The organism is Acinetobacter sp. IRS14 (assembly GCF_034650275.1).
GTDB classification, from domain to species: domain Bacteria; phylum Pseudomonadota; class Gammaproteobacteria; order Pseudomonadales; family Moraxellaceae; genus Acinetobacter; species Acinetobacter oleivorans.
Window position 1 is genome coordinate 230,686 of the sequence record NZ_JAOVFN010000001.1, and the last position, 230,686, is coordinate 461,371.

General features: G+C 37.4%; 191 protein-coding genes and 5 pseudogenes (1 of these 196 cut by a window edge). 121 read left to right on the forward strand and 75 right to left on the reverse strand.

Translation table 11 applies throughout. The features are described from left to right. On the reverse strand, positions 1-161 hold the beginning of the coding sequence (locus ODQ17_RS01130) for a GGDEF domain-containing protein (protein WP_005304984.1). 1,069 nt of this gene lie to the left of the window's left edge; the window shows 161 of its 1,230 coding nt (coding positions 1-161); it begins with the start codon at positions 159-161; its stop codon lies beyond the left edge, outside the window. A gap of 320 nt (positions 162-481) precedes the next feature. Here ODQ17_RS01130 and ODQ17_RS01135 point away from each other — a divergent pair, with 320 nt between their 5' ends. Then, positions 482-1,234, forward strand: a complete 753-nt coding sequence (locus ODQ17_RS01135; RefSeq protein WP_049836577.1) for a TenA family transcriptional regulator — start codon at positions 482-484, stop codon at positions 1,232-1,234. 50 nt (positions 1,235-1,284) lie between these two features. On the opposite strand, the gene ODQ17_RS01140 is transcribed toward ODQ17_RS01135, so the two are convergent. Both ODQ17_RS01140 and lipA read right to left on the reverse strand, forming a co-directional pair. Continuing rightward, positions 1,285-2,424: a hypothetical protein gene (locus ODQ17_RS01140; protein ID WP_013198000.1), complete on the reverse strand. Its 1,140-nt coding sequence runs from the start codon at positions 2,422-2,424 to the stop codon at positions 1,285-1,287. A gap of 156 nt (positions 2,425-2,580) precedes the next feature. Further along, positions 2,581-3,567, reverse strand: coding sequence for a lipoyl synthase (gene lipA, locus ODQ17_RS01145; protein ID WP_322901166.1), 987 nt, complete (start codon positions 3,565-3,567; stop codon positions 2,581-2,583). Positions 3,568-3,929: 362 nt separating this feature from the next. Here lipA and ODQ17_RS01150 point away from each other — a divergent pair, with 362 nt between their 5' ends. From ODQ17_RS01150 to ODQ17_RS01175, 6 genes are read left to right on the forward strand one after another with little or no spacing between them, the layout of a single operon-like run. Continuing rightward, complete coding sequence (locus ODQ17_RS01150) at positions 3,930-4,892, forward strand: thiamine pyrophosphate-dependent dehydrogenase E1 component subunit alpha (protein ID WP_322901168.1); 963 nt, start codon at positions 3,930-3,932, stop codon at positions 4,890-4,892. 13 nt (positions 4,893-4,905) lie between these two features. Continuing rightward, complete coding sequence (locus ODQ17_RS01155; protein ID WP_005304999.1) at positions 4,906-5,925, forward strand: alpha-ketoacid dehydrogenase subunit beta; 1,020 nt, start codon at positions 4,906-4,908, stop codon at positions 5,923-5,925. Between the two features lies 1 nt (position 5,926). Continuing rightward, a complete protein-coding gene (locus ODQ17_RS01160) occupies positions 5,927-7,462 on the forward strand; it encodes a 2-oxo acid dehydrogenase subunit E2 (protein WP_322901170.1) in 1,536 nt (511 codons plus the stop codon). 10 nt (positions 7,463-7,472) lie between these two features. After that, complete coding sequence (lpdA, locus tag ODQ17_RS01165; protein WP_322901172.1) at positions 7,473-8,876, forward strand: dihydrolipoyl dehydrogenase; 1,404 nt, start codon at positions 7,473-7,475, stop codon at positions 8,874-8,876. Between the two features lie 26 nt (positions 8,877-8,902). Then, positions 8,903-9,688 (forward strand): acetoin reductase, encoded by a 786-nt coding sequence (locus tag ODQ17_RS01170; RefSeq protein WP_064479535.1) that lies wholly within the window; start codon positions 8,903-8,905, stop codon positions 9,686-9,688. Between the two features lie 29 nt (positions 9,689-9,717). Then, positions 9,718-10,776: a 2,3-butanediol dehydrogenase gene (locus ODQ17_RS01175; protein WP_322901174.1), complete on the forward strand. Its 1,059-nt coding sequence runs from the start codon at positions 9,718-9,720 to the stop codon at positions 10,774-10,776. 48 nt (positions 10,777-10,824) lie between these two features. Here the strand turns inward: ODQ17_RS01175 and ODQ17_RS01180 are convergent, their stop codons facing one another. Together ODQ17_RS01180 and ODQ17_RS01185 are read right to left on the reverse strand one after the other, a co-directional pair. Continuing rightward, positions 10,825-11,736: a bestrophin family protein gene (locus ODQ17_RS01180; protein WP_005305012.1), complete on the reverse strand. Its 912-nt coding sequence runs from the start codon at positions 11,734-11,736 to the stop codon at positions 10,825-10,827. A gap of 69 nt (positions 11,737-11,805) precedes the next feature. Then, positions 11,806-13,074 carry a sigma-54 interaction domain-containing protein gene (locus ODQ17_RS01185; protein WP_322901177.1) on the reverse strand — a complete coding sequence of 423 codons (1,269 nt, stop codon included), beginning with the start codon at positions 13,072-13,074 and terminating at the stop codon, positions 11,806-11,808. A gap of 191 nt (positions 13,075-13,265) precedes the next feature. On the opposite strand from ODQ17_RS01185, the gene ODQ17_RS01190 reads away from it, so the two are divergent. The 4 genes from ODQ17_RS01190 (at position 13,266) to ODQ17_RS01210 (ending at position 17,871) form a co-directional block, all read left to right on the forward strand. Beyond that, positions 13,266-13,961 (forward strand): MBL fold metallo-hydrolase, encoded by a 696-nt coding sequence (locus ODQ17_RS01190; protein ID WP_322901179.1) that lies wholly within the window; start codon positions 13,266-13,268, stop codon positions 13,959-13,961. A 9-nt stretch (positions 13,962-13,970) separates the two neighbouring features. Further along, positions 13,971-15,626, forward strand: coding sequence for a TIGR01244 family sulfur transferase (locus ODQ17_RS01200; RefSeq protein WP_336624776.1), 1,656 nt, complete (start codon positions 13,971-13,973; stop codon positions 15,624-15,626). A gap of 336 nt (positions 15,627-15,962) precedes the next feature. Beyond that, a complete protein-coding gene (locus ODQ17_RS01205) occupies positions 15,963-16,754 on the forward strand; it encodes a sulfite exporter TauE/SafE family protein (RefSeq protein WP_151747912.1) in 792 nt (263 codons plus the stop codon). A 112-nt stretch (positions 16,755-16,866) separates the two neighbouring features. Next, entirely contained in the window at positions 16,867-17,871 is a 1,005-nt protein-coding gene (locus ODQ17_RS01210) for a homoserine dehydrogenase (RefSeq protein WP_322901181.1), read from the forward strand. A gap of 32 nt (positions 17,872-17,903) precedes the next feature. Here ODQ17_RS01210 and ODQ17_RS01215 read toward each other — a convergent pair whose 3' ends face one another. Continuing rightward, entirely contained in the window at positions 17,904-18,821 is a 918-nt protein-coding gene (locus tag ODQ17_RS01215; protein WP_322901183.1) for a DMT family transporter, read from the reverse strand. A gap of 166 nt (positions 18,822-18,987) precedes the next feature. On the opposite strand from ODQ17_RS01215, the gene ODQ17_RS01220 reads away from it, so the two are divergent. The 5 genes and pseudogenes from ODQ17_RS01220 (at position 18,988) to ODQ17_RS01240 (ending at position 25,833) form a co-directional block, all read left to right on the forward strand. Then, positions 18,988-19,842, forward strand: coding sequence for an AraC family transcriptional regulator (locus ODQ17_RS01220; protein WP_322901185.1), 855 nt, complete (start codon positions 18,988-18,990; stop codon positions 19,840-19,842). 318 nt (positions 19,843-20,160) lie between these two features. Continuing rightward, on the forward strand, positions 20,161-20,904 hold the full coding sequence (locus ODQ17_RS01225) for a GntR family transcriptional regulator (RefSeq protein WP_023274243.1): 744 nt from the start codon (positions 20,161-20,163) through the stop codon (positions 20,902-20,904). Between the two features lie 28 nt (positions 20,905-20,932). Then, positions 20,933-21,922, forward strand: a pseudogene (locus ODQ17_RS01230) (fumarate reductase/succinate dehydrogenase flavoprotein subunit); the annotation flags it as partial. 1,263 nt (positions 21,923-23,185) lie between these two features. Further along, positions 23,186-24,259, forward strand: a complete 1,074-nt coding sequence (locus tag ODQ17_RS01235; protein WP_322901187.1) for a hypothetical protein — start codon at positions 23,186-23,188, stop codon at positions 24,257-24,259. A gap of 5 nt (positions 24,260-24,264) precedes the next feature. Continuing rightward, positions 24,265-25,833, forward strand: coding sequence for a hypothetical protein (locus ODQ17_RS01240; protein ID WP_322901188.1), 1,569 nt, complete (start codon positions 24,265-24,267; stop codon positions 25,831-25,833). 116 nt (positions 25,834-25,949) lie between these two features. Here ODQ17_RS01240 and ODQ17_RS01245 read toward each other — a convergent pair whose 3' ends face one another. Beyond that, positions 25,950-26,141, reverse strand: coding sequence for a type II toxin-antitoxin system Phd/YefM family antitoxin (locus ODQ17_RS01245; RefSeq protein WP_322901190.1), 192 nt, complete (start codon positions 26,139-26,141; stop codon positions 25,950-25,952). 68 nt (positions 26,142-26,209) lie between these two features. Between ODQ17_RS01245 and ODQ17_RS01250 the strand changes: the two genes are divergently transcribed. Next, positions 26,210-26,530, forward strand: coding sequence for a hypothetical protein (locus ODQ17_RS01250; protein WP_322901192.1), 321 nt, complete (start codon positions 26,210-26,212; stop codon positions 26,528-26,530). 472 nt (positions 26,531-27,002) lie between these two features. Further along, on the forward strand, positions 27,003-27,473 hold the full coding sequence (locus ODQ17_RS01255; protein ID WP_322901194.1) for a PaaI family thioesterase: 471 nt from the start codon (positions 27,003-27,005) through the stop codon (positions 27,471-27,473). Between the two features lie 44 nt (positions 27,474-27,517). Here the strand turns inward: ODQ17_RS01255 and ODQ17_RS01260 are convergent, their stop codons facing one another. Next, positions 27,518-28,702: a YbfB/YjiJ family MFS transporter gene (locus ODQ17_RS01260; RefSeq protein WP_322901196.1), complete on the reverse strand. Its 1,185-nt coding sequence runs from the start codon at positions 28,700-28,702 to the stop codon at positions 27,518-27,520. A gap of 107 nt (positions 28,703-28,809) precedes the next feature. On the opposite strand from ODQ17_RS01260, the gene ODQ17_RS01265 reads away from it, so the two are divergent. From ODQ17_RS01265 to ODQ17_RS01285, 5 genes are all read left to right on the forward strand, one after another. Beyond that, entirely contained in the window at positions 28,810-29,733 is a 924-nt protein-coding gene (locus ODQ17_RS01265; RefSeq protein WP_423780409.1) for a LysR substrate-binding domain-containing protein, read from the forward strand. A gap of 376 nt (positions 29,734-30,109) precedes the next feature. Continuing rightward, the gene (locus ODQ17_RS01270) at positions 30,110-30,493 is read left to right on the forward strand and encodes a RidA family protein (RefSeq protein ID WP_322901200.1); all 384 of its coding nucleotides are present in this window, start codon (positions 30,110-30,112) and stop codon (positions 30,491-30,493) included. A gap of 48 nt (positions 30,494-30,541) precedes the next feature. Further along, a complete protein-coding gene (dpaL, locus tag ODQ17_RS01275) occupies positions 30,542-31,723 on the forward strand; it encodes a diaminopropionate ammonia-lyase (protein WP_322901202.1) in 1,182 nt (393 codons plus the stop codon). 54 nt (positions 31,724-31,777) lie between these two features. Beyond that, complete coding sequence (locus tag ODQ17_RS01280) at positions 31,778-32,941, forward strand: M20 aminoacylase family protein (protein WP_322901204.1); 1,164 nt, start codon at positions 31,778-31,780, stop codon at positions 32,939-32,941. 227 nt (positions 32,942-33,168) lie between these two features. After that, positions 33,169-34,449 (forward strand): septum formation initiator, encoded by a 1,281-nt coding sequence (locus ODQ17_RS01285; RefSeq protein WP_322901206.1) that lies wholly within the window; start codon positions 33,169-33,171, stop codon positions 34,447-34,449. 41 nt (positions 34,450-34,490) lie between these two features. On the opposite strand, the gene ODQ17_RS01290 is transcribed toward ODQ17_RS01285, so the two are convergent. After that, positions 34,491-34,958 carry an Lrp/AsnC family transcriptional regulator gene (locus tag ODQ17_RS01290; RefSeq protein WP_322901208.1) on the reverse strand — a complete coding sequence of 156 codons (468 nt, stop codon included), beginning with the start codon at positions 34,956-34,958 and terminating at the stop codon, positions 34,491-34,493. Positions 34,959-35,082: 124 nt separating this feature from the next. Between ODQ17_RS01290 and ODQ17_RS01295 the strand changes: the two genes are divergently transcribed. From ODQ17_RS01295 to ODQ17_RS01305, 3 genes are all read left to right on the forward strand, one after another. Beyond that, positions 35,083-36,336 carry a Zn-dependent hydrolase gene (locus tag ODQ17_RS01295; RefSeq protein ID WP_322901210.1) on the forward strand — a complete coding sequence of 418 codons (1,254 nt, stop codon included), beginning with the start codon at positions 35,083-35,085 and terminating at the stop codon, positions 36,334-36,336. A 250-nt stretch (positions 36,337-36,586) separates the two neighbouring features. Continuing rightward, entirely contained in the window at positions 36,587-37,780 is a 1,194-nt protein-coding gene (locus ODQ17_RS01300; protein ID WP_322901212.1) for a hypothetical protein, read from the forward strand. A gap of 256 nt (positions 37,781-38,036) precedes the next feature. Next, positions 38,037-38,351 (forward strand): type II toxin-antitoxin system Phd/YefM family antitoxin, encoded by a 315-nt coding sequence (locus ODQ17_RS01305; RefSeq protein WP_322901214.1) that lies wholly within the window; start codon positions 38,037-38,039, stop codon positions 38,349-38,351. Positions 38,352-38,667: 316 nt separating this feature from the next. Here ODQ17_RS01305 and ODQ17_RS01310 read toward each other — a convergent pair whose 3' ends face one another. From ODQ17_RS01310 to ODQ17_RS01325, 4 genes are read right to left on the reverse strand one after another with little or no spacing between them, the layout of a single operon-like run. Next, positions 38,668-39,078, reverse strand: coding sequence for a hypothetical protein (locus tag ODQ17_RS01310; RefSeq protein WP_322901216.1), 411 nt, complete (start codon positions 39,076-39,078; stop codon positions 38,668-38,670). Continuing rightward, the gene (locus ODQ17_RS01315; protein ID WP_322901217.1) at positions 39,065-40,996 is read right to left on the reverse strand and encodes a hypothetical protein; all 1,932 of its coding nucleotides are present in this window, start codon (positions 40,994-40,996) and stop codon (positions 39,065-39,067) included. The genes ODQ17_RS01310 and ODQ17_RS01315 overlap by 14 nt, the downstream gene beginning before the upstream one ends. Continuing rightward, entirely contained in the window at positions 40,993-42,981 is a 1,989-nt protein-coding gene (locus ODQ17_RS01320) for a hypothetical protein (protein ID WP_322901219.1), read from the reverse strand. The genes ODQ17_RS01315 and ODQ17_RS01320 overlap by 4 nt, the downstream gene beginning before the upstream one ends. Then, entirely contained in the window at positions 42,968-44,422 is a 1,455-nt protein-coding gene (locus ODQ17_RS01325) for a tyrosine-type recombinase/integrase (RefSeq protein WP_322901221.1), read from the reverse strand. The genes ODQ17_RS01320 and ODQ17_RS01325 overlap by 14 nt, the downstream gene beginning before the upstream one ends. A 105-nt stretch (positions 44,423-44,527) precedes the next feature. Between ODQ17_RS01325 and ODQ17_RS01330 the strand changes: the two are divergent. From ODQ17_RS01330 to ODQ17_RS01360, 7 genes and pseudogenes are all read left to right on the forward strand, one after another. After that, positions 44,528-45,271 (forward strand): annotated as a pseudogene (locus tag ODQ17_RS01330) (fumarate reductase/succinate dehydrogenase flavoprotein subunit); the annotation flags it as partial. A gap of 20 nt (positions 45,272-45,291) precedes the next feature. Beyond that, the gene (locus ODQ17_RS01335) at positions 45,292-45,537 is read left to right on the forward strand and encodes a 4Fe-4S dicluster domain-containing protein (protein ID WP_002049790.1); all 246 of its coding nucleotides are present in this window, start codon (positions 45,292-45,294) and stop codon (positions 45,535-45,537) included. 19 nt (positions 45,538-45,556) lie between these two features. After that, a complete protein-coding gene (locus ODQ17_RS01340) occupies positions 45,557-46,987 on the forward strand; it encodes an ABC transporter substrate-binding protein (RefSeq protein WP_322901224.1) in 1,431 nt (476 codons plus the stop codon). Between the two features lie 34 nt (positions 46,988-47,021). Then, a complete protein-coding gene (locus tag ODQ17_RS01345) occupies positions 47,022-47,876 on the forward strand; it encodes an ABC transporter permease (RefSeq protein WP_322901226.1) in 855 nt (284 codons plus the stop codon). 1 nt (position 47,877) lies between these two features. After that, positions 47,878-48,717: an ABC transporter ATP-binding protein gene (locus ODQ17_RS01350; protein WP_322901228.1), complete on the forward strand. Its 840-nt coding sequence runs from the start codon at positions 47,878-47,880 to the stop codon at positions 48,715-48,717. After that, on the forward strand, positions 48,714-49,712 hold the full coding sequence (locus tag ODQ17_RS01355) for a HEAT repeat domain-containing protein (RefSeq protein WP_322901230.1): 999 nt from the start codon (positions 48,714-48,716) through the stop codon (positions 49,710-49,712). The genes ODQ17_RS01350 and ODQ17_RS01355 overlap by 4 nt, the downstream gene beginning before the upstream one ends. Continuing rightward, positions 49,696-49,977, forward strand: a complete 282-nt coding sequence (locus ODQ17_RS01360; protein WP_005305048.1) for a DUF971 domain-containing protein — start codon at positions 49,696-49,698, stop codon at positions 49,975-49,977. Before ODQ17_RS01355 ends, ODQ17_RS01360 begins: the two co-directional genes overlap by 17 nt. Before the next feature lie 39 nt (positions 49,978-50,016). On the opposite strand, the gene ODQ17_RS01365 is transcribed toward ODQ17_RS01360, so the two are convergent. Then, on the reverse strand, positions 50,017-51,303 hold the full coding sequence (locus tag ODQ17_RS01365; RefSeq protein WP_049836597.1) for an MFS transporter: 1,287 nt from the start codon (positions 51,301-51,303) through the stop codon (positions 50,017-50,019). Between the two features lie 525 nt (positions 51,304-51,828). On the opposite strand from ODQ17_RS01365, the pseudogene ODQ17_RS01370 reads away from it, so the two are divergent. Further along, positions 51,829-54,049, forward strand: a pseudogene (locus ODQ17_RS01370) (TonB-dependent siderophore receptor). A gap of 55 nt (positions 54,050-54,104) precedes the next feature. Here the strand turns inward: ODQ17_RS01370 and ODQ17_RS01375 are convergent. Then, positions 54,105-55,523, reverse strand: a complete 1,419-nt coding sequence (locus ODQ17_RS01375; protein WP_151822111.1) for an aspartate ammonia-lyase — start codon at positions 55,521-55,523, stop codon at positions 54,105-54,107. 413 nt (positions 55,524-55,936) lie between these two features. Here ODQ17_RS01375 and ODQ17_RS01380 point away from each other — a divergent pair, with 413 nt between their 5' ends. From ODQ17_RS01380 to ODQ17_RS01395, 4 genes are all read left to right on the forward strand, one after another. Next, a complete protein-coding gene (locus ODQ17_RS01380; protein WP_005305057.1) occupies positions 55,937-56,119 on the forward strand; it encodes a hypothetical protein in 183 nt (60 codons plus the stop codon). A 111-nt stretch (positions 56,120-56,230) separates the two neighbouring features. Continuing rightward, entirely contained in the window at positions 56,231-56,452 is a 222-nt protein-coding gene (locus ODQ17_RS01385) for a hypothetical protein (protein ID WP_080645707.1), read from the forward strand. Positions 56,453-56,997: 545 nt separating this feature from the next. Then, positions 56,998-57,891: a LysR substrate-binding domain-containing protein gene (locus tag ODQ17_RS01390; protein ID WP_322901235.1), complete on the forward strand. Its 894-nt coding sequence runs from the start codon at positions 56,998-57,000 to the stop codon at positions 57,889-57,891. Positions 57,892-58,134: 243 nt separating this feature from the next. Beyond that, positions 58,135-59,028, forward strand: coding sequence for a LysR family transcriptional regulator (locus ODQ17_RS01395; protein WP_003651675.1), 894 nt, complete (start codon positions 58,135-58,137; stop codon positions 59,026-59,028). A gap of 46 nt (positions 59,029-59,074) precedes the next feature. On the opposite strand, the gene ODQ17_RS01400 is transcribed toward ODQ17_RS01395, so the two are convergent. The 5 genes from ODQ17_RS01400 to ODQ17_RS01420 all read right to left on the reverse strand — a co-directional run bounded on the left by ODQ17_RS01400 (position 59,075) and on the right by ODQ17_RS01420 (position 64,312). Then, entirely contained in the window at positions 59,075-60,247 is a 1,173-nt protein-coding gene (locus tag ODQ17_RS01400; protein WP_322901236.1) for a thiolase family protein, read from the reverse strand. 65 nt (positions 60,248-60,312) lie between these two features. Next, positions 60,313-61,722 (reverse strand): short-chain fatty acid transporter, encoded by a 1,410-nt coding sequence (locus ODQ17_RS01405; protein WP_322901239.1) that lies wholly within the window; start codon positions 61,720-61,722, stop codon positions 60,313-60,315. Positions 61,723-61,837: 115 nt separating this feature from the next. Beyond that, positions 61,838-62,479 (reverse strand): 3-oxoacid CoA-transferase subunit B, encoded by a 642-nt coding sequence (locus ODQ17_RS01410; RefSeq protein ID WP_004792490.1) that lies wholly within the window; start codon positions 62,477-62,479, stop codon positions 61,838-61,840. A 1-nt stretch (position 62,480) separates the two neighbouring features. Continuing rightward, a complete protein-coding gene (locus ODQ17_RS01415) occupies positions 62,481-63,185 on the reverse strand; it encodes a CoA transferase subunit A (RefSeq protein ID WP_322901240.1) in 705 nt (234 codons plus the stop codon). A gap of 245 nt (positions 63,186-63,430) precedes the next feature. Then, the gene (locus tag ODQ17_RS01420; protein WP_005305071.1) at positions 63,431-64,312 is read right to left on the reverse strand and encodes a LysR family transcriptional regulator; all 882 of its coding nucleotides are present in this window, start codon (positions 64,310-64,312) and stop codon (positions 63,431-63,433) included. Positions 64,313-64,589: 277 nt separating this feature from the next. On the opposite strand from ODQ17_RS01420, the gene ODQ17_RS01425 reads away from it, so the two are divergent. Both ODQ17_RS01425 and ODQ17_RS01430 read left to right on the forward strand, forming a co-directional pair. Continuing rightward, the gene (locus tag ODQ17_RS01425; protein ID WP_322901242.1) at positions 64,590-64,991 is read left to right on the forward strand and encodes a J517_1871 family lipoprotein; all 402 of its coding nucleotides are present in this window, start codon (positions 64,590-64,592) and stop codon (positions 64,989-64,991) included. Between the two features lie 452 nt (positions 64,992-65,443). Beyond that, entirely contained in the window at positions 65,444-65,782 is a 339-nt protein-coding gene (locus tag ODQ17_RS01430; RefSeq protein ID WP_111853863.1) for a hypothetical protein, read from the forward strand. Between the two features lie 179 nt (positions 65,783-65,961). On the opposite strand, the gene ODQ17_RS01435 is transcribed toward ODQ17_RS01430, so the two are convergent. Next, the gene (locus tag ODQ17_RS01435; protein WP_004792482.1) at positions 65,962-66,225 is read right to left on the reverse strand and encodes a hypothetical protein; all 264 of its coding nucleotides are present in this window, start codon (positions 66,223-66,225) and stop codon (positions 65,962-65,964) included. Between the two features lie 230 nt (positions 66,226-66,455). Between ODQ17_RS01435 and ODQ17_RS01440 the strand changes: the two genes are divergently transcribed. The 4 genes from ODQ17_RS01440 (at position 66,456) to ODQ17_RS01455 (ending at position 70,978) form a co-directional block, all read left to right on the forward strand. After that, complete coding sequence (locus ODQ17_RS01440) at positions 66,456-66,899, forward strand: BLUF domain-containing protein (RefSeq protein WP_198496392.1); 444 nt, start codon at positions 66,456-66,458, stop codon at positions 66,897-66,899. A gap of 523 nt (positions 66,900-67,422) precedes the next feature. After that, positions 67,423-68,844, forward strand: coding sequence for a GntP family permease (locus ODQ17_RS01445; RefSeq protein WP_322901246.1), 1,422 nt, complete (start codon positions 67,423-67,425; stop codon positions 68,842-68,844). Positions 68,845-68,877: 33 nt separating this feature from the next. Next, positions 68,878-69,663 carry a 3-hydroxybutyrate dehydrogenase gene (locus tag ODQ17_RS01450; protein ID WP_322901248.1) on the forward strand — a complete coding sequence of 262 codons (786 nt, stop codon included), beginning with the start codon at positions 68,878-68,880 and terminating at the stop codon, positions 69,661-69,663. A 328-nt stretch (positions 69,664-69,991) separates the two neighbouring features. Beyond that, positions 69,992-70,978, forward strand: coding sequence for an AraC family transcriptional regulator (locus ODQ17_RS01455; RefSeq protein ID WP_322901250.1), 987 nt, complete (start codon positions 69,992-69,994; stop codon positions 70,976-70,978). 67 nt (positions 70,979-71,045) lie between these two features. On the opposite strand, the gene ODQ17_RS01460 is transcribed toward ODQ17_RS01455, so the two are convergent. Both ODQ17_RS01460 and ODQ17_RS01465 read right to left on the reverse strand, forming a co-directional pair. Next, the gene (locus tag ODQ17_RS01460; protein ID WP_250374175.1) at positions 71,046-72,389 is read right to left on the reverse strand and encodes an MFS transporter; all 1,344 of its coding nucleotides are present in this window, start codon (positions 72,387-72,389) and stop codon (positions 71,046-71,048) included. Positions 72,390-72,405: 16 nt separating this feature from the next. Beyond that, positions 72,406-73,617 carry an OprD family outer membrane porin gene (locus tag ODQ17_RS01465; protein ID WP_442872383.1) on the reverse strand — a complete coding sequence of 404 codons (1,212 nt, stop codon included), beginning with the start codon at positions 73,615-73,617 and terminating at the stop codon, positions 72,406-72,408. 369 nt (positions 73,618-73,986) lie between these two features. Between ODQ17_RS01465 and ODQ17_RS01470 the strand changes: the two genes are divergently transcribed. From ODQ17_RS01470 to ODQ17_RS01490, 5 genes are read left to right on the forward strand one after another with little or no spacing between them, the layout of a single operon-like run. Further along, positions 73,987-75,237 (forward strand): dienelactone hydrolase family protein, encoded by a 1,251-nt coding sequence (locus ODQ17_RS01470; RefSeq protein ID WP_322901255.1) that lies wholly within the window; start codon positions 73,987-73,989, stop codon positions 75,235-75,237. A 12-nt stretch (positions 75,238-75,249) separates the two neighbouring features. Then, on the forward strand, positions 75,250-76,035 hold the full coding sequence (locus ODQ17_RS01475; RefSeq protein WP_322901257.1) for an SDR family oxidoreductase: 786 nt from the start codon (positions 75,250-75,252) through the stop codon (positions 76,033-76,035). Positions 76,036-76,078: 43 nt separating this feature from the next. Further along, entirely contained in the window at positions 76,079-77,317 is a 1,239-nt protein-coding gene (locus tag ODQ17_RS01480; protein ID WP_322901259.1) for a styrene monooxygenase/indole monooxygenase family protein, read from the forward strand. A gap of 25 nt (positions 77,318-77,342) precedes the next feature. After that, the gene (locus tag ODQ17_RS01485) at positions 77,343-77,873 is read left to right on the forward strand and encodes a flavin reductase family protein (RefSeq protein ID WP_322901261.1); all 531 of its coding nucleotides are present in this window, start codon (positions 77,343-77,345) and stop codon (positions 77,871-77,873) included. A 53-nt stretch (positions 77,874-77,926) separates the two neighbouring features. Next, positions 77,927-78,874 carry a SphA family protein gene (locus tag ODQ17_RS01490; protein ID WP_322901263.1) on the forward strand — a complete coding sequence of 316 codons (948 nt, stop codon included), beginning with the start codon at positions 77,927-77,929 and terminating at the stop codon, positions 78,872-78,874. 55 nt (positions 78,875-78,929) lie between these two features. Here the strand turns inward: ODQ17_RS01490 and ODQ17_RS01495 are convergent, their stop codons facing one another. From ODQ17_RS01495 to antA, 4 genes are all read right to left on the reverse strand, one after another. Continuing rightward, positions 78,930-79,988 carry an AraC family transcriptional regulator gene (locus ODQ17_RS01495; RefSeq protein WP_322901265.1) on the reverse strand — a complete coding sequence of 353 codons (1,059 nt, stop codon included), beginning with the start codon at positions 79,986-79,988 and terminating at the stop codon, positions 78,930-78,932. Between the two features lie 449 nt (positions 79,989-80,437). Continuing rightward, a complete protein-coding gene (gene antC / locus ODQ17_RS01500) occupies positions 80,438-81,472 on the reverse strand; it encodes an anthranilate 1,2-dioxygenase electron transfer component AntC (protein WP_081402163.1) in 1,035 nt (344 codons plus the stop codon). Between the two features lie 5 nt (positions 81,473-81,477). Beyond that, complete coding sequence (antB, locus tag ODQ17_RS01505; RefSeq protein WP_322901267.1) at positions 81,478-81,969, reverse strand: anthranilate 1,2-dioxygenase small subunit; 492 nt, start codon at positions 81,967-81,969, stop codon at positions 81,478-81,480. Between the two features lie 2 nt (positions 81,970-81,971). Beyond that, positions 81,972-83,387, reverse strand: coding sequence for an anthranilate 1,2-dioxygenase large subunit (gene antA, locus ODQ17_RS01510; RefSeq protein WP_322901269.1), 1,416 nt, complete (start codon positions 83,385-83,387; stop codon positions 81,972-81,974). A 218-nt stretch (positions 83,388-83,605) separates the two neighbouring features. On the opposite strand from antA, the gene ODQ17_RS01515 reads away from it, so the two are divergent. The 4 genes from ODQ17_RS01515 to ODQ17_RS01530 all read left to right on the forward strand — a co-directional run bounded on the left by ODQ17_RS01515 (position 83,606) and on the right by ODQ17_RS01530 (position 86,236). Next, positions 83,606-83,956 (forward strand): winged helix-turn-helix domain-containing protein, encoded by a 351-nt coding sequence (locus tag ODQ17_RS01515; RefSeq protein WP_192836975.1) that lies wholly within the window; start codon positions 83,606-83,608, stop codon positions 83,954-83,956. Between the two features lie 180 nt (positions 83,957-84,136). Next, positions 84,137-84,922, forward strand: a complete 786-nt coding sequence (modA, locus tag ODQ17_RS01520) for a molybdate ABC transporter substrate-binding protein (RefSeq protein ID WP_322901271.1) — start codon at positions 84,137-84,139, stop codon at positions 84,920-84,922. Next, positions 84,919-85,611 carry a molybdate ABC transporter permease subunit gene (modB, locus tag ODQ17_RS01525; RefSeq protein ID WP_322901273.1) on the forward strand — a complete coding sequence of 231 codons (693 nt, stop codon included), beginning with the start codon at positions 84,919-84,921 and terminating at the stop codon, positions 85,609-85,611. The genes modA and modB overlap by 4 nt, the downstream gene beginning before the upstream one ends. A 4-nt stretch (positions 85,612-85,615) precedes the next feature. After that, on the forward strand, positions 85,616-86,236 hold the full coding sequence (locus ODQ17_RS01530) for an ATP-binding cassette domain-containing protein (protein WP_322901275.1): 621 nt from the start codon (positions 85,616-85,618) through the stop codon (positions 86,234-86,236). Positions 86,237-86,282: 46 nt separating this feature from the next. On the opposite strand, the gene ODQ17_RS01535 is transcribed toward ODQ17_RS01530, so the two are convergent. Further along, a complete protein-coding gene (locus tag ODQ17_RS01535) occupies positions 86,283-87,887 on the reverse strand; it encodes a PepSY-associated TM helix domain-containing protein (protein WP_322901277.1) in 1,605 nt (534 codons plus the stop codon). Positions 87,888-87,889: 2 nt separating this feature from the next. After that, positions 87,890-88,180, reverse strand: a complete 291-nt coding sequence (locus ODQ17_RS01540; RefSeq protein WP_191000101.1) for a hypothetical protein — start codon at positions 88,178-88,180, stop codon at positions 87,890-87,892. A gap of 413 nt (positions 88,181-88,593) precedes the next feature. On the opposite strand from ODQ17_RS01540, the gene ODQ17_RS01545 reads away from it, so the two are divergent. Next, the gene (locus ODQ17_RS01545; protein ID WP_322901279.1) at positions 88,594-89,325 is read left to right on the forward strand and encodes a 4'-phosphopantetheinyl transferase family protein; all 732 of its coding nucleotides are present in this window, start codon (positions 88,594-88,596) and stop codon (positions 89,323-89,325) included. 41 nt (positions 89,326-89,366) lie between these two features. On the opposite strand, the gene entS is transcribed toward ODQ17_RS01545, so the two are convergent. Genes entS through fes form a run of 4 tightly spaced genes read right to left on the reverse strand, consistent with a single transcriptional unit; the run spans position 89,367 to position 99,222 of the window. Then, positions 89,367-90,617 (reverse strand): enterobactin transporter EntS, encoded by a 1,251-nt coding sequence (entS, locus tag ODQ17_RS01550; protein WP_322901281.1) that lies wholly within the window; start codon positions 90,615-90,617, stop codon positions 89,367-89,369. Further along, positions 90,614-97,765, reverse strand: a complete 7,152-nt coding sequence (locus ODQ17_RS01555; RefSeq protein ID WP_322901283.1) for a non-ribosomal peptide synthetase — start codon at positions 97,763-97,765, stop codon at positions 90,614-90,616. Before ODQ17_RS01555 ends, entS begins: the two co-directional genes overlap by 4 nt. Positions 97,766-97,777: 12 nt before the next feature. Beyond that, on the reverse strand, positions 97,778-97,993 hold the full coding sequence (locus ODQ17_RS01560) for an MbtH family protein (RefSeq protein ID WP_005305165.1): 216 nt from the start codon (positions 97,991-97,993) through the stop codon (positions 97,778-97,780). A gap of 29 nt (positions 97,994-98,022) precedes the next feature. Beyond that, the gene (gene fes / locus ODQ17_RS01565; protein ID WP_322901284.1) at positions 98,023-99,222 is read right to left on the reverse strand and encodes an enterochelin esterase; all 1,200 of its coding nucleotides are present in this window, start codon (positions 99,220-99,222) and stop codon (positions 98,023-98,025) included. Positions 99,223-99,488: 266 nt separating this feature from the next. Between fes and ODQ17_RS01570 the strand changes: the two genes are divergently transcribed. From ODQ17_RS01570 to ODQ17_RS01590, 5 genes and pseudogenes are all read left to right on the forward strand, one after another. After that, positions 99,489-100,259 carry an SDR family oxidoreductase gene (locus ODQ17_RS01570; protein WP_322901286.1) on the forward strand — a complete coding sequence of 257 codons (771 nt, stop codon included), beginning with the start codon at positions 99,489-99,491 and terminating at the stop codon, positions 100,257-100,259. A gap of 44 nt (positions 100,260-100,303) precedes the next feature. Further along, positions 100,304-101,542, forward strand: a complete 1,239-nt coding sequence (locus ODQ17_RS01575) for an isochorismate synthase (protein ID WP_322901288.1) — start codon at positions 100,304-100,306, stop codon at positions 101,540-101,542. Then, positions 101,539-103,203 (forward strand): (2,3-dihydroxybenzoyl)adenylate synthase, encoded by a 1,665-nt coding sequence (locus ODQ17_RS01580; protein WP_322901290.1) that lies wholly within the window; start codon positions 101,539-101,541, stop codon positions 103,201-103,203. Before ODQ17_RS01575 ends, ODQ17_RS01580 begins: the two co-directional genes overlap by 4 nt. 21 nt (positions 103,204-103,224) lie before the next feature. Further along, positions 103,225-103,875 (forward strand): annotated as a pseudogene (locus ODQ17_RS01585) (isochorismatase family protein); the annotation flags it as partial. Between the two features lie 30 nt (positions 103,876-103,905). Next, positions 103,906-104,094, forward strand: a complete 189-nt coding sequence (locus ODQ17_RS01590; RefSeq protein ID WP_235823111.1) for a phosphopantetheine-binding protein — start codon at positions 103,906-103,908, stop codon at positions 104,092-104,094. A 55-nt stretch (positions 104,095-104,149) separates the two neighbouring features. Here the strand turns inward: ODQ17_RS01590 and ODQ17_RS01595 are convergent, their stop codons facing one another. Next, positions 104,150-107,311: a multidrug efflux RND transporter permease subunit gene (locus tag ODQ17_RS01595; RefSeq protein WP_322901291.1), complete on the reverse strand. Its 3,162-nt coding sequence runs from the start codon at positions 107,309-107,311 to the stop codon at positions 104,150-104,152. Positions 107,312-107,528: 217 nt separating this feature from the next. On the opposite strand from ODQ17_RS01595, the gene ODQ17_RS01600 reads away from it, so the two are divergent. Continuing rightward, on the forward strand, positions 107,529-109,481 hold the full coding sequence (locus tag ODQ17_RS01600; RefSeq protein WP_322901292.1) for a TonB-dependent receptor plug domain-containing protein: 1,953 nt from the start codon (positions 107,529-107,531) through the stop codon (positions 109,479-109,481). 138 nt (positions 109,482-109,619) lie between these two features. Beyond that, entirely contained in the window at positions 109,620-110,021 is a 402-nt protein-coding gene (locus ODQ17_RS01605) for a transcriptional repressor (RefSeq protein ID WP_005305185.1), read from the forward strand. Between the two features lie 50 nt (positions 110,022-110,071). Here the strand turns inward: ODQ17_RS01605 and ODQ17_RS01610 are convergent, their stop codons facing one another. Beyond that, on the reverse strand, positions 110,072-111,853 hold the full coding sequence (locus tag ODQ17_RS01610) for a bifunctional metallophosphatase/5'-nucleotidase (RefSeq protein WP_322901295.1): 1,782 nt from the start codon (positions 111,851-111,853) through the stop codon (positions 110,072-110,074). A 249-nt stretch (positions 111,854-112,102) separates the two neighbouring features. On the opposite strand from ODQ17_RS01610, the gene pqqA reads away from it, so the two are divergent. From pqqA to ODQ17_RS01655, 9 genes are all read left to right on the forward strand, one after another. After that, the gene (pqqA, locus tag ODQ17_RS01615; protein WP_001982218.1) at positions 112,103-112,177 is read left to right on the forward strand and encodes a pyrroloquinoline quinone precursor peptide PqqA; all 75 of its coding nucleotides are present in this window, start codon (positions 112,103-112,105) and stop codon (positions 112,175-112,177) included. A gap of 76 nt (positions 112,178-112,253) precedes the next feature. Then, positions 112,254-113,165, forward strand: coding sequence for a pyrroloquinoline quinone biosynthesis protein PqqB (gene pqqB, locus ODQ17_RS01620; protein ID WP_013197932.1), 912 nt, complete (start codon positions 112,254-112,256; stop codon positions 113,163-113,165). 8 nt (positions 113,166-113,173) lie between these two features. Next, positions 113,174-113,932, forward strand: coding sequence for a pyrroloquinoline-quinone synthase PqqC (gene pqqC / locus ODQ17_RS01625; RefSeq protein WP_032006186.1), 759 nt, complete (start codon positions 113,174-113,176; stop codon positions 113,930-113,932). Further along, positions 113,929-114,213 carry a pyrroloquinoline quinone biosynthesis peptide chaperone PqqD gene (pqqD, locus tag ODQ17_RS01630; protein WP_004792407.1) on the forward strand — a complete coding sequence of 95 codons (285 nt, stop codon included), beginning with the start codon at positions 113,929-113,931 and terminating at the stop codon, positions 114,211-114,213. The genes pqqC and pqqD overlap by 4 nt, the downstream gene beginning before the upstream one ends. Continuing rightward, on the forward strand, positions 114,210-115,364 hold the full coding sequence (gene pqqE / locus ODQ17_RS01635; protein ID WP_322901300.1) for a pyrroloquinoline quinone biosynthesis protein PqqE: 1,155 nt from the start codon (positions 114,210-114,212) through the stop codon (positions 115,362-115,364). Before pqqD ends, pqqE begins: the two co-directional genes overlap by 4 nt. An 18-nt stretch (positions 115,365-115,382) precedes the next feature. Then, complete coding sequence (locus ODQ17_RS01640) at positions 115,383-116,432, forward strand: dipeptidase (RefSeq protein ID WP_322901303.1); 1,050 nt, start codon at positions 115,383-115,385, stop codon at positions 116,430-116,432. A 579-nt stretch (positions 116,433-117,011) separates the two neighbouring features. Beyond that, a complete protein-coding gene (locus ODQ17_RS01645; protein WP_004792403.1) occupies positions 117,012-117,188 on the forward strand; it encodes a hypothetical protein in 177 nt (58 codons plus the stop codon). 233 nt (positions 117,189-117,421) lie between these two features. After that, a complete protein-coding gene (locus ODQ17_RS01650) occupies positions 117,422-117,658 on the forward strand; it encodes a hypothetical protein (protein WP_004792401.1) in 237 nt (78 codons plus the stop codon). Positions 117,659-117,858: 200 nt separating this feature from the next. Continuing rightward, positions 117,859-118,446, forward strand: coding sequence for a uracil-DNA glycosylase family protein (locus tag ODQ17_RS01655; RefSeq protein ID WP_087088664.1), 588 nt, complete (start codon positions 117,859-117,861; stop codon positions 118,444-118,446). A gap of 16 nt (positions 118,447-118,462) precedes the next feature. Here ODQ17_RS01655 and ODQ17_RS01660 read toward each other — a convergent pair whose 3' ends face one another. Beyond that, positions 118,463-120,052 carry a phospholipase D family protein gene (locus tag ODQ17_RS01660; protein ID WP_322901306.1) on the reverse strand — a complete coding sequence of 530 codons (1,590 nt, stop codon included), beginning with the start codon at positions 120,050-120,052 and terminating at the stop codon, positions 118,463-118,465. Positions 120,053-120,252: 200 nt separating this feature from the next. Between ODQ17_RS01660 and ODQ17_RS01665 the strand changes: the two genes are divergently transcribed. From ODQ17_RS01665 to ODQ17_RS01675, 3 genes are all read left to right on the forward strand, one after another. Next, on the forward strand, positions 120,253-120,687 hold the full coding sequence (locus ODQ17_RS01665; protein ID WP_322901308.1) for a GFA family protein: 435 nt from the start codon (positions 120,253-120,255) through the stop codon (positions 120,685-120,687). 192 nt (positions 120,688-120,879) lie between these two features. Beyond that, complete coding sequence (locus tag ODQ17_RS01670) at positions 120,880-121,335, forward strand: hypothetical protein (RefSeq protein ID WP_005305214.1); 456 nt, start codon at positions 120,880-120,882, stop codon at positions 121,333-121,335. 828 nt (positions 121,336-122,163) lie between these two features. Then, positions 122,164-122,469, forward strand: coding sequence for a hypothetical protein (locus ODQ17_RS01675; protein ID WP_322901311.1), 306 nt, complete (start codon positions 122,164-122,166; stop codon positions 122,467-122,469). Positions 122,470-122,507: 38 nt separating this feature from the next. Here the strand turns inward: ODQ17_RS01675 and ODQ17_RS01680 are convergent, their stop codons facing one another. Continuing rightward, entirely contained in the window at positions 122,508-123,665 is a 1,158-nt protein-coding gene (locus tag ODQ17_RS01680; RefSeq protein WP_322901313.1) for a catalase family protein, read from the reverse strand. Positions 123,666-123,848: 183 nt separating this feature from the next. Here ODQ17_RS01680 and ODQ17_RS01685 point away from each other — a divergent pair, with 183 nt between their 5' ends. Next, positions 123,849-125,720 (forward strand): non-contractile tail sheath protein, encoded by a 1,872-nt coding sequence (locus ODQ17_RS01685; protein ID WP_322901315.1) that lies wholly within the window; start codon positions 123,849-123,851, stop codon positions 125,718-125,720. 229 nt (positions 125,721-125,949) lie between these two features. Beyond that, positions 125,950-127,059 carry an S-(hydroxymethyl)glutathione dehydrogenase/class III alcohol dehydrogenase gene (locus tag ODQ17_RS01690; RefSeq protein WP_003651772.1) on the forward strand — a complete coding sequence of 370 codons (1,110 nt, stop codon included), beginning with the start codon at positions 125,950-125,952 and terminating at the stop codon, positions 127,057-127,059. A gap of 57 nt (positions 127,060-127,116) precedes the next feature. Here the strand turns inward: ODQ17_RS01690 and ODQ17_RS01695 are convergent, their stop codons facing one another. The 6 genes from ODQ17_RS01695 to ODQ17_RS01720 all read right to left on the reverse strand — a co-directional run bounded on the left by ODQ17_RS01695 (position 127,117) and on the right by ODQ17_RS01720 (position 133,964). Beyond that, positions 127,117-128,067, reverse strand: coding sequence for a DUF4882 family protein (locus tag ODQ17_RS01695; RefSeq protein ID WP_322901317.1), 951 nt, complete (start codon positions 128,065-128,067; stop codon positions 127,117-127,119). A gap of 113 nt (positions 128,068-128,180) precedes the next feature. Further along, positions 128,181-129,209, reverse strand: a complete 1,029-nt coding sequence (locus tag ODQ17_RS01700; RefSeq protein ID WP_322901319.1) for a fimbrial protein — start codon at positions 129,207-129,209, stop codon at positions 128,181-128,183. After that, the gene (locus ODQ17_RS01705) at positions 129,206-131,764 is read right to left on the reverse strand and encodes a fimbria/pilus outer membrane usher protein (RefSeq protein WP_322901321.1); all 2,559 of its coding nucleotides are present in this window, start codon (positions 131,762-131,764) and stop codon (positions 129,206-129,208) included. The genes ODQ17_RS01700 and ODQ17_RS01705 overlap by 4 nt, the downstream gene beginning before the upstream one ends. A 58-nt stretch (positions 131,765-131,822) precedes the next feature. Then, entirely contained in the window at positions 131,823-132,557 is a 735-nt protein-coding gene (locus ODQ17_RS01710; protein WP_004792379.1) for a fimbrial biogenesis chaperone, read from the reverse strand. Positions 132,558-132,644: 87 nt separating this feature from the next. Beyond that, the gene (locus ODQ17_RS01715) at positions 132,645-133,178 is read right to left on the reverse strand and encodes a fimbrial protein (protein WP_000731817.1); all 534 of its coding nucleotides are present in this window, start codon (positions 133,176-133,178) and stop codon (positions 132,645-132,647) included. A 495-nt stretch (positions 133,179-133,673) separates the two neighbouring features. Further along, complete coding sequence (locus ODQ17_RS01720) at positions 133,674-133,964, reverse strand: hypothetical protein (RefSeq protein WP_322901323.1); 291 nt, start codon at positions 133,962-133,964, stop codon at positions 133,674-133,676. A 1,044-nt stretch (positions 133,965-135,008) separates the two neighbouring features. On the opposite strand from ODQ17_RS01720, the gene ODQ17_RS01725 reads away from it, so the two are divergent. Genes ODQ17_RS01725 through ODQ17_RS01760 form a run of 8 tightly spaced genes read left to right on the forward strand, consistent with a single transcriptional unit; the run spans position 135,009 to position 144,718 of the window. After that, positions 135,009-136,067: an ABC transporter substrate-binding protein gene (locus ODQ17_RS01725; protein ID WP_013197915.1), complete on the forward strand. Its 1,059-nt coding sequence runs from the start codon at positions 135,009-135,011 to the stop codon at positions 136,065-136,067. Positions 136,068-136,080: 13 nt separating this feature from the next. Continuing rightward, on the forward strand, positions 136,081-136,791 hold the full coding sequence (locus ODQ17_RS01730) for a class II aldolase/adducin family protein (protein ID WP_322901325.1): 711 nt from the start codon (positions 136,081-136,083) through the stop codon (positions 136,789-136,791). A gap of 33 nt (positions 136,792-136,824) precedes the next feature. Next, positions 136,825-138,018 carry an LLM class flavin-dependent oxidoreductase gene (locus ODQ17_RS01735; protein WP_322901326.1) on the forward strand — a complete coding sequence of 398 codons (1,194 nt, stop codon included), beginning with the start codon at positions 136,825-136,827 and terminating at the stop codon, positions 138,016-138,018. 10 nt (positions 138,019-138,028) lie between these two features. Then, positions 138,029-139,603 (forward strand): ABC transporter substrate-binding protein, encoded by a 1,575-nt coding sequence (locus tag ODQ17_RS01740; protein ID WP_322901328.1) that lies wholly within the window; start codon positions 138,029-138,031, stop codon positions 139,601-139,603. Positions 139,604-139,608: 5 nt separating this feature from the next. Then, positions 139,609-140,760 (forward strand): ABC transporter permease, encoded by a 1,152-nt coding sequence (locus ODQ17_RS01745; protein ID WP_322901330.1) that lies wholly within the window; start codon positions 139,609-139,611, stop codon positions 140,758-140,760. After that, complete coding sequence (locus ODQ17_RS01750; protein ID WP_199988046.1) at positions 140,757-141,605, forward strand: ABC transporter permease; 849 nt, start codon at positions 140,757-140,759, stop codon at positions 141,603-141,605. The genes ODQ17_RS01745 and ODQ17_RS01750 overlap by 4 nt, the downstream gene beginning before the upstream one ends. Positions 141,606-141,607: 2 nt before the next feature. Then, the gene (locus tag ODQ17_RS01755) at positions 141,608-143,425 is read left to right on the forward strand and encodes an ABC transporter ATP-binding protein (protein WP_322901332.1); all 1,818 of its coding nucleotides are present in this window, start codon (positions 141,608-141,610) and stop codon (positions 143,423-143,425) included. A 27-nt stretch (positions 143,426-143,452) separates the two neighbouring features. Further along, a complete protein-coding gene (locus ODQ17_RS01760; RefSeq protein ID WP_322901334.1) occupies positions 143,453-144,718 on the forward strand; it encodes an acyl-CoA dehydrogenase family protein in 1,266 nt (421 codons plus the stop codon). Positions 144,719-145,042: 324 nt separating this feature from the next. Here ODQ17_RS01760 and ODQ17_RS01765 read toward each other — a convergent pair whose 3' ends face one another. Further along, positions 145,043-146,095, reverse strand: coding sequence for an ABC transporter substrate-binding protein (locus ODQ17_RS01765; RefSeq protein WP_322901336.1), 1,053 nt, complete (start codon positions 146,093-146,095; stop codon positions 145,043-145,045). 283 nt (positions 146,096-146,378) lie between these two features. Here ODQ17_RS01765 and ODQ17_RS01770 point away from each other — a divergent pair, with 283 nt between their 5' ends. The 4 genes from ODQ17_RS01770 to ODQ17_RS01790 all read left to right on the forward strand — a co-directional run bounded on the left by ODQ17_RS01770 (position 146,379) and on the right by ODQ17_RS01790 (position 153,978). Beyond that, the gene (locus ODQ17_RS01770; protein WP_322901338.1) at positions 146,379-148,190 is read left to right on the forward strand and encodes an ABC transporter ATP-binding protein; all 1,812 of its coding nucleotides are present in this window, start codon (positions 146,379-146,381) and stop codon (positions 148,188-148,190) included. Next, positions 148,187-150,019 (forward strand): ABC transporter ATP-binding protein, encoded by a 1,833-nt coding sequence (locus tag ODQ17_RS01775; RefSeq protein ID WP_322901340.1) that lies wholly within the window; start codon positions 148,187-148,189, stop codon positions 150,017-150,019. The genes ODQ17_RS01770 and ODQ17_RS01775 overlap by 4 nt, the downstream gene beginning before the upstream one ends. A gap of 166 nt (positions 150,020-150,185) precedes the next feature. Next, positions 150,186-152,678, forward strand: a complete 2,493-nt coding sequence (locus ODQ17_RS01785) for a TonB-dependent receptor plug domain-containing protein (RefSeq protein ID WP_322901343.1) — start codon at positions 150,186-150,188, stop codon at positions 152,676-152,678. 37 nt (positions 152,679-152,715) lie between these two features. Further along, a complete protein-coding gene (locus ODQ17_RS01790) occupies positions 152,716-153,978 on the forward strand; it encodes a lipase family protein (RefSeq protein WP_442872382.1) in 1,263 nt (420 codons plus the stop codon). A gap of 93 nt (positions 153,979-154,071) precedes the next feature. Here the strand turns inward: ODQ17_RS01790 and ODQ17_RS01795 are convergent, their stop codons facing one another. Continuing rightward, positions 154,072-155,160, reverse strand: coding sequence for an LLM class flavin-dependent oxidoreductase (locus ODQ17_RS01795; protein WP_322901345.1), 1,089 nt, complete (start codon positions 155,158-155,160; stop codon positions 154,072-154,074). A 316-nt stretch (positions 155,161-155,476) separates the two neighbouring features. Here ODQ17_RS01795 and ODQ17_RS01800 point away from each other — a divergent pair, with 316 nt between their 5' ends. Continuing rightward, positions 155,477-156,553: a sigma-54 interaction domain-containing protein gene (locus ODQ17_RS01800; protein ID WP_000846949.1), complete on the forward strand. Its 1,077-nt coding sequence runs from the start codon at positions 155,477-155,479 to the stop codon at positions 156,551-156,553. A gap of 29 nt (positions 156,554-156,582) precedes the next feature. On the opposite strand, the gene tatC is transcribed toward ODQ17_RS01800, so the two are convergent. The 7 genes from tatC to ODQ17_RS01835 all read right to left on the reverse strand — a co-directional run bounded on the left by tatC (position 156,583) and on the right by ODQ17_RS01835 (position 161,565). Further along, positions 156,583-157,329 (reverse strand): twin-arginine translocase subunit TatC, encoded by a 747-nt coding sequence (tatC, locus tag ODQ17_RS01805; protein ID WP_151768519.1) that lies wholly within the window; start codon positions 157,327-157,329, stop codon positions 156,583-156,585. Continuing rightward, positions 157,326-157,742 carry a Sec-independent protein translocase protein TatB gene (gene tatB / locus ODQ17_RS01810; protein WP_322901348.1) on the reverse strand — a complete coding sequence of 139 codons (417 nt, stop codon included), beginning with the start codon at positions 157,740-157,742 and terminating at the stop codon, positions 157,326-157,328. The genes tatC and tatB overlap by 4 nt, the downstream gene beginning before the upstream one ends. Positions 157,743-157,755: 13 nt before the next feature. After that, positions 157,756-157,971 carry a Sec-independent protein translocase subunit TatA gene (locus tag ODQ17_RS01815; protein ID WP_005040670.1) on the reverse strand — a complete coding sequence of 72 codons (216 nt, stop codon included), beginning with the start codon at positions 157,969-157,971 and terminating at the stop codon, positions 157,756-157,758. A 96-nt stretch (positions 157,972-158,067) separates the two neighbouring features. Further along, the gene (locus ODQ17_RS01820) at positions 158,068-158,838 is read right to left on the reverse strand and encodes an ABC transporter ATP-binding protein (protein WP_192454353.1); all 771 of its coding nucleotides are present in this window, start codon (positions 158,836-158,838) and stop codon (positions 158,068-158,070) included. A gap of 18 nt (positions 158,839-158,856) precedes the next feature. After that, positions 158,857-159,645, reverse strand: a complete 789-nt coding sequence (locus tag ODQ17_RS01825; protein WP_322901352.1) for an ABC transporter permease — start codon at positions 159,643-159,645, stop codon at positions 158,857-158,859. Between the two features lie 3 nt (positions 159,646-159,648). Next, on the reverse strand, positions 159,649-160,488 hold the full coding sequence (locus ODQ17_RS01830) for an ABC transporter permease (protein WP_322901354.1): 840 nt from the start codon (positions 160,486-160,488) through the stop codon (positions 159,649-159,651). A 3-nt stretch (positions 160,489-160,491) separates the two neighbouring features. After that, positions 160,492-161,565 carry an ABC transporter substrate-binding protein gene (locus tag ODQ17_RS01835; protein ID WP_322901355.1) on the reverse strand — a complete coding sequence of 358 codons (1,074 nt, stop codon included), beginning with the start codon at positions 161,563-161,565 and terminating at the stop codon, positions 160,492-160,494. A 314-nt stretch (positions 161,566-161,879) separates the two neighbouring features. Between ODQ17_RS01835 and ODQ17_RS01840 the strand changes: the two genes are divergently transcribed. The 4 genes from ODQ17_RS01840 to ODQ17_RS01855 all read left to right on the forward strand — a co-directional run bounded on the left by ODQ17_RS01840 (position 161,880) and on the right by ODQ17_RS01855 (position 165,194). Continuing rightward, a complete protein-coding gene (locus ODQ17_RS01840; RefSeq protein ID WP_322901357.1) occupies positions 161,880-163,013 on the forward strand; it encodes an LLM class flavin-dependent oxidoreductase in 1,134 nt (377 codons plus the stop codon). A 190-nt stretch (positions 163,014-163,203) separates the two neighbouring features. Beyond that, the gene (locus ODQ17_RS01845; RefSeq protein ID WP_322901358.1) at positions 163,204-164,031 is read left to right on the forward strand and encodes an energy transducer TonB; all 828 of its coding nucleotides are present in this window, start codon (positions 163,204-163,206) and stop codon (positions 164,029-164,031) included. Positions 164,032-164,055: 24 nt separating this feature from the next. Continuing rightward, positions 164,056-164,790, forward strand: coding sequence for a MotA/TolQ/ExbB proton channel family protein (locus ODQ17_RS01850; protein ID WP_004701581.1), 735 nt, complete (start codon positions 164,056-164,058; stop codon positions 164,788-164,790). Continuing rightward, positions 164,790-165,194: an ExbD/TolR family protein gene (locus ODQ17_RS01855; protein WP_001018517.1), complete on the forward strand. Its 405-nt coding sequence runs from the start codon at positions 164,790-164,792 to the stop codon at positions 165,192-165,194. Before ODQ17_RS01850 ends, ODQ17_RS01855 begins: the two co-directional genes overlap by 1 nt. 62 nt (positions 165,195-165,256) lie before the next feature. On the opposite strand, the gene ODQ17_RS01860 is transcribed toward ODQ17_RS01855, so the two are convergent. Continuing rightward, the gene (locus tag ODQ17_RS01860) at positions 165,257-166,840 is read right to left on the reverse strand and encodes an ABC transporter substrate-binding protein (protein ID WP_322901361.1); all 1,584 of its coding nucleotides are present in this window, start codon (positions 166,838-166,840) and stop codon (positions 165,257-165,259) included. A 285-nt stretch (positions 166,841-167,125) separates the two neighbouring features. On the opposite strand from ODQ17_RS01860, the gene ODQ17_RS01865 reads away from it, so the two are divergent. From ODQ17_RS01865 to mgrA, 14 genes are all read left to right on the forward strand, one after another. Next, positions 167,126-169,738 (forward strand): TonB-dependent receptor, encoded by a 2,613-nt coding sequence (locus ODQ17_RS01865; protein ID WP_322901362.1) that lies wholly within the window; start codon positions 167,126-167,128, stop codon positions 169,736-169,738. Positions 169,739-169,990: 252 nt separating this feature from the next. Continuing rightward, positions 169,991-172,321, forward strand: a complete 2,331-nt coding sequence (locus ODQ17_RS01870; protein WP_336624777.1) for a TonB-dependent receptor — start codon at positions 169,991-169,993, stop codon at positions 172,319-172,321. Positions 172,322-172,343: 22 nt separating this feature from the next. Continuing rightward, positions 172,344-173,540 (forward strand): LLM class flavin-dependent oxidoreductase, encoded by a 1,197-nt coding sequence (locus ODQ17_RS01875; protein ID WP_013197887.1) that lies wholly within the window; start codon positions 172,344-172,346, stop codon positions 173,538-173,540. A gap of 319 nt (positions 173,541-173,859) precedes the next feature. Further along, entirely contained in the window at positions 173,860-175,485 is a 1,626-nt protein-coding gene (locus ODQ17_RS01880) for an ABC transporter permease (protein WP_322901366.1), read from the forward strand. A gap of 9 nt (positions 175,486-175,494) precedes the next feature. Continuing rightward, positions 175,495-176,310, forward strand: a complete 816-nt coding sequence (locus ODQ17_RS01885; RefSeq protein ID WP_322901368.1) for an ABC transporter ATP-binding protein — start codon at positions 175,495-175,497, stop codon at positions 176,308-176,310. A 12-nt stretch (positions 176,311-176,322) separates the two neighbouring features. Then, complete coding sequence (locus ODQ17_RS01890) at positions 176,323-177,165, forward strand: energy transducer TonB (RefSeq protein ID WP_322901369.1); 843 nt, start codon at positions 176,323-176,325, stop codon at positions 177,163-177,165. Between the two features lie 36 nt (positions 177,166-177,201). Then, positions 177,202-177,936 carry a MotA/TolQ/ExbB proton channel family protein gene (locus tag ODQ17_RS01895; RefSeq protein WP_005305335.1) on the forward strand — a complete coding sequence of 245 codons (735 nt, stop codon included), beginning with the start codon at positions 177,202-177,204 and terminating at the stop codon, positions 177,934-177,936. After that, positions 177,936-178,343 (forward strand): ExbD/TolR family protein, encoded by a 408-nt coding sequence (locus ODQ17_RS01900; protein WP_322901370.1) that lies wholly within the window; start codon positions 177,936-177,938, stop codon positions 178,341-178,343. The genes ODQ17_RS01895 and ODQ17_RS01900 overlap by 1 nt, the downstream gene beginning before the upstream one ends. A gap of 156 nt (positions 178,344-178,499) precedes the next feature. Continuing rightward, positions 178,500-179,297 carry a Crp/Fnr family transcriptional regulator gene (locus ODQ17_RS01905; protein ID WP_014206770.1) on the forward strand — a complete coding sequence of 266 codons (798 nt, stop codon included), beginning with the start codon at positions 178,500-178,502 and terminating at the stop codon, positions 179,295-179,297. A gap of 119 nt (positions 179,298-179,416) precedes the next feature. Then, positions 179,417-180,325 (forward strand): TauD/TfdA dioxygenase family protein, encoded by a 909-nt coding sequence (locus ODQ17_RS01910; RefSeq protein ID WP_322901374.1) that lies wholly within the window; start codon positions 179,417-179,419, stop codon positions 180,323-180,325. A 50-nt stretch (positions 180,326-180,375) separates the two neighbouring features. Next, complete coding sequence (locus tag ODQ17_RS01915; protein WP_322901375.1) at positions 180,376-181,443, forward strand: ABC transporter substrate-binding protein; 1,068 nt, start codon at positions 180,376-180,378, stop codon at positions 181,441-181,443. Positions 181,444-181,571: 128 nt separating this feature from the next. After that, positions 181,572-183,767 (forward strand): TonB-dependent receptor, encoded by a 2,196-nt coding sequence (locus ODQ17_RS01920; protein WP_322901488.1) that lies wholly within the window; start codon positions 181,572-181,574, stop codon positions 183,765-183,767. 62 nt (positions 183,768-183,829) lie between these two features. Next, a complete protein-coding gene (locus tag ODQ17_RS01925; RefSeq protein ID WP_322901376.1) occupies positions 183,830-185,158 on the forward strand; it encodes an LLM class flavin-dependent oxidoreductase in 1,329 nt (442 codons plus the stop codon). 11 nt (positions 185,159-185,169) lie between these two features. After that, positions 185,170-186,168: an L-glyceraldehyde 3-phosphate reductase gene (mgrA, locus tag ODQ17_RS01930; RefSeq protein ID WP_322901378.1), complete on the forward strand. Its 999-nt coding sequence runs from the start codon at positions 185,170-185,172 to the stop codon at positions 186,166-186,168. Between the two features lie 66 nt (positions 186,169-186,234). Here mgrA and ODQ17_RS01935 read toward each other — a convergent pair whose 3' ends face one another. From ODQ17_RS01935 to ODQ17_RS01945, 3 genes are all read right to left on the reverse strand, one after another. Next, positions 186,235-188,724: a TonB-dependent receptor gene (locus ODQ17_RS01935; RefSeq protein WP_322901379.1), complete on the reverse strand. Its 2,490-nt coding sequence runs from the start codon at positions 188,722-188,724 to the stop codon at positions 186,235-186,237. Between the two features lie 211 nt (positions 188,725-188,935). Continuing rightward, a complete protein-coding gene (locus ODQ17_RS01940) occupies positions 188,936-190,600 on the reverse strand; it encodes an arylsulfatase (protein WP_209045009.1) in 1,665 nt (554 codons plus the stop codon). 117 nt (positions 190,601-190,717) lie between these two features. Further along, a complete protein-coding gene (locus tag ODQ17_RS01945) occupies positions 190,718-191,539 on the reverse strand; it encodes a Crp/Fnr family transcriptional regulator (RefSeq protein ID WP_004701544.1) in 822 nt (273 codons plus the stop codon). Between the two features lie 221 nt (positions 191,540-191,760). Between ODQ17_RS01945 and ODQ17_RS01950 the strand changes: the two genes are divergently transcribed. The 4 genes from ODQ17_RS01950 to ODQ17_RS01965 all read left to right on the forward strand — a co-directional run bounded on the left by ODQ17_RS01950 (position 191,761) and on the right by ODQ17_RS01965 (position 197,386). After that, positions 191,761-192,714 (forward strand): TauD/TfdA dioxygenase family protein, encoded by a 954-nt coding sequence (locus ODQ17_RS01950; RefSeq protein ID WP_322901381.1) that lies wholly within the window; start codon positions 191,761-191,763, stop codon positions 192,712-192,714. 72 nt (positions 192,715-192,786) lie between these two features. Then, on the forward strand, positions 192,787-193,887 hold the full coding sequence (locus ODQ17_RS01955; protein ID WP_322901382.1) for an ABC transporter substrate-binding protein: 1,101 nt from the start codon (positions 192,787-192,789) through the stop codon (positions 193,885-193,887). A gap of 798 nt (positions 193,888-194,685) precedes the next feature. Continuing rightward, the gene (locus tag ODQ17_RS01960; RefSeq protein ID WP_003651786.1) at positions 194,686-194,922 is read left to right on the forward strand and encodes a VF530 family DNA-binding protein; all 237 of its coding nucleotides are present in this window, start codon (positions 194,686-194,688) and stop codon (positions 194,920-194,922) included. Positions 194,923-195,124: 202 nt separating this feature from the next. After that, positions 195,125-197,386 carry an excinuclease ABC subunit UvrA gene (locus ODQ17_RS01965; RefSeq protein ID WP_322901385.1) on the forward strand — a complete coding sequence of 754 codons (2,262 nt, stop codon included), beginning with the start codon at positions 195,125-195,127 and terminating at the stop codon, positions 197,384-197,386. A gap of 123 nt (positions 197,387-197,509) precedes the next feature. Here ODQ17_RS01965 and ODQ17_RS01970 read toward each other — a convergent pair whose 3' ends face one another. From ODQ17_RS01970 to ODQ17_RS01980, 3 genes are all read right to left on the reverse strand, one after another. Next, positions 197,510-198,814, reverse strand: a complete 1,305-nt coding sequence (locus tag ODQ17_RS01970; protein ID WP_322901491.1) for an MFS transporter — start codon at positions 198,812-198,814, stop codon at positions 197,510-197,512. Positions 198,815-199,108: 294 nt separating this feature from the next. After that, positions 199,109-202,216 carry a multidrug efflux RND transporter permease subunit AdeB gene (adeB, locus tag ODQ17_RS01975; RefSeq protein WP_322901387.1) on the reverse strand — a complete coding sequence of 1,036 codons (3,108 nt, stop codon included), beginning with the start codon at positions 202,214-202,216 and terminating at the stop codon, positions 199,109-199,111. Beyond that, a complete protein-coding gene (locus tag ODQ17_RS01980) occupies positions 202,213-203,403 on the reverse strand; it encodes an efflux RND transporter periplasmic adaptor subunit (RefSeq protein ID WP_322901389.1) in 1,191 nt (396 codons plus the stop codon). The genes adeB and ODQ17_RS01980 overlap by 4 nt, the downstream gene beginning before the upstream one ends. A 144-nt stretch (positions 203,404-203,547) precedes the next feature. Here ODQ17_RS01980 and adeR point away from each other — a divergent pair, with 144 nt between their 5' ends. From adeR to ODQ17_RS02010, 6 genes are all read left to right on the forward strand, one after another. Continuing rightward, positions 203,548-204,291 carry an efflux system response regulator transcription factor AdeR gene (gene adeR / locus ODQ17_RS01985; RefSeq protein ID WP_322901390.1) on the forward strand — a complete coding sequence of 248 codons (744 nt, stop codon included), beginning with the start codon at positions 203,548-203,550 and terminating at the stop codon, positions 204,289-204,291. A 32-nt stretch (positions 204,292-204,323) separates the two neighbouring features. Beyond that, entirely contained in the window at positions 204,324-205,394 is a 1,071-nt protein-coding gene (gene adeS, locus ODQ17_RS01990) for a two-component sensor histidine kinase AdeS (RefSeq protein ID WP_322901392.1), read from the forward strand. 128 nt (positions 205,395-205,522) lie between these two features. Beyond that, positions 205,523-206,416, forward strand: a complete 894-nt coding sequence (locus ODQ17_RS01995) for a LysR family transcriptional regulator (protein ID WP_322901394.1) — start codon at positions 205,523-205,525, stop codon at positions 206,414-206,416. A gap of 103 nt (positions 206,417-206,519) precedes the next feature. After that, positions 206,520-206,924: a DoxX family protein gene (locus tag ODQ17_RS02000; protein WP_322901396.1), complete on the forward strand. Its 405-nt coding sequence runs from the start codon at positions 206,520-206,522 to the stop codon at positions 206,922-206,924. Between the two features lie 75 nt (positions 206,925-206,999). After that, positions 207,000-207,599 carry an alpha/beta hydrolase gene (locus ODQ17_RS02005; protein WP_322901398.1) on the forward strand — a complete coding sequence of 200 codons (600 nt, stop codon included), beginning with the start codon at positions 207,000-207,002 and terminating at the stop codon, positions 207,597-207,599. A gap of 92 nt (positions 207,600-207,691) precedes the next feature. Beyond that, positions 207,692-208,456, forward strand: coding sequence for an isochorismatase family protein (locus tag ODQ17_RS02010; protein ID WP_322901400.1), 765 nt, complete (start codon positions 207,692-207,694; stop codon positions 208,454-208,456). An 82-nt stretch (positions 208,457-208,538) separates the two neighbouring features. Here the strand turns inward: ODQ17_RS02010 and ODQ17_RS02015 are convergent, their stop codons facing one another. Together ODQ17_RS02015 and ODQ17_RS02020 are read right to left on the reverse strand one after the other, a co-directional pair. Continuing rightward, positions 208,539-208,847, reverse strand: coding sequence for a helix-turn-helix domain-containing protein (locus tag ODQ17_RS02015; protein WP_322901402.1), 309 nt, complete (start codon positions 208,845-208,847; stop codon positions 208,539-208,541). Further along, positions 208,844-210,175: a type II toxin-antitoxin system HipA family toxin gene (locus ODQ17_RS02020; RefSeq protein WP_322901404.1), complete on the reverse strand. Its 1,332-nt coding sequence runs from the start codon at positions 210,173-210,175 to the stop codon at positions 208,844-208,846. The genes ODQ17_RS02015 and ODQ17_RS02020 overlap by 4 nt, the downstream gene beginning before the upstream one ends. A gap of 245 nt (positions 210,176-210,420) precedes the next feature. Between ODQ17_RS02020 and adeT1 the strand changes: the two genes are divergently transcribed. Further along, positions 210,421-211,416: a putative multidrug efflux protein AdeT1 gene (adeT1, locus tag ODQ17_RS02025; protein WP_322901406.1), complete on the forward strand. Its 996-nt coding sequence runs from the start codon at positions 210,421-210,423 to the stop codon at positions 211,414-211,416. Between the two features lie 43 nt (positions 211,417-211,459). Here the strand turns inward: adeT1 and ODQ17_RS02030 are convergent. Continuing rightward, positions 211,460-211,555 (reverse strand): annotated as a pseudogene (locus tag ODQ17_RS02030) (hypothetical protein); the annotation flags it as partial. A 130-nt stretch (positions 211,556-211,685) separates the two neighbouring features. On the opposite strand from ODQ17_RS02030, the gene ODQ17_RS02035 reads away from it, so the two are divergent. Together ODQ17_RS02035 and ODQ17_RS02040 are read left to right on the forward strand one after the other, a co-directional pair. Beyond that, positions 211,686-212,321, forward strand: a complete 636-nt coding sequence (locus ODQ17_RS02035) for a 3'-5' exonuclease (protein WP_322901408.1) — start codon at positions 211,686-211,688, stop codon at positions 212,319-212,321. Between the two features lie 214 nt (positions 212,322-212,535). Then, on the forward strand, positions 212,536-213,411 hold the full coding sequence (locus ODQ17_RS02040; protein WP_322901410.1) for an alpha/beta hydrolase family protein: 876 nt from the start codon (positions 212,536-212,538) through the stop codon (positions 213,409-213,411). A gap of 67 nt (positions 213,412-213,478) precedes the next feature. On the opposite strand, the gene ODQ17_RS02045 is transcribed toward ODQ17_RS02040, so the two are convergent. From ODQ17_RS02045 to ODQ17_RS02055, 3 genes are all read right to left on the reverse strand, one after another. Beyond that, positions 213,479-214,285 (reverse strand): DUF4145 domain-containing protein, encoded by an 807-nt coding sequence (locus tag ODQ17_RS02045; RefSeq protein ID WP_322901412.1) that lies wholly within the window; start codon positions 214,283-214,285, stop codon positions 213,479-213,481. 38 nt (positions 214,286-214,323) lie between these two features. Continuing rightward, entirely contained in the window at positions 214,324-214,896 is a 573-nt protein-coding gene (locus ODQ17_RS02050) for a DUF6037 family protein (RefSeq protein ID WP_322901414.1), read from the reverse strand. A 191-nt stretch (positions 214,897-215,087) separates the two neighbouring features. Beyond that, entirely contained in the window at positions 215,088-215,651 is a 564-nt protein-coding gene (locus ODQ17_RS02055; RefSeq protein WP_322901416.1) for a TetR/AcrR family transcriptional regulator, read from the reverse strand. A gap of 1,384 nt (positions 215,652-217,035) precedes the next feature. Between ODQ17_RS02055 and ODQ17_RS02060 the strand changes: the two genes are divergently transcribed. Together ODQ17_RS02060 and ODQ17_RS02065 are read left to right on the forward strand one after the other, a co-directional pair. Then, a complete protein-coding gene (locus tag ODQ17_RS02060; protein ID WP_322901418.1) occupies positions 217,036-217,512 on the forward strand; it encodes a hypothetical protein in 477 nt (158 codons plus the stop codon). Between the two features lie 167 nt (positions 217,513-217,679). Then, positions 217,680-218,120 (forward strand): HD domain-containing protein, encoded by a 441-nt coding sequence (locus ODQ17_RS02065; RefSeq protein WP_322901421.1) that lies wholly within the window; start codon positions 217,680-217,682, stop codon positions 218,118-218,120. A gap of 34 nt (positions 218,121-218,154) precedes the next feature. On the opposite strand, the gene ODQ17_RS02070 is transcribed toward ODQ17_RS02065, so the two are convergent. The 10 genes from ODQ17_RS02070 to ODQ17_RS02115 form a co-directional block, all read right to left on the reverse strand. After that, positions 218,155-218,799 carry a hypothetical protein gene (locus ODQ17_RS02070; RefSeq protein WP_322901422.1) on the reverse strand — a complete coding sequence of 215 codons (645 nt, stop codon included), beginning with the start codon at positions 218,797-218,799 and terminating at the stop codon, positions 218,155-218,157. A gap of 11 nt (positions 218,800-218,810) precedes the next feature. Further along, positions 218,811-219,782 carry a 5'/3'-nucleotidase SurE gene (surE, locus tag ODQ17_RS02075; RefSeq protein WP_322901424.1) on the reverse strand — a complete coding sequence of 324 codons (972 nt, stop codon included), beginning with the start codon at positions 219,780-219,782 and terminating at the stop codon, positions 218,811-218,813. A gap of 232 nt (positions 219,783-220,014) precedes the next feature. Next, the gene (locus tag ODQ17_RS02080) at positions 220,015-221,178 is read right to left on the reverse strand and encodes a hypothetical protein (protein WP_322901425.1); all 1,164 of its coding nucleotides are present in this window, start codon (positions 221,176-221,178) and stop codon (positions 220,015-220,017) included. Continuing rightward, positions 221,171-222,499 (reverse strand): TolC family protein, encoded by a 1,329-nt coding sequence (locus ODQ17_RS02085; RefSeq protein WP_322901427.1) that lies wholly within the window; start codon positions 222,497-222,499, stop codon positions 221,171-221,173. Before ODQ17_RS02085 ends, ODQ17_RS02080 begins: the two co-directional genes overlap by 8 nt. After that, positions 222,496-224,082: a GH3 family domain-containing protein gene (locus ODQ17_RS02090; RefSeq protein ID WP_322901429.1), complete on the reverse strand. Its 1,587-nt coding sequence runs from the start codon at positions 224,080-224,082 to the stop codon at positions 222,496-222,498. Before ODQ17_RS02090 ends, ODQ17_RS02085 begins: the two co-directional genes overlap by 4 nt. After that, positions 224,079-224,867, reverse strand: a complete 789-nt coding sequence (locus tag ODQ17_RS02095; protein ID WP_171065166.1) for a hypothetical protein — start codon at positions 224,865-224,867, stop codon at positions 224,079-224,081. Before ODQ17_RS02095 ends, ODQ17_RS02090 begins: the two co-directional genes overlap by 4 nt. A gap of 188 nt (positions 224,868-225,055) precedes the next feature. Then, a complete protein-coding gene (locus tag ODQ17_RS02100; protein ID WP_322901431.1) occupies positions 225,056-226,603 on the reverse strand; it encodes a DHA2 family efflux MFS transporter permease subunit in 1,548 nt (515 codons plus the stop codon). 24 nt (positions 226,604-226,627) lie between these two features. Continuing rightward, complete coding sequence (locus ODQ17_RS02105) at positions 226,628-227,689, reverse strand: HlyD family secretion protein (RefSeq protein WP_322901433.1); 1,062 nt, start codon at positions 227,687-227,689, stop codon at positions 226,628-226,630. Positions 227,690-228,387: 698 nt separating this feature from the next. Then, on the reverse strand, positions 228,388-229,848 hold the full coding sequence (gene iaaH / locus ODQ17_RS02110) for an indoleacetamide hydrolase (RefSeq protein WP_322901435.1): 1,461 nt from the start codon (positions 229,846-229,848) through the stop codon (positions 228,388-228,390). A gap of 91 nt (positions 229,849-229,939) precedes the next feature. Beyond that, the gene (locus ODQ17_RS02115) at positions 229,940-230,659 is read right to left on the reverse strand and encodes a response regulator transcription factor (protein WP_322901437.1); all 720 of its coding nucleotides are present in this window, start codon (positions 230,657-230,659) and stop codon (positions 229,940-229,942) included. Positions 230,660-230,686: the final 27 nt, after the last annotated feature.

Sequence of the window (230,686 nt, forward strand, 5' to 3'; positions counted from 1 at the left end):
ATAATAGGCGCTCTATAGCGGAACTCATAGGCAGCACCGTTTTGGTATTGAAAACGATAGATCGTTTCAAGCTGCTTTGGAAACCATACGAAATTTAATCCTCGTGTGGTTAATAAATCTATTTGTTCCTGTCCCAATATATTGGAACCCTGCAACTTCATAATTAATGCTCTCTATATTGGAAGTTGTCATAAAATGAGACTTATTTTTAGTAAAGTTCCATCTAAAAATATTGATTATATAATGTGTGATTTATTCAAAATAATAATACAGATTTTTTAAAAAAGTAATGATTTTTATCTGAGTTAAATGTGATAAAAATCACGACATTTCAATGATTAGCGTAACAATTATCTAAAGCATCGCAATCCATCGAAAAAAGTTACAAATGGTCGATTAACGATTGTATCTTTATCATTTTCGGATAGACTTGTAGCGTGAAATACAGATGATTGCTGTCATATAAATAGGAAAATTAGCAATGACTGCTCTAAATCAATATGGAATGCATTTAGAAATTACACCGCATAATGGATGGTCACAGCAGTTCTGGGATGACCTGCTACCAGCGAAAGAACGGGTAAGTAAACATCCGTTTTTTTCGGAAATGGCCAATGGGGGATTGAGCCTAAATAGTTTCCGTTATGCTTTACTTAATTTCTATCCATTAGTCGCGCATTTCCCGTCATATATGGCTGGGGCATTAGGCAAAGCAACCGGGTTTTCTGAACCTGGCGTCACAGAAGCACGAGATTGGTTAATCCAAAATATTAAGGTAGAAGAGCGACACTTAAAATGGTATCGCGATTGGGCTGGAGGTTTTGGTTTAACTGTAGAAAAGCTTGATAGTGTGCGGCCACCAGCTGCGATGAATGCTGTAAACCATTTCTTATGGAATATGAGTCATCGCGGTAATTTGGCAGAGTGCCTTGCTGCAACAAATCTGGCAATTGAATGGGCAACTGGAGACTGGTCTATTCAGGTCTATAAGGGTATTCATGCATACACTGATCATCCTGAAGTAACGATTGATAAGCGTTCTTTAGCTTGGTTGCGTGCACATGCGCATTATGATGATCTTCATCCTTATGAAGCCATGGAGCTGATTAAGCGTTTATGTAATGATCGTCCTGACTGGCAGCAAAAAGCATTTCATGCTGCTGAAGAAGGGCTGCGTTATTATGAATTAGCCTTAGATGATTGTTATCGGGTGCAGCTTCAAGCTTCTGCTTGATCTCATCTCAATAAAAGGGAGAATATCTATACGATATTCTCCCTTTTATTTTATTCGAGTAATTTTAAAAGTTTAGTTCGATAAGGTGTTTCTTCAGGTAATAATTCAAGTAAACGTTCAACAGCATCTACACGATCTGGCACACGACTGACCACTCGTAATAGTTGATCAACATCTTCAATTTGATAAATCACATGACTCAAGCGAGCATCAAAGCAATCTCTCCATGCACATAAAAATGGGCTTTCTGATTTAGCTAAAAAACTTCCTCTATAGAGCGTAAGAGTCGTCGATGTAAAGCCTAGGTTTAATGCTTGCTCTGCCATTAAGAAATCACATTGAATTTCACAGTTAAGTTTATAAGGGCGAGACTCAATGACATCGGGGATTAGGTTTCTAAGTTGAGAAAGTTCTGCTTTTAAAGTAGTGGTACTAACTGGTCGATCGCCATATAAAGCATAGTGAAGTTCTTCAAGATTAATTCCCTCAGGACAAAGCGTCAGAATGCACAGAATCTCAATTTGACGTTGAGTCAATGTAAGACTGTGCTGGTTATATTGAACTTTAGGAGTACCAAAGGCCTTAATATATAAAATATTTTTTTGATGAAGCTGAATTGCTTGCTTCACAATATCAGCGCATCTTTCAACAGCTAAAAGCCCAAGAGAATTATGTTTTTGATATTTGGTCGACAAATTCATAATGCCATAAAATTGACCTGTATTTGTATCGGTAATAGGTGCTGCATAGCAAACCCAATCTCTTACACTATTCATTTGGTTTTCGTGTGAGTAAACGCAGTTAGCTGAATGAGTATTTAATGCTAAACCAATTGCATTTTGTCCCACTGCCTGAGTTGACCACTGACCACCTTCAACAAAATGGACTTGCTCTGCCGATGAGCGCATCGGTGTACTACTCCATGTCCAAAGTAGAGTGCCATGTGGGTCGGTCACTCCAATTGCCATATCGGCATCTTCGGCAATATGCATTAAATTCCGATGACACTCGTGAATCGAACGACCAAACAATGAATGTTCCCATTCTTCGGTTAGGTCAAATAACGGAGCCGCTTCGAGGTCAACTGGTGGTTTTTTTCCTAATTGTTGAGAATGAGATGACTTTTCTGGCCGGAATAATGACGGCGTGGTATCTAAAAAAGGTGATGATAATTGTTTTGACATATCCATATCGAAATTCCTTTATCATTGAAATAGCGTATCCGTAGCCGCTCAACCGTTATAACTTTCTTATTGTGACTATTTCCTAGTTATCTCCTTACCTTAAATAATTTTATAAGCCTTGACCATTATCCTATTGGATAAGTTTTGTTAATTACCTGATCGTTAAGATAAGACATCTTGTCGACTAAAAGGCTTGGGTACAGATTCTCCAAAATATTGTCGATCAGCAAAATAGCTAGAGCGGACCATAGGTGCACTCCAAATATTTTTAAAACCTAATCGCTTACCATGTCGTGTGTACCTTTCAAATTCTTGTAAATTTACAAACCGATGAATAGGTGCATGTGACTTGGAAGGCTGTAAGTACTGTCCAATAGTAATAAGGTCTACCTGATAATCTTTTAAGTCGTTCAGTAGAGCAAGTACTTCCGCTTCAATTTCTCCTAATCCAACCATTAAGCCAGACTTGGTTTTGATATCAGGACAATATGCTTTAAACCGTTTTAGTAACTCTAGTGAGTGTTGATAGTCTGATCCAGGGCGCATCGCTTTATATAAACGCGGAACGGTTTCAATATTATGATTAAACACATCTGGAGGAGATAAGCTCAAAGTCGAAAGAGCTGTCTCTAAACGACCACGAAAATCAGGTACTAAAATCTCAATCAAAGTTTCTGGGCAGCGTTTTCGGATTTCTTCGATGCACTTTACAAAATGTGCAGCGCCACCATCGTGTAGATCATCACGGTCTACAGAGGTAATCACGACATATTTTAAGTTTAGGTTTGCGACCGTTTCTGCTAAATGCTTAGGTTCATCTTCATCTAAAGGTTTTGGCCGACCATGGGCGACATCACAAAAAGGACAACGTCTAGTACAGATATCTCCCATAATCATAAATGTTGCCGTACCTCCACCAAAACATTCAGGTAAATTGGGGCATGCTGCTTCTTCGCAAACACTATGTAACTTCTGTTGGCGCAGTAAATTTTTTATGCGCTTGATTTCTTCAAAATCGGTTATTTTTGCTCTAATCCAATCAGGTTTAGTCGGTAACTCTTCTGTCGGTAAAATTTTAATCGGAATGCGAGCAACTTTATCCGCTCCTCTTAATTTAATACCAGCTTCTATTTGTCTTTTTGAGTCCATATATAAAATTCCATTTTATATTAAATATTTTTTAACTAGACTCTATATAATAAAAATCCTTATAACTTAAATGAAAGACATGGATTTTATTAATGAGCGTAGTACACAGCTAATATTATAAATTAATAAAGGTTGGTTAAAGGTTTGTTTTGCAAGTAAATGAAATATATTAAAATTTTTTAATTTTATTTTTACTGTACAAGTTTTTGAAAAATAAGAAATAATAACCATAAAAAACATTTAAAACTTTTTAGTCTAATAGCATATTAAATTTAATTGAGCTTTATTATTTATAGCGAAATATATAACTCTCGCTGAAACTTGGTTGATTTTTAATAATCAAGATAATAAAGGAAAAGGATATGCAATTAACGGAAGAGCAATTACTCGCAGCATATAAACGCATGCGTGATATTCGTGAATTTGAGGATCGACTTCACGAAGAAAATACCAATGGTGATATTCCTGGCTTTATTCACTTATATAGTGGTGAAGAAGCTGTAGCAGTCGGGATTTGCGAAAACCTAACAGACAAAGACTATATCACTTCAACCCATCGTGGACATGGACACTGTATTGCAAAAGGTTGTGACATTCACGCCATGATGCTGGAAATTTTTGGTAAAGATGACGGACTGTGCCGTGGAAAAGGCGGTTCTATGCATATTGCCGATTTGGATAAAGGTATGCTCGGTGCCAACGGGATTGTGGGTGGTGGACCTCCTTTAGCAATTGGTGCGGCGTTGACAGCGAAAACCTTAAGGACTGGTGGCGTCGGACTATCTTTTACAGGTGACGGCGGTTCAAACCAAGGTCTTACTTTTGAAGCAATCAACATGGCGGTTGTTCTTAAACTTCCAGTCATTTTCGTTTTCGAAAATAACGGTTTTGGTGAAGGGACTGGTCATGATTACGCAGTAGGAAGCAAAGACATTGCTGGTCGTGCAGCAGGTTTTGGTTTACCAGCGGTTAAAGTTGACGGTACAGACTTCTTTGCAGTTTATGAAGCAGCCCAAACTGCCATTGAACGTGCACGCCGTGGTGAAGGGCCAAGCGTGATTGAAACCATTACAAACCGTTTTTATGGCCATTTCGAAGGTGACCCTGGCTTGATTCGTTCTAAAGAAGAAGTCGAGTTCATCAAAGAAAATAAAGATCCTTTGAAAATTTTCCGAAAGAAAGTTAAAGGCAAAATTGATGAAGCCAAGCTAGACGAGATTGATGCAGCATCTAAGGCAAATGTTGATGATGCCGTTGCTAAAGCTCGTGCTGCGGCATACCCACAACCAGAACAACTCCTTACCGACGTCTATGTCTCTTACTAAAGGAATAGTAAAGATGCCAAATAAAAGTTTTCGTAATGCAATTAAAGAAGCCATTGAATCAGAAATGCGCCGCGATCCAACAGTTTTTGTAGTTGGTGAAGATGTTCGCGGTGGACATGGTGGTAAAAATACCGAAGATAACGAGCTTGAAGGTTTCGGTGGTGTACTTGGCGTAACCAAAGGTTTATGGACAGAATTTGGTTCGGAACGTGTTATTGATACGCCAATTACCGAATCAGCAATTATCGGTATGGCCGCTGGTGCTGCAGCAACAGGTTTACGTCCTGTTGCTGACTTAATGTTTATGGATTTCTACGGCGTGTGTCATGACATGCTCTATAACCAAGCCGCTAAATTCCGTTATATGTTCGGTGGAAAAGCAAAAGCACCCATGGTGGTCCGTGGCATGATTGGCGCAGGTTTTTCTGCGGCAGCTCAGCATTCTCAGTCACCATATAACGTATTTGCCGCGGTTCCGGGTTTAAAAGTTGTGGTTCCATCTAGCCCATATGATGTGAAAGGGCTATTAATTCAGGCTATTCGTGATGACGACCCTGTGGTGTTCTGTGAGCATAAAATGCTCTATGACATTAAAGGCGAAGTTCCAGATGATGCCTATACCATTCCTTTTGGTGTAGCAAATTATACCCGTGAAGGGACAGACGTGACCATTATTGCGTTAGGGCTGATGGTACACCGTGCCAATGAAGTGGCAGACAAACTGGCAAAAGATGGTATTTCGGTTGAAGTGGTAGACCCTCGTACCATTTCACCTCTGGATGAAGAAGGAATTTTAGAGTCTGTTGCGTCGACTGGGCGAGTGGTCATTGTGGATGAATCAGCGGCACGCTGTGGTTTTGGGCATGATGTTGCTGCACTGGTCGCGCAAAAAGGTTTCCACTATTTGAAAGCACCTGTTGAACTCGTAACGCCACCACATACGCCTGTTCCATTCTCTCCAGTTTTAGAAAAAGAATGGATTCCAAGTGTAGAGCGTATTGAGCAAGCTGTACGAAAAACATTGGAGGCTTAGGATGAGCGAAATTAAAACGCTGGAGATCCCGAAATGGGGATTATCCATGGAAGAAGGCACGATTGCCCAATGGTTGATTAAAGAAGGCGATAGCTTTAATAAAGGCGATGAAATTTGTGAAATTGAAACAACAAAAATCGTCAATGTATTAGAAGCGCCTTTTGCAGGAACGCTCCGTAAAATTTTAGCAAAAGACGGGGATACTTTACCTGTTGGTGGTCTTATTGCGGTATGTGCTGATAGTGAAATTTCTGATGCAGAAATTGAAACGTTTATTGCATCACTAGGTGGTTCAGCAGCTAAGGCCCCTGAAGCACCTTCGGAACAAAGTAAAGCGCAAACATCTGCACCTGTTGCTGAAAAAGCCGAACAACCACAGTCTGTAGCTGCAAGTGCTCCAGCTCCTGCAAAGGTAGCTAAAGGTGACTATGCTGTGCCGGAGTCATTGCAAGGCTATCAAACATCTGATGAGTTGTTTACAACACCGCATGCCTTAAAGCTTGCAGAAAAGCACAATGTGAACTTAGCGAAAGTCACAGGTTCTGGTCGTGAAGGACGTATTAGTGTTCAAGACATCCAGAAGGCTGTACAGGCTGCTGGTGGTCAATGGCCTGATGTTAAGCAGCAAACTCAGGCTAAAGTGGTTAAATCTACTGCTGATGATAGCCGAGTTTCAGCGACACCTGTAGCACGCCGTTTAGCAAAACAATGGGGCATTAACCTAAATGACTGCCGTGTTTCAGGTACTCGTGGCCGTGTCTGTAAAGAAGATGTTGAAGCGGTTTATTACCGTAATAATCCTGCATCGGTAAATGAACAATCTGCTCAATGTGCTGCTCAACCACAATCGACCATTACTACTGTGGCGATGAATGGGATGCGTAAAGCGATTGCTTCACGGTTACAGGCTGCAAAACGTAATGCACCGCATTTCCGCTTAGTGGTCGATCTAAACGTAGAGGCTTTGCAAAATTTACGTAAACAGATTAATGAGACCGTTCCACAAGTCAAACTTTCGATTAATGACATGCTAATTAAGGCAGCGGCAGCGGCGCTGATTAAAGTGCCTGAGGTGAATGTTCAATTTGATGAGGCGACTCAATCAATTTTACAGTTCTCTCAAGCGGATATTTCGGTGGCCGTAGCGATTCCAAACGGTTTAATTACACCCATTGTAAAAGCAGCAAATCAGAAGTCTTTAGCACAAATTTCCGATGACATGCGTGATTTGGCAACGCGTGCCAAGACTGGCAAGTTACAACCTGATGAGTTTCAGGGCGGCAGCTTTAGCATTTCAAATTTAGGAATGTTAGGCATTAAACAGTTCGATGCCATTATTAATCCACCGCAAGGAGCAATTATGGCATTAGGCGCTTCTGAATCACGTGCTGTTGTTGAAAATGGCAATGTAGTAGTTCGTGAGATTGTCACAGCTACATTGTCTTGCGATCACCGCGTCATTGATGGTGCAGTTGGGGCGAAATTCTTGGCCAGCTTTAAGCAGTTTGTTGAAAATCCTGCTTTAATTTTGGTGTAGGAGAACCCGCATGTCAGAAGCTCAATTTGATTTAATTGTGATTGGCGCGGGACCGGGTGGGTATGTGGCTGCAATTCGTGCAGCCCAGCTCGGCTTAAAAACCGCAATTGTAGAAGAGCAACATTTAGGCGGAATTTGCCTAAATTGGGGCTGTATTCCAACCAAAGCTTTGCTTGCAGGGGCGGAGCTTGCAACTCAGTTTAAACATGCTGGACAGTTTGGTTTTCAGGTATCTCAACTCGATTTTGATATACAAAAGCTTGTGCAACATAGCCGACAAGTATCAGCTCAGTTAGTACAAGGCATCGATTATTTACTTAAAAAGAATCAGGTGACAGTGTTTAATGGCCGTGCTCAGCTTATGGCAAAAGAAAAAATTGAAGTGACCGATGCTCAAGGTAATAGTCAGGCTTTGAGTGCACCACACATCATTTTGGCAACTGGAGCTAAAGCTCGACATGTTCCTCAGCTTCCTGTCGATGGAACGTACGTCTGGAGCTATAAAGAAGCTCTTGTTCCAGAGGAGTTACCAAAAACTTTACTGGTTGTGGGCTCAGGTGCAATTGGTAGTGAGTTTGCTAGTCTTTATCAAGACTTGGGCTGTCAGGTCACGCTTATTGATTTAGCCAAACAGATTTTACCGACTGAAGATGCAGAAGTTGCTCAATTTGTCAGAAAGCAATTTGAACAAAAAGGAATGAAAGTCTTAACCGATGCTGTTGTTCAAAGTATTCAAATTGAAAATGAGCAAGTTCACTGTGTGATTGAAACTGCAAGTGACGTTCAAACGATTGTTTTTGACCGTGTGCTTTCGGCAATTGGTGTACAGCCTAATACCACGGGGCTAGGACTAGAACGTTTAGGTGTAGAACTAAATCCACAAGGTTTTGTGGCAATTGATGACTATTGTAAAACCAATGTAGCAGGGCTTTATGCCATTGGAGATGTTGCTGGAGCACCGTGTCTTGCCCATAAAGCAAGCCATGAAGCCATGATATGTGTCGAGAAAATTGCTGGTGTAGCAAACGTCCATTCACTCGATCGTAGCCAGATACCCGGTTGTATTTTTACTCATCCACAAGTAGCGAGTATTGGTTTAACGGAAAATGCAGCAAAAGCTCAGAATTTACCTATACGAATCGGTAAGTTTTCTTTAACAGCAAATGGCAAAGCTTTGGCAATTGGTGATGCATCAGGTTTCGTTAAAACAGTGATACATGCAGAGACGGGGGAATTACTTGGTGCACATATGGTAGGCCATGAAGTGACCGAGCATATTCAGGGCTTTGCAATTGCTAAATATCTAGAAGCAACTGATGAAAGTTTAGCTCAAGTGATTTTCCCACATCCAACATTATCAGAAGCCATGCATGAATCCATTTTGGCTTCAATGCAACGAGCGATTCATATGTAGAAATTCTACATTTACAGGAGTTGAACATGGTTAAGGGATTAAAAAATAAAGTCGTTTTAGTGACTGGGGCAGCTCAAGGCATTGGCCGTGGGATTGCCCTGCGCTTGGCGCAAGAAGGGGCACATATTGCATTAGTGGATATGAAACAAGATCAGCTGAACGATGTGCAGCAGGAAATTCAGGCTTTAGGTGTAAATGCGAGCACATTTATTGCCGATGTCAGTGACCGCGAGCAAGTGTATGCTGCTATAAATCATGCTGAACAGACACTTGGTGGATTTGATGTCATGATTAATAACGCTGGAATTGCACAAGTTCAGGCAATTGCTGATATCACACCTGATGAGTTTCAAAAAATTGTCGATATCAATATTGGTGGCGTGCTGTGGGGCATTCAGGCTGCTGCTGCAAAATTTAAGCAACGTCAACATAAAGGAAAAATCATTAATGCTTGCTCAATTGCAGGCCACGATGGCTTTGCTTTACTCGGTATTTATTCGGCAACCAAATTTGCAGTACGAGCACTTACCCAAGCTGCGGCAAAAGAATATGCCAGTCATGGTATTACGGTAAATGGATATTGTCCCGGAATTGTCGGAACAGACATGTGGGTTGAAATCGATAAACGTTTTGCTGAAATTACTGGTGCAGCAATCGGTGAAACTTATAAAAAATATGTGGAAGGTATTGCCTTAGGTAGAGCCCAAACACCAGATGATGTAGCTGCATTAGTTGCTTTTCTGGCAAGTGAAGATTCGGACTATATTACGGGTCAATCCATTTTAACGGACGGTGGAATAGTCTATCGCTAAAACAACATCCTGATTTGAGGGAGATAATAATGAAAGCAGCGCGTTTTTATGACAGAGGTGATATTCGTATTGAAGATATTCCTGAACCAGAAGTCACTCCCGGCACTGTAGGCATTAAGGTAGCTTGGTGTGGAATCTGTGGTACAGATTTGCACGAATTTATCGAAGGGCCAATTTTTATTCCACCGTGTGGACATCCGCATCCTATTTCAGGTGAATCTGCACCGATTACCATGGGGCATGAGTTTTCAGGTGTGGTCTATGCCGTAGGTGAAGGCGTTGATGATATTGAAATTGGTCAACATGTCGTCGTAGAGCCTTATATTGTGGCCGATGATGTCCCTACTGGACCGGGTGATAATTATCATCTTTCCAAAAATATGAACTTTATTGGTTTAGGTGGTCGTGGCGGTGGTTTATCCGAAAAAATTGCGGTTAAACGCCGTTGGGTGCATCCAATTTCCAATAAAATTCCACTGGATCAGGCAGCCTTAATTGAACCGTTATCGGTGGGTCATCATGCTTATGTGCGCAGTGGTGCAAAGGCTGGTGATATTGCACTGGTAGGTGGTGCAGGCCCCATTGGATTGTTGCTTTCGGCAATTTTAAAAGCGAAAGGTCTTAAAGTCATCATTACCGAACTAAGTGCTAAACGTAAAGAAAAAGCCAAAGAGTCGGGAGTCGCAGATTATATTTTAGACCCCTCAGAAGTTGATGTTGTTTCTGAGGTCATGAAAATTACTAATGGTGATGGTGTCGATGTAGCTTTTGAATGTAGTAGCGTTAACAAGGTGTTAGATACTTTAGTCGCGGCAGTGAAACCAACAGGTGTGATTGTTATAGTTTCGATTTGGAGCCATCCAGCATCAATTAATGTGCACAGTGTGGTAATGAAAGAGCTTGATGTACGAGGCACAATTGCCTACGTAAATGACCATCAAGAAACCATTAAACTGGTTGAAGAAGGTAAAATAAATCTGGAACCTTTTATTACGCAGCGTATTCAACTTGATGATTTGATTTCACAAGGTTTTGAAACCTTAATTCATAACAATGAGTCAGCCGTTAAGATTATCGTACATCCATAAATAGCCACTTAAACCTATAAAAAAAGAGCGATGATTCGCTCTTTTTTATTAAAGTAAATTGTTGTTTTGAGCTTCAATAATAGGGGGTAATGGCTGCCCTAAAGAGCTTAGAGACTCACGTTCAATCAAACGCACAATAGAATCGAGCGGTAAATCATTTTCTTGCAAGCCAAAAGGTTCTTCAATTTGAGCACTTAAGGCATCTAAACCTAAAAACATATAAGCAATTAAACCCACAATAAGTGGTGTCCAGATGCCTAAAGCTGCTTCAAGGCTAAACGGTAATATGAAACAGAAACAATAAACAGCACGGTGCAAAAGTACTGAATATGAGTAGGGCAAAGGTGTCCCCGCAATACGGTCACAACCCGCTTGAATATTGCCTAACTCAATAATATGTCGATTTAAGGTACTATAGATAATGTCACTAATTTCGCCATCTTTGAGTATTTTAACTAAATCTTTTTGAATATTTTCGAGTACAAATTGCGGTGCATTAATATGCTCATTTAAATAATTAAGTGAAGAATTATTTAAATAGGCATGTTCGAGAAATTTTGTGGGTTCGACTGTTTGTTGACGCAGTCGATCACGCAACAAGTTACTAAAAATTAAGACCTGATGAATTAAATGTTCACGTTGTTCATTAGATAGAACATGACTATCTCTAACAATGTGTCTGGCATTGGCAATTAATGCACCCCAAAGTTTGCGGCCTTCCCACCAACGGTCATAACACGCGTTATTTCGAAAACCCGTACAAATCGACAGAATCACACCGAAGATGGTAAATCCAATTGCAGGTACGGTAGGAATTTGAATCCAATGATAATAAGAGAGCCAGACCACACATGCCGAAATAAGTACAACAAAACTCAGTGCAGGCAAAACCTTCGGTAAAATTGTTCCTTTCCAAGCAAATAATAATTTAAATACATTGCTTTTATCGCGAACAATCATATAAAGCCTTTGAAATAACGAACCTAACCAAGTGCAATATGATACGCCTTAGACGAGCTAAATACCTAGCTAAAGCTTATGCTTTTGTCTATATCGCCAAAGCGTGGTACGGCTAATTCCAAAAATATTCGCGACCATATTTAAGTTATGGTTATATTTTTCTAAAGCAGCTTGCACATTTTCGGGGGTAAGTTCTGTATTTGTCTCGGGTAATTTAACGTAATCTTCGGCATTTAAGAGTTCATTTGGTAAGTCTTCGACTTGAATTTCATCCTTACCATTTGCCATGGTTAACGCATAAAGCAGGGTATTTTTAAGTTCACGAACATTTCCCGGCCAGTCATAGTTCAATAAAACTTGCATGGCTTTTTGATTGACATGACGTGGCATTGTGTCGAGTTGAGTGGAGCTTTCTTTTAAAATCTGATCGACAATAAGAGGAATATCGACTTTCCGCTCTCTGAGTGGCGGTATAAAAATTGGAATCACACGCAAACGGTAGAGTAAATCATGACGGAAACGCCCAGCCTTAGCTTCTTCTCGTAAAGCTTTGTGTGTTGCGGTAATAATTCGGACATTGGCCTGAATCGGTTTTTCGCCACCTACGGGAGTAAATTCACCTGTTTCTAACACCCGTAATAATTTAGCCTGAAGCTCTAAGGGAATCTCTGCAATTTCATCCAAAAACAGTGTTCCGCCTGCGGCACGTTCAAATACACCTTTATGGTCGCGAATTGCTCCCGTAAAAGCACCTTTCACATGCCCAAATAGTTCACTTTCTAAAATATTAGAATTTAAAGCTGCACAGTTAATCGCTACAAAAATCTTATTTTTACGCTGGCTATAATCATGAATTGCTTTTGCCACTAGCTCTTTACCACTACCAGATTCGCCGCGAACGAGCACAGGAAACTCAGTAATTGCCACTCTTTGAATGATTGAAAACATACGGGTCATTTCAGGTGAGCAACTATTGAAAACTTTAGCCAAGTCTTGCAATTGGTCTGTTAGCTCTGTTTCAGCAAGATCATTCTCTATGCTAACGGGCTGTAGAATATGTAATTTCCTGATGATGTGATGCTCTGCGATGTAAATATCATTTTCCTGATAGATAAATCGCTTTCTCATTTTTGGAGTATTAATTTCGAGATATTGATTGTGATGATCTTGAGTAAGCGCTGCCATGCTCTCAACAGAAATGTCATCTGTATTAAATTTATAGTGAATTGCTTGAGTCGTTGTATCTGCTAAAAACAGACTCGCATTTGGGAATAAAGCTTTTAATTGCTCAAATAAAATAAAAAAATCTTGTTCTGATTCAAAATTTAACTTTGCCATTTCATATGTTTCACAATCGTTTCATTGAAACATACTTGAGTTTCAAAGAAACATCAAGATGAGCTTGTTTTCTAACTTTAATTTCACTTATTATTTTAAATATTTGATTTTTATATTTATTATTTAATTTTAAATAATTGGCACCTTATTTGCAAAATATAGGAAAGAAATAAATTATTGGGGTATAAATCATGTTCTTTAAGCAGTTTTTTGAGCAGGAAAGTTCGACTTATACATATATGCTTGGGTGTGAAGAAACACGAGAGGCTGTTTTAATTGACCCAGTCGCATCAGATATAGAGATTTATACAAAAGAATTAGAGCGGCATCAATTTACGCTCATCTATACCTTAGATACCCATGTTCATGCAGATCATATTACAGCTGCGAATTTGCTTCGTGAACGTTTTCATTGCAAATCAGTTTTACACCGAAACTCAGATGTAAGTTGCGGAGATATTTTAATTACAGATGGTTGCATGCTTAAAGTCGGCAATCTCAGTATTGAAGCACGTTATACACCAGGTCATACCAATGCTTGTACGAGTTATTTGGTTGAAAACATGGTTTTCACGGGCGATGCATTATTAATTGATGGATGCGGTCGAACTGACTTTCAGCAAGGTAATGCAGGGACACTTTTTGACAGTATCCATAAACAACTTTTCAGCTTACCTGACGAAACTATTGTGTATCCGGGACACGACTATAAGGGGCGTTTGTCTTCAACGATTGGTTATGAACGTTTAAAAAATTCACGTTTAGGTCAGAATCGCTCACGAGAAGATTTTATTAAATTGATGAATAATTTAAATCTGCCATATCCAAAACAAATCGATAAAGCACTACCTGCCAATCAGGCCTGTGGTTCAACTTCACAATCATAAGGTGGCGATATGGAACTTAAACGAGTTAATCAAGAATTTTATGTTGCTGACCAGATTACTGCCGATGATGTCGCAAAAATTGCAGATCAGGGAGTAAAAACACTGATATGTAACCGTCCAGATGGAGAAGGTGCAGACCAACCCAATGTGATTGAAATTGAAGAAGCAGCTCAACAATATGGTCTAAACGTAATTTATCAGCCTGTGACCAGCGGCAAAATTACCGACCAACAAGTTACAGAGTTTAAGCAGCATTATCAGAATGCCCAAAAACCTGTTTTAGCGTATTGCCGTTCTGGTATGCGTGCAGTCAGTTTGTGGGCTTTGGCTGAAGTTGCTCCAAAAGATGCAGCACTGTTAGTAGAAGCAGGTAACAAACTTGGTTTTAACTTAAAAGGCTTAGTGCCACGTATTTTAAAACGTGACCATGAACCAGCCACAATTCCTTGTTATAGCGTTGTAATTGTGGGTGCTGGAGCAGCTGGAGTTTCTGTAGCATCGAGCTTACTGTCTCGTGAACCTAATTTAGATATTGTCATTATTGATCCAGCAGACACTCATTATTATCAACCGGGTTGGACCATGGTTGGTGGTGGTATTTTTAAACCACAAGTAACTGCACGCTCAATGGCCAGTGTGATTCCTGCAAAAGTAAAATGGATGAAAGCTGCCGTTGCCGGATTCGACCCTGAGCATAATCAGGTCATTTTGGAAGGATGCCAACCGATTCAATATAAAGCGTTGGTTGTTTGTCCGGGTTTAAAACTCAATTGGCATGGCATTGAAGGCTTGGTTGAAACTTTAGGTAAAAATGGGGTGACGTCTAACTATCGATATGACTTAGCGCCCTATACATGGGAACTGGTGCAACAGCTAAACGGTGGAAAGGCAATTTTTACCCAGCCGCCTATGCCGATTAAATGTGCGGGTGCTCCTCAAAAAGCAATGTACCTTTCAGCTGACTACTGGTTAAAGCAAGGCAAACTTAAAGATATCTCTATCCATTTTTATAACACTGGCGGTGTTTTATTTGGTGTGAAGGAATATGTACCTGCACTAATGCAATACGTTGAAAAATATGGCTCTGAACTGCACTTTAACCATCAACTTGTCAAAGTAGATGGGCCTGCAAAAAAAGCATGGTTTAAGGTTGTGAACGATGAAAATGCAGCATTGGTCGAGACTGATTTTGATATGTTGCATGTTGTTCCACCGCAACAAGCCCCAGACTTTATTCGTGCCAGCACACTCACTGTTGAATCAGGCTGGGTGAGTGTGAATCCTCAAACCTTACAACACACACAGCATGCCAATATTTTTGCTTTAGGCGATGTGATGAATGCACCTAATGCCAAAACGGCTGCGGCGGCACGGGCACAAGCTCCGATCGTTGCGGTAAATGTACTAGCACAATTGAAAGGTGAGCAAAACTTCTGCGACTACAACGGCTATGGCTCATGTCCACTTACAGTAGAGCGTGGAAAAATCGTTCTGGCTGAATTTGGTTACGGCGGTAAGCTTCTTCCAAGTTTTCCAAAATGGGTGATTGATGGGCAAAAACCATCTCGTTTGGCTTGGCTGCTTAAAGAGCAGATTTTACCGCCGATCTACTGGCAAGGCATGCTCAAGGGCCGCGAGTGGATGGTCAAACCTGAGCGAGGATAAGAGTAAAGCAACGCTTTACCCTGAGAAGCGGCTAAAGCTTCGCAAGAAGGCGAGAGCTGTGCTCGAGTGGAAGAGGATAAACAAAGCAACGCTTTGTACGAGCGCAAGACGAGAACCATGTTCGAGTTAAGAGGTTAAGCAAAGCAACGCTTTGTCCTGAGAAGCGGTTGAAGCTTCGCAAGAAGGCGAAAGCTGTGCTTGAGCGGAAGAGGATAAGTAAAGATTAATAATCTTTGCCCTGAGAAGCGGTTAAAGCTTCGCAAGAAGACGAAATCTATTCACTCATTAAGCAGTAGTCTACTGCAAATGATGTATATGCAATTTTAGGCTTTTGATATGTTATTACTTGTCGTTGAAGGCATCGTGATTGGCTTTTTACTAGGTCTGACTGGTGCAGGTGGTGGCATTCTTGCTGTACCTGCGCTAATGACTAGTCAAGGCTGGAGCGTGGCTCAAGCTGCACCGATTGGTTTGCTCGCTGTTGCGCTGTCTACACTCATTGGAACCATTGAAGGCTTATTTAAAAAGATTGTTCGTTATCGTGCTGCTATTTGGATCGCCCTAATTGGTGCCCCTATGGCCCATATCGGCATCTTAATAGCCAATGCGATTTCGCCTGTCTGGCTCATGTTAATGTTTAGCTTAGTCATGTTTACAGTGGGTTATCGGCTCATTAGTAATCGAGTATCAGACTTTCATAATCCGCCGTGTCAGGTCAACCCAAGTACGGGACGCTTTATCTGGAATTTTAAAACAGGAAGCGTTCTTGCGAGTATTGGGATTATTGCTGGGCTTTTAACTGGCATGCTAGGGGTTGGTGGAGGCTTTGTAATTGTGCCAGCGCTTAGAAAAGTCACAAATTTGGATATGCATAGTATTGTTGCAACCTCACTTATGATTATTTTTCTCATTAGTGGAATGAGTATTGTGATGCATATTGCAGAGGGTTTTCACTATCCAGTAGCAATCACTAGTGCGTTCGCGCTTGCATGTGCATTCGGTATGTTATTAGGACGCCGAGCCATACGTTTTATTCCGTCTGCAATTGTACAAAAAGTCTTTGCTTTAATGGTTTTTGCTGTCGCAATTTATATGGTCATTAAGATTGTTAATCTAACAAATATCTAAGTAATATAGTATTTTAACTTATCTTTATAAGTGCAAAGTTTCCAAAGATGAAGTATTCAAATTATCTCTGGAAACTTTTTGATTTGAACCCTATAAATTTTGGGAAAGCGATATGAAGCGAGTTAACGTAGCAATTTGTGGTTTTGGACGGATTGGGCAACAAATTGCAGAGCTTCTTTTAAATCGATCGACATATTATCAACAAAAATATCAAATTGATGCCCGTTTAGTGGGTGTCTGTAAATCATCATCAGGCTTAATTGATCAAGAAGGTTTACAAGCTGCAAAGTGGCTAGATAAAACACAATATCAAGCAGGTCTAACTGAGCAAAAGTTTTTAGAACAGGTTCAGGCGGATGTCATTATTGAGGCAGGGCCAAGTGACTATGTGACAGGTGGAAAAGGCCTATTTTATTTAAATTATGCTTTAACACATAGCATGAATGCGATAGCAGTATCTAAAGGTGCTCTAGTCGTAGAAGGCAAAAAATTAATTAACTTGGCACATCAGCACAATAAAAAACTATTTTTTAGCGGTGCGACGGCTGCAGCCTTACCAACTGTTGATTTGTTTGAATATAACTTAGCTGGCTGCCAAATTTTAGAAATAGAAGGTGTGTTTACAGGCACCACGAATTTTATTTTGAATGATATGTTGCAACACGAATGTGCATTTGCAGAATCTCTTGGAAAAGCTCAAACAAAAGGGATTGCAGAACCTGACAGCTCTTTCGATGTAGATGGATGGGATACCGCTGCTAAAATTACGATATTAGCCAATACTGTTTTTGGAGCTGATGTTAAAATTCAGGATATTCCAAGACAAGGAATCAGTCACGTTACGGCTGAACATATTCGTGGTTGGAAAAAAGAAAATGTAATTCCTCGTCTGGTCGGTTTTATTCATATTAAGAATCAGCAAATTCAAACAGGTGTTGAATTAAGATTAGTCCCAGCAAATCATCCTTTTGCTCATCTGCAAGGTTCCAATAAATGCATTCGAGTGTTAACACAAGAAATGGGGGAACTTGTTGTAAGTGGAGGAGCATCTGCGCCTTTAGCTACGGCAGCTGCGGCTTTAAAAGATTTTGAGTTGATACTAAAAACGTACTGCTAGAGATGAATTATTACTTATAAAAAAAGCAGGCTTTAGGCCTGCTTCTCACAACTTTTTTGACTATTAAATAACTTTTTTCCAATTTCAAATTTACTAAACATTAAGTAGTTGCCGAGTAAGATTAATAAAATTCCAAATAATGCATTTAAGGTCCACTCATATCCTTCAAAGAAAGTCGAAACTGTTAGAGCGACTAAAGGGAAGAGTAATGTGCTATAGGCTGCTTTAGCTGCACCAATTCGCCCAACCAAAGAAAAATAAGCAGAGAACCCAATAACCGTACCAAATACAGCCAAGTAAAGTACCGAACTTAAAAATGGGAAATTCATCGGAGGCATTAGATCTTGGCCTGTAAATAAAGCTAGACTTAACATTACCAATGCACCATAAGTCATGGCATAACAATTTGTTGAAAAGATATTTAGGCCACGTTTTTGATGTCTAACACTAATCATATTTCCTAAAGAAAAACCGTAAGTACCTATTGCACATAACCCAATTCCCATCAATAACTGTGTATTAAACTGGCTATTAATGAGGTCATGCCAAAACAGTAAAACAATACCACCTAGTCCTAAAAGTGCAGCTGGAGCAAAGTTTGGGGAAGGTTTTTGCTTAAAAAAGATAAGCGCATTAATGGCATTAAAGAAAACAGCCATCGAAAAAATAACGGACTCTAAACCGCTATTTACATATTTAACGGCGGTATAAAAACAAATAAAGTTTAGGCCGAAAACACAAAGACCTTGTAGCATACAAAACAAATGATCTTTTAAAGCAATTCGCTGTAATTTTCCTGAAAATAGTAAAACAACCCAAAGTAATAAGGCTGAAATGGCAAAACGCCATAAAATTGCGACAACGGGTGTTGCATAATGGCTCTGAACGGCAATTCCAATCCATGTTGTTCCCCAAATCAACACCACCGCAACATAGAGTAAAATATTCATAACTTCATCCTCGATTACCAAGCTTAAGTATCTAGGAATGCTTCATTTTTCACGTATATATTCTTGTGTTGTACATGCAAGATCTTGCGTTTTTTATATGACTGAACTAGCTGAATTTTGCTGAATATGGTTAACTTAAGCTCAATGATATTCGTTTTAATTTTGCATGGCCTATCAAACTTTAGAACAGCTACAGCAATCTAAAGCCAAGCTTCACGAAACCGTGGTGCTTGATGAAAATATGCAACTTGCATTTTGGTCTAATCAGCAAGATCGTGTAAGTGTCTGTAGCGATCACCATACTTTAAGTCTTTATATTCAAGATGGCTATGAAAGCTATCAAAAAACACCTGCTGGCTGGAAAAATGGCGGTGGGCCGGGTCGTTTTTGTTTGTTGCCTGAACATCAGGAGTCGACTTGGGATATACGAGGTGGGCTTAAATTCGTTCATTTGTATTATACCGACCAACATTTGCGTGATGTTGCTGAAAAAATATGGGACAAAGAGCCTAATCAAATTGAACTAAACGAAGTTGTCTTTAATGATGACGAAAAGATTCGTGCGCTATATCAGTTTTTTCTACTTGATTGTGATTGGAATGATTCATCAAACCATTTACAGATGAGTACTACTGCCAGTTTATTGTTGAATCATTTAATTCGAAGATATAGCAATGTTAAGTGGCAGCAACCCGTCATTAAAGGAGGCCTTGCTCCTCATAAACTTAAATATATTCAAGACTGGATTGAAGGGCATTTAGACCAAGCACTCACTTTGTCAGACTTGGCAAATGTTGTGAATTTAAGTGAATACCATTTTGCCCATATGTTTAAGCAATCCATGAATATGGCACCTCATCAATATGTCATGCAAAGACGCTTAGCTAAGGCAAAAGGGCTAATTCAGTCATCTCAACTTTCTTTACAAGATATTGCTCTGGTATGTGGTTTTAGTTCAGCGAGTCATTTGAGTCATCGCTTTAAACAGTTTTATGGCATGAGTCCTTCACAGTTACGTTAAAGGACTCATGACTCATTTTTATAAAAGATAAACAATTAATTCAACTAGTAGGTTGCTAACTCTTATGTTTTAACATTGGGTAATAACATGCAGTAGTTAATATTATGTTCAAATTTTTTGGACTATCTAGAGCTTTTATTCAACACAAATACATATATCTTTTTTATAACAATAATTAAATTCCATAGATAACCATTTACTAATTTATTGATATTCATTGAAATTATTTTTTTAACTAAAGTTATCGCTTTAAATTATTTCCAAAGCTGAAACATTTTAAACATTATTTGCTCAAGTTGTTATAACAGGTTGTAAGCCGTGAGCCAGCTACCCCACGATCCCAAAAATCACAAGCCTCTTTATGATCAGTTAAGGGAACTCATCCTTAACAAAATTGTAAATGGTGAATATGCCGTGTTGAGTCAAATTCCATCTGAAAACGAGTTTGCTGAACAGTTTGGTGTAAGCCGAATCACAGTTCGCCAAGCACTCAACCAATTACAGTTGGAAGGCTATATTTTTAAGGTGCCAGGTAAAGGGACCTTTGTAAGTAAGCCAAAAACGTTCCAGAACATCTCAAGTTTGCAAGGTTTTGCAGAAGCAATGTCATCTGCTGGTCACGAAATTTTAAACCGTGTCATCTCGGCCGAGCTTAAACAGATCCCGATGCACGTTGTGCCCAAATTAAAGTTACCTGTTAAAGCCAATGTATATGAAATTCAACGTGTTCGTTTGCTCAACCGTCAACCAGTGTCTTATGAGTTGACTTATTTGCCAGAACATATTGGTTTGAAGCTTAAAGAAAAAGCGATTGATTTACGTACAACCGATATTTTCAAGGCATTAGAACAAGAGTGTGACATCCCTTTGGGACATGCGGATTTAAGCATTGATGCCACTGTTGCGGATGAAGAATTAGCGGCTTTGCTGCAAGTTGAAATCGGAACTCCAGTATTACGGGTTGAACGTTTGACTCACGATGCAAATGGCCAACCGATTGACTATGAATATCTCTATTTCTCGGGCGATACCTTCCAGTACCGTTTACGTATTCATCGTTAATAACTCAGATAAAAATAAGGATTTTACAATGGAAACTAAATATCTTGAGTTCGATATTGTGGTGATTGGTGGTGGAACTGCTGGACCAATGGCTGCGATTAAAGCAAAACAAGAAAACCCGAATTTAAAAGTCTTGCTCATTGAAAAAGCGAATGTAAAACGCAGTGGAGCAATTTCAATGGGAATGGATGGGCTGAATAATGCTGTCATTCCGGGCTATGCAACACCTGAGCAGTACACCAAAGAAATTACCATTGCTAATGATGGTGTAGTTAACCAAACCACTGTATATGCATATGCGAAGCATAGTTTCAAAACCATTCAACAGCTCGACCAATGGGGCATTAAGTTTGAAAAAGATGAGACAGGCGAATTTGCAGTAAAAAAAGTACATCACATGGGGGCATATGTTTTACCAATGCCCGAAGGCCATGATGTTAAAAAAGTTTTATATCGTCAATTAAAGCGTGCTCAAGTCAAAATTAATAATCGGATTGTCACCACGAAGCTTTTAAAAAATGAGCAAGGTGCAATCAATGGTGTACTTGGTTTTGACTGTCGTAGTGGTGACTTTTATGTCATTAAAACGAAAGCTGCCATTTTATGTTGTGGTGCGGCAGGGCGTTTAGGTTTGCCATCTTCTGGCTACTTAATGGGTACTTATGAAAACCCAACCAATGCAGGTGATGGCTATGCAATGGCATACCATGCAGGTGCTGAACTTGCCAACTTAGAATGTTTCCAGATTAATCCACTGATTAAAGACTATAACGGCCCAGCTTGTGCCTATGTGACAGGTCCTTTAGGAGGTTATACCGCCAACAGTAAAGGTGAACGTTTCATTGAATGTGACTACTGGAGTGGTCAAATGATGTGGGAGTTTTACCAAGAACTGGAAAGTGGTAATGGTCCTGTTTATTTAAAAGTAGATCATTTGGCCGAAGAAACCATTCAAACCATTGAAGAGATTCTACATACCAATGAGCGACCAAGCCGTGGTCGTTTCCATGAGGGCCGAGCACAACACTCAATACATTGAAATATGGAATAAAACATAAATTTATGATTTAAATAAAATAATTTAAATTTTTTTATTCCGTATAAGGAATCAATAATGTGGAATAATTTTAATTTTTAGTATAAAAAATAATCAAAAAAATTCCATATAAACAATTTATCAATTGCAAACTTAACTATAAGCTTTTTGACTTAGCCTGAAACAGCATAGGTGTGGTTTCTACAAAATTTATCTAATAGATATTTTTACTTGTTGTGAGTCTAAACAACATCTATTGATAATTTGGCCCCCTTCAAATAGCAAATTAAAAATATTGATATTAGACAAGCTGAACTTGATGAATTTGCCCATTTTGAAGAAGGCCGCATAGCTTATAAACAGACCTTTTTGGTGGATGTTCAAGGGTAGGAGGTGTGACATACTTTGTTTTTCATATATTATGGGTTCGTCTTAACTGTAAGAATGCAATATTTGATTCATCTTCTAAAGATGCTATGTAAAAGACAAAAAAATCTTTTTTTAAAAAGACTAGAGATGTATGAACATGATTCGGTTACCTATAAGCTGTTGCAAATAGAAATAAATGCTATAAATAAAATTTTAAAGAAAGTTTATTCAATACAGGTTTCTGATGTCTAAGGTAATTAGAAGCTTTGAGAGGGTGCTCCAATGATTGATTGATAGGATTCCTATTGTGATCAAACCTCATATTCTATTAATAACAATACAGTTGCTTTAGAAGCGGGCCATCAACGTGGAACCATCGAAAAACAAGACTTTAACTAATCGATTTGATACTAATAATTGCTAGTGCGGAAGCTTTTAGAATTGGAAAAACTGAGGTTAAACCTAAAGATATATGTGATTAAAATAGTAAAAGCTACTAATAAAAATTTCGAAATTAGAAGTTGAACTAGCAGAGATTAAAGATAAATATACCAAGCAATTAACACGACTAAATATGCAACTTCAAAAAGTATTACGGGCTACAAAGAAAGCAGAAAGTAATCTCCTTGATTTCATGAAAAATTAATTTTCATTAATGTAGATCGAACGCAAAAACCTTTAGTTTTATAAGATATTCATAAAAAAAGAGTTGAAACGACAACTTATGACGTTTACTCTAAAATATGCATATAAAATTTATGATTTAAAAATTATAATTCAAAAAAAGTGAAATTATTTTTGCTCAAATATTGATTATTACATATCAATAACTTAGGTTAAGCACATTATATCGTTTAACTTTAATTAGAGGGTAAAATGACTTTAACTTTAGAAAAATTCTCATTTCATTCTATTAGTGTATCTGATGAGACTCCTCTTGAAAGAACAATTAGTGGGGAAATAAATGACGTAAAAAATTATGTGGAACATGTAGTTAAGGAAGTTACAACTCCACCGAAAGGGCAAACCCAGATTCGAGGACAATATTTTGTTTTTGAGAGTATGGAAGAACGTATTGCCTCAAATTTAAAAAAAATTGCAATTGATAGTGCTGAATGGGAACTTAAAACAATTGATAATGCTATTAAACTCTTGAGTGTAGAAAAGAAAACCCAAGAAGATATTGCACAATTAAATAAAACGATTCGGAAAGGCTGTTTATTACAAATCAAATGCTTTATTGATAATAAGACTACATTATTGCTTTTAAAAATTGATGATAATACTTTTCTAGATGCAGAAGTAATGAAACTTAAAACTGGGCTTCCGCTTGATACTCGAATGCAAAAAGTTGCTATCTTATCTTTTGATGTTGAATCTAATGTTGAATCTATTTTGCTTTCGGATACAAACTCAACAATTTCAAAATATTGGAGAGATGATTTTTTTGCTGCAAAACCTTTAAGAGATTCAAAAACAAATACAAAAAATGCTTTTAATGCAATTGATAAATTACTTCAACAGACCATTAAGCCTAAATCTAAACAAGATTATTATTTCATAAGAAATCAGGTGATTATTAAATTTAGACAAGAAAGTTTCGCATTCAATGATTTAATAACAGATTTAAAAGCATATCAGCCTTTGGGTGAGCAACTAGATCAGAAAAACTATGGCAAATTTATTGAAAATTTAGAAAAGCTGCCTGCTAATAAAGATTTTGATACACTATTTGACATTGAACCAAAGATAATTAGAGCAAAGTTAAACAATCGACTTGTTATCGATGATCATTTTGAACTTCATGTTAAAGGTGAAGTTATTAATTTGAAGAGTAAATTAGGAGTAGGCATAGATGAAGATACTCAACGTAAATTTGTAAAGATCTATTCTGATGAAGGGTATGATACTTTTGAACCTGATTTCAATAAAAACAATGCAAGTAACTAAATAAAATGAGTTTTTTATATGACGTTCTAAAAGCTATTAATGCAGATATTGATAGTTCAGAAATTCTAAATAATTTTTATTACTTTTCATGTAAAGGCGAATTAAATTCGCCTAATAAAAATTTGGGTGAACAATTAGTAAATATTTTTAGAAAAATTAACGTTGATGAAGTTTTTTTAGTTCTACATTTGAAGAATGGTTATAATTCATCTATAAGTTTTTCCACAGAAAATATTGAAAGTTTCGAAGAGCAATCTAGAGAATTCTTTGAAAACTTTGATAAAGATGAAAGCACTATTTTCACTTTAGAAAGTGATGGCTGGAAGTATATTAATATATTTCATATGCCATCTTTTTTTAGTTTTATTAAAAGCAACACTTTAATAGATAATTTAAAGGCATGGTCCAATTACTTTAAGAATAACAAATGTATTTTAAATATTTGGGATAATACCTCATCATATAACAATAATTATTTTTATATAAAAAGTATATATCCAAATTATGATTTACCTGAATTTCAAGAATGGAATTCTACTCCACTAGATATTTCATTTATTAACAACTTAGTTGAAAATAGAGATAAGGTTAGTCATTTTGTTAATGCAGATCAAATTTCATTAATACCTAACTTCTTTGCCTTTAGTGAAGAATTTGAGTTAAAAAAACATTTTAATTTTATTAGATCAGTTTTAATTCTAATTTTTCTGAGTGATTATTCAAATATAGAGAATAACTCTTTAATATTTAAAATTAAAGGTTTTAAAACTCTTCGTTGTGAGCTTGAAAATAATTTAGTTGACATTGCTGAATCAGAATTAATTGAATTATATAATTGGGTTTATTCTGATGGACCATTTGTTGATAAAATAGGTATCGCAAGAAATGTTATTTCTATTCATATCTCTAATGAGGATATTTGTACTCTTGAGAAAGGAACCTGTCATTCAGCACAATCAGGTTATGATCTATATTTAAAAGACAATGTGAAACAATATATTGAAGTAAAAAATAAAATTGGCGATATGCTTTACACACAATCTGAAAAAGCATCAGGTATTGTTAAAGATATGTTTACTTTATTTAAAACAAGCATGCTAGCTTTTTCAACTTATTTCATTAGTGCTTTTTTATACAAAATTTTTGAAAAAAAAGATAATGCCTTAAATAATTGGACTGAACTTTTCCAATTTAATTTTCCAACAAAAGCCTTAGGTTTTTTTCTAATTTTAATTTCTATTTTTTATCTTTTATTTGCTAGAAAAGAAGTTGATTTTGAGATAAAAAGACTTGAAACAAAATATCAGGAAATAGAAAACAGATATAAAGATTTATTAAATGATCAAGATTTAGATAAAATTTTAAGGCAATCTAATGTTGACGGAAAAACTGCGAGAGAAATTGAGATAGAATATATATTGGATTCTAAACAACGATATAGTCAATATTGGATATTGGTAATTATTATCTTATTATTTATCTTAAGTTTTTTCGGATTAAATAAAGTAATTAACATTTATATTATGACTTTAATTTCTATTAGTGCATTTGTTATCTTTTTATCAAGAATATAACTTTCACATTATCTTTAGGTAAGAATCCCAAGCTTAGTCAGTCCAACTTAAAATCTTTCTTCAATCAACTCATGTTTTAATGTCTAATCTGTTTCGATCTGAGCAATTGAGTCATGCTATCTTTTCGCATTCGCAGGACTTTTAAGTAGATGTGCCGTTTCTTCATAACAATTGAAATCATTTAGGCTAATCAATATAACTGTTTTCTTGTTTTGTCTAGTGACAAGTACAGGAGAATGGACTTCAATAACACTAACTAGTACATATGCTAGATTCTTACCTAAATCAAAATAGGTAATTATCTTCATTTTTTGCTCGTGGAATTGAGAAAGATTTCACCGCAAATAATGAAATTCGCTTAAAAGGCGTGAAACAAATGAGCCAGCTACTAAAATTAGTAATCACTTTTACCAGAAAAAGGTGGTGTGTTTATAACAAGGATGGTGTAAAGGTTACTGCTGTTCTGGTAGATCATGGTCATGTAGAGCCAGCTTATGGATTCCGTGTGGATTATGCTGGACATGCGGTTGTACTATCTGGTGATACAACCTATTCTTCAAATTTAGTTAAACAAGCGAAAGATGTCAATTTACTAGTGCATAGTATATCGAGTGGCAGTCATGAACTTGAAAAAGCTTATCCAGATTATGTACAACATTTTTATACTTATCTTGCCAATACTGAAAAATTAAGATAAGTACTTAATGAAACTAAGCATAAAGATTCTATAATTTCACAAATTTCTTTATATGGTAAAGGTAATATTGGTAGAGCTAGTTAAAAATAAATTCTTTCAAAAATTAGCGAAAATTATAAAGATAAATCCATATTAAGATAAGATCTGATGATTTTTGTCATTAATAATAACGGTTTACTCGAGTTTCTTATAAACCAAGTATTCGAAAATTTGAACTTATTAAACAAAATTAAGTATTGAAAATAAAATCCCTTACTCAAGGGATTTCGTGCTTTTAAAACTCATAAGATTAAAAGCAATTTGAGTATTTTTATTTGTGATAAAGCTTGTTCAAAAAGAAGAGAAATGTAATCCAAATTAGAAAAAGAGATTTTTAATGTAAATATTTTTAATAATTATCGGTATAGTAGTAGTATTATATATTCCTAATGATAAAATTTAAATTAATCATTTTAATTGGAGGATAGATAATATGCATGGAGTAGCATTTCAGGACCTTTATCCTGATGAATATAGTCATTGCTTTGGATGCGGGCGTAATAATAAACATGGACATCACCTTAAAAGCTTTTGGGGGGATAATATAAATACTAGTATTGCTAAAATTACACCCTCAAATATCTATACTGGAGGTGTACCAGATCACCTTTATGGTGGTCTCATTGCATCTTTACTTGATTGTCATGGTGCAGCATCAGCTGCAGCTTTCAAGAGTTTAAGTGTAGGAAATAAATTTGATGGGACAGAACCATTAACTAGGTTTGTTACTGGAACTTTGGCTATTAATTTTAAAAAACCAACACCAACAGAATGCGAACTAACTTTAACAGCAAAATTAATTTCTATAGATAATAGAAAAGTAAATGTTGAACTTACTTTAGCTGCAGATGATATAATATGTGCTACAGGTGAGATGTTAGCGATTCAATTAAAAGAAAATTAATAATAGAAAACAAGCTATTTTAAAATAGCTTGTTTTCTATAAACTTATAAATTTTTTTGAAAAGAAACATTAGTATAAGATATACGAGTAAACCACATTAATTGTAATGTACCCATAAATAATACAATTGATGCCAGTATAAATTGTTGACTATATTCAAAACCATTTTTTTGTAGGATACTAAAACAAATTCCACCAACTAGTTGGATTGAAGCAAAACTTAAGGTAGCTATACTCCAAAGCTTTTTATAGGAAAGACCATACAATTGTAAAATGGTATAAGAAGTTAAAAATACAACTGCTGGATTAAGTAAACCAGTTAAAAATGAAGATAAAAATGCAAATAACTGATTGTAGCTGAATATAGCTATGAAAATAGCTATAATATAAAAACTATATAAAATTTTCAGTGTAATAAAATTTCCAATCTTGCGTGCCATTAGATAGGCAATATAAGCACCTAATGCACTACCAGTACCGTACAGAATCCAGTTTATATTCACTAATATTAAGTTTATCTTTAATTCATGACTTAAATAATCAATCCAAAACAATGAATGAGGGATATAAGCAAATGCACTCGAACTGTAAGCAATTAGTAAACTGTAATATAGAGCTCCAATTTTTGTAGGATTAGAATCTACCTGCGCTTTTTCAAATAGTTGATGTTTAAAAAATTGTAATAAATAGCTCAATGCTATACATATTATCAGTGCAAAGGTACTTAGCAGCAGCCACGCAGTTTGAATCGATATACGATCTAAATAAGGTAAAAATAGAGTTGCTAGTAAAACTCCAATGCCTATTCCACTAAAGCCAATGAAATTAATTCTAAAGCGGTCTTGAGGTAGTGCACATTGTGCGATAATACTGGGGGATAAAATCATTAATAATCCACCACTAATACCAGAAAGTACGCGCCAGAATATGTACCATAAATCATCAAAATTTGAGAAAGCACAGCAGATTAGACTTATCATTCCGCAAATGGCTGCACATTGAATAACATTACTCATCATCTTGGTCTGTGGTAAACGCATTGCTAGGAGAGCTCCCAACAAATAACCCAATAAGTTAGCGCTACTTAATACACTTGCAAATTCATGACTCCATCCAAATGCATCTCGTGTAGATGGGAGAAGAGCGGTATATGAAAATCTTAGGATACCTATACCTAAGCACATACTAAGACACAGAAAAATACTCAGCTTAGATCGACCTGACTGCATTTTCTATTAATATCCATTCTTTAATAAATCATCGGTATTTTTTATATATTTGGGTTATTGATCAAATGATTTATACTTTAATTCATTTAAAGAAAAACTTTAACGAAATGGATATTCCAAAACACTTAAATGCGCTCAAAGCTTTCGAAGCAAGTGCTAGACACCAAAGCTTTTCAGGTGCAGCCCAAGAATTAAACATCACTTCTGCTGCAGTTGGCCAATCTGTCCGCTCCTTAGAAGAGTTATTAGGAATAACTTTGTTTTATCGTCAATCAAGTGGTAAAAAGCGGTTAAAGTTAACAGAACTTGCAGAACAGATCTTACCTGATATCCAAATTGGATTTGACTATCTAAGTAAGGCAGTAAATAAGGCAAAGGTAACTAGTGCAAAGCAAAAGTTAACAGTGGCTATTAGCCCAACATTTGCAAGTAAGTGGCTATTGCCACGGATTAATAGTTTTCAACAGGCTTATCCAGAAATAGAAATTAATTTCGATACGGATTTAAAACCAGTTGACTTTAATACACATGGTATTGATATTGCAGTTAGGTATGGAACTGGCCATTGGTCAGGTCTAGTATCAGAAAAATTGATGGGAGAAGAAATTTTTCCTGTCTGTTCGCCTAGCTTTTATGAAATGTATAAGTCTAAATGGAAAAACCTTGAAAATTTAATTGATATTCCTTTAATTCATTGCTTATCAATGGATAGTAATTCAAGTTTTATTACTTGGAATAAATGGTTTAAATTAAACAATATTATATATGCAAATAAAGATAATGGATTAAAAATAAATAATTCTGCAGGGGTGCTGCAATTGGCTATAGAGGGTCATGGTGTTGCATTAGCGCGAAGTGTAATTGCCTGTAAGGACTTAGAAGAAAAACGCTTAGTTCGCCTTTTTCCAGAAATTAATTGTATATCTCCGTTGGCTTATTATGTGGTCTATCGTGAAGAAAGTTTGACATCTCCAAATTTAAAAGCATTTAAACAATGGCTGATTCAAGAAATCCTCAAAAATGAAATTTAAAAACTATTAAATTTTGAAGTAATGTCTTTATTCTTCTTATGGGTTTTAGAAAAGGAGGTGAAATTTTTTATCGTTTGTATTCGTAAAAAGTAAATTTAATTAACTTAAAAAAGCCAAAAAACATAAAAAAAATGTTTTTAAATTTTAAAGCTGCATTGTCTTTGACAATAGATATTTCGCACCTCATTCTAAGTTCGCTAAGCAATTAAATGCTTGTAGTTCATGTTTGAAAGATTTCAAGTAAATATCATTTATAGAAATTTTTGAGCAAATGATAAGCATGATGATTAGTTTTATCTAAGCAATTTTATGGAATATCTCTCTTACAAGTTTGATCTATTTTTCAAATGATAATGAGAGTACTAAGAGGATGAAAATGAAAGAAATTATCTGTACTAAAAATGCACCAGAAGCAATTGGTCCATATTCACAAGGTATTGGATTTCAAAATTTAATCTTTACCTCAGGGCAATTACCTTTAATTCCGGAAACAATGAAATTTCCTGAAGGCGGTATTCGTGAGCAAACATATCAATCATTACTCAATGTTAAAAGTATTTTAGAGGCTCAAGCTTCTTCGCTTGAATACGTAATCAAAACAACATGCTTTTTAGCAAATATGGCTGATTTTTCAGAATTCAATGAAGTATATCTAGAGTTTTTCGGAACAAATAATTCACCTGCACGCTCATGTGTTGAAGCTGCTCGATTACCTAAAGATGCACTTGTTGAAATTGAAGTTATAGCTTTTAAGCCTTAAGACGGCTACGAGCCATTTTTTCATATGATTTAAAGAGCAAGATAGAGCATGTTTAGTATTAGTAATAACGAATTATATTCAGGAAAAAGTAGTCCAATTTTTAATAAGGAGATTGCCAGTAGAGTTCGTAATCTACACCGCAAAATCGAAGGATATAATCCTACTCCTTTAGTTTCACTAGAATGTTTAGCTAAAAAATTAGGCTTAAAAAATATTTTAGTTAAGGATGAATCGAAACGCTTTGGTTTAAATGCCTTTAAAGTTCTCGGTGGTTCATATGCTTTAGCTAAACTTCTTGCTGAAAAGTTAAATATTGATATTAATCAGTTTGATTTGAAAAATATTAAAACTTTATTGCAAGAACCTGTTGTGTTTACTACAGCCACAGCCGGAAATCATGGAATAGGTGTTGCATGGGCAGCGAGAGAAATGGGGCAAAAAGCAGTTGTATTTATGCCTAAAGGTGCTGCGAGTACAAGTGTAGAAAGAATCAAAGCGTTAGGTGCAGATTGTATCGTCACAGACGTAAATTATGATGACACCGTTCGTTTAGCTAACAAGACAGCTCAAGAAAATAGATGGCTTCTTGTACAGGACACAGCATGGGATGGTTATGAGACGATTCCGACATGGATTTCTCAAGGTTATATGACAATGGCTGATGAAGCCGTAGAACAACTCAATGAATTTAAAAATTTAGTACCCACCCATATTATGCTTCAAGCAGGTGTAGGAGCTATGGCTGGTGGAGTTCTTGGGTATTTGGTTGATGCACTTGGTGTTCAAAATTTTAAAGCTATTGTTTCAGAGCCTGTTATCGCCGATTGTGTTTATCAGTCTGCACAAGATAAATCTGGACAACTCATTGCAGTAGATGGCGACTTAAATTCTATTATGGCAGGTTTGGCTTGTGGTGAAGTCAATCCAATTACTTGGCCAATTTTAAAGGATTGTACATTTGCTTTTGCCAAAGTCGAAGATTCTATAGCTGCGACTGGAATGCGAATTTTAGGTAATCCCTTAAATGGTGATGAACCAATAACGAGTGGTCCATCTGGTGCAATTAATCTAGGTTTACTTTACGCACTTAGTAACAGCCCAGAACAGGCAAGTTTAAAAGAAAGTTTAGGTTTAAATGAAGAATCGGTTGTACTGATTTTTAATACGGAAGGCGATACAAATACCGATCTTTATAGAAAAGTGGTATGGGAAGGATGTTATCCCTATTAGCTAAAAGGTTATTTAATCAAATATAGAGATAGTCTGGATAGACAAGGAATTTAGATGAGTTTAATAAGTTTTGAAGAACAGTTATACCGTTGGAGACACGAACTTCATTCTAACCCTGAAACGGGTTTTGAAGAAATTACTACAGCGGAATATCTTGCCCAACAACTAAAAAGCATGGGTTTAGATGTTCATACTGGAATTGGTGGAACAGGTATAGTCGCGAACTTAACAGTCGGGAATAATCCCACTGTTATTGGTTTACGTGCTGATATGGATGCGTTGAATATAACTGAAACAACTGGTAAATCTTATTGCTCTAAAAATCATGGAAAAATGCATGCTTGTGGCCATGATGGTCATATGAGCATGCTGTTAGGTGCAGCTAAATTATTAACTGAAAATCGTGATTTTAATGGAACGGTTAGGTTTGTTTTTCAGCCCGCAGAAGAACATGGACGTGGTGCGAAAGCTATGATGAGTGAGGGGTTATTACAGCACTTTCCAATCGATGAGTTTTATGGTGTCCATAATTGGCCAGGCTTACCAGCGGGTAGTATCTGTACGCGAGTGGGTGGGATTATGGCAAGTGAAGATAATTTCACGATCAAAATTAAAGGCAAAGGAACACATGCTGCTCGACCTCATATGGGCAAAGACCCTTTAGTCATTGCAGCGGAGTTTATCCTAGCACTTCAGACTATTATTTCACGTAATCTTGACCCAAGTGTTCCTGCCGTGATTTCTTGTACAGAAATTCATACTGATGGTATTCGTAACGCAATTCCCAGCAATGTTGTTATTACAGGGGATACGCGTAGTTACTCTCCAGATATACAGGCAATGTTAGAAAATAGAATGCGTACCATTTGTGAAAGCATTTGCAAAATGCATAACGCCGAATGCGAATTTGAATATACACATGAATTTTCCCCAACGGTCAATCATGCAACCTGCGTTAATGCGGCTGTTAAGGCGGCAATTAATATTGTGGGTGAATCAAAAGTAGATGCAAATATTCAAGCTATGATGGCTTCAGAAGACTTCGGAGCATTTATAGAGAAAGTACCGGGTTGTTTCGCTTTTATTGGAAATGGTGTTGAAGAAGATGGCAAGGGCTTTATTCCTCTTCATAACTCTAACTATGACATTAACGACGATATATTAAGCATTGGTGCCCAATATTTTGCTGAAATTATCAGAACTCGTTTGCCTTTATAAAAGGAAGAAATACTAAAACGTATTTCTAATGATTTAACAGAAGGAACTGTTATGTCCATTTAATGCAGAATAAGGGCTAGTAAATTGAATTATAAACTAGGAGAAACTTTCATAAGTTTACTTCATGGATAACTACATTCAATTTTTACAAAAAGACATTTCATTATTCTGCATTCAAAGGCATTTCCATTCCTCGAAAACCTAAATAAGTTTCAGAGGTAATAATTATGTCAAACATTTTGAATCAGACGAAAGGATATTTGGATAGTAATAAATGGAATTCGCAAGATACTACATGGATGCTAGGGCTGTTTGGAACAGCAATTGGTGCTGGTGTTTTATTCTTACCCATTAATGCAGGAATTGGTGGTCTAATTCCATTGTTGATTACTACACTGTTAGCATACCCAATTACTTTTTTTGCCCACCGTGCATTTGCTCGATTTATTTTATCCTCAAGTAAACCAGAGAGCGGTATTACTGGAGTAGTCTTAGAATATTGGGGAACTACTGCTAGTCGTATTTTTAATTTAATTTATTTTTGGGCTATTTTTACGATCTTATTACTATATGCAGTAGCAGTGACAAATACAGTTGAGTCTTTTATAACTCACCAATTGCATTTGGTTGCACCACCACGTGCTTTATTGTCATTTATATTAATTTCTATTTTGTTATTTATTGTCCGTTTTGGCCAAGATATAACAGTAAAAGTAATGAGTATTTTAGTCTACCCATTTATTATCTCATTAATTTTTATGGCTATTTGGCTAATTCCTCATTGGAATACTGCCATATTTGTAAACTTTACTTTAACTTCAAATAATCATAATAATATCTGGATGACGTTATGGATGACCTTTCCTGTTTTAGTCCTTTCATTTAATCATTATCCTATTATTTCCCCTTTTGTAGTAAAGCAACGTAAAGCATATGGTGAGATAGAAGCTGATAAAAAATGTGCACAGATTCAAAGATATGGTTATATCTTGATGGTGTGTGTAGTCATGTTTTTTGTCTATAGTTGTATATTAAGTTTATCTCCACAAGATCTAGCATCTGCAAAAGAGCAAAACATTTCGATTCTTTCGTATCTTGCAAATCATTTTGACACACCTGTGATCGCATGGGCCGCTCCTTTAATTGCTTTCATTGCAATTATGAAATCATTTTTAGGGCATTATATTGGTGCACATGAGACACTAACAGATATCATTTCAGATCAATGTCAGAGAAAGGAAATTAATTTAAGTAAAGGTGCTGTAGATAAAATTATCTTTATATTTGTTACACTTACTTGTTGGTTTGTTGCTTATAAAAATCCAAGTATTCTCGATATTATTGTAAGTATTAGTGGACCTACTGGAGCGATCTTGGTTTTATTACTACCTATGTATGCTATACATAAGATTCCTTCACTTGCGCCATACCGTAATAAAGCTAGTAATATTTTTGTTACACTGATTGGATTAATTACAGTTTCTGCAATTTTTTATGGTTTAGCTTAAGAATAAAAAGCAAGGTAATGCAATACCTTGCTTTTTACTATTCAAATAGGAATTGAAAGAGAAGCTTTATCTTTTTTCATAGCTACAAGTGTTTTAAAGCGTTTTACATTATTATTTTTTATAAATAGTTTTTCAGAAATATCAGTATATTGATCCATATCTTTCACTTGAAATATTAATACAAAATCCCATTCGCCAGTAACATAATATGATTGTTGAATGTATTCGCAGTTTGAAAAAAGTTTTCTTGTAATATCCAAATGTTCATGTTGTTCACTTAAAATTTCGACCATAGTAATGATAGTAATAGGAAGACCTATAAAAGCTGGCTCAATATTGGCTGTATAGGATTTAATTACGCCCTCATCACTTAATTTTTTTAATCTTCTATTTACTGCAGCTGTAGATAAATTTACCCGCTCACCTAAATCTTTTTGAGCAATTCGGGCGTCTTCTTGAATAATCTTAAGAATTTTTAGATCAAATTGATCAAGTTGAACTTGTGACATAATTTACTCAGCTAGCTTGGGTGAATATGCAATAAAATTTCATTTGAGTGTGTATTTTATCAAAAAAAAATCAAGTTAAAGAAATATTATATCAATTATCGGTAAATAGTATGGATGTTTTGAAATGGAAGATGTTAAGTCAATGCAAAAGAAACTTTCAATTGATGGTGAGCTTCTTATTAAACAAATTAATGAGTTAGGCGAAATAGGAGCTGATTCAGAAATTGGTGGTCGAACACGTATTGCTTTAACTGATGAGGAAAAAAAAGGCCGTGACTTAATTGTTAAATGGATGAGTGAACTTGTTCTAAAGATAGAAATCGATGAAATCGGTAATATTTTCGGTACCTTACCTTCTATCAATGGAAACTGTCATGAGAATGTCTTAATGATGGGTTCACACATAGACACTGTACAAAATGCTGGTGCTCTCGATGGGTGTTATGGCGTATTGGCCGGTTTAGCAGTCGTAAGAGCTTACCGTGAAGCTGGAATTCTTCCATTACGCCCAATCACTGTTGCTGCTTTTACTAATGAAGAGGGAGTACGATATCAGCCTGATATGATGGGTTCATTAGTTTACGCGGGGGGTATGCAAGTTGAAGAAGCCCTAAATGTGATCGGTACAGATGGAACTCGTCTTGGCGACGAGTTAGCGAGAATTGGCTATGCGGGTCACTTAAAAGTAGGGACCATTATTCCTCAAGAATATGTTGAGCTTCATATTGAACAGGGGCCAATTTTAGAGCAAGAAAATATAGAAATAGGTGCCGTAGAAAACTTACAAGGTATTTCTTGGCAACAAATTATTATTAGAGGAAAGGCAAATCATGCAGGCACAACTCCAACTGAGATGAGACATGATGCTGGTTTTGCGGCAGCTTCAGTAAATACATTTTTAAGAGAGTTAGCTATAGAAGCCAAGACAACTTTGGCAACCATTGGAAGTGTAAAGTTTCATCCTAATTTAATTAATGTCATACCAAGAATGGTCGAATTTACGGTTGATTTGCGTGACCCAGATGAAAGCAAATTAAAAAATGCTGAGGATAAATTAAATAATTTTTTAAAATTATTGGAAGAACAAGAAGGTGTTCAGGTTGAACAAAAGCAATTAGCTCGATTTGAGCCAGTTCACTTTAATGAAAAGATTGTTCAGCTCATTGAAAGCTCTGCTAAAAAATTAGGTTTTAGCTACCGCCGTATGACTTCTGGTGCTGGTCATGATGCCCAAATGATTGCACGGATTGCTCCTACAGCCATGATCTTTGTGCCAAGTAAAGGGGGTGTTAGTCATAATCCTCGCGAGTTTACAGAGCCAAATCAGCTTATAAATGGTGCCAATGTATTACTAGAAGTGGTTCAAAATTTAGTTTAAATTTCCAATGATCTATACCTCAAGCGGGTATAGATCATACACTTACTATTTTAGATGAAAATTATAATTAATTGATTTGGTTAAGTTACTATAAAACTAAAGTTCCTCCTTTTTCATTTTAAAAATAAAACGATTATTATTAATATTCATTAACAATCAATTCTTAGATGAGATTTTCTTATCTCATAAACTTTGAAAAAATTAAAACTATATATTAGAATAGTAAAAAATGTTAAAATAGTATAATATAATGTTTTATAAAGAAAATTTTGATTTTTCTGAAGTCAATGCTGCTATATCACATTTGACTAATGAAGATGTTACGGAATTGATCAATCAATACTATGCTGGAGTAAAAGTAAAGGAACTCATTGATCAATACAATCTGAACATCCCACCTTCTAAAATTATTTCGTTATTTCCTTTATTAAAGCTCGAAATTAAATGTGAGTTTTGTAATATTCCAATGGTTACAAAGCTGAATTCCAAAAGCTCTTATGAACAATTAAGTCGAAAGGATATTATATGTTTGAAATGTAAACATTTACAAAATAGGTTGTGTAACTGTTTAAAATGTAAACAAAAAGTAAAAAATCAAGAACTAGAGAGAAAACATCAGCAGGATATACTGAATAATAAAAAACTTGCATATCTAGACAATTTACAAGGTTTACCTTGTGTAGCAGAAGAAGATTTATCTTTAACAGATAGAATTTACTTGGCGAGCCTGCTAAGAGGATGCTTACACGAAAATATTAAATATATTGAAGAAATTCATTTAAAAAAATCAGTAATTACACCTTATCAGGATTTCACAACTGAACTTTTACAGCATCTAATATCTAAAAATATCATTGTTCCTAGTCCTGAAAATGATCTTAGTCAATTTCGAGAGAAAGGTGATGGCAATATAAGTTATTATATTTATTATATTAAATATAAAATCAACATTTATCCTGATGATGGGAATTATGAAATGCTGATACATCGATTGATGTATCCAAGATCAGAGAATTTTTTAGTAAACTCGAATTTTTGCTATGAATTTTGGAAGAAAATAGCCTTTTTTGAGGCCATACAGTACCTAATGTTTAAAATGGAAAGTGTCCGTTATGATTTTTCTCCTGGCCCTAAAACAACTACTGTATTTCAAAATTTGGTAACTAATTTTTCCGTAGGGCAAATTTATAATATTATATATAGAGCTATCGCAAATAGTACAGAGCAATATCAATCTGGAAAAATTACAAAAGCCCATGCCCAAAATATGGTTATTTCATCATGTGAAGGGCAGGGAGAAAGAGCTATAGCAAATAACTGGAATCTCACAAATTACTCAAGGGTAAAGGAGTTACCACAATCACAATTAAGCAAAATCTTCTTTGATTCGATTCTTCAGATTTCATATCTTGGTTTTACGGAGAAACCTACAATTAATTTATAAATATAAATAAATGAAATTTATCAGAAATTTAGTCCATTTATTTGAGTAGGCAACTAAATATAGGTTTGTACAATTAATGATCTTTTCTCATCTTCTCGCATATCTACCATTGATATATTTTCCATACTCAACAACTTATCCGTTCCCAGTCCGCCATCAAAAATTAAATTGCTAACGCGTAGGTTTATGGTTGAAATATGGTTAAAGTATATGGCAAATATAATATAATTTTTACCATAAGTATAAGGTTCTAAATATGAGTGGATTAACTTTTATAAACGGTGCTACTGTTTCTGCGACTGATGTTCGCAAATCTTGGAGAAAAATTGTTCAAAGTATCAAAGATAGTCATAAACCTGTATTTGTCTTTAAGAATGGTACACCCGATGCTGTTATTCTGAGCTTGGAAGAATTTCAAAACATGCAGGAAATAGTTGAAACTGCTCAGCGTGAACAACTAGGACAACAAATGGTTTGTGATCTTTTAAATATTGCTCATTTAACTGGTCAACCGATCAAACACATGCTTTTGAATCCCGAGTGTGTGTTTGAAGAAGCAAAAGGACAATAAATATCACTATTGGTGTTATTAATCGTTTTTTGTAAGATTCGGGTAAGATACCTTTGATAAGCAAGAAATTTATACATTCCTAAATGTTAAATCATATTTAACTTATTAAAACAGATAACTAATAATATAAAGTTGAAAAATATTATTCAAAATTACAAAGAATGTTTGATAGACCATGGATGAGAATACGGGTCAAACTTATTTAACTATTTGTATTCTGTTATAAAATATTCTGAGTAACATATTTGTACAGTAGGATTGGTGATCTCATTTAATTAAATTACCTGACTTATTCTTTATAGGGCTAATGTCATTTTTAAAATTTTTTAATTTTAATAATATTATTCTGATTTTTTAATATTCTTTGCATTTCAATTTTCAACTCTTCAAGCTCAAAAACCGTTGATGCAAGTTGTTCCATTAATACATTATTAATCTGTACAATTTCCTCATATTTAGCTCTGTAATTATCTTTTATACGAATAGATTCAGCTAATTTATGCTGTTGGGAATTCCGTTTAAGCTTGGATTCTTGTTCTTCCTTTGCCTTAAGAATTGCTTCTTTTAATGCTCTAATCTCATGAGAAGCACCTTTAATAGCACCTCGACCTCGACCTGCCTCTATTGCAACAGCATCAAAACTAACTCTTTTACCTTCACTAATTAAACGTTTAAGAGCGGCATAGTAAGCTTTTGTCGCTTTTGAAAGTCTATTATCTTGCTGCATTTCTACTCTCCAATGTTTGGTTCCTTTTTCTCAATAAAATATTAATTTGATTAATTTCAGCCCTTAAGTGAATCGCAAATGTACTATCTTCAGGAATAGATTTTAACTGAATCCGAAAATTTCTAAGAGCAATTCTCAATGCTTTATCTGTTCGATCAGAGAATATTGCATCTTTGCAAGAAATACATGACGTAATTGTAAGTTCTGAAATTTCATCACAACTACCAACTCTTGCACATCCACCAAGAGGAGTACGTCTATAACTCATTTTTCCTTCTTTAATATCTTTTAAAGCAGCTTTTTCATCCTCTAAAAATATTGGAGTAGTTTCTACATTTTTAGCATTTTGTAATCTAGAACCTTCAGCTCCATAAAGTGGATCAATAGCATCTAGTACATCTTCTTTGAAGTTCAAGTATTGCTCTATTGCAAGTTCTTCAATAAATGAATCCACTAATTCATTATCAAATAAATTAACTGAATTCATTGCATTATTTGCATAATAGAGCGTCATATCACGCTTAATATGCTTCAACTGTCCTTTCAATGCAGGTAGTTTGACTAGGCCACTTCGAGCGGCATATACAGTTAATGAGCGTCGAAATTGATGAGGCGTAAATGGAAAGTCTGATCCAATTTCAATATCATATTTTTCAATACCAACTAATGATGATGTCGTCAGCTCAAGCTCTCTCATTGAGTTGGCATCAATTTTTGAATTAAAATTCAATGCATCTAATGATCTTTTTACAGCTAATGAAGAAAACATGGGATAATCATAAAGAGCTTTCAGATACCGTCTATTTCTTCTTGAAGAAAAAGATATGAGAGGCACTTCCTCATAATTAATTGAATTCAAATTTACATCGATGGATTTTAGATACGCTTTTGTTATTGCTTGTAAAATTTCAATGGCAGTTTGAACTTGTGAAGAAGTAATCCATGTAGCTTTAACAGGACCAGATTGTGTTAATTTAGAAGTATAGCCTGTTAATGTATAAATGGAATTATTATTTAACTCAATTACTTCTAGGCAATTAAACGGAAGTAATAAGGCTTCACCATGTCGCATTCCTGAGAACATAATTATTTTTGTTAGTGCTAAACTTATGATTCTATATAAATGACTGACAAGAATATTTCGGTTAGTAATATTGTATTTTAAACAGTAATTTTCAATATTTTTTTTATATACAGTATTCATGAAGTCAACTTTTGAAGCCATAAGAAAGTAGACATCTAACAGAGATTGCAAATTTTCTTTTAAAAAAAACAAATGATCATCTATGAAAATATTCAATTTAAAATATATTTCTGACGGAATTACGAGATGCTGTTTTACTGGATTATCTTTCAATATTAATCTTAGATTTTGTATATATTTATCTTGATCATTCGTAAGTATAAAATCATGATTTTTAAAAACTACAGATAATGCTGACATTTTCTTAAATAAATGTATCAATAAAGCACAACGTTTACGGTCAAAAAATGAAATTTTTTTAAATATCATTTTCATTAAAAAACTATTTTTAGACATACCTGATAAGGAAGTATTGCAATCAATAGCAGTATAAAACAATAATCTTAAGTTAGTTAGATATGATGATATTATAGTTTGTATTGAAATTGATCTAGAGGTGTTTAAGTTACAGTAAAGCATACCATATATAATTAACTTATATTCGTATAGTACTTTATTTTTTAATTCCTTATTCTCAATAAAATTAAAGTTATTAAAAAAAATATGTTTTCTATGGTTTGGAGAATATATATAAGATGAAAAATCCCAAATAGTATCACCAAACCGTGAAAGTACATTCCCTTCTTTATCATACGATACAGGCGTATCTGCCAGAGGATAGGTTTTAGCATAGTCCTCGTCAAATAAAGATATTTGATTTTCTAATATATTCATGCCAGTTCACCTATCTCAACCAAGAGATTTAAATGATTGTCCCAATATTCATCTAAAAAACCCTCACTGACTTCATTCCAAAGATCATTAATTAAAGAATTAAGAGAGGGGGCTTTTAATATCATAAATTTTAGAATTTCATCGATACGATATATAACTCTTTGTTGCTCATCTTTTATTTGAGTTTTATATTCAAGAATAAATTTAAATGATAATATTTTCTTAATATCAATTCTATTTAAGTGAAGAACATAGCTATTGCAATACAAACAGCTTCTTGGGTTTCCACATATGGGTAATGGAGTCTCATTATTAAAGCCCTCAATTAGCTGAGGTTTTTCGTTAGAACAATTACCAAAAAAGGTTTTAATTTCATTATCAGACTCAACTTTAATAGGAATTAAATTAATGTGGTTACGGCCTTTAAATATAACTGCATTATCAAACTCTTTAAAATAATCATTAAATTGAGTTGCTACTTCTTTAAAACTTGCTTTTGAATATGATTCATTAGCAATTTGTGGAGTATTACCTAATTTTTGGGATGTAATCAATGAACTATTAGTAGAGTTGAAATAGCTATTCGCTACGTTACTTCGTAGTTCTTTATTAGTAGCTGTAGAAATTCCAAATAGCACCTTAAAGATTTTGTTAAAATGATCAAAGGCTTGAGAATCTATCCTCATAACAAGTTTATAACTAGTAGCATTATTCATCACAGGTAACTTAATAAATAACAATTTCTTAAATTCTTCTGGCATATCGCTATAAAAAGTATTAATTTTATCTCTTAATTTCATATATTTATTAAATACTACTTGAAATTTTAATCCGAACTCTAATGCAACAACTTTACCAACTGCTCTGTTTTTTTCCCCATAAACACGTTTACCTTTTTCATTCCCAATTGTTGTTGAACCATCCTTTATCAAGTTATATAGTACAGATTCATTTGCTCCAGATGTTGATATAAATAGTTTTGCAAAGATGATCATACAAAAGTTTGCCATAATAACTTTTGGGCCACATTCTTTAAATTGTAAAGAATTCAGTCTTTCAATTCCTTTAATTTTTTGATGATAATGCTTTCTATTTATTCTTTTTTTTAAAGCCCCATCATAATATTCGAAATTTTTAAAATACTCATCCATATTTCTATTAAATCTATCTATAGAAACTATTCTATTATCTTCATAAAATAATTTTAGAAAAAAATCTTGACTTTTATTTACAAAATTAAGGTCAATATAAATTTTTTTTAAATTATGATGTTCCAAATCAATAATACAAGGTAAGTCATTTTCATTTAGTATATGATCTGAAATTATATTAAAAATATCCAATAAAACCTTTACTTTTTTATTGGTATCTGATTCTATTTCTTCTTTATTTAAAGGTTTTTCTAATTTTACAACATCAATTCTTTTAATAAGCGCATAAAAATGGTTTACATTAGTTTTAGTGCAGGCAGATAAAAACTTTGCAAGAATGTCTTGTTTCTGTCTATGGTGGTCTGAATTAATAGCTACAGAGCTTGCTTTTTTTATTGCAAGATCATTGAGTAAATATTTTGAATATCCTATATAAATCTTCTCAGCATCTTGAATGTTACTAAAAATATAATCACGGTAATTTTTATTTAAATAACTGAATATAGGGTTTGCTTCCTTGTAATAATAAAGAATAGTTTTTTTTGATTTTTTTATATTGAATAAATCTTCTAATAAAAACTTAACCCCAATTGCACGGTCTAAACTAAAAGAATTTAAATCAACTAAACAACCTATATTACCTCGGCCTGTTTTTGTTTTAGAATAACACCATGACCCAAAATCCATATGTGTCAATCGATTGTTCTGTTCAAAAGATAAAACTATTTTCGAAATTTCATTAATATTTGCATAATATATTTTATTGATACTTTCTTCTGAATCAATAGAAATAATATTTACATCTCTTTTAGTATATAAATCATTCAATATCATCTAAAAAACTTCCAAATAAATCTGTTTCCAATTTATCTTGAGCCTCATTAAATTTTTCAGTAATCTCTCGATAGTCTAAGTAGCTAAGAGTTGTATTGATATTACTATGGCCCATAATTTCTTTTAGCTTTAATAAACATTGATCATTTTTATAGCCACTATTCAGCAAGAAGCGAAGATAATTCATTCCAAAAGTTGCCCTAAGGTCATGAAACCTAAAGGGAACATATTGATTATGATCTTCATGGATTCTAGCTAATAACTCTTCTAAATTCTTTCTAACGGCTTCCCCTCTCCGAAGTGGAAACTGCTTACGATCGGGATCATTCTTAATATCTATGATCTCTGAAATACTAGTGTAGTATGGTAAACCAGATTTAGTAGTGAAAACATAACCCTGTTCGGTTGCCCCATAATAATTTTTTAACGCTCTTTCTCGCCAAGCTTGTGAGTTAATATACTTGTTAAGTATATATATTAATCGAATAGGGAAAATTATACTCAATGCTTTATTCATCTTTGTATCTACACCAGTTTTTCCTCCTACATTTAATTTAAAGTTTTTACTTGTCTGATCTTTTCTTATTTTCCTGATTAGAGAATTAATATGAAAAACTCTTAATGTGCCAATAGTCTGTAATCTAGCTCCTGTCAAAAGAGAGACGATACACATTAATTGGAGCTGCCTGTTACCATATTTCTTTAAATATTCTAAAAATATTTTCTGTTGTTTTATAGTTAATGGTCTTAAATTTCCTCCATCCTTAATAAGATCATATTCTTTATTTTTCTTTGGATTAGAAATTGCAAGATTTGAGCTTTGTATAATTTTTTGAAATTCTAAACCGATCGTGTTATTGAGAGATATTCTTTTTATAATTCTTTCAAATGGTTCATTATCAAAATCTTCAGAGGAAATAAATCCGTTAGTTAATAAGCGATCATAGAAATCAACAACTCTGTTAATTCTTCTACTTGCTGTGGACCTATGGCATCTACCTTCATATACTTCATTAAGCAAATAATTGCGATATTGATAACTAACTCTAAGCCTATTTAATTTTGGAAAATGAAAGAAATCTAAATTACGTTCAGAAACAAATCTATAGTAATCAAGCAAGTCCATTGCAATTGCTTTAAGTGTACTACCAGTTAAGTCTGAACTTACTAACATATAAGAAATAAAATAAAGATTTGATAATTGCCACATCTTGCCATCATTTTTGATAATCACTGGAAATTGAGCAATATAGTCATTGATGTAATACTTATATTGACTATTTAAGTCTTCATCTAATTCATAAAAAACATACTTTCCACTTTTTGCATATTCTTCGATGCTCATGTCTTGCGGAGATTCCAGTCGCTTTAGCTTGAATTTTGAAATATATCTTATATGCGGTTCTATTTTTACTAGGCTCCCGTCTTTAGCTCCTTGCATATGCTTCACGCTTTCATAGCTATCCTGGTTAAATAATGATCATACCATTCATTCCATACTTATTTAAGTATAGTTTGGTTTTTTATCTATAGTAAGTGCAGAGTAGGAACCAATTACCGTCAAGATATGGTGGAAATGCATATTTCAGAAATTGGTTTCTGTAGCGGACACAGTGCTTCTGGTGTATGGGTCAATGAAAAAGCCGAGACTTCGGTTAAAGGATTATATAGCGCTGGCGATATGGCGGCTGTACCTCATAACTATATGCTTGGTGCATTTACCTACGGATGGTTTGCGGGTGTAAATGCTGCGCAATACGTGAATGCAATTGAAGACAGCGAATTAAACCAAGGTGAAATAGAAGCAGAAAAAGCTCGAATATTTGCGCCACTAGATTGTTCAGAAGGTTTACCTCCAGAACAAGTGGAATATAAGCTGCGCCGTTTTGTAAATGACTATTTGCAACCACCTAAAACACGCCAAAAAATGGAAATTGGGCTCAAGCGTTTTGAAGAAATCAAACAGGATATTAAGCGAATCTCTGCAAGAAACCCGCATGAGTTGATGCGTGCTGCTGAAGTTTCTTTTATTCGAGACTGTGCGGAAATGGCAGCCAGAGCCTCACTCTTTAGAAAAGAAAGCCGTTGGGGACTGTACCACTATAGAGCAGATTTCCCTCAAAAAAATAACTCGGATTGGTTCTGCCACGCGCATTTGAAAAAAGATGAACACGGCAACATGGTCAGTTTCAAAAAGCCAATCGAGCCATATGTAGTTCCGATTAATCAAGATGAAGCTGTGTCGTATGATCGTTTACGCATTCAAAAAGATATTGCTCTAGCAGACTAAATAAATCAGGAATTCAAATCATGGCTTTTATTTTTAAAGAAGTTCAGCACCGTACTGTCGCACCCGTCATTATCGATGAAGATAAATGTATTGCTGATAAAGGATGCACAGTCTGTGTAGATGTTTGTCCAATGGACTTACTGGCAATCGATCCAATAACTCAAAAAGCTTTCATGCAGTTTGATGAATGTTGGTACTGCATGCCTTGTGAAAAGGACTGCCCAACGGATGCAGTCAAAGTAAATATCCCATACCTACTCAAATAATTAATTTGGAATACGCAACATGAGACAAAATAAATTGATCAATAAAAAACTATTACTCAGTAGCTTAATTGGTGCCATTGTACTTGGCACTTTGGGGTGCGGCAGTAAAACAGAAACTGTGCGTGTAGCGATTGGTACGCAAGACACCACCATTAACTGTGCAACAGGTGGGTTGCTCATTCGTGAATTGAATTTATTACCAAAATATTTACCCAAAGATGGTGAATACAAGAATGTTAAATATGACATTCAATGGAAAAACTTTACCTCTGGTGCACCACTTACCAGTGAGATGGTGGCTGGGCGTCTAGATTTGGGAGCAATGGCTGACTTTCCTGCTGTTAATAATTTAGCGGCATTTAAAAAAGCTGGAAAAGAAAGCATATTTTTAGCGCCTTTGTCAGGCAGTATTAATGGCAGCGGTAATGCGATTGTTGTTCCCATTGACTCTCAAGTAACTTCACTTAAAGAGCTAAAGGGGCAGACTATTTCTGTACCTTTTGCCTCAACTGCTCACGGACTATTATTGCGAGCAATTCAAGCTGAAGGTTGGCAACTTGATAAAGATATTAAAGTGATTGCTCAGGCGCCAGAAGTGGCGGGGCCTGCATTAAAAAGCCATAAGATTGCTGCGCATGCTGACTTCGTACCATTTGGAGAGTTATTTGCATACCAAGGTTTTGCCAAAAAAATCTATGATGGTTCTCAAGCAAAATCACCCACATTTCATGGTTCACTTGCCAGCAAGGATTATGCACAGCAGCATCCGGAAGTCATAAAAGCTTATTTACAAGCAACCGTTGAAGCAAATCGATTGATTCGCGAACAACCTGAAAAATATAGTGAATTTATTGCTGAAAAAACAGGTATTCCTGCCGAAGTGGTCTATCTCTTCCATGGTCCATTAGGTCTGCAAACTCGTGACTTAACGTGGAAACCTGAATATCGAAAAGCGACTCAAATTGCGATAGATACCTTAAAAGTTTTAGGCAAAAACGACGGTACGCTTGATGTAAATAAATTTATTGATGACCAATATATTAAGGATGCATTTCAGGCATCTGGGCTTAATTACAACCAGCAATTGGCTGACTATGCAAAATCACCTTTGGTTGCCAATGACGCTTTAACGGGCCAACCCATCAAAATATTTGATCGGGTGACTCAAATTTGGGTAAAGGGTGAAGAAAAAGTTCGTAGCTACGAAACGCCTGAGCATGCTTTTTCTGATTTAAAGAAAATACAAGCAGCTGGAAAAACGGTGCGTGTGGTTTATAGCCAAGATCATCAGTCCGACATTAAGTTACTTGCCAATCTGGCATGGTATGCCACAGATAAAGCAGGACAAATTCAGGCCTTTTTACTAAAAGATGATGCTGAAAAATGGGCTAAACAACAGGGCGGAAAAGTATATGACTTTAAAGCTATTCAGCTTGTAACACAGAGCTGATCTGTTGTCTTACCTAATGATCTGGAGGTGACAAATGAGTAGTTTAGTCCAAACAAAACCTAAAAACCAAAGTACATTTTTGGTTAAATTTTTCCAACAATTGAAGTTATATCCGGCGCATTTAAAAAACTATGCCATTGCTTTTACATCTATAGCTTTTTGGATAGTCATTTGGCAAGGACTTGCTCAGTTTAAAATAAATTTAGGTATTGTGAACTTTAGCAATGTCCCGACACCATTAGATGTCATTCATGCGTTGTGGGCTTTCTTTCAACTCAGCACTGCATTTGAACATATTGAATCTAGTGTCTTTCGCGTAGTGGTTGGTTTTGTGCTCGCGGCTTTAATTGGTGTAGGTATTGGTTTGTTAGCAGGACGTTATCAAAAACTTGCTGCATTTCTAATGCCGCCATTAGAAGTATTACGTCCAATTCCAGCAGTTGCATGGATTCCTTTAGCGATTCTGATTTTTCCATCCTCAGAAGCTTCTATGATTTTTATCACTTTTATCGGAGCTTTATTTCCAATTTTATTAAACACTGTACATGGTGTTGGTGCAGTTGACCCAAGACTCGTTGCGTCAGCGAAAAGTCTAGGTGCTTCTGATCTAGCTATCATTTATGAAGTCATTATTCCGGGTGCATTACCTAACATTATTACGGGTTTATCTATTGGAATGGGCACTTGTTGGTTCTGTTTAGTGACTGCCGAAATGATTTCGGGTCAACACGGAATTGGATACTTCACATGGGAATCTTTCACCTTGCAAAACTATAGCAATATTGTGGTTGGCATGGTGCTGATCGGAGCGTTAGGTATGTTTAGCAGTACCTTGGTACGTGTGATTGGAAACCGATTTACCCCATGGTATCAACTGAGGAAATCATAAAATGTCAATTACACAAGGCCATGTGCGTATTCAAAATCTATCGCTACATTTAGGACAAGCTAAAAATCGTTTTCAGGCATTAGATCGGGTTAATTTTGAAATACAACCGGGTGAGTTTATATGTCTACTTGGCCCATCTGGTTGCGGTAAATCTACATTATTAGGTGCTTTGGCAGGGCACTTACCGATTAGTTCTGGGACTTTAACGGTCGATAATGAATCTATACTTGAACCGCATCCAGACAGAGGTTTGGTGTTCCAGCAACATACCTTATTTCCATGGAAAAGCGTGCTTGAAAATATTGCCTTTGGTTTAAAAATGAAAGGCATTGCCAAACAAAAGCGTATTGAACAAGCTCAGAAAATGATTGATCTGGTCGGGCTTAAAGGTTTTGAGCATAAATTTCCAGCTGAACTTTCTGGTGGTATGCAGCAACGAGTTGAAATTGCGAGAGTACTAATTAATCAACCTCGCATTTTATTAATGGATGAGCCTTTTGGTGCGTTAGATGCTCAAACTCGTTTAAAAATGCAAATGCTATTACTCGAAATTTGGCAAGAAATTCAAACTTCAGTTTTATTTATTACCCACGATATTGATGAGGCACTTTTTTTAGCTGACCGAGTGTTGATTATGAGCCATCGACCAGGGCGAATTATTGAAGAAATTCCGCTTAAGTTTGAACGTCCAAGAGACGTTGAGCTTGTAATAAGTAGTGAATTTACAGCCATTAAAAAACATTGCATCCAGACTTTAAAAGAAGCTACTCAACAAGAAGAGTTAAGCCGTTTAAATCCATTAGGGCTTGGAAAGAAATCACAAATTAAGGAATACGAATGAGTTTTTATTATCAAGCTTTAGATGACCTCGATGAATATAATCAGGAATTTCTTGCACAGCTTAATCACGCAGATGAAAAGATTCGCTTTGTTGCTTTAATGAATATTGGTGATGAAGAAAATCCGGATTTACTTCCTTGGTTGCATGCAGCACTACAACACGATTCTTCAGCTTTAGTTCGTGAAGAGGCAGCAAAAAAGTTAGAAAGTTGGGAAGATCCAACCAGTTTACAAGTATTGGCTCAAGCCTTATTTGATACAGATCTGAATGTTAGACAAGCTGTCAGCCAAAGCTTAAGTGAAGTGAAAAATGCGGCATCCGCCCAGATCCTTGCGCCTTATTTAAAGCATACGAATACTTTTGCTCTTAGTACAATTTTACGTGCTTTAAAACCTTTAAGACCACAGCAATTATTCACAGAGATATCTGCTTTGGTAGATCATGAAGATGTTCTTGTGCGCCGTGAGGCAGTCAGTGCATTAAGTTGGTTACAACAGGACCAAGCGATTACGATATTGGCAAAAACTGCTGAAACAGATGTAGATGATGAGGTTCGCCGCATTGCAACAGGTGGTTTGGCTTATAGCCAGAACATATCAGCTGAGGTTATCCAAGCACTTCAACATTCTTTAACTTCGGAAAGTTGGCAACTAAGAGTTGAAGCTGCTCTTACGATTGGAAAATTACATATCGTTCAGCTTGAAACTTTCTTAATTCATGCTTTATCTGACTTATATTGGCAAGTACGTATTGCTGCAGTTCGAAGCTTAGGATTACTCAAGTCGCGTCTGGCAGTTACTCATTTGTCTGATAACTTTAATCATGAAATTAGCAATTTACGTAAAGAGGTCGCTTTAGCACTCGGTGAAATTGGCACATCAGAAGCTCAGAATCTATTAGAACAACATCAAAATGACTCCGACCCAGAAGTACGAAAAGCGATTCGTATTGGATTAAATCAAATTGGTGAGGTGAAATATGCAAGCCAGACCTGATATTCGTGTTGATACTACAAATAAACAGGTTCACTTTATCTGGACCGATGGTTTAAGCGTCTCTCTGAGTCATCAAAATTTAAGGGAAATTTGCCCATGTGGCTTTTGCCGAGCGAAGCGAATTAAGCAAATTAAAATTGAAGATCAAAATGTCGAAGTAACAGCTATGTTCGATCAAGGTTACGGTGCCCAAATTTGTTTTAGTGATGGACATGATAAAGGAATTTTCCCGTGGGCTTTTTTAAAAGAATTTGCTAAGTGCTAAAAAATGCCTTCTGCTTGGGACAGAAGGCATTTCATTTAATTAATGATCATGTTCTAAATAATCTGGTTTTTTCGGAAGTGCAAGGCTACACAAGAAACAGATAATCAGCATGACAATGACATAAATAAAGAAGGTATTTTCGATTCCGGCAGCTTTGAATTGCAAGGCTACCGAAGGTGCAGAACCGCCAAAAATAGCATTACCTACCGCATATGAAAATCCTACTCCGAGTGCGCGTACGTGAGGTGGGAACATCTCAGCTTTTACTAAGCCACTAATAGATGTATAGAAACTCAAAATCATCATCATAAAAATGAGTAGCAAGGTAATGATGATCGGCGAATCTATATAGTTAGGCATCCCAATTGCCATCACTGGATAGATAAAAATCGCAGATAATAAGCTAAATGCCAGCATTGAAGAACGTCGCCCAATACGATCCGAAATGGAACCAAATACAGGTTGAGCACACATATAGACAAATAGTGCGAAGGTCATGATATAACCAACGGTTTTTCCATCCATACCTAAATTAGTTAAATAGGTTTTTGAATAAACAGTTTCTACATAAAACGTTAATGAACCAGCAGAAGTGTAGCCGACTACCAATAAAAAAGTTTTCCAGTGCTTTTTAAAGAGCTCTCTTAAGCTACCAGACTCTTTGCGTTCACTATCTTGATGAGAAAGCGTTTCTTCTAAACGACTACGGGCAAGTAAAGATAGAATGGCCGCAATACCACCAATAATGAACGGAATACGCCATCCGCCATCAAGTAATTGTTGTTCACTTAAAAATGTTAATAAGATTACGCCAAGCAGGCTGGCAAGTAACTGGCCACCAGAAAGGGTGACATATTGGAAAGAGGAATAAAAACCACGTTGACCTTTTAAGCCTAATTCACTCATATATGTTGCTACTGCACCATATTCACCACCCACCGATAGACCTTGAAGTAAGCGTACTACCAGTAAAAGGAAAGGGGCAAATAAACCAACTTGTTCATAAGTGGGTAGGGCTGCAAATAGAAAAGAGCTCAAAGCCATTAAGCAAATTGAGACAATCATTGATTTTTTTCGACCGTGTCGGTCTGCAATGCGTCCAAATATCCAGCTACCAATAGGGCGCATAAAAAAGCTTGCTGCAAATACACCCCAAACGTAGATCGATTTGGTCGTGCTGTCCATGTCTGGTGCAGTTAGAGCCTGAGTAAAATAAGCAGCAAATACTGCATAGATATAAAAGTCGAACCATTCGACCAAATTACCTGAAGCTGCGCCTACAATCCCTCGTATTCTGCTGCTCTTTTCTTCCTTAGTATATGTCATAGATATTCCGTCAGTTAGCAGAAAAAATAGAAATTTTCAGATGTACTGAACAGGAAATAGAATGAATCTTTAAATATCACTCAATCCTGAGTACTTTCTTAGAATTCCTCTCCATTTATTTTTTATAATTTTAAACTTCCATTCTAGTGATTCTATGATCTTTTGTTCGATTTAAAGATATTTTTACCGATTATCGAACAATTCCTTAATTTAGTGAGTTGATCAATCCACCATAAACTTTATTTAAAATCAAACATCTAATTTATCAAGCATATTGATTATTGTATTCCTCCTTGGTCTAGACCTATTTCTGAGCTTAGTTTTATTTTGACTATTTGGTAATACTTAAAAAGTTATAGTCCCAATTTCAAAGAAAATAAATGAAATTTATATAATGATGATGCTTTATTACACAAAATTTACTTAATCTAAAAAATATATAATTTGTTGTTTATGGCTATTTGTAGCTGTATTCTTGCGTGGCTAAAAATATGGAAACTTTCCGATTTTTAACACACTTATATTATGCACGGTATGGGCAGGTAGTTATTCAATGGACAGACACACGCTAAATCTTCACTTCATCACATGCTCTAAAACAGCATTGGCTTCATCTATTGCACTGATGACATCTGTAGTCTACGCAAATGAAGCGGAGGTTTCGCAGCTCCCAACTATTACTGTGAACGCTACACAAAATAGTGATGCGCTATATACATCTAAAAAAGTTAATTTATCTGGTTTTCAAACAGGCGATGTAAAGAAAGTTCCTGCATCTATTACCACCATTACCTCTGAGCGCATAGCAGATCAACATGCAAAAACACTGACCGATGTTATTAAAAATGATTCATCGTTAGGAGATGGCTACGCTGCTATTGGCTACTATCCAAACTTTGTAGCACGTGGTTTTTCCCTCGATTTAGGCTCTAGTTATCTCATTAACGGCCATACCATACGTGGCGAGCAAAATGTTGCTTTAGAAAATAAAGAACAAGTTGAAATTTTAAAAGGCATTTCTGCGATTCAAAGTGGAATGTCGACACCGGGTGGTGTGGTTAACTATGTAACCAAAAGACCTGCGGATGTTAAAACTATTACGGTCGATGCAAATTCTGAAGCTGGTTATACACTAGCAACGGATGTAGGCGGCTTTTTAAATGATAATTTTGGTTATCGAATAAATTTAGCGCATGAAAGTATCCACCCAAATGTTGATCATGCAAATGGTAAGCGTGAGTTTGGTTCAGTTGCTTTAGACTGGAAAATTAATGATCGCTCTAAACTACTGTTTGACATTGAAGCTCAGCATCAAAGCCAACGCTCAGTACCGGGTTATCAACTGCTTGATGGGCAAGAAGTACCAACAAATGTAGATCAAGACCGTTTATTAGGGTATCAGTCTTGGAGTAAACCGGTTGTAAATAACAGTGTAAATGCGAGTTTAAAATATCAATATGCATTTAACGATCAATGGAATGGTAGCTTAAGTGCATCACAAAGCCGTGTTGTGATTGATGATAATAGTGCTTTCCCATGGGGATGTTATAACGATAATTGTGAATTTACTGGTTTAGGCAATACTTTTGATAAACACGGTAATTATGATATTTACGATTTCCGTAGCCCAGATGACACGCGTATTACCAACCAGTTTGCAGCTGGGTTAAATGGACAATTCAACACTGGCAACATTCAGCATCAAGTAGCTTTCGAATTACAACGTACTTATAAAACCTTAAAGCACCATACACCTCTGAATGTAGCGGTAGGGACAGGCAATATCTATGAAGATACGATTGACTACAGTCCATCATCAGAAAGTCCAGGTGATCGTTACAAAGCTCTAGAGAGTGATCAAACTGCATTTACTGTATCTGACCGAGTTCAATTTAATGATCAGTGGTCAACTTTATTGGGTGGGAAGCTTATTCATCTTGATGAGCAAGCCTATAAGTCAGATGGACAGCAAAGCCGAGATACCGATTTAAATAAGTTCTTACCGCAATTAGCGTTTATGTATAGCCCAACTGCTAAGACTAATCTTTATGCTTCATATGCCAAAGGATTATCGGATGGTGGTGAGGCACCTTGGTATACAAACAATGTCAAATACGGTACTGGGCCCCAGATATTATCACCTAGAAATTCTGAAGAATATGAACTTGGTGTTAAGCAACAAATTCGAAACTTTTTGGTAACAGCAGCTATTTTTTATTTAAAACAAGACAATCAATATAGCAAAGTAAATGCAGATGGAACTTTCGATTTTATTGAACAAGGCGAACAACACAACCAAGGTGTTGAGTTAGGTTTAACTGGCGCTTTAACCGATACAGTTGAGGTAACCTCTGGTGTTACCTATACCAAATCTCGTCTTGTTGATATTGAGAGTGAAAGCTACAAAGGGCATCAAACTCAAAATGTACCAAAAGTCCGTGCAACTGCGCAGTTATCTTATAAAGTACCTTCAGTTGAAGGGCTAAGATTACTCAGTGGTATGCAATACAGTAGCAGTAAATATGCAAACAAAGAGGGAACGGCAAAAGTAGGTGGTTATAGCGTCTTTAATATTGGTGCTGCCTATAAAACAAATTTTGCTGGGCATGACACGACCTTCAGATTCAATATTGATAACTTATTTAATAAGAAATATTGGCGTGATGTAGGGGCATTTATGGGGGATGACTATTTATTCTTAGGTAATCCACGTACAGCCCAGTTCTCTACAACTTTCAGTTTTTAAAATATAGAACAAATAAAAAAGGAGCTTATAAAAGCTCCTTTTTTATTTTCAGGAATTAAGCCGACATTTTTGGTTTAACCATATTATTAATCGACAAGATATCATCAAGCACTTGTGCTGATAATAAACCTTCATTTTGAACTAAAGCCAATACGCTTTGACCAGTTTCGTTTGCAGTTTTAGCAATACGAGTTGTAGTTTCATAACCTAGGTATGGGTTAAGTGCGGTCACAATACCAATTGAGTTTTCAACTAAAGCTTTACAATGCTCAGGGTTCGCCGTAATCGTATCAATACATTTACTTTGGAACATTGCCATCGCGTTACCAAGCAAATCCATAGATTCAAATAGTTTGAATGCAATAAGTGGCTCCATTGCATTTAACTGTAATTGACCAGCTTCAGCAGCTAAAGTTACAGCCAAATCATTTGCAATAATTTGGAAGCAAGCAAGGTTCATCGCTTCAGGAATAACAGGGTTTACTTTACCTGGCATGATCGAACTACCCGGTTGACGTGCTTCTAAGTTAATTTCATTGATACCAGTACGCGGACCACTTGAAAGTAAACGCAAGTCATTGGCAATTTTTGAAAGCTTAGTTGCGGTACGCTTTAATAAACCAGATAAAAGAACAAAGTCGCCCATATCTGAAGTTGCTTCGATTAGATCAGGTGATGATTTAATTTTCTTACCAGAAATTTTTCCAAGCGCTTGAATCGCAAGTTCACGGTAACTATATTCAGTGGTAATTCCCGTACCAATCGCCGTACCACCAAGGTTCATATAAGCTAGAACATTTGGAATGAGCGTATTAATCTGTTCAAGATCTTTTTGTAGAGTTACTGCAAAAGCACCAAACTCTTGACCTAAGGTCATAGGTACAGCATCTTGTAACTGAGTACGACCCATTTTTAAGATGTGAGCAAATTCTTGAGATTTATTACGGAAACTTAAGATTAAATTATTAAAAGGAAGGTTTAATTCATCTAAGCTTAATAACAAACCTAAGCGAATCGCAGTAGGGTACACGTCATTTGTTGACTGTGACATGTTAATGTCGTTATTAGGATGTAGATATTGATATTGACCTTTAGAATGCCCCATATATTCTAAAGCAACATTCGCCAATACTTCATTTGCATTCATATTGGTTGAAGTACCAGCACCGCCTTGCATCATATCAATCGGGAACTGGTCGTGAAAATTACCGCGAATAAGTTGATTACAACTGTATTCAATCGCTTCAAATTTAGTTTGATCTAAGCTTTTAAGATTATAGTTCGCTTCAGCACAAGCAAGTTTTACCATTGCTAATGCTTTAATTAAATGTGGGAAATTTCCAACTTTGCTTTGTGTTAAGTTAAAGTTTTCTAGAGCACGTAATGTTTGAACTCCGTAATAATCATTATTATTGATTTCTCTATAACCAATAAGATCCTTCTCAATACGGGTGGTAATTTCAGCGTTCATCATTAAACTTCGAATTAGTAGAGTAGATAATTCATATTAGATTTCGAAATGCTTCACTTCTAATGCATTTATCAAGTTAATTATGCATTTTTTGCATATCAGTTTTTTCCTTTTCTAAACCTAAAAATAAAAAAACTTTTTTATTCACAAATTATATCGAAATTTTATTTTATAAATTAATGGTTTACTTTTTAGATAAATTAAAAATAAAAAGTTCGATGATGAACTAAATGAAGATGTAATTTGAAAAAGAGTGGCATGCAAAATTTTAGACTTGTTAATTTAAGTGAAATATCAACCAATTTAATCAGGGTAATTAAATCAGAAGTGTAGCTTACCTAACAAATTTATATAAAAATGTGATGCATTTCACATAAAAGACACTATAATACGAAAAAATCTTAGTTTTTAAGTTTATGTTAAAAGTCACAGCCGCATTAATCATTTTGGGTAGTTTTACATACTATGTACTTTTTCATGGTGAAGAGAAAAGTGAGTCTAAAACTTCCCGTTTACTTAAAGACGCGGAGCAATCGATTGCTTCTGCTGAAAGTTCAGTAAACAAAGCAAATAGTATTGTACCAATATCTTATAAATAGCCACGGTTACTCAGCCTAACTATTTTATATTAACCATCAAAATATTGTTTTATCTAAATTTTATTGAAATTTAGATAAAAGACTGTATGTATAGAGACAAAATTCATGAGAATGAAGTTTATCGCCTATGATCCCAATTCTGGGGAAAAAGTAAGCTTAAAAGAGCATATCCATCACATGGATAAATACACCACTTATATCTTTTTTAGTGATGAAAAAGATAATATGGTATTCAATCCGCAGAAAAAGCAAGTTTTTGAAATTACTCAATATACAGCGAATATGATGGTTGAAATTTCAAGAAAGCTATATTATCTGATTGGTGAATATTAAAAATTTATTTCAGGTCAATCTCGGATAGATACTTTAGTAGAATAGTCAGGTTTATTTAGTTGAACTATACTGCAAATATATCTTCTGATTTGAACTAGTTGATTAGGTCAGAAAGCTTAAATCCTGAAATAATCAAATTAGCAAAATTTTAGTTTTACAGTCCGTATTCTTCCCCAAGGTGCGGACTTTTTTTTATAAAAATTAAGACATGATAAAACGATGAGGGTATTTTTGGTTTTTATTAAAGCTTAAATAGTTATTTACTTGATTTATATCAATCTTACTTTTTGATTTAAAATAATTTTTAGAATAATAATTTTATATTTGTATGAGTTGTTGCGCTAAATGAAAGTCTTTTATTCTCTTACACTCTTTTCTATGTCAGAATTATTAAATACTTACTTTTATCGTTTGGCTTTGCCATCCTTCCATCGCATTTTTGCAGGTACTCCCATGTTTTATATTTTTCATTCATCTATTCAGCTATTTATTCAGCTTCCCAAGCAGACAAATTAAGGACATAACTATAAAAAGGGAATGCAAAAATGAACTTAGAAGTACGTTGGGTAGAAGACCTTTTGACACTTGAACGAGAGCGTTCTATTTCAAAAGCAGCCGAAAAACGATTTATTAGCCAATCTGCTTTTACGCGTAGAATTCAGCAAATAGAAGAGATGATTGGAGCTGAAGTCATTATTAGAAATAATAAAAATAATATTGAATTTACAGACATCGGTCGAATTATGTTGGTCATGTCTAAAAATATTGAGAAGCAGGTAGAAGAAACAGCTAAGCTGATTAAAAACATTAAAAATGAAACCGAATCTACGATTCGTTTTTGTGTAGTCCACTCATTAGCATCGGGTTTTTTAACGACTTTTTTAAAAAAATTCCCAACGTTTATGCGTGATTTAAAAATCGAAATTGTCGCAACGAACAGTGGTGAGGGCTTATCTCTTTTAAAAGAAGGTGCCTGCGATTTTATGATTTGTTATGCAGATCGATCTAATATTAATCGTGTGGGTGATGATATTTTAAGTGGGATCAAGATTGCTGAAACAGAGATTGTTCCTGTGTCAGCTACTGAAGCAGACCATACGCCTAAGCATACAATTCAAACTAATTTTTCTTTGCTTGCTTATAGTAAACACGCTTATTTGCGAAAATTGGTAGATCAACTGATCGAAGGCAAGTTGAATTATAAAACCTTATACGAGACTGATAATGCAACGAACTTGAAAGAGCTCGTATTACAAGGTCTAGGTGTGGCATGGATTCCAAAAATTAATGTTGAGGAAGATCTTGCGAACGGAAAACTGGTCATGTTAGATCATCAAGAGTATTGCCTTCCTCAAGATATTTATATTTTTAAAAATAATTTGAGTGATAACAAATCAGTCCAGCAAATCTGGAAAGGTTTTCAAATTCAGCATGACTAAATTTTAAAAAATTTATAACGGTATGAGCTGTATTCACTAGATTTATATACAAAGTAACCAAATAAAGAGGCAATGCTTTTGTCTTTATGATGAAAGGCTTTATAAAGCATTGCCCATGGTCTAGATTCTTTGTTAATTTAGGCGATATATCAATAATCTAAAAACAGGTTTAGCATTTTTATCTAAGTTATATCTGTTTTCAGTCCTTTTTGAATGGATTATTTGATCCAGACGGAGACAATTTTGTTTGATCTAGATAGTAGATTACTAAATATTTTTTATCATATTTATCGGTTTAAAAGCGTTTCAATGGCTGCCGATGCTATTGGCCTTACACAACCGAGCGTTAGTAATGGACTGAACAAAATCCGTCAGCATTTTAATGATCCACTTTTTATTCGTGTTGGAAATGAAATGATTCCAACCGAATTGGCTAAAGAAATCTTTCCACTTATTAGTGAAGTGATTGATAAAGTTGAAAGCATTAATAACTTTAGTGTGAACTTTGACCCACTTACCTCAGATCAGCTTTTTACAATTGCGATGACAGATGTGTCTCATCTTGTCTTATTACCGCAACTAACCAACTATTTAAAAGAGAAAGCACCTTTAATTCGGTTAAATATTCGGCCGATTACGCCAGAAACTAGCTATCAAATGGCAAATGGTGAAATTGACCTTGCAATTGGCTTTTTACCCCAATTAGAAGAAGGCTTTTATCAACAAAAGTTTTTCAAACAACATTATGTGGTGATTAGCTCTAAGAGCCATCCTCGTTTGGACCCAAATAATTTCACTTTAGATGATTATATGCGTGAATATCATATCGATATTGATGCAGGAATCGGGCACTACCATATTAAAAATGAGTTACAGAACAAAGGATTAGATAGAAATATTTTAATTAGATTACCGAGCTATCTTGGGGTAGGATTAGTCGTTCAAGAAACAGATGCGATCGCAACGGTGCCGTATTATTTAAGCCAAGTCTTATTGGTGAGAGAAAATTTACAGATTCTACCAGCACCTCTAGACTTCCCAACCTATGATGTTAAACAGCATTGGCATATGTCTTGCCATCATAAAAGTAGCCATAAATGGTTCCGCCAAACCTGTTATGAACTTTTTAAAGTCTAAAAAAAGGTGTAAGAAAAACTCTTACACCTTCTGCGCGGTTTGACTCTTAGATTTCAATTGCGACAGCTGTAGCTTCACCACCACCAATACATAACGCAGCAACACCTTTCTTTTTACCTAGGCGTTTTAAAGCATAGATAAGAGAAAGAATAATTCTTGAGCCAGTTGCACCAATAGGATGACCTAAAGCACAAGCACCACCATGTACGTTGACTTTTGCTTCATCGATACCTAAATCATGAATTGGTGCCATTGCCACCATTGCAAAAGCTTCATTAATTTCCCAAGCATCTACCTCGTCAACAGACCAGCCAGCACGCTCAAGCACTTTTTGAATTGCACTAATTGGAGCAATGGTAAATTCACTTGGATGTTGTGAATGAGTAGAAGTTGCAACAATTTTCGCCAAAGTATTTAAGCCATGGCTTTGAGCATATTCTTCTGTGGTAAGTACTAATGCAGCAGCACCATCAGAAATGGAGCTTGAGTTAGCAGCTGTAATTGTTCCGTCTTTACTAAAAGCTGGACGCAATGTTGGAATCTTCTCAAGATTAGCTTTTAATGGTTGCTCATCTTGATCGATAACTTCGACACCTTTACGTGTTTTGACTTCAACAGGAACAATCTCGTCTTTGAAGTAACCTTCGGTAATGGCAGTTTGCGCTTTTTTCAAAGAAGAAATCGCAAAGTTATCCATTTGCTCACGTGTAAAACCTTTGGTGTTTGCCATGTCTTGAGCAAAAGAACCCATTAAGCGGCCTGTTTCAGCATCTTCAAGACCATCTAAAAACATATGGTCTTTAATTTCACCGTGACCCATACGGTAACCACCGCGAGCTTTCGGCAGAATATACGGCGCATTGGTCATAGATTCCATGCCACCTGCAACAATAATATTGGCACTGCCAGCTTTTAAGGTGTCTGAAGCCATTAACACCGCTTTCATAGCAGAACCACACAGTTTATTGATGGTGACTGCACCCACATGATCTGGTACACCAGCTTTACGCATCGCCTGACGAGCAGGGCCTTGACCTATGCCTGCACTCAATACGCAACCAAAAATAACTTCATCTACTTGGTCAGGTGCAACACCTGCACGTTGAATAGATTCACGAATTACAGCCGCGCCAAGTTCTGGTGCAGTTAAACCCGATAGGCTGCCTTGAAAACCGCCCATTGCAGTACGGCTACCTGAAACTATAACAATTGAACTCATCTTAATATCTCTTATTGATGTATTTGTTAAAATTGCCTTTAGCTGAAACTAAAGACTCCAGTAAATTAAAAAGTGGGTGGGGTGTAGCTAAGCGTTCTTCCAAAGAACCACAATAAAAATAAAACTAAGGGAAAATGCACAACGAGCTGAGTGACTGTAAAACCAATCACATCTTTTGCTTTTAGTTTTAAAATACCTAACATTGGTAGCATAAAGAATGGATTGATTAAATTTGGTAAAGCTTCGGCTGCATTATAAATTTGTACAGACCAGCCCAAATGAACTTTCAAATCATTTGCTGCTTGCATGACATATGGCGCTTCGATAATCCATTTTCCACCGCCTGATGGGACGAAGAACCCAAGAATGGCTGAGTAAATTCCCATCACAATTGCGAAGGTTTCTTTTGAAGCAATTGAAACGAAAAATTCAGCAACATAGTGCGACAGAGATAAATCCTGACTATTTAAAGCTTGCGTCATAATAAAGGCGATGCTTCCGTAAAGTGGGAACTGAATCAAGATTCCTGATACGGCTGGAACTGCTTTTGCAACGGCATTTAAGAAGTTTCGTGGTGTTCCATGCAATGCTAAACCAAGCATTAAGAACACAAAGTTGTATGTGTTTAAGCTTGAAATAGCAATGATTGGATTACTTTTTGAAAATTCAAAAAACATCCAAATTACACCTAAGGCCACCACAATAATCGTTAAAATAGGCGAGTTTTCTAACCAATCGCCCGGACGATTAGATTTCTCCTCATGTGGTTTGTCTTCTTCAAATTGCACATCAAAACTATCAATCGTTTTAACATTATTGCCTTTTGGAGCTGACCAATACGCGATTGCGATTGAAACAATCACTAAAATAATAGTCATCGCAATTGATTGCCAAAGGAAAATCGTTTCGGTAAATGGAATAACGCCAGTCAGATTGTAAATTGATTCAGGTAAACTACTTTTATTTGCCTGAAGCTGTGCTGCTGAAGAGCTAATTCCAAGTGCCCAAGTTGCACCCATACCAATAATGGCCGCTGCCGCAGCAGCACGGTAATCCATATTCAGCTCTTTACGTTTTGCTAATGCAATTACTAAAAGCGCTGTAAGAATTGTACTAACAGCCCAATTGACTAGTGAAATTAACAAACTAACCGTTGCTACCAAAACAATAGCACCACGTCCAGAATTTGGAATACGCGCCATTTTTTGAATCAGAAATTTTACGGGCTTAGAAACAGAAACGACATAACCTACAATGATGAGCATAGTCATTTGTAGGGTAAAGGGAATAAGACTCCAGAAACCATTCCCAAAGGAAGTCGCGACATCGTGAATTGGCGCACCAATACCTAAAGCGGCAACTGACACGATAATGACGCCGAGTAATGCAAAAATATATGAATCAGGAAACCATTTTTCAGACCAGTCACTAATCCGAAGAGCAAATCTTTCAAAAATTCCTTGCTGTTTTTCCATAGCTGAAAAATCCTTCTCGTTCTTATTTATAGACAGCACATCCGGTGCTTAAAAGGGTTAAGACTTAAGCTCACTTTCTAACTTAAGTCTTATATTTCTTACTAAAAATTTAATTTTATGCGACTAAGGTTTTATAAAATTCGACGCCTGTAACAGCTTGAATCTGCTCAAGCGTGACATCTTTAGCAAGTTCAATCAGCTCTACGCCTTGTGGAGTAATGTCCATTACACCTAGGTCAGTAATTACGCGATGAACCACACCTTTACCTGTTAAAGGCAAACTACAGTTTTTCACAATTTTTGGCGTACCATCTTTTGCGCAGTGTTCCATAAGCACTACAACTTTTTGGACACCAACAACCAAGTCCATTGCGCCGCCCATACCTTTGACTTTCTTACCTGGAATCATCCAGTTAGCCAAGTCACCATTTTCAGAAACTTCCATTGCACCTAAAATGGCAATGTTTACATGGCCACCACGGATCATGGCAAAAGATTCTGAGCTTGAGAAAAAAGCAGCGCCAGGGCGAGCAGTAACTGTTTGTTTACCAGCATTAATCAAATCAGCATCTACAGTTTCTTCAGTTGGAAACTCGCCAATACCTAATAAGCCGTTTTCAGATTGAAGCCAAACATTAATATTTTCAGGAATATAGTTGGCAACTAGAGTAGGTAAGCCAATACCTAAATTGACATAAAAACCGTCTTCAAGTTCTTTTGCAGCACGTTGTGCCATTTCATTACGTGACCAAGCCATTTTATACTGCCTCCGTGCTTAAAGTTTTATGCTCAATGCGTTTTTCAGGTGATGCATTCAGTACAATACGGTTTACATAAATACCCGCTAAATGGATTTCATCCGGATCCAATTCACCAATTTCAACAACCTGTTCAACTTCTGCGATTGTAATTTTTCCAGCCATCGCACATTCAGGATTAAAATTTTGAGCAGTTTTACGGAATACTAAATTCCCCGCTTTATCTGCTTTATAGGCCTTAACAAGAGCAATATCTGCTGTTAAAGATTCTTCTAAGATGTAGTTTTTCCCATGAAAAGTACGTTCTTCTTTACCTTCAGCAATCAGTGTACCGACGCCAGTCTGAGTATAAAATGCTGGAATTCCTGCACCGCCAGCACGTAACTTTTCAGCTAAAGTGCCTTGTGGTGTAAGTTCTACATCAAGTTCACCATTTAAATATTGGCGCTCAAATTCTTTGTTTTCACCGACATATGAAGAAATCATTTTTTTGATCTGTTTGGTTTGAAGCAGAATACCTAAACCAAAATCATCTACACCAGCGTTATTTGAAATACAAGTAAGACCAGTCACACCACTTTGCTTAACTGCAATAATCAGTTTTTCAGGAATTCCGCATAAACCAAAACCGCCAACAGCAAGTGTTTGATTATCTGCAATAACGTCTTTCAGTGCTGCCTCTGCATTGGCATAAACTTTATTCATTCTATTGTTATCCTATATCCCTTAGTAATCTTAGTTTTAGCATCTCAATTCGTGTTATAGAAGTTAATTTTTTTAAAGGATTAATGAGTATATTCAATGAATGCTATCAAATTACCTACAAAAGATCAGAAGCATATAAAGAAAAATACTTTAAAAAATTACCCCATAGTATTGAAAATTATGATAATTAATAAATTTAGCTTAAGCGTCTGCTTAACTCATCCTAAAATGCAGTCTTTAATTTTTTAAAATTTATATTGCACCAAAGCCTCAATAAATTGAGTCGAAATATTTGAAATTTCAAAGTTCTTTTTATAAACAATTCCTACAGTCTTATGAATAGATTCATCCTTTAATTCAATCAATACGTTATGTTCTTTGTCAATGTGTTTAGCAAAGTGCCTTGGAATCGCACTTACTCCAATTCCATAAGCCACAAAACTTGAAAGTGATGAAATTTGATGACATTCGACTTTCAAATCGAGAGTTATGTTATTTCGCAAACAATTCTGCTCAACTAAATATCGGACAATTGAAGGTTTTTGTAAGGTCACAAATGGATTTGAACAAAGCTCATGCCATGTAATAGAGGACGATTGAGCAAGTGGATGAGTCTTAGGTAATAAAGCTAAGAAATCCTCTTCAAACAGAGGCTTGAATTCTAAGCCCTCGGTGAGATCAGGTTCAAAGCAGATACCAAGTTCAAAAATACCGTCTTGTACTTTTTCTATAATGGTCTCATTTGGAATATCTTGAATTGAAAAGTTCAGGTTGGGATGAAGTTCTAAAAATTGATGAATCACCTCAGGTAAAATTGCATGAGTTACAAAGGGCATTGAGGCGATACTTAAGGTCCCACGGTTGAGCTTAAAACGCTGTTTGACATCGTTTTCCATTTCATCCCAATTGGCGAGTAATTTTTTAGCATAGGGAATGAGGGATTTACCTTCTTGGGTAAGCTCAACGCGACGTGTGTTACGGTTAAACAATTTACCGCCTAACTCTTCTTCTAAACTCTTGATGGTGAGACTTAAAGCAGACTGGCTTAGATGTAGCTCTAAAGATGCATTGGCATAATTGAGGGTACGTGCAAGAGCTAAAAAAGCTTTTAATTGTTTAAGCGTCATTTCATTCCTTTAGATTAATCAGCTCATCTAGAAGGGTAATTTATACGAAAATTTATCTAATATGATGTTTTTTGACAAAAAATTATGAAAAAGAAGTAGAGAACAATGATACAGATTAACTCATAAAACATAAAACCGGACTTTCACCACCAGTACTTACATTAAAAACTGAAATGTAAGAGTAATAAATATTAAATACATTACTTAAACTACCTTCGGGTGGTTTTTCATTTTATGAACTGTTAAATTTTACTCATAATTAAAATGGATAATTATCATGCAAAAGATAATTGCATTAAGCTTAGTTTTTTTATTAAGTGGCTGTGTAAGCCCAACTACTCAGATGGCTAATAATAAATTTAGCGAAGTGCAGCCTTCAACACCTCCAGTGTCAGGTATATGGACGATTTCAATCAGCCCAAGTATATCAACCATAAAACTTGACTCAGATGGCAATGGGGTACTTTGTGACGATACGAGTGGACATGTTGTATTTAACAAAGTTAAGTATGCAAATAATATGATTTATATTGAAAATGGTATGACTCTAGAAGTGAAGCTTCTTAACAAAGATATATTCGAAGCTAGAACAATTTTGAGTGCCTCTAGTTCAAATATGATCTACAAAGCTGATAATGATTTAAAGGTAGCTTCATTAAAGTGTGTTAAAGAATTATAGATAATGACTTTCATAACGCACTATGGTTTTTTATTAGCTTTAGCGAAGTCAAATTACCATAAGAATCCCATCTGATCAGTGTTAGTGATCTATAAATTGCATTACCATTACCAGTTTTAGAAAAAGGTAATTAACTCTTCCAAATAGTTTTTGTAATAAATTGTGGTAGATTATTAACAATTAAGGTTTTGACAATATTTTCGTGTAGCATTTTGGAATTAAAAAAATAAAATCTCAAAGGTAAAATGAAATGAATAAGATAACCCTAGTTTTGCTAGCAGCTCTTCTTTTTTGTATTTTAGCTAACTATGAAAGTTTCAACTTATTAAAACTTCACGAAACTGCCAGTAGTGAAATTAACAAAACTCTTCCTAAAAACTAATCTACCTAATGATGTTTCTTTTATATCTTAAGCTCTTAAATTTTAATTATTAATAATAAAGGGTAATTTTATGAGAAAAACTTTAATTGGAGCTTTATTCCTGACGTTTGGAGCCTCGGTAAGTGCAGCATCAAAAATTGAAAAAGAGGAAACAAAAAAATTCTCGACAATGAAGCAATGTATTGAATGGTTAGATTCTAAATATCCAAATAGTAAATGGCATAAAGATGGAGGCACATCTTGGAGTTTAGAAAATGATAATTCAAATTTTTTATCTGGGATTACTCATGTGCCTAGTGAAGAAAATAAAAAGCTGATACATCCGATTGCGATTTATTGCAAATTAAAAGAAACAAGTGTAGATGGTGTCTTCTATGAAGGAAAATATATTGTCATAGAGGCCATTTAGTCTCAAAATTTAATTGAAAAAAACCACTCAATGAGTGGTTTTTTTCATAGCTGAACAAATTTAACAAACTCATTGCCAAGAACAATTCCTATATGATTGCCTTGTTAATCCAGTAGTAATTTAAAAACTTTAAGGAATGACCCTTTCCTCAGTTTCTCATTTATTCGTATAGCTAAATCTTAAGAGGGCCTAACCTTAGTTTTCTTTGTCAAAATCTTGATAATTTTAAAAACCTGATTATCTAGTTTTATCTTTTGATGAACAGTTGCATTGTCGAGCTGATCCCACAACTCGAATGGGAAAAACTCTGAACTATGATCAAATACCCATAACCATTGATAACTATTGTTAAGGGTATTTACATCAAAACGTACATCCTGGACTTTGACAATCTTAAGTTGTTTATGATGTTCGTCTTGAAGAATAATTTCATGGTTCTCCATTAGACATCCACAAATTAAAGACAATTCTTGATTTTACTGAAAATAATATTTTCTAGTTGGTTTGTTAAGTTGAGATTAATTTACAAAAGATTTCTGGTTGTTAAAGTTTGTCATTTTCAAAATGATAATAATCTTTACTCTTGAAATACAAGGTTTTAAATAGGTCAGGTTGTAAGCGTGGTATGTAGCTGTCAGAATGCCAAACTGACATCTATCTTCGAGTTATCGCTATGAGTTTAATAGGCTTTATGTATGCAAGTAAAACCAATAGTGAACATAGTCAAGTAAAACAAGATTTAATTGATATCCTCACAGAAGCAGTCAAATTTAACTCTTATAATGATATTACGGGAGTACTTTACTATGGTAATGGGTATTTCTTGCAGTACTTAGAGGGTGAGAAAGAACAGGTTGAATCGCTGTTTTATAATTCAATTCTGAAAGATTCGCGACATCAGAACTGCGAAATCATCTTTTCGGAACCATCCGAGCAGCGGTTATTTAAGCATTGGAGTATGAAATTTGCGCCTATAAATACGAAAATAAAAGATTTCTTTTTTCATCATCATGTCGATGAGTTTAACCCGTATTTGCTTAACACTACCTCAATTCCATCTTTTATTGAACTACTTGTAGATCAACCAAATCTTAAAGCTGATCAATATCAAATTTAATCAACAATAAGATATGAATTAGAGTAGTTTTTTCTACTTAAAAATATAAGCCCTCTGAAGAGGGCTTTTTTAGTTCAGTTGAGTTAGTTCTTTAGACCACCCAGCGCATTTAGACGTGTAATTTATATAAAATTTTTCTAATAGGATATTTCTGAAAAAATTAAATCTAAGAATATTTATTAAATTATTTTAAAAAATATATTATTTAATTGTGTTTATTAAATAATATAGAGATATTAATTTAATTTACTCAACAACTAATAAGTTTTATTAAAAAATAATGACTTTTAAATGATAGTGTTTTACTAGTAAAATAATATAAATTATTGTATTTTATGTATATTTTAAAATTAAAATAAATTACATTGTTTTTAAATATTTTAGTGATATTTTATTTTTAAGCTCATTTACCTATTACCAATCATAGATGTTGTGATTTTTATCATTGTAGGTTTGGGATAACCTAAATATCTTTTGGTAATTTTATTGAACCTAATATCTATTCTTTAGGGAGAAGGAATATATGTGGGAATTATTTGTAATTCTACTTTCACTTGGGCTGTTAATGTATACAGCTTACAAGGGCTTTTCTGTCATTCTTATGGCACCAATTTGTGCCTTACTTGCAGTTTTACTCATTAACCCAGCTAATGTTTTACCATTTTATTCGGGTGTCTTTATGCCCAAAATGGTGAACTTTATTAAAGATTACTTCCTTGTGTTTTTGCTCGGAGCAATTTTCGGTAAAGTTGTTGAAATGTCAGGAATTGCCGAGTCTATTGCAAGAACCATTGTAAGATGGATTGGGGCAAAAAAAGCAATTTTAACCGTTGTACTATTAGGTGCAATTTTGACCTACAGTGGAGTAAGTTTATTTGTTGCTGTATTTGCCATTTATCCATTTGCAAACCAGTTATTCAGACAAGCTAATATTCCAAAACGTTTAATTCCGGGAACCATCGCGCTGGGTGCATTTACATTTACGATGGATGCATTGCCGGGTACGCCACAAATTCAAAACGTAATTCCAACTACATTCTTTGGCACCAATATTTATGCTGCACCATTTCTAGGAATTATTGGTGCTATTTTTGTTTTGTGTATGGGTTTGAGTTACTTAGAATGGCGTCGTCGTGCTGCTGCAAAAGCTGGAGAAGGGTTCTCTGGGTTTGGGGCAGACAATACACCATCTCAAGAAATTGAAGCCGAAATGACTCTGCAAAATAATGGAAGTACAGCTCGTCAGTTTTTAGCGTTTGTACCCCTTATTCTTGTTGCAGTAATGAACAAATATTTGTCTAAAGCAATCAAAGAGTGGTATCCAAATGGCTTTGATTTTGCCACCGTTGGTTTAGCTGATTATACCGTCGATGTTGCAAAAACTGGTGCAATCTGGGCAGTTGGTCTTGCGCTCATTGTCGGGATTATTTCTGCGATTTTGTTTGATTACCAACGTGTCGTGACGAATTTTAAAGAGGGCATTAATGCCAGTATTGGCGGCTCACTTTTAGCAGTGATGAATACGGCTTCAGAGTATGGTTTCGGTGCAATTATTGCGTCATTACCGGGCTTTGCCATGATTAGTCATGCAATGAGCAGTACCTTCACAAACCCTTTAGTAAATGGGGCGGTGACTACAACCGTTTTAGCAGGTATTACCGGTTCAGCTTCTGGTGGTATGAGTATCGCTTTAAGTGCGATGGCTGAACACTATAACGCTGCGATTTTAGCTGCTGGTATTCCACCAGAAGTCATGCACCGTGTAGTTGCGATGGCATCAGGTGGTATGGATACATTACCGCACAACGGCGCCGTAATTACTTTACTCGCTGTTACAGGTTTAACGCATAAACAGTCGTATAAAGATATTTTTGCAGTCACAGTAATTAAGACATTAGCGGTATTTGTGGTGATTACGGTCTTTACCGTAACAGGTATTGTTTAAATCAGCACGTTATAAGTATTAAGGAGTAAATAGATGACTAAACTTTTAGACGGTAAAGTTGCTTTTATTACAGGTTCTGCAAGTGGTATCGGTCTAGAGATTGCTAAGAAATTTGCTCAAGAAGGTGCCAAAGTTGTCATTTCTGATATGAATGCCGAAAAGTGCCAAGAAACGGCGAACTCACTTAAAGAGCAAGGTTTTGATGCACTATCTGCACCATGTGATGTAACTGATGAAGATGCTTATAAACAAGCCATTGAGCTGACTCAAAAGACCTTTGGTACGGTTGATATCTTAATTAACAATGCTGGTTTCCAACATGTTGCACCTATTGAAGAGTTTCCAACAGCTGTTTTTCAAAAGCTAGTTCAGGTCATGTTAACAGGGGCATTTATTGGTATTAAACACGTTTTTCCAATCATGAAAGCTCAAAAATATGGTCGTATTATTAATATGGCTTCAATTAATGGTCTAATTGGTTTCGCTGGAAAGGCAGGTTATAACAGTGCTAAACATGGCGTGATTGGCCTAACAAAAGTTGCGGCATTGGAATGTGCACGTGACGGTATTACAGTAAATGCTTTATGTCCGGGTTATGTAGATACACCATTGGTTCGTGGGCAAATTGCAGATTTGGCTAAAACCCGTAATGTAAGTTTAGACAGCGCACTTGAAGATGTGATTTTGGCAATGGTTCCTCAAAAACGTTTGCTCTCTGTTGAAGAAATTGCTGACTATGCAATTTTCCTTGCGAGTGATAAAGCTGGTGGGGTAACAGGCCAAGCTGTCGTTATGGATGGTGGTTACACTGCCCAATAATTTAAGTGTTTTATAAAAGCCGCTTATTTAAAATAGGCGGTTTTTTTATTCGTTAAAATTTACGATAGTCTACTGTTCGAAATAATGATTTATCTCTACTCTATTTCTTTATAAAAAATCTAATAAAATAAGTTCGTTAAGGTATGAAATTATACTTTAAAGGTATTTAACTTATTTCCTTTTTTAAAATTTAATAGAGTATGAGAAAGTAATCTTTACTCTCTTTCTTGATTAGATATTTTTTCAGGAAAACTCGTCAATTAAAGGATATTAATTGGCATACAAGTTGCTTTTTAAGCAATAAGTTATTTAGCTAGGTGAAAAGGATATGATATCACTCAGCCAACAGACGGAACTCAATCATTATTCACGCAAAGCTGAATTTGCGCAGAGTTTGATGTCCACGATTTGTGGGGAACACCGTCTAGATACAATTTACAAAGACACTCTCGATTTTCACTATGACGGAATGCGTTTGCCTAATAAAAAAATGGCAATCGGTACAATCAGTTATGGTGCAAACGTTGCCATTAACATCTCAAATTTAAAAGCGTATAGCATTAGTTTGCCGATACAAGGTCGTCAAGCTCTCAACATTCGTGGTGCTCATTATCAATCTGATGAAAATAGAGGTCTTATTGTTTCAAACAACGATCAGCAAGATTTGATTATCGATAAAGATTGCAGAAAATTTCAGGTGGTTATTCCTGAGCGAAGTATGCAGATTGTCCTTGCGGATCTACTGAATAAACCCATAGAGACGCCTATCATTTTTAATCCTGAAATGCACTTAGACTCTGAGCAACTTATTGGTGCATGGTGGAAGAACATTCAAAATTTTGTACAGTTAAAATCGCAATATAGCAATTTTTATGGTTTGCAGATGTTGTCTGAAGACTATGAAAATTTTGTAATTAAAGCGTTATTGTTGTCTCAAGAGAACAACTACTCTGAAGCCTTAAAGTCACTCTCACATCAAGATGAGCCAACTTATATCCGTAAGGTTCGTAATTTTATTATTGAACATGCACACGAAGAAATCTGTGCAGAAGATTTGCAACGTCTGGCTGGAGTTTCAAAATCAAAATTGTATGACGAATTTCAACAATACTACGGCACAAGCCCTATGTCGTATTTAAAAAAATATCGTCTCCAGCAAATTTATAAAATCTTGAGCACCACAGGAGCAGATAGGAAGGTTTCTATTTCAAAGCTTGCGTATGACTGGGGCTTTAACCATTTAAGTCGTTTTTCTCAAGAATATCGCGAAGAATTTGGCGAAAATCCAAGTGAGACTAAAGGCAAAATTTTCTGATATTTAATTTTCCCAATAAAAAACTGATTTAGGCAACTAAATCAGTTTTTTATTTATCGCTTAATATTTATAGACTTTCTTCGAGCTTTAACACTTGTTTGTTTTTAGATTTCTCATAAATCACTTTCAGACTAAGCGCAATAAATGAGATGAAGGTTGGTAATGCGAGAATAAAGAAAATACCGCTTAAGCTTAGGTTGAAAGTAAATATAAGAGAGCCAAAGAAAGCACCTAAAATTGCACCAATACGACCAATACCATGCATCCATGAAACGCCAACCGCGCGGCACACTGCTGGATAGAACATAGCTGCAAGTGGCAGTAATGAAGACTGTGCGCCAGCGAGTAATGCACCAATTAAGAAGATAGTAAGACCTAACAAGAAAATATTTGAGCTTACTAGACCTGCAACAATGAATAGTCCAAAAGCAATGAGATATGAATATTTAATGACTGTAGTTGGATTCAGTTTATCCATGTACCATCCCATAATGGTTGCACCAATTACACCACCAAAAGGGAAAATCGCGGCAATTAAACTAAACTGTTGCGTACTAAAACCTGCTGTTTTTAAAATCGTTGGCATCCAGCTTGTTAAAAGATAAAACACCAAAAGACTAGTAAAGCAGCAGAGCCAAAGCATGCTTGAACCCCACAGATATTTTCCTAAAACCACTTTAACTGGATTTTCATCTGAAGCATTTTCTGCTTGAGTTAAAACAAGTTTTACAGGTTCTTGGAACGAATGGCCTTGAATATTTTCTAAAATACGCTGAGCTTTGTCTTGTTGATGACGTGTAATTAAGTATTGAGTTGATTCAGGTAATTTAAGCAATAAAGCAACCACTAAAATGAGCGGAATGCTTCCGCCAATAATAATCACCTTAGCCCAGCCATAACTTTCTAATAGATAAGCTGACAGCACACCGCCACAAGAAATACCCAGCATAAAACCACAGCCAGCAAGACCTGTTAGGAATGCTTTACGTTTTACAGGCATATATTCAGAGACAATCGTACTGATGTTTGGCATGGCTGCGCCTAAACCAACACCTGTAATAAAGCGATAAATCATTAAGTCTTGAGTTGAATTAGCAAAGCCACACAAAATAGTAAATATGGAAAATAAAAGACTTGTAAAAACAATGACGCCTTTACGTCCAAATTTATCGGACAAAGGCCCAGAAATGATTGCACCGATCGACATGCCAACTAAGGCAGCACTTAAAACAGGAGCGAGTTGCGGCTTAGTAATACCCCAATCATCCAGTAAGGCTGGAGCAATAAAACCGATAATTCCTGTGTCTAGACCATCACAGAAAAAGACAAAAAAGCCTAGGATAAAAACCATCCATTGGAGTGGAGACAGTTTTTCGCGGTTGATAATCGTGTTTGCATCTATCGTTTTCATACGTATTCCTTATTCATTAAAATTTTTTGCTGTAATTGACGAAGAAACGGTTTTCAGAGAAATCGTTTCCATGCTTAACGTCGTAATTGATGAAGATGTACTGAAGAGCTAAGCCTTTGAGGAATGGCTGTTGAAGGGCATAATTGACAATAACGTTTGCTTCACTTTCTTTATTTTTTAAGCCATCTGCTGTTTTAAAGTGATCACCATATACATATTTGAAAGTCGTATTTAAACCAGGCACATAATCTTTAAAGTCATAGCCATAGATGAAGTGATAAGACTTTTCATCTTGTTTGAAGAAACCAGTCGTGTTCCAATTAATGAAATAAGTTTCAGGTAAGAATCCATCTGGTAACGGGTAAGCAGACTCACCAATAATTTGCTGATAACCCAAACCAAAGCTATGATTTTTTACTTTAAGTGTTTCTAGCAATCCTACATTTTGTGCATCGATGTCAAAAAGATGTCCATTATCTTTGGCATTGAAATATTTGAATTTTGAATTAACTGAAAAATTAGAATTTTTCCATATATGGTCAACGCCGACATAGTGTTTGTTATATAAATCCTCCATATTTCCAAAGTAATATTCACCCTTCAAGGTAGGTGTAAATTGATAGCGCAGATCTATGTAGTTAAGGCCATCGGAGTAGGCAGTCACACCTTTTGAAGTAAAAGAAAATCGATGAAAATCTTCTTCATTTCGCGGTGATACTTTTTCAATACGGCCAATTTCAACAAAAAGCTTATCGTTTAGCTGACTTTTAAGATTAGTTCCCCAATAAGACGTCAGGAGTTGTCGGCTTGCATCTACAGTGGTTACGGGTAAATCCAGCCATAATTCACCAATGCTTAGTAGTGTCTTGTTATAGCCTAACTTTAAAGTCGCGCCATATTTTAGATAATCAGGTGCTTGGGACTGCGTGGCTTTATCAAAAGGTAATACCGTATCTGCAACATGTTTATCTTGGCTTAAACGAACCGCATATTGTACTGAAGCATTTGCGCCCATTTGAATCGGGGTTCCTCCAATTTCTAACGGCGTATCATGCATATTTGAGTTGTAAAATAGAGATACTGATTGTGACCAGCTACCTGTATCTTTTACATCTGGATTGTCATAGTTTCTGTCTATATATGCATTTTTTAATGTGAATTTCCATTCTTCATCCGCTGAATAAGCCTGAGAGGAAAATGCACTACAACATAAAATATTGATGAGCATTAACGTTTTTTGTTGTCCATAAAGTGGCCATGGTCGATGCATAAATAAAACGCCTTAATTTAGAAAATGACTGGGCTTTTTTTATGTAATCAAACGAATTACATGACTTGATTGAACTATTTTTAGCCAATCGTCACTATCCAATAAGTCCTAATCTTCATCCAGTTTTTCCAAATTAGATAAAAAGTATTAATTTAATTTTTTAGTTTAAAGTTATGAAATTTATTAGTTTTCTTATTTTTAGTGTTTTATCCTTTTTTATTGATTTTGATAATTGCGCAGAGATTGGATAGTGCTTGCAGCTTTTGGACAGCCTAAAAAAATATTCGGATAGAAGATAAAGCCATAACAATGTCAGGAGTTGACACTATGGCTGGTCAAACCGTTCAAATTAAAACAGCATCTGGAAAGCAGTTCAGTGCATATCTAGCAACACCAGAAACAGGAAAAGGACCTGGAGTTGTGCTTTGTCAGGAAATCTTTGGGGTGAATGCAGCCATGCGAGAAAAAGCAGAATTTCTTGCAGAAGAAGGCTATACCGTTTTAGTTCCTGATTTATTTTGGCGTGTAGCACCTAATATAGAACTGGGTTACACACCAGAAGATTTTCAAAAAGCTTTCGAGCTTTATCAGCAATATGATGAAAATCTTGGGGTTGAAGATATTCAGGATAGCTTAGCTTTTTTAAAGACTCGACCAGAATGTGACTCCTCTACAGGCCTCGGTGTGGTGGGGTACTGTTTGGGTGGAAAGCTTGCGTATCTGGCTGGTTGTCGACTTTCGGAAGTGGCATGTGCTGTAGGTTATTATGGTGTAGGCATTGAAAAAGCGTTAGATGAGTTAGCTAACGTAAAGGGTCGTTTGGTTTTACATATTGCAGAACTGGACCAATTTACACCGCCAGATGCGAGACAAGCGATTGTCGATGCAGCCAACCAATATTCAAATGTACAAACTTATGTTTATGAAGGTGTTGATCATGCTTTTGCACGCCCTATAAGTAATCATTATCACAAACCGTCAGCACGTTTTGCCCACGAGCGTACAGTAACAGCTCTACATGAAACGATTGGACCGAAATATGACCTAGTCGCACTATGGGAAGAGCATATTCGTCATGAGTTCGATACGCGTGATGTGCCAGCAACCATGGCAACGATGGTCGCAGAACCTTATGTCAACCATATTCCAACTTTAACTGGTGGTGTAGGCCAAAGCCAGCTTGCCCGTTTTTATCAATATCACTTTGTTCACCAAAACCCGAAAGATATGAAGATTACTTCAATCTCTCGTACTGTTGGCTCAACGCAAGTGGTAGATGAGTTCATTATGAGCTTTACCCACGATGCAGAAATTGACTGGTTATTACCGGGGGTAAAACCGACTGGTAAATATGTAGAAATTCCAATGTTAGGTGTAATTCAATTCAGAGGTTCAAAGTTATGCCATGAGCATATTTATTGGGACCAAGCGTCGGTGCTCGTTCAAATTGGTTTATTAGGCCCAACAGGCTTACCAGTTGCAGGTGTCGAGACAGCACGAAAACTTCTTGATGAAGATCTTCCTTCAAACACGTTGATGCCATCTTGGTCAAGTAGTGAAGGCAAGCCAGTCAATTAAGGAGTATCTGTAATGAATATAGATTTAAAAGGAAAAGTCGCTGTAGTGAGCGGTGGTGCAACACTGATTGGTAAAGCTGTTGTACAAGCTTTGGTAAGTGCAGGTGCTCATGTCGCTATCTTAGATATTGATGCCAAAGGCAAGGCAATTGCAGAAAGCTTTAACCATGACGTGATGTTTATTCAAACCGATTTAACCAGTGATGCGGCTATTCAACAAGCTGTGGCAGATATTCACCAACATTTAGGTGAAGTGAGTTACTTGGTAAATTTGGCATGTACATATTTAGATGATGGTTTTAAATCTTCACGTCAGGATTGGTTACAAGCACTCGATATTAATTTGGTCTCTACAGTTGAGCTGAGCCGTGCTTTATACAATGACCTAAAAAAGCAGCAAGGTTCAGTCGTTAATTTTACTTCAATCTCGGCCAAAGTGGCACAAACAGGGCGCTGGTTATATCCAGTGTCTAAAGCCGCGATACGTCAACTCACACAAAGCATGGCAATGGATTTTGCTGCCGATGGTATTCGCGTCAACTCCGTTTCACCGGGCTGGACATGGTCTCGTGTCATTGCAGAAGTCAGTGGCAATAACCGTGAAAAGGCCGATAGCGTGGCAGCCGATTATCACTTGCTAGGCCGATTGGGTCATCCCGAAGAAGTCGCCAATGTTGTTTTGTTTTTATTGTCACCCGCTGCGAGTTTTGTCACCGGAGCAGATTATGCGGTCGATGGCGGATATTCAGTGATGGGCCCTGAAGGATCACAGCCCGCGATTCCACGTTTAGCCGAATAGCACAGCGTTTTAAAAGCACATTTAGAAAATTATGGAGAAGATTATGCGCCGTATTGCAATTGTTGGAGCAGGACAGTCTGGTTTACAGCTTGGTTTGGGTTTATTAGATACAGGTTATGACGTGACCATGATCACCAATCGAACTGCCGACCAAATCCGTCAAGGTAAAGTCATGTCAAGCCAGTGTATGTTTCATACCGCTTTACAAACTGAACGTGACTTAGGTTTAAATTTTTGGGAAGAACAATGCCCAGCGGTAGAAGGTATTGGGCTGGCTTTAGTTAATCCTGAAAATGGTGGTAAAGCATTTGAATGGAGTGCTCGTCTTGAGCGTTACGCTCAATCGGTCGATCAACGCGTCAAAATGCCATATTGGATGGAAGAATTTGAACGCCGTGGCGGTCAATTGGTAATTCAGGATGTTGGTATAGAAGAGTTAGAACAACTCGCAAACGACTACGAGCTTGTATTACTCGCGGCTGGTAAAGGTGAAGTCGTTAAACAGTTTGAACGTGATGATGTGCGAAGTGTTTTTGATAAGCCTCAACGCGCTTTGGCTTTGACCTACGTCAAAAACATGAAGCCAATTTCACCTTATTCACGTGTGACTTTTAACATTATTCCTGAAGTCGGCGAATACTTTTCATTTCCAGCACTTACCGTTAATGGTCCTTGCGACATCATGGTGTTTGAAGGTATTCCAAACGGCCCAATGGACTGCTGGCAAGATGTCAAAACACCGGAACAGCATCTGCAATGCAGTTTGGATTTACTCAAGAAATTTGTGCCTTGGGAATATGAACGTTGCACAAATGTTGAGTTGACCGATGCAGGCGGATATTTGGCAGGACGTTTCCCACCGACCATACGCAAACCAATTTTGACTTTACCCTCTGGCAAGCAAATTTTTGGGATGGCAGATGCCTTAGTGGTGAATGACCCAATTACAGGTCAAGGCTCAAACAATGCTGCTAAGTGTAGCAAAATCTATTTCGATGCCATTTTAGCCAATGATAATCAAAGCTTTAGCGAACAATGGATGGTTCAAACCTTTGAGCGTTATTGGGCTTATGCAGAAAAAGTGGTGGCTTGGACCAATAGCCTGTTAGTACCGCCGCAACCGCATGTGGTTGAACTCCTAGCAGCCGCAAGCCAAGACCAAAGCATTGCTTCAATTATGGCCAATAACTTTGATGACCCACGCGCTTTTGCTCCTTGGTGGTTTGATGCAAATCAGGCTCAAGCATTCTTAGCTTCAAAAACCACAGCAAAAGTGGCCTAGGTCATAGTCAAAGGGAGATATGAAAATGGACACAATTGAAACTTTAGATTTACAAGCGATTAATGCTGAAAACCCAAGAGAAATTCGTAATTTACTTGGTCAGTTTGCAACTGGCGTTACAGTGATTACAACCCGTGGTAAAGATGGTCGGAAAATAGGTATGACAGCCAATTCATTTTCGTCGCTGTCTTTAGACCCACCATTAATTTTGTGGAGCCTTTCAAAAACAGCGCCAAGTTTGTCTGATTTTGTTGAAGCTGAATATTTTGCCATTCACATGTTGGCACAGGAGCATCATCAGCTTTCTGGACATTTCGCTCGAGGTGCTGAAGATAAATTTGCAGGCGTTGCACATCAACAATGCAATGCAGGCGTTCCAATTTTGTCCGATGCACTCGCAACCTTGGTTTGCCGCAATGTAAATCAATATGAAGGCGGAGATCACCTGATTTTTATTGGTCAAATTGAACAATACCAACAACGCCAAGGTGAACCATTGGTATTCCACGCAGGAAAGTATCGGATTGCCGCTGAGCATCCAGAATTAGCCCATTAATTCACCACAATCACGATCAATCCGGTCGTGATTTTTTTATAGGAAATAAGAAGATGAAAAGCACTTTAATTAAACATGGCTTTTTAGCAGGGACATTGTTGGGTTTGCCATTAGTTTCTCATGCCTATGATTTACCGACCGTAAACTTAGGTATGACCAGCTTTCTCGATGGCGGTTTACCCGCAGGGCCTGGCTGGTATGCTCAAACCTACTTTCAAAATTACGATAGCAATAAACTGGTCGATGCCAATGGACAAAAATTAGGTTTACCTAAAACAGATTTAAATTATCAAGTACTGGTTGAACAGATTAGTTATTTATCAAATGTCCGAGTAAAAGATAAAGCCAGCCTAGGTATGAATTTTTTAATTCCTTTTGTCAGCAAAATGGACATGGATGATGGCTTGAATAATGCTGCCATTAAGGCCCAAAGCGGCTTTGGGGACATTATGATCGGACCTTTTATTCAGTCCGATCCAGTCATGGGTGCACAAGGACCGAAGTTTGTACATCGTTTTGAGTTTCAGGTGAATTTACCTACTGGCGAATATGACCAGCAAAAAGATATTAACCCAAGTAATAATGCTGTTTCATTTGATCCTTATTGGGCTGCCACATATTGGTTTAATCCCAAATGGACCGCTTCAACACGCATCCATTATCTCTATAACTTTAAAAATGATGACCCAAGCTATGCGTTTGCTGGAGCAAATGATATGCAAGCTGGGCAAGCAATTCATGCAAACTTTGCAACAGACTATGCCATTACCGAACAGTTCCGCTTAGGACTAAATGGCTATTGGTTAAAACAGGTAACTGATACTGAAGTCGATGGTGAAAAAGTTAAAGGCCGACGTGAACAAGTTTGGGCTATTGGCCCAGGCGCAATGTATAGTTTTTCTAAAAATGATCATTTGGTCGCAAATGCTTATTTTGAGCAAGATGCTGAAAACCGCCCAGAAGGTACGCGACTACAAGTTCGTTATGTTCATCATTTTTAAGTCATAAAAAAAGCCTTTTATATCTAAAATATAAAAGGCTTTTATCTATTTTAGTTTATGAAAAAATTGAAGTAATTAAGCCTGAGCCTTCGCTTTGACCAGAACGGCGGGTAGAAGATGGTAATTCCCCATAACGGCGTTTATATTCTTGAGAAAAACGGCCTAAATGACTAAATCCCCATTTAAATGCAACGTCAGTGACAGAGAGATTCTCATTGTGCATCAGCTCTAAATGGGCTTGTTCAAAACGTAACTCTTTTAAATAAGACATTGGGGTAGTCCCCAAATAATTTTTAAAACCAGTAAATAACGTTCTCACACTCACGCCAGCATGTTCAGCTAAAATTTCGATATTAAGCGGCTCATGTAAGTGTTCTTTTATGTAGGCTTCTGTACGCTTCACGAAATAAGGAGAGACAGTTTTTTCTTTATGCTGATCTATTTTATGTAATGCATTATTGGGTTGACCATAAATGAGTGCATTGAACAAATTTGACTCAAATTGTTTAAAGGCTAAAGGATGATGAAGCGGGTGTTGCTCGCATGCCAAAGCATCCATCAGTGTTCTAACGAGCTGTAAAAAATAGGCTCCACTTTGTGTAGCAAAGTCTAATTTAGGGTCAAAAACGAGTAAGTTATTTTCTGAATCGGCGATGTGTTGACGGCAATGATAAGTAAAATCATCCTTTGAAACTTTTAGAATAAGCTGTGGTGAGTTCGCATGCCAGCGCATACGTAAAGATTGCTGAGGAGAAATAAGAGAAGCAACTTGCGAATAAGAAATAAACTTTTGTGAACCGAATTCGATTTCTGCGTAGCCTTGAGTTGGAATTTGAATGAGGTAAAAGCTATCAAGGTGATCTGGTTCAATAATGACGTCCGCACCATATTCCAAACGACTAATAGACAATGCACCTGTTTTAACATGGTGCATGGTTGCACTGAAATCTCGCTTCTGCTGAGAGATTTTAAGATCATGCGGTTTAAAAATTTGACCTACATTTCGGCAGGTTTCACTTAAGTCGTGATGATCAAACACCAGATTATGATTGGTAAAGATAGACTCATTTTGAAAATGACGCCCACTGAGTTCTGGGGAGTTGGCTTGGTTCATATTTATCCCTTTTGGCTCACTCCTGTATTTACTTGTATTGCAAGAGCTTTAAAACTTCGCTGCACAGCAAGTAAATACGGCACTTAAAAAATTAAGTTACTCGCAAATTACAATGAGATATAAGCAAAATACAGACCAATTTAACCGCTAGTTAATGTGATTTTCTCAAATTTTTACATCGGATTTTGTCCATCAATTTAGTAAATTCGAGAAATAGAATAGGGGGATATAAAAGGTGCTATAAGTTAATCTCATCATGATCTTATTCCTTAAGATCTATCAAAATTTATAGCAAATCCGAGTGAGCTGGTCAATTTATTTTGTCGGAATTTATTATTTTATATTATTGATATATAAAAACTTTTAATTTAAATGCAAAAATTCAATATACCCCCTACAGAGTATATTGAATCATTTCAGGTTGTAGTGGTTTTTAAATTATTTATACTTCAACGTGATGTATTACTCTGTAAAAACTTCTCGCTGTAAATACGGTAGTTTTGCAAAGATTGTTCATCTAACCAATTTTTAACAGCTTCAATCATTGGCGGTGGACCACATAAATACATATCAAAAGCCTGCTCGGCCAATTGATCTTTATTTAAATGCTCATGAATATAACCCGCTTTGCCTTGCCAAGCTTCGGTTGCTTTAGTCACAATCGGGTGATAACTAAAGTTTGGTAGCTGTTCAGCATAGGCATGTAAACGCTGTTGTTCACACAAGTCAGTTTCATTATTTACGCCGTAATACAACTGAACTGCAGGTGAGTTAGGTTGTTCGACCAAGTTATCTAGCATTCCCAAGAAAGCTGATAATCCTGTTCCACCTGCCACAAAAACCAGTGGTCGCTGTACTTCACGTAAATAGAAACTACCAAGCGGCGCTTCAATAAGTAGGCTTTGCCCAACCTGACAGCGATCACGCAAATAATTACTCATCACACCGTCTGGCAAGAGACGAATGAGAAATTGCAATTGATTGGTTGCATTTGGTCTATTTGCAAAAGAATAAGAACGCCAATCTTCAGTATCTGGAATTTGCAAACGAGCATATTGACCCGGTAAAAACTGAAGCTGTTCAGCATGACTGCTCGCATCAAGATGTAAAATTGCTGTCGTTTCAGAAACCAACTCAACTGCAGTCACTTTGGTTTCAATTTTTAAAGTATCACCAGCGTTACAGATAGCAGAATCATGATCGAAATAAAAAGCAGCATCGGATTTCACACGCGTCTGGCAAGCTAACATTTTACGCTCAGCCAAATCACGCTCACTTAATGCATCTTCATCAACATATTCTTGTTCATAAATACCAGTTTCACACTGACCCTGACAGGTACCACAAACACCTTCACGACAGTCTAGCGGTAGGTTAATTCCTTGGCGAACTGCTGCATCAAGCAACAATTCGTCGTTATTTACCGAAATGAAAAAGGTTTTGCCATCGGCAAAGTTAAGTGCAACTGAATGTCCCATTTTCATTCCCCTTAAACGTGATAGAAGTCTAAAACGGAATCAATTTTGTCATTCAGCAAAATGCTGTGCTGACGACGAATACGGAAACCATCTGCTGTTTGACGTAAAAGATAAGTAGCGTGTCCGTAAAAACAACTTTCTAATCCTTGACGGTTATACAGCGTTTGCCATGCAACTTTTGCTTCAATTAATCCATCATCCAGCGTTTTAACTCGAATGTTATTCATGCTGTGTAATGTACGTGGTAACGGAGTTGCAGATGCTGCTTTTCCGGTACGAATACGGAATACACGGTCTTCAAGTCCTGTACGGTCTGCATAATAAATATAAGACAAACCCTGATTTGGATCTTGAACATAGTTATGGTCATCAATCCACTGTGGAATATGATATTCACTATCTTCATCGTAAAGCTCTAGATAGGCATCCCAGTCATAAGCATCGCAAAGCTCTGCTTTTTTGTACAAAAACTGAGATACAGCAAAATTTAGTTCTTGTGACATGGTTACACCCCATCCATTACAGCATTGTTTTCAAAAGTAATATCTTGCATTTTTAATGCTTTCTTGTTTAAGCCATCGAGCATTAGACGTTGCCAATGCCCATGCTGGTTTACATAGAGTCCCTCGTGGGTAAACTCACGACCAGTAATGACGGGTTGAATGCCTAAATCTTGTGAATTTTTGGTCGCACCATATTCCCAAGACTGACAACCGCGCGAAATATCGCTCCAACGTTCAAGTCGTGCTTGGAAACCTTTTTGCTGTTCACGGAATTCAACTAAATCGTCTGGGGTACCAAGGCCTGATACATTAAAGAAATCTTCGAACTGGCGAATACGGTTACGGCGTGCTTCAGCAGATTCACCTTTAACCCCAATACATTGACTAATGACTTCAGTTTTATTCCATGCCACAGGGCGAACAATACGAAGCTGAGAACTAATTTGGTCCATAAAAAATAGGCTAGGGTACAAGTTCAAGTTTCTTAAACGATGCATTGCCCACTCAGCATATTTGTCGCCGTATTTTTCTATTAAATAAGGCATAACCGTGCTGTAGCCTGGACGAACAGTTGGGTTCGGCATGTCACTAAACAACACACTATGACCATTTTTAAAACTAAACCAGCCATCGTCAGTTTCTGAGTCACCGGCACCTAACTTGCTGTAGTCAAGCGTATCGAGTTCTTCACCTTTTGATGCATTGACTTGCTGACGGTGTTGGACTGTAGAGACATAGTTATAGTGAACGGTACTGACATGGTAACCATCTAAGCCATTTTCATTTTGTAGCTTCCAGTTACCTGCAAATGTATAAGATGACTTGCCTTGAAGTACTTCGAGTTCACCTGTTGGCGACTGATTAACCATTAAATCAAGGAACAGTTTTGCATCGCCCAAAAAGTCTTCTAGAGAATCTGTTGCTTGAGTATCGAGGCTTACAAATACAAATCCACGATAGCTGGCAATACGGCCTTGTTTTAAGCCTCGGCTTGATTTATCAAAATCTTCACAATATTCACCAGGTGCTTTGACTTTCACCAAACGGCCATCTGACTTATAGCACCATGCGTGGAATGGACAAGTAAATGTAGATTGGTTGCCTTTAGCAACACGGGTTAAGGTCGCGCCGCGATGCTCACAAGCATTGACCATTGCGTGTAATTCGCCTTTACCATCACGGCTCACAATAATCGGTTGACGACCAATTTGAACTGTTAGGAAATCATGATTGTTTGGAATCTCACTTTCGTGACATGCATAAATCCAAACCTTTTCAAAAATAAGTTCCATTTCCAAGTCAAACAGTTCAGGCTCAGTAAACATATTACGTGCAATACGAAACACGCCATCGTTAGGACGGAAGTCGATACATCCATCTACAAAATCATTCCATTGTTTTAAATTAGATGAGGTCATTTGCTCAATCCTATTCATTCAGCTTTTACCTGATTGAACCGCGATTAGGCTTTGGCCTCTATCCGTTTTTTCCAGATCTTTATCCACTTTGTGCAGTTTTGATTTTTAATAAGACTATTTTTAAGAGTTAATCGAGATTTAAATTTGTATATGTCTTAGCTTGTTAAACTTCCCTATAATGTTAGCGAGCATAAAATAAACTTTTGTGAACTAAGTCTATGAAAGAACAAAACTTAAAATTACAGATTAGAATTCTTTTAGAGCAGAACATTGCGTTTGGTCCGGGTAAGGCAGACTTACTTGAAGCAATTGAGAAAACGGGTTCTATCTCACAAGCCGCAAAATCTATGAATATGAGCTACCGCCGTGCGTGGCAGTTGGTAGACACAATGAATCAATGCTTTGAAACAGCTTTAGTTGAAACTCAAACAGGCGGAACACATGGAGGTGGGGCAGCCGTTACAGCTATAGGCCAAAAAGTCTTAGAGCATTACCGACAAATGGAAATCAATGCTCGACAAGCCTTAGAACAGGACTATCAAATCATGAGTAGCTATTTAAAGAAATAAGATGAGAAATACTTTATAAATTAAAGAATTTAAGTGCGAATCAGTTTTATCTACCAATAGTTTTCGGTTGCTCAGAAAAAATATCCATCTTTATAAATAATTTCTACTTTTCATCGTCTATGGTTATCGCTATATTCTTGGGTATATATCGCTGCAAAAAACGACAAAAAGGTAAATATAATGGTAAGTGATACGAAGATAAAAAAGTTGGCTTTAGCCTGTTCAGTCCTCAGCATAGGATTGGTTTTTAATATTCCAGCCAAGGCTGAATCGGTTACTGTTTATGCAGCAGCGAGCTTAACGAATGCGATTGGTGATTTAGAAAAAATTTACGAAAAACAAAATAATATAGAAGTCAAAACTTCATATGCAGGTTCATCGACCTTAGCTAAACAAATTGAAGCTGGGGCACCAGCCGATGTATTTATCTCTGCTGATACCCAGTGGATGGATTATCTACAAAACAAAAAATTAGTTGCAGCAAATGACCGTATAAATTTATTAGGCAACCGTCTGGTTCTAATTACTCCTAAAGGTCAGTCACTAAAAGTAAAACTAGATAAAACGATCGATCCAAATAAAGTGTTTAAAGGCAAGATTTGTACAGGGGATACCAAAAGTGTGCCTGTAGGCAAATATGCTAAACAAGCTTTTACTAACCTAGGTTGGTGGAGCCGTATTGAGCCAAAGTTAGTTGAAACAGAAGATGTTCGAGCAGCGCTAAACTTTGTTGCGCGTGGTGAATGTCAGGTTGGTATTGTTTATGCAACCGATGCAGCGATTAGTAAAGATGTAACAGTAGTTGGGGTATTTCCGGAAAATACGCATTCACCAATTATTTATCCTGTAGGGTTGATTAAAAAGAACTTAAACTCAGCAAAGTTCTATCAATTTTTACAAAGCAACCAAGCTAAAGCAGTCTTTAAAAAATATGGCTTTAGTGTGCTAGCTCCAGTTAAACCATGATGTTTTCTTTAACCCCAGAAGAACTCAGCGTTCTGCAACTTTCTTGTAAGGTTGCAGCAAGTTGTCTTGTAATCAGTATTATTCCTGCAATTTGTGTGGGATGGTTTTTGGCACGTAAAGAGTTCTGGGGGAAGTCATTCATTGAAACATTGGTGTTTTTACCTTTAGTGCTACCACCAGTTGTTCCTGGTTATTTGCTTTTACAAGTTTTTGGGAGCAGAGGCATTATTGGACAATATTTGGCACCGCTTGGAATTGATTTTGCATTTAACTGGAAAGGTGCCGTTCTGGCATCAGCAGTAATGGGTTTTCCGCTATTGGTTCAGTCTATTCGTCTAGCGATTGAACTGGTCGATCAACGTTTAGAAATGGCAGCAAAGACATTAGGTGCCTCATCTTTAGGGGCATTTTTTCATGTCACTTTGCCTCTTGCCAGCAGTGGCATTCTAATTGGTGCTATTTTATGTTTTTGCCGCAGTTTAGGTGAGTTTGGTGCAACCATTACCTTTGTGGGTAATATTTCAAATGAAACACGGACTTTGCCTTTGGCCATGTATAGCTTAATGCAACAGCCCGATACAGAGGCCGCTGTTCAACGGCTTATCGTTTTATCGTTAAGTGTAGCTTTTTTAGCGCTATGGTTTGCACAGTGGTTTCATCGTTATCAAAAGAAACGCTTAGGGCGGTAAGGTTATGTTGATTGATTGCCGTTTTCAGCTACACATGGGTCAATTTCATATTGAGCCTAACTTCCAGTCGGATGCTTCTGTTATTGGGCTATTTGGTGCATCGGGTTCAGGTAAAACATCAATTTTACATGCCATTGCAGGGCTGAACACACCGCGTAGTGGGCTCATTAAAATACAGGATCAAACATGGTTTGATTCAGATAAAAATATTAACTTGAGTACTCAAAAGCGGCATGTTGGATTGGTTTTTCAAGATGCTCAGCTTTTTCCGCATAAAACGGTAAAGCAAAATTTATTATTTGGTTTTAAGCACCTATCCCAACAAGAACGTCACTTTGAAGCAGATTATATTATTGAGTTATTAAAGTTAGGGCACTTATTAGAACGTATGCCCATCAAACTCTCAGGAGGGGAAAAACAGCGCGTAGCACTGGGTCGAGCATTGTTATATTCACCTAAGCTGTTACTGCTTGATGAGCCGTTATCAGCACTAGATGCGAATCATAAAGCTGAAATTATTCCTTTTTTTCAGAAAGTAAAAGAAGAAATAAAAATTCCGATGATTTATGTGAGTCATGATATTCAAGAAATTAAACAACTGACTGAAACAATGTGGATTTTATAATTTTTCATATTTCACACATTATTTCAGCCATATTGATTTATGGTTGTTAGCTAGCCCATAAACTGCCCGTTGGAGCAGATTTTCGGCGATCTTGGGCTTGTTGATAAAAACGCCAGAAAGCGAAAGCAAAAATGATAGCTAAGAAATCAACCACTAAGATTTCTCCACCATGTACCCATAAGCCACTTTGAGGAATAAAGTAGGCTAAAAGGGATGTAAGCGGAATCGCAAATAACACTAAAACTAAGGTTAACAGCAGTTGTGGTAAAGCTTTTGCATAGCCAATCACAAAGGTATAAATCAAAGTCAGTAGGAAAGTCGCATAATAACCATACATAAAGAGGTGATTCATGCTTTCAATGTTAAGCGCTGCGAAAAGCCAACGACTGGCCAACATTGTACCTACGACAGCTAAAACACACCCTAAACATGCACCTATAGTTAAGTTCGCAAGGAATACAACATCTTTACGTTGAACAGGAACAGGATCTTCAGCACGCTTTTGTTTACGTGCACGAGTTTCAACCCAAAGGATGTTACCTGTATAAAATAAGAAAGCACCACCAACACCTAACACAAAATAAATCCAACGTACGCCCGTACCACCAAAACTTCCAAAATGTAGGCTAAACATGGCGTTGATTAACTTATTCCCGGCATCAGTCTGTGTGTTAATGCCTTTATGATTAAAGTGTTCAACTGCATATGGGTTCATACGCATAAAGTCATGATTTGCACCACGCAACATCTGATCTGAGCTATAGAGAGCAATACGTGCATTGGCTTTTTCAGGTTTATCTAGGCTACTGAACTGGATATAGTCAACTGAATATTCAGGTGCTACTTTTTTAGCTTGAGCTAGTATTTGCTGCACATCAATCTGTGTTTGTTTAGGTTGAATAAGCGCAGGGGGAGAACGCTGAAAAATAGGCTGTCCTTTGAGTGCAAGTTGTCCAATCGCATCATAAAAAAAGTCATGAAAAGCAAAGACAATAACGCTAATACTAATAATGATGTGGAAAGGTAAGCTCGTAATTCCAATCACGTTATGCGCATCTAGCCAAAAGCGCTTTTTATTTTTGCCAGGGCGAATAACAAAATAATCCTTTACCAAGGTTGGTAAAAGTATGATCACTCCTGAAAGCAGGGCAAGAAAATATAAAATTGAAACCACGCCCATCACATAAAGACCTAATCCGTGATGGCCTGCCATGCCCGGTATGCCTGCTGTTTCATGCAACTGTTCGATTAGCCAGCCAGCTTTAGATAGGTTTTCTTGGGCAACAATTAACTCGCCCTTGTTACCTAAGCTTGCCATCCACGTAGACTGAGCAGCATTAAAGCCATCTCCACGTTCATGTTCACTCCAAGTAATGGGTGCATAGTGAAATTCATTGGATGATAAATTTAGTGTGAAGTTTTTTTGTGCAGCAGGATAGGCAGTCTGTAATTTTTGAATGAGTTCATTATATTGATTGGGTGAGACTTTCGGTAATACTTGCTGTGTTGGCGTAGCCCACTTACTAATATGGTGCTGAAACATGCTGAGCCCACCAGCAAAGAAACAGATAAAAAGCAAAATCCCTGCACATACACCCACCCAAGTATGCATGCTTTTCGCTAATTTCATAATGTCTGAACGTACTTTCATGTTTAACCCCGTAAGACAAAAATACAGCTATACGCTACGGCATTCGCAATCAATAAATAGATAAGCGCTTTTCGTCCAGTCGTAAAAAAATAACTGCCAAACATAATAGGCATCCAAAACCAAGGAACACTCCACATACCTACTTGCACCAATAAATCCATGGCAACATAAGGTTGGCCTAATAAAACAATTAAATTACCAATAGCGATAGAAAGACTTAGACCAAAAACACCACCAGCAAAAGTTTTACTCCACCAGTCTGGCTGGATCGGAGACTGAATTTTAGCTTTCATAAAATCAGTTTCCGTTTAAAAAGCGCCATAAAAGGGAGGAAAGACCACGCAAAAATGATGAGCATGAACCAGCAAAAAGCGGCAACCACTTTTGGTAAGCTTGCAAAGAGCGCAATAAATCCAATGCCTAATAGCATTAGACCCAAATACTTAAAGAAAGTAGGAAGATGTTGAGACAACAGATTTTGGTTGCTATGACTACAATAGATACTGACCGCTCCCAACAGGGTCAAAAAAAGTCCTATAAGTTTCATAATCGATGTTTATAAGTAAATTAAAGTCAAAATTTACCCAACAGTATAAGTAAATAATAATTATTATCAAATGTTAAATATAATTATTTATATATTTGTGGTGAGTAAGTTAAGATAGGAGGTAACTCATTAAAAATATTTATTTTGAAGTCAAATACATTGAGCAATTATCTATATATTCCTGAACAAATCAGTAAATCAATTTATGAAATTTCGAGTCCTATTTTTCTTACATCAGAGCTATTTTGTTATGGGCTAGATTTATCACAAACAACGCATTTGCATATAGACCAACAATTAGAGCATCCCCTAAAAATTGCTCAAGCCCGTGTCGAACGTAAAAATGAGTACTTATGCGGCAGGGTCTTAGTTCAGGCTGTTTTAAATCATCATTTCGGTTTAGATCAGTCAATAACCTCGATGCACGAACCTTTGCCCATTTGGCCAACTCATGTTTTGGGTAGTATCAGTCATTCACAAAATAAGTTAATTGTTGCGCTATCTAGCCATGCGGTTTATTTGGGAATTGATATTGAGCACTGGGTGACCTCAGAATTTGCTCAAGAGAGTGCACATCTTATTTTAACGCCGTCTGAGTTTGATTTATGGAAAAGTAAAGCGGTTGATTTTTTTGATTTTGCCCACTATGTGAGTTTAATTTTCTCTGTAAAGGAAAGCCTTTATAAAGCGGTTTATCCTGCTGCAAAGCAATATATCGATTTCTTAGAAGCATCTATCGTTGATATTAATTTTAAAAATCAAACATTAACGCTAAATTTTTTGTCAGAAATTCAACAGCGCTATCAACTCTTAGAACAATATGAAGGTGGCTGGACCATAGAACAAAACCATATTATGACTTGGGTTTTTCAGTCACGAAATTTTGCCTAAATAAAAAGAAGGCAACGAATTGCCTTCTTTCTTTTTAGGGTTTAATTTTCTTGTAACTTAGGATCTTGGAAGCCTGTTTCACGCATATCTTGAGAGTTGAATAAGAACATAAATCCTACTGCAAAGCTTAGTATGCCAAAGAAGAGGATACTTCCTGATATTGGTAAAAACCGAGTTAAAAGGCCTAAAGTTGTAGTGGCAATCGAATCGCCTAATGCATCTTGTGCGAGCCAGATTGAATTAATACGTCCTAAATATTCATCAGGCGTATGTCCTTGCACAATACTGTATTGAAGCAAATTGGCAATCGACATCAAATATCCGAAAACACATAAAATTGGTAAAGTCACGATTAGCCAAGGTGAAAGTCCAATCATAATCATGCAGCTAAAAACACCTAAGCACGTATAGAGCATGACTAAGCCGGGTTTGAGTAATCTTGTTGTCCATCCACTCAATAAGGCGCCTAAAGTCGAGCCTAACGGAACGGCTGAATACATAAGTCCGAGTTCAAATGCGCCGCCGTGAAAAATTTCATCTGCCATTTGTGGAAAAATAATACGAATAGCGCTGCTAAAACTGAGCAGTGTTCCAATTAAAATGGTGCTACCGACTACTTTATTTTTAAAAACAAATTTAAACCCTTGAGCTAATTGGCGAAGAGGACTTTCGCCATTTGATGCATGTTGTGGTTTAAGTGCAGGCAGCCCCATTAATAAAAACACAGTAAGTAAAGTACCCACCGTTGAGACCCAATACACAGTTGCTATACCACTAACCGCAATTAAAATACCGCCGATTGCTGGTGAAATCACGGTTGCAAGACGTACGGATACCATACTAATCGCACGGGCTTGTACAATATTTTCACGCCCTACAATCACAGGCATAATCGCCATCATTGCGGTTACACCCAGTGCACCAAAGAAACCATCCCATGCCGATAAAAAATAAATAGCATAGAGAGACGGGTGTTCAAACATGGCGTTGATGGCAAGGCCTGCAAAGCCTAAACCACACACACCACGTGCCAATAAAATCAGCCATTTTCGATCTTTTCGATCTGACAGCAAACCACCAAGTAATAGGCCAATAAACATGGCAATGCCTTCAAAAGCCATTGCAACTGCAACATTTAACGAACTACCCGTAATGTCGTAGACTTGTTTTGGAATAGCCACGACCAACATGCCAATGGTTAACAATGACAATGTGCGGGCAATAAATACATGTCGGAAATGAGCATTACGTTTTAAAAGACTAAAATCGGTCAATATAGATTTGAAGCTCATGGCGTGTGCTCCTCTAAACCGCGCGCCTGACAAATCATGCGGTTTAAAATCGGGCCAAGTGTTTCAAGCTGCTGTGGAGACAATATATCGGTATGGTCCGCTTCACTCAGTCGAACAATATTGAGTTTTTTAACTAAAGGTGACCATTGTTGTTCTGGTTGGATATACGGAAGCAAGTCTTTTTCAGCGACAACTAAATGTAGTTCACCATTAAACTGCGGCATCTTATAAGGTTTTAATAAACGGACGGCATCGCGATAGTTTGCGAAAATATCCTCTTGTAAACGGCGGGTTTCTTCACTTAATGCCGTATCTGCATCGGCTAAAATATCATTGAAGAATTGAAGCTGCTCTTGTTCAGCTTCAGCATTCATTTCCTCTACTGACAAATCTAACCACTGATGAATTTCAGCAGGGTAAGTGTCTAATAAGCCGAGATAATCAACTTTTTCACCTTGTTCAGTTAACTTCGCTGCAACTGCATAAGCCACAGTGCCGCCAAGTGAATAACCTAATAAAGTATAAGGTCCGGTTGGTTGTTGCTTACGCATAATCTCAAGTTGTTTTTCAACCAGTTCGTCCATATCAGTACTATTTGCCAATAGGCCATCTGGTCGAGGTGACTGCAATCCAATAATGGGTAAATCAGAATGCAGATAACGATTCAGAACCGTATATTGCCATGCCGAACCAGAACCAGGGAAGAAACAGAACAATGGATGCCCTGAGCCAGAACGGATTGGTAAAATAGGTTGCATACCAGTTTGTTCAACTTCTGCTAAACGTTCTTGTGTAAGCAGTAAAGCTGCTAAACGTTGAATCGTGACATGACTCATTAACTGGCCAATTGGAATGGTCCGCTTAAATACTTTTCGGATTTCAATTGCAAGCTTCATCACCAAAATGGAATGCCCACCAATGGCAAAGAAATCTTCGTTAACACCAATATTCTGATCTGTATTTAAAATTTGCTGGAAAATACGTGTCAGTTCATGTTCAAAAGCAGTGGTGGCGTACTGTTTTTCTGTATTTGAAGAGTTAAGTTGTGGTTGCGGCAGTGCTTTACGGTCCAGCTTACCATTATGACTTAATGGGAATTGCTCGACCAACATATAGTGTGTCGGCACCATATATGCAGGAAGCTGTTTCGCTAATTGTTTCTTTAACTGGTCGATGTCCACAGGTGCTGTTGTTTGTAAGTAAGCGACCAATTGAACATCAGCTTTATTTTGTTCAGAAGAAATAGGGTGTACAACCACATCAAGACTACTAATTAAGCGTAATTGCTGTTCAATTTCACCTAGTTCAATACGTTGTCCACGTATCTTTAACTGGTCATCAGCACGGCCTACATATTGAATACTGCCGTCTGCATGCCATCGGGCAATATCACCAGTACGGTACATGCGTTGACCTGCTGCGAATGGATTTGCCACAAAACGAGTTGCCGTTAAGTCTGCTCGATGCAAATAACCCATGGCGAGTTGGTGGCCTGCCAAATAAAGCTCACCGCCCACTCCAACAGGAACAGGGCGTAAGTATTGATCTAAAATATAAAGCTGGGTATTCCAGACCGGATAGCCAATTGCAACGCTAATTTCTTCCGGATGTAGTCCCAGTGTTGCATCCATATAACTCACATCTACCGCAGCTTCCGTTGGGCCATATAAGTTATGTAGCTCACAGCTAAAGTGCTCGGTAAATGATTTTGCTAAAGCCGTTGGTAATGCCTCACCACTACAGAACACTCGGCGGATTGGCAAACTTTGACGCTGAGCAAGAGATAAAATTTCGGTAGCAGCATTTTCAAAAACAGCCAACATTGACGGTACAAAATGTAATGTTGTTACCTGATATTTTTGAATGAGGCTTAATAATGCCAATGGATCACGGTGTGCATCCACAGGTGCCATAACCAATCGTGCACCCACTAAATATGACCAGAAAAACTCCCATACCGAAACATCAAAAGTGCATGGCGTTTTTTGTAAAATTGTATCGTCGGCTGATAGTGGATACTCTGATTGCATCCATAAAATACGGTTCACAATGGCTTGGTGAGAAACCATAACACCTTTTGGCTGACCTGTTGTACCCGATGTATAGATTAAATATGCCGGATGCTGTGGCGTAATAACTGTCGTTTTATAGCTACTTAAATCAACCTTTGTTTCATCAAACAATTCATTAAAAGCAAAGGTGGCTATTGATGGAGGGACAATAGCAGCTAGATCTTTTTGTTCACCAATCACAAGTTTAGATTTGGCATCCTGCAACATAAATTTGATGCGTTCAGACGGATGTTGTAAATCAATAGGTAAATAAGCTGCACCTGCTTCAATCACCGCTAAAATAGCAATACTCAATTTGACTGATCTTGGTAGGGCAACCGCAACAATATCTCCAGCCTGTACGCCCACGATTTGTAATTGCTGTGCTAAAGCACAAACTTGCAAGCGCACTTCACTGAAACTGAGCTGATGATTTTCATCAGATAATGCCGTTTGTTCAGGCGTAATTCGAGCTTGTTCTCTGAGTAATTGCTGTAACGTGCTCTGGCGAACATAGTATTGGGTTTGATTTGTTTTCTGGATTAAATCGCGTTCTTCTGCCAGTTGTAAGCGATAATGAGCTAGAGAAGTCTCTGGTTCATTTAATGCAATTTCAATCAATTGAACCATTCGCTCTAAGAAATGCTCTGGTTGATCAATTACACCACGCTGTTCCAGTAATAGCTCAATTTGATGATCAGGAATAACCAACAAAGCAAGCGGGTAATGGCTATAACCACGATTTGTGAGTTTTGAAATTGCAGCATCACCAAGTTTTTGCTGTAAATACTGGTTATCAGGGTAGTTTTCTACGACCAACAAGCTATCGAAAAGATTGCCTTGAGCCATCAATTGCTGAATTGCACCCAGTCCCAAACCATCATGTTCTAAATGTTCAACATGCAATTGTTGTAACTGAGTCAATTGCTCCCAAAGTGTTTGCTGCATGTTGAGCTTTACACGTACTGGAATCGTATTTAAAAACAATCCGATCTGCTGATCTAAGCCATTGATAGGTGCTGAACGCCCAGAAACAGGAGTACCAAACACAATATCTTCACGATGAGCATAAATATTTAAAGTCATGGCCCAAATCATTTGCATGAAGACATTGAGCGTGATGCCTTGCTGGCGTAATTTGTGTTGAAGTTTCGCACCCAACTCAGCACTTAAACGATATGAAGTTTCCTGTACAGCTTGCTGTGCTTGATTAAATAAAATAAGTGGCTGCAAATCAGCTAAATCACGTTGCCAGATTACTTTTGATGTTTCATGGTCACGTGCAGATAAAGCTTTAATTACTGTTTCATAACTATATTCAAGCACTGGCAATTGTTGATTAGTTTGCTGATAAGCTTTAATAAAGTCTTGTAAAAACAGCGGAGTTGACCAACCATCTGTTAACAGATGATGCACCATAATCAATAATTCTGAATGTTCTGGAGCATGTTGAATTAAGGTTGCCCGAATTAAACCATAGGGTTGGTCGAGGTGAATCGGTTGCTGCAATGCTTCTTGAATGGTTTGCTCAAGCAGATCGGGAGTGACTGAGCAAAACTGAACTGGCCAAGCTTGAGTAGGATGTAATGAATAGATAAAAACAGGTTCTTCAGTTAATTCACTATCAAAATGTCCGCCTAATTGAGGGTGACGTTTTAATACGGTAATCAACGCTTGCTGCAAACGTACTGGATCAATATCTCCATTTAAACTAAGACGAGTAAAGGCATTATAGTTCGATTGATTTTCTACTTGAGATAAGAACAGCATGCCTTTTTGCAAAGGAAGCAAAGGTAAAATAGTGCTGTTTTTGCCATATTTTTCTTGAACTTTTTGTTCTAGATCTGCTGAAAATAAAGGTTTTGAAACAGCCGCTTGTTGTTCATCTAAACGGGTGAGTTTCGGTGCCATAGCGGCGACTGTTTTAAATTGGAATACATCACTTGGTCTTAAGCCGTAACCACGTTGGCGCAATTGAGTACAAAGCATAATGGCCGAAATACTATCGCCACCTGTCATAAAGAAGTCGTCATCAATTCCAATTGCGTCAAGCTTAAGAACAGATGCAGTAATTTGACATAAAAGCTGTTGTTCAGACGTTTCGGCCATTCGGCTATGGGTACGAATTTGAGGCTTTGGCAGTGCTTTTTTATCGACTTTGCCACTTACATTTCGTGGAAATTCGGACATAACAGTCAGGGCAGAAGGCACCATATATTCAGGCAGGTTTTGACGTAACTGACTTAAATATTGTTGACTTAATTGCTCACTGGTTTTTTCATCGAGTTCAATGTCTTTGACCACACAATAGCCGAGTAAACGATGACTGTTATTAATCGGTTCTGCAATCACGACTGCGCTTTCAACATTGGCTAAAATCGAAAGTGCATTTTCAACTTCACCAATCTCAACTCGATAACCACGAATTTTAATCTGGTCATCACAGCGCCCCATAAATTCAAGTTTACCCGCGCTATTCCAGCGGACTAAATCACCCGTACGGTACATGCGCTGTCCATGTTCAAATGGATTCGCTACAAAGCGGGCAGCACTTAAGTCAGCGCGACCTAAATAACCATTGGCAATGCCAAAGCCAGAAATATAAAGTTCACCAATCACGCCTGTAGGGCATCGTTGTAAATGACGATCTAGTACATAGGCCTGTGTATTGCCAATAGGGTTACCAATGACAGGGCGAGCTGTCTGTTTTAATTCTGCTCGGAAAGTATCAACCGTATATTCGGTTGGGCCATACAAATTATGAGCAAAAAGAGCTGGCTGAGCATTGAGCTGTTGCCATAAAGCTAACGGTGCAGCTTCACCACCAATCAAAATAAGACTTGGTTGATGCTGATTTTCAGCAAATAAGCCGTTTGTCATCATTTGCGCACAAAAAGATGGCGGTAAATCAAGTGTGTCGATTTGTCGTTGCTGAATTTCTTGCACTAAACCAAATGCATCACGACGCATGTTTTCATCAAAAATATGTAGCTCTTGGCCCCAGAGCATCCAGAAAACTTGTAACCAAGATGAGTCAAACGAGAAAGAGTGTGTATGCGCTGCACGTAACGGACGCTCAGGAAAACGCTCATTTACAGCTTCTAATACAGGCCAGTAAATGGTTGGTTTATGCGACAAAATGAGGTTGAGTAAAGAACCATGTGTGTTCATTACCCCTTTAGGACGGCCAGTACTACCTGAGGTAAAAATGACATAAGCGACGTCTTGGAAATCAAATTTACGATTTTCGGCAGGAATATCACTCGCATCTTGCTTTCGAATTTGTGTTTGAACATCTTCATGATCAAGATATAGCTGTTGAATATTTTGAGGTAATTGCTGTGCGAGAGTTTGGGTGGTTAATACAAATAATGGATTGGCATCTTCACACATCATTTGCATACGATCGATTGGGTAATCTAAATCGAGAGGTAAGAAACTTGCACCAGAATTGAGTACAGATAACATCACCACAACTGAATCAATCGAACGAGGAATAGCTCCAGCAATGACAGTTTGCTTTTTGGCTCCATGTTCCTGTAAAAAACGAGTGAGTTGATTCACTTGTACTGCAAGCTCAGCAAAACTAAGATGCTGAAGATTTGGACGTTCACCACTCACAATTGCGGTACGTTCAGGATACTTTTTAATTTGCTCATAAAAAATATCTAGAACATTATTATATTGTTCAGGATGGCTAACACGTGGACCAATACCACTTTGGGTCAGGACAGCAAGCTCTTGTGGTGTCGTAATGTTAAAATTACTACATGCCTGTTCTGGATGAATTAGAGCCTGTTCAAGCAATAAAGTTAAGCGTTGACCGTGGTTAAATAGTTCATCTTGTGTATAACGCTGCGAATCTGCACGTAGTTCAATAATGAGTTCATGATCTTGAACAATAAAAGAAAACTCAAAATCATCAATTGGTCCTGTAGAAATATGGTGTGTTTTGACCTTTTCACCATCTAAGATCAGGTCTTGATCAAAAGCTTTATAGTTTAAAATAGGGCCGTACATTCGTTCATGAATATCGATACTATTTAAATCTCTTAAAATTTGTTCAGCATCGTATTTCTGATGCGGACGAATTTGTCGTAATTGCTCTTGTACATGTTGAGCTAAGCTTACCCAACTGTCTTTTTCAGCAACTTTAAACTTCACAGGCAAGACATTTACCGTCGGTAAGGTTGAGCGAATTGCTTTTGAACCTAAACGACGCATAAATGGAATACCGTTAACCAACTCGGCTTTATCTGTCATTTTGTAAATATAATGTAATGACAATGACATCATCATGTCATTCAAAGCTAATTTAGATTGTGCAGCTAAAGCTTGAATCTGCTCTAAAATTCCTGTTGAAAAACGCAGCTGATGCTTAATAAATGTCGCTGTGGTTTTTGCTGCTAAATGATGAGTACTTAAAGTGACAGGACTTGGTAAATCTTGGCAATATGACTTCCAGAAGTTCTGATCTTGCTTAAATTGATGACTATTTTCATAAGCTTGACGTTCCGAAATAACATCATTAACGCTAATGAACGGAGAAGACGAAAGATCTTTTTCTTCTTGTAATTGTTGATAGAGTTCAATAATACGTTTGGTTAGGTTAATCAAGCTAAAACCATCAAGCATGATGTGGTGATAGCGTTGGTACCAATACACTTTATCATGCGTCGTAAATAACACCTGACGAAACAGTTGAGATTCACCCGCTTTAAGTGATTTAGCACATTGACGGTCTGATGGCATCCAGTCCCATAAACGTTGTTGAGCCTTTTTAGGCGTTAAATGACAAAAATCAAATTCTTCAATTTGAAACTGAATTTGGTTATTAAGCTCAATAAACGGTTGAGACGGGTCAGATGAATATGAAGCAATGACCGTATCGGCTTCATTTAAGCCGATCTGAATCGCTTTTTTAAACGTTGGGATATCGACAGTTTTTGGTAGTTCCAAACAATGCGCAATGGTATATAAATCTTCAATTGAACTTAAATGATCGGCAAGGAAAATGCCGAGCTGAGTAGATGCCAATTCAAAACGAGCTGGTTGAGAAAGGTCCGGAGTAAATTCATTGTTTAATGCTTGATTCATGACAATACTCCTTTACGCTTGTTGAAAGGGGTTAATTGCAAGCCAGTGCTTTTCTACATATGCAATACACGAAGCCCGCGTATCCGGGCCATGCTGAATATCCCACCCCGATGGCACCTGATGCTGAGCAGGCCATAAACTGAACTCACCTTGTTGATTTTTTAAAACCTGAAAAGACAAACTTTCATTATCGAAAGGATTAATATAGTTTTCCTGTAAGTTGCTCATGATATTGTTATCCTTGATGAAACAAATGGTTATAGTGAAAGAGTTTGTTGCAATGCCTTAAGCAAGTCAGTACGCCAGTTCACGGCATCATGTCCGCCCTGAAAAGTGTGAAAACTCACTTGATTGAATGATTGCAATTGTTGATAAAGCTGAAGGGCATCGTCCCGCATATCGGTTTCATACGTGCCAGCACTGATATAAATTCGAGTTGTTTTTGATAATGGATGAGATCGGTTTTGAAGCAGTTCTAAAATATTTCCTTTATATTTTTGACCTAACGTACTGTTCGAAAAATCTGACCACCAATAAGATCCAGACTGCAAAATCAGGGAAGTAAAAATGGTCGGGAACAACAAAGTACTATGTAAAGCACATAAACCACCTAAACTTTGACCACATAACGTAATGTCTGTTTTAGAAATAAAAGAATATTCTTTTAGAAGCGTTTCAATGAGTTCATCAACCAACGCCTGACTAAATGCATCATGGCAACCATAATCTTGTTGGCGTTGTTGACTATTTAAACTATGAACAAAAACATAAACTGCTGGACGAATCTTATTTGAATCAGTCAAATGTTGAATTTCGGGCAGAATTGAAAGCTCTCGACTCCAGATTTGGCCATCAAGCAATATAACGAGAGGCAAGACTTCTTGAGCCGATTGATGACTAATAAAAATGTCGACCAAATAGTCTTGTTGGCATAAGCGACTTGACCATTGGAATGTCTTTGTAATTGGGCAATTGCTTATTAAAGATTTTGTGTTTTCGAGTTGAATTTGATTGATGTATCGGGCCAGATGTCCCATATAAAACTCATTTTGATTAAATGAGTCAATTTGAGCATTTTGTTTAAGTTGTGTCTGCCACCATAAGCGGCGTGTTACCGAACAATCTGTTTCTGGTGCTTCTTCACTAGCAGTCACTACAACATAACTACCAGTCCAAGCTAACGGCAGCTCTATTTCAAAGAAGTACACATCTGTCCCAGCTATATGGCTAAATCGATTCCACTTTTGATAGATAGAAGAGCTTTGTGAATAAATATCAATATAGACAAAGATACTTTCTTTAGGCTCAGGACCACGCCAAACAAAGGTACAGAGCGCTTTATTTTTTTGTAGGTTAACTAGCGGACTACCTATTTTTTTAATGGTATTCCACCAGACCTCACTCCCAACATTGAGTTGTTGAAATAGGGGATGTAAGGGATGAGAAAATGGCTTCATTTTGAGTCCATCTCGACAAGAAAGCGCGGTCAAATTAACAAAATGATTCTCATTAGTAAATGCAAACAATTATCATTATAATCAATAAAAAAAGACGTGTTTTATTAAAAGTATTAAAAATCAATTAAATAAGTCAAATTCTTGGTTAATAAATAACTTGATTTAGATTGTAATCTTATGTTTGATATTTATCGCACTTGATAATAATGATAATTATTTGCAATTATGTGGCGAAATTTACTATTCGTTTCAAACTGGAGTAAAACATGAGCTCTACCATCGTAGTCACAGGTGCTGCAAGAGGTATTGGAGCTGCTATTGCAACAAAATTATTGCAGCAAGGGTATCAAGTCATCGGCATCGACCGACAGGAAAAACCCGAACAATGGGAAGTCACTCAAAAGCTACAAGACAGTGAAATCACACGTTGGGAAGGCTTTCAGCAAGATATTACTGATCAAGAAACAACAGCGAAGCTCATTAAAGATATTTTAAACAAACATAGCGTAACGGGTTTAGTGAATGCAGCGGGCGTATTGATTATGCGTTCTATGCTTGAAGCAAAGACAGAAGACTGGCAAACACTTTTCGCTGTAAATGTCATGGCACCTATTGCAATTAGTCAACAACTTGCCAAGCATTTTTGTGAAAAAAAGCAGGGAAGTATTGTCACGATTAGCTCGAATAGTTCACGTATGCCACGTATACAACTTGGTATGTATGCCACCAGCAAGGCTGCGTTGAGCCATTACTGCCGTAATCTTGCGCTTGAAATTGCACCTCATCAAGTAAGGCTTAATATTGTTTCACCAGGCTCTACGCTAACTCAAATGCAGCAGCAGCTTTGGACAGATAATTCACCTCCGCCTGCGGTAATCGATGGAGATTTAAGCCAATACCGTACAGGCATTCCCTTAAGAAAATTAGCCCAGCCTGAAGATATTGCCAATACAGTCAGCTTTTTACTTTCTGATCAAGCTGCACAAATTACCATGCAAGAAATTGTGGTTGATGGAGGAGCCACTTTAGGCGTTTAAACATTCATTCATTACAACAAAATAACTGTATAAGGAGTTGCGAGATGTCGGCACAGCATCCGTATTTTATCCAACGAGAAAATTTTACTGAAAGCCGCGTTGCATTAGCCCAAGAAATTTTAAATTGTGGAAATGACGCAGGTTTTATTTTCACAACGCCAGAATACACCATCAATAGTCATCAAAAATTACGTGATATTCAAGTTGCTAAAAATAGCCTTTTAAAAGATTGGTTAGATGAAGCGCGAGCTCAATTAGAACTTGCAATGAATGACGGTTATAAAGATGTCAAAATTATGGGTGGACTACCATTTTGCTCGGCAGCCGATGTCAATTTAATGCTTATGCAAAATGCAAAAATCTATCAGAAAGTACTCTATGCACAGTCTGATATTGATTTTGGTTGTTTATCTTTAGAAAAGGCGGATTATTTCCCTTTAGGTGAACATTACCAACAGCAAGTTGAGTATTTAGTTCAACAAATGCAAGCAAAAAAACTCGATAAAGCCGTACTTGCTCGTATTTTACAACTTGAGTTTGAACAAAATATTCCCGTCTCGGACTTATTTTATAACTTAGCTAAGCATAATCCCGAAGGCTATAACTATGCAGTCGCGAGGCATCCTCAAAGTGAAGGATGGTTTGTCGGTGCAAGCCCCGAACTTTTAATTGCAAAGCAAAATACAAGAATCTGGAGTAAACCGGTTGCTGGCACATTGGCCCGTGATGACGATCCAACCCTAGACCAAAACAACGCCAGAGCATTACTTGCGTCACAAAAAGATCAACATGAGCACGCACTCGTAATCGAAATGATTGCCGATGAGCTCACACCTTTTTGTAAGGAGTTAAAAGTACCTAAGCAACCATCCCTCATTCGTACTAAACGCCTTTGGCACTTGGCATCACACATTACTGGCGAACTTAAGCAAGCCGATACTCATGTTTTTGACTTAATTGAACGCTTGCACCCAACACCTGCAATTTGTGGGGAGCCTAGTCCAATTGCAAAAGAACTAATTCAGCAACTTGAACCATTTAATCGTGAATTATTTGCAGGAACTATGGGTTGGGCAGATGAACAAGGTAATGGTGAATGGTCGGTGACTGTTCGCTGTGCCCGAATTTATCAAAACATTGCCCGTTTATTTGCCGGTGCAGGCATTGTTGAAGCTTCTCGACCACAAGCTGAACACGCTGAAACTGCCGCTAAATTTCGTACTGTACTGGACGGATTCCAGATTTCACTAAATCAATTGCCAATACAAGGACCAAACACATGACAACACAGGTTTATCTGGATGGTGCCGTGCCATATCCAGCAGAATTTGCAGAGATTTACCGTAAAAAAGGTTATTGGCTTGGACAAAACTTGAGTGATTTCTTGCGTGAAAGTGCTCAAAAATACCCGCAAAACATAGCAATATATGATGGTGATAAAGCCGTTAGTTACGCTGAGTTTGATCATTTAGTTGATTACTGCACAAGCCACTTATATGAACATGGACTAAGAGCTGGTGATAAAGCGGTTGTACAAATGCCAAATCACTATCAGTTCTATGTTTTATTTTTTGCACTTATTCGGCTTGGTGCTTTACCTGTTATGTCTTTACCTGCACATCGTTATGCAGAACTCAGTAGTTTTTTCAAACAAACTCAAGCAAAAGCTTATTTCTGTGCTGATTTTGGTGCACAAAAATTTGACTACCGAGAGCTCGCCGAAAAGCTTCAGCAAACTGCTCCTTGCTTACAACATGTATTTGTACTTGGAAATGCCGACAAGTTTGTAGCGGTTCAAAATCTATTAAAAGAAACCAGTATTTTGGATGAAGCCATCTCACCAACTACGGCAGATCAGGTTGCTTTTTTACAACTTTCAGGTGGAAGTACCGGTGTTCCTAAACTGATTCCACGTACCCATGACGACTATCTATATAGCGTACGTGAGAGCGCAAAAATCTGCCGTCTTAATCAGTCATCACGCTTACTCATGGTTTTACCTGCGGCGCATAACTTTTCAATGAGCTCGGCCGGTTCTTTAGGTATTTTTTATTCGGGCGGGGCTGTGGTTTTAGGCACTGACCCAAGCCCTGAAACTGCTTTTTCATTGATCAAAAAACACGGTGTGACTGATGCGTGCTTGGTTCCTGCCTTAGTTCGCCCATGGATGGATAAAGCGGCAAAAGATCAAGATCCAATATTGTCGACTCTACGTTGCTTGCAAGTCGGAGGAGCGCGTTTACCCGATGCAGTTGCCACACGCTTGATTGATGAGTTCCAAGTCAATCTACAACAAGTTTTTGGCATGGCTGAAGGGCTGGTGAATTACACCCATTTTGACATGACGAAAGAGCAAATTATCCATACCCAAGGTTTAAAAATTTCGCAAGATGATGAAATTTTAGTACTGGATGATAATGATCAGCCAGTAGAAGCTGGAGAGGTAGGGCATTTGCTTACTCGCGGTCCCTATACCATTCGTGGCTATTACCAAGCACCGGAGCACAATGCACGTTCTTTCACACCGGATGGTTTTTATCGAACAGGTGATTTAGTACGTATTCGAGAAGATGGCTGCATTGTTGTGGAAGGGCGTTCAAAAGAACAAATCAATCGCGCTGGTGAAAAAATTGCGACCGAAGAAGTTGAACAAGCTTTATTAACTCATCCACAAATTCGCCTAGCAGCATTGGTTGCTATGCCTGATGAGATTATGGGTGAAAAGAGCTGTGCTTTTGTTGCATGGCAAGCACACGCTGATGATCCAAGCCCAATTCGTCTTGCAATGTCAGTTCGTCAACATCTGAAAGACTATGGACTTGCTACCTACAAAATTCCCGATCGAGTCGAATTTATCGAGCAATTTCCATATACAGCCTTTGGAAAAATCGACAAAAAAAGATTACGTCAACAATTTGAAACCAACACTAATGTTCTTGCTTAAAGATAAAAAAGGAAAAATTTGATGAGTATTCCTAAAATTGCCAGTTACAACATGCCACAAGCGCACGAATTTACCGCGAATAAAACACATTGGCAGTTGCATACCGATCGCGCCGTTTTATTGGTACATGATATGCAGCAATATTTTTTAGATTTTTATGATCAAACTCAAGCGCCTATTCCAGAGCTTATTAAAAATACCAAAGAACTGATTGAAACTGCGCGTAAGTTTAATATCCCTGTCGTCTATACCGCACAGCCCGGTAACCAGACACCTGAACATCGCCAGTTATTAACGGACTTTTGGGGAACTGGTCTAAAAGATGACCCATATATTACCCAAATTTTGCCGGAAATTACGCCTGATAAAAATGATACTGTCTTAACAAAATGGCGCTATAGCGCTTTTAAATTTTCTCCACTCGAACAACTTATGCGTGAGTCAAACCGCGATCAACTCATCATTTGTGGTGTTTATGCCCATATTGGTTGCCTCATGAGTGCGGCAGAAGCCTTTATGCTAAATATTCAGCCGTTTTTATGTGGAGATGCACTTGCTGATTTTAGCCGTGAAGAACATGATATGGCTTTAAAATATACAAGTACACGTTGTGGGCAAGTCATGACAACTCAGCAAGTCACACGAGCTTGGGCGCTTGAACAGGCAGTCTCACCACTCACTGAAGAAGGTATTGTTTTGGCAGTGAGTGAACAGCTTCAGATTCCAGCTTCAGACATTCAGTTAAATGATGATTTACTCATGCTTGGACTTGATTCTGTACGACTCATGACATTAGTCGGTAAATGGCAAGCTTACGGCGCACAGGTAAGCTTTGAAGATTTAGCTGAACAACCAACACTAGAGGTTTGGATTGATAAGCTAGTCGCTTAAATTGAAAGATAAAAAAATGGCAGATTTAATATCTGCCATTTTTTTATCTTAACTTTTAAAAGGATGTATTGTCCTTTTTAATACGGCTATTAAATCTCAAAGTTCGACTCAGCCATGGTTTGCTCATTGACCACTGCAAACTCGGTAAACTATGAACCATAACAAAGAAGAACACAGTAAATAGCGGCACTAGTAAAGTACCAAAAACAACACTACCAAATACACTCATTCCAATTTCATATCTGCTCGCAGCGCCTGCACCTGTGGCGAAAATTAAAGGAACCACACCAGCACCAAAGGCAAGAGATGTCATCAGAATCGGGCGTAAACGCAGCTTTAAAGCCTCACTTGCCGCATCGATTTTACTTTTTCCCTGTTTGAGTGCTTGAGTCGCAAACTCAACAATGAGAATCGCATTTTTACAAGATAAGCCAATACCTGTTAATAGAGCAATTTGAAAGTAAACATCGTTAGGTAACTTAAAAATCCAAGCAAAAATAATAGTGCCTGTAATGCCTAGGGGAAGCCCTAATAAAATAATAAAAGGAACTTTCCAGCTTTCATATAAAGCAGCTAAACATAAGAAAATAAACAAAATAGAAATGAGATATAAATAAATTGCTTGGCGGCTAGATTGTTGCTCTTGCAACGAAAGCCCACTCCATGCGACATCTATACCAGACTGTTTACTGACCATATCACTTAGCTGTTGCATGGCCTGACCTGAGCTAAAGCCAGAGCTGACATTTGCTTCAAGTTGAATGGCAGCTAGCCCCATAAATCGGGTAAGAGCTTCTGGACCACCTGTCCACTGACTTTGTGCAAAATGAGCGAGGGAAAGCATTCCACCTGAGTTATTTCGTACATGCCAATACGCTAAATCTTCAGGTTTAGAACGAAACTCTGAATCACCTTGCATAATGATTCTCTTAATTCGGCCTCGTTCAACAAAATCGCCAACATAGTTTCCACCCCAAGCAGTCGATAGTGTTGAACGAATTACTTGTTGGTCAATTCCTAACATTTTGGCTTTATTTTGATCGAGTTGAATAAATACTTCAGCTTTATCTTCACTCACAAGAGGGCTTAGATTTTCAAAGGCTGAATAATTTCGAGATTCTTTTTCTAAGGCTTTATATTGTTTAATTAATTCATCACGCCCTTGACCATTTACATCTCTAAGCCAAAGTTCTAAAGCATCAGATTGACCCAAACCAGATACACTTGGTGGCATTCCTACCATGACTTTAGCGGGCAAGTTTTTTTGTAAATATGCTTGAGCACGTTCACGAATAGCACTCGCCGTATTGGCTTCTCCTTTACGCTCATTCCAATGTTTAAGCGAAACAAAGGCCATACCTAAATTTGGACCGCTCCCTGAAAAGTTTTGTCCATTTACGACCAGTACGGTATTAATATTTTTACCTTCGTGTTCAAAGAAATAATTATTGACGAGTCTTCCAATTTCTTCGGTTTGGCTCATTGAAGCACTGTTATGCAAACTATAGGGAACTGCAAGTAATCCTTGATCTTCATTTGGAATAAAGCTTGTAGGCAAACTGCGATAAATCATCAATAGAATAACCGCGATGCCCACAACCAACAGACTGGAAAATATTTTGAACTGGATTAAACGAACAGATAAAAAACTAAAAGCTGATCTGACTTTTTGAAGAGCAAGCTCAAGCATTTGTCCCCATTTCGGTTTTTTATTATGTTTTTTTAATAGAACTGCACACATTGCAGGTGTGATGGTCATGGCTACAAATAGCGATAACAACATGGCTGCTGCTAATGTAATAGAGAACTGACGGTAAATCATACCCGTCGAACCACTAAAAAAAGCCATTGGGATAAATACCGCGGTTAAGACCAGTGTAATACCCACCAATGCGCCGCTAATCTCTTGCATCGACATTAAACAAGCTTCACGTACACTTAGCTGTTGTTCGTGCATAAGCCGTTCAACATTTTCCACGACTACAATGGTGTCATCAACCAATAACCCAATCGCTAAAACTAGGGCAAATAGGGTAAGTGTGTTAATGCTCATTCCAAATAAATACAACACCACAAATGTGCCACTAATGACGATGGGAACCGTAATGGTTGGAATAAGAGTTGCACGCCAATTTTGTAAAAAGAGATACATCACAATAACAACAAGCACGATTGCTTCAAGCAAAGTGATCATGACCTGCTTAATTGACTCTTCAATAAATGGTGTATTGTCTCGAGGATAAACGACTTTATATCCAGCTGGTAAATGCTGGCTAAGCTGAGCCATTTTTTCTTTAATAAGGGCAGAAGTCTCGATTGCATTGGCATCTGGGCTTAGAGAAATCCCTAAACCTGCCGATGGATAGCCATTAAGCGTATTAATACTTTCGTAATTTTCTGCCCCTAATTCGACTCTCGCGACATCTTTTAAATAAACAAGGCTGCCATCAACATTTGCTTTAACCACCACCGATTTAAAGTCATCTATTGTTTTTAAACGCGAACCTGCTTTTACTTTTGCATAAATATTTTGGTCAGAAGCAGAGGGCATTGCACCAATCGAACCCGCAGCAATCTGAGTGTTATAATCTTCGAGGGCCTTTTCAATATCACTCGGCACAAGTTGGTAATTTCTAAGCTGATTTGGATTTAACCAAATGCGCATAGCATAGCTTGAACCAAAAACATTAACTTCACCAATGCCTTGCAACTGACTTAAAGGTTGTTCAAAGTGATTCACCATATAATCAGACAAATCAATATTGCTGGTTTTACCAGTTTCATCATATAGCCCCACAATAAGTAGCATATCGCCCGTGGTTTTCCATATGTTTACACCTTGCCTTTGAACTTCCTCAGGTAAACGGTTTAATACACCATTAATTCGGTTTTGTACTTGGAGCTGTGATTTATCAATATCTGTGCCAATTTTAAAATGGATATCAATGCTACTCGTTCCTGATGATTCACTATAGGACGTAAAGTAAAGCAAATTATCCAGACCTTTTATTTGTTGTTCTAAAATTTGGGTCACACTTTCTTCGACTGTGTCAGCAGCTGCACCACGATAGTTCGCAACAACCGTAACACCCGGTGGAGCAAGGTTGGGATAACGTTCGACAGGCATTGCTAAAGTGGCAAGAAAACCAAAAATAAGAATAGTGATTGCAACGACAGAAACAAAGATAGGGTGATAGATAAAAAATCGAGAGAGCATTGTTATGTCTACTTTAAGATTGTTTTAAATAGGTTTTTAGGCACACGAAAGTGTAATGGTAACGCTTTTTTACAGCACAAACAATAATGATTATCATTATATAACTAATAATTATTTTTATCTTGATCAGTAAAAGTCATGCGTATATGATGCTCGGCACATCATAAATGATAATAATTATCATGTGGTAATCATTATCCAGAATAAGGGCCGAGAAATGACGTTAACGAAAAAGGCGCTGGTGGTCGCCATCTCAACACTGCTTCCTTTCGCCGTTCAAGCAAATACAGATATTGAACAGCAGGGTAATAGTGAACCAGTTCAAAAACTTAAAACTATTGTGGTTTCTGCTGCATTAAAAGAACAAGACGTAGATAAAGCACCTGCATCCATTAGTGTGATCACAAGTGAAGAGATTGAACGCAGTGCGGCGCTGAGTCTTGCTGATGTTTTACAAAAACAAGCTGGGGTTTATAACTACAACAGCGGACAGGACAAAATTATTATCCGAGGGATGCAAGATACTTCTGGTAGTTATACTTTAATTCTAATCAATGGAAAAAGAACATCTTCCTTGGGAGCAATGTGGCGGGGCAATGACTTCGACTGGAGTTCAATTCCATTAAATAGTATTGAACGAATTGAAGTGATTCGCGGACCAATGTCATCGCTTTATGGTTCTGATGCCATGGGTGGTGTAATTAATATTATTACCAAGAAAGCTGAAAATGGAGAGCTTCATGGTTCGGTCTTTGGGCAATATAACCGAGCCGACCGTGGGAATGGTAAAGATCAATTCCGATATGGCTTTAACCTATACGGTGGCTTAACCGATAATCTTAGTTTTTCTCTTTCTGGTGATTCTTATAACCGTGATGCGTGGTATCGAAATGGTAAACCGGACTCAAATGGCGCCTATTTTGTAGAAAAAGACACTAAGAATGTACATGGGACTTTAAGTTGGGATATCAATGATCAACAAACTTTAGACCTAGATTTAGGTTATACCAAAGATAAGAGACCACTTACCCAAGATGCGGCATCTTCGATTCAAGAAGGTGAAGATGAGCGAACCAATGTAGGTATTACTCATCGAGGGAAATGGAGTTGGGGGAAAACAGAAGCTTATATTGGAAAAGAAACCGCTAAAATTTATGACTATGACAGTGAATATAATGCTCCACAAAGTCGCAATTATAAGCAAGAAAACTTACTAGGTCGTGCTTTTGCTAACTTTGACTGGATGATGAATAACACCACAGCTGGTGTTGATTATAAAGATCAGAAAATCACAGATCCTGTAGGATACACATCTGGTGGATCTGAACAGAAAAGTTATGGAGTATTTGTTCAGAATGATACCCATATTAACGATGCACTGACCTTAACTTTAGGTGGTCGTTACGACGACTTTGATAATTTTGATGGTAAAGCAACTGGTAAAGCATATTTAGCTTATCAACTCGCTGAAGGAGTTATTCTTAAAGGTGGTGTTGGTCAAGCTTATAAAGTTCCGGGACCATATCAGTTAGATGCAAATTATGAGCTAATTTCTTGTGGGGGGAGCTGTTTTATTACAGGAAATCCAAATCTAAAACCCGAAGAAAGTACTAACTATGAAGCATCTTTAATTGTTCGTAAACCAAACTGGAATGCTGGCGTTACAGTATTTGAAAATGATGTTGAGAACTTAATTGAACGTGTTTCTAATCCTAATTCTCCAAATCCAACCAAATATCCATATAAATGGGACAACGTTGCTAAAGCAAAACTAAAAGGTGTGGAACTCAACGGAGCATATGACTTTAGTGATGATTTAGGCATAACAGCTAATGCAACATATTTGGATGCTAAAAATGAAGTAACTGGTAAAGACCTTACTGAACGTCCCGAATGGTTAATTAATAGCTCACTTTCATGGTCTATTGTTGAAAACTATCGTATGAATCTTGGTGCAAGCTATGTAGGTCATCAAATGTTATCTAGTGGTAAAGAGTTACCAGCCTATACTACTTACGATGTGACATTTACCTCACCACTTTCGCCACGTTTAACATTGGACTATGGCGTAAAAAACCTGACCGATGTTGATCTGGAAAATGAAGATGCATCATTTAATACCAAACTTTATGGACGTAACTACTTTGTAAAAGCGACTTATAGTTTCTAAGTTAAAACTAAGTACAAAGCCTATTCGTAGGGGAATAGGCTTTGTTTTTTATTATACAAATATCCATAATTTTCAAACCAGTGTAGACAAAATAATTTTAAGAATTTCTATACTTTTCAACATTAGGGCTAATTAATCATGACGGCAACTTCAAAATCATTATTAAATGGACTACCAATAAAAAAATCGAGAATACAGGTTTTTGAAATTTTAAATCAAAATCCACAAGGCTTAAGCGCGGTGAGCATTTATGCACAAATTAAAAATGAACATAAAATTACGCTCGGAACAATTTATCGAATCTTATCTGAATTTGAAAATCGCAAGCTCATCAAAAGGGTGTTCTTAGGAAAAAGTAAAAGTATTTATAAGATCAGAAAAGATAAAATGAGCTGTAACTTGATTTGTCTAAAAACCGCAGAAGCAACTAGCTATGAACATGAAAAAGTGAAAGAGCTACTGCATGAAGTCATAGATGTTATTTTTGCGAATACAGGGACTAATATCAGCAGTATTGAACTTAATCTCTATACAGAATAAAAAATTTAATAAAAAAGGACAGCCTAAACTGTCCTTTTTTATTAAATTTTTTATTTGATGACTTTAATTCGAGTAGTCGCTGGAATAATTAAAGGTGAATTCTTAGCGACATAGCTTTCAAGGGCATCAATATCTTGACCACCACCGATACGGTTTTGACCTTCTTTTAATACCGTAAAGTTGTCACCACCATCTGCCAAGAAGCTATTTACCGTCACGCGGTATACTTTACTTTCAACCAACGGTGAACCAGCAACCATGATGTTACTTGCTCGTGGTAAAACAGACGTATTTGCCGCATATTGATAAGTTAATTCTTTAGACGGCTGTAAAATTCTAGCTGAGTTTGCATTTGCACCTGACCATTGCTGTTCAATTACATCTCTAATTTGTTTGCCAGTTAAGCTCAGAGTCACAATAGAGTTACCAAAAGGTTGCACCGCAAAAACATCGCCAAAGGTGATTTGGTTACTGCTATTGATGAGTAGATCGGCACGAACACCACCTGAGTTCATTAAGGTAAAGTCAGAGCCTTGGCTACTTGCCTTTAACGCAGCCGCTTGCTGAGCATCTGCAATCATAATACCGAGCGGACTTTCACCACTTTCGACTTGAGTACGACTTACTACTGCTGTTGCAGTTCCGACCACACGGCTCGAAATGGTGGTCACAGCTTGGCGGTACTTATCTAAAATGGCTTCAATGCTTGGGGTTTTACTAAATTTTTGATAGAGATCGGTAAGGCTTACCGTGGTTGTGCCAGACGTATAGGCCTCACTTTGTACAGGAACTTGTTTAGCATCCTTCTTAATCACATCACCAGTTTTACCATCTAGCTCAACCTTAATGTCAGTAATGAGCGTGCCATATTGTCCAGCTGAGGTAAGTAAGAACGGTTTTGCGGGATTTTTGGTTGCATAGTCACAAATATAAGATTGGTGTGTGTGGCCTGAAACAACAATATCAACTGCCGGATTAAGTTTATCCAAAATTCCTAAAATCGGACCACTTAAGCCATCACATGTTTTTTCATTAAGCTTCGTACTTGGCGCTGCACCTTCATGTACCACTACTACAATTGCTTCAATTCCTTGTTTTTGCAACTCTGGAATCAAGGCATTTACCGTATCGGCTTCATCACGAAACTCAACGTCTTTAATGCCGGCAGCAGAAACAATACTTGGCGTTGCTTTAAGGGTTAAACCAATAAATGCAACTGGAATTCCACCATAAGTTTTGACTTTATATGCAGGAAAGATCGTTTTACTGGCATCATTTTTCATTGCTACGTTAGCCGCAAGGAAGTCAAATTTTGCACCACTAAAGTTTTTATTAATTTGGCAAGGCGCAGTGCTTGTATATTGCTGACATCCACCGTTCTTTAAACGGCGTAACTCATCTGTACCACGGTCAAATTCATGGTTACCGACAGCATTAAAGTCAATTTGAATATCATTCATGACTTCAATGGTCGGTTCATCTAAAAATAAAGAAGAGGTTAGAGGAGAGGCGCTAATTAAGTCGCCCGCCGAAACCACAGCATTATTTGGATTTTCTGCTTTAAGTTTTTTAATCGCATCGGCAAAGTAACTCACTCCACCCACAGGAATACGAACAGATTGAGCAGCATCATTTGGATTTGGTGCTTCGACGTAACGCTTCGGTGGCTCAAGATTTCCGTGAAAGTCGTTAAAAGCTAAAATATTTACGGTTTGATTGCTTCTTTGAGCAGGTGGTGCGGTGTCATTATCATCATCGTCATTACATCCAGCCAATAACGTTACTGCCAGAGAAAGTGTTGTTACTTTAAAAAGTGTTGTTAAATTTTTCATTTTTTTATCATTTGATCAATTAAGACGGATAAAAAAATACGCTTTTAGTATGAATGTTTGATGAAAACTTCAACGAGCAAATATGTTCGAAATATTAAAATTTGGACAAAAAACACAATTATCGAACAATATCTTGGCTAGGGGTGGTCTACAAACCCAAATTTTTTATTTAGAATAAATTTTTAATGACCTTATAAGATTTAATCAAGTGATTCATTTCACAAGATTAATATGAACCGGAGATAATTTATGCAATGGACTAAACCAGCTTTTACTGATTTACGCATTGGTTTTGAAGTTACTATGTACTTCGAAGCACGTTAATTCAGTTTCATCCAAATATGTCATAAGCCCTAGTCTTGTTCTAGGGCTTATCTCTTTCTAATAAGATATTAATTTTATGTATATTTATGTTTTAGGTTCAGCTGCCGGAGGCGGGTTCCCGCAGTGGAATTGTAATTGCCCGAATTGTCATGGTGTACGCACAGGTTCAATCCAAGCCAAAGCTCGTACTCAATCATCAATTGCTGTTTCTGAAAATGGAACAGACTGGGTTTTATTAAATGCATCACCTGATATCCGCCAGCAACTTTTCGAATTTAAAGCAGCTCAACCAGCGCGTAAATTGCGTGATACCGGAATAACAAGCGTTATTTTAATGGACAGTCAGTTAGATCATACGACTGGGCTTTTAACCTTACGTGAAGGTTGTCCAATGAATGTATGGTGTACAGAAATGGTCCACCAAGATTTAACAAGCGGCTTTCCAGTATTTAATATGCTCAAACACTGGAATGGTGGTCTTCAATACAATGAAATTAATCCTAAACAAGCCTTTAAAATTGATGGTTTCGAAAATTTAGAATTTTTACCTTTAATTATTAAAAGTGCTGCGCCACCATATTCACCGCATCGAAATGACCCACATGACGGCGATAATATCGCTTTAATTATCAAAGATCATAAGACACAAAAACAGTTGTTCTATGCACCGGGTCTTGGAAAAATTGACGATCAAATCATGCAGATTATGCAGAGTTCAGACTGCGTCATGATTGATGGTACGCTTTGGACAGACGATGAAATGCAACAAACAGGGGTTGGAACTAAAACTGGCCGTGAAATGGGGCATTTATATATTAGTGGCGAAGGTGGTTCACTGTCTTATTTAAATCAGCTGAGTACGCCTAAAAAAGTGCTGATTCATATTAACAATACCAATCCAATTTTAAATGAAAACTCTAGCCAGTTTGCTGAGCTTAAAGCAAATGGTGTAGAAGTTGCCTATGACGGCATGCAGATTGAACTCTAAGGTGAAACATGACTCAAACACCTGAAGCTTTAACCACAGAACAATTCAAACAAGCCATTATTGATAAAGGCCAGTATTATCATATCTATCATCCATTTCACGTGATGATGTATGAAGGTAAAGCCACCCAGCAACAAATTCAGGCTTGGGTTGCAAACCGCTATTACTATCAAATTAATATTCCGCTTAAAGATGCCGCGATTATGGCAAATTGCCCCGACCAACGAGTCCGTCAAGAATGGATTCAACGTATGATCGACCAAGATGGTGAATATCCAGATGGCGGTGGTCGAGAAGCATGGCTACGCTTAGCCGAAGCTGTGGGCTTGAGTCGTGAACAAGTTATTTCTGAAGAACTGGTATTACCGGGTGTTCGCTTTGCAGTAGATGCCTATGTGAACTTTGCACGCCGTGCTTCGTGGCGTGAAGCAGCCAGTAGTTCTTTAACTGAACTTTTTGCCCCACAAATTCATCAGTCACGACTTGATTCATGGCCGCAGCACTATCCATGGATTGATGATAAAGGCTATGAATATTTCCGTTCTCGTTTAAGTCAGGCACGCCGTGACGTTGAACATGGTTTAACAATTACGCTTGATTCATTTACAACTCATGAACAACAAGAGCGAATGCTTGAAATATTGCAGTTTAAACTAGATATTTTATGGAGCATTCTAGATGCTTTAACACTTGCACATGTTCACAATGAAGCACCATATCACACTGTGACGAGCAAACGAGTTTGGCACAAAGGACTATTTAAATGAATAAAGAGCAGTTTGATTTAAACCTTGTTCCGACATGGCGACAAGGTTACCGTTTTCAGTTCGAGCCAGCTCAAAATGGTTTTGTGATTTTATACCCTGAAGGCATGATCAAGTTAAATGAAAGTGCAGGGGCAATCGGACAATATATTGATGGGCAGCAAAATGTGTCCGCTATTATTGCCCAGTTAAAGCAAAAATTTGGTGATATTGCTGAGATTGATCAAGATGTAGTGGACTACATGCTAGTCGCAAAGCAGCAGCACTGGATTGATTTAGTATGACAGAAGGTGTTGGCCTACCTTTATGGTTACTAGCGGAACTTACTTATCGTTGTCCGCTACAATGCCCATATTGCTCAAACCCCTTGGACTATGCTCAACATAAAAATGAGCTGACCACTCAAGAGTGGTTTGATGTTTTTGATCAAGCACGTCAGATGGGTGCTGTTCAACTCGGTTTCTCTGGCGGTGAACCTCTGGTACGTCAGGATTTAGAAGAGCTCGTTGCACATGCTCATCAACAAGGGTTTTATACCAACTTAATTACCTCAGGCATGGGTCTTACTGAACAACGTATTGCTGATCTAAAACAAGCGGGTTTAGACCACATTCAAGTAAGCTTCCAAGCGAGTGACCCTGTGGTAAACGATGCCTTGGCAGGTTCAAAGCATGCTTTTGAACAAAAGTATGAAATGTGCCGACTGGTTAAGAAATACGATTATCCAATGGTACTTAATTTTGTTATTCATCGACATAACATTGACCAGATTGAACAAATCATTGAACTTTGCCTTGAGCTGAATGCAGATACAGTCGAGCTAGCAATTTGTCAGTTTTATGGTTGGGCTTTTCTAAACCGCCAAGGTTTGTTACCCACACAAGAGCAACTGACACGTGCAGAACAGATTACCAATGAATATCGAGAAAAATTAAAAGCGCAAAATCATCCTTGCAAACTCATTTTTGTAGTGCCTGATTATTATGAAGAGCGACCGAAAGCCTGTATGAATGGCTGGGGTAAAATCTTCTTTACAGTTGCTCCAGATGGTATGGCACTGCCTTGCCACGCAGCACGACAATTGCCAATTTCATTTCCAAACGTCCGCGAACATAAATTGTCAGATATCTGGTACAAATCAACTGGATTTAATCATTTCCGTGGTAATGCATGGATGCCAGAAGGGTGCCGTAGTTGCCCAGATAAAGATCGTGACTTTGGCGGATGTCGTTGTCAGGCCTATATGTTGACTGGAGATGCAGCTAATGCCGATCCTGTATGTGGAAAATCGCCATATCATCAAATGATTGAACAGGCACGTACAGAAAGTCAGTTGGCTGCACCACTGCAAAGTTTAGTATTCCGTAATAGTAGAAACTCTAAATCTTTCAGTGCCACACAAAATATTCCAGTTCACACAATTACAGACATATAGCAAGTAATAGGAATGCTCATGAAGCCTAGCCTTATTCCAGTTTTTGATGGGCATAATGATGCTTTAACACGCTTATGGCTAAGTGATCATCCAGATCCTCTACATGCTTTTATTCATGAACGCTTAGCGGGTCATCTTGATCTAAAACGCTGTCAAGAAGCTGGTTTTATAGGAGGAATGTTTGCGATTTTTTTACCTCCGTATGGCTATGTTCAACAGAACCATCCTAATAAGCTATTTGATCAAAATGCTTCTGATTTTACCCAACAGCAAATTGAACAAATTTGTTTGGAACAACTCGATTTAGCTCATCAAATCGCTCAGCATTCTAAAAATATTAAAATCTGCACATCGGTTCAAAATATTCAAGATTGCTTAGCAGAGCAAAAGCTAGCAATTGTATTGCATATGGAAGGTGCCGAAGCTTTACAACATAACCCTGATTTACTCGATGTATTTTATGAAAGAGGCCTGCGTAGCATTGGCCCACTTTGGAATAGACCGAGCCGCTTTGGACATGGTTTAAATGCCAAGTTTCCTCATTCACCCGACACTGGAGCAGGTCTTACCAGCGATGGCAAAGACTTTATAAAACGCTGTGCCGATAAAAAGATGGTGATTGATGTTTCACACATGAATGAACAAGCTTTTTGGAATACTGTAGATATATTGCAACAGCCTATTGTTGCAACGCACTCTAATGCACATGCTTTATGTGCTCAAGCACGTAACTTAACTGACTCGCAGCTTAAAGCAATCCGAGAAAGTAAAGGTATGGTAGGCGTAAATTTTGATGTCGCGTTTTTACGATCGGATGGACAGCGCAATGCCGATACACCCATCAATGTAATTTTAGAACATTTAGAATATTTAATAGATCATTTGGGCGAAGAACATGTAGGCTTTGGTTCTGATTTTGACGGTGCACTTATTGGTACTGAACTTGAAGATGTGACAGGGCTACATCGCTTAATTGAGCGTATGCAACAGCGTGGTTATTCTAAAACACTGATTGAAAATATATGTCTTAATAATTGGTTGAGGGTGTTTGATAGAATTTTAGGTTAATAATGAATGACTAAAAAGAGTTAATCTACAGAATCATAACAGTTTTTTTATTGGCCGAAATGACTAAAAAAAATACAAATAGTTTAATTGTCAACCATTCGGTATATTCACTACACTCAACCTTACTGAATGTAAGAACATTTGGTATTTCAAGTCTTTTGTGGTTTTCACATTACCCATTTCTTCATGAGAAGTAGAAATGGGTTTTTTCTTATCCAAAACAAATAAACGTGATATCCATCACAAGAACTACTAATTATTGGTATAACCACTCAACTTCATCTTGACTAAAACTTCAGCATTAAATACATTTGTAGTGTATTCAAAGATAATAAGATTGCTTAAAGCAATTCATAATACTGCTTAATCCTGAAATACAGTAAAAAGCCTATTCAAAATATAGAATAGGCTTTTTGCTTTGTATCAAAATTTATTTTTTAACTATTACACTATTCAATTAACATAAAAATTAAATACCTTACAAAAGCGGAGCAAATGAAAGCCGTTAAATAACAAATTATGTGCTATTAATTAAAGCTGATTTTTCAAAAGTTACTCCGTCAATCGAAGAGGTGCAAAATGTTAAAGTCAATTTTAGTGATCGGAACAGGTATTGCGATTGGGATGTGTGTCTACAAGAAGAAGCAAAAGAACAGTAAGAGTTTTAACACAGATCACGATAGCGACTCAGTGACTAGTAAAGACAGGGTCCAAAATCAAGATGACGGCTCAATTGATAACGCTGTACAAGTTTAAAATTAAATAAAAAGGGGTTCAAATAATGGACCCTTTAATTTTATTAAAACTCATAATTATTTTAAATAGATTAACTTAAAGATAATAATTAAATTAATAATTACTCAACTATTCATTTAATTATTACAAAAGTATGATTAAAACAAAAAAAACACTTTCATTATTAAAATTTACATATTGTATCAGTGGAGTCTTTATTATTAGCGATGCGGATAATAAAAAAGGAGACTAGAATGTCAAAGCGCCATATTTTAAAAGAAGTAAATGCCAAAAGTATGTGTGGTATGGAAATTGTAGTTGAACAAATTTATGAAAATATTTATGAAAAAAACTTTGTCCAAGCTGAACAAGAGCAAAGCTGGTTGCCACTTTCTAAGATTGTGATTTCGGATAAAGTCATTAATTTAGATCCGGATAACAGTTTTGCTCATCCAAGAACAGGTAAGGTTTTTAAAGTCTTGAACTCTTAATAAGTTTGAGTTCACCAGCTCACTTACACGTTACATATTATTGAGGTGATTCCTACAGAGGTGTCACCTCAATGTCTTTCAGTAAGAGCTGATTTTTCCCATTAACGCTTTAATTAAGAGAAATTGCATTTCATGACTCGTGATTAACTAAAAAATAGGGTAATTTGTTTATAAAGTTTTTAAGTAAACACTGATTTTTTATGATAATTGAGATAGAAACACATCCACTAGAACCCTTTTTACCTGAAAATGCGCGTTTACTCATGTTAGGTAGCTTTCCGCCACCGCGTAATAAATGGAAGATGGATTTTTACTATCCAAATTTCCAAAATGACATGTGGCGAATTTTTGGTTTAATTTTTTTCCAAGACAAAACTTACTTTTTAAGTGAAAACCAAAAAAATTTTAATGAAGAACGTATCCGAAATTTCTTAATTGAAACAGGTATTGCAATCTTTGACACGGCTTATCAAATTAAGCGGTTGAAGGGGAATGCCGCAGATAAATTTCTTGAAATCGTAACCCCAACAGATCTAACAGTTTTGCTTCAGCAGATTCCTCTATGTCAGACCATCATGACCACTGGTGATAAAGCAACTGATACCTTAATTTCAGTTTTACCCGAGAACACTGAAAAACCACTTATAGGGACATCTACATCGACTTACTTTGCAGGAAGAGATATTAATTTATATCGCTTACCATCTTCTTCTCGAGCTTATCCTTTGGCACTAGAGAAAAAAGCTGAGGCTTATCAAAAATTCTTTAAAGAGATTGGGATTTTATAAGCCAAGTTGAAGTCTCTTACATCATCCATTCAACTGGCAAATATGAAACGGCTTTAATCATTGTACGTTGGAAAAGGCTCGTATCTGGGTCTTTTTCATATTCAACAACTTGTCCATTCGACTGATAATCTAACCAAATAATTTTACCTTCACTGTTTAACTTAAGCTGATAAGCGACTTGAGGTAAATGCTGATCGAGCATGACCGAAATTTGAGCCTGTAATTGACTCGACTCAATAACAAGACCAACCTCAGTATTTAAGTAAGTCGAACGTGGATCAAAGTTAAATGAACCAATAAATACTTTCCCATCTACATCAAAAAATTTGGCATGTAAACTCGATTTATTTTTACCTTTTGCTGGAATTACACTTCCAGTTACCACTTCATACCATGTTCTACGTCTGCGTTCTAAAAATGGCTTAAACTCAAATAGTTCTACACCACTTTTCAGCATTTCGACTCGATATTGACTATAAAAAGCGTGCACAATTGCCACATCATTTGCAGCAAAAGAGTTCGTTAAAACCCTGACTTTAACACCTTGAACTTTTAACTGTTTTAAATAGTAAGTACCTTGTTGTGTAGGAACAAAATAAGCTGAAGCCAATTCGATGTGCTGCTTTGGTTCACCCATAATCGCCATAACTTGCCCATAAAGCATCTCTTCTTTAGACGCTATTCCTAAGATCTTTTTTGGTGAGTCTGCGACAAAATATGCTTTTGACCATTGAATTGGATAGTGCTCTAGAAGTTCTTTTAAATAAGTCTGAGCATCATAAAGCTTGTCTTCGGTTTGAGTATGATTTTCACTTTCATGAAGCAAATCATGATAATGCTGTCGTAAAGATTGCAAGTGGTGGACAGCGCAAGTCCCGACCAGCTTGGTAGCATCTTGGCTTAACTCACTTTGCCAGAAATCATTAAAAACTGCTTGGGCATGCTGTACTGTATGCCCATAAAATAGAATATCTAGATCTGTAAACTGGAACTTACTACTTGCATCAAAGTACTCACTACTGATGTTACGACCGCCTGTTACCGCAATCACGCCATCTGCAATAATTAATTTATTATGCATACGATGGTTTACTTTGTTGAACCGGAAAATATAGTCCAAGATTCTTATATATCTAAATTTGTATGGATTAAATAAACGAATTTCAAAGTTAGGATGGTGTAGAAGGCTTCTTAGAACACCATCAAGTTTTACGCCATTTTGATCATCAATGAGTAACCGAACTTTTACACCACGATCTGCTGCCGTTAATAACTCGTGCAGCATTAGGTTTCCAACAAAATCATTTGTCCAAATATAATATTGTAAATCGATTTTTTCTTTTGCATTTCTAATCAGATACATACGAGAAGCGATACTGATAAAAGCATCATCCAATGCAACAAAAGCAGTTAATCCTTGTTTAGTTTTTTCTGTAGCTTGTCCATCATTCAACCAATTAAAGCTATTTGTCACTGTATCATTCTCATCAGGGTCGTATGTATCGTTATACGAAGGTGTATGTGTAAAGCCCCAGGCATTTAATGCCATATTACTGTACTGCTGATAGAACTGATTAATCATGTAAGCTTTTAAAGTCGCATCCAAGATAAGCACATCACAGCATTTTTATATTCAATTTATATGTCAAAATTCATATTAAACGGTATAAATGCATTCTGCCAAGCCTCAACTCTAGCAATTCCTTATATTTATAGGCACTTCTAAGAGAGCATATCCATTTAAACATATAAAGTTAAATTTAACCTTTTTAAGGCTAGTGCTATATTTAATATTATTTTCTAAGGATGCTCGAGATGAGTCATGTAGGTTCTTGTCTATGCAGTGAAGTCAAATTTTCTGTCACTAACGAAATCAAGACTGTGTACCATTGCCACTGTAGTCTCTGTCGTAAACAAACTGGAACAGGAGCGAATGCAGCAACTTTAGTGAGTCAGGATAAATTTGAATGGCTCTCAGGTTTTGAGCTTATCCATACTTATAAAAAAGAAACAGGCTTCACATCTTCATTTTGTAGTAAATGTGGATCGCCTGTACCTAATTTGGTAGGAACTACTCATTTTATGTGGATTCCATTAGGTCTATTAGATAAAGATATTCAGGTTCTAAAGAAGCTTAATTTTTGTATAGTTTCAAAGACAAACTGGGCAAATACCGTAATTGCAGATCAATCTTATAATCAGCTTCCAACTTTAGATGAGCTAAAAATATTTTTTGATTAGAATAAATTTTTATCTAAAAACGAGACTCAGTTTGCATTAATTTTAATTTTTTCGGATGGTTATGCTTGCAGGTTTCACAAAAATACACTAATTACAATTGGCAGCACAACAATTACATTAGAAAACATGATATCTATCATACTTCCTTAAAGGGCTGAGTGAGTAGCCTGACAATAAAAGGGAGAAAATAAAATGCCACAATATTTAATCATTGCTGAGAATGTGTATAAAAAAATTGAGGACAAAAATTTATTTTCTGAAAGCTCAGCAGAGAACTTAAATCAGTTGGTTAGCGTAATCCGCAAAGAAATTAAAGGAACCAAGTTTAAACTTAAATATAATTTTATAGATTTTGAAGAGTGCTTAACCAAGCCATTAGAAGAGTGTGCAATTAAGTTGGATATGAGCCTCATGCCCAACCATAAAAATAAAGATGAATATATACTTTGGCTCGCGGGTTTTATCGAAAGAATTACAACGGGAGGAGAGGCTAAGCTTCCACCAATCTCGAAATTTATTCCTCCAGACTTTAAGTTTAACTATGACGAACCTCCTAAAGTGTCATCATCGACAAGTGATGATGGGGAGATGATTATTAATTATTTCAAATCAGATGCATTTACTAAAATTATAAAAGAAGAAAAATAAGTTCAAAAAATATAGAAGTGATCATCCACTACACTTCTATATGTCGCTGTAAATTCAGCAACCGCCTTCTGGGGCGGTTTTTTAATTTAGCTCTCCTTATTCTTATAAAATATATTGTTATAACTTTTCACAAAAGTTTGCATAACGCACAGAATCAGCTCCATTGGCCTAAAAACAGATACAACCTTGAATGTTAATTTTTAATTTACTTAATTATCTTTTGGAGATACCAATGTTCAAAGCTCTGTTTTTCTTTAGTGCTGGTGCTGTTTTCGGTTATTGCTGTAAACACAAAGAGGATAAAGCTAAAAAGGAAAATTCTTCTAAATAAGCTAAATATATTCTTAAAAACTTACTGCTTAGTCAGTTTTTTATAAGGAGGTGTCTATGCTCCACAACCTTAGACAAATTTTCTGTATGCATGTCTGGGAATATGATTTTGATATAACTCACGATGAAATTAAAGAGTGTAGAAAATGTGGGAAAGTTCATAGAGTGAAGAACTTCCGCAAACTTACTTAAGATTTAAAGGAGTGCTTTTCCTCTTAAGTAAACATTAAAAATTAAATAGGCTTAATAGTTTAAATATGTTGAGCCTATTTAATATAATTTAAAAGCCGAGTATTTTAGTCAATATTAATACCTACTAATTTAATCAGAATAAAAAAGCAAAAATAAATCACACTTTTAAACAATATGTTGTTATTATCGCCACAACTGATCAATTAAAATTAAAAATGCAGAAACAATTTAATAAAAATTAAAAACTTATTTTTATAATTTTGAAATTATACTTATATTTTATAAATAATTAAAAAGGAGATAGAAATGCCAAAATACTTACTATTAGCAGAAAAAATTAATAAAAATATTAAATATAAATACTCTAACAATCATTTTAAAAACTTAAATACTCTCATCATAGAAATCAAAAAAGCCATTGCAGGGACAGAGTTAAAATTTTTATATAACTTTGTGAATTTCGAGGGTGCAGTTGTTAGCTTTAAAAATGAACTACCTATTACATTAGATAGGAGTTTGATTCCAAAGCATAAAAGTGAAGATGACTTTGTTTTATGGTTAGCAGATTTTATTGATCGTATTACTATAGATACAAGCAAAGGAATTGACTAAAGGTAGTTAGCTTAGACAAACCATCAGGGATAAAATATTTAAGGTTCCTGTCTAGGGGCTGAATTCATATCATGTCGAACTCTGCTTATATTTTCATAAATGACCTTACGCATTCTGTTTACTGCACCTAATGGCTTATGTTCAGGTAAGGCATGCCACGGCGTAAAAGAAAGATTTTCACAGAACTGGTTTTGTTCAGGTGTATCAAAGTTTTGCTTTGGAATGTGAATAGTTGCTACTTGATAAAAGGGAGCTGCTTTTTCATCCCATTCTGTCATCGCATCTTCTACTAGCATTTTATTTGAAGTTCTCGGCTGAATAAGGAACTCCATACAGGCGTCATTATTTTGCAAAGTATTTTTTAAGGCTTCTCTTAAAAAATCATGACTAGGGTTTTTAGGTAGATTATTTGATGCTACCGAACAAGCACGTACTGAATATTTAACTGCTTGACGATCTTTGCCAAGTCCCAACTGATAGGGAACCATAGACCAATAACGTGCATAGAGTGGGTTTGCAATTTGTGAGTTACGTGCTCCTAGTGCATTCATAGTTCCTTTAAAACCTAAGGCAAAAGGAATATGAAGTTTTCTAATCATATTATGGCTATTCACATCATTCATAAAAGAAAGATATCTTTTTGCATCATTAGCAAAAAAGACAGGGTGATTAATCATAATAAAATCTTGAGTGGTCGCTTGTTTTTCACTTTCTAAAATTTTGTCTCCAGATATACCTAAAAGTTTTATGGCGATGCCTCGCGCATCTTTGTCAATGTCGGCACTCGTGGCGTCATTAGACGCATTTGAAAAACGAATCCATGCTTGATAACTTTGATCTGGGATAAAAACGCCTTTAGCAAACTGAGCAGGTATATTTTTTGAGACCTGAAACTCGGCTCGAACACACCCATGCGCTTTGGGATGTGCATCACGTAAAGCATTTCCCGCCGTATATTGTTCACGAATTGACTTTTCAATGACTTGAGCTATGTTCTGAGCTAACGCTTCCTCATTAGGCTGTAACTTTTCCCCTAAAACTGTATCAGCTTCTGGATAGGCGATACTTTCTGAAGATGTCTTTATTGGTATGGTTCTTTGGGAATGTAAAGTTTCACTACAACCTGTGATTGCAAACACAAGAGGAGTAAATACAAACAATATCCTAAAATGAGTAGGCTGCATAAAATTTGACATTTATTATCTCCTCAGTGCAAAAATATTTTAGGATAATATTAAGTTTAATTGTTTAACTATATTTTGAGCTTTATAAAAAATATTAACTGTAAATAATTTAAACTTCATTGTTACTTATCTGAACAATAAAATAAAAATTATTATTTAATATAAAACCTCTTAATACATTAAGAGAATGTAGACATGATAACTAACTCACAAAATGTACAAAATAATTCTAATTCATCACCACATCCAATCACTCAAAATACACTTATTGATCGGTTTAGTCCTATCTATTGGAGAATAGATGGCCCACAAACAATGTCTTTTGCTATTACGAATTATGGAAATGGTTTCGAAGCCTCTTTTAGAGCACGAATGGCAAATGATCTAGTAGGAATTACGTGGGATTCTTCTGATACTAAAGATCATAAATTTTTAGCGTACCAAACCAAATATAGTTATGCAGGGGTGGTTTGGGACTTCGATATTGAGTTATCTGCCACGATGCCAGTGCTTAACAATCCAAGTTTAACGCCCACTTTAACGGTGTACTATAATGAAAATGGTGTAGATAAAGTTGCCTATGTTGTCTTATTTAACTATGCAAATAATCCTTCATCGCGAACGGCACATATTCATATTAACTGGGATACAGTAAAAGCTGGCTTTTCTGCTACAGATAGCTTTCCGGTAACGAACATTCAACGGATTTCATTTTCCGGTTTCACGAGCCATTATAATAGCCAATCAGCATTACCTCTAAGCCAGCCTGAAGATGGCTACATTCGTCTGACCAATTCAGTTGTAACTGGTACAAATGCGAAGTTAAATTTGAGCCGTGTGGTTGTCCCTCAGCACAATTATGGTATCTGTACGAGCTATGACGACCACTATGATTTAAATCCTCAGCGCTTAGTCAACAATATGGTGACTTTGGGATATAAGGGTTTGGTTAACCACTATTGTGGAATGTCACATTATCCTGAAATGACATGGAAAAGTGATATTAATAAATGGCAAATACCAGATACGTTGGTAACAGGTGAAGCGGTCGTTAACTCATGTACGCGTAAATGGCATGAGAAATATGCGCAGGCTTTACATAGCGCCAGTCTGCAACCCATCTTTGGGGTAAGCTTTGAAATGTATTCCTTGGGGGCCAATGAATATTGGGCACAGCGTGACTGGAACAGTAATTTGGGTAAAACAGGCTACCAACCACCGAGCTATTTTTTTAGTTTAAGTCATCAGAATGCTTTGGCATATTTACGTAAAGTCTTTATTGAATTTGCAGATGCAATGGTAGTAGGGGGATGTGATGTAAACATGCAGATTGGTGAACCTTGGTGGTGGTATAACACCGATACAAATCTACCTTGTGTATATGACTATCCAACAAAACTAGCTTTTAATGCAGATACAGGTTTATATGCACCAGATTTGGGAACAATCTATGAAGCAATGAATAAAACAGGAACGCCATATGATGAGTTTAAAACATGGCTCAGAAATAAATTAGGTCAAACCTGCCAAGACATTCGCACGGTCATTAAAGCAAAATACTCCACTGCCAAAGTTAGCCCCCTTATTTTCTTTCCTTCTATTCAATCTCCGATTCAGACTTTAGCCACTTATATTAATTATCCAAGCCAACATTATTCATATCCTAATTTTGATTACATGATGACAGAAGCTTATGACTGGTTATTGGAAGCTCGCTTAGACTTGCCGCATCAAGCAGTTTCCCAAATACCTATACAAGGGCTAGGCTATCCTGCAAATAAAGTCATCTATCTCTCCGGATTCGTTCCTGATGCATCTATTGCCTATATTTATGGGTTTGATAAAACTAAACCTTATCGAACACCTATTTGGCAACGAATTTTTGGTGACATGAAAAACAATGTTTCTTTAGGTTTAATGAAGCAATTTATTTGGGCCTATCCACAGGTTATGTTTGATTCAATTACGATCGATACCACTCAGGCTCCAAATGGCTTCTTTGTTGAAAATACGCTGTATTCTCCAATTAGCGATAACACACCATATCCACCAGATATTTACCTATAAGTAAACATAACCCTTTTATAAGATAAGTGATTTGATAAGAAACCTCTTCAAGCAAGAGGTTTTCTTCTTTTTTAAACATGGGCTTGCTTAGACGTACCTGACTGGCTATGCTGTGATGGATTGTCATGAAAGCCAATTTTAATTTAAGCAAAATTAAGCTCTTGTATTACCGATATATAATCTATTTTGCTCGACTATAAATACCGAATGATTTAAAGGAAACCCAAAGATGAAATCTCGTGCAGCTGTCGCCTTTGCCCCAGGAAAACCTTTAGAGATTGTTGAAGTTGATGTTGCACCACCTCAAGCGGGTGAAGTTTTAATAAAAATTACCCATACAGGGGTATGTCATACCGATGCTTTTACATTATCTGGTGATGACCCAGAAGGTGTGTTTCCTGCCATTTTAGGTCACGAAGGTGCAGGTGTAGTAGTTGAAGTGGGTGAGGGCGTAACAAGCGTTCAACCTGGTGATCACGTGATTCCACTGTATACAGCTGAATGTAAAGAATGCTTATTCTGTAAATCTGGAAAAACCAACTTATGTGTTGCAGTACGTGCTACTCAAGGTAAAGGTGTCATGCCAGATGGAACCACACGTTTTTCTTATAATGGTGAACCGATTTACCATTACATGGGTTGTTCAACCTTTAGCGAATATACAGTGGTGGCAGAAGTATCTTTAGCAAAAATCAATCCTGAAGCGAATCACGAACAAGTATGTTTACTTGGATGTGGGGTGACTACAGGTATTGGGGCTGTGCATAACACTGCTAAAGTACAAGAAGGTGATTCTGTTGCGGTATTTGGCTTAGGCGGAATTGGTTTGGCTGTTGTACAAGGTGCACGTCAAGCGAAAGCTGGGCAAATTATTGTAGTAGACACCAACCCAGATAAATTTGAACTTGCTAAGCAATTTGGCGCTACAGATTTCTTAAATCCTAAAGATTACGATAAACCTATTCAGCAAGTTATTGTAGAAATGACAGGCTGGGGTGTTGACCACTCATTTGAATGTATTGGTAACGTCAATGTTATGCGCTCGGCTCTAGAGTGTGCACATCGTGGGTGGGGACAATCAGTCATTATTGGTGTTGCGGGTGCCGGTCAAGAAATTTCGACTCGTCCATTCCAGCTTGTTACTGGCCGTAAATGGCTAGGAACAGCGTTTGGTGGGGTAAAAGGGCGTTCACAACTTCCAAAAATGGTTGAAGATGCCATGAAAGGTGAGATTCAACTTGAACCATTTGTAACGCATACTATGCCTTTACAAGACATTAATACCGCTTTTGATTTAATGCACGAAGGTAAATCAATTCGTACTGTTATTCATTTCTAAATGAAATAAAAAAAGGGCTGTGATTCAGCCCTTTTTTACGACTTATAGTTTTATATCTTAAATGGCATTACCGCACATGTCTGTTGTGCCCTGAGGGTAGCTAAATTGTAGTGCATTACGGTCAGTAATGAGTTCATTAGACAACTCTTGTCCAAATAAATTCGTAGAAAGAATATTTATATTTCCATTCATTGAGAAAGCTATTTTCTGTAGTGCACCAGGCAATATAAATTGATATCCTTCATCAACACCATTAGAAATAAATCCGACTTGCTTAGTGTCCTGATTAATATAGATACCTAAGCGTTGATATTCATTTGTGTTATCTGTCATTTTTTTGTTTTTAAAGTAACTATCAATAAGTTCATAATCTCCCACCTCCGATGATAAGCTATGATATAAACGAGGTGGATTTTCACCAAACTCAAAATCCTGAGCACCAATATCAAAATGATAATTTGATCTAATTGTATAGTTATTATCTGTTACACCATTAAAACTGATGTCGGTTGAGTAAGATGAGCTGCTTGAAGAAAGTAGGGGGACTTTAAGCTCCATCTCAAAAGCAACAATACCTTTATTAGGCAATAAAAAATCACCGTCATAACTTGTTGAATTCATTTTTGCCTTACTTTTTGCATTATAATCAAGATAACCATAATTATCTTCCGTGACAGACTCCACTTTAAAACCAAATTTTTGACCATTTATCAATGGAAATATTTTCATAGGCAAATAGTCAGAATGTTCGCCATTCCAAAGATCAAAATCTTCTTGATTCGCATCAAAACTATATTTACACACTGGGGCAGAATTAAGGGAGTTAGTTTGAGCTAATAGTATCTGTGGTACTAATTTTTCATTCTTTACAGATGATGAACTGCTTTTAGATGCGACTTTTTGACTGGATTCATTCTGCGATACGGTAGTCGTATTATCAGAAGATACTTCATACATTGCCCAACATAATGTAATTGCACTAACAGCCACTAAACCTATTTTTTTCATAAAATATTCCTATCTAGTTAAGTATTAAATTTTTAGAAAGTAGTGATAAATTAAAACTTATTATTAATTTTTAAGTATTTGAAATTATTTGGTTTATAAACTATTGAATATGATTAATCATATTCAATAGTTACGGTGGCCATCGCACGTACTTTACCAGCAGTCACATTTGCAGCTGTTTGATAGTAGCGAGCAGTCATTGGTACGTTATATTGAAGTGTCTGGTTAGAAGACAATGTACCTAGGGCTAATTTATCGCCTTTTTTGATGACCTGATTCTTATTTTGATAATTCCACAATAGCTGTACACCTACACCATTTGCTTTTTCAGATGCGGCAGCAGTATTTGCTAAGACCTGATTGTTTGTGCCGTCTTGTGTAAAGTCGTAAGTTAAACTAATGACGTTTTTCTCTTCATAACCCGTTGGGTTAATACCACCATTACATAAGATGTTCATATCAAAGGTTTGTTCACCTTGGGTAGAACCAACACCTTTGAAACCAGCCTTTGTAACAGTTGGAAGCTGTACAACTTTATTAATATTACCTTGGATTTCACACGAAGATGATGCAATAGTAATTGCATTACCATATACAGTACTTGTTAACCAAGGAACAGCTGAATATCCAGAGGCATTATAAGCACTATAACGACCGGGTACTAAGGTACCTGAGCCAGTCTGTGTTGCAGTTTTAACAATCTCGACTACAAAATACCCTGTTGCTAGGGTATACCTTGTACTTCTTTGAGTGGCCGCTCTATAAGGATAATAACCAGAGAAATTTGTAGCATTCTCTGCTTCACGGTATAACCGAATACCAATTCCAGGAATATTTGTTGAATAGACGTTATTTCCGATGGGGCTAATAGCATAATTTTGTGTAAGATTAGCTTCTAAATATCCTCCGTATGAATCACACCAGTAAGTTGAGCCATTGGAACTGATGGGGAAGGTAGCTTTCCTTAACACCTTTCCAACTTCATCAGTTGGGCGAACTACCACACGTCCAACTGACATAGGAACATCTAGAGTCTTAAATACTTTGCCAGATCCAGTTTCAGGAGTACAAGCAGCATTAACCTCACCATACACACCAAGGCCAGCCGTAAATAAGAAACCTGTTAATAATATTCTTTTCATTTGCAGACAGCCTCAGTCATTACCATGCTTTGTTGCTTATTTTGCAACTGATTACTAATGTTGTACTCAACCGAACAACGTTCATTGCTTTCGTCACCCCATTTTACATAGAGACGATCTTGAGCAATTGGAGTACGTAAGTAAATCATACTACCTTGTGCAACAATACCGACAGCTTCATCTTTTTGGTTAAAGACTTGAGCTGCAAACGGTAAACTGTTGCCATCTACAGTTTTACTATTAATGTAAACTGCATAACCAGTTTTAGTCGCAAAATCTACTTTAGCAATTGCGCCAGCAAAAGGTGCAATACGTTGACTTGTTTCTTCAAGTTCTACTTCGCTCGACATTTCTTGTGGGTCAAGGGTAATGTCATTAAGACGGTACGGAGTAACATAAGGAACTACCGCATAACCAGCCTTGTTCACGCTTAAACCAACAGCATTATTAACTTTTGCTCCAGCAGCTTCTGGCGCATGCACAAGTACCATCGTTTGGCCTTGTTCAGGTCCAAATAAAATACCTTCCGAGTGCGCAACCACACTACCAGTTAAGCTTACCATCGCTTGTTGGTAAGAGTCAGCCACACTATAAGAACCACCCACAGTTGTATAGTTAGTACGATAACGACCATTTACGTTAAATGATGGATTCGCATAGTCCTGATGTGACATTGAAGCGCCATAACTAAAGCGATCTCCAACCATTCCACTTGCACCAACAGTGCGGCTGTCTTCAGAAGCAGTAACGTTGACGTTAACTGAATTCTTTTTGAAATCAATCGGGAACGATAATGTCATTAAATATTCAGTATCGTGTGTTTGATTCGTTGAGCCATATTCAACTTTACGGTTAATTGCAGATAAACCATAAGTTAAGCCATGGAAATTATTACTATAACCAAGCTGATATTGTTTAGTACTTTCGCTACGGTTCCAATAGTCAACCCACGAACCTACTACATAGAAGTTACCCCAACCTTCAGGTAAACCTTGGTTCAAGGTAATTTGGAATTCGCTACGTTGGCGACCAGCAGAGTAGGTATTAATACCTTTTTCTTCAAAATCACGAATAAGTAGAGCATCACGTAATTTGTAGAAGTTTTCTGTTGAGTAACGATAAGCAGCTAGTGTTAAGTTTGTGTTGGTTGGAGTAATTAGCTTGCTATAACTTAAACGGAAACTTTGCCCTGATTGTGAAGACTGTTTTTCAAACTCAGCTTCAGAATGTGTAACATCAAGTGCAATCGCACCAATTGGCGTAGCAAAAGCAGCACCCAACAATACAGCGGCATAATTTTCAGTTGCTTGTATGCCCGTATAACCTGTTAGGTAGTTGTTAATACCTTGCTGGTATTTACCTTGAACCACCCAAGGATCTAGATCAATATCCTGATCGCGGAACTGACCTACAGTTAATGAATAACGATTCATGCCAGGACGTAGCATCTGTACAACAGATGCGTAAGGCACAGCAAACTTTTGTATTTCACCATTTGCTTCAATAACAGTAACTTCAATCTCGCCACCAAAACCAGTAGGGTAAAGGTCATTAATTTCAAAGTTACCTGGTGCTACCGTTGTTTGATAAATAAGTTGACCTTGTTGACGAACTTCGATTTTTGCATTGGTTTTGGCATTACCACGAATACGCGGAGCATAACCAAGCATACTATTTGGTAACATTCGATCATCACTTGAGAAATCGATACCACGATAACCATATGAGTCAAATATTTCGCCGTTTGTAAAGCTATCACCTAAGGTTAAAACACCACGGTATTTAGGGAATGCGCGCTGTAAGTAAGTACTTGTTTCTTCGTAACTTGATTTAGATTGATTTTCGGCAGGGGTGTCTTGCCATTGCCATTGGCCATTATGACGTAATTGCCAACCGCCTAAATTTAGTCCAGCAGTCACGCCCATAAACGCGTTTGTTGTTTCGCTTTGGTCATTAGACTGAGTAAATGTTTTGTAAGCACTGCCGTTATAAGATAAAAAGGCAGCATTAATCCCTCGATCCCATAGACTTGGGTCGACATAGCCTTGCGCATTTTTTTGCAAAGCAACTTGTGGAATCGAGATATCTACACGTAAGCGAGAGTTATCAAACTCATAAAATGCATTTTCAACCCACTCTTCAATTTTGTAACAACTACTATTTTCTTTTTGAAGAGAAGCGTGTTGCGCTAAAATCTCTTGTTTTACACCATATTCAGCAAGAGTATTTCCTGTAAAGCAGGTCACAGCATTTTTATTTGATTCTAATGCTTTAAAGAACATACGACGTTTGCCAAACCATTGGCCGTTTACATAAACGTCAACATTATATTCGCCTGGTAAAACAGGGTTGCCGTATTTAAAACGAGAAATATCAACTTTTTGAGCATCGCCAATTAAAAAAGCAGAATCAAATTCAGCTTCTACAGGAGCACTCGCGACTGCTTCTTCAGCGTGCACGAATACAGGCATTGTCATTGTGACAACACCAGAAGCCAAGTAGTAACAAATATGGCGTTTTAATAATTTATAAGATTCTTGCCTTTTTTTTGGCATAACTAAGTCCGCCTACTCACATAATAGGTGCTTAAATTTATTAAAAAGATAAATCTGATTACTGAAGTTTTATTTGGTGTTCGACTCGACCACCATAGTCATTGACATTCATAAAACTCATATCTTGAAGATTGCCATTCTTAAGCTGAACAGACTCTTCAGAAAAAGGTTTAATCATTAAACCTTGAGGTAATAAATCAACTTTTTTATCACCTGCCTTTTGGTAAACAGAAGTCATCGTGATATGAAAAGGAGTTGGATTTTTTACCGTTAAATTTTGACCAGATTTAACCCATTGAAGCTTATCAGCTGCTAAATTCGCATCGTCTTTAATCGAAGCTGGTCGATAAAAGAATTTAATACGTGAGCGAATTGCTAATTGCAGGAAATTATCAGGCGTCGTATTTTCAGTTTTTGAAGTTGGTCTTGGAGGAATATCCAAAACGTTTAACCACAAAACTGTTTCTTGCTTTTGATTTAGCTGAGAAGCTGTTGGCAGAGCAGTAATACGAAGGGTCTGACTTTTTGTAGCCTCAACACGAGAAATAGGAGGAGCAATCATAAAAGGTACTTTTGATTGGTCCGGAGTGCTTTTTGAGTCGCCTTCATCAAGCCATGCTTGAACAAGTGCTGGTTTTGAACCGTTATTACTAACTTGTAGTGTAACTTCGCGAGCATCCGAAGGATAAATCACACGAGTGCCATGAATTACAATTTCTGCTTGAGTAGCAGGTGCAACAACTGCTGAAGCAAATGCCAAACCTAACAAAAAATTATAACTGTTCAATTTCATTTTTCGAGTTCTCAACCAACAAAGATTCGGGAAAGCGTCACAAAAAGAGGGTTTCCATGTAAACATAGAAACCCTCTCATCCATCAATTATTGATAGATAATAGTGTATTGAACAGAAGTGTTTACTTTACCAGCAGTAGAAGCGCCAGTTGCATAGTATTCAGCATAGTAGTTAAGGTCTGCGCTACCAGCTGCAGCTACGTCAACCCATTGAGAGTTAGCTTGAGCACCGTTTGCACCAGCAGCAAGAACTGGGATGAAGTTGTTGTTGCTACCTAAAAGTTGAACGTTAACGTTTTTAGCACCAGTAGCGTCTTTGTTAAGTAAACGACCAGTATTAAAGTCAACGTTAGCACCTGGTTCGAAGTAAGTAGCTACTTTACCTTCAGAACAGTTAGCTAATTTAATTTGGAAAGGAGTACGACCAGCAACATCCCCAGCAACAGCTAAAGTTTGCTTAGAAACAGTTGGAAGAGTAACTGTGAAGTCTTTACCAGCTGGAGTAACGATGTCACAAGTTTTGTCTGTAACTAAACCATTAATTGTAATTGTACCATCAGCAGCTTGAGCATTCGCAATCCCTACAACCGAAAGAGCAGCGATCAAAGCAAGTTTTTTCATAGTGTTTTCTCAAAAGTCTGGATAAAAGTTTATTTCCTTACTTTTCCAGTGTTTGACATCTTGAAAAGTAATGCGGCGATATTAACACTTCTTAAACAAAATGCAAACTGGATCACATTATTTTTTCATAATAAAAATTAAATCGCACTAAAAATAAATGCTTAATGACTGCCTTTTACAGGCTATATAGCTGTTTATAAATAATTTTTGTTTTTTCTAAAAAGAAGAGATACAGAGATAAGCAAATTACATAAGAACACTATGTAAATAAGAAAGAATTGAACAAATTATGTGAAAAATAAGCTTAAATTCTTACAATACAATTATATAGAATAATTTATGCATATGTATATAGAAAAAAACATACAAATAGTCATTTTTTATGAAAAAAGAGCGACTCATCATTTAATTCATCAAAATGTGCGATGAATTCGACAAATCACTCTTAAATCATACTTATTGTATGAGTAGCCTCGAAAGTTACGCCTTAGTAAGTTAGTGATAGTTGATAACCACCACTTTGCGATTAGAACCTATACTTTCAATGCTAGTGTCCATTTTCTCAGTATGTTGAGCTAGGTTGGAAAGACTATTTTTATTTGAATATTCACTATCAAGCTTAATATTTAAATTGTTTACCTCAACACATTCTATCTCGCTATGCTGTGTTGAGCATGTATCTTCAACAATATTTCCTCTTATCATTATTGTGTTATTTGCATAACAAAATAATGGGGAAGTGGAAAGCACCATCAGAATAAGAATTTTAAAAATATTATTTTTCATTTTATATACCTATTTATAAAATAGTTTATATATATTTGATACAATATTTTTAATTTAAAAACAATCATTAATTTTAAATCAAAAAAAATTATTAATTTTCATGTGATATAAATCACATTAACCATTTTAAATAATGTAATAGTTAAAATTCTTAAATTATATTAATCCATGTAATTATCTAAAGATAAAACAATTAATTTAAATTATTGATATTTATATAATTTTAAAAATTAAAGATTAACAAATAAACAGAGTAATATAAAAACATCATATGATATATGATTAAATATTTAATAAATATGTAATTTATTATTTTACCTCTAATATTTATATTGCAAAATTACTACAGAGGAATAAGATACCAATTTTATTTAAAATGTGACTAATTTAACTTTATCAGAAATAAATTAAAAATTAATTACGCTTTATTTATTAAAAATTATTACGCAACGCAAATATATTGAAACCCATCACACTTTTTCAATATATTGAGGCGTGAAATATATTTTTATAACTACAATTTAAATATGTACGATTTTTTAAGACTGAACAATATCTATTAGAAATATGAACTAGAGAAAAGAGTAGCAATGTTTAAACGCGACATCTTTAAAAATTATTTAAAAGAAGTGCACTATTTGAGATAGAAGCATAATGCATATTTATCTAGCTTTAGAGTTATAGAAGTTTGGTCGTAGACTTATTTGCAGGCAGACAAAATTTAGTTAAGTTCTATAACTATCTGAATAAAGAAATATTCATTTTAGCGACATAGTTATCAAGCTTATTTCGGCCATGTACTAAAGCTTCAAGCTGGATTCCAGCAGGTACTAAAATAGCTGATTGTATATTTTTGCATTTTAGAAGTTATGTTTGCCTGAAGTAACTGTTGATAAAACAACAGTGGCATTGAAAAATGATGAAATATAAACATTTCCAATCCTGCTATTTTTGCGTAAACAATTGAAAATAAATAATAAATTAAATTGGCATAAAAGCTGCTCAATGCAAGTGATGAAAGTGGAATTATCCTAAGGAATCCGTATGTCACTTGTAGTAGATAAAAAAGAAAATTCTAAAGAATTTGTAAAAAACATCCTGTCTGAAATTTGGGTCACTCGATGTCCAGTACCTACAGCAACAGGTATTTCATTAAAACGCGGTACTTTGGTTAAAAAGTTTGAAAAGCACGGCATTGATGTTGCCGTCTTACAAGATGCGCGTAAAGGTTTATCGGTTCATCATTTTGACCATCAATTGCCAGCTTTGTTCCGAGAAGGTGGAAATGTACCTGCATTAGCTGCACGCTCTGAAGGCGCGCCAAGCCGACTCATTGGATTGACTTGGATTGATGAGTGGCAAGTCATTATTGTGCGACCTGATTCAGATATTAGCCAGCCAGAGCATTTAAAAAATGCGAAAGTTGCTTTACCAGAATATGCTGACAAACGTGCTGGCAGTATTTTTAGAGCCATGTCATTGCAAGGTATTCGTGGTGCTTTACAACTTGCCAATCTGACTTTCCGTGATGTGAATTTTATTGAAGTACCTGAGCGTGCTGGATCTAAAGAAAATCGTGATGCGAGTACATATTGGTCAGGCCTAGATGCATTAATTACAGGTGAAGTTGATGCTGTGTATGTAAAAGGAGCATCTGCTGTTGAAGCTGCAACTAAACGTGGCCTAAAAGTTGGAATTGATTTAGATAAATTTGAAGATGTGACTTCTCGTGTTAATAACGGCACACCTCGCCCAATTACCGTCCATGAAGATCTATTAGAAGATCACTTTGATGTGGTAGTCGATTTTCTTGAAGAGTTATTCGATACCGCAGATTGGGCACAAGATCACTTAGATGAGGTCTTGGTCATTCTAGAAGATGAAACGATTGCAGGGGCAGAAAGTGTTGCGACAGCCTATCGAAATAATTTTCATAAGTCTTTACATCCGTCATTAAGTGAAGAGCGTTTAGAGCTTTTAAAACAACAAAAAGATTTTCTTTGGTTGCATGGCTTCTTAGAGCGCGACGTCGATATTGAAACATGGGTTGATCATCGTCCTTTACTCGAAGTTTTAAAACGCCGTCAAAATAAAAAATTTTAAAGAGGATTTGATCATGACAACACTTATTCAAACGCCATTGTCTCGTGAACTCAATGACTTTATCGAATTGAACCGTGAAAAAGCTGAATTTGCTTTTGAAGTATTCCGTGAAACAAGAACAATTACTGCAAACGGAACTGTTAATTTTGTTGAGCGTGGGCCTGAAAATACCTTAGTTACTTTTAACTATGCAGGGCCGTGGTCTAAAGATAAAAAAAGCAAAGTATTGGTGGAGACAATTGATGGTGAAGTTTTACTGGGAAGAAAAAGTGCAGGTGGGCGCTATAACAAGCTTTTTAAAGAGCATACAGATGTCACCACAATATCTCATGTACACGCGCCGAATTTAGGCGCTTGGGCTCAAACCCATCGCACTTTACCGATTCGTTATGTGCCTGTTCAGCGCTTTCATTTGTTTAAAGAGTTGCCGATTTACATTGATCGCCGTCAAGCTGAAGTGGATTTTATTTTAGATCAACTCAAAGTTGATATCGAACATCGGGCCATCTTAGAAGCCAATGGCGGAGCGACTGTATGGGGAAGCCAAGGACTACAGGAAACTGCTGAATTTATTTTATTGCTTGAAGAAGGTGCTCAAATTCAGCTGCTCGCTGAACTAGTCGGTGGCAGCCGAGAATACGGGCAAGGGGTTTTACATCAGCAATGGAAAATGAGCGGATTGACTGAAAAAGCAAAATCGCTGGGCTTACTTCCCCTGAATTAGATAAAGATTTAAAAAATAAAGATCGAGAATACTATGGCTGTAAAACTTTTATGGTATCTCACTTCTCCAGATGGACCATATCCTTGGTTGGAATCTGGGCGATGGGATACCGATTATGAACACTTGCAACAGATTGCGATTACCGCAGATCGACTTGGTTTTTACGGTTCACTCATGGGTACAAGTGAGTATGAAACACTTGCTGTTGCTGCAAGTTTAATTCCATTTACTGAACGTTTAAAGTTTCTGGTTGCTCAACATCCCGGAGAAGTTCAACCAGCAGTTTTGGCAAAATATGCGCAAACTTTTGATGCATTTTCTAAAGGGCGTTTGTTATTTAATGTCGTCAATGGAAATGATAAGGGTTTGGCAGCTTTAGGTATTCACTATACTCATGATGAGCGTTATGACTTTAGTAAAGAATACTGGAATGCATTTCAGCAAAACTACTTAGGTGATACCTCTGGATTTGAGGGCGAGTTTATTCAAATTGCTCCACGCTTAGAGGGCGGATCTCCAATGTCGAGATGGCGTGGTCCGACTCAAAAACAAGGTGTTCCTTTGTGGGGAGCTGGAACTTCTGCCAAAGGTGTTCAGCATTCTGTTGAATTGTTAGATGTGTATTTAAGCTTTGCGAATACACCGCCATTACTTGGAGAAAAGTTTAGCAAGGTTGCGGCTGAGTCAGCAAAAATTGGCCGAACTTTAGAATTTGGTACTCGATTACAAATTATTGTTCGGGAAACAGAAGAAGAGGCTTGGCAATATGCTCAGTCGTTACTTGACAAGATTGATGTAAATTATGCAATCGAAGCTGTTAAACGACAGCTTCCTCCAAATGAAAGTTTTGAGAGTTATCAAAGCAACAACCCATCTATTCAAAAAAACTTAGAACAACTACGTCAAGGCGTTTTGCCTCAAGCTAAAGATTTTGAAATTTATCCTAATGTTTGGACTGGCCCATCTTTATTTGGTTTCGATATTTTAAACCCAGCCGCAGGAACTGCCTTAGTGGGTAGTGCTGAAAATATTGCCAAACGGATTAAAGAATACGAAAGCTATGGTGTATCAGCCTTTATTTTGTCGGGTTTCCCTTTAATTGGAGAAGCCTATCGGGTAGCAGATTTATTGTTTCCATTATTAGAGCTAGATCATGGTTTTGAGTTACCTAAGCTCAATAGAAATTCATCCATTGATTCCCTCTTGAATCAAGAAGTCGTGGTTTAAGGGAGAAGGTATGAATAAAATTACCCGTAGAGAACTCATTAAACAGACTGGATTAGGTGTCAGTGCTTTTGCTGCAATTAGCCTTATAGGATGTTCAAAACCCGATTCTTCATCGTCTGAAAGCGCCACTGCCGCTACCCCCCAAAATGATACGCCGAAAAAAGGTGGTGTTATCAAAATTGGAGTGATTAATGGTAACCAAGCAGGCAACTTAGATGCACATAAACCTATTGGTATGTCCAGTGCGTTTAGAGGCTGGCCTTTATATGCAAAGTTATGGGAATGGGGCCGAGATATTCAGCCAAAACTTGCCCTTGCTGAATTTGCTGAACCCAATAATGACGGAACCAAATGGACTATTCGCCTAAAAAAAGGACTCGAATTTCACCACGGTAAAACCATTACAGCCGATGATGTCATTTTCTCTTTACGGCGATTAACCGACCCCAAACTTGCCTCACCATTTGCAGCTTATCTTTATTCTTTGCAAAGAGATGCAATTAAAAAGCGCGATGAATACACCGTTGAAATTCCTTTTTCTCAAGGAAAAGGATTGGTTGCTTTACCAGAAGCATGGATGAGCTGGGGTGGTATTGTTCCTACAGATTACGACCCAGTTAAAAATGTAGTCGGGGCTGGCCCCTTTAAGCTTGAAAGTTTTACACCCGGCCAGCGTTCACGTTTTGTACGTTTTGAAAATTATTGGAAAGAAAATCAACCTTATGCTGATGCAATAGAAATTATTGATTTTAAGGATCAGACAGGGCGTCTTGCTGCTTTGCAATCTGGCCAAATTGATATTGCTTCAGGGGTAAGTGCTGAGCATATTGCTCTAATTCAATCTAATAAACGACTAAATCTAGTTTCATCGGAAACCGATGCTTGGCAATCATTTGATATGAATACGTCTAAAGCACCGTTCAATGATCCTCGGGTACGACAAGCTTTTAGATTGATTGCTAATAGAGACGATTTGGTCAAACGTGCTTTAGCTGGGCAAGGACGAGTTGCAAATGACCTTTATTCGTTTAGCGATCCTGTATATGACCACAGTATTGCTCAGCGCAAGCAAGATTTAAATAAAGCAAAATCGCTACTCAAAGAAGCTGGTTTTAATAATAGTTTAACGGTCGATTTATATACAGGCCCAGATAGCAATGCCGCATTAGTTTTTGCTCAACATGCTGCTCAGGCAGGTGTAATTGTTAATGTTAAACAGGTTGAAGCTGCTACTTTTGCGGATGCAGTAAAACAAGATTGGGCATTTAGCATAGGCTCGAATGTTTCGCGTCCTTTCTTATTAACAGTCTTACAAATTGATGGGCCGAGTGCGGCAAATAATAAAACTCGTTTTAAGAATGAGCGCTTTACGGAACTAGTGCATGCAGCATTGCAACAACCCGATTTGGAAAAACGAAAAGTACTTGTTCACGAAGCACAGCATATTCAACATGAGGAAGGTGGTTTACTCATTTGGGGCTTTAATAATGTCCTTGATGCACATTCGAACCAAATTGGTGGTGTAACTCCTGATCGCACAGGCTTTGCTGCGTGGCGTACAGATGAATTCTGGCGTAGAGGGTAACCAATATGACAATTCAATCCAGCAAAATAGAAGCATCCATTCAACAACCAGCAATTGCCAAGTCATTTGAATTTCCTGCATGGTTACCTTGGTTTTTGACACGTTTGGTGTCAGGGGTATTGGTTGTATTTGTTATTAGTCTCATTGTTTTTATTGCGACACAAGCACTTCCATCTGACCCGGCTCGTGTCATTTTAGGACCAGAAGCACCTGAAGCAACGGTACAAATACTTCGTGAACAATTGGGATTAAATGATCCGATATTGCTTCAATACTGGCATTGGTTGAGTCAATTGTTACAAGGTAACTTTGGACGTTCGATTGACTCCAATGTGCCTGTTTTTCAAATTATTCAGAATTATTTTGGTAACACAGTTGCACTCACGAGCCTCGTGATTGTTGTTACTGTACCGATTTCAGTCGTGTTAGGGGTGTGGCTCTCGCTTCATCGCGATAGCAAACTCGATCGTATTATTGTCTCTAGCTCTATTGTGTTTAAAGCGGTGCCGGGGTTTGTTATTGCGATTTGGTTAATGATGTTTTTTTCAACATCGGTTTTACACATATTGCCAGCCGCATCGTTGCTGATTCCTAATGAGTCGCCTTATAGCCAGCTAGAATTTTTAATTTTACCAATTTTAACTTTAGCTTTATCACTCATTCCATATCTGATGCGTTTAGTACGTGGTTCCATGATTGATGCGCTAGAGTCGGAATATGTGACCTCTGCACGACTGCGTGGTATTCCTGAGCGCCGGATTATTTGGAAACATGTTTTACCAAATGCATTGGTTCCTGTGGTGCAGGGTACAGCATTGACCATACGAGTTCTGCTGAGTGGTGCGCTCATTATTGAGGTGGTTTTCAGTTACCCCGGTATTGGTAATGCGCTCAATGCAGCAATCGAAATGAGGGATATCCCGACCATTCAAGCAATCGTTTTATTGCTCACCATTTGTGTGGTGGTTGTTAATTTAATTGCAGATTTAATCACGACTTTACTCACACCAAAAATACGAACTGCAAAAAGACATAAAGCACGTTCGCCAGGCCGACGTCAGGCATTACGTTTATGGAAGTCTGGCCGACCAATTACGGTAAAACCTGTCGATCGTCGCAATGCTTTAAAGAATATTCAGCAAGGAGGTGGGAAATGAGCTCACTTCATTGGTACCAAAGAAACTTTTTTCAAACATTAATTCGTGAAAGACAAGTACGTTTTGGATTTGTAGTCACAGCCCTAGTTTTGATTTTTGCACTGGTTGGACCGTTATTTGTTGCATTTGAACCTACGGCATTGGTCGGCATGACTTATGGACCACCCGAAGGAAAATCATTTTTAGGTTATGACTATATTGGTCATGATGTTTGGTCACGTGTACTTGCTGGCGGTGCTTCAATTATCTGGATGACACTGGCTGCCAGTTTGGTCGCATTAGTTATTGGTTCTAGTTTAGGCATATTAGCTGCTTTTGCTCGAAATAAGATTGATCAGTTCGTGACTTGGCTGACTGATGTTTTTATGGCCTTTCCCGATCTTATTTTGGTCTTACTTATTGTTTCGATGTTAGGTCGACAGCCTTGGCTCATTGTTTTAACGGTTTCAATTGCTTTTATTCCTGGAGTCATACGTCTTGCACGAAGCGTTGCACTTAATTTAGTGGAACAGGAATATATCGAAGCTGCCCGAATTCTTGGTTATTCAAAAACCTATATTTTATTTCGCGAAATTTTACCCAATATGTTGACGCCTTTACTCATTCATCTTGGTGTGATGCTGACATGGGCAGTGGGTATGTTGTCTGGTTTGGCTTTTCTGGGTTATGGCGTGGCACCTCCAGCAGCAGATTGGGGACTCATGATTAATGAAAATCGTGCTGGTTTATTAGTTCAACCATGGGCCGTGTTTGCTCCTGTCATTTTAATTGCTTTGTTTGCACTCGGAACGAATGTATTGGCAGAGGGAGTTGGACGTGCAGCAGCTCGGATTGAGGAAAAATAAACATGGCACATACATTTAAAAATACAGTATTGACCGTAACAGACTTAACCGTGGCATTGGTAAACACTGGCAATCATATCGTTTCTAATATTTCATTTAGCTTGAGAGAAGGTGAGGTTCTAGGGCTGGTCGGAGAAAGTGGTTCTGGTAAAACGACATTATCGAGTGCCTTATTGGGCTATGCACGACATGGTGCCAGGATTATTCAAGGGACTATTGAACTGGATGATGAAGATATTCTCAGTTTAGATGATCATGCTTTACGTCAGGTCCGTGGCTATAAAATTAGTCATGTCGCTCAAGATCCTGGAACGGCACTCAACCCAGCATTAAGTATTGGTCAACATTTATTTGAACTATTAGAAGTCCATCAGGCACAGTTATCAAACGCTGAAAAACACCAAAAAGTAGCCAAAATTTTAGATGAAGTGGGGTTGCCTCATGATGAGCTATTTCTCAAGCGTTATCCCCATCAACTTTCAGGTGGACAGCAACAACGAATTTTATTGGCCTTGGCGTTTTTGCTACAGCCACGTTTGATTGTTTTAGATGAGCCAACCACCGCCTTAGATGTGACGACACAGACCTTGGTATTGAACATCATTCGTAAATTATGCCGCGAATATAATGTTGCTGCTATTTATGTATCGCATGACTTAACGGTTGTAAAAGATATTGCAGATCGGGTGATTGTTTTATATTCAGGGCGAATTGCTGAAGATGCGGTATTAACCCAACTATTTGAAACCCCTAAACACCCTTATACGCAAGGTTTACTTAACGCCATTCCCGATGTGGCCATTCGTAAATATTTATCTCCAATTGAAGGACATGCACCTTCACCAAATGAGCGTCCAGCGGGATGTGCTTTTGCAGTACGTTGTACTTTCGCCACAGACATATGCCGTCAAAAACAACCTGAATTAACTCAATTAAAAGATGAGTTTGACCCGCATTTTGTTGCTTGTCACCATTCGGATCATGTTGGTGTGATTAATTTTAAAGAGATTGATCATCAGGTTATTGAACGAGGAACTGATCGAGAAGCACTGCTAAAAGTTGAACATATTAATGCATGGTATGGGCAGCAACAGGCTCTTTTTGATATCTCATTTCAACTCAAAAAAGGCGAATGTTTAGCATTGGTTGGTGAATCGGGTTCAGGAAAAACAACATTATCGCGTGTCATTGCTGGCCTGAATGAAAATGCAGATGGACAAATTACATTAGCAGATGAAGTCTTGTCGTTGCGTGGGCAACAACGTCATTTGCAGCAACGACATAAACTGCAATATATCTTTCAAAACCCTTATAAAGCCTTGAATCCAGCGCATACGATTGGTCAGACCTTAATTAAAGTCGTGCAGCATTTCTTTGGAGCATCTCGACAAGAAGCCATAGAAAAAGTCACACAGGTACTTAAACAAGTCTCTCTGCCTATACAAGTTCAAGAACTCTATCCTAGAGATTTATCGGGTGGGGAGAGACAACGCGTGGCGATCGCGCGAGCTTTGCTGTGCCAACCTGATGTTTTGATTTGTGATGAGATTACCTCTGCTTTGGATGTTTCAGTTCAGGCATCTATTTTAAAACTGTTACAAGACCTTCAGCAGCAAGGTGTGACCTTACTATTTGTGACCCATAACCTAGGGGTTGTTCGTGCAATCGCAGATCGAGTCGCCGTATTAAAAAATGGACATATTGTTGAATACGGTGAAACAGATCAAGTGCTTAGTCATCCTCAACATATATATACCAAAACTTTGCTTACCCATGCGCCAAGCTTGTTTAAAAACAACGTACTTGAAGTTAGCGCATAAAAAAGAACAGATTTTTCGGAGTTAAAAATGAACGATATTAACCAACACAGTTTTTTAGAATTAGGTAGCGTAAGACATATTCAAAGCGAGCAAGAAGCACTTGATATTGCAAAAGAGGTGGCAGATCAACTGAATCAATTTGCTCGAGATCCAAGTTATAACAAGACAGTACCGTATGATCAGGCGCGTTTAATTTCAGAAGCTGGTTTAACCGCGATTATTGTGCCCAAGCAATTTGGAGGCTTAGGTGCCAGTATTTCAACATTGGTCAATGTGGTGAAAATTATTTCATCTGCCGATGGTGGTGTAGGGCAGTTATTACAAATTCACTTCACTATGTTCCGAGGAATTTTAACTGGCTATGACGATGAAATTCGTGATCAGTTACTGGGTGATATCTTAAGTGGAAAACGTTTGGGCAATGCACTTGCAGAAGTGGGAGGCAAAGATAAGTTTCAGCATAAAACACGTGTAGAACGAAATGCAGAAGGACAATTAATTTTAAATGGCAGTAAGTTTTACTCTACGGGCTCTTTACTCGCAGAATGGATTTCTTTATTTGCGGGTAGTGATGATGGACCAGTCTCAATTTTAATTCATCGAGATACACAGGGAGTAGAGTTGCTCGATGACTGGGATGCAATGGGACAAAATAATAGTGTTAGTGGCACTGTTAATTTTAAAGATGTGATTGTTGATGAACGTTATGTTGCTAAGCGGAATACTGGCGGTTTAGGCACGGTTCTACGTACGGGTCTTACTTGGCCTCAAATTTTACACGCTGCAATGGATACAGGAATTGCCAAAGGAGCACTACAAGGCGGGATTGATTATTTACAACATCATGCTCGACCTTGGGTGGAAAGTGGTGTTGATTCACCTACACATGAATCTCATATTATTAAACAAATTGGTGAGTTTGCTGTTTTGGTCCGTTCGGCTGAGGCATTGTTAGATCGTTCAGCACAGATTTTTGAACAGCATTTGGCAAATGTAGAAGATGAAGACTTACAAACCGAACTGATTTTATCGGTTGCTGCTACCCGTAGTCAGTCTGATCATGCATCTTTAAAAATTTCGAGTGAAATTTTTGGATTACTCGGGGCAAGTTCAACTTTATCGAAATGGAATCTAGACCGCTTCTGGCGAAATGCACGAACTCACACCACGCATGATCCAATTCGCTGGAGGCTATATCATGTTGGAAATTATTATTTAAATAATATTCCACCAGGAGAATACAACTCAGTGCTTCTGAAGAAACAGGCGGAAAATGTGACTAAATTTAATTAAACTGAATCCGACTTAAATATTCCTATAACTTATGGAAGAAAATATCTTGGTAGAATCTTGCCAAGTTCTCATCTAATTTTAGGATAAGCCGTCGGCTCGACCTACTTTTGTTTCGACAAAAGTAGGCAAAACCATTGTCATCAGCAAAACCTGTTCATTTTTTGGATTTATTTCAAATGTATCGTAGAAACATTATCTTGCGTACATTGCGCAGGTTGCTGATGACGTTTCCGAGTATCATACTTCTTATTGAACTCAGCTTAATTAATAAAATCAAGTTGTAAAAAAGGTTGTCATCAAGACAACCTTTTTGCTTTTGTACTATTAAGCCACTTGAGCTTGAATAAAAATATCCTGCGCCAGCCATTCATGAACATTAATTTGTGCAGGAATAAAGTTCCAGCGATAGAGAAAGTCACTCAGGTCTTGTAAAGCAACAATAGAAGTCTCATCAAAGTTAGTGTTCAGTTTCAAATGTGCATCTGCACCATACGCCGCATGAACCCATTGCTCACTACTATTACATTCTTTTGCCAAATAACGATGGGTTTCATCGGCGTGTGCATGTGCCCATTGTTCTGCTTGTAAAACAGCATCGACAATTGATTGGGCTTGCTCTGGATATTGTGTTAGAAAATCTTCATCGACAGTCAGCGTTCTTGGTGTCCCATTATTAGAGCGTAGAATAGGGTCTGGATGTGAGCCAATATCAATAATGGTATGCAGGGCGAAATCATGAGCAATTTGCGCAGCGTGTGCACCTTTTAGAAAAATAGCATCAACATCACCTTTAATTAATGCCACGATCTCTGCACTTGCATTAATTTTGTTGCGATTACCATAAAAACTAGAATCATTTTCTTCAGGTTGTTGTTGCTGTGCGGCTAAAATATCTGCTCGTAAACAATCGACCAACTCAAGATCGCTTACTTTCAAATTCACTGTTTTTAAGGCATTCTCTAAACCACGGATGGCCTGTGCACGTGAAAAATCAATAATTGCATCTTGATTCAGTGGAATACCAAAACGTTTGCCTTTTAAGTCTGTAACAGTTTGGATGTTTGAATCGTAACGCGTTAATAACAATTGAACTTCATCCGCCCAAGATAATCCTATCACTTTAGTTTTTTGACCAGATGCATATGCCCAAATTGCAGGAATACTGCCGCCATGTCGAACTGAGTTGGCAAGGGTATGGTTAAAATGGGAGTTACGAATATCTTTGGAGTTTGATTCTCGAATTGATTTTATTTCAATCTGCCGCTCATCAAACTTTTCTTTGAGCCAACCTTTTTGAATTGAAATGCCTAGACCAGTTGGTACAGGGCAGCGTGTATACCAAAGTGTGTTTAATGGTTGAGTTTGAAGTGTTGTCATCGTGACATCCTTTTGTGGTTTTCATGCTTTAAAGCAAAATTGATGCCATTCATTAATTTGTTGATATTTATAAATTATTTTTAATATCTTTTTTTATGATGTTGATATATCAAATTTTGTTGCGATTACAACACAAGAATTGCGCTGGTGTTTTAAAAACAACACTCCTATAAATAGCGCTGTATAAAAACAATATAAAACAATAATTTAAAATATTTATTAAGGTTATTAATTTGGCATGAATCTCGCAATAAAACGGAATCTTAAATTTTTACTATCTTTTATGTTTAAAAATTATCCATTATTACGAAGTTTGGCTTTATATCGTTTTATGCCATTTCGTTTCTTATTGACGGCGACCTTATTTGTTATTGCAAATATAGGGTTAGCACTCCAACAGTATTCAATCGGTCATGCGATTGATACCTTAAAACATAGTGAACGAGCAACCTTATTTCAGCATGCTATCACTGATCCTTTAAATCCTTGGTTTTGGTTCATTTTACTTACGAGTATTGCCAGTATTAGAGCTGTTATTCAGTATTTGGCAGGGTTAAGTGCTTTAACCATTGGCCAGCAACTACTGAGTATTTTAAGAGAAAGAATCTTTAGCCAAGTACAACATTTAGATGTTTCATGGCACTGGAAACATGGCTTAGGAGAAGTATTATCTCGTACAACACGTGATTCAGATAAATTAAAAGAAGCGCTTATCAATTTTTGGCGTCAAGTATTTGAGTCAAGCTTGGTTGTTACCGTAACCGTTGGGCTCTTGTGTTGGTATCATCCTTGGCTCGGCCTAGTTCCTTTATTATTTATTTTTTTAGGACTTTGGGTTCTATTTAAACTGACCAATCAATTGGTGGTTCTGGACCATCAAGTTGCATCTGCATATGAAAAAGTCAGCGATAACTTGGCAGAGAGCGTGAATGGAATTCGGGTAGTCAAAGCCTTTCAACTCGAAGAGAAACTTTTACAACGTTTTAACCATGCTGTAGATCTATTTATTCATCATTCTATTCAGACCATCAAAACAAGTGCGAAAAGGTTGCCTATTCCGCAAGTGATTATTGCGGGTTCTTACTTATGGGTCATTGCTTTTGGTGCTTATTTAATTGGTCAAAATCAGTTGCAAGTAGGGCAATTTGTTGCTGCCATTCTCATGGCAAATTTATTGGTGTTTCGTATTGAAAGCATTGGTCAGGTCTTACATATTTTTGCTGATGCTCGCTCGTCTGCAACAAGAATCTGGCAAATGCTAGATGAGAAGTCCGCAATTCAAGATCAACAATATCCTCTAACATTGCAATGGCGTGATGAGTTAAGCATTAGATTAGAAAATGTCAGCTTTCAGGATAAAACAACAAAAAATTATATTTTAAAGCAATGCAGTGTTGAATTTCGAGCAGGTGAAATCGTTACTGTTGTCGGTAAGACTGGCTCAGGTAAAACGACTTTGATGAATTTACTCAATCGGTTTGTTGACCCGACAGAAGGGCAAGTTTTGATTGGTTCTGAGCAAATGGGATGGACGAATATTAAAGATTTGAGCCTATTTGAATTACGACATTTGGTTCAGATCATTCCTCAAGAAAATTTCTTTTTTAGTGGCACACTGGCAGATAACTTAAGAGTTGCTAAGCAAGATGCAACGGAGCAAGAGATGAAAGAGGCTTTACATTTAGCTTCTGCATCTGAACTATTACAAAGACTTGATCATGGCTTAGACACATTGATTGGGGACAAGGGCGTTACTTTGTCTGGAGGACAAAAACAACGACTTGCCTTAGCCCGTTCTATTTTAAAAAATTCGCCAATTTTAGCGTTAGATGATTCTACCAGTGCCTTAGATGCGACTACAGAAAAACAAGTTTTACAGCGTCTATCAGCGCTGTCTGATAATGGAAACTATTTTAAGAAAACAATCATTATTAACTCTAATAAACAAACCACGATTGCTTTATCTGATCGCGTTATTGTGCTTGATCAGGGTCATATTATTGCCCAAGGCACACATGCTGAATTGGTTCAAGATTGTTTGTTTTATCGAGAGTTGATGGGTTTTCAGTTAGAGCAGCAGGAGATTGATGCATGAATACCAGTGTTAAAAATTTCCGCCCATTTACAAAATCAGCTGATCTACAAATTGAAGAAAATTTGGCAAATACCTCAATTCATAGAGGCATGCTAAAAAAACTTATTCCTTTAGTTTATCCCATCCGTTACTTGCTCCTAGCTCTAATTGCAGTAGAAATTTTACAAGTGATGAGCGTTTTTGTTCGGCCTTGGCTGGTGAAATATATTTTAGATTCGGGCTTTCAACAAATTGCTGGAAAAATGGTATTGAATCAGCCTGTTTTATTCATTGCGATTAGCATTTTAACTTTGAGTTGGATTTGTCGTTTTGCTTTAGCGGGTGTGTCAAAATATCTTTCAGGCCGAGCGGCTTTGAAAGTAATTAATGGTTTAAGACGTTCGTTATTTCAGCATATCCAGAGTTTAAATATTGGTTATTTTGATCGCACCAAGGCTGGCAGGATTATTTCACGGGCCGATCGTGATGTTGAAACGCTAGAGCCTGTTTTAATACAAGGGCCACCAGAGCTACTTTCGGCAATTTTGCGTTGTGGATTAGCTTCAGTACTGCTTTGGCATATCTATCCACCATTTTTTTGGTGCTTATTTGCGACGCTACCCATTTTATTTGGAATGACTGCAATTTTTAAAAGGTCATCACAAAAACATTGGGGACGAGTTGCGGAGGAACGCAGTCGGTTTACTGCTCATTTGGTTGAAACAGTAAATGGAGCAAAAATCATTCAGCAGTTAAATTACACCGAAACCAATCAATCTCGTTATCAAGAATTATTAAAAGACTTTAATAACTCTATTATTTATGGCAGCAAGCGGACCAGTTGGTTTGCCCCTTTTACAGGCTTACTTTCAACTCTAGCCACTGCCGGATTTATTGTGATTGGTAGTTATGCTTATAGTGATGGCATGATTAGTATAGGGCAGTTTGCAGAAAGTATTTTCTATGTGTTTTTATTCTTAGCCCCGTTACAGGAACTGACCGATTTATTTGAACGTTATGCTAATGGAGCCGCATGTGCGCAGCGAATATTTTTACTTTTAGACACTCAATCTACGATTCAACAACAACCGAATGCTGTAAAGCTTGAACACTTGAATGGTCATATTCGATTTCAGTCTGTAGATTTTGCCTATACTCACAAACCTGTTTTACAAAACTTTAATTTGGACATTGAAGCTGGAAAAATAATTGCGATTGTAGGCCCAACTGGACATGGCAAAAGTACCATGGTTCAGTTACTAACGAGATTTTATGAACCCCAGCAAGGTGGAATTTTTCTAGATCGTTATCCAATACAGAGTATTCATCTTGCAAGTTTAAGACAGCATGTGAGTATTGTTTTACAAGATAATGTTTTATTTAGTGGATCTATTTTAGATAACTTACGTCTAGTTCAACCTGATGCTACAGACCAGAAACTTATCCAAGTTATTGAGGACTTAGGGGCAGATGAGATATTGCAACAACTGCCGCAAGGCTATTTCACCGAAGTGGGAGCGCTTGGTAAAAATCTTAGTCATGGACAAAGGCAACTTGTTTGTTTAGTTCGTGCTTATTTGGCAAACCCCAAAATATTAATTCTAGATGAAGCCACCTCAGCAATCGATATTTATACTGAGCAAAAAATACAATATGCGCTTAGACGCTTATGCCAAAATAGAACCTGTATTGTCATTGCACATCGGCTGAGTACCATTCGTGAGGCTGACAAAATTGTCGTGATTGAAAATGGCCATGTCGCAGAAGAAGGTTCACATGAGCAGTTAATACAGCAGCAGTCAGCTTACTTTCAGTTATATCAGTCATATTTACAAAACCAACTTGTTTAAGCGATTTGCAAATTTCACAACTGTAGTTTTATAAACATTTTTTTGAATCATTGTTTAAATTTAAACAATGATTCTTTCATTTAATCTTCTTAATATATTGATAATAAATAATAAAATATTTGGCATTGGCTTTGCTATATCGGTCTAGATCGTTAAGGAAGCCAATATGCGTACATATTTTTCTCAATTCATTCTTCACTCCTCAATTTTTGCACTGAGTACACTCACTGCCTCAATTACTTTGGCAAATGATCAAAAGAATTTGCCAGAGAAAGAGGATGCCATCACATTACAATCTGTGGTTGTCACAGGTTCTAGACGGGCAATTAGTAGCTCACTTGATGCACCTGCACCCGTTGATATTTTAACTGCTAAAGCGTTACAAGAGACTGGTGCGACTGATCTTGCAGCAGCGTTAACACGATTGTCTCCTTCGGTAACTTTACCGAGTTCTCCCGCAGGTGGGTTTGGGGCATCGGTTCCGCCAAGTATTGCACTTAGAGGATTATCTGCTGATCAAACTCTAATTTTAATTAATGGAAAACGTCGTCATACATCCGCTTATTTCACCCGCCAAGCCTATGCAGGTGGAAGAGGCGCAGCGGTAACTGACCTAAGTTTAATTCCAGTGAGTGCGATTGAGCGTATAGAGATCTTGCGGGATGGTGCTGCCGCACAATATGGGTCAGATGCAATTGCCGGTGTCGTTAATATTATTTTGAAATCACGAGATCATGGAGGTGGCGTAAGCTATCAAACGGGTGGCTATACTCAAGGAGATGGTGAACAACATAAAGTTAATCTTTGGAAAGGTTTTGCGCTCCCTAATGATGGTGCATTGACGGTTGCATTGGATTTAGGCAAACGTGAAGCGGCAAGTAACACAGCACCAGATACGCGAACTTTTTATGATGGTTCAACCAAGGCTCAATATACAGAACAAAATACACCCTATAGAACATGGAAATTTGGTTCTCCCGAACAAAAAGATCAAATCAATGTGACTGCCAATCTAGATTTACCTTTGACAGATGACGTTGCACTTTATGGTTTTAGTAGCTATGGACACCGTAAAACAATAGGGGAAAATTTTTATGAGCCACCAACAACCAAAACAGTACTGAATCAATCAAGCTATTTTAAAGAACGTTATCCAGATGGACGCTCACCATTAAGCTTAGTCACTGTAGATGATTTTGCAACGACAGTTGGAGTTAAAAAAGGAGAGCAGAAGTCAGGTAAATATGATCTTTATGCGACCTATGGACAAAATAAAGTCAGCACAGAGCAAGGCAACGGCATTAACCCAAGCTACGGGCCAGATTCTCCTTCAAACTATGACTTGGGTGAAAATATTTTTTCGCAATTAAATACAGGGCTAGATTACAGCCGTGATATTGCTATTGACTGGTTCGCAAGCCCACTCACGTTGTCTACAGGGGTTTTATATCGTTGGGAGCAATATAAGCAAAATGCAGGTGATCCAATTGCCTATACCCGCGGCCCATATTTCAATCCAAGCACAACTTTAGGTATTGGTGTTCCGGGAATATATGCCGGAATTACAGACCAAGATGAACGAAAAATCAGCCGCGATGTTTACGGTGTCTATCTAGATTTAGAAGCAGATATTATTAAAGACTTGAATGTTGGTGCCGCTGTTCGAAGTGAAAAATATTCAGACTTTGGTTCGACCACAAACGGAAAATTATTTGCTAAATATGATGTATCCCCTAAATTTACGGTACGTGGTTCAGTAAATACAGGCTATAGAGCGCCGTCATTGGCACAGCAGGGCTATTCGGCTTATAGCGTACAAACAGTGCAAACCCCTTCAGGTTGGCAAGATGTTCAACAAAGAACTTTAGTTGCAGGAAGTGAGGCGGCTTTACTGATTGGTGGAACTTCTCTTAAACCAGAGAAATCGACGAATTATTCTTTAGGTTTTGTTTGGAAGCCACTTGTTAATACATCGGCAACTTTAGACCTTTATCAAATCGATATTAAAAATCGTATTTTGCTTTCAGACAATATTACTGGAAGTGTAATTAGCAATGCTTTTGCCAATACACCGTATTCAAATATTGCCAATGTGGCGTTCTTTAATAATTTACTAGATACACGTACTCAAGGCTTAGAGCTCGCGCTTAAGCATGATTTAAACCTTGAACAATATGGCAAGTTAAATCTGAATCTCGGTCTGGCATATAACAAAAATGAAATTACCGAAACTCGAGATTCTATTACCGCAAAAGGTGAGCGAATTCCTGTTTCAAGTATTGCAGGACGAAATACACAAAGCCTGATTGAGTCTGCTGCACCGAAAACAAAGCTAACGCTTGGCGCACTTTGGTCAAATCAAGCATGGAGCGTGAATACCGCAATCCGTCGCTACGATAAATGGACCACTTTAAATAATACCAATACTGCACTAGACCAAACTTTTGACCCTCAATGGATTGCAGATTTGGATATTGGCTACAAAGCGGATGCATTCGTGAAAGGCCTGAAATTCAATTTAGGGGCGATCAATTTATTTAATAGCCATCCTGATCAAGCCAAAGATTCGTCGGTCGGCAATATTGTCAAATATAGTTTTAATGCGCCTGAAGGAGCATTTGGAACGTATTTATATGGCCGCGTAAGTTACGAATTTTAAATCAAAAATCATGAGACAGTTTTTAAGGTAAATAACAATGCAACATACTTTTTTATCAACTTTATGCAAGTTTTCTTTAATCACAACGATGTTAACTTCAAGTTGTTTGGCGAGCGCTCAACAAGCTCCAGCGCCTGAAGATAAATATGGAGATGGCCGAGTTTCCGAGTTTTATACATGGAAATCGGCTATTCCAGAACAGGCAGGAAAATTATTAAAAACAGAAGCGATTCATAATCCGTATATTCGTTTGGCAAATGACAGTCAGGCTATTCGGATTCTCTACAGTTCTACGAGTGGTAAAGATAGCAAAACACCTATAGTAGTTTCAGGAAGTATTCACTTACCAAAAGGAACTCCACCGAAAGAAGGTTGGCCAGTGGTGCTATGGGCACATGGTACGGTCGGTTTGGCCGATGCTTGTGCGCCATCTTGGAGTGGGCGATCATACCGAGATGTACAATATTTAAATCGTTGGCTTAAAGAAGGATTTGCGGTCGTTGCCACAGATTACGAAGGGTTAGGTGTTGCAGGACCACACTTGTTAATTAATAACCCAATGCTGGCTTATAGTATTTTAGATAGTGGTAGAGCTGCTTTAAAAACCAAATTGCCACTTGCTAATAAGTTTGTGATTGTTGGCCAATCACAAGGAGGCGCTGGGGCTGTTGCGGCTTCTTCCTACTCAGCAACGTATGCACCTGACTTAAATATTAAAGGTTCAATTGGTACAGGCGTGATTTATCAAGATCCTGAGGCGACGCCTGAAAAAAATCAGTTGAAGTTAAATCCTTACGAAGTCAGCCCCTCACTGGCTTATGGCATCTATAGTTTTTTAGTGACACAAAGTTTATATCCAGAAATTAAAACAGACGATATTTTCACGCCTGAAGCAACTCCTTTAGTTGAGCAAGCAAGAAATGCCTGCTTAACAAGTTTTATGGGAGATATTCAAACCGCAGGGCTTTCGCCAGCACAAGCATATAAACCTAATCCACCGGCAAACTATAAAAAGCTGCAAGAGAAACAGTCAAATGATTATGGTTATTACCCTACATTAAAAATCAGTCATCCATTATTTATTGGGACAGGAGCGAATGACCGAACACCAGATGCTCGTTCTCAAATGAAGCTAGTGGCAGATGCTTGTAAAGCAGGTACTGTGGTCGAAGGTCATTTGTATCATGGCTTAGGACATAGTGAAACTGTGAATGCCTCATTAAAAGATTCAATTCCGTTTGCTAAAAAGGTAATTGCAGGAGAGAAAATTCAGGCTATTTGTAAACCTGACTTGCAATAAAAGATGGAATAAAGATTTTCTCTCTGAAGAAAATCTTTATTAAAAAAAGCCGCTCTTCAAAAATATTGAATGAGCGGCTTTTGCTTTAAATGTTTAAGCGATTTGTTTTAATCTTTTGGCTGCCTCTTCACGTACAGCGGGGATGATATAACGACCATAATCGACCGTATCATAGATCGGATCGTAGCCCCGATTTAAAAAAGTCGTCACCCCTAAATCTACATAATCGAGTAATGAGGCAATAATGGTGTCTGGTGTACCAACTAGGGCTGTCGTATCGCCATAAGCCCCTACAGCAGTTGCGGTTGGCATCCATAATGCGCGGTCATGTCGATCACCTTGCTGGGCTGCTGCCAATAAGCGCTGTGAACCGATACCTTTGATTTTATGTCCCGATAATGTGCCATTATTTTGAAAAGTCGGATTATTTTGAATATCTGCAAGAATCTGTTCTGCTCGTTGCCAAGCAAGTTCTTCGGTTGCACCAATAATAAGACGTACAGATAAGCTAACAGGAGGCTGTGGTTTATTGGCTTTTTCTGCTGCGAGCTTCAATTTAGTAATTTGCTCTTTTACTCCTGCCAGTGGCTCACCCCATAGTGAATAGAGATCTGCATGGCGAACTGCAATATCATAAGCAATGTCTGATGAGCCACCGAATGAAATCGGGATTGCACCGTTGACTGGCTTTAACGGGCAAAAAGCATTATCTAACTTAAAATATTTACCTTCATAGCTAATCGGTTGATCGCTTTTCCAAAGTTTCTGGATGATATCTAGATATTCACCCGTCCGTTCATAGCGCTGAACTTTATCAACAATATAATCGCCTTCTTGAGGTTCAGCTGTAATTCCCGTAATTGCATGTAATCGGATTCTTCCACCACCTGTAGTATGGTCAAGTGTAGCAAAAGAACGCGCAGCTAGATTTGGAGTGAGTAGTGCAGGACGATGGGCAATCATAAATCCAAGACGTTCTGTATGTTGGGCAAGGTATGCCGCGATTTGTGCACTGTCTGGACTGCTTGGTCCGCTAGCAATTAAGACTTTATCAAAACCCGCATATTCATGTGCCCGTGCATGGTAACGTAGATATTCGAGGTCAATTTTATGGCCAATTCGCGTTCCTTTGGTTTCAGACCATTGGCTAGGGAAAACCATACCTACAAATTCGATGCTCATTATTAAACCTATTTTGTGGATTTTAAATAAATGAGCAAAATAAATGCCAAGCTTTATACCTATATAAATCAAATATAGGAATGGATTATAATTTTTTAGAGTGTTTGGATTTAATCAAAAAGACAACATTGTGTTTGAGAAGCAACATATCATAAAAAAAGAATTGTGTTTATTTTTAATTTATAAGAGAAAATATTTTCAGAATAAAATAGGTGAATTTTGGATTAAATATATTTATTTGTTATTTATTAAAAAACGCACTGAAATGTAATATAGCCTTTTAGAATGCTTATATCATAAGTTTTATGGGGTAATTATGAAGACCTTTTTAGATAATGATTATAAAGTAATTACTTTGCCTGATAATGGTGTTCCTGTAAAACCAATAAGAGCAAAAGCAATTATCTTTTCAGATCAGAACTCCCGTAAATTATTAAATCAAGTTGAAACGATTGCTCCAAGCTCTGCTAGTGTCATCATTCAAGGAGAGTCTGGGACAGGTAAAGAGTTAATTGCACGCGAAATTCATTTGAAAAGTGATCGTAAAAATAAGCCTTTTCTTGCAGTCAATTGTGGTGCTTTGGTCGAGACTCTTGCTGAGTCTGAATTGTTTGGCTATGAAGCTGGCGCTTTTACGGGTGCAAACAAAACTCGAGCTGGTATTTTTGAAACAGCCGATGGTGGTACTTTATTTTTAGATGAAGTAGGTGAGTTGCCTCTATCGTTACAAGTTAAGCTATTAAGGGTGTTGCAAGAAAAAGAAGTCGTACGTGTGGGTGGTCGAAAACCAATTCCAATTAATGTCCGTATTTTGTCGGGGACGCACGTCGATCTACGTAAAGCTGTAGCAGAAAATAAGTTTCGTCTAGATTTATATTATCGCTTGAACGTGGTTGTGCTTAATATTTTGCCACTGCGTGAACGTAAAGGAGATATTTTACCTCTGGTTGATTTCTTCTTAAGTTCATATTCTCAGAAACTCATTACGACTAAGCCAAATATTAGTGATAGAGCAAGAAATGCGCTACTGAACTATAGCTGGCCAGGCAACATTCGTGAATTAGAAAACAATATTCACTATGCTTTGCTGGTGAGTGGCGGTAAAACAATTGATCTTGAGCATTTAAGATTTTCTGAAGAAACGGGTTCGGCCGTGCTACCAGACAATGATCTTATTCAAGAGTTTGAAAGTATCTTGAAGCGTCTGTTTCAAGAATATGATGGGGAAGCATGGCATATTATTGAAGATAAAATAGTAAATACTGCATTTTCAAGTTGCTGGAATAATCAGGTCAAGACAGCAAAAATGTTAGGCCTATCGCGTAATGTTTTACGTAATCTTCTATCAAGATATAACTTACTACCTAATAAGAATGAAAATGAAATTGCTTAAGGGTTTTACATAGAAAAAACATCCATTTTTTAATGGATGTTTTTTTGCGTTGTGAATTTTGTGACCCATAAACCCAATTCAAATAACAACCACATTGGGACTGCAAGAGCAAGCATGCTAAAAACATCAGGAGGGGTAATAAACATTGCAATAAAAAAGAAGAATACAATGATGTGTTTACGATGTGCTTCTAGCTGTTGAATAGAAATAAGACCAATAAAAATAAGAATATAAGTTAAAACTGGAATTTGAAATGCCAAACCAAAAGCTAGAAAAAGCTTTAAACAAAAATCTAGATAGCTATTGATATCCGTCATAGGTAATACATTATCAGGCGATGCTAAGACAAAAAACTTTAAAGCGAGAGGCAAAATTAAAGTATAGGCAAACACAATTCCTAAATAAAATAGAAGGTTACTCGAAAGCACTAGTGCTATACCGAATCTTTTTTCTTTTTGATAAAGAGCTGGAGCAACAAATTGCCAAAATTGATAAAGAATAAAGGGAATGCTTAATAAAATCGCAAAATAAATATTAAGTTTAAATGGCGCTAAAAAGGTACTCATCACATCTGTTGCAATCATGGTGGAATTGCTAGGAAGTAATGAAATTAAAGGATGAGCAAGAAAATGGTAGTTCTTTTGAGCAAGCGGCAATAACAGTAAAAAAATCGCTAAAACAATACCAATGCTATAGATCAGCCGTTTTCTTAATTCTTTTAAATGTTCGCTATATTTCATTTCAGTGAGACTTTCACTGACAATATGTTCCGTCATGCGGCTTGATCCTCACTGAATTTATTGGCTGTTTTAAAATGAGCTAAAAATGGTGTCTTTAACTCATCTTGTGAACGGGTATAGATATAGTCATTGATGCGGCGTGCTTTGGTTTTTTGTTCTGTAAAAACAGATGTTTGTACGTTTTTAATTTCTTGTTGCATAAGAGCGAGTTGTTGTTTGAGCTGCTCTTCATTTTGTTTTATTTTTTGCAGCTCTTCTTGCATAACTCTCTTAAGTTCGATCAGGTCAAGTTCGTTTTCAATATCATTTTGAATTTTACTAATTTGGTTTTTAACCGCTCTGTATTTAAGGAGGACTGATCTTAACGTGTGAGGAAGCTTTTCAGGTCCTAAAATAATAAGCGCAATAATTGCAAAAGCTAATAACTCTCCAAAGCTGATATTAAACATAATAATAAATCACTCATATTTTATTTTGTTTTTCATTATGTGATTCAACTGGACTAATATCTTTGTATTGCTGGTTTTGCAATAATTTTTGATCGTCAGAATTAACTGAATCTTTAAAATCTTTAATTGCACCACCTAAGTCCTTACCTAGATTTTTTAATTTTGAAGTTCCAAATAATAAAATAACAATCACTGCAAACAGTAAAATATGCCAAATAGATAAACCCATTTTCTCTATCCTATATTAATTAAATGTAAAGAATATTAATATCACGATATTATCTGTTTTCTAAATCATATTAATATCGATCAATATTCAAATTAATTATGCTGTGTGATCTAGCATATTAAGTGCCTGATTGCGAAAACCAAATAAAAGTTCACTTTCTTTATATCGAGGATGTGTCAACGGAACTTGAATAATTTCTTTAATTTTTCCTGGTCGGGCTGACATTACAATGACACGGTCTCCAAGATAGACAGCTTCTTCAATATCATGAGTGACTAAAATCATAGTGATTTTTTCGTGTTGCCAGATACGCTGAAGCTCAGCTTGTAAGTGACTCCGTGTGATGGCATCTAAAGCGCCAAAAGGCTCATCCAGAAGTAAAATATCGGGTTTATTGACGAGTCCACGGGCAATTGCAACACGTTGTGCCATGCCACCAGACAGCTCATGTGGATAAGCCTTTTCAAAACCCTTCAGCCCAACAATTTCTATATGCTCATTTACCCGTAAATTTCGCTCTTCACGGGTGAGTGGAGTCTCCTCAAGTGCTAAATGGATATTTTCAAAGACAGTAAGCCATGGAAGTAATCGGTGTTCTTGAAAAATAAGACCTCGTTTTAAATCTGTACCTTTTATCTGGGTTTGATTCAATAAAATTTCACCATCATAGTCTTGATCTAATCCAGCAATAAGACGTAATAGTGTTGATTTTCCACAGCCACTACTGCCAACAATCGAGATAAATTCGCCTTGCTCAATGTTGAGGTTAATACCATCTAAAACGGTCAAAGTATTTTGATCACGTTGAAAAGATTTATTGAGTTTTTTAATAGAAAGTAGTGAGAAAGACATATAAATTCCTAACAATATTTTTAAAAAGATAAATTAGGTACGCCATTGCAGCAGGCGTTTTGAAATAAGATGAATACTTGCCGTCATAAAGGCCCCACAAAGGGTAACCGTAATGGCACAAACCAACAGAATATCCATTTCGGCATTAATCTCGGCTTTCATCATTAAGTTGCCGAGTCCCGCACCCGCATTGAATAGCAATTCACTTGCTGTAGTGGTGATCCAAGTAAAGGGCACCGCTAAATTTAAACCAGTTAAAATATGGGGGAAGGCTTGGGGAAGGCGTATTTTTTTAAATTTTCGCCAGAATGAAAATTGATAAATACGTGCGATTTCATCGTATTTTGCATCATTGTGGCTAAGCCCCTGAAATGTATTAATGACTAATGGAAAAAACGAGGCAAGCGCGATAATAAAGATTTTTGCTTCTTCTCCGTTACCAAACCATAAGGCAATTAAAGGTGTTAAACCCAGTAACGGAACTTGTCGAATACTATTAAATAGTGGAGAAACTAAAGCATTTAAAACTTTTGAATAGACAAGCAAAGTACCTAAAATTAATCCGCTTATCGAACCTAAGATAAATCCTATTCCGGCTTTTTTAAGACTTCCCCACGTGTTTAGCCACAATTCACCTGTTTCAAGCAATTTAATAAATGCGAAATAAATGTTTTGTAGAGGAACAAATGCATAGGCATGACTGGAACCTAAGCTTGAGTTGTATTGCCATAAGCCTAATAACAGTAATGGTAGTACTAAGCCTTGTACTAAAATGATTGGCCGTTGCCATGATTGTTTTAAAGTAAAAGAACGCTGAGACATTATTTATCTCTCCCTAGAACTGAGCGCAGGTGAGATAAAGCGTTGTTCCACTAAACGTAAAACTTTATCCAAACCAAACCCGACCACGCCTGTGACAAACACACCAACCATCACAACATCTAAGCGCAACATTTGACGGCCTAGCTCCATCATTTGCCCAATACCCGTTCCGGCAGCCAGTAGTTCAACGGCAACCAAGATCAACCATGCACGACCAAGTGCAATTCGTAGCCCACTAATTAAAGGTGGGAGTATGGATGGAAGAACAATAAGCCTGAGCCAAGCACGTGTTTTAAGTTGGTAGATTTGTCCTAGTTCAATATATTTTTTGGGAATATTTTTGACTGCATCGGCCGTTGCTAATGCAATTGGAAAAAAGCAGGCTTTGATAATCAGTAAAATTTTAAATAATTCACCAATCCCAAAAACTAAAATAAAAATAGGAATAAGGACAAAGATTGGAATTTGGTAAAAAACGTTAAATAAAATATAGGTATAATTGCGAAATAGAGTATTTGCCCCATAGGCAATACCAAAAGCAATTGCACTGATTGCTGCAATAGAAAATCCCAAAAACAGACGAGAAAGACTATCTTTGAGATGCATTTGAAGCTCACCGCTTTGTAACAAAGCGATGAAAGTATTCCAGACAGTTTTAGGTGGCACCAAAATTTGTGTTGGGAAAATCTGTAAAGAACTGATCAAATGCCAAATGAGTAATACTAATAAGGGGGAAATCACAGAGAGCAGCCCATACACCTTTTTAGAAGAAAATTTCTTACGGAGTGGGGTTTTTAATAAAACGTTATTTTGCTCAATAAGTGGCTTTACTAGTATTTTCATCGTCTAGTTTCCCTGCTTATTTGGAGCATGATTCGTCTGTAAATTTTGAATCGCTTGACTGGTAAACTTCGGATTCAACAGTTCATCTGCTTTGATTGGTGTTTGAATAAGCTGATTTTTCACAGCGTGATCAATGACTTTTGAATAATGCTGTTTCAGAAAGTCGACTTGATAGTCTGGGGACCAGTCTTGTTGCCATGTGCTTGCCGTATTCTGGCTTTCACGTTGAATCACACTAAGAGGTTGGCCAAACTTGGTTTGACTTTGCTGAAACTCATCTTGATGGTGCGCAATCCAGTCCATTGCACGTACTGTCGCATCAGCAAGTAATTGTGTGGTATCTGGATGTTGCTCAATATAACTTTTGCTACCCCAGAGTTCGGCACGCATTTTCCAGTCTGCTGGCAAAGATTGTGATGACCAAATAATTTTACCCAAATGGCGATCTTGTAAAGTAAGCGCATCGCTTAAGGTAAAAAAGGCATCTACACTTTTAGCAGATAAAGCAGCAGCCCCAGCTTGCGGGTTTAAATTCACAATTTGAAAGTCTTTTAGGCTTAATCCTTTACTTTGTATGAGTTGCCCAAAGTTAATTTCCCACGGACGGCCACGATGTAAGGCAATTTTTTTACCTTTTAATTCTTCAATAGATTTAATAGGTGAGTTTTCTGGAACAATAAGGTAGACGTTATTACCAATACCTCCGGGTACAACAATTTGTGTTTTAACACCTGTGGCATTCAGGACTACAGCAGGGAGGTTTCCATAAAAAGCAAAATCGATTTTATTATTTAGAAAACTTTCATTAACCAGAGTTGCTACAGCAGCAGTGGTCACAGGTTCCCATTTTAATTCAATGTGATTTTGCTTTAATGCTTTTAGAAAAATTTGATCTTGTGAAATGAGTTGTGGCACACCAATAAAGTCCAAACTACCCGAAGTGCCATTGGCAACGACAGCAATTCGGAGTTGTTGCTGTTCAGACTGTTTTGGGGTGGTCTCTTCTGTTTTTTGTGCGCCACAAGCAACAAGACCCAAAAAACTAAAACCTAAAACTAGACGTGGAAAAATACGCATATCATCATAAGAATTAAAAAATATATGGGGATTGAGCAAGAACCAAGCCAATAAAAATAACCTAAATAAATCAACAAATTATAATTTTTTAGAATTATTATTGAGGTTAAATGCCGCCGTTGTGTTGTGATTGGGACACTCTTTAGCGTTTAAGTGTTGAAATATCAACACAGCTTTTAAACTCGATTTTTTAATATTTATATAAAACAGTAGTATAGCTAAAAATTAATTTAAAAAAATAACGGCATGATTCCTGCTCATAAGACTTTTAACGAATTAAATATCGTCAAATCTTTAAATTATCGAGATTCATTATGTCAGTTGAGTTTTTATGGAGAATCCCTGTTCATGGGGATGGTCGTCGAGCACATCAATTACACACACGCGGTGAATGGAATCAATTAACTCCATCAGTTCAATCTCCACAACGTGTTGCACCGCAACATGAAGATCAGTTATTTGCTTACTATGACTATGTCGAGCAAGTCGCGAAAGCAGCCGATATCGTTGGTTTTCATGGCGCACTCATTCCTGCTTTCCCACATACTGAAGAGCCATGGGTGTTAGCGTCTGCACTGGCAAGAGAGACAAAAAGACTTCGTTTGCTCATCGCAATTCAGCCTTGGTTTATTCATCCTGCTTATGCAAGTCAAATGGCTGCAAGTTTGCAGCGCTTAAGTCAGGGACGAGTCGAGTGGAATGTGATTTCAGGTGGAGGTGGTGCACAACAGCGTGCGTATGGAGACTTTATTGAACATAATCAACGCTATGCACGGACCAATGAATTTTTAGAATTTGTAAAAGGTTATTCGCACCATGCACCTTTCAATTACGATGGAAAGTTTTTCCATGTTGAACAGGGTGGCCTGAAATACCCAATGAATCAATATGACGTTCCACGTTTATGGTTAGCAGGTGCAAGCGATGCAGCTTTACAAGTCGCAGGACGTCACGCAGATATCCATTTAACTTGGGGCGAACCTGTAGACCAACAGAAGAAAGTGATCGAGCAGGCTCAAAATTTCTTTGAGCAGAATTCGCCGGAACGAAAAGTTAAATTTGGCATGCGTATTGATATTTTAGCGCGACCAACCCAAGAACAAGCCTTCCAAGAGCTTAAACAAATGTATGAAACCATTACTGTCGATAGTAATGCTTTTGAACGCAAAGACACTGAATCTGTAGGAGCGAAGCGCCAGCAAGCCTTAGCACAGGGCAACCGTTTTGAAGACCTATTTGTGAGTCCGAATGTTTGGGCGGGAATGTCAAATGTACGAGGTGGCCCAAACTGTATTTTAGTCGGGAGCTATGAGCAAGTCGCAGAACGTTTGCAAGAATATATTGATATTGGGGTGGGACATTTTATTTTAGCCAGTAATCCACACTTAGAAGAAGCATATCGTGTGGCTGAAGAAGTCTTACCCTTAGTAGGATATAAATTAAAATAATAAACTTAGATCCCTTTGCGATATCAAAGGGATCTTGTTGTTTGAACAGCATAACACTGTCTGAAAACCAACATCTTTTGTATCAATCATTTAAAAAATACAAATTAAATTAATAAAAAATAATAGCTTATAGTTTTGGCATGGCTTGTGCAATTTACCACTTAATCTTTTATTTTTAGTTTAAATTTTTATGCGTGATCAAATCTTTAATCCCCATAAGCGGGCTTTGCTCTTTGAGCAATTTGCGACAGTTGCAGCCACAACTGAAATTGCAGATCCGTTTGCACGGCATGATCAAGATGTTATTCAACCTGCTCCAGTGAAGTTGAATAAAGTCTTAATCGCAATTATTGCAGTTGCTTCAGCACATCTTGGAATTTGGTATGTTGCAAAACAATTGCCGACACCAGCTTTAGATATTCATAAACCAGAACCTGTGGTGATTGAAATCGTAAAACCGGTTGAACCACCTAAAGTGATTGAACCCAAAATTCCCCCCATTACTGAAAAACCAAAAGTTCCACCTGTTGTGGAAAAACTCAAGCCAATTCCTAAACAAGTTGAACAACCCAAACCTGTCCAAAAAAGTGTGGAGCAACCTAAGCCAGTTGCAAAAGCGGTAGCTGCACCAACTCCACAAAAAGTTGCAGAACCTGTGGTCACAAAAGAAGTAGTCGCAGAACCGGTTAAAAAAGTTGCTGAGCCTGTAAAAGCGTCAGATGACAATTTACCTGTGACTGAAGCCAAAGGTTATGCCGGATATCTCAGTAACCCTGCACCTGAATACCCTGAACAAGCTTTAGAACGTGGTTGGGAAGGCTCAGTCATTTTACGGGTCAAAGTATTAGCAAATGGCAGCCCGGATACAGTCAGTGTCAAGCAAAGTAGTGGCAAAAAACTTCTAGACAGTGCTGCCGTAAGAACAGTAAAGCAATGGAAATTTTCACCTGCGCTAAAAGGGAAAACCCCTGTAGAAGGCTGGGTCGATGTTCCAATTCATTATCAATTACCGAAATAAAATTTAAATTAAGAGGATATTTTCATGTCAGATATTAATTCATTGATCCATGACGGCACCATCTGGTTATTAGTTGCTTTCTCAATTGTGACTTGGGTGTTGATTGTGGTTAAAGTGGTCCAGACGCAGCGAGCAACAAAACAAAGTAAGCTTTTTGTAGAAGAGTTTTGGAAGGCAAAAAACTTATCAGATGCAGTAACTAAGTCTGAACTTGGTGAAGGCCCAGCAGCTCGAGTAGCTAACACAGGTTTTCAGACTTTAATTGAAGCAGATGAAAAGACGCATCAAGACTTACAAAACAGTTGGAGCCGTCAGGACTTATTAGAGCGCCATTTAAGTAAACAAGTTCTAACTGAGCGCCGCCAATTAGAAAAAGGTTCAGCTTTACTGGCTTCTATTGGAAATAACGCCCCATTCATTGGTCTGTTCGGTACAGTATTTGGGATTATTCATGCATTACAAGCGATTGCTCATTCAGGTAATGCAAGCATGGATGTCGTTGCGGGACCAATTGGAGAGGCGCTGGTTGCAACAGGTATTGGTATTGCAGTTGCTGTACCTGCGGTGCTTGCCTATAACTACTTTGTGCGTAAAGTAAAAACAATTGGCGCAGATCTTGATGATTTTGCAACGGACTTCGTGAGTCTAAATCAAAAAGCAGGATTCCAACTACCAACTGCAAAAAAAGGTACGACTGGTAATACTGCGCTTAAAGATAATTCTGCTAAAGAAGTGAAAGAGAAAGGAGTGTTTGCATAATGGCAATTTCTACCTCTCAAGAAGATGATGTCGTTAGTGAAATTAATATTACGCCGTTAGTCGATGTCATGTTGGTCTTACTCATCGTCTTCATTGTGACAGCTCCTTTGTTAACAAATACGGTGAAAGTGAACTTACCAAAAGCAGCTCCAACTCAATCTACAGATCAAAACAAAGCTGTGGTGATTAGTGTAAATCCACAAGGTGAAATATTCCTTGATAAAGATAAGGTGACACTTGCGAACTTTGAACAAGAAATAAAGTCACGCAAAAGCAGTAACCCTAAATTAGCATTAAACTTAAATGCTGATGAGACCGTACCGTATGGAACAGTTGCAAAATTATTGGCAAGTATTGAACGTGTAGGCGTAGATAAACTCTCTGTGATTACAGTGCCTAAATAATTAGGCCTCCATAAAAAAAGCTGCTTCGGCAGCTTTTTTTATATTTTGAGTACAGATGAATATTAAGCTTTCCAGAGTTTTTCAAAGCGCCATGTCGGAAAAATTGTATGTTCAGGAGCCAAACCACCAATATTTTTAGTTGCTGCATCAATCGTATGGCTAAATCCCCAGATGAGCATTCCACCACGTTCATGTTGAATTTTTTGTGCTTGCGCCAAATGGATTTTACGTTTGGCTAAATCAGGCTCTGCCAGTGCTTTAAAAAATAACTCACTATATTCAGGGTCTTTAAAGTTCACACGATTCGTCGTAGAAATTGGGGCATCGTTAACAACAGCCGTCGATAAGTAGGGCGTGCCGACATTGGTCGCATTACTCGATAGCTGCCACTTACTGCGGTCAGGGCCATTAAACGTTGCAAAATCCACTTGTTTAACTCGAATATTCACATTGGATTGTTTCGCTTGCTCGGCAAAAATTAATGCAGGTTGAGCGCTACTCACTGGGGTAACAAGCTCTACACTCAAACCATCTTTAAAACCTGCTTGGGCTAATAGATTTTTTGCCTCGGCAATATTTTGCTGACGTTGCGGCAAATTGAGAAAGGCAGGGTCTTGCGGCGAATAAAGATCGTTGGCGATTCGACCTTGCCCATTTAAGCCTCGCTGTACCAACTCCTCTCGGTTTGCAATCAAACGAAATGCCTGACGCACTCTAGGATCATTAAACGGCGCTTGTTGAGTATTAAAGTCAAAACTATTATGCGTATTGGTCGCAGAACGTATGGTTTGAATGTGTTTTGCTTGCTCCAAAATTTTAATATATTCGGGCGAAATCGCATTTGCTACATCAATTTGTCCAGCCAATAAAGCATTTAATCTAGAGACCTGATCTTTAAAATCAATCACTTCAAAACTATCTGCATAAGGTTTGTCTGCTTTAAAGTAATTATTAAAACGGGTAAAAACAGAACGCTGCCCCGGAATGAACTCTTTGACTTTATATGGACCAGCTCCGACTGGATTATGAATAGGATCGAAGTCAGTCGGTACAATCCCTCCAAAGTTTACCCAAGTTTCTGGCAATGCAACAAAGCCCGGAATCGTACTAATAAAGGGAATACGAACCGTATATTCATCTAGTTTTTGAATACGATCTCGATCAATCCACTGCACCAGATTGCGAAATGGTGAAGCGAGTTTAGGATCTGTTAGACGTTTCACTGAAAAAATCACATCATCTGCCGTAATGGTTTTACCGTGATGAAACTCTAAGCCTTTGCGTAAACGGATGGTCCATTCACTTGCATTCTGATTAGGTTCAGCAAACTCCGCTAAAGCAAGTCGGGGCAGCATATTTTCATCCCATTCCCATAACTTATTATAAATAGCGAAACCTCGTGTAATACCACTTCCCGACGCTGAAAGATGAGGATCTAGACTGCCTGATTGTTGTCCTCCAATTAGACCCAAGCGTATAACTCCTCCATGCTTTGGCGTTGCAGAAGAGGCACTTTTTGATTCGGTACTATTATCTGGAGAGGGGCCACAGCCTGATAAACTACCCAATAAAGAGACGCCACCTAGCGCCGTGAGACTTTGCGTTAAAAATTTTCGACGTGATAACAGAAATGTTTGATTTGTCATTATAAATACCTAATTAGCTCTTCATCTTCTAAGGTATTGCAGAATAAATGCCAATATTTTTATATAATTTTAATATATTTATCAAATGCTTATATAATTATTGTTTTTGGTGAGTGTCTCTATTTCAACAGCTTTGTTGAAAAAATAAACATGAATAGAATTGATAAGTAAACAATGAGAAATTAAAAACAAATAAATCAAATAGTTAGTATGAATTATTTGGTGATTCAATGGTTGGCATAGGCTTTGCGTAACGCATTGTAAATTTACTTTACTGAGTGTGATATGAGACAGCCTTTTCAATTAAAACCTTTAGTTATTGCGCTTAGCGTATTAGGGGCGACTTTACCGTTATATGTTTTTGCCGAGGAAACACCACAACAAGCAGGTGATTCTGAAAATGATGTAATTACTTTGTCAGATGTAGTCGTTACTGGAGCAGCAAAGAAAACTACCGTTGTTCCCAAACGCAAAGTTACCTCAATTTATGGAACTGATAGCTCTGTATTGGATACCCCGCGTGTAGTATCCCAAGTGTCAGAACAACAATTTAGAGAAGATGTTATTCGTAGTGCGGATGATCTCGTCAAATATGCACCGAGTATTACGCGAGGCGGGGGACAAAATGCTAACTTTGCTCCACAAATTCGCGGACAGAACTCAGAAGTTTTTCAAGATAGCCAACGCATTTACAGTACTCGCCATCCAACCAATCTCAATGCTTATGAAGGAGCCGATATTGTGGCAGGACCTACAGGTGTAATTTTTGCGCCGACTTCAGGTTCTGGCGGATATATTAACTACCTGACCAAAAAGCCTAATTTTAATAAAGCCGAAACCAATATCTCTGGGACTGTAGGTTCCATTTACTCAGGTAAAGGCGCAGAGCCTAATTTCTCTGTCAGTATTGATCATACAGCCCCGATTTCAAAAGAATTAGCATTTCGCGTGAGTGCAACAGCACAAAAAACAGATGACTATTATGACAATGTGAAAAATAACTTTAATGCATTTTATGGGGCACTTGCTTGGCGTCCAAATGATCGTTTAAGAGTAGATTGGAATATCAGTTACGATGATTATTATGATTTTAATGTGACACATGGTTGGAATAGAGCATCGCAGCAATCGGTTGATAATGGCCTTTATTACAAAGGTAGAGCCACGCCTATTATTCAAAACGGATCGACTTTTTGGTCTCCTGTATTTGAATCCGGTGCGGCAAATTCTAAAGTCATTGGTTGGCAAACTCGTCAGAAGAACGATAAAAACCAATATGTTGCTGTTGGTGGAGTTCAGACCACACCTTTACCAAACTCAACTGGTGATCAAGCAGGAACGATTAAAGGTTGGGTGTATAATCCATCAATCCCCGGCAATGAATTGGTTAAGCTAGATGATAATGTTTCAGGACGTAGTGAAGATAAAAATAGTGCCAAGCGATTTAGCACCCAATTAAAAGTAATTAAAGATTTAAATGACCATTGGTCTATTGTAAACAGTTCGCTCTATCAAAATAACAAAGATTTAGGAGACTCTGTTGGAAGCTTCTTTACAGATTTAGATCATGAGTTAATTGATAATCGACTAGAATTTTTAGGCGACTATGATTTTGAAATAGGTGGTGTAAAAATTAATAATAAAAGCAGTACAGGGGGAACATATCGTCATGAGAAGTTTACGTCTTTAGCTGCAAATAATAGTTTTAATATTAATCCTTATGATTTAACCAATGATCCATCGCAGAAGAACCCTGGTGATTTACTGGGGTTGATTAATAATAGCGGTTCAACAGGAGGTTGGATTGGACAAGCCGGAGTACCACAATATTCTCAATATTTTGGTTATTTAAATTTACCGCGCATGTACCCAATTGGAAATGGTTTATATGCAGAAAAAGGTGGCTTTCCACCGAATGGAGGAGGTGCTGTCTATACGGGCTCTGGTTTCTGGGATACGTTGAGTGTGTTCACACAACAAAATTTTACCTTTAACGATGTATTCGGTATCAATTTAGGCATTAACCATAGTTCTGTAAGAGCAAAACTTGAAAACCCACTTGTTTTAACCCCAACAGATGTCCGCTCATCGAGTGATAAATATAGTCTATTGAGCTATCAACTGAGTACGTTTATTAAGCCTACTGCGAAAAGCACACTCTATTTTACCTATGATAAAAGCACCGCATTAAATACAGGAGTGTTTGGACCTTTCTTGATTTGGGGCGCAGGAAATCAACTCAATCCTTTAGCTTTTGACAGTCAAAGTGAGCTAAAAGAAGTAGGATTTAAATATGAGCCTATTGCTGACCAGTTATTTTTAACCCTAAGTGGCTTTGAACAAAAACGAGATTTATCACCCGATACGAACGGTAATATGGCTCGCTTTGAAATAAAAGGTATTGAGTCATCATTAAGATGGCAACTTCAAAAAAATATAGCAATTGGGGGCAATTTCACTTATTTAGATGCTGAATACAGCTCTATTATACCTGCTGGTTTTTCACCATTTGGCTTTCATGCGGACAATGCTACGGTTTGGGGAGACAATAACGCTTTAAACCAACGTAAAGCCGGACGTTATGATGCAGCAGGAATTCCCAAGTACTCTGCAAGTGCTTATGTAGATTACCAGCATCAGTCTGGTTTTGGGGTCAACCTTTCAGGATGGTGGACAAGCTACTGGTACACCAACTTAAGTCAAACCGTGAAAGTACCGAATAACTATAATCTGGACTTAGGTCTTTATTATCGCCAGCCACAGTGGACGGTGGGTCTTAACATTCTTAACCTAACCAATGAACGAAATTTTGTGAATGGTTTGGCAGGAGCGAATAGTGAGTTTTTACAACCAATGCGTCCTCTGACTGTACAAGGCCAATTTAGTTATAAATTTTAAAACCAATCAATCATTTCCAAGAATCTTAAAAAGCCATACGCCCGTATGGCTTTATTATTAATACGGGATATAAAACACGTTAAATCGTGAATGTTGAAATAACAACAATAATACCTTTCAGACTGTCTATCTATCAGCAGCATTAAGTCATTTTTATTTTTAAAATTTTATTAAGTATTTGAAATCGCTTACATAAATTAAATGGCATAGAAGTTGCCAATATAAGAATAAGTTTATTTAAATGGAGTCACCATGTTTAAGGTTACAAAAATTAGGCAGAGTATTTTAACTGCTATGTGGGGAGTAACAGCGAGTGTTTCGACATTAGCTTTAGCGAACGATGATGCCGATGCAATTCCTGCTGAGCAACAAGCTCAAGTGGTAAATGCTAAAGATGTAAAAAAACTAGGCGATGTCATCGTTACTGCACAATATCGTGCACAAAACATTCAAAAAGTTCCAACTGCAATTACAGCGGTTTCTGGCAAAGATTTGGCCGCGAAAGGCTCAACATTTATTGGCGATGTTTTAACTTATACGCCCAATGCAGCAGCTGAAAACCCAGATGGCGATAGCCGTCCACGTTGGTATATTCGTGGTTTAGGAACTGGCGATGTTGCAGCCTCTACAGTTTTTCCAGTCGGTATTTATGCAGATGGAGTTTATTTAAATGCGCCTGTTGCTGGGGCTGGAGATTTATTCGATTTAGAACGTATTGAAGTTCTACGTGGTCCACAAGGCACGCTTTACGGTAAAAACACCACGGCTGGTGCGGTGAATTACATTTCACGAAAACCTGTTTTTACAGATAAACCGACTGGTTATGGAACAATAGGTATAGGTGACCATAATCTTCGTACTTTTGAAGGCGCCGTGAACGGGGATATATCAGATAACGTTGCCGTACGAGGAGCATTCTATTCAGAAGACCGCGATGGCTATGCAAAAAATTTAGCCAATGGTGAAAACTACGGGGATGTAGATAAAAAATCATTCCGCTTCCAAATATTAGGAAAAATTAATGATGATTGGAATGCTTTAGTCAATCTACATAGCCAAACTTATAATGGACTCGGTAATAATGGCTCTTTAAGTATTGGAAAATACTGGGGTGTTTATGAAAGACCACAAGGCCGAGATACAAATTTAGATTTGCCTGAAAGTAATAAAATTCAACATGATGGCGCTTCACTCACCTTAACAGGAGATTTAGGCGGCGGTCATACTTTTACATCTATTACAGCATTTGATAAAACCACTCAAAAATCTATTTCTGATGGGGACTATACGCCTTACGATGTAGCAAGAAGCTATAGCGATAATGAATGGCGCCAATATAGCCAAGAATTTCGTGTTTCTTCTGATGCTGAAAAAAGACTCAGTTGGATCGCAGGTTTTCACTTCTTTAATGAAGACTTAGACTCAACAGGTGTAAGTGCACGAGTAAATAAAACATTACCGAATGGCGCTCCAGCTCAAACGGCGGGCACACCAGCTTTTAGAGATATTACCTACAATCAGACCACACAAAGTTTTGCCTTGTTTGGTAACAGTACCTATAAATTTACCGATAAATTTAAAGTAACAGGTGGTTTACGTTGGACAAGTGAAGAAAAAGACATTGATCTAGATCTTGTTCAAATTACCTCAGGCGATTACACCAAAGGTAGTTGGTGGCAAAAGGATGGGTATAGCAATGCGGTTTATAACCCAGCGCCGAATGCAAATGGTTCAACAAGTCGTAAAAAGAGATGGAATGAGCTGACTTATGATATTACGCCAGAATATGAAATCACTCCTGATATCAACACTTACTTCCGTTTTGCTCGAGGTTTCCGTTCAGGCGGTTTTAACACGGGACTTTCTAGTAGCCTGACGCAACTAGCAGATGTTAACCCTGAATATTTAAATAGCTATGAGCTAGGTTTGAAGTCTAGCTTGTTACAAGGCAATTTAACCGCTAATGCTAATATTTTCTATTACGACTACAAAGATATTCAAACAAATTTATTAGTTGCGACAGAAGGACAAGGTGGTGGGGTAACCTCAGTTCTAGCAAATGGACCTAAAGCAGAAGTAAAAGGTGCCGAATTAGAATTAGATTATTTAGCTACCGATAACTTACGCCTACGTTTCGCAGGCGCTTATTTAGACAGCGAATACACCGACTTTGTTGATAAGAATCCAGTGACCAATGTCGTAAATGCTGACAATACAGGTAACAGCTTGGTTCGTTCTCCAAAGTACACTATCGGTTTAGGGGGTGAATATACCTTTAATCTTGATAGTGGAGCACGCGTTATTGTGGGCACAGATGCAAAATATCGTGACCGTGAGTTTTTCTTAGTCAATCGTCAAGATTATTCTGTTGACCCAATCTTGAGTCAAAAAGGGTACACCTTATGGAACGCGAACGTTGGGTATATCAGCGCAAATAATAAATACCAAGTTAATGCTTACGTTAAAAACTTGCTAGACGAAGAATATCAAGTTCATGGGCGACCAAATGGTCCTGCTGGACAATATGTCTTAACCTATGGAAACCCACGTCAAGTTGGTGTTTCTCTCACTGCAAAATTCTAAGCTTTGCTTTACGGAGAAAATAATGGGAATTGAATTTTTTACACGTTTACCACTTCATGGCGAAACAGAATTTTTACCTGGTGACCCACGTAATCGCGGTGATTGGGCCAATATTGAAAATGTTGAAAATACCGGAGCTGTTTCGAACTATGAAGTCGGTGATGACTTTACCTATATTGATTACTTAAGTCAGGTAGCACGGGCAGCAGAAATTAATGGTTTTGCTGGTGCACTCATGGTAAACGCACCAACGGGTGAAGAGCCTTGGACAGTATGTTCATTGCTGGCAAGAGAAACCAAAAAACTTAACTTTGTGACTGCATTTCAGGCCTATCATTTTAGTCCATATAATGCTGTACAAACTGCGGCAACTTATCAGCGTGCAACGGGCAATCGACTGGTTTGGAATATTATTAATGGCGGCTCGGAAGTCATCCAACGTCAAGTAGGCGATGACTTACCTCACGATGAACGTTATGCACGTGCTACAGAATTTCTAGATGTTGTAAAAGGATATTGGAATAATCCTTCATTTCACTATAAAGGGAAGTACTATTCGGCAGAAGGCGGTGGTCTAAAATATCCACTGAATAAAGCAAGTCTTCCCATTATTTGCACAGCAGGTTCTTCGGAAGCTGCTCGCGAGTTTGGAGCAAAACATGCCGACTATTATTTAATGCGAGCTGAAAAACCAGAAGAAATTGCCGCATTGATTGCAGACGTACGTGCTCGTGCAAAAAAGTATGGTCGTGAAAATATAAAATTTGGTCTATCAATCGATACGATTGCTCGCCGTACTGAACAAGAAGCGTTGGCAGAAGCGCAGCGCTTTCTTGATGAAGCTGCTGAAAAGCAACGTTTACATGCGGCAGCAGCTCATGCGGGTTTACGCTCAGCGCGCGTATTAAGCTTCGAAAAAGAGTACGCTGAAAAAGATGGCAGTAAAAATGTCAGCGACTTTTTTATCCATCCAAATGTTTGGTCTGGATTTGGATATATTGGTGTGCCACCTGGTGTTGCTTTGGTAGGGAGCTACCAACAGATTATTGAGCGTATTGAAGAATACAACAGCATTGGCATAGAGTTATTCTTTCTTGCTGGCTATCCACATCTTGAAGAGTCATACCGTCTTGGTGAACACGTTCTTCCACACTTTAAAAAGCAACGTGCTCGATTACAGCCTACAGTAGCTAGCCCAGAATTTGATATTGCGCTTTAACGTTTAAATGTTCTTTACATAAGCCTGATTAGTAAGCTAGTTGGGCTTTTTTAATTTTTTGTTCTTTATATACGTTTGAACTTTTATGAAAGGTCTATACAAGAATTCTTATCTTTATCTCTTATTTATAAATATAAATATTTTCTGATCTTTGTACCTGTGTAGACAGTTAAACAAAACATCTCTCTTTACACTCATCCAGAGCATAACACCAAAGATGATCACAATACGTCTCATATTAGATCTGCATGACACGGATAAATGATCATCAGGTATACGTTTAGTTAAACATTCTGAGAAATCTATAACAGCAGAATGTATGGATATATATCGAGATATGAAAGAAATAATTTCGCAAAAAAACTCATCCGGCATTGTCTGGAAAAGTACCAAGAAACCAGGTTTCATTTCTGTTGGGTATTTTAACTCGCTTGCGATCTATTGGATTGTACCTCTTTGTTTATTCTTACTGTGGTGGGTAGCATCAAACGAGCAATGGATGCCTGCTCAAATTTTACCTACCCCAAAAGATACATGGCATTCTTTCGTTGAAATCGCATCTCAAGATCTATGGTCACAGCTTGCGATCAGCCTTGAGCGCTTTGGTCTTGGTTTATTGTCAGGTGTGTTAGGCGGCGTATTTCTAGGTGTTTTACTTGGTTATAGCCGCATTGCCGAACAATACCTATCTGCAACGTTTTATGCGTTGGTCATTATCCCAACATTGGCTTGGTTGCCTTTGCTCATGATCTGGCTCGGCATCGAAAATAGTTTAAAAATTTTCATAATCTTTAAGGCCACAATGGTGCCGATTGCTTTACACACTCAGGCAGGGGTACGTGACATTCAACCCAAACTCAAAGAAATGGCAGCAATTTTACAGTTCAATCGTCTAACCTTACTCACAAAACTTGTACTGCCAGCCACACTTCCATATTTCTTTACGGGTTTAAGACTAGCTGTTGCAGCAGGCTGGACGAGCTTAATTGCTGTTGAGTTATTGGCTTCATCGGAAGGCATTGGATATTTGATGGTAACAGGTCGTCAGCTATTTCAGCTTGATATTGTTTTTGTCACGATTTTTGTTATTGCGTCTGTCGGAATTATTTTCGATTTTATCCTCCATCGAATTGAACGAAAGTTTGTGTTTTGGCCACATGCTGCTTTGAGTGCTCATACTTTTCACAAAAAAAACAGATCCGATGTTTTCAAGTCATGGGTTTTACCTTTGAGTTTAGTCGTGCTTTGGGCAGTGAGCAGTTGGTTTAACTTGATTTCGAGTCAAATTTTGCCCGCGCCGTGGAAAGTATTAGAAGCACTTTGGTCAGGTATTCAAGATTTCTCACTCACTACCGCCATGTATTACAGCCTTTATCGTGCAATTTTGGGTTTAATTATTGGCGGGCTAATTGGGGCATCAGTAGGAATTGTAGTGGGTCTATTTAAACCTATTGAAAATCTGTTGGCACCTACACTCAACACATTACGTCTCATTGCCATTTTTGCTTGGATTCCGCTACTGACAGCTTGGTTTGGGCTCGAAGATTTATCAAAAATTGTTTTCATTTCAATAGCGACGTTTTTTCCGATGTTTATTGCGACATGGAAAGGCATGTCGAGCATTCCAATGCAGCTTGTTGAAGTCTCAAGCACTTTAAGAATGACATTGCTCCAACGCTTAACGCTTTTGATTTTACCGAGCATTGCACCTTCAATGTTTGCTGGGTTTCGATTGGCATTGCTCTATTCGTGGATGGCATCTTTTGGAGCTGAATACTTGATGGGCTCTGGGATTGGCATAGGTAGCTACATGATGGCAGCACAGCAAAACTTTGAAATGGAGCGTGTGATAGCAGCAACCGTTTTGGTCGCTGGTTTAGGGGCGATTCTGGCATGGCTGGGCAAAATAACTGAAAACTACGCAACATCTTGGCGAAAAAATTGAGGTCCGATCATGACAACTACCCTTAATACAAATACTGAAAAACATCACCAATCTTTTCAATCTAATGCTCAAACACGTGTGGCATTTCACCATGTTCATAAGTCTTTTGTCGTCAATCAACAACCTGTCAAAGTCATTCACGACTTTAATCTAGAAATTAAGGAAGGCGAGTTTATTGCGATTGTAGGTAGCAGTGGCTGCGGTAAATCTACGCTCTTACGTCTTTTGGCAGGACTAGATCAAGATTTTGATGGTCGAATTTTAATTGATGGTGCCGATGTAAGCGGGATTGGCGGCGATCGAGCGGTAGTCTTTCAAGAACATCGCTTATTTCCTTGGCTTACCGTTGAGCAAAACATTGAGCTGGGTTTATTAAATGAGGCGTTAACTTCACGTGATAAAGATATTCTGGTTCAGAAAGCAATTGAGTTAATTGGTTTAAATGGCTTTGAAAAGGCCTACCCACATCAGCTATCTGGTGGGATGTCTCAACGTGTAGCCATTGCACGTAGTCTTGTTGTGCAACCACGCATTTTTCTGTTAGACGAACCGTTTGGTGCATTAGATGCATTAACACGGCATCAAATGCAAAATGAATTGCTACGCATTCAATCTCAACAAAAAATGACCACTGTTTTTATTACGCATGATGTGGAAGAGGCCGTAACTCTGGCAGATCGTGTGGTGATTTTAAAACCCAAACCTGGTCGTGTTGAACAGATTATTCCCGTCAACTTGCCGCGTCCTCGAAATCGTTCAAGTTTTGAATTGCATCAATTAAAAGAACAGATTTTTCGGATTTTGACCGAAGACAAAATTGGTTAATAGGAGTTATTGATGAGTGAATTTAGTCATGGCTCGATTAGAAAAGCATTTTTATTTGAGCAATTATCCAATCAGGTCACCTATACAACGACGGTTAATGATCCCTTTAGCCATAACGTAGATGTTGGAAATGATCCCACTGGGCCAAAAAAGAATGCTTTAGCAATTGCGATTGTCGCCGTTGCTGCGGCACATTTGGGAATCTGGTATATCGCCAAACAACTTCCTACACCTCAGCTTGATGTTAAAACACCTGACCCTGTGGTGATAGAGATTGTCAAACCGCCCGAACCACCTAAGGTGATTGAACCCAAAATCCCTCCAGTGGTGCAAAAGCCAAAGATACCGCCTGTTAGTCCAAAGCCTGAGCCTGTACAAAAGCAAATAGAGACACCAAAACCAGTACAGAAACACGTTGAGCAGCCTAAACCTGTTGAACAGCATAAGGCAGTAGAGCAACCACGACCTGTAGCGGAACCCTTAAGTAAAAACGTGGTGGCGGCTCCTGTTCAGCAACCCGTTTCAAAACCCGCTGAAGCACCTGCGAAAGCTGCTGATGACAACTTGCCTGTTACAGAAGCAAAAGGCTATGCGGGTTATTTAAGTAATCCAGCGCCTGAATATCCTGAACAGGCTCTCGATCGAGGTTGGGAAGGTTCAGTCATCTTAAGGGTAAAAGTCTTGCCAAATGGCAGCCCTGATAGCGTGACAGTCAAACAGAGCAGTGGCAAAAAAACACTCGATAGTGCAGCTGTGAGAACCGTAAAACAATGGAAATTCTCACCAGCTTTAAAAGGGAAGACACCAGTCGAAGGTTGGGTCGATGTTCCTATTCACTATCAGCTCCCAAAATAATTTTTAACTTAATATTGATCTATAAGGAATTTTAACATGAGTGATATAAACTCTCTGATCCATGATGGGACTATCTGGTTATTGGTTGCTTTTTCAATTGTGACGTGGGGTTTGATTGTCATTAAACTGGTTCAAACCCAAAAAGCCAACCGCCAAAGCAAAGCCTTTGCAGAAGAATTCTGGAGTGCCAAAAATCTGCAAGATGCGATTCAAAAATCGGAAGCAGGGCAAGGACCAGTGGCACGCATTGCAAATACTGGTTTTAAAACACTTGCCGATGCAGATGACGATACTCATCAAGATTTACAACATAGCTGGAGTCGTCAAGATTTACTTGAGCGTCATTTACGCAAACAAATTTTGTCAGAACGTCGCCAGCTAGAAAAAGGCTCTGCCTTGCTCGCATCAATTGGTAATAATGCACCTTTCATTGGGCTATTTGGTACAGTCTTTGGGATTATCCATGCTTTACAGGCCATTGCACATTCGGGTAATGCCAGTATGGATGTCGTTGCAGGACCGATTGGTGAAGCGTTAGTTGCAACAGGTATCGGGATTGCAGTGGCTGTTCCAGCGGTACTGGCATATAACTATTTCGTGCGTAAAGTAAAAACTATCGGTGCCGAACTAGATGACTTTGCGACCGATTTTGTCAGTCTAAACCAAAAATCAGGTTTCCAGCTTAAGACAGTCAAGGCGAAAACAACAAATACGAGCACTCCAGCCAGCGAGTTAAGCCATAACCACAATAAAGAAAAGGTATATGCATAATGGCAATTTCAACATCAGAACAAGATGATGTCGTCAGCGAGATCAACATTACGCCTTTAGTGGACGTGATGTTGGTTCTGTTGATTGTGTTTATCGTCACGGCGCCCTTACTGACCAATACTGTTAAGGTAAACTTACCCAAGGCTGCGCCAACGCAGGTAACAGATCAAACCAAGGCTGTGGTCATTAGTGTTAATCCAAAAGGGGAAATTTATCTAGATAAAGACAAAGTTACTCTTGAACACTTCGAACATGCCATTCAAAAGCGTAAGGCGGCCAATCCTAAACTGGCTCTGAACCTGAATGCAGATGAGACGGTTCCATATGGTACGGTTGCCAAGTTACTGGCCAGCATAGAACGGGTAGGCGTTGATAAACTATCAGTCATTACATCGCCTAAGTCTTGAGTTCTATCAAAATAAACAAGACAAAAGAAAATCAAGATCCAAATTTGAGATCTTGATTTTTATATAATTGTTTAATCTAAATTTATATTAAACTTGAATTTCACGATTAGGTTGTATGGTCTATTTTAGAGCTTCAATTTGATGGTGAGATGGCGAATGACAACACTTGTTTATAACGATAAAAGAAGAAATAACTATGATCATTTTTTAGATTTATTAGATCAAACTCATATCAATCGTTATCAAGATTTCAACATTACCTTTGAATATAAAAAACTGGCTGAACAAATGCTGTCAGAATGTGAATTCATGGACGCGTGTTCGCTTGAAGAAAAGCAGAAATTATTTAATGAAATTAAGATAAAGCATCTTTATCAAGGGCAAGTGCTATATTCGAGAAATCAAGACTGTCGTGAACTGATCATTGTTTTAAGTGGTGTACTCAAATTAGGTTGGAATTCATACGATGGGAAATATCTTATTCATCGTTTTATTCCTACAGGCGCACTATTAAATATTGTCTATCTTATTTCTGAATCTGCCTTAGAGCATGAATATGTTGCACATGAAGCAACTGTGATTGCAACCATTCCAGAGCATATCTTTAAGCACACCATACAGCACAATTCACGCATGCTATATCAGGTTTTAAAATTGGTATGTCAGAGAACACGGCTTTTAGACAATGATATCTATCACACCTCTACGCAGCCTTTAAAGGTACAAATTGCGCGACAGCTCATCTATTTAATCGAATTTTTTTCGACTCAGACTCAAAAAGGTATTGAGGTTTTATTAAAACTCTCACAAGAAAATTTAGCTGAACTTTTAAAAATATCGAGACAAAGTATCAGAAAGGAAATTCAGTGGTTTGTTGAAGAAGGCATTATAGAAACAAAATACAATCATATCTCTGTCAAAGACATCGACAAATTAAAAGCCTTACTTCACTAAAAAGATTATGACGAATTATGAATAATTTTTCATAAATGCAGAAATGCTATGTAATTTTTGTTGCAGAATTTAAAGGGGGGAATTTCTAAACTCATATCATCAATGACGAGAACGATGATATGGCAGATTTATTAATAAGAAAACCAGTGAGTGAGTTAATCGATGTAATTCCTTTAGCAGGTCGTATCGGTGCACAAATTAATGGTGTTGAATTATCTTCAAACCTTAACCCTGAGGTTTTGAATCAAATTAGGCAATCATTGCTTGAACATAAAGTTATTTTTTTCCGTAATCAGGAACATCTAACAGATCAAGAGCAAGAAAAATTTGCCGAATTGCTTGGGCAACCTATTTCTCATCCTACTGTTCCTGTGGCAGAGGGTTCGACTTATATATTTGAGCTTGATTCCCGTCATGACGGTCGTGCAGACGTGTGGCATACCGATGTCACTTTTGTTTCAAATTATCCAAAAGTCAGCATTTTAAGAGCGGTAACTACACCTCATCGAGGAGGCGATACCACATGGGCAAACACAGAAGCAGCCTATGATGAATTGCCAGAGTCGCTAAAGCTCCTTGCCAATCAGCTCCGTGCGATTCACACCAATGATTTTGATTATGGTGGCTTTCGCCCTTCCGCAAGTGATGAAGTCGTAAAACGCCATCAAAAAATCTTTGCTTCAACGGTCTATGAGGCAGAACACCCATTGGTCAGAGTACACCCAGAAACAGGTAAACGAACCTTAATTTTAGGTCAATTTTTTAAACGATTTGTAGGTCTGACTGCTAAAGAGTCCAACAAGCTGTTTGAAATTTTTCAAGATCGTATTACTAAACCAGAAAACACAATTCGCTGGACGTGGAAGGACGGTGATGTCGCTATTTGGGACAACCGTGCTACTCAGCATTTAGCCGTCAATGATTATGGTAATGCCTTGCGTATCATGCGACGCGTTACGTTGGCAGGCGATGTTCCTGTTGATATCGATGGCAAAGTGAGTAAGCAAATTAAGCCATCTACGTCTTAAGCGTCTAAGCAATACAACGCTGATTTATCAATAAAAATGTGGAAGATATAATGAAACCATCAATTTTTAAAAAATTGATCTTGCTGAGCTTATTGGCTTTTGGACATGCCAGTTATGCTGAAAGCCTTAAAACAATCCGAATTGGTTCTCCCGATTTGACTGCTGGTCAGAAACACGCGGGTGGTGGAGTTGTTGATGTGCTTTACAACAAAAAATGGCTTGAGCAAGAACTTGCAAAAAACAATGTCAAAGTGGAATGGCACTTTTTTAAAGGTGCTGGGCCAGCTATTAATGAAGCATTGGCCAACAATCAACTGGATTTTGCCTTTTTAGGTGATTTACCTCCAATCATTGGTAAAGCCAATGGATTAGATACCCAATTACTTGTTCCAACGGCGCGCGGCATCACCAATTATCTAGCGGTAAGATCTGATCTTTCGATCAAAAATTTTGCTGAATTAAAAGGAAAACGCGTTGGTTTGTTAAGAGGGACAGCAGATGAATTGTCATTTGTGAGTGCATTAAACAGCCAAGGTTTAAAGCTCAGCGATGTGCGAGTGGTCAATTTAGATTTTAACGCCGTCAACGCTGCTTTGGCCGCAAAAAAAATTGATGCGTCATGGGGACCTTCTCGATTTTTTGCGTTACGTGACAAACACATCGTTAACTTGCCTATAAGTAGTCGTCAGTTAAATGGTGCAGGATCTACTCAAGGTGTGTTTTTAGGTCGTCAATCGTTTATTCGACAACATCCAAATGAAACACAACAGGTTGTGACTCAGGTTGTAAAAGGGCTGAATTGGCTCTCAAATGAGCAAAATCGAGTACCACAAGTCGCACTCTTTTTTACCCAATCTGGCTATCCGGCATCTATATATGCTCAGGAACTCAATGGTGTAAATCTGAAGTTTTTATATTCACCATTATTTGATGGTTATTACACCCAACAATTGCAGCAAAAAATTACTTTGGCTACGCAACAAGGGTTGATACGCAAAAATATTGACGTCAAAAGCTGGATTAATCCGTCATTTGTAAATCAAGTACTTGAACAATCAAATTTAAAGACCTACTGGAAACCAACTCAGCAGTACGAATATTTGAAATCAGTGAAATAAGCGCCGTCTTTTAAAACTTAATTATGGGGTAAATAATGTCGATACATTCGAAAAATGTAGCGCGTGATCCGTTCACGTCAGTAACTAAACAAAAAATTTTAAATTTAAGTCTGCTTTCGCTGAGTATCTTGTCAGTTTGGGGACAAGCTCATGCAGAAACAGTATCAAGCACCGTACGTTCTTCAGAGGATGTGGCTCAGTTAGAGACCGTTGTAGTAACAGCAACACGCCGTGAAGAATCACTCCAAAAAGTACCTGTTGCCGTTTCAGTCATTAGTGGAAAGGAACTCGATAAGCAACAGCGAAACTCACTTGAAACATTGGTAACTCAAGTACCGAGTGTTAACTTTCGGGCTGGAGCTTCCAATAAGGATACTTCTTTATTTGTTCGCGGTATTGGAACTGTTACCACTTCACCGGGTGTTGAACCTTCTGTCTCAACAGTGATAGATGGCGTTGTTTACAGCCGACCGGGGCAAGCAACACTTGATTTGTTAGATGTGGATCGTATTGAAGTCCTACGTGGTCCGCAAGGAACACTTTTTGGTAAAAACGCATCGGCAGGTGTAGTCAATATTGTGACCAAAAATCCAACCAGTGAAACCTCTGGTTATATTGATGCCTATGCCACTAACGATAGTGAGCAACGAATTAAACTAGGAGCATCTGGTACATTAATTCCTGAAAAATTAACTGCCAATGTCTCGGCGCTATTAGGTAATTTTGATGGCAATGTAGACAACATTACAACCAATCAAGATGTTAATGGCTATAAAAACTATGGTTTTAGAACCAAATTTGAATATACGCCTACCGATAGTTTAGTGTTGGGCTTTACTGCCGATTATCTGCATAAAAAAGGAAGTGCTCCGACAGGCATTGTGGTTAAAAATACCGATGCCAACTATGCAGCAGCATTATCGCCTGTTGTTGCATCTCCAACCAATCGAAGTACGGTTGAAAATACTCAAGCCTCGACTGATGATACCAATCAGGGTGTAGCACTTACCGCAGACTGGACATTAACCAATCATCAATTGTCATCGATTACGGCCTTTCGCCAATGGAAAAACACACAGATTGGTGACAGTGATCAGCTTGCTGCTCCGACACCAAATTTTGCCGGAATTGCCGATTTAGGCCATGTTAACAGTAAGCAATTTTCTCAAGAGATTAGAATTAAACCGCTCAATCATGGTTTTTTTGATTATGTCGCGGGTCTATATTTCTCAAAGAACAAAAACGATGAGACTTATCAACGCGAGTCAACTTGGTACAACAATGCCTCTAATGCTTATGTCGTAGATTTTGGTAAGGCAATCTATAACACAGACAGCACCAACTATGCTGCATTTGGTGAGGGTACCTTTCATTTCACAAATCGATTGAGATGGATTGCTGGTTTACGTTTTACTCGAGATGAGTTGTCTTATGATCACAGCCGAGTTTCAACTGTTCCAAGCAGTGTAGGTGTCCGAAATGCCATTCGTTCTTCATTTAGCAGTGATGGATCAACCAGTGAAACTGGAGTTTCAGGCCGCATTGGACCTCAATATGACTTTACACCGAATATATTGGGCTATTTTACCTATTCGAGAGGTTATAAAGGTCCTGCATATAACGTTTATTTTAATATGCAGCAAAATGATACACCTGTCATTGATCCTGAAACGGCTAACTCTTACGAACTTGGTCTCAAATCTCAATGGCTGAATAATCGTCTGCGCGTCAATGTGGCGTTATTTAACACGGATTATGATAACTATCAGGCAAATTTTAGAACTCTCGACCCAAATGGTTTCCCAATAACCCGCTTGGTTAATGCAGGAAGTGTCTCTACCTATGGGGCTGAAATTGATTCGGTATATAAGATTAATCCAAATTGGGCACTAAACTTTTCAGGTGCCTATACACATGCACGAATTGATGACTTCAAATGTCCAGCTGCCGATACGTCATGCCCAAATGTAAATGGTAAGCCGCTGCCATTTTCTCCAGATTGGAAATTTAATACCCAACTCGATCGCTATTTTACTCTGGCAAATAACAAACAAATTGAACTTTCAACCCAATATGCATGGCAAAGCAAAGTTCAGTTCAGTCTCGACCAAAACCAAAACACTATTCAAGGTGCATATGGACTTTTGAACGCAAGCATTGCTTTAGCTGATACTGCTTCTGACTGGCGATTGGCATTGAATGTACGAAATATAACGGATAAATCATATGCAACCTTACTGAGCACAAATGGTAGCCGTATTACTCGTCAAGTCCCTAGAGATGATGAACGCTATTTTGGCATTTCATTCCGTAAAAATTTCTAAAAAGTATGTCTAGTACGCCTCGTTTTTTTCGAGGTGTACACCCATCCATTGGACTGATTAAAATGAGTAATCCTTCGTCTACAAGAAAGCTTCACCTTAATTTATTTTTAGACGGTTATGGCCATCATTTGGCCAGTTGGAGACATCCAGCGAGTCAATTAAACCTAAGCCCCTATGAACGCTACTTAAGTGCAGCAAAAATAGCTGAAGAGGGGAAATTTGATGCTATTTTTTTTGCCGATAGTTTGGCTGTTGATCCAGCAACTACGGCATCAGGCAAAATTCGCGGTAACGAGATTGAACCTCTCACATTACTTTCAGCAATTGCGACTCAAACCCGTCATATTGGGCTCATTGGAACAGCCACAACAACCTATAATGAGCCATATCATCTCGCAAGAAAGTTTGCCTCTTTAGACCAGATTTCTGCTGGACGTGCAGGATGGAACCTCGTCACCACCGATTTTGCCCTTGAAGCGAAAAATTTCAGCACAAAGGAACATGTCAAACATCAAGATCGTTATGCACGTGCTGAAGAATTTCACGATGTCGTAAAAGGACTTTGGAATAGTTGGGATGAGGATGCAGCTATTCACGATAAAGCCAGAGGTATTTTCTTTAATCCAGATAAGGTACACACACTCAATCATTGCGGTGATATTTTTCAGGTAAAAGGTCCACTCAATATTAGCCCAAGCCCACAGTCTCACCCTGTGGTGGTTCAGGCAGGCAGTTCAGAACGAGGCAAAAATCTAGCAGCTCGTACGGCAGATGTCATTTTTACTGCGCAATCCAACTTAGCAGCTGCACAGCAATTTTATAGCGATGTAAAGCAACGTCTTGAAGACTTTGATCGCCAAGAACATGAGTTAGTGGTCATGCCGGGCGTATATGTTCTTGTTGCTCATACGAATGAAGAGGCTAAGAAACAGCAACAGCTTTTAGATGGGCTCGTTGATGATGATATTGGCCTTGGGCTTTTAGGAAGAATGTTGGGCAATTTTGACTTAAGCGGTGTTGATGTAAATCAGCCTTTAGCTTCGTTAGATTTATCTGAAACCCAAACAGGGCAGCAAAGTCGTCAGCAATTAATTCAGGCACTCGGGCAAGAGCAGGGTCTAACCATTAAACAGCTCTATCAACGTATTGCATCGGGACGAGGGCATTTTTGCTTGGTTGGAACGCCAGAATATATCGCCGACCAGCTTGAAGAGTGGTTCGTCAGTGGTGCAGCAGATGGATTTAACATTATGCCGGCCGTTATATCAAACGGAATTAGAGACTTTGTCGATCTGGTTATTCCCATCCTTCAACAGCGCAATTTATTCCGCAAAGAATACGAAGGTCAAACATTAAGACAAAATCTTGGCCTCTTGGCTGCTACCGAATAAAAGGACAAAGTATGTATCTCGCAAAATCAGAACGATATCAATCATTCCAATATCGTAAAATTAAAAATAGTGGTTTGGTATTACCACCATTGTCACTCGGTTGCTGGCATAACTTTGGAGATGACACTCCAATTCAGCAACAAAAATCGGTACTTTACACGGCGTTTGATCAGGGAATTAATCATTTTGATCTGGCCAATAATTATGGAACACCTTTTGGAAGTGCAGAGAAAAATATTGGGCACTTTTTAAAAACTGACTTCAAGCCATATCGAGACGAACTCATTATTTCGACAAAGGCAGGCTGGGACATGTGGCCTGGACCTTATGGACAAGGTGGTAGCAGCCGAAAATACCTAATGGCTAGTCTTGATCAAAGCTTACAGCGACTGGGGCTTGATTATGTCGATATTTTTTATTCACATCGTTATGACCCAGAAACACCGCTTGAAGAAACAGCCAAGACACTTGCCGATATTGTGCAGCAAGGTAAAGCACTCTATGTGGGGATTTCTTCTGGATATACACCAGAGTTAACTTTACAGTTAATAGAATTGCTTCAGGCTTATCACGTTCCACTTACTTTGCATCAACCGATTTACAATTTTTTTGAACGTCAGATTGAGCAAGGTTTAACAGAGACCGCTAAACAAGAGGGTTTTGGTGTAATTACGTTCTCACCACTGGCCCAAGGCCTATTGGCTGGACGATATCTGAATGGTGTGCCTGAAGACTCACGTATTGGGCGTGGTAGTCGTTATTTACAGTCAGAGCATCTCGTTTCATTGAAGCTACAGCAAATACAGCAGTTAAATGAAATAGCAAAGCGTCGAGACCAAACACTGGCTCAATTGTCATTATCATGGGTTTTACGTGATGAACGGATTACATCGACAATCATTGGTGCTAGTCGTCCCGAGCAGATCATCGAAAACTTAAAAGCATTGCAAAATACGACGTTTAGTGCAGATGAGTTGACTCAGATTGACGCTATTCTAAATACGCCATAACTCTATACAAAATTTGCAGCATGGTTTTGAAGGAGCCAATGCTGCAATTTCTGTGCATTTTATTTATTAAAAGCTAAGTTTCACAGTTGCACCTATGGTACGAGGCTGACCTAAACTAGCGAGAACAATACCATTAGAAGAGTTCCATGTATTGGTCACATAGGTTTCATTAGTGAGGTTTTTTACCCATAGCGCAACATCCAGTTCATTTTCACCAATACGATGTCGTGCACCTAGACTCGCATTTGTTAATCCATAGGCTTTAATGACACTGTACGGGTTATTATCTAAAGAGCCATATGACCAATCTCGCCAAGCATAACTTCCTGAAACATAAGGCTGCCAGTTATTATGCTCAGCTAAGTCATAACGGAAGTTGAAATTTGCAATCCATTTCGGTACGCCATATACACGCTCTCCAGACAGATCTTGTGTATTTACGCCTGTTGGAATGCTGATATTGGATGGAGCAGGCGCGTTTTTGTATTCTGTATAGGTGGTATCGTTAAGCGAACCATTAAAATTAAGTGTAAGACGACGAATAGGCTGATAGGTTGCATCGAGTTCAATCCCTCGGCTGCGTACTTTACCTGCATTTGCCAATACACTCACGACAGAATTACCCACTTGTTCATAGCTTGTGGTTTGATAGTCAGAAACATCAATCCAGAATATATTACTATTGAGCTGTAAGGTATTATTAAGAAAATTTTGTTTTAGTCCAATTTCATAGTTATCTGCTTTTTCAGGATCAACCTTTAACGAGTTAGCACCCGCTGCTGGTGCAGAACCAATGCTTAGGTTAAAGCCACCAGATTTCTCGCCGTGTGAATACGTTGCATAGGCCAGTGTGCTCGGATTTACCCGATAGCTGCCAGTCAGTAAGCCAGAGTAACTTAAACCATGTTGCTTCAGTTCACCCGAATCGTATGCGCCAAGCTGGGCATTTAGTAAATTACGCTCTGCCGCACTTAAACCCGAAACTGGAGTACCCCCAATAGGGTCGGTTCTATAGATACTGGCAGATTTATCTTCATAGGTGACTCGTGCACCTGTGGTGATGTCTAACTTCGGTGTCGCATGCCATGTACTTTGACCAAATAGTGCTGAGCTTTTTGTCTCAGTTGTCCCATATGAATATGAGTCTCGATTATTCAAAATATTCGATTGACCATTTGCTATTAAGGTTCTTACGCTCGGTACGTTATAAAGATAAAATGCGTCAGCCGTATCTCCATATAAAGAGAAAGTCGTATTGTCTAACTGTTGCTGAAAGTAATATAGTCCAGTTACCCAATCCACTTTTTGATTTCCAGCGGATGTTAGACGTAGCTCTTGAGAGTACTGTTTATCTCGAACCGAAACACCGGCATTCGTCAATGCATTTGAGCTAATAAAATCACTGTTGGTTGGAGTGAAGTTCCAAAAACGGTATGCACTAATCGACGTAATTTTTTTACCGCTATCTAGCGACCAATTGGCTTCTGCCGATCCACCACCTTGTTCAACAGACATATGTTGTGGGGCATCTGAATGAATTTGTTTATCTTTCCAGTTGGTATAAAGATTTTTGGCACCTGACTGTGTGGCATTTTCTAAGTAGCGATTGTAGTTATTTCCATATACGGTACTGTTAAACGTTGGCCCAGCGTAGTACACCACCATCGCGCCTTGATCATCATCTTGCTTATTGTAATCTGCAATTAAACGTAAATTAAAATTCTCTTGCGGCTTCCAGAGAATTTGACCGCGGACACCTTCGCGATCTGTATTGTTATAATCTTTACCATTATAGGTGTTATCAATAAAACCATCCTGAGTGGTTTTATAAAATGAGAGTCGGCCTGCTACATTTTCGGATAGAGCATCTGAAAACGTTCCTTTAGCCTGCAAATAATTGCGTGAGCCAAAAGAAATTTCAGCAGAATGGTCTGGGTCGAAGGTAGGCTGTTTTGAGCTAATGTTTAATAAGCCCGCCGTAGTATTTTTACCAAATAATGTCCCTTGTGGCCCGCGTAATAATTCGAGTTGAGCAATATCTAATAAATCAAATACAGCCATGCCGGGGCGACCTAAGTAAACATTGTCCAGATAGACCCCAACACTAGCTTCCAAACCATCACTGGCTGGATTATTACCCAAACCTCGAACCGCTACACTCGATTGACGTGGGTTTAAGAAAGCAACATTAAGGCTGGGTAGGGCTTGTTGTAGATCTTCAAGTTTACTAAGTTTTTGTGTTTCCAGTGTTTTGGCACTTAAAATACTAATTGGTGTTGGAACATTTTGTGCTTTTTCTTCACGTCTTCGAGTAGTCACAATAACATCTGCAAGCTGAATGACATCATCTGCTTTACTGTTTGACTGTGAATTTAACGTACTGGCTTCCGTTACCGCTGTACCTGAAGTAGTGGGAGTGTCCTCGGCATAGACAATAGATGAATATCCTGCACACCCTATAAGTGAAATAAACAGACTTTGCGTGATTTTATTTAAAACTAATCTTTTTCTCTTGAAATGAAAGGTGTGCTTTTGAACTGACATTAATGACTCCATTTGTGTTTTCTTTGTGATGATTTTAATTTTTATGTAATTGAACACTGTCATTATCAGTACAAACTTAAGTTTATATTTTGATGATCTTATCTTTATATTTAATAGTAATTTTTTAAACATAGCCTTTTAAAATATTGTTCAGGCGGCAAATGTAAAAGCCAGCATGAGGTGCTGGCTTAGTTCAATCTAAAGACTAATCTCTTCGGTATTTTTATGCTTCAAATGGTTCTAGCTGATCATTCTGTAATAATCTTCGTTGTTGAACATTTTCAATCACGCCATTTTCTTTGACATAAGTTGCCCATTCTTTGAGTAATTCATCTAGCTTTTCTGGATATTGTTTTGCTAAATCCTGAGTTTCGCCTTTATCATCTTTAAGGTTATATAGCTGCCAGCGATTTGGACCATTTGGCGCAGGGATGAACAGTGCTTTCCATTCTCCTTTGCGCAGAGCCTTTTGACCAAATAACTCCCAGCCTGTGACATGATCTTCACTGTGAATGTGATCTTGTTGTACTTGTAAATACGGCAAGATAGAACGACCACGGAGTGGTACCAATTGACGACCTTTATAAACCTGACCAGGATGCTGAATATTTAAATAATCTAATAGGGTTGGTAGTAAATCCATGACCGTCAAAAATTCGTGACTGATCTGATTTTGGCGTTTAAACCCTGCGTAGTGAATGAAAGAAACTGTTCTAATTCCACCTTCGCTAGTATGTGCTTTATATAGACGGGCAGGAGCGGTAGCTGCTTGTGCCCAATGTTCTCCATACCAAACATATGAATTTGCTCGTCCAATATTATCAATACTGTTGTCGTAATATTGCTCGATAATTTCATTAAGTTGGCCGCCAAAGACGGGTAGAGCTTCAAGTTGAGCACCTTCTGCACCATTGTCTGATAGAAAAATAACAATGGTATTGTCTAATTCCCCTCGATCTTTGAGGTATTCCACTACACGTCCAACGTTTTGATCCATACGATCTACCATGGCCGCATAGACTTCCATAATTCTTGAAGACTTATCACGTTGCTCTTGAGTAAGATTTTCCCAGAATGGAGTTCTAGCTAAGACAGGGTGAATCGTTGTTTCTGCATCTACCAATTGAAGTTGCTTGAGTTTCTCAAGGCGCTGTTCACGTAGCTTGACGGGGCCATCCGCATAACGTCCTTTATATCGATCGATATCTTCCTGAGGTGCCTGTAAGGGCCAGTGTGGTGCAGAGAAAGGTAAGTATGCAAAAAAAGGACGTCCTTGACGTGCTTCATCATCTTGTAAAAAGTCTAGAAGGCGAGTGGTAAAATAATCGGATGAATAAAACCCTTGAGGTAGTTCTTCCGAAAACTCATCATCTTCTGCATAGAGTCCTTTTGTTGACTTAAGTAAGCGTGGAATTTGGTCTTCTGGAATATCAGCTTCAAATAGATAATGATTGGCTGCACCAGGTAATAGTGCAAAAGAACGTTCAAACCCTTTTTTAATTGGAAAATATTCTGGTTTTAGACCTAAGTGCCATTTTCCAGACATAAGGGTGTAGTAACCCGCATCTTTTAATAACTCTGGTAATGCGGCAACTTTGTTATTTAATACACCTTCGTAGCCTTCTTTACCTTCTAGTTCTGGGGTAAGGGCTTCTGCCATGGTTCCTAAACCAGCTAAATGATGGTCAGTACCTGAAAGTAACATCGCACGAGTGGGGGAGCAGGTTGATGCCGTATGAAAATTAGTCAGTCTTAAGCCGTTTAATGCTAATTCATTCAAATGAGGTGTATTGATTTCTCCGCCAAAAGCACCTAAATCTGAAAAACCTAAATCATCTGCCACAATCAATAAAATATTAGGTTGGTTTTTGATATTTACATCTGTCATGTTTTATCCAACAAAGCGACTAAAATGCTTAGTGTAAATATGACAAATTTTTATTCTGTTTCTATTCTGACAGTTATCTCCTAATAAAATCATATCATTATGACAAAAGCAGATATATCAAAGGAACTTGGTGGTACTGTTGAATTGATGAGTCTGTGCAATATCGCTTAGTTTTTCAAAGTCTAAAATAAAGATTTGATTGTATTTAACCTCAATAATGTTTTGGTTCGAAAGCGCTGCTAGTTCTTTATTAATGCTTTGTCTTGAAGTCTGCAAAAGCTCTGCCAGATTTTCCTGACTCAATTTAAGATTCAGTAAAATTTTATCTTTGTCCTGATAGGAATGATAATCCACTAGAAAAACTAGTTTTTTAGCGAGACGAGTTTGCAATGTTTCAGTTGAATAAATGAAATTTTGTTCACGATTTAGTTGTGTTCTTACACAGATTAATTTCAACACCATAAACAAAGCATCTGCATTATTTCTGATGACATCCATAAACAATTGGCCAGGAAGGTTGGCAATTACCGTTCTACCTTGTGCAATATGGTCGTGAAGAAGGGGTTGACCCGTTACGATCGGAACAATATTGATTAATGTACCTGAGGGCACAAAAATATCGGTGTGATATTTACCTTGCGATGTGCTCCAGCCAAGTTTAAGTGCGCCTTCAAGCAAAATATTGATATCAGTGCACGGATCATTCTGATTGTATATCGTTTGATTATGATAATACTTTCTTATTTTTAAATGCTGAATAAGCGTAGATTTCTCTGTATTAGATAAAGATTGAATAACCTGATAATTTTCTAAAATACGAATACTTTTATGAATAAATTCATTCGTTATAATTTGATGATCAGAAGATTGTCCGCCGTCAAAATCATTCTGATATTTTGAGATAGGATTCCTAAACTCGATAATTGAGGATGCTTTCATGATAAATCAGAGATATAAACTAAGATTTTAAACAGCTTATCAGAGTTAAAATTTATTCAAATTTCAAAAAAATATAATTTCATATTTAATTTTCATATGTGCGTGTTATTAATTATTTAAATATCAAAATAATTTTTTACGTGATGGATTGTCTCTGAAATAACAGAATATGCCGCCGTTTCTGATAAAAATTCAGTCATATATTATGACAGGAAATTAATATGACTACATTTATTCAGAAACCAGCACAACAATTACAAGTTAAAAAATTAACTGGTCGAATTGGGGCTGAAATATCAGGCATTCATTTAAGCTCTGAGCTTGATTCATCTACAGTTCAGTTTATACACGATGCGCTACTAGAGCATAAAGTACTGTTCTTTCGTGGCCAGCAACATTTGGGGGACACAGAACAAGAGAAATTTGCAGAATTGTTTGGTTCACCCGTTAAACACCCAACAGTACCAGCGGTGGATGGCACAGATTTTATTTTTGAACTTGACTCACAAAAAGGTGCACGTGCCAATTCTTGGCATACTGATGTCACTTTTGTGGATGCTTATCCTAAAATTAGTATCTTGAGAAGCCTAATCATCCCTGAAACAGGTGGCGATACAACTTGGGCAAATACTGAAACAGCCTATGAAGATCTTCCTGAGCTTTTAAAGCAATTTGCTGAGCAATTGGTAGCTGTACATTCAAATGAATATGACTATGGTGGACCAAAACAAAATGTCGAGCCTGAACAACTCGAAAGACTGAAGAAAATTTTTGTATCTACCAAGTATGAGACAGAGCATCCGGTAGTCGTATTACATCCAGAAACAGGCAAGAAAAGCCTATTACTAGGGCATTTTTTCAAACGACTTGTAGGATTTAGTCAAAGTGATTCGCAGCTTTTATTTAATATTTTACAAGAAAAAGTAACGCGTCCAGAAAATACAGTGCGTTGGCAATGGCAGGAAGGAGATGTGGTGATTTGGGATAATCGCTCTACACAGCACTACGCGGTTAACGATTATGGAGATCAACATCGCGTTGTACGCCGAATTACACTTGCCGGTGAAGTAACGACTGGTGTACATGGCTTAAAAGGTAAAACCACATTACCCAGAGATTTATCAGCAGAACAACTCGAAAAAGCCAAGCTTCACGCCGTTTTAAATGCCAACTAAAGACTATTTTAAACATGCGAAACGTCACTGTCGTTAAGCAGTGACGTTGTATATGTTGTTGAGAAAAACGATATGGCCACACTATCAAAACGTAATCAATTTATCTGGATTATTCCTGCGCTTATTTTTATTGCTTTGCTACTGTTTATTTTCAAACCATCTTCATCAGCACCATCAAAAACAACAAATCAGACTGAAAACATTGTAAAAATTAGAATTGCTGTACCTGATCTAAGCAGTAGTGAAAGACACAGTAGCGGCACACCATTAGTTGATTATATATATTTAAATCAGTTACTTGAAAAAGAATTCGCAAAGAAAAATATTCAGGTTGAATGGCAATTTTTTAAAGGTGCAGGGCCTGTAATCAATGAAGCCTTGGCTAATAAACAATTAGATTTTGCTTTTTTGGGTGACTTAGCAGCCATTATTGGTAAATCGAATCAAATCGATACGACTTTATTGGTAGCGACTGGACGGCACATAGATGCTTATTTAGGGGTTTTGCCAAATAAAGGATATAACAGTCTCGAACAGTTAAAAGGTAAACGAATAGCAATTTTTCAAGGAACTGCTATGCAATTGTCGTTTGATCAATATATCGAGCGATATGGCTTTACTGAAAAAGATTTCCGCATTATTAATTTGGATCCTGCTGCGGCCAATGCAGCACTTGCAGCTAAGCAAATTGATGCTAGCTGGGGTTTAATGCCAATTCTGGCGCTCAAACAACAGAAAATTGTAGAGGTTCCACTGAGTACTGGGCAGAGACAAGATGGTGCTGGAACAATTCAATCAGGTTTGGTGGGTCGTAGTGAGTTTATTAAACAACATCCTGAAATTGTCCAAACATTGGTCAATACGGTTTTACAATCAGCACATTGGGTTTCACAGCCTGAAAACCGCGATAATGCCATTCAACTTGTCACTAAAAATGCAGGATTACCAACAGAACTCTATGCATTAAGTCTACAAGACAAAGCCTTAAAAACAGTTTTTTCACCACTTTTGGATGAATATTATCTAGGGCATCTACAAGAAGGTGTACAGACTGCATTAAAGGCCAAACTGATAAAACGCGATGTTGATGTAAAACAATGGCAAAATGCTGAGTTTGTAGAACGAGGGATTCAACAGTTGAATTACGTCAATTATTGGAACTCATCAAAATAAAATGATTAAATTAATTTAGCTGTGAAAAAAGACCTTAACAAAGGTCTTTTTTATAAATTGCATAATACGCATCTAAAATAATTAATGTTTCTTTGTAGAGGCAACAAGTATAGCTAAACGTAGAGCAACAGAATCAAGGACTTAATAATGAATTATATAACTGTTCGTATAATGTATATTATGTTAAATAGAAGATTTAGAAACCTACCATATATAAAGCTCTGGCTACTCTGCATTGTTACTACGCCGTTTATACTTCACTACACTGAATTATTAAAAGCTTCTTCAACTGCACTTGTTGCTCGAGCAACTTCCTAGGCCTTAGCGCGCTTAGCGACTTAAGCTGACTAACCCTATTTCTAATCTTAGCCAGAAAAGCACTCTAGGCAGCCTTCTACAAAATGTCATTACATTTTTAATTTGCCCTAGCTAGAACGCGTAAGCTACTTACCACCTTTACGGGCTTCATTTTTCGCTACTGGCTACTACGATACAGATTTCTTTCCCTAAATCGCCTTTTGAGCATTAAAGTTATTAATTTTCTTAGGCTAAATTTCAATACGCAGAATATTTTATATCTCATTGAAATTTATAAATATATTTTTTAAAATCCCTTTACAGGCTTAGAAAAACTGATATAGTACGTGCGTACAGCTATTCTTCAGATTTCCATCACATCAGCCAGTTTCGATAATCAATTACAGCCGAATACGCTTCGGGATGTGTTTTCGCAATTCCTCTCATTTTCCAACTAGCTCAGGTTATAATAATGGACTCCAAAAATATTGTTGATCTATTATGAATGCCTCTAATGACCCTTTACACGGCAAAAAACTTGCTGACATTTTGGATGAATTATTGGATTACTACGGTGGATTTGAAGGCTTAAGTCGTAAAATTGAAATTAGATGTTTTTGCATAGATCCAAGTGTTAAATCATCATTACGATTCTTACGTACCACACCATGGGCACGTGAAAAAGTAGAAAGCTTATATTTGTATGTGTTACGCCAAAAAGCCAAACAGAAATCATAGCGATCAAAACTCTAGCCTCAGCATTTTAGTTAGTGGTGGATTGCCACCACTCTTCTTTAGTAGGAAAATATGTATTCATAGCTTCCTAACAATTAAGCCATATAAGTTGAATATTTAAACAATTCATTTAAGAAACATCTACACGCTTTTCAGAAATTTTATTTTACTTTTACTATAAATTCCTAAGTTCAAGTGATCACACATGACTAAAAGAACAATAAATATTTATGGAGCCAGACAAAATAACCTTAAAAATATTTCATTAAAAATCCCAAAACATGAAATTGTTGTCTTTACTGGAGTCTCTGGCTCAGGTAAATCTTCTTTAGTTTTTGAAACCATTGGCGCAGAAGCACAAAGACAAATTAATGAAACTCAAGATAGTTTTGTCCGCAATCGTTTACAGCATTTTGGCGTGGCTGACGTTGATAAAATTGAGAATTTAAATGTACCTGTCATTATTAATCAAAAACGTTTAACGGGTAACATTCGCTCAACCGTTGCAACAATTACAGATATTTACGCAAATCTTCGCTTATTATTTTCACGTATGGGTGAACCATTTGTTGGATATTCGAATGTTTTTTCTTTTAATCATCCCAATGGCATGTGTCCACAATGCGAAGGTATTGGTTTAGAGCAAACAATTGATATTTATAAAATATTAGATTTAGATAAATCCTTAAATGAAGAAGGCGCTATCAATTTTCCTACCTATCAACCTACAGCATGGCGTTGGACTCGATATGCAGATTCAGGTTATTTCGATTTAGATAAAAAGTTAAAAGATTATAGTGAAAAAGAATGGGACTTGTTGTTGTATGCCCCTCAACACAAGCCGTTGAATCCAACAAGTAAATGGAGAAAAACTGCACTTTACGAAGGATTGGTGACTAGATTTGAACGTAACTTTTTAAAAGGAGAAACGCGAGAAAGAAATCGTTATGGGAATAAGCTTGAGCAGATTATTACAACCAAAGAATGTTCTTTATGCAAAGGCCAACGGCTTAATCAAAAATCTTTATCTTGTAAGATTAACGGTAAAAATATTGCTGAATGTACAGCTCTATCTGTATCAATGCTTTTAGAGTTTATAGAGTCCATAAAAAGTGAGAAATTTGAAACCGTTTTACATGAGCTCATTAATAAGCTGAGTAACTTAAACTTAGTTGGTCTCAGTTATTTAAATCTTAATCGTGTGAGCAATACATTATCGGGCGGTGAATCACAACGAATCAAAATGGTTAAACATTTGGGTAATAGTCTAGTTGATCTACTCTACATTTTTGACGAGCCAAGTATTGGGCTGCATCCAAAAGATTTAGATAATATTATTAAAATCATTCAAAAGATTAGAGATAAAGGAAATAGTGTTTTACTGGTTGAACATGACCCTGATCTTATTAGAACAGCTGACCATGTCATTGATTTGGGTCCTCTTTCTGGTGTCAATGGTGGTCAAATCATTTACCAAGGAACTTTCGAAGAATTAAAGAACTCATCAGGTTTAACAGGCCATTTTTTTAAAAGACCAAATACCTATAAGAAAACGCCCCGCATTCGTTGTGAATGGATTTCGATTAAAAATGCCCATTTATTTAATCTAAAAAATATTGATGTCGATATTCCCAAAAATTGTCTAAGCGTTATTACAGGGGTTGCGGGCTCTGGAAAAAGTACGTTAATCAGTAAAGTCTTACCGCAACAATATCCTGAAACAAAAGTGATTGATCAATCCGCAATTACTGCAAGCATTCGGTCAAATTTACTGACCTATCTAGACCTTCTTGATCCAATTCGCCAACTATTTGCAAAAGCAAATAAAGTGAGTGCTAAGCTCTTTAGTTTTAACAGCGAAGGTGCTTGTCCTCAATGTAAAGGATCAGGTATCGAGAAAATTGAACTCGCATTTTTAGATGATGTTGAAATGACATGTGACCTTTGTCACGGCTCAGGATATGCCCCAGAGGTGCTGAAATATCACTATAAAGATAAAAACATTGCTGAAATCTTGAAAATGACTGTTACAGAAGCCAGCCACTTTTTTGAAGATCGTAATTTGCAGCAGCAATTTAATTCATTGGTAAGCTTAGGCTTAGATTATATTGCAATCGGCCAACGCTTAAATACTTTCTCAGGTGGCGAGCGCCAAAGATTAAAACTTTCAAAAGAGCTCAATGAAACAGATAATATTTTTGTATTAGATGAGCCGAGTACAGGCTTACACCCTTCTGATACTGAAAAATTGATTAGTTTATTAAATAGCTTAGTTGAAAAAGGCAATACGATCATCGTTATTGAACATAATTTAGATATTATTAGCCAAGCAGATTGGATTATTGATATTGGTCCATTAGCTGGTGACAAAGGTGGTGAATTGGTATTCTCTGGAACTGTTAATAGTTTGCTTTCAGCAGAAAAATCATTCACAGGTCACTATTTGAAAAAATATCTAGAGCTGTAACAATCTGATCAACTAGCTTGTACAATCAAGTTTTAAATGTGAGAGCCTTATCGACTCTCACATCTCTAATTACAGGAAGAAATACTCAAACAACCTCTCCCGCTCATTCAATTGTAGATAACTTTATGACCGATACTTGGCCTGAATCATCAGCATGATAATAACGAACAACGAAGGGATTGCAGCAATCACAAATAAATGGGTAATGGCCAGAAATTGAGAAAGATAACCACCAAATAACGGCCCAATGACCGAACCTAAACGGGCAATCCCAATACTCCAGCCTACACCAGTGGTACGAAGTGAAACTGGGTAATAACTCGCAGATAGCGCATTAATGGCAGGTTGCCCGCCAACAATCGCAAAGCCAGCAATAAAAATGATGACAAATAATAAAACAATATGGCTAACAGCATAGCCAATTAAAGCAACACTAATCACTGCAACTAAAAAAACAGGAATTAGTACTTTATAAAATCCAGTTTTATCGATTTTAAGGCCCATTACAACGCTACCAATCGTACCGCCTAATTGTAAGGTAGAGCCGATCATCAGTGCCTGATTTAATGAAAGCCCTGACTCTTTAGACAAAGTCGGTAGCCAGTTCGCCAGAAAATAGAGACTGATCATATTTAAAATACTGATGATCCAGATGGAATAGGTAAAAAAAGCACGCTTATTTTTAAATAACTCCAGCGGTGACTTCTTTACCTGAACTTCAGTCGTATTGATGATTTTCATCTCTGAATTGAATGTTAATGCAGGATAAAATTTCTTTAACCAAAACAAAATTTTGGGCGTATTTTTGCTATTTTCACTTAAGAAATATAAAGACTCTGGCAGCTTAAAGAACGCAATAAAGAAAATAATTAAAGGGACAATGCCGCCAAAATAGAAAATCGACTGCCATCCTCCCCAAGGAACTAATAAGGCGGATATACCTCCTCCCAACATTGCCCCTACCGTATAGCCACAAGAAATGACCATCATGGTGAAAATACGAGATTTATATGGAACAATTTCGGAGCTATAAGCCATGACATTTGGCATGATACCCCCTAAAAAAATTCCTGTAACAAAGCGGATTGCAGTCAATTGCTCAATATTGCCGACATGTGGTGTTACCAGCATCAATATGGAGAACATAAAGGTTGATATCAGTAATATGGGACGGCGGCCAAAACGATCTGAAAGTGAACTTAATAAAAATGATCCGACAAATAAACCAAATAAGCTGGCGCTAAACACAACGCCTAGCATAGTTTTATGAACGCCCCATTCTTCAATAATCATTGGGGCGGCGTAAGCCATGGACTGAATGTCATACCCATCCATAATCATCAGCAATAAACAAGTGAACAAAATAAATTTCTGATAACGCCCAACTTTCTGCTGATTGATCAAATCACTTAATGCAACTTCTTTCATGGTCATCCCTTCTCCATGTTGCGCTTTAAATTATTCTCATTTTAATTACGCTATTCATAAATTAATTATGAATAACGTAAAACAAAATAACAATATTATCCTCACAAAGTCAAAAGATTATTTTTTGATTTATCTCACGGCGCTTCTGGGCTACTCATCGCACCATAATTTTAAATTATTCTTTTATATTCAATTGTTTGATTTAAAAACCTCCAACTCCGCATCTCTTTATTCCAAAATTAAACTTCAATCAAGCATCAGAGGAAATTGAGTATTCCCCCTGACGCATTTAACTTAAGATGAGATTTTTCTCTTAGAAGTTAGCTTTTCCACGGCGCCTAAAATGAAGATAAAGAACACGGGAACAAAGAAAATCGCCAGAATCGTTGCTGAAATCATGCCCCCAAATACCCCAGTACCTAAAGCATGTTGAGTCTCAGAACTTGCACCTGTTGCAAGGACTAGAGGAATTACACCGCATGTAAAAGCAAGAGAAGTCATCAAGATTGGTCGTAAACGAAGTTTGGCTGCTGCAACTGTGGCTTCAATCAAACTCATTCCTTCCTCTTTCAGCATTTTTGCAAATTCAACAATCAAAATGGCGTTCTTTGCGGATAGACCAATAATCGTAATGAGTCCAATTTTGAAGAACACATCATTCATTAGACCTCTCGACATAATGGCAATGATTGCACCGAAAATACCAAGTGGAACAACCAACATCACAGAAAGTGGAATCGCCCAGCTTTCATAGAGTGCAGCCAATACAAGAAACACCACTAACATTGATAAACCAAGTAAAAAGGCCATTTGAGATTCAGACTGCTTTTCTTGTAGAGAAATACCTGTCCACTCGTAGCCAATACCTTTAGGCAACTTAGCAATCAACTGTTCCATTTCACGCATTGCCACACCTGAAGATGTATCAAAGTTAGGTATGCCGGCAATACTTAAAGATGGTCGTCCGTTATAACGATTATATTGTTGCGGCGCTTTGTTCCATTGAGGCGTTACTACTTCAGACAAAGAAACCAATTGACCACTCGAACCCATCACTTTCAAGTTCAAGATGTCTTTGAGTTGCATACGTGATTTAGCTTCCACCTGTACAATCACTTGTTGCATACGTCCCTGATTAGGGAAGTCATTGATATACATTGAACCCATTGAGGTTGAAATGATGTCTGAAACGTCTGAGAATTTAACACCAAGGGTATTAAGCTTTTCACGGTCAATTTTTAAAGAAATATTGTCGCCTTGTGGTAAACCTTCATTCCACACCATATAGAACTTTTTGTTCTTGGCAGCCATCTGCATGAGTTGGTCTTGGGCAGCCAATAAAGCAGGCATACCTAAGTTAGCACGGTCCTGTAAACGTAAACTAAAGCCTGAGAATGTACCCAGTTCATCAATAGCAGGTGGAAGTACTGCCATTGTTTCACCTTCCGAACTGTTCGCCATTGATGCATTGACTGCATTTGTCATTTCAGTTGCCGAAGAAGTTCGCTCTTTGAAATCTTTTAAGGTCGTGAAAGCAACACCTACGTTTTGTCCTGCACCACTAAACCCCCATCCCATAATCGTTGTATTACTTTTGACATCGGGTTTGTCTTTAAGCGAATTTTCAAATTCATTCACTACATTTCGAGTACGTTCCGCCGTTGCATCTGATGGTAATTGAAAGGAAGTCATAAACCAGCCTTGATCTTCCTCTGGCATAAATGCTGTTGGCCAATACTTCATTCCTGCAAAGGTAATACCTGTAATCACCACAAAGATCATCATCACTGGAACCGTATGTTTGATGATTTTAAGGAGCATCAATTCATACTTTTTGGTCACTTTATCGAAGCTACGGTCAAACCATGCAAAGAAACCTTTCTTCTGATGATGACCATCAATTGGTTTTAAAATAGTTGCACAAAGTGCAGGTGTTAAAATGAGCGCCAATAAAGCCGAGAATAAAATAGATACGGACATGGTCAGCGTAAATTGTTTATAAATGATCCCGACTGAACCACTCGCAAAAGCCATTGGTAAAAACACAGCAGACAATACCAAGGTAATACCAATAATAGGACTGGTAATCTCTTTCATTGCCTTAGACGTTGCTTCTTTAGGATTTAATCCTTCAGTTGCCATAATCCTTTCGACGTTTTCAACGACGACAATCGCATCGTCGACAATAATCCCGATGGCGAGCACCATACCGAACATGGTAAGTACGTTAATTGAGAAGCCGGCAAGCAGCATCACGGTAAAAGTACCGAGCAAGGCAATAGGTGCAACAATCGCAGGAATAAGCGTATAGCGTACATTGTGTAAAAATAGATACATCACAATGAAAACCAGAACCATCGCTTCAATTAATGTATGAATTACCTTTTCAATTGAAATTTTAACAAACGGCGCGGTGTCGTAAGGAATACTAAACTGCATGCCCTCTGGTAAGTTCAACTTTAATTCTTCAATTTTTGCTTTAACACCTTCCGCTGTTTTTACTGCATTGGCACCTGGGCTTAACTGGATTGCGGCAGCCGTAGCAGGTTTACCATTTTCTAAAATAGCAAAGTTGTAAGCTTGTGATCCCATTTCAACATTCGCAACATCGGACAGATGAATTACACTTCCGTTGGTTTTACTTTTTAAGCTGATATTTCTAAATTGCTCAACACTTGATAGCTGACCTTGCGCTGACAATGGAACCGTAATCAGTTGGCCTTTATTTGCAGGTAAATCGCCTAGGCGCCCTGGTGCAATTTCAATATTATTTTCACGAATGGCATTGTTTACATCGCTAATTGATAAACCATAAGAAACCAATTTATTTGGATCAACCCAAATTCGCAGGGCTTTCTCTGCACCAAAAGATTGAACCTTACCAACGCCTTCTACACGTTTTAGCTCTTCTACAACATTTCGAACCAGATAATCACTTAAATCTACTTCTGAATATTGACCATTAGGCGAGTTAATACCCACCAACATCAAGAAACCCGAAGATGATGCTTCAACCTGTAAACCTTGCTGACGTACAACCTGTGGTAAGCGGGATTCAATACTCTTGATTTTATTCTGGACATCAACCTGAGCCATTTCGACATCTGTACCCGGTTTAAAGGTTGCAGAAATTTCTGCTGTACCTGAAGTGTCCGTTGTCGCACTGTAATACAGGAGATTTTTTACGCCTGATAACTCACGCTCAATTAAGGTAACAACACTATCGTTAATTGTTTTAGCAGTTGCTCCCGGATAAGTCGCACTAATGTTGACTTGAGGAGGCGCTACACTAGGGAAACGAGCAATCGGCAATTTTGGAATACTCAGTAACCCAAACAATATAATGAAAATTGCGATCACCCATGCAAAAACAGGACGTCGAATAAAAAATTGAGACATCATGGTTGAGCTCCTTGATTTGTAGACGGTTTTGTTTCTACATTTGGAGCACTATTTTCTGATGCAGGCTTTTTCCACTGAGTCAGTGCTAACTTTTGATTTGGCTTGATACGTTCAATACCCTCAACAACGACTTTGTCACCAACTTTTAAGCCTTTGTTAGCGATATAGTACTGTTCATATTGCTGTCCGATTTCAATAGGACGAACATCAGCTGCCCCTTTGGCGTTGATGACATAGACCTGAGGTTCCCCATTGATATTGCGTTGAATGGCTTGAGCTGGAACCAATAAAGCTTGTGGAATAGAAGCACGGTCAATATTGACTCGCACATACATACCCGGAAGTAGTTTTCTCTCGGTATTATTTACTTCAATACGGAAGGTCACATCACCTGTTTCAGGATCAACATTAATATCTTCAAACAACATTTTTGCTGTGACGTTATATTCTTGTCCTTGGCTATTAGAAATACGCACAGTTTTTTCACTGTTTGCAGATAACTCACCGCTTTTTAAAGCCGCTTGTAAGCGTTCATATTCACTGATTGATTGCTTTACATCGACGTAGACTTTATCAATCTGTTGGATTGTGGCCATGGTATTCGTATCGCCTTGACCAACCAATGCGCCTTCAGTGACAAAAGACTGCCCAATACGACCTGAGATCGGCGCTCGCACAGTGGCATATTGCAGATTCAAATTTTGTCTAGCCAGCAATGCTTTCATTTGAGCAACATCAGCGAGAGCCTGACGATATTGAGCTTGAGCATTACTCACTTCTTGCTTACTAATTGCATTGCTTGGTAAGAGTTGCTCATAACGTTCTAACTGGACTTTAAGTCTCGCAACCTCAGCTTCAGCTTTATTAAGTGAAGCTCTATTACTGTTTACATCTGCCTCAAAAGTTTCTGAGTTAATTTTATATAAAGCTTGCCCTGCTCTAACTTCACTACCTTGTTTAAATAAAACTCTTTCAATAATTCCTCCAACTTGCGGACGTATTTCAGCCGTACGGAATGCATGTACCCGTGCAGGAAGATTTTCACTGAAATTAACCGATTGTGGTTGAATGCTTAATACACTGACTTTCGCTGGTGCTGGCTCAGCTTGAGCCGTTTCTTGTGAACCACACCCCTGTAATACCAGCCCAATAGATAAAAATAAAGGAAGTAAAAGATGCTTTTGCATACTGTCCAAACTTAGTGAGTTTTCGATGCTGACATTATTTTTGATGAGTGTGTAGCGATCGTCACTAAAGTGTGGAGTAAGTGTGGAGAAATACCAATAATTTAGCGTATGATAATTTGAAGCACCTCATATAGCCCGTTTTCTATGTTTGATCATTCTTTTTCTTTTAATTGCCAAGATAAAGTTATCCTCGTTGTAGAAGATGATTATGACATTGGCGACATTATTGAAAATTATTTAAAACGGGAAGGAATGACGGTTATTCGTGCCATGAACGGAAAGCAAGCGATTGAGTTACACGCTAGCCACCCCATTGATTTAATCTTACTTGATATTAAATTACCCAAGCTCAACGGCTGGGAAGTGCTCAATAAAATACGCCAAAAAGCTCAAACTCCCGTTATTATGCTAACGGCGCTAGATCAAGATATTGATAAAGTCATGGCATTACGAATCGGTGCAGACGACTTTGTGGTTAAGCCATTTAACCCCAATGAAGTCATCGCTAGAGTTCAGGCAGTCTTAAGACGGACTCAGTTAACAAACAAGACATCTCATAAAAATAAGGTCTACAAAGATATTGAAATTGATACAGATACGCATAGCGTCTATCTACACTCTCACAATAAGAAAATATTGCTTAATCTCACACTGACTGAATATAAAATTATTTCCTTCATGATTGACCAACCCCACAAGGTATTTACTCGTGGTGAACTCATGAATCATTGTATGAACGATAGTGATGCTCTAGAACGAACTGTAGATAGCCATGTGAGTAAGCTTAGAAAGAAATTGGAGGAACAAGGAATACTTCAAATGTTGATTAATGTGCGTGGCGTAGGATATAGACTGGATAATCCACTAGCTGTAAAAAATGACGACTAAATAATATTAAAAATATAGCTAGGGAATATTCTATGAAAAGTAAGTTAGGAATTAGCAAGCAGCTCTTTATTGCATTAAGTATTGTTAATTTAAGCGTTACGCTTTTTTCCGTTGTACTGGGTTACGTCATTTATAACTATGCGATTGAAAAAGGCTGGATTACTTTAAGCTCACTTCAAGAAGATTGGACCACTTTTCATTTTGTAGATTGGATCTGGTTGGCTACTGTTATCTTCTGTGGCTGTATGATTTCACTCGTGATCGGCATGCACCTCGCAAAACGTTTTATTGTGCCGATTAACTTCTTAGCCGAAGCAGCCAAAAAAATTAGTCAGGGAGATCTCTCTGCTAGAGCTTACGACAACAGAATTCACTCGGCAGAAATGTCGGAGCTTTTATATAATTTTAATGATATGGCTCAAAAGCTAGAAGTCTCTGTTCAAAATGCACAAGTCTGGAATGCTGCCATAGCGCATGAGTTAAGAACGCCAATCACAATTTTACAAGGCCGCCTACAAGGCATAATCGACGGCGTTTTTAAGCCTGATGAAATTCTATTTAAAAGCCTTTTAAATCAAGTTGAAGGTTTATCTCATTTAGTCGAAGACTTACGAACGATAAGTTTAGTAGAGAACCAGCAGCTCAGATTAAATTATGAGTTGTTTGACTCAAAGTCTGTAATTGAAAAAGTTCTCAAGGCCTTTGAAGACCGCTTAGAACGAGCCAACTTAGTGCCAGAGCTTGATTTAACGATAACTCCGGTACTTTGTGACCGTCGCCGTATTGAGCAAGTTTTAATTGCGTTAATTGATAATGCTATTCGTTATTCAAATGCAGGAAAACTTAAGATCTCTTCAGAAGTGGTTGCAGACAACTGGATATTAAAAATTGAAGATGACGGCCCCGGCATTGCAACTGAGTTCCAAGATGACCTATTTAAACCATTTTTTAGATTAGAAGAATCAAGAAATAAAGAGTTTGGTGGCACAGGCTTAGGATTAGCTGTTGTACATGCGATTATTGTGGCACTTAAAGGTTCCATTCAATATAGCAATCAAGGCTCAAAAAGTATTTTCACCATAAAAACTCCTATGGATCATTAAAACGCTGAAAATCTTCCACGGCTTATTTTAATTTTTACCCGCTTAACTTATACAAATTTTTTATGCTAAAACTACGATTACTAATTAAGTAAAAATAAATTTATATGAATAGACTTGAATGTAATCGCATGTTTATTTCGATCATTGAGCAAGGAAGTTTTGTTAAAGCTGCCGAAAATTTAAATACAAGCGTCGCACAAGCATCCAAGCTTATTTCAAAACTAGAGAATGAATTAGGCGTACAGCTTCTAAAAAGATCGACACGCTCATTGAAACCCACAGAACTCGGATTAGCTTATTACCACCGAATTAAGCAACTTATGGCAGAGTTTGATGAAATTGAAATTAGTATTAAAAATCAATCTCACGCCCCAGTAGGTAAACTAAAAATAAGTGCTCCTAACTCTTTCGGAACAGTGCAATTAAGTAAAACACTGGTTAACTTTGCCCAGAAATATAGTCAAATTGAATTAGACGTGAGCTTTACCGATCGTACGGTGAATGTCATTGAAGAAGGGTTTGATATCGCCATTCGAATTGGAGAGCTTAAAGATAATAATTTAATTGCAACTCCATTATCTCAAATTAGATTTGTATTGGTCGCATCTCCCCTTTATTTAGAAAAATTTGGCTATCCTCAAAGCTTACAAGACCTAGAGTCTCATTCCTGCATCATCGATACAAACTTTAAAGATCCATATGAATGGGCTTTTTTTGAAAAATCACCTTCGAATGTATTACATACCATTAATGTGAATGGTCGGATTCATTTTGCTAATACAGAAGCCTGTTTAGCGGCAACCATAGCCGGACTCGGCATCGCCAGATTACCCATGTTTATTTTGAAAGATGCACTTATCGACAAAAAGATTATTCCTATTTTAGAAAACTATGAATTACCGCGAAGAGGTCTCTATGCGGTTTACCCTCCTGCAAAACATCTAGCCAACAAGGTCAGAACCTTGATTGATTACTTAAAAGAGCAATATGCATATCCTGCCGAATGGGAAATTTACGAGTAATTATTTCCAAAATAGAAATAAATATTCAATTTTAGCCTACTTAATCACTTAAAAAATCAACAGTAGTATGTATTCATCAAGTTAATTCTCATCGAGACATACAATGAATACATCAAACACTGCTCCTTATGCAGCATTATTACTCCGTATAACCTTAGCGCTTTATTTCTTTGCCCATGCTGGTCTTAAACTATTTGTATTTACACCAGCAGGCACAGCACAATTTTTTCAATCTGTTGGAGTTCCGGGATGGATGGCATATGTGACTATTCTCGGGGAGATTTTAGGAGCAATATTATTATTCGTTGGTTTTAAACCTCGAATTGTTGCCATTGCACTGATTCCTGTCTTATTGGGTGCAATATTTACTGTACATGGTGCAGCTGGTTTCTTTTTTACAAACCCTAATGGTGGCTGGGAATTCCCATTTATGTGGATTATTTCTTTAGTTGCTCTCGCACTCATTGGTGATGGACCGTTTTCTCTAAGTAAATCTTTTAAAAACTAAGCTCGTTAATAGATGAGATGCCATTGCATGAATGGCATCTCAACACCAAATATTCAGCTCATTCAGGATATTAAAATGAAAGATCTATTTATAATTTTATTACACGGCGTAGGCAGTAATGGTGAGGACTTAGAAGCAGTTGGAGAATTTTTAAAAGCCAATCATTCTAATGTGAATTTTGTCGCACCCAATGCTCCTTTTAGCTTTATGAACAGTAAAGAGGCCTATCAGTGGTTTAGCATCGCTGGGGTTAATGAGGAGAATCGCTTTAGTCGGATTAAAGAAGCCAGAGCTCATTTTGACCAAAAAATCCAAGAGATCATTACCGAAAACCAATTAGAAAACCACCTAGATAAAGTCGTTTTTTTAGGATTTTCTCAAGGTGCAATAATGGCTTTAGATGCGGTCGTTTCAGGACGTTGGCCTATTGCTGGGCTGATTAGCATCGCTGGAAGATTAGCAAGTCCAATCAATAATGAAATGAGTAAAAATACGAAAGTTTTATTAATTCATGGTGAGTCAGACGCTGTTATTTCTCCCACTGAAAGCCAAAGTACATATCAACAAATGCGTGCAGCAAACTTAAATGTTGAGTTGAATATTTTACCCGCTACGGGACATACCATTTCGCATTCAGCGCTTCAGTTAAGTCTTGATTTTTTAAATACTATTTAACCCATTTGGCCTAAACATCCAAATCTGAACTTAGATTGTCTTAAATCTAAGTTCCGTACTTTCTCGTCTCAAATTATTCTTCGGAGTTAAAAATGACTACATCAATCCGTGCAGAAGATATTATCAGCCCTATTACTGATACTATAAAAGCGAATAAAAACTCACCAAAAGAAGCAAAAAATCTAGGTTTATTTGCTTACGATAAACCAACCCCAGAAAATGCCGTTTTATTACTTATTGATCATCAAGTTGGTTTAATGGCTAGCGTTCGTGATACGTCGAGCCTCGCTGAATTAAAAAGTAATGTTCTTGGTTTAGCACGTACAGCCAAAGCTCTTAATATTCCAACACTCATTACATCATCAAACGCACAATGGCAAAACGGCGATACTCTCCCAGAAATTAAATCATTGTTCCCTGATAATTCAATTTATCGACGTACAGGGATCATTAATGCATATGAAGATCCGACTTTTCGTAAAGCACTTGTTAATTTACTAGAAGCAACAGGTCGAACCCATATTATTATTGCTGGCGTAACCATTGGTACTTGCTGTACTTTCCCGACACTATCGCTATTAAATGATGGATATAAAGTCTACCCAGTCATTGATGCATGTGGCGCATGGAATCAATATGAGGTTCAGGCTGCTACATTACGCATGGCAAATGCAGGTGCAGAACCAGTAACGACCTTTAGTCTAGCTTGTGAATTACAGGCTGACTGGAAAAAGCCTTCAGCAGATCAAATGCTTGAGCCTTTCAAAGAAAACTTATCGGAATATGGATTTGTGCTACAAAACTTCTGGGATAATATCGGCACTCCAGCAGTTGAAGATCCTTTCAAAATCAAATAATTGATTTTTCTTAAGCTTTGTATCTTTGATTTTTAGGTAAATTTAGAGATACAAAGCTTTCTAGTTTTATTTTAAGAATTAACTACTCGGACGGTTTGATAATTTTACCAACAATATGCTCATGTGTAGGTACAAGCCCTGCTTTTAAACCCAGCGGCTTAAACACCTTATCTAACACAGATTGAGTAAGTTTACCTTTATCCTGCTCGATATCAGTTAATGTTCGACGACTTACTCCAACCAAAGCAGCATATTGTTCTTGAGATAAGCTCAATACGTTCTTTCGCAAATACGTCAACAATTGGCCAAGCGTAATTTCATTAAATAAATATTGTTTATATAAATCGATGAGAATTTGCTGACGATCTTGAGTCTGATTTTTCATGTTCATAACAGCTCCCATCTTTTCAATTTAGCTTCTATGTAATCAAATGAAAGTGCGGGCATTTCAATAATCTGTTTAGGTACACCTTTATCAACTAATCGTTGTTTTAGACCAACAAGATTACGTGCCAGTGATTTTAATGCACCTATAGACAAATCAGGGTCACACCAAGGCGCAAGTTTTTGGGTAATTTGAACCCAACGATACTCACCGCCTTCTTCATAGGGACTTCCCCATGTAGTCGATCTAATCACTACTTCTGGATCAGCTTTCATAGGTGCAAAGTCATAAATAGGAGAAAGAGAAATTTTTCCTGATTTTTTTAGAAAAGATGTGTTACGACCATGATTGTCAGAATTACCGAAAATAATATTAAGCAAATCTCTTTGTAACCACTCACAGATGAATTGTGAAGCATCAAAATCTGAATCGATATGAGTTAGTAAATTGCATAGATTCTCTATAACTTCAAAATGATTAAGATGACTACCTGAAGACTTATTTAATACCGAATAAACAGATTCCAAACCATGACGGTGCCACTGTTGATTACGCCATTCTGTGTCAAATCTTGGCAGCCATAAAGAAGGATACTTTATACCTTCAATGAGCTTCATTTGAGTTGTCTCAATCGTATCAAAACCTAATTCATTGAGTATTTGATAGTAATAATATTCAGCTCTGACAATGTCGCAATCAATTTCACTGCGCTTATTTCTTGGAAATTTAACTAAATAATGTTGATCTGGTTGATCAAAATTTTCTTGGTATGTATCAATCCAGACTTTTTGATCTGGCGAAACACGAATAAGCAATTTGGGCGCTTCTCCACCTGCACCAGTTGCACCACCACTAATCGCACCCATTTGCTGAGCGTACTCAAGAAAATCAACATTACGATCTGCAACATCTTCTTTACTGAAATAACGTAAGTGTAAGGTTGAGTCAGGATTTATTGGTGGAAGTGCTTCTTTAATCCGTAAATTACCAACAGGAGCAATACCCCCTTTTTCTAATAAGATACTATCCTGCTCTGCATGAGTTAAACGTTGTAAGTCTAGATAATTCACCCAATAACGTCGTGCGGCACCAGAAGGAACGATATCATCTAAAAAGCCAAACCATGTGCTCGATTCATGTTTTATAAGTATTTGTACAGGAAGCGATAAACTACAGGCGTGCTCATCGCGCTTGTCTAAATATTGAAGCGCATAATCCAATTCATATTCTAATTCACTTGCACTCGCAGAACCCTGTTTAGACTCTAACAATTTTAGTTCTGCTATATCTAACCAGCTCGTATCAAGTAGTGCTTGTATCGTTAATTTTTTCATTGATATAAATGAGCAATTATTTTCTCAAAAATACTATAAAACAAACTTTTTGTGAATATATTTGCGCAATATTATTTAATTCATATCAATTATGAGCAAAATTTTGCTCATCTTCATATTACCTGATATTAGCTAGTAAAGTTGTCTTTTGACCTTTTCTCTTTAAATTCTTATTGAAGTGTCATATCTAATCTAACCCAGATTTATAAAATAATTTTTATAATTTAAATAATGGATAATTAAATATGGATCGTTTTAAAACTATTTTACTTATTGCAAGCACATGTTTAACAACAACTCTTTATGCCAAGCAACAAGTCGTCTGTGTGTTTGACCCCATTGGTAAATCGGGAGACGCTTTCGCTTTAGCCAAAGATTATGCACTTGAAGCCAAAAATTGGGGAGCTGATCTATCTTTAAAAGCCTATGTTGATGAACGCGTTGCAACTGAAGACTTAAAAGTTGGAAAATGTGATGGCGCTATTATTAGTGGCTTACGTGGGCGCCAATTTAATAAATATACAGGATCTTTAGATGCAGTGGGCGCATTAACAAATATGAAAACGGCGATTAATGCCTATAAGCTGTTGTCCTCACCCATGGCCGCAAAAAACATGGTGGTCGGTCCTTACGAAATTGCAGGTTTAGGGACTATTGGCCCTGCATATTTATTTGTTAATGATAGAAGCATAAATACACTCGCTAAAGCTGCTGGTAAAAAAATTGGGGTATTTAAATATGATGAAGCGCAACCAAAGCTTGTTCAACATGTTGGAGGTCAGGCTGTATCTGTAGATGTCACCAATGCTGGTGCGAAGTTTAATAATCATGAAATTGATATTGTGCCCGCTCCTATTGTGGCATTTAAACCTTTTGAACTACACAAAGGTTTAGGTGAAAAAGGAGCAATCATTCGTTTTCCTTTAACTCAAATTTCAGCGAACTTCATTATTCGTAAAGACCAGTTTCCAGCAGGTTTTGGGCAAAAGTCGCGGACTTGGGTAGCCAGCCAACTCAATAGAACGTTTGGCATTATTGCTAAATATGAAAGTGATATTCCTTCAAAATATTGGATGGAAATTCCTAAAAATGAACAAGTAAATTATATGAAAATGATGCGCGAGGCACGTATACAGCTAACCAAGGCTGGTATCTACGACCCTAAAATGATGAATTTTTTGAAAAAGGTAAGATGTAAAGAAAACCCGAGTAACTTTGAATGTGCGTTAAACGATGAATGAACAATCAAAATATATGCACATCTTATTTTAAGAGGCTCTACCCTCAGTTATTCATTTCCTCGCGGGCTTGTTGTGGCGTTTTACCTGACCACTCTTTATAAGCCCGTGTAAATGGGCTGTGCTCGGCATAACCTAACAGCTAAACATATCACTTACTAATATAGTTTCAATATTTAGATAAGTTAACTTAGTGCTATCTTTGACTTAAAGCTATTATGATGAAAAGTGTTGTGCTTTTAATACCTAATTTCTAATAGAGAAAGCGTTTTATGAATGTTTCGCCAATCATTGTACTTGATTTCGAGACCACAGGAGTCAGCCCTGAGGCTGGCGATCGCATTACAGAGGTCGCGGCTTTACGTATTGTAGAAGGTGAAATCACAGAGCGTTTTGTTTCATTAATAAACTGTGGTGTAAATGTTCCATACTACATCACAAAGTTGACAGGTATTACTCAAGATATGGTTAATCATGCTCCTTTAGTGGAAGAAGTTATTCCTTCTCTATTGGACTTTATTGGAACAGATCCTTTACTTGCTCACAATGCAGGATTTGATGAGAAATTCCTAAAAGCAGAAAGTATTCGACAGGAGTTAAATCCATCACACAATGGACTCATTTGTTCTTTGAAACTTGCTCGCCGTATTTTACCTCATCAACCCAGTTATCGACTTGGGGCACTGGCAGACTTATTTAATATTAAGTTTAATGGCACAGCTCATCGTGCAGAAGCAGATGCTGAAGTTACGGCTCAATTATTTAACTATCTTTGTATGAATATTTGTCACACATATGGCTTCAATAGCATTGATCAAGATTTATTGTTAGCCATTAATAAACTTACTATATCGAGAGTACCGAAATACCTAAAAAATATAGCTACCCAATCCTTACTACTTAAATAGCAATCCACAGGCGCCATTCCCTGCTAATTTACAGGTGTCCTCATGACAAATTTAAGATCTCATTTTTCGACGTATATCAAAAATCTATCGAAGCCTTTCCGCATTCGGAGGGAATTCAATTTAGCAAAAACAATTAATAAACTTATATATTGATTTTAAATTTCAATAGTTAGAGAATCACGCATACTTATAAATAACTACAATAGAGTTTTATATGCTTCCTAAGAAGAAAAAGAATATAGCCCTTTCCTACATTCTTCCTTTAATTTTAGTTATTGGCTTCTATGCCTTTTTTCGTGTATCTATTCTTCCTTATATTTATACAAAGCAAGCAGAGCATCAACTTTTAACAGCAAACAATCAAACAACTGAGATTTATTGGAAAGAACCAGACCTCTTAGCCGATAAAAAGTATCCAGCAATTATCTTTTTACATGGTATTCAAAAAGACAAACAAGGTGCTAAAGCCTTTGTAAGTTCAGGCTTGTTAAATGAATATAGTAAAAAGAACTTTTTCAGTGTTGCTGTATCTATGAGTGGATATGGTGAGTCATCTGGGAAATCAGATTTTTGTGGTAAAGCTTCACAAAATAATCTTGTTCAAGCCATTAATTTTGCTCGATCACAACCTCATGTTGATTCAAACAAAGTTGCAGTAGTTGGTATTAGTTGTGGTGCCTCTATAGCGAATGTAGTAGCTAACTCTGGAAAGATAAACGCTTTGATTTTGGTATCTGGATTTTATGACTTTAAAGGTATGTATGCCGAGTGGAGTTCTAACACTAGAACACTACCGTCAAATGTTATGAATGAGATAAATGAATCGATTACTACTGAGAAAAATATAGAAATGGCATCCACTGCAAGATCATCGCTAACGATTTCGTCTCAATATCCACCTACTCTTATATTGGTTAGCGCCAAAGATCAAATTGTTGACCCAAAACAAAGTATTCATCTACATCAATTACTCGATGGTAAAGGTATTCCAAACACCTTAGAACTTATTCAGGATGCTAAACATCCTGTGCCTGCTAATGTCTGGAAAACTAAAAGTGATTCATTTTTGGAAAATACTTTGAATATGTAAATTAAGTGAAGAACTTATGCTTTTGAGATTAGAGTCCATCATTAGATTTAGATGGACTTTTTTCCACTTAGTTATTACTAATAGGGCCTTTCTGATCAATAATTTTTTGTGCTAAAGCTTGCAGATTTTGTTTAGGTAAATAAATTTCATCTAATATATGATTTATAAACTCATAAGCATTAAAAACATCTTCAACTGTTATATTTGAAAGAGAATGGCTACCCGCATTCCCTAAATATTTTATTGCTAGAAATAATTTTTCAAGTTCAGCTAAGCTACGGTGATAGTCTTTTGCTTTTTCAATTCTATTGTGCAAACTTAAAAAAGTTGTTTTTCCTTCTTTTATTTTTGTTTCAGGAACATCAAATATCGTTAGTAAATTCTCAATAGCAGCCCTAACTTTATTAGCTGCTGAGCTAGGGGATTTTAAAGTCAGAGAAAATGCCTCAATCAAAGGTTTTTTTACACTTTCTGGGCAGTTTTCAGGAATATTAAAAAAATGAATTGTCGGCATAAATACTTTTGGAACATATACATTAAAGTAACTTCTATCGTAATCACCGTATGAGTCTACACCTTCATCAAAATCAACATATCCATCACCTAAACATACAACCGATTCTTTACATTTTGAATTTTTACAGATAAAAACGGCACTAAATACACAACTAAAATATTCAGGTTCATAATAATCATCACTAGACTGCATTTTTTTTGTTCCAGATGTATCCTCTGAATGGAATTTTTGCGGTTGTAATTGCAAAGTAAAATCATTACATGTTGGACATAAATAGGTTACACTATCGTTTAATGTGAATTTTCTTTTGAAAAATTTAGGAATCATAGTTAAATAATAAAAATCAAGATATAACATTAATATCCTGATTTTTATTGTAAATCTAGTAATAATATTTAAGGATTAAAGAATTCTTTAGCTAAATGCTCTTGATCTGTCCAACGACTACTAAGATTTTTAGATTTACAGGTTAAATATGTTTTATAGCCTAACAACCTTTTTGTTTTTTCTAAATTTTTGTCAGTTACAGACTCACCTCTTATTGTATTATCCCACCACCCCATAAAATATATCTTATGAGATTCTTCAACGTCTCGTCTATATAAAGCTATTTCATGTGGTTTTGGAATATTTTTAAAATTAGCAATAGATGGTATTTGTTTATTAAAATCTTCAAAAAAAGCATTCATACTAAATTTATTGTTTGGGTCAAACTTCAAACCTAAGACTTCACGTAGTTTTTTAAAAGTTTCTTTATCCAACATAGTTTTAATTATAAAACCCTTATGAACTTCGATTTCAAAACTAAAATTATGACCACGAGCGCCAAATAATAAAATATATGGAGAACTATCTGTAAAAAATATCACATCAAAACTTATATTATTTCTTTTAAACTCAAATTTATAACGCTGAATTTTTAGACTTTTCATACTTTCAAACAAAGGAATTAAACCAGTTAATTGCATTTAATTATTCTCTCTTTCCCATTATTCTGAAGCCTTATAACTTCATTCATCTTAAATAGGTCAAACCAAACTTTAACAAAAGCAAGATTGCTATGTATCTGTCTTTACCGCTTTTATTAAGTACAATTACAAACATTTATATTCATAACTATATTAATCAATATAATATATTTCACCAACAAGTGATAAAGCTACTTAACTTTCGTATTAGATACCCCCCTCAAAAACACCTCCAACACCCTTTCATCAACTTCACCCAAACTTAAACGCTGAATGACGGCACCTTCAATCATATATAGAAATAGTTTGGCATCGGTAAAAGAAACATCGGGGTTAAGTGCTCTAAGCTGGCTATAAATTTCGTTGATGAGCCATGTTCTGTAACGCACGGCGGTTTGGTAGGCTTTTGGATGGGTTAGTTTTGTTTCAAAAATGGCTTTAAATAATAAGTAATACAGCCCGTCTAGGTCTGCATGTAAAAGATAAAGATTTTTGAGTTTATCGGCTGCGTTTGTGTCATGGTCATATTCAACAATAGAAACCACTTTTTCTTTTAATCGTTCTTTTTGCACAATCAAACAGATTTCAATCAGCCGTTCTTTTGAGTGAAAGTAGTTATAGAAAGTTGCTTTTGGAATTTCACACTCTTTCACAAGTCTATCGATGCCGACTAAATGAAATCCGTTGTATTGAAATAACTCAATTGCTTTATTTACGACTTTTAATGCACGTGTTGGGAGAACTAAATGTGGCATAGTTTTACCGTTATAAAAAATTATTGTTGTATATAAATGAGATATAAAAACCGCTGCCGTTTTTTGGGAGAAAAAAAGGCATAGCAAAGCCGTAAAGACTGTGCACAGCACATCTCAAGTTTTAATTGTCTAAGTTTTAAGTAATAACGAGTTAAAGCCTGAAAAAGCCTTACGGCGATCAAGCTGCTTTAATGGTTTTAAGCTGTGTCGTTATAGCTTTTGGCAATAGGTGCCAAGAAATGATGAATGTGCAAAGCCAACTCCTTATATATGGAGTTCTGCCAAGACATTAGAATTATGGTGGCAGAACGGAAGAGGGTTCGCAGACTGGTTAAGACATCCAGCACACCCGAGGGTGTCCCTCTCCCGTCCTACCGCTACGGGAGGGAACGAGGAGCTTACACACAAAACTATTCCTCAGAAGAAATAATCCTGATGCGGTCTTAATACGGTCTGCGACAACCGACTGGCAATGTAGGCCAGCCCGCAAATGGTAATCTCCAATATTTGAGGTGTCAATGTGAAATTGGCTAGAAATTATTTAAATAGTTATTATTTTTCATTTAATTAGATAATTAAGAAAATTCTTAAGTAATATTTTTAATCTACCCCTATATCATTAAGTTAAAGTTTAAAATTTCAAAAACTTAAGGTCTAGTTCTGCTTAAATTTTGAGCATCTATTTTCTTTTATGAGTCTATATCAACAAATAAAAAATATTCTAGATTATTTAAGCAATTAATAACCACACCCCACCTATTAATGACATAATTTATAAAATTAAAGGACTTTATCAGCACAGCACTAATATTTATAAATATTTCTATCTAAATAATTATTTCAAATAAAATACCTTTTATTTTTAATTATTAATATTTATTACAACACTACCTAATTAAAACCTATAAAAATTTTTAAATTGAAATATTAATACAACTTAATAATAACACTACAAATTTAATCAGACTAAATCACAATATAAATATTAAAAACATCAAATGCTTATAACACAGATCAAACAATAAAGTTATTTTTATTTAGTGCTTTAATTATCAATATTGGTCATATTTTAATTAAAAATTATCTTTCTTTTTAAAAAATAAAAACCTTCCCACATCCAAAAACAATATAGTGAAAAAATCCCAATAAAAAACAATTTGTATCAAAAACGATTTGATTTTGAATAAATGTAATATTAATAAATCAACTCAAATGATATTTTAATAAAGATAAAATATAAGTCTAAGGCATATAAATAAATCATACTTTTAAACACTTTATAACCAATGGTATTTAAAATACCAGACAAAGCATCCAGCGCGATTACTTTTATAAACAATAAAATAAAGCGATTGGATAAAACATAATTTAAGAGGATTTAATCATGTCAACTTCATCCAACACTGTTGTTATTACTGATGATACTGGGCTATTAACCAATATCACATATATTGATGGTTCTGTTGTATATACAGATGGCGAAACCTGTGAACCGCCGCCCTCCATTACTAAAAAAGGAAATGTTTGGACTATCACTTTAGACTGTGACCGTAGCGGCTCTTCTCAGGTTGCTAATAGTTATGTTGAACTATTACAAAAAGGTAGTCACATGTTTGCTGATAGTCAAAGTAGTGGCGACACCCCTAGTAAGCTTAACTTCTACTTTGGCGTTAATTTGCAAACTTCGTCGGCTTCCATTCCCGTATATCTCGCTCAAGGTCACTATGTTGGACATAACAATTGGTGGTTTGGTAGCTTAGCCGTAACTAATATTGGTGGAAATAAACCTGTTCTATTAATCAATGGTACGAACGTCGCTTTAACGGGCGGTAATAGCTCATTCAATTTATCAAATATTTAAAGCTTATGAAGAATACCCCGATTCATCGTTCACTTAAAAATGAGCAGTCTCATTTCGAGGCTGCTTTTTATATATGCCTCATTTGAATATTCAGTATAAAATTGTGTTTAAGCGACTAATCTCCCCAATTAGGCCGTGTTATATACTTAAAGTGATAAGAGCAAAAAATGACGCAAAATAAAGTTGAATTAGCAGAGAAATTGTCAAAAGAATCGCATCAAGGTCAAAAGTATGGTCCTCATGATTACTTTGATTACCATATTAAAGGTGTGGTCAATTCATTAATTGAACACCAATTTTCAGAAGTCTATATTATTACAGCCCTTCTACACGATAGCGTTGAAGACACACCCCTTACCCTAGACAAAATCGAAAGCTTATTTGGAAAAGAAGTCCGTGATGCCGTTGATGCATTAACTAAACGGGAAAGTGAAACACGCGAAGAATATTTAATTCGTTGTAGTTCAAATCCGATCGCTCGAGTTGTGAAACTTCATGATGCAGCCTTTAATGCGCATAACTCGCATAAGGACAATAATCACTCACGTGTAGATTATTACCTACAAACCATGCTAATTGTTTCAACGGCACAAGATAGGTTGGAATGAAAAGACAACGAAATAAATCCGTTGCCTTTTATTTTTAAGATTGTGCAAATGCCCAAATGTCTTTTGATGCAACTGTGTCAGATACAAGTCTAAAACTCATAGGTTCTAAGTCTTCATCTACCACAACATAACCTTTTGAGTTGTTTTTTAGCGCATCACACTTGTTATCGGTCAGTTGATAGTTTGCTGTGTTCGCTAATGCACTTTCAGTAATAACACCTGTAAACACACAATTTGAGTCTTTCGAGACAATTTTGCCTTGTGCATTGACCTCGGCATTTACCGTTGTTCCATCTGGAAAAGATAAATCATAATTGCCGACCAATTGATTCAGCATAATTTTCTGATCATCAATTTTTTCATAATGAGCCAATTCAACGGTCATCGCTTGATTAGACTGATTGCTCTGCCAAGCTTTGGTTTTTGCGTCATAGCTCATCACAATTTTGGCACGATTTTCGTCATCATCTAAAACCAATAATTTAGAACCATCTGCACCAGAATAATATTTACCCGCCATTGGTAACTCTTCATCAGTTTCGGTGCTAATAATATAAGTACCGACATCTAAGCTCGGAGCTAAGGCAGGTTTTTCAGTCGAGACTTGGTCATCATGATCATTGTCATTACAAGCCGCCAAGCCAAGCCCAAGGAGTAAAACCAACAAACAACGTTTCATGGTCTTCTCCCTTACTTGTTAAATAGGTTTTTTAAACGAATTTTGAGCCATTCTTGAGCTGCTGGTCGCTGATCGTAAGCAACTTGCATTGCAGTCACAGCAATTTTGCTTTGCATTACAGCGCTTTCATCAGACATTTGTGCGGCAGTTGGCGCTGATGGTGCCGCATCAATTCCTAAACCAAATTGGTTATTACCTTTATTGTCTTTGGTCACTTGGAATTTCAATTTGTATAAGTCATACGTCCCAATTTTGGAAAAAGCAAAAGGTGTGCTGGTCGTTAAATTTTTAGGAAAATTCACATTTAAGGTAATGCCTTTTGGCAACAATTGGCCCTTACCTGCCTTAGCTTGTAATTCTTTTAATAACATTACGGTTTGTTTTGCCACAATTGCGGAGTTAGGGTTGTTTAAAGTTTTGTCATCTACCGTGTTGGTATCGGCGCTTAAGGCAATAGATGGAATTCCACGTCCTGCCGAAAATTGTACATTGCCAATCGTGCCAGAGTGCACAACGACTTTTCCGACATTTTGTCCTTCATTCGGGCCAGATAACACTAAGTCTGGCGCTTTACCCCAGCGTTTTGGTACAACTACATCGAGTCCATAAACTGTTGCCATGACTGGTGTGCCATGCGTGTAGTTCCAGTCACCATTGGTATAACCCGCTTTGGTAAAGGTTCCCGCAGCAGGTGCACCTATTGGTGCTGCACCATTGTGACAACCATTTTCAGCCGAAATTTGCTTATCATTATCCGCGGTAATCGTTGTTGAGCTGTACATCACAATTGCGCCACCGCGACCACTTTGTGGTGAACACGGTACAGACACAAGCACGCTATGGCCATTTGCTTTTAATTCATCATAGAGTGCTTTGACATTGCTGGTTAGACCGTCATCGTTAACCAATAAAATATTTAACGCAAAAGCTGGAGTTGTACACAAAGACAGAATAAGGCCGCCCAATAAACTTTTTTTCATCACTTAACTACCATGTTCTTAAATTTCGATTTGTATAGTAGTTGCGCTATATGTACGTTTAGTGACTAAGCATTAATAAAAATTAAAATAATTTTCCATTAAAAATTAAATAATTATATTATAAATTATTGCTATATTTTCTTTTATAAACTGATCTTCACCTTCAGTGCTCATATTCAAAATAACAAAACCCACTTTCGCGGGCTTCATTCAAAGTATCAATTCAAGCTTTAAATCAAATACGGCCAACTTCTAAGTATGGAATCAAGTTTTTATCAAAATGTGGTCTTGGGTCGCCCTCATAACTAATAAAACCATGCATACCCGTTAAGCGTTCACCTTTATAAAACTGGTTTAACTGATAGCGCGGGTCTTTATGGGAAAGCGTAAAACTCACCACACCAACGCCCTGCTGTTTTGACTGGTTATAGGCATCTTCAAGCATTTTATGGTGTAAAGCCAAATCTTCGGGATGGCACATAAGCGTATGTAGCACATGGTACTGAATAGAGTCACCTAGTTTAGGCAAACGCATGCCCTTAGTTAGCGGAGTCAACAAGTTATAAACGGGTCTAAAAACTCCAATGACTGAACTGTAATGCAAAATTTTAGTTTGCTTAATACTATGCTGATCCCATAAACCAAACATGCCCACCAGCTTTTCACCTTTAAAATAAAGTGAAAAGTCTGAGAGTTTTATCCCTGAAAAATACTGATGACTTTGGGCCAGTTCTTCAAAGTTATAGGCAGGAATAAAGTTATAAAACTCTGCCATGTCGCCAATAAACTGATTCATGGCTTCCACATGCTGAGCTTCGGCAACACATGTACGGATCTCTTGAATGTCACTCTGCTGAGAAGTCTGCTTTAAAAAAGCCGTGATTTTTCTTTTTGCGCCAGTACTCGTCAGGCTTAGTGTCTCTATAAGCCCTTCGTCATAATAATCAGGCATTCCCGTTTTACCCGTTTGGATGGCAGCGCGTGCGGCATGGTTATCATCAAAAATAATCATTTGGCTATAGTTCGGTTCATGCATGGTCTGTTTTACATGCTTTGCTAGAACCTTCACCAGTGATTTCCCGCGATAGTTATGATCTACCCGTAAGTCACCTGCGTACCGTAAGTTTTGAATGTTCCGATCGACATAACATGGGCGGTAACCATTGCTATAACAAGCGACATTTTTCTGACTTTCGGTGTCTTCAACCACAACATGCAGTTTATGACGATAGACAATGTCAGACGCTTTAAAATAACTCGGTTCGCGCTGAAAGCTAATTTGTATGCCTTTGGTGGTCATCGGTACGGCGATTAAGTCTCGTAAAGCCTGATCATCTGTCAAAGTTGCTTCACGGGTAATCAGGGTATTGTCAGCAAGTGGTGGATTTGTTTTATTCATTATTCACCTGTTGTACGGTCTGAACGGGAACCAAGTTATTTAAACGCCCCATTTGGTCGAGTAACTGATAGACAAACACCACTTCGTCTTGGTCATTCACAGTTTTCTGAGTTTCTGCATCAAGTAACTTTTGCTCGGTATTGAGCAAATCAAAGGTGGTTTTGGTGCCGACATCAAACTCTTTACGTGTGTAGACAAAGGCAATAGACGCTGCCTCTATAGCATTTGCCAGTGCTTCTTTATTTTGTCGAATGGTTTGAAGCTGTGCATAGGTCGTACGTGTACGCTTATTCAAATCTAGTTCAAGACTTCGGGTTTTTTGGTTAGCCAAATCAATATCGGCCTGTGCTTTTTTGACGTTGGCCCGATTTAAGCCATCGTCATAGAGCGGTACATTCAACTGCACCCCAACCATATAGTTATTACTTTCAGAACCAATATAACTTGCTTCATCTTGCTTTCCGGCACGGCTGGTGAGCATGACCGTTGGCCAGAGTTCCCGTTTAGTTAAAGCATATTGTTTCTCGGCAGCCTGCTTTTCGTATTTGCTACGCATTAAAGCTGGATGATTCTTAGTTTGTGCCAAAATTTCATCTAAGTTAGCCGGAATAACTGGCAGTTGTTTTATCGCGACAAGGTTTTCAGGCGTTACACCCGTTACTTGGTAAAACTGCGCTTCACTTACAGTTAAGTTAGATTGCGCCTGCGTAATATCGGCTTGGCCTTGAGCAACTTGCGCCAAAACTTGGGCTAAGTCTGCACGTGTAATCATCCCTACATCAAAACGGCGTTTCGACTCATATAAAGACCTTTGCAGATTTGCCATGGTCTTTTGTCTGAGTTCTAAAATGGCTTTCTTTTTTAATACGTCGGTATAGAGCATGACAGTATTTAAAATGGTTTCAGATCGTTGATCTGACAAACCTTGATTTTGTGCCGAGAGTTGACTTTCGGCAACATCTATTCCTAAACGGTGTCGTCCAGACGTATAAATCGGATAATCTGCCTGCAATTGCAAACTTCGGCCTTTACGGTTTCCTTCGGTTGGAAACAGGACGTGTGAAGGTGTATCTATTCTTTCATAGTCCAATTGCCCGACTAAATTGACTTTGAGTCCATCACGCTGTTTGGCTTGTTCCAGCATAGCGGTGGACTGGTTCACGCTTAAACGACTGACTTCAAGCTGACTTTCATGTCTTAAACTGGCAGATAAAGCCTCATCTAAAGTCATGGCATGCGTATTCGACATAACCAACACGCCTAGATACAAGGCGTGTCGAAGTGTTAAAAACCGAGTATTAAATGACTTCATCCCTTTCATAGTTGTTCCAAACTATTGAGGGTGACTTTTTTGAGTGGCTCAGGTTTGATATTGCCTTCGATAATGCCATCAAACATGACCAGTTTTTTATAGGCATTCCACCCATTATTGGCTTGGCGGATTTGAGGTTGGTCGAGTTGCCCCAAGTTTCGAGCAAGTTCATAATGGAAGTTTTGACGCAAAATACTGTCGATATATTCATTGCTAATGCTGTGATGAATGTCGCCTTCAAAAAGCACGCAATAAAATGGTTTAACCTGTTGTTGAGTATCAATCGCCAGTAAAGAAATCGCTTTTGACTCGGATTCATTCAACTGAGACAACAACTGTTGAGCTGTTTCAGGCGCGAGTTTTTCACCGACCAGATCGACCCCAAAACGGCGGCCTTGGAACTCAAAACACGGAATTTGCTCTATAAAGCCAGTGACACGTAAGCAATCATCCAGACAATAACGAAGTAAGCCATTACCTGAAGTAATGAGTGGGCTCACCACATCGCCTTGTTTAAGCTGCCACGACGGAATGATTTGCCCTTGTTTCTCACCCTCTAAATATTCAAATTCGTAGAAGTGACTTTGGTAGGCCAGCGGATATTGGTCGTTGTAGGGAATCGTGACGACACCTTCAGTCGCCCATAGCCCTTTGCCTTCAAACTGAACACTGGGTAATTTCTCTTGTAATTTTTCGGCCCAAGCTTTTGAACCTGCGGTATCCCAACTCGACACTAAACTTAACTTTGGCCAGAGCTTTTTAAAGTCGATCTGTTCGCCGTTTGAACTTGCAATTAAGGCTTGAGCACTTTCAGGACTATGCGGTGCAGTGACTTCTTTTAATGAAGCCTGACGGTTACCCCATGAACCACTTTGTAAAACCTCAATCACGTCTTGTTGTAGCAACTCCAAACGTTCAAGCAATTGCAGCGCAAACGTTGGACTCCACACCGAAATCATGGCTAAGTTACGGTTTGCGACCAAATAACAAATGGTGGCAAACAGTGCATCGTCGGCATTGGCTGCAAAGGCGACGTTACTTGGAACGGCTTGAGTAAATTTAGACAAAATTCTCTTACCTACACCGAGTAGTGCACTATCATCATTTAGGTTTTTATCTTTTAAAACTTCACGCTGGCTTTCAGGTAACCATGACACCGACCAATAATGTGTGCCCGAACTGAGCTGTGGACATTTACGGTATAAACTCGCCATCCATGGTGCAATCGCATGGTCAAGCTCATCTAAAAACAACTTGGTGTATGGAATAAACTTAATTTGTTCACTCGAACCACTGGTCGGCTGGAAACGAACTAGTTTACTGCTTGAGAGTGAAAGCTTTTGTTCACGGTAACGTTGAATGTCTTCACGCCATGCGCCATAACGTGTCGCAGGAAATGATTTTACAAACTGATCATAGTTTTGAACTTTTTTATCTTTCGCAAACGTAGAGGTCTGTAAAATTGAATGCAAAATTTGACGTTGTGTCGCTTCTAAAGCGTTAAACTGTTTTTGGAAATTACGGTCAGATGCATCACACCATTTTTTTAAAATTAAATGCGAGCCAAGCGTCAGCCATTCATTAGATTTCATTGGATGGCCTCTCTACGTTTTGTTTTAGACGTTACACAGGCTTCAAATTTTCCTTTACTTGTAGGCTTAGTGATGAGTTTCACTGGGAAACGGGCAATATCTTTCCAGCCTAATCGACCAATACATGGCAGTTCTGTGCCTGCTTTCCATGTCGGATTCAACTGCTCAAAGAAATGAATATTTGGGTTCTTTTCTCTCATTTCGGCAGTAATTGGTGCGACCTCACCTTTTAATGGTTGATAGTCATCTCCAAAATTTAACAGGCCCGCATCTTTGTCATAATATTCGCCAAAGAATTTCTCACAGTAGTGTTCGACGACTTCCGAGAGATGCTGATTTTCATCTTTAATGTTTGGGTAATAAACATAGTAGTTATTGGCGAGTAGCAGGTAGGTCTTATAGCCTTTAGAAATCAGGAGCCAATAGAGTTCGTTAAATGGATATTTCACTCTTAACTTGATCATGAGTTTGAGCATGGTACTTTGTAGACTACGCGTACCCCAAAACTTCTTCAAAATGACCGTATCACCACTAAATAATACGGTGTAGTCCTTACCGTTTAAGTAGAAATGCTGCACCACAACGGTAGAGAAGCCCACAATCTCATTTGTTTGTGAATCAAAAATTAAGATTGCACCACTTTTATTTTGGAAATCATCTACGAAAATAGAAAATCTCGTATTTTCATAATACTGTTCGTAAATGGAATACATCACTTTTAATCGCTCAGTATCGATTTGCTCTTTTTCAAAATATTGACCATAAGTTGTGTTTTTCAGGTTCAATTTTGAAATTAGTTTATACGTTGTATTAATCATAATCCTTTAACCTTCCACCTCTAATTTGCGAGTTCCCCGATCTCATCAACCGATTTTAGAAAACTCATCTCAATGTTCTTTTTCTATGAAGGGATACGTTTTGATATGCCCTATTGTTTTTCATTCTTTGAAAGCTGCTCTTTATTTCTAAATCGCTACATGTTCATTTTCTTCCCCCGATCCATAAAGATGGTTAAAAATGCGGTCACAAACATGATGATTGCGAGCATGCGTAATAAATCGTTAAAACTCGATGTCAGTGCCTGAAAATGAATGTCGCGATAAATCACACTGAGTGCGATTTGCTGTGCATTTGCACCGACTTCCTGATATTGCGCCGTGAGTTGATCTAGTCTTTCTGTAAAAATCCAGTTTTGCGGTGTCATCGACTGATTAATCTGGGTGACATGTAGCGCAGTCAGCCAGTCTAATGATGAGTTAATCAGTGCTAGCCCAACCGCTCCGCCAATATTACGCATCAGGTTATAAATACCGCTGGCATCGGCAACTTTACTGAGTGGCAAAGTGCTCATGGCTAAATGCGACACCACAATCAGGCAGATCATGAGGCCAATACCACGGTAAATTTGCGGCCAGAACATAAAGTCGTAATCACTGTGAATGCTCAAATGTGAATTGAGCCATACACCAAAGCCCGCCAAAATCATTCCGACAAATACGGTTTTTCGGGTATCAAAATTGGGAATCAGCCACGCAAGAAATGGCGCAAAGCAGAACATCACAATGCCTGTCACCATCATGACGTGACCAATTTGGCTACTGTTCATTTCACGGACTTGCCCAAGAAACACGGGAATCATGTAACCCAAGCCATAGAGCGCCATACCAATCACAAAAGTTGTGATAGCACTTAAGGTAAAGTTTTTATTTTTAAATACGGATAAATCGAGCAAAGGTTTAGGCTGGGTAAAACTTCTAGAGAAGAAAATCATGCCGCCCACAACGCAGATCATGAAAGCAATACGAACGCCTGTGTCTGCAAGCCAGTCATGCCGTGCGCCTTCATCAAGGAAATATTCAAGCCCACCCAAAAACATCGCCATACCAACGAGGCTAAACCAGTCCATACTTTTGATGAGTGAATAGTTCGCGCGGTCGATATTTGGACCCGAGTAAATGACCGTAGCAATGATAATGCCCGGAATAATATTAATCAGGAACATCCAGTGCCATGAGAAATTATTGGTTAACCAGCCGCCAATGGTTGGGCCAATGGCAGGCCCTAAAGTACTGATCATTCCAAACATGACCAAAGGCAATGAACGTTTTGCTTCAGGGAAAAGTAAGTACAACGCCGTCATGGAGGTCGGAATCATGCCGCCACCCATAAAACCTTGAATGCCACGAAAAACCAATAAACTTTCTAAGTTCCATGCCAACGCACAAAGTAAAGAACTGACCGTAAAACCAATTGCACAGATGGTGTAATACACCCGTGTTGAAAGCACCCGCGAGACAATACTCGACATTGGAATTGCAATAATCTCGGCAATTAAATAAACCGTTTGCACCCAAGTGACTTCGTAACGACTTGCACTCATTCCAGCTTGAACTTCGTTTAAAGAACTCGCCACAATCTGAATATCAAGAATCGCCATAAAGTTGCCAAAAATCATGGCAGCAAAAATTGCCCATGCCGTTTTTGCGGGAAACATCCACTCGGCGTCAACGTGCTTATTCATTTCTTATTACCTAAAATTTTATTATTAAGTTCTTAGGTCAACGGTGGCACTGACCGACATACCAGGTTTTATCAAATCGATATGCGGGCTTGAATCTATAGCAATACGTACAGGAATACGTTGAACAACTTTGTTAAAGTTTCCTGTGGCATTGTCTGGTGGCATGAGTGAGAAAGTTGCGCCTGATGCTGGTGAAAAACTCTCAATTTTTCCGCTAAAGGTTAGGCTTGGATAGGCATCAAGTTTGAGTTCAACTTTCTGACCAATATGCATTTTTTCAATTTGGGTTTCTTTGAAGTTGGCTTGTACATACAAACTATTTTCAGGAATGATCGCCATTAAACGAGTTTGCGGGGAAACACGTGAGCCTTTTTGAATTGCAAGACTACCGATCTTACCCGAAACAGGACTCACCACTTTTGAGGAAGCCAAATCGACCTGATACAGGTTTAAATTTGCATGAGCACTTTGAATATCTGCTAAAAGCTGTGCTCGACTGGCCTGTAAACTGCCTAACTGAGCTTCTGCTGCATTTACGGCGGCTTGTGCTTTACTGAGCTGTGCTTGAGCGGTTAAATATTGAGACTGAACACCCTCAAAGTTTTGTCGGGTAATCACGCCATCTTTTAATAAGTCTTGATAACGCTCGAACTCTTTTCTTAAGCGAGTTAAATCGGCTTGTGCTGCCACTACACCACTATTTGCTTCGGTAATTGACGACTTAGCAGACTTTTCATTTTGTTGTTGTACACCAAGCGCAGCTTCTTTTAAGCTGACGACAGAACTCGCCTGATCATAACGAGCTTGGTAATCGCGGTGGTCTAATACCGCCAAAGTTTCCCCTTTCTTTACAAACTGATTATCGTTAATTAATAACTCAATCACTTCGCCTGAAATCTTTGGCATGACCCAAGTCACATCGGCTTGCACATAAGCATTATCAGTAGATTGATAAAATCGGTATACAAAAAAATAATATATAATGCCTGCGACTAAAAATAACAGCAGGACACTAAAAACACCCCAAGTTATTTTCTTTCGACTTTGGAAATTAGTGTCAGTTTCTAGCTGAGCTACGTTATCCATATTCATTCCGTTTATTTGTAATATTCGATTTTTTATTTACACCAATAAACTATTAGCGTCTTTTTTACGTAACTTTTCACTTGGTTTATTCAATGAATCGTGACAGCGTAAAATTTGGTGCAAATTATGGTTCTTAAATCTATTAAATATCATTGACCGTTTTGACATATATTTTTTCTATTTATGCCAATACACGGCATACTATAAAAAATATGTTTAAAAATTATGTAATTTTATATTTTCTAAAAAATTTAATTATAAAAACTTTCTTTAAAAATTAATTTAAACAAATAAAATCAGCAACTTGTAAATATAATTATTTATGTAAAAGTGATTAATTGGTAGAAAAATTTATTGCATTAATATTAAAAACTAGCGTTTACTTTGTATGACTTATGTTGATTTAATTAAAGCAATATGTAATTAAAAGAAATTATTCGAGAATTTTTATAATATTGATAGAAGCATAAAATATAAATATGCATATTTATCGACCATAGTAAAGCACAGCTTATTAAATATGTATTTTCAATATATTTATAATTAATCATATTAAGTGGAATACCATAAAAAATTTTCAGACCAAATCCAAATTATTTTTAAGAAACCAATCAATATTCAAAAACAAAATTAATCTAAAAAAGAGTTACTTTTAACTCTTTTTTATTTAAAAAATAGAGAATTATCGGTTTATTTTTTTACTTATTTAAAACCTTAAATATTTCTTCTAAAGTCACCCCAATCGCAAGTATTTCACTATCATGATGAGGTAAACCATCAATTTCTAATCCAACTGGTAGTTTCGATTTCGCTCCCTTTCCAATGGGTAAACTCAACCCTGGTAATCCGATATTACTGCCGGGGTCCGTATTTCGAATTAGTGTCTGGAAATTTTCAATTGAATTGGATTGTTCATTTGCGAGTGGTGCAACAATCGGTGATGTCGGAAGTAATAAAGCATTTAAGTTATGCGCTTTAAATGTGTTTTGGTAGAGTTCAAGCAATTGTGGCCGAGCTTCACTGATGGCTTTTTCATACAAAGGTAAAACGGGAACAAGTTGACCAGCCTGATCTTGAATTAATTGGGGAAGAATATTCTGTTTAAAAATGGCCTGTACATCTGGGCTTGAGATTTGATCAACTACATTCTCAATAGTCAAATTGACATGATGATGTTTTAAATATTGAATAAGGTCATATTTGCCTTCATAGACGACTACTGGAAATGAAATCGCATGATTGAGCTGTTCTAAATTTGGCATATCGACATTAATAATTTCGACTCCTGCCTCTTTTAAAAGCTCAAGCGCAATATGAGCCTGCTCACGAACATCTTCATCTAAATGATTCCAAAAATATGGATTGATGCCGAGCCTAATTTGATGAGGCTGCAATGGTTCTTTTTTTGGCTCTTGAGTAATAAGCTGATCAATTAAAATAATGTCAGATACTGTGTGTGCAATAGGACCAGCCGTATCCCGCGTATGTGAAATTGGGGTAATACTGTCTTGTGAGTATCTTCCTACCGTTGGACGAAAGCCGACACAACCGTTTAAGGCACTTGGCAAACGAATAGAAGCACCCGTATCTGTACCAATCGTAATCGGAACCATTCCAGCGGCAACAGCCACAGCGCTGCCTGAAGAAGACCCGCCAGCAATGTGCAATGGATTGACGGCATTTCGTGTACCCACGATACCTTCAATGTGCATGGCAGTATTATAACCGGTTACCCCAAAGGCCAATTCATGCATATTGGTTTTACCAACAATGATCGCGCCGTGGTCAATGAGCTTTTGAATAATCGGTGCGGAGCTTTTAGGCTTAAAATCAGCTAAAGCTGGTGTACCTGCACTATTTGAGAAACTAGCAACATGAATATTATCTTTAACCGCAATTAAAATGCCCATTAAAGCTGGACATGGTTTTCCACTAAGTAGATATTCATCCCAATATTGAGCTTGTTGAATTGCTGAAGCTTTATCTGTGCTAATAAATGCATTTAAAGACTCTTGTTTTTCAATAGCGGCAAAGTAGTGATGCACGAGTTCTTCACAAGATACTTTTCTTTCATGAATCAGTTTAGTGATGGCATCTACTGGAGCATTTGCTAAACCCTGTAACTCAATCCAATTATTTTTTTCAACTGCATTTGACATGGTGACTTAAAATCCATTTAAGTTGTGATCTTAAGAACTTAGTACAAATTGCTCGATAATTCGTATCCTCAAAATTGAGGATTGCTTTGTTTTAATGTTGAATGAGTAAAGTCATTTCAGTGCGATTATTACAGCCTATTTTTCTCATAGAGTTGTTCAGATGGGTTCTTAATGTGGTAAAGCTAATATCAAGTAAATTTGCCACCTCTTTATCACTTAAGCCTTTAGAGACTAAATGAACCACTTCTTGTTCACGTGGAGTCAGACCATATTGTGTTGACAAATCTAGTGGTAAGGCTTGGGTAAAATAAGGTTCAAGCAGATTTAAGATTCTTTTTTCACGTTCACCAAACATGTCGGCGTCTTTTGCACGCCAAATACGTAAATCGCCAATATCTATACCATTTCGAACAAAATAAATATTTATACCGTGATACAAACCATAGGTTTTTAAAAACTCATTGTAATAGCCTGTTTTTTTCAGGTCTGCGAGAGGCATAACTTCGTTTACAAATGTTGGTTTCTGGAGTTTATGAAGCTGTGCAGTAATGGGGTCATCAAATTGCCAAATACTCTCATAGTCCTCCATCGCTTTTGGGTCGATTTTCCATATCACACCTTCTCTCGATAAATTATGTGTTGAATCCCAAATATAAGACGCGGCAAAATCAGCCCGTAACAAGATGGCAATATCTGCAATGATATTTTCACGTAAATTATATTGTCCTTTTCCTGAGCCAAGTTTCCATAATATTTCAGAAAACAATATAAACTCAGACGGGCTGAAATCCTTTTCTAAAAGTGCGGTCATCGTCTACCTATTTAACGAAATCCATCG

Excerpts from the sequence above, each read along its gene's own strand:
- ODQ17_RS01885 (WP_322901368.1), top strand. The coding sequence starts at position 175,495 with ATGACAACTACCCTTAATACAAATACTGAAAAACATCACCAATCTTTT.
- ODQ17_RS01360 (WP_005305048.1), top strand. The coding sequence starts at position 49,696 with ATGCAAGCCAGACCTGATATTCGTGTTGATACTACAAATAAACAGGTT.
- ODQ17_RS01965 (WP_322901385.1), top strand. The coding sequence starts at position 195,125 with ATGACTAAAAGAACAATAAATATTTATGGAGCCAGACAAAATAACCTT.
- ODQ17_RS01470 (WP_322901255.1), top strand. The coding sequence starts at position 73,987 with ATGGCTGGTCAAACCGTTCAAATTAAAACAGCATCTGGAAAGCAGTTC.
- ODQ17_RS01425 (WP_322901242.1), top strand. The coding sequence starts at position 64,590 with ATGCAAAAGATAATTGCATTAAGCTTAGTTTTTTTATTAAGTGGCTGT.
- ODQ17_RS01285 (WP_322901206.1), top strand. The coding sequence starts at position 33,169 with ATGTCAAACATTTTGAATCAGACGAAAGGATATTTGGATAGTAATAAA.
- ODQ17_RS01340 (WP_322901224.1), top strand. The coding sequence starts at position 45,557 with ATGAGACAAAATAAATTGATCAATAAAAAACTATTACTCAGTAGCTTA.
- ODQ17_RS01215 (WP_322901183.1), bottom strand. The coding sequence starts at position 18,821 with ATGAATATTTTACTCTATGTTGCGGTGGTGTTGATTTGGGGAACAACA.
- ODQ17_RS01300 (WP_322901212.1), top strand. The coding sequence starts at position 36,587 with ATGTTTTATAAAGAAAATTTTGATTTTTCTGAAGTCAATGCTGCTATA.
- ODQ17_RS01785 (WP_322901343.1), top strand. The coding sequence starts at position 150,186 with ATGCGTACATATTTTTCTCAATTCATTCTTCACTCCTCAATTTTTGCA.
- ODQ17_RS02080 (WP_322901425.1), bottom strand. The coding sequence starts at position 221,178 with ATGAATAAAACAAATCCACCACTTGCTGACAATACCCTGATTACCCGT.
- modB (WP_322901273.1), top strand. The coding sequence starts at position 84,919 with ATGATGTTTTCTTTAACCCCAGAAGAACTCAGCGTTCTGCAACTTTCT.
- ODQ17_RS01365 (WP_049836597.1), bottom strand. The coding sequence starts at position 51,303 with ATGACATATACTAAGGAAGAAAAGAGCAGCAGAATACGAGGGATTGTA.
- ODQ17_RS02000 (WP_322901396.1), top strand. The coding sequence starts at position 206,520 with ATGAATACATCAAACACTGCTCCTTATGCAGCATTATTACTCCGTATA.
- ODQ17_RS01655 (WP_087088664.1), top strand. The coding sequence starts at position 117,859 with ATGATAATTGAGATAGAAACACATCCACTAGAACCCTTTTTACCTGAA.
- mgrA (WP_322901378.1), top strand. The coding sequence starts at position 185,170 with ATGTATCTCGCAAAATCAGAACGATATCAATCATTCCAATATCGTAAA.
- tatC (WP_151768519.1), bottom strand. The coding sequence starts at position 157,329 with ATGACGGAACATATTGTCAGTGAAAGTCTCACTGAAATGAAATATAGC.
- ODQ17_RS01895 (WP_005305335.1), top strand. The coding sequence starts at position 177,202 with ATGAGTGATATAAACTCTCTGATCCATGATGGGACTATCTGGTTATTG.
- ODQ17_RS01680 (WP_322901313.1), bottom strand. The coding sequence starts at position 123,665 with ATGTCAAATTTTATGCAGCCTACTCATTTTAGGATATTGTTTGTATTT.
- ODQ17_RS01390 (WP_322901235.1), top strand. The coding sequence starts at position 56,998 with ATGAACTTAGAAGTACGTTGGGTAGAAGACCTTTTGACACTTGAACGA.
- ODQ17_RS01795 (WP_322901345.1), bottom strand. The coding sequence starts at position 155,160 with ATGAGCATCGAATTTGTAGGTATGGTTTTCCCTAGCCAATGGTCTGAA.
- ODQ17_RS01440 (WP_198496392.1), top strand. The coding sequence starts at position 66,456 with ATGAGTTTAATAGGCTTTATGTATGCAAGTAAAACCAATAGTGAACAT.
- antC (WP_081402163.1), bottom strand. The coding sequence starts at position 81,472 with ATGAAAATGGGACATTCAGTTGCACTTAACTTTGCCGATGGCAAAACC.
- ODQ17_RS01825 (WP_322901352.1), bottom strand. The coding sequence starts at position 159,645 with ATGTCTCAGCGTTCTTTTACTTTAAAACAATCATGGCAACGGCCAATC.
- ODQ17_RS01955 (WP_322901382.1), top strand. The coding sequence starts at position 192,787 with ATGGCCACACTATCAAAACGTAATCAATTTATCTGGATTATTCCTGCG.
- ODQ17_RS01945 (WP_004701544.1), bottom strand. The coding sequence starts at position 191,539 with ATGAAAGCATCCTCAATTATCGAGTTTAGGAATCCTATCTCAAAATAT.
- ODQ17_RS01725 (WP_013197915.1), top strand. The coding sequence starts at position 135,009 with ATGTCACTTGTAGTAGATAAAAAAGAAAATTCTAAAGAATTTGTAAAA.
- ODQ17_RS01560 (WP_005305165.1), bottom strand. The coding sequence starts at position 97,993 with ATGAGCAACTTACAGGAAAACTATATTAATCCTTTCGATAATGAAAGT.
- ODQ17_RS01720 (WP_322901323.1), bottom strand. The coding sequence starts at position 133,964 with ATGAAAAATAATATTTTTAAAATTCTTATTCTGATGGTGCTTTCCACT.
- ODQ17_RS01605 (WP_005305185.1), top strand. The coding sequence starts at position 109,620 with ATGACGGCAACTTCAAAATCATTATTAAATGGACTACCAATAAAAAAA.
- ODQ17_RS01925 (WP_322901376.1), top strand. The coding sequence starts at position 183,830 with ATGAGTAATCCTTCGTCTACAAGAAAGCTTCACCTTAATTTATTTTTA.
- ODQ17_RS01960 (WP_003651786.1), top strand. The coding sequence starts at position 194,686 with ATGAATGCCTCTAATGACCCTTTACACGGCAAAAAACTTGCTGACATT.
- ODQ17_RS01155 (WP_005304999.1), top strand. The coding sequence starts at position 4,906 with ATGCCAAATAAAAGTTTTCGTAATGCAATTAAAGAAGCCATTGAATCA.
- ODQ17_RS01830 (WP_322901354.1), bottom strand. The coding sequence starts at position 160,488 with ATGAAAATACTAGTAAAGCCACTTATTGAGCAAAATAACGTTTTATTA.
- ODQ17_RS01540 (WP_191000101.1), bottom strand. The coding sequence starts at position 88,180 with ATGAAAGCTAAAATTCAGTCTCCGATCCAGCCAGACTGGTGGAGTAAA.
- ODQ17_RS01295 (WP_322901210.1), top strand. The coding sequence starts at position 35,083 with ATGGAAGATGTTAAGTCAATGCAAAAGAAACTTTCAATTGATGGTGAG.
- ODQ17_RS01890 (WP_322901369.1), top strand. The coding sequence starts at position 176,323 with ATGAGTGAATTTAGTCATGGCTCGATTAGAAAAGCATTTTTATTTGAG.
- ODQ17_RS02010 (WP_322901400.1), top strand. The coding sequence starts at position 207,692 with ATGACTACATCAATCCGTGCAGAAGATATTATCAGCCCTATTACTGAT.
- antA (WP_322901269.1), bottom strand. The coding sequence starts at position 83,387 with ATGACCTCATCTAATTTAAAACAATGGAATGATTTTGTAGATGGATGT.
- ODQ17_RS02070 (WP_322901422.1), bottom strand. The coding sequence starts at position 218,799 with ATGAAACGTTGTTTGTTGGTTTTACTCCTTGGGCTTGGCTTGGCGGCT.
- lpdA (WP_322901172.1), top strand. The coding sequence starts at position 7,473 with ATGTCAGAAGCTCAATTTGATTTAATTGTGATTGGCGCGGGACCGGGT.
- ODQ17_RS01430 (WP_111853863.1), top strand. The coding sequence starts at position 65,444 with ATGAGAAAAACTTTAATTGGAGCTTTATTCCTGACGTTTGGAGCCTCG.
- ODQ17_RS02035 (WP_322901408.1), top strand. The coding sequence starts at position 211,686 with ATGAATGTTTCGCCAATCATTGTACTTGATTTCGAGACCACAGGAGTC.
- ODQ17_RS02090 (WP_322901429.1), bottom strand. The coding sequence starts at position 224,082 with ATGAAATCTAATGAATGGCTGACGCTTGGCTCGCATTTAATTTTAAAA.
- ODQ17_RS01450 (WP_322901248.1), top strand. The coding sequence starts at position 68,878 with ATGACTAAACTTTTAGACGGTAAAGTTGCTTTTATTACAGGTTCTGCA.
- pqqC (WP_032006186.1), top strand. The coding sequence starts at position 113,174 with ATGACTCAAACACCTGAAGCTTTAACCACAGAACAATTCAAACAAGCC.
- ODQ17_RS01400 (WP_322901236.1), bottom strand. The coding sequence starts at position 60,247 with ATGAGTTCAATTGTTATAGTTTCAGGTAGCCGTACTGCAATGGGCGGT.
- ODQ17_RS01730 (WP_322901325.1), top strand. The coding sequence starts at position 136,081 with ATGACAACACTTATTCAAACGCCATTGTCTCGTGAACTCAATGACTTT.
- ODQ17_RS01485 (WP_322901261.1), top strand. The coding sequence starts at position 77,343 with ATGGACACAATTGAAACTTTAGATTTACAAGCGATTAATGCTGAAAAC.
- dpaL (WP_322901202.1), top strand. The coding sequence starts at position 30,542 with ATGTTTAGTATTAGTAATAACGAATTATATTCAGGAAAAAGTAGTCCA.
- ODQ17_RS01670 (WP_005305214.1), top strand. The coding sequence starts at position 120,880 with ATGCCACAATATTTAATCATTGCTGAGAATGTGTATAAAAAAATTGAG.
- pqqE (WP_322901300.1), top strand. The coding sequence starts at position 114,210 with ATGACAGAAGGTGTTGGCCTACCTTTATGGTTACTAGCGGAACTTACT.
- ODQ17_RS01405 (WP_322901239.1), bottom strand. The coding sequence starts at position 61,722 with ATGGAAAAACAGCAAGGAATTTTTGAAAGATTTGCTCTTCGGATTAGT.
- ODQ17_RS01845 (WP_322901358.1), top strand. The coding sequence starts at position 163,204 with ATGCGTGATCAAATCTTTAATCCCCATAAGCGGGCTTTGCTCTTTGAG.
- tatB (WP_322901348.1), bottom strand. The coding sequence starts at position 157,742 with ATGTTTAATATCAGCTTTGGAGAGTTATTAGCTTTTGCAATTATTGCG.
- ODQ17_RS01790 (WP_442872382.1), top strand. The coding sequence starts at position 152,716 with ATGCAACATACTTTTTTATCAACTTTATGCAAGTTTTCTTTAATCACA.
- ODQ17_RS01970 (WP_322901491.1), bottom strand. The coding sequence starts at position 198,814 with ATGAAAGAAGTTGCATTAAGTGATTTGATCAATCAGCAGAAAGTTGGG.
- adeS (WP_322901392.1), top strand. The coding sequence starts at position 204,324 with ATGAAAAGTAAGTTAGGAATTAGCAAGCAGCTCTTTATTGCATTAAGT.
- ODQ17_RS02065 (WP_322901421.1), top strand. The coding sequence starts at position 217,680 with ATGACGCAAAATAAAGTTGAATTAGCAGAGAAATTGTCAAAAGAATCG.
- ODQ17_RS01735 (WP_322901326.1), top strand. The coding sequence starts at position 136,825 with ATGGCTGTAAAACTTTTATGGTATCTCACTTCTCCAGATGGACCATAT.
- modA (WP_322901271.1), top strand. The coding sequence starts at position 84,137 with ATGGTAAGTGATACGAAGATAAAAAAGTTGGCTTTAGCCTGTTCAGTC.
- ODQ17_RS02015 (WP_322901402.1), bottom strand. The coding sequence starts at position 208,847 with ATGAACATGAAAAATCAGACTCAAGATCGTCAGCAAATTCTCATCGAT.
- entS (WP_322901281.1), bottom strand. The coding sequence starts at position 90,617 with ATGAGCTTCAAATCTATATTGACCGATTTTAGTCTTTTAAAACGTAAT.
- iaaH (WP_322901435.1), bottom strand. The coding sequence starts at position 229,848 with ATGTCAAATGCAGTTGAAAAAAATAATTGGATTGAGTTACAGGGTTTA.
- adeB (WP_322901387.1), bottom strand. The coding sequence starts at position 202,216 with ATGATGTCTCAATTTTTTATTCGACGTCCTGTTTTTGCATGGGTGATC.
- ODQ17_RS02040 (WP_322901410.1), top strand. The coding sequence starts at position 212,536 with ATGCTTCCTAAGAAGAAAAAGAATATAGCCCTTTCCTACATTCTTCCT.
- ODQ17_RS01345 (WP_322901226.1), top strand. The coding sequence starts at position 47,022 with ATGAGTAGTTTAGTCCAAACAAAACCTAAAAACCAAAGTACATTTTTG.
- ODQ17_RS01290 (WP_322901208.1), bottom strand. The coding sequence starts at position 34,958 with ATGTCACAAGTTCAACTTGATCAATTTGATCTAAAAATTCTTAAGATT.
- ODQ17_RS01840 (WP_322901357.1), top strand. The coding sequence starts at position 161,880 with ATGTCAGTTGAGTTTTTATGGAGAATCCCTGTTCATGGGGATGGTCGT.
- ODQ17_RS01480 (WP_322901259.1), top strand. The coding sequence starts at position 76,079 with ATGCGCCGTATTGCAATTGTTGGAGCAGGACAGTCTGGTTTACAGCTT.
- ODQ17_RS02105 (WP_322901433.1), bottom strand. The coding sequence starts at position 227,689 with ATGGATAACGTAGCTCAGCTAGAAACTGACACTAATTTCCAAAGTCGA.
- ODQ17_RS01740 (WP_322901328.1), top strand. The coding sequence starts at position 138,029 with ATGAATAAAATTACCCGTAGAGAACTCATTAAACAGACTGGATTAGGT.
- ODQ17_RS01185 (WP_322901177.1), bottom strand. The coding sequence starts at position 13,074 with ATGGCAAAGTTAAATTTTGAATCAGAACAAGATTTTTTTATTTTATTT.
- ODQ17_RS01760 (WP_322901334.1), top strand. The coding sequence starts at position 143,453 with ATGAACGATATTAACCAACACAGTTTTTTAGAATTAGGTAGCGTAAGA.
- ODQ17_RS01610 (WP_322901295.1), bottom strand. The coding sequence starts at position 111,853 with ATGAAAAATTTAACAACACTTTTTAAAGTAACAACACTTTCTCTGGCA.
- ODQ17_RS01310 (WP_322901216.1), bottom strand. The coding sequence starts at position 39,078 with ATGCAGCAAGATAATAGACTTTCAAAAGCGACAAAAGCTTACTATGCC.
- ODQ17_RS01915 (WP_322901375.1), top strand. The coding sequence starts at position 180,376 with ATGAAACCATCAATTTTTAAAAAATTGATCTTGCTGAGCTTATTGGCT.
- ODQ17_RS01665 (WP_322901308.1), top strand. The coding sequence starts at position 120,253 with ATGCTCGAGATGAGTCATGTAGGTTCTTGTCTATGCAGTGAAGTCAAA.
- ODQ17_RS01465 (WP_442872383.1), bottom strand. The coding sequence starts at position 73,617 with ATGCTCATCAATATTTTATGTTGTAGTGCATTTTCCTCTCAGGCTTAT.
- ODQ17_RS01690 (WP_003651772.1), top strand. The coding sequence starts at position 125,950 with ATGAAATCTCGTGCAGCTGTCGCCTTTGCCCCAGGAAAACCTTTAGAG.
- ODQ17_RS01770 (WP_322901338.1), top strand. The coding sequence starts at position 146,379 with ATGTTTAAAAATTATCCATTATTACGAAGTTTGGCTTTATATCGTTTT.
- ODQ17_RS01750 (WP_199988046.1), top strand. The coding sequence starts at position 140,757 with ATGAGCTCACTTCATTGGTACCAAAGAAACTTTTTTCAAACATTAATT.
- ODQ17_RS02020 (WP_322901404.1), bottom strand. The coding sequence starts at position 210,175 with ATGAAAAAATTAACGATACAAGCACTACTTGATACGAGCTGGTTAGAT.
- ODQ17_RS01935 (WP_322901379.1), bottom strand. The coding sequence starts at position 188,724 with ATGGAGTCATTAATGTCAGTTCAAAAGCACACCTTTCATTTCAAGAGA.
- ODQ17_RS01320 (WP_322901219.1), bottom strand. The coding sequence starts at position 42,981 with ATGATATTGAATGATTTATATACTAAAAGAGATGTAAATATTATTTCT.
- ODQ17_RS01875 (WP_013197887.1), top strand. The coding sequence starts at position 172,344 with ATGGGAATTGAATTTTTTACACGTTTACCACTTCATGGCGAAACAGAA.
- ODQ17_RS01445 (WP_322901246.1), top strand. The coding sequence starts at position 67,423 with ATGTGGGAATTATTTGTAATTCTACTTTCACTTGGGCTGTTAATGTAT.
- ODQ17_RS01580 (WP_322901290.1), top strand. The coding sequence starts at position 101,539 with ATGACAACACAGGTTTATCTGGATGGTGCCGTGCCATATCCAGCAGAA.
- ODQ17_RS01160 (WP_322901170.1), top strand. The coding sequence starts at position 5,927 with ATGAGCGAAATTAAAACGCTGGAGATCCCGAAATGGGGATTATCCATG.
- ODQ17_RS01880 (WP_322901366.1), top strand. The coding sequence starts at position 173,860 with ATGGATATATATCGAGATATGAAAGAAATAATTTCGCAAAAAAACTCA.
- ODQ17_RS01280 (WP_322901204.1), top strand. The coding sequence starts at position 31,778 with ATGAGTTTAATAAGTTTTGAAGAACAGTTATACCGTTGGAGACACGAA.
- ODQ17_RS02085 (WP_322901427.1), bottom strand. The coding sequence starts at position 222,499 with ATGAAAGGGATGAAGTCATTTAATACTCGGTTTTTAACACTTCGACAC.
- ODQ17_RS01695 (WP_322901317.1), bottom strand. The coding sequence starts at position 128,067 with ATGAAAAAAATAGGTTTAGTGGCTGTTAGTGCAATTACATTATGTTGG.
- ODQ17_RS01475 (WP_322901257.1), top strand. The coding sequence starts at position 75,250 with ATGAATATAGATTTAAAAGGAAAAGTCGCTGTAGTGAGCGGTGGTGCA.
- ODQ17_RS02100 (WP_322901431.1), bottom strand. The coding sequence starts at position 226,603 with ATGAATAAGCACGTTGACGCCGAGTGGATGTTTCCCGCAAAAACGGCA.
- ODQ17_RS01640 (WP_322901303.1), top strand. The coding sequence starts at position 115,383 with ATGAAGCCTAGCCTTATTCCAGTTTTTGATGGGCATAATGATGCTTTA.
- ODQ17_RS01600 (WP_322901292.1), top strand. The coding sequence starts at position 107,529 with ATGACGTTAACGAAAAAGGCGCTGGTGGTCGCCATCTCAACACTGCTT.
- ODQ17_RS01850 (WP_004701581.1), top strand. The coding sequence starts at position 164,056 with ATGTCAGATATTAATTCATTGATCCATGACGGCACCATCTGGTTATTA.
- ODQ17_RS01190 (WP_322901179.1), top strand. The coding sequence starts at position 13,266 with ATGTTCTTTAAGCAGTTTTTTGAGCAGGAAAGTTCGACTTATACATAT.
- ODQ17_RS01835 (WP_322901355.1), bottom strand. The coding sequence starts at position 161,565 with ATGCGTATTTTTCCACGTCTAGTTTTAGGTTTTAGTTTTTTGGGTCTT.
- ODQ17_RS01700 (WP_322901319.1), bottom strand. The coding sequence starts at position 129,209 with ATGAAAAGAATATTATTAACAGGTTTCTTATTTACGGCTGGCCTTGGT.
- ODQ17_RS01995 (WP_322901394.1), top strand. The coding sequence starts at position 205,523 with ATGTTTATTTCGATCATTGAGCAAGGAAGTTTTGTTAAAGCTGCCGAA.
- ODQ17_RS01940 (WP_209045009.1), bottom strand. The coding sequence starts at position 190,600 with ATGACAGATGTAAATATCAAAAACCAACCTAATATTTTATTGATTGTG.
- ODQ17_RS01705 (WP_322901321.1), bottom strand. The coding sequence starts at position 131,764 with ATGCCAAAAAAAAGGCAAGAATCTTATAAATTATTAAAACGCCATATT.
- ODQ17_RS01650 (WP_004792401.1), top strand. The coding sequence starts at position 117,422 with ATGTCAAAGCGCCATATTTTAAAAGAAGTAAATGCCAAAAGTATGTGT.
- ODQ17_RS01800 (WP_000846949.1), top strand. The coding sequence starts at position 155,477 with ATGAAGACCTTTTTAGATAATGATTATAAAGTAATTACTTTGCCTGAT.
- ODQ17_RS01170 (WP_064479535.1), top strand. The coding sequence starts at position 8,903 with ATGGTTAAGGGATTAAAAAATAAAGTCGTTTTAGTGACTGGGGCAGCT.
- ODQ17_RS01870 (WP_336624777.1), top strand. The coding sequence starts at position 169,991 with ATGTTTAAGGTTACAAAAATTAGGCAGAGTATTTTAACTGCTATGTGG.
- ODQ17_RS01245 (WP_322901190.1), bottom strand. The coding sequence starts at position 26,141 with ATGAAGATAATTACCTATTTTGATTTAGGTAAGAATCTAGCATATGTA.
- ODQ17_RS01555 (WP_322901283.1), bottom strand. The coding sequence starts at position 97,765 with ATGAATCAAGCATTAAACAATGAATTTACTCCGGACCTTTCTCAACCA.
- ODQ17_RS01240 (WP_322901188.1), top strand. The coding sequence starts at position 24,265 with ATGAGTTTTTTATATGACGTTCTAAAAGCTATTAATGCAGATATTGAT.
- ODQ17_RS01515 (WP_192836975.1), top strand. The coding sequence starts at position 83,606 with ATGAAAGAACAAAACTTAAAATTACAGATTAGAATTCTTTTAGAGCAG.
- ODQ17_RS01325 (WP_322901221.1), bottom strand. The coding sequence starts at position 44,422 with ATGCAAGGAGCTAAAGACGGGAGCCTAGTAAAAATAGAACCGCATATA.
- ODQ17_RS01715 (WP_000731817.1), bottom strand. The coding sequence starts at position 133,178 with ATGAAAAAACTTGCTTTGATCGCTGCTCTTTCGGTTGTAGGGATTGCG.
- pqqD (WP_004792407.1), top strand. The coding sequence starts at position 113,929 with ATGAATAAAGAGCAGTTTGATTTAAACCTTGTTCCGACATGGCGACAA.
- ODQ17_RS01535 (WP_322901277.1), bottom strand. The coding sequence starts at position 87,887 with ATGAAAGTACGTTCAGACATTATGAAATTAGCGAAAAGCATGCATACT.
- ODQ17_RS01260 (WP_322901196.1), bottom strand. The coding sequence starts at position 28,702 with ATGCAGTCAGGTCGATCTAAGCTGAGTATTTTTCTGTGTCTTAGTATG.
- ODQ17_RS01335 (WP_002049790.1), top strand. The coding sequence starts at position 45,292 with ATGGCTTTTATTTTTAAAGAAGTTCAGCACCGTACTGTCGCACCCGTC.
- ODQ17_RS01455 (WP_322901250.1), top strand. The coding sequence starts at position 69,992 with ATGATATCACTCAGCCAACAGACGGAACTCAATCATTATTCACGCAAA.
- ODQ17_RS01755 (WP_322901332.1), top strand. The coding sequence starts at position 141,608 with ATGGCACATACATTTAAAAATACAGTATTGACCGTAACAGACTTAACC.
- ODQ17_RS01140 (WP_013198000.1), bottom strand. The coding sequence starts at position 2,424 with ATGGATATGTCAAAACAATTATCATCACCTTTTTTAGATACCACGCCG.
- ODQ17_RS01495 (WP_322901265.1), bottom strand. The coding sequence starts at position 79,988 with ATGAACCAAGCCAACTCCCCAGAACTCAGTGGGCGTCATTTTCAAAAT.
- ODQ17_RS02050 (WP_322901414.1), bottom strand. The coding sequence starts at position 214,896 with ATGCAATTAACTGGTTTAATTCCTTTGTTTGAAAGTATGAAAAGTCTA.
- ODQ17_RS02055 (WP_322901416.1), bottom strand. The coding sequence starts at position 215,651 with ATGCCACATTTAGTTCTCCCAACACGTGCATTAAAAGTCGTAAATAAA.
- ODQ17_RS01180 (WP_005305012.1), bottom strand. The coding sequence starts at position 11,736 with ATGATTGTTCGCGATAAAAGCAATGTATTTAAATTATTATTTGCTTGG.
- ODQ17_RS01570 (WP_322901286.1), top strand. The coding sequence starts at position 99,489 with ATGAGCTCTACCATCGTAGTCACAGGTGCTGCAAGAGGTATTGGAGCT.
- antB (WP_322901267.1), bottom strand. The coding sequence starts at position 81,969 with ATGTCACAAGAACTAAATTTTGCTGTATCTCAGTTTTTGTACAAAAAA.
- ODQ17_RS01865 (WP_322901362.1), top strand. The coding sequence starts at position 167,126 with ATGAGACAGCCTTTTCAATTAAAACCTTTAGTTATTGCGCTTAGCGTA.
- ODQ17_RS01375 (WP_151822111.1), bottom strand. The coding sequence starts at position 55,523 with ATGATGAACGCTGAAATTACCACCCGTATTGAGAAGGATCTTATTGGT.
- adeT1 (WP_322901406.1), top strand. The coding sequence starts at position 210,421 with ATGGATCGTTTTAAAACTATTTTACTTATTGCAAGCACATGTTTAACA.
- ODQ17_RS01950 (WP_322901381.1), top strand. The coding sequence starts at position 191,761 with ATGACTACATTTATTCAGAAACCAGCACAACAATTACAAGTTAAAAAA.
- ODQ17_RS01210 (WP_322901181.1), top strand. The coding sequence starts at position 16,867 with ATGAAGCGAGTTAACGTAGCAATTTGTGGTTTTGGACGGATTGGGCAA.
- ODQ17_RS01685 (WP_322901315.1), top strand. The coding sequence starts at position 123,849 with ATGATAACTAACTCACAAAATGTACAAAATAATTCTAATTCATCACCA.
- ODQ17_RS01980 (WP_322901389.1), bottom strand. The coding sequence starts at position 203,403 with ATGCAAAAGCATCTTTTACTTCCTTTATTTTTATCTATTGGGCTGGTA.
- ODQ17_RS01575 (WP_322901288.1), top strand. The coding sequence starts at position 100,304 with ATGTCGGCACAGCATCCGTATTTTATCCAACGAGAAAATTTTACTGAA.
- ODQ17_RS01415 (WP_322901240.1), bottom strand. The coding sequence starts at position 63,185 with ATGAATAAAGTTTATGCCAATGCAGAGGCAGCACTGAAAGACGTTATT.
- ODQ17_RS02045 (WP_322901412.1), bottom strand. The coding sequence starts at position 214,285 with ATGTTATATCTTGATTTTTATTATTTAACTATGATTCCTAAATTTTTC.
- ODQ17_RS01675 (WP_322901311.1), top strand. The coding sequence starts at position 122,164 with ATGCCAAAATACTTACTATTAGCAGAAAAAATTAATAAAAATATTAAA.
- ODQ17_RS01205 (WP_151747912.1), top strand. The coding sequence starts at position 15,963 with ATGTTATTACTTGTCGTTGAAGGCATCGTGATTGGCTTTTTACTAGGT.
- ODQ17_RS01745 (WP_322901330.1), top strand. The coding sequence starts at position 139,609 with ATGACAATTCAATCCAGCAAAATAGAAGCATCCATTCAACAACCAGCA.
- ODQ17_RS01530 (WP_322901275.1), top strand. The coding sequence starts at position 85,616 with ATGTTGATTGATTGCCGTTTTCAGCTACACATGGGTCAATTTCATATT.
- ODQ17_RS01905 (WP_014206770.1), top strand. The coding sequence starts at position 178,500 with ATGACAACACTTGTTTATAACGATAAAAGAAGAAATAACTATGATCAT.
- ODQ17_RS01385 (WP_080645707.1), top strand. The coding sequence starts at position 56,231 with ATGAAGTTTATCGCCTATGATCCCAATTCTGGGGAAAAAGTAAGCTTA.
- ODQ17_RS01645 (WP_004792403.1), top strand. The coding sequence starts at position 117,012 with ATGTTAAAGTCAATTTTAGTGATCGGAACAGGTATTGCGATTGGGATG.
- ODQ17_RS01315 (WP_322901217.1), bottom strand. The coding sequence starts at position 40,996 with ATGAATATATTAGAAAATCAAATATCTTTATTTGACGAGGACTATGCT.
- ODQ17_RS01175 (WP_322901174.1), top strand. The coding sequence starts at position 9,718 with ATGAAAGCAGCGCGTTTTTATGACAGAGGTGATATTCGTATTGAAGAT.
- ODQ17_RS01910 (WP_322901374.1), top strand. The coding sequence starts at position 179,417 with ATGGCAGATTTATTAATAAGAAAACCAGTGAGTGAGTTAATCGATGTA.
- ODQ17_RS01200 (WP_336624776.1), top strand. The coding sequence starts at position 13,971 with ATGGAACTTAAACGAGTTAATCAAGAATTTTATGTTGCTGACCAGATT.
- ODQ17_RS01460 (WP_250374175.1), bottom strand. The coding sequence starts at position 72,389 with ATGAAAACGATAGATGCAAACACGATTATCAACCGCGAAAAACTGTCT.
- ODQ17_RS01490 (WP_322901263.1), top strand. The coding sequence starts at position 77,927 with ATGAAAAGCACTTTAATTAAACATGGCTTTTTAGCAGGGACATTGTTG.
- ODQ17_RS01860 (WP_322901361.1), bottom strand. The coding sequence starts at position 166,840 with ATGACAAATCAAACATTTCTGTTATCACGTCGAAAATTTTTAACGCAA.
- ODQ17_RS01135 (WP_049836577.1), top strand. The coding sequence starts at position 482 with ATGACTGCTCTAAATCAATATGGAATGCATTTAGAAATTACACCGCAT.
- ODQ17_RS01855 (WP_001018517.1), top strand. The coding sequence starts at position 164,790 with ATGGCAATTTCTACCTCTCAAGAAGATGATGTCGTTAGTGAAATTAAT.
- ODQ17_RS02005 (WP_322901398.1), top strand. The coding sequence starts at position 207,000 with ATGAAAGATCTATTTATAATTTTATTACACGGCGTAGGCAGTAATGGT.
- fes (WP_322901284.1), bottom strand. The coding sequence starts at position 99,222 with ATGAAGCCATTTTCTCATCCCTTACATCCCCTATTTCAACAACTCAAT.
- ODQ17_RS02115 (WP_322901437.1), bottom strand. The coding sequence starts at position 230,659 with ATGACCGCACTTTTAGAAAAGGATTTCAGCCCGTCTGAGTTTATATTG.
- ODQ17_RS01900 (WP_322901370.1), top strand. The coding sequence starts at position 177,936 with ATGGCAATTTCAACATCAGAACAAGATGATGTCGTCAGCGAGATCAAC.
- ODQ17_RS01235 (WP_322901187.1), top strand. The coding sequence starts at position 23,186 with ATGACTTTAACTTTAGAAAAATTCTCATTTCATTCTATTAGTGTATCT.
- ODQ17_RS01380 (WP_005305057.1), top strand. The coding sequence starts at position 55,937 with ATGTTAAAAGTCACAGCCGCATTAATCATTTTGGGTAGTTTTACATAC.
- ODQ17_RS01350 (WP_322901228.1), top strand. The coding sequence starts at position 47,878 with ATGTCAATTACACAAGGCCATGTGCGTATTCAAAATCTATCGCTACAT.
- ODQ17_RS01220 (WP_322901185.1), top strand. The coding sequence starts at position 18,988 with ATGGCCTATCAAACTTTAGAACAGCTACAGCAATCTAAAGCCAAGCTT.
- ODQ17_RS01270 (WP_322901200.1), top strand. The coding sequence starts at position 30,110 with ATGAAAGAAATTATCTGTACTAAAAATGCACCAGAAGCAATTGGTCCA.
- ODQ17_RS01250 (WP_322901192.1), top strand. The coding sequence starts at position 26,210 with ATGAGCCAGCTACTAAAATTAGTAATCACTTTTACCAGAAAAAGGTGG.
- pqqB (WP_013197932.1), top strand. The coding sequence starts at position 112,254 with ATGTATATTTATGTTTTAGGTTCAGCTGCCGGAGGCGGGTTCCCGCAG.
- ODQ17_RS01305 (WP_322901214.1), top strand. The coding sequence starts at position 38,037 with ATGAGTGGATTAACTTTTATAAACGGTGCTACTGTTTCTGCGACTGAT.
- ODQ17_RS01815 (WP_005040670.1), bottom strand. The coding sequence starts at position 157,971 with ATGGGTTTATCTATTTGGCATATTTTACTGTTTGCAGTGATTGTTATT.
- ODQ17_RS01595 (WP_322901291.1), bottom strand. The coding sequence starts at position 107,311 with ATGCTCTCTCGATTTTTTATCTATCACCCTATCTTTGTTTCTGTCGTT.
- ODQ17_RS02060 (WP_322901418.1), top strand. The coding sequence starts at position 217,036 with ATGTCAACTTCATCCAACACTGTTGTTATTACTGATGATACTGGGCTA.
- lipA (WP_322901166.1), bottom strand. The coding sequence starts at position 3,567 with ATGGACTCAAAAAGACAAATAGAAGCTGGTATTAAATTAAGAGGAGCG.
- ODQ17_RS01265 (WP_423780409.1), top strand. The coding sequence starts at position 28,810 with ATGGATATTCCAAAACACTTAAATGCGCTCAAAGCTTTCGAAGCAAGT.
- ODQ17_RS01435 (WP_004792482.1), bottom strand. The coding sequence starts at position 66,225 with ATGGAGAACCATGAAATTATTCTTCAAGACGAACATCATAAACAACTT.
- ODQ17_RS01255 (WP_322901194.1), top strand. The coding sequence starts at position 27,003 with ATGCATGGAGTAGCATTTCAGGACCTTTATCCTGATGAATATAGTCAT.
- ODQ17_RS01150 (WP_322901168.1), top strand. The coding sequence starts at position 3,930 with ATGCAATTAACGGAAGAGCAATTACTCGCAGCATATAAACGCATGCGT.
- ODQ17_RS01420 (WP_005305071.1), bottom strand. The coding sequence starts at position 64,312 with ATGACGCTTAAACAATTAAAAGCTTTTTTAGCTCTTGCACGTACCCTC.
- ODQ17_RS01710 (WP_004792379.1), bottom strand. The coding sequence starts at position 132,557 with ATGAAATTGAACAGTTATAATTTTTTGTTAGGTTTGGCATTTGCTTCA.
- adeR (WP_322901390.1), top strand. The coding sequence starts at position 203,548 with ATGTTTGATCATTCTTTTTCTTTTAATTGCCAAGATAAAGTTATCCTC.
- ODQ17_RS01355 (WP_322901230.1), top strand. The coding sequence starts at position 48,714 with ATGAGTTTTTATTATCAAGCTTTAGATGACCTCGATGAATATAATCAG.
- ODQ17_RS01410 (WP_004792490.1), bottom strand. The coding sequence starts at position 62,479 with ATGGCTTGGTCACGTAATGAAATGGCACAACGTGCTGCAAAAGAACTT.
- ODQ17_RS01765 (WP_322901336.1), bottom strand. The coding sequence starts at position 146,095 with ATGACAACACTTCAAACTCAACCATTAAACACACTTTGGTATACACGC.
- ODQ17_RS01775 (WP_322901340.1), top strand. The coding sequence starts at position 148,187 with ATGAATACCAGTGTTAAAAATTTCCGCCCATTTACAAAATCAGCTGAT.